At 36.1% G+C, this 230686-nt stretch carries 192 protein-coding genes and 1 tRNA gene (2 of these 193 cut by a window edge); 91 read left to right on the forward strand and 102 right to left on the reverse strand.

Annotated features, from left to right (window positions below; translation table 11 throughout):
• From ACN1CN_RS04955 to ACN1CN_RS05010, 12 genes are all read right to left on the reverse strand, one after another.
• Positions 1 to 577: the 5' portion of a TraB/GumN family protein gene (locus tag ACN1CN_RS04955; protein WP_419134861.1), read on the reverse strand. 287 nt of this gene lie to the left of the window's left edge; 577 of the gene's 864 nt are visible here — the first part of the coding sequence; the start codon lies at positions 575 to 577; the stop codon falls past the left edge of the window.
• 69 nt (positions 578 to 646) lie between these two features.
• The gene (locus tag ACN1CN_RS04960) at positions 647 to 844 is read right to left on the reverse strand and encodes a hypothetical protein (RefSeq protein ID WP_419134862.1); all 198 of its coding nucleotides are present in this window, start codon (positions 842 to 844) and stop codon (positions 647 to 649) included.
• A gap of 210 nt (positions 845 to 1054) precedes the next feature.
• Positions 1055 to 2191 (reverse strand): aminotransferase class I/II-fold pyridoxal phosphate-dependent enzyme, encoded by a 1137-nt coding sequence (locus ACN1CN_RS04965; protein ID WP_419134863.1) that lies wholly within the window; start codon positions 2189 to 2191, stop codon positions 1055 to 1057.
• 182 nt (positions 2192 to 2373) lie between these two features.
• Complete coding sequence (locus ACN1CN_RS04970) at positions 2374 to 2655, reverse strand: F0F1 ATP synthase subunit epsilon (RefSeq protein WP_264525663.1); 282 nt, start codon at positions 2653 to 2655, stop codon at positions 2374 to 2376.
• A gap of 92 nt (positions 2656 to 2747) precedes the next feature.
• Positions 2748 to 4259, reverse strand: coding sequence for a F0F1 ATP synthase subunit beta (gene atpD, locus ACN1CN_RS04975; RefSeq protein WP_017495935.1), 1512 nt, complete (start codon positions 4257 to 4259; stop codon positions 2748 to 2750).
• Positions 4260 to 4489: 230 nt separating this feature from the next.
• Positions 4490 to 6019 (reverse strand): SGNH/GDSL hydrolase family protein, encoded by a 1530-nt coding sequence (locus ACN1CN_RS04980; RefSeq protein WP_419134864.1) that lies wholly within the window; start codon positions 6017 to 6019, stop codon positions 4490 to 4492.
• Between the two features lie 85 nt (positions 6020 to 6104).
• On the reverse strand, positions 6105 to 8936 hold the full coding sequence (locus tag ACN1CN_RS04985) for a TonB-dependent receptor domain-containing protein (protein ID WP_419134865.1): 2832 nt from the start codon (positions 8934 to 8936) through the stop codon (positions 6105 to 6107).
• 684 nt (positions 8937 to 9620) lie between these two features.
• A complete protein-coding gene (locus tag ACN1CN_RS04990; RefSeq protein WP_419134866.1) occupies positions 9621 to 10700 on the reverse strand; it encodes a hypothetical protein in 1080 nt (359 codons plus the stop codon).
• Positions 10657 to 11781, reverse strand: coding sequence for a tail fiber protein (locus ACN1CN_RS04995; protein WP_419134867.1), 1125 nt, complete (start codon positions 11779 to 11781; stop codon positions 10657 to 10659). Before ACN1CN_RS04995 ends, ACN1CN_RS04990 begins: the two co-directional genes overlap by 44 nt.
• Positions 11782 to 12018: 237 nt before the next feature.
• Positions 12019 to 13869 carry a glutamine--fructose-6-phosphate transaminase (isomerizing) gene (glmS, locus tag ACN1CN_RS05000; protein WP_419134868.1) on the reverse strand — a complete coding sequence of 617 codons (1851 nt, stop codon included), beginning with the start codon at positions 13867 to 13869 and terminating at the stop codon, positions 12019 to 12021.
• A gap of 10 nt (positions 13870 to 13879) precedes the next feature.
• Entirely contained in the window at positions 13880 to 15499 is a 1620-nt protein-coding gene (locus ACN1CN_RS05005; protein WP_419134869.1) for a DUF4270 domain-containing protein, read from the reverse strand.
• Positions 15500 to 15520: 21 nt separating this feature from the next.
• Entirely contained in the window at positions 15521 to 16327 is an 807-nt protein-coding gene (locus ACN1CN_RS05010; RefSeq protein ID WP_264525674.1) for a glycogen/starch synthase, read from the reverse strand.
• Positions 16328 to 16405: 78 nt separating this feature from the next.
• Here ACN1CN_RS05010 and panC point away from each other — a divergent pair, with 78 nt between their 5' ends.
• From panC to ACN1CN_RS05035, 5 genes are all read left to right on the forward strand, one after another.
• Positions 16406 to 17284 (forward strand): pantoate--beta-alanine ligase, encoded by an 879-nt coding sequence (gene panC / locus ACN1CN_RS05015; RefSeq protein WP_419134870.1) that lies wholly within the window; start codon positions 16406 to 16408, stop codon positions 17282 to 17284.
• A gap of 14 nt (positions 17285 to 17298) precedes the next feature.
• Entirely contained in the window at positions 17299 to 17649 is a 351-nt protein-coding gene (panD, locus tag ACN1CN_RS05020) for an aspartate 1-decarboxylase (RefSeq protein WP_017495920.1), read from the forward strand.
• Between the two features lie 329 nt (positions 17650 to 17978).
• Positions 17979 to 19133 (forward strand): alpha/beta hydrolase, encoded by a 1155-nt coding sequence (locus tag ACN1CN_RS05025; RefSeq protein ID WP_419134871.1) that lies wholly within the window; start codon positions 17979 to 17981, stop codon positions 19131 to 19133.
• Positions 19133 to 20494, forward strand: coding sequence for a DNA repair protein RadA (gene radA / locus ACN1CN_RS05030; protein ID WP_264525677.1), 1362 nt, complete (start codon positions 19133 to 19135; stop codon positions 20492 to 20494). The genes ACN1CN_RS05025 and radA overlap by 1 nt, the downstream gene beginning before the upstream one ends.
• A 17-nt stretch (positions 20495 to 20511) precedes the next feature.
• Positions 20512 to 22476, forward strand: a complete 1965-nt coding sequence (locus tag ACN1CN_RS05035; RefSeq protein WP_419134872.1) for a transglycosylase domain-containing protein — start codon at positions 20512 to 20514, stop codon at positions 22474 to 22476.
• Between the two features lie 565 nt (positions 22477 to 23041).
• On the opposite strand, the gene ACN1CN_RS05040 is transcribed toward ACN1CN_RS05035, so the two are convergent.
• The 3 genes from ACN1CN_RS05040 to ACN1CN_RS05050 all read right to left on the reverse strand — a co-directional run bounded on the left by ACN1CN_RS05040 (position 23042) and on the right by ACN1CN_RS05050 (position 26154).
• Complete coding sequence (locus ACN1CN_RS05040) at positions 23042 to 24079, reverse strand: NADP(H)-dependent aldo-keto reductase (RefSeq protein ID WP_419134873.1); 1038 nt, start codon at positions 24077 to 24079, stop codon at positions 23042 to 23044.
• A gap of 259 nt (positions 24080 to 24338) precedes the next feature.
• Positions 24339 to 25283, reverse strand: coding sequence for an OmpA family protein (locus ACN1CN_RS05045; RefSeq protein ID WP_419134874.1), 945 nt, complete (start codon positions 25281 to 25283; stop codon positions 24339 to 24341).
• A 109-nt stretch (positions 25284 to 25392) separates the two neighbouring features.
• Positions 25393 to 26154 (reverse strand): exodeoxyribonuclease III, encoded by a 762-nt coding sequence (locus ACN1CN_RS05050; RefSeq protein WP_264525681.1) that lies wholly within the window; start codon positions 26152 to 26154, stop codon positions 25393 to 25395.
• 118 nt (positions 26155 to 26272) lie between these two features.
• Between ACN1CN_RS05050 and ACN1CN_RS05055 the strand changes: the two genes are divergently transcribed.
• Entirely contained in the window at positions 26273 to 28075 is a 1803-nt protein-coding gene (locus ACN1CN_RS05055; RefSeq protein WP_264525682.1) for a lysophospholipid acyltransferase family protein, read from the forward strand.
• A gap of 67 nt (positions 28076 to 28142) precedes the next feature.
• Here the strand turns inward: ACN1CN_RS05055 and ACN1CN_RS05060 are convergent, their stop codons facing one another.
• From ACN1CN_RS05060 to ACN1CN_RS05075, 4 genes are all read right to left on the reverse strand, one after another.
• Positions 28143 to 28418 carry a TM2 domain-containing protein gene (locus ACN1CN_RS05060; RefSeq protein ID WP_419134875.1) on the reverse strand — a complete coding sequence of 92 codons (276 nt, stop codon included), beginning with the start codon at positions 28416 to 28418 and terminating at the stop codon, positions 28143 to 28145.
• 58 nt (positions 28419 to 28476) lie between these two features.
• Positions 28477 to 28941, reverse strand: coding sequence for a DUF2752 domain-containing protein (locus ACN1CN_RS05065; RefSeq protein WP_264525684.1), 465 nt, complete (start codon positions 28939 to 28941; stop codon positions 28477 to 28479).
• The gene (locus tag ACN1CN_RS05070; protein ID WP_173964637.1) at positions 28916 to 29299 is read right to left on the reverse strand and encodes a DUF4234 domain-containing protein; all 384 of its coding nucleotides are present in this window, start codon (positions 29297 to 29299) and stop codon (positions 28916 to 28918) included. The genes ACN1CN_RS05065 and ACN1CN_RS05070 overlap by 26 nt, the downstream gene beginning before the upstream one ends.
• A gap of 178 nt (positions 29300 to 29477) precedes the next feature.
• Positions 29478 to 30425 (reverse strand): 2-hydroxyacid dehydrogenase, encoded by a 948-nt coding sequence (locus tag ACN1CN_RS05075; protein WP_419134876.1) that lies wholly within the window; start codon positions 30423 to 30425, stop codon positions 29478 to 29480.
• Positions 30426 to 30770: 345 nt separating this feature from the next.
• Between ACN1CN_RS05075 and ACN1CN_RS05080 the strand changes: the two genes are divergently transcribed.
• Together ACN1CN_RS05080 and nhaA are read left to right on the forward strand one after the other, a co-directional pair.
• Positions 30771 to 31460 (forward strand): alpha/beta hydrolase, encoded by a 690-nt coding sequence (locus ACN1CN_RS05080; protein ID WP_264525686.1) that lies wholly within the window; start codon positions 30771 to 30773, stop codon positions 31458 to 31460.
• A 163-nt stretch (positions 31461 to 31623) separates the two neighbouring features.
• A complete protein-coding gene (gene nhaA / locus ACN1CN_RS05085; protein ID WP_419134877.1) occupies positions 31624 to 32769 on the forward strand; it encodes a Na+/H+ antiporter NhaA in 1146 nt (381 codons plus the stop codon).
• Between the two features lie 114 nt (positions 32770 to 32883).
• Here the strand turns inward: nhaA and proC are convergent, their stop codons facing one another.
• The 9 genes from proC to ACN1CN_RS05130 all read right to left on the reverse strand — a co-directional run bounded on the left by proC (position 32884) and on the right by ACN1CN_RS05130 (position 43678).
• Positions 32884 to 33660, reverse strand: a complete 777-nt coding sequence (gene proC, locus ACN1CN_RS05090; protein WP_419134878.1) for a pyrroline-5-carboxylate reductase — start codon at positions 33658 to 33660, stop codon at positions 32884 to 32886.
• Between the two features lie 135 nt (positions 33661 to 33795).
• Positions 33796 to 35202 (reverse strand): magnesium transporter, encoded by a 1407-nt coding sequence (gene mgtE / locus ACN1CN_RS05095; protein WP_264525689.1) that lies wholly within the window; start codon positions 35200 to 35202, stop codon positions 33796 to 33798.
• Positions 35192 to 35971, reverse strand: coding sequence for a 16S rRNA (adenine(1518)-N(6)/adenine(1519)-N(6))-dimethyltransferase RsmA (gene rsmA, locus ACN1CN_RS05100; protein WP_173964631.1), 780 nt, complete (start codon positions 35969 to 35971; stop codon positions 35192 to 35194). Before rsmA ends, mgtE begins: the two co-directional genes overlap by 11 nt.
• Positions 35972 to 36052: 81 nt before the next feature.
• The gene (locus tag ACN1CN_RS05105) at positions 36053 to 36364 is read right to left on the reverse strand and encodes a DUF4286 family protein (RefSeq protein ID WP_419134879.1); all 312 of its coding nucleotides are present in this window, start codon (positions 36362 to 36364) and stop codon (positions 36053 to 36055) included.
• Positions 36365 to 36492: 128 nt separating this feature from the next.
• On the reverse strand, positions 36493 to 38274 hold the full coding sequence (locus ACN1CN_RS05110; RefSeq protein WP_264525692.1) for a tetratricopeptide repeat protein: 1782 nt from the start codon (positions 38272 to 38274) through the stop codon (positions 36493 to 36495).
• 83 nt (positions 38275 to 38357) lie between these two features.
• The gene (lgt, locus tag ACN1CN_RS05115) at positions 38358 to 39194 is read right to left on the reverse strand and encodes a prolipoprotein diacylglyceryl transferase (protein WP_264525693.1); all 837 of its coding nucleotides are present in this window, start codon (positions 39192 to 39194) and stop codon (positions 38358 to 38360) included.
• 93 nt (positions 39195 to 39287) lie between these two features.
• Positions 39288 to 40559, reverse strand: coding sequence for a serine--tRNA ligase (gene serS, locus ACN1CN_RS05120; RefSeq protein ID WP_264525694.1), 1272 nt, complete (start codon positions 40557 to 40559; stop codon positions 39288 to 39290).
• 979 nt (positions 40560 to 41538) lie between these two features.
• Positions 41539 to 42966: a tetratricopeptide repeat protein gene (locus tag ACN1CN_RS05125; RefSeq protein ID WP_419134880.1), complete on the reverse strand. Its 1428-nt coding sequence runs from the start codon at positions 42964 to 42966 to the stop codon at positions 41539 to 41541.
• A 169-nt stretch (positions 42967 to 43135) separates the two neighbouring features.
• Positions 43136 to 43678, reverse strand: a complete 543-nt coding sequence (locus ACN1CN_RS05130) for a DMP19 family protein (protein WP_419134881.1) — start codon at positions 43676 to 43678, stop codon at positions 43136 to 43138.
• A 240-nt stretch (positions 43679 to 43918) separates the two neighbouring features.
• On the opposite strand from ACN1CN_RS05130, the gene ACN1CN_RS05135 reads away from it, so the two are divergent.
• Positions 43919 to 44419, forward strand: a complete 501-nt coding sequence (locus tag ACN1CN_RS05135; protein ID WP_291286614.1) for a hypothetical protein — start codon at positions 43919 to 43921, stop codon at positions 44417 to 44419.
• A gap of 127 nt (positions 44420 to 44546) precedes the next feature.
• Here ACN1CN_RS05135 and ACN1CN_RS05140 read toward each other — a convergent pair whose 3' ends face one another.
• Positions 44547 to 44717, reverse strand: a complete 171-nt coding sequence (locus ACN1CN_RS05140; RefSeq protein ID WP_419134882.1) for a hypothetical protein — start codon at positions 44715 to 44717, stop codon at positions 44547 to 44549.
• 745 nt (positions 44718 to 45462) lie between these two features.
• Here ACN1CN_RS05140 and ACN1CN_RS05145 point away from each other — a divergent pair.
• The 3 genes from ACN1CN_RS05145 to ACN1CN_RS05155 are packed head-to-tail and all read left to right on the forward strand — an operon-like array spanning position 45463 to position 47382.
• A complete protein-coding gene (locus ACN1CN_RS05145) occupies positions 45463 to 46020 on the forward strand; it encodes a YdeI/OmpD-associated family protein (protein ID WP_419134883.1) in 558 nt (185 codons plus the stop codon).
• Positions 46021 to 46080: 60 nt separating this feature from the next.
• On the forward strand, positions 46081 to 46980 hold the full coding sequence (locus ACN1CN_RS05150) for a PhzF family phenazine biosynthesis protein (protein WP_419134884.1): 900 nt from the start codon (positions 46081 to 46083) through the stop codon (positions 46978 to 46980).
• A gap of 36 nt (positions 46981 to 47016) precedes the next feature.
• The gene (locus ACN1CN_RS05155) at positions 47017 to 47382 is read left to right on the forward strand and encodes a DUF7716 domain-containing protein (protein WP_419134885.1); all 366 of its coding nucleotides are present in this window, start codon (positions 47017 to 47019) and stop codon (positions 47380 to 47382) included.
• A 46-nt stretch (positions 47383 to 47428) separates the two neighbouring features.
• Here ACN1CN_RS05155 and ACN1CN_RS05160 read toward each other — a convergent pair whose 3' ends face one another.
• Entirely contained in the window at positions 47429 to 48559 is a 1131-nt protein-coding gene (locus tag ACN1CN_RS05160; protein WP_419134886.1) for a DinB family protein, read from the reverse strand.
• 151 nt (positions 48560 to 48710) lie between these two features.
• Complete coding sequence (locus ACN1CN_RS05165; protein ID WP_070906333.1) at positions 48711 to 48938, reverse strand: CDGSH iron-sulfur domain-containing protein; 228 nt, start codon at positions 48936 to 48938, stop codon at positions 48711 to 48713.
• Positions 48939 to 49406: 468 nt separating this feature from the next.
• Between ACN1CN_RS05165 and metG the strand changes: the two genes are divergently transcribed.
• The 9 genes from metG (at position 49407) to ACN1CN_RS05210 (ending at position 59187) form a co-directional block, all read left to right on the forward strand.
• Positions 49407 to 51464, forward strand: a complete 2058-nt coding sequence (gene metG / locus ACN1CN_RS05170; RefSeq protein WP_419134887.1) for a methionine--tRNA ligase — start codon at positions 49407 to 49409, stop codon at positions 51462 to 51464.
• 197 nt (positions 51465 to 51661) lie between these two features.
• Complete coding sequence (locus ACN1CN_RS05175) at positions 51662 to 53179, forward strand: hypothetical protein (protein ID WP_419134888.1); 1518 nt, start codon at positions 51662 to 51664, stop codon at positions 53177 to 53179.
• 76 nt (positions 53180 to 53255) lie between these two features.
• Entirely contained in the window at positions 53256 to 54143 is an 888-nt protein-coding gene (locus ACN1CN_RS05180; protein ID WP_419134889.1) for a DMT family transporter, read from the forward strand.
• 252 nt (positions 54144 to 54395) lie between these two features.
• Positions 54396 to 55103, forward strand: a complete 708-nt coding sequence (locus ACN1CN_RS05185) for an HAD family hydrolase (protein ID WP_264525706.1) — start codon at positions 54396 to 54398, stop codon at positions 55101 to 55103.
• Positions 55103 to 55732, forward strand: coding sequence for a CatA-like O-acetyltransferase (locus ACN1CN_RS05190; protein ID WP_419134890.1), 630 nt, complete (start codon positions 55103 to 55105; stop codon positions 55730 to 55732). The genes ACN1CN_RS05185 and ACN1CN_RS05190 overlap by 1 nt, the downstream gene beginning before the upstream one ends.
• A gap of 49 nt (positions 55733 to 55781) precedes the next feature.
• Complete coding sequence (locus tag ACN1CN_RS05195) at positions 55782 to 57227, forward strand: hypothetical protein (RefSeq protein WP_419134891.1); 1446 nt, start codon at positions 55782 to 55784, stop codon at positions 57225 to 57227.
• Between the two features lie 94 nt (positions 57228 to 57321).
• Positions 57322 to 57840 carry a ferritin gene (locus tag ACN1CN_RS05200; protein ID WP_263362227.1) on the forward strand — a complete coding sequence of 173 codons (519 nt, stop codon included), beginning with the start codon at positions 57322 to 57324 and terminating at the stop codon, positions 57838 to 57840.
• Positions 57841 to 57922: 82 nt separating this feature from the next.
• Positions 57923 to 58111: a hypothetical protein gene (locus ACN1CN_RS05205; protein ID WP_017495881.1), complete on the forward strand. Its 189-nt coding sequence runs from the start codon at positions 57923 to 57925 to the stop codon at positions 58109 to 58111.
• Between the two features lie 383 nt (positions 58112 to 58494).
• On the forward strand, positions 58495 to 59187 hold the full coding sequence (locus ACN1CN_RS05210; RefSeq protein WP_419134892.1) for a DUF2461 domain-containing protein: 693 nt from the start codon (positions 58495 to 58497) through the stop codon (positions 59185 to 59187).
• Positions 59188 to 59251: 64 nt separating this feature from the next.
• Here the strand turns inward: ACN1CN_RS05210 and ACN1CN_RS05215 are convergent, their stop codons facing one another.
• A complete protein-coding gene (locus ACN1CN_RS05215) occupies positions 59252 to 59581 on the reverse strand; it encodes a single-stranded DNA-binding protein (protein WP_419134893.1) in 330 nt (109 codons plus the stop codon).
• Between the two features lie 173 nt (positions 59582 to 59754).
• On the opposite strand from ACN1CN_RS05215, the gene ACN1CN_RS05220 reads away from it, so the two are divergent.
• The 4 genes from ACN1CN_RS05220 to ACN1CN_RS05235 are packed head-to-tail and all read left to right on the forward strand — an operon-like array spanning position 59755 to position 64477.
• Positions 59755 to 61284 carry a bifunctional GNAT family N-acetyltransferase/carbon-nitrogen hydrolase family protein gene (locus tag ACN1CN_RS05220; protein WP_291286603.1) on the forward strand — a complete coding sequence of 510 codons (1530 nt, stop codon included), beginning with the start codon at positions 59755 to 59757 and terminating at the stop codon, positions 61282 to 61284.
• Entirely contained in the window at positions 61281 to 61628 is a 348-nt protein-coding gene (locus ACN1CN_RS05225; protein WP_264525712.1) for a hypothetical protein, read from the forward strand. Before ACN1CN_RS05220 ends, ACN1CN_RS05225 begins: the two co-directional genes overlap by 4 nt.
• Before the next feature lie 12 nt (positions 61629 to 61640).
• Positions 61641 to 64046, forward strand: coding sequence for a M28 family peptidase (locus ACN1CN_RS05230; protein ID WP_419134894.1), 2406 nt, complete (start codon positions 61641 to 61643; stop codon positions 64044 to 64046).
• Between the two features lie 11 nt (positions 64047 to 64057).
• Positions 64058 to 64477 (forward strand): SRPBCC family protein, encoded by a 420-nt coding sequence (locus ACN1CN_RS05235; protein ID WP_419134895.1) that lies wholly within the window; start codon positions 64058 to 64060, stop codon positions 64475 to 64477.
• A 54-nt stretch (positions 64478 to 64531) separates the two neighbouring features.
• Here the strand turns inward: ACN1CN_RS05235 and ACN1CN_RS05240 are convergent, their stop codons facing one another.
• Positions 64532 to 64927 (reverse strand): rhodanese-like domain-containing protein, encoded by a 396-nt coding sequence (locus ACN1CN_RS05240; RefSeq protein ID WP_419134896.1) that lies wholly within the window; start codon positions 64925 to 64927, stop codon positions 64532 to 64534.
• Positions 64928 to 65074: 147 nt separating this feature from the next.
• Here ACN1CN_RS05240 and ACN1CN_RS05245 point away from each other — a divergent pair, with 147 nt between their 5' ends.
• The 9 genes from ACN1CN_RS05245 (at position 65075) to ACN1CN_RS05285 (ending at position 74097) form a co-directional block, all read left to right on the forward strand.
• Positions 65075 to 65977, forward strand: coding sequence for a LysR family transcriptional regulator (locus ACN1CN_RS05245; RefSeq protein WP_419134897.1), 903 nt, complete (start codon positions 65075 to 65077; stop codon positions 65975 to 65977).
• Positions 65962 to 66411, forward strand: coding sequence for an N-acetyltransferase family protein (locus ACN1CN_RS05250; RefSeq protein WP_419134898.1), 450 nt, complete (start codon positions 65962 to 65964; stop codon positions 66409 to 66411). The genes ACN1CN_RS05245 and ACN1CN_RS05250 overlap by 16 nt, the downstream gene beginning before the upstream one ends.
• A 100-nt stretch (positions 66412 to 66511) precedes the next feature.
• Entirely contained in the window at positions 66512 to 67336 is an 825-nt protein-coding gene (locus tag ACN1CN_RS05255) for an NAD-dependent epimerase/dehydratase family protein (RefSeq protein WP_419134899.1), read from the forward strand.
• Positions 67337 to 67499: 163 nt separating this feature from the next.
• Positions 67500 to 67976: a methylated-DNA--[protein]-cysteine S-methyltransferase gene (locus ACN1CN_RS05260; protein ID WP_419134900.1), complete on the forward strand. Its 477-nt coding sequence runs from the start codon at positions 67500 to 67502 to the stop codon at positions 67974 to 67976.
• A gap of 172 nt (positions 67977 to 68148) precedes the next feature.
• Positions 68149 to 68862 carry a 3'-5' exonuclease gene (locus ACN1CN_RS05265; protein ID WP_264525720.1) on the forward strand — a complete coding sequence of 238 codons (714 nt, stop codon included), beginning with the start codon at positions 68149 to 68151 and terminating at the stop codon, positions 68860 to 68862.
• 11 nt (positions 68863 to 68873) lie between these two features.
• A complete protein-coding gene (locus ACN1CN_RS05270) occupies positions 68874 to 69947 on the forward strand; it encodes a winged helix DNA-binding domain-containing protein (protein WP_419134901.1) in 1074 nt (357 codons plus the stop codon).
• A gap of 110 nt (positions 69948 to 70057) precedes the next feature.
• On the forward strand, positions 70058 to 71497 hold the full coding sequence (locus tag ACN1CN_RS05275) for a nucleoside recognition domain-containing protein (protein WP_264525722.1): 1440 nt from the start codon (positions 70058 to 70060) through the stop codon (positions 71495 to 71497).
• A 189-nt stretch (positions 71498 to 71686) separates the two neighbouring features.
• Positions 71687 to 72421, forward strand: a complete 735-nt coding sequence (locus tag ACN1CN_RS05280) for a hypothetical protein (protein WP_419134902.1) — start codon at positions 71687 to 71689, stop codon at positions 72419 to 72421.
• 71 nt (positions 72422 to 72492) lie between these two features.
• Complete coding sequence (locus ACN1CN_RS05285) at positions 72493 to 74097, forward strand: fumarate hydratase (RefSeq protein WP_419134903.1); 1605 nt, start codon at positions 72493 to 72495, stop codon at positions 74095 to 74097.
• A gap of 126 nt (positions 74098 to 74223) precedes the next feature.
• Here ACN1CN_RS05285 and ACN1CN_RS05290 read toward each other — a convergent pair whose 3' ends face one another.
• Entirely contained in the window at positions 74224 to 74721 is a 498-nt protein-coding gene (locus tag ACN1CN_RS05290; protein ID WP_419134904.1) for a PAS domain-containing protein, read from the reverse strand.
• Between the two features lie 99 nt (positions 74722 to 74820).
• The gene (gene dinB, locus ACN1CN_RS05295) at positions 74821 to 75903 is read right to left on the reverse strand and encodes a DNA polymerase IV (protein WP_419134905.1); all 1083 of its coding nucleotides are present in this window, start codon (positions 75901 to 75903) and stop codon (positions 74821 to 74823) included.
• 265 nt (positions 75904 to 76168) lie between these two features.
• On the opposite strand from dinB, the gene ACN1CN_RS05300 reads away from it, so the two are divergent.
• Together ACN1CN_RS05300 and ACN1CN_RS05305 are read left to right on the forward strand one after the other, a co-directional pair.
• Positions 76169 to 76903: a metallophosphoesterase family protein gene (locus tag ACN1CN_RS05300; protein ID WP_419134906.1), complete on the forward strand. Its 735-nt coding sequence runs from the start codon at positions 76169 to 76171 to the stop codon at positions 76901 to 76903.
• Between the two features lie 50 nt (positions 76904 to 76953).
• Positions 76954 to 77484, forward strand: a complete 531-nt coding sequence (locus ACN1CN_RS05305) for a DUF6646 family protein (protein WP_264525729.1) — start codon at positions 76954 to 76956, stop codon at positions 77482 to 77484.
• 89 nt (positions 77485 to 77573) lie between these two features.
• On the opposite strand, the gene ACN1CN_RS05310 is transcribed toward ACN1CN_RS05305, so the two are convergent.
• The 8 genes from ACN1CN_RS05310 to ACN1CN_RS05345 all read right to left on the reverse strand — a co-directional run bounded on the left by ACN1CN_RS05310 (position 77574) and on the right by ACN1CN_RS05345 (position 88578).
• Positions 77574 to 78461 (reverse strand): SAM hydrolase/SAM-dependent halogenase family protein, encoded by an 888-nt coding sequence (locus tag ACN1CN_RS05310; RefSeq protein ID WP_419134907.1) that lies wholly within the window; start codon positions 78459 to 78461, stop codon positions 77574 to 77576.
• 135 nt (positions 78462 to 78596) lie between these two features.
• Positions 78597 to 81368, reverse strand: a complete 2772-nt coding sequence (locus ACN1CN_RS05315; RefSeq protein WP_419134908.1) for a M4 family metallopeptidase — start codon at positions 81366 to 81368, stop codon at positions 78597 to 78599.
• A 367-nt stretch (positions 81369 to 81735) separates the two neighbouring features.
• A complete protein-coding gene (locus ACN1CN_RS05320; protein WP_264525732.1) occupies positions 81736 to 82392 on the reverse strand; it encodes a 3-oxoacid CoA-transferase subunit B in 657 nt (218 codons plus the stop codon).
• A 113-nt stretch (positions 82393 to 82505) separates the two neighbouring features.
• Positions 82506 to 83396, reverse strand: coding sequence for a class A beta-lactamase, subclass A2 (gene bla, locus ACN1CN_RS05325; protein ID WP_419134909.1), 891 nt, complete (start codon positions 83394 to 83396; stop codon positions 82506 to 82508).
• A gap of 84 nt (positions 83397 to 83480) precedes the next feature.
• Positions 83481 to 84179 (reverse strand): CoA transferase subunit A, encoded by a 699-nt coding sequence (locus ACN1CN_RS05330; protein ID WP_264525734.1) that lies wholly within the window; start codon positions 84177 to 84179, stop codon positions 83481 to 83483.
• Between the two features lie 266 nt (positions 84180 to 84445).
• Entirely contained in the window at positions 84446 to 86752 is a 2307-nt protein-coding gene (locus tag ACN1CN_RS05335; protein WP_264525735.1) for a penicillin-binding protein 1A, read from the reverse strand.
• 10 nt (positions 86753 to 86762) lie between these two features.
• The gene (locus tag ACN1CN_RS05340) at positions 86763 to 87242 is read right to left on the reverse strand and encodes a gliding motility lipoprotein GldH (RefSeq protein WP_264525736.1); all 480 of its coding nucleotides are present in this window, start codon (positions 87240 to 87242) and stop codon (positions 86763 to 86765) included.
• Complete coding sequence (locus tag ACN1CN_RS05345) at positions 87226 to 88578, reverse strand: PSP1 domain-containing protein (RefSeq protein ID WP_264525737.1); 1353 nt, start codon at positions 88576 to 88578, stop codon at positions 87226 to 87228. The genes ACN1CN_RS05340 and ACN1CN_RS05345 overlap by 17 nt, the downstream gene beginning before the upstream one ends.
• A 306-nt stretch (positions 88579 to 88884) precedes the next feature.
• On the opposite strand from ACN1CN_RS05345, the gene ACN1CN_RS05350 reads away from it, so the two are divergent.
• Together ACN1CN_RS05350 and ACN1CN_RS05355 are read left to right on the forward strand one after the other, a co-directional pair.
• Positions 88885 to 90216, forward strand: coding sequence for a hypothetical protein (locus ACN1CN_RS05350; RefSeq protein WP_419134910.1), 1332 nt, complete (start codon positions 88885 to 88887; stop codon positions 90214 to 90216).
• Positions 90217 to 90237: 21 nt separating this feature from the next.
• Complete coding sequence (locus ACN1CN_RS05355) at positions 90238 to 91038, forward strand: hypothetical protein (RefSeq protein ID WP_419134911.1); 801 nt, start codon at positions 90238 to 90240, stop codon at positions 91036 to 91038.
• A gap of 166 nt (positions 91039 to 91204) precedes the next feature.
• Here the strand turns inward: ACN1CN_RS05355 and ACN1CN_RS05360 are convergent, their stop codons facing one another.
• The 9 genes from ACN1CN_RS05360 to ACN1CN_RS05400 form a co-directional block, all read right to left on the reverse strand.
• On the reverse strand, positions 91205 to 92563 hold the full coding sequence (locus ACN1CN_RS05360) for a rhodanese-related sulfurtransferase (protein WP_419134912.1): 1359 nt from the start codon (positions 92561 to 92563) through the stop codon (positions 91205 to 91207).
• A gap of 275 nt (positions 92564 to 92838) precedes the next feature.
• Positions 92839 to 93249 carry a BrxA/BrxB family bacilliredoxin gene (locus tag ACN1CN_RS05365; RefSeq protein WP_173964459.1) on the reverse strand — a complete coding sequence of 137 codons (411 nt, stop codon included), beginning with the start codon at positions 93247 to 93249 and terminating at the stop codon, positions 92839 to 92841.
• Between the two features lie 97 nt (positions 93250 to 93346).
• Positions 93347 to 94144 (reverse strand): tetratricopeptide repeat protein, encoded by a 798-nt coding sequence (locus tag ACN1CN_RS05370; RefSeq protein ID WP_419134913.1) that lies wholly within the window; start codon positions 94142 to 94144, stop codon positions 93347 to 93349.
• A 3-nt stretch (positions 94145 to 94147) separates the two neighbouring features.
• A complete protein-coding gene (locus tag ACN1CN_RS05375; protein WP_419135020.1) occupies positions 94148 to 95335 on the reverse strand; it encodes a lycopene cyclase family protein in 1188 nt (395 codons plus the stop codon).
• Between the two features lie 18 nt (positions 95336 to 95353).
• Complete coding sequence (locus ACN1CN_RS05380; protein ID WP_419134914.1) at positions 95354 to 95818, reverse strand: thioredoxin family protein; 465 nt, start codon at positions 95816 to 95818, stop codon at positions 95354 to 95356.
• A gap of 30 nt (positions 95819 to 95848) precedes the next feature.
• On the reverse strand, positions 95849 to 98110 hold the full coding sequence (locus tag ACN1CN_RS05385) for a TonB-dependent receptor (protein ID WP_419134915.1): 2262 nt from the start codon (positions 98108 to 98110) through the stop codon (positions 95849 to 95851).
• 266 nt (positions 98111 to 98376) lie between these two features.
• The gene (locus tag ACN1CN_RS05390; RefSeq protein ID WP_419134916.1) at positions 98377 to 99288 is read right to left on the reverse strand and encodes an NAD(P)/FAD-dependent oxidoreductase; all 912 of its coding nucleotides are present in this window, start codon (positions 99286 to 99288) and stop codon (positions 98377 to 98379) included.
• A 12-nt stretch (positions 99289 to 99300) separates the two neighbouring features.
• Complete coding sequence (locus ACN1CN_RS05395; protein ID WP_419134917.1) at positions 99301 to 100506, reverse strand: GTP-binding protein; 1206 nt, start codon at positions 100504 to 100506, stop codon at positions 99301 to 99303.
• A gap of 2 nt (positions 100507 to 100508) precedes the next feature.
• Positions 100509 to 100856: a MerC domain-containing protein gene (locus tag ACN1CN_RS05400; RefSeq protein ID WP_264525746.1), complete on the reverse strand. Its 348-nt coding sequence runs from the start codon at positions 100854 to 100856 to the stop codon at positions 100509 to 100511.
• 94 nt (positions 100857 to 100950) lie between these two features.
• Here ACN1CN_RS05400 and ACN1CN_RS05405 point away from each other — a divergent pair, with 94 nt between their 5' ends.
• From ACN1CN_RS05405 to ACN1CN_RS05415, 3 genes are all read left to right on the forward strand, one after another.
• On the forward strand, positions 100951 to 101343 hold the full coding sequence (locus tag ACN1CN_RS05405; protein WP_419134918.1) for a Fur family transcriptional regulator: 393 nt from the start codon (positions 100951 to 100953) through the stop codon (positions 101341 to 101343).
• Between the two features lie 74 nt (positions 101344 to 101417).
• Positions 101418 to 103286: an Nramp family divalent metal transporter gene (locus ACN1CN_RS05410; protein WP_291286575.1), complete on the forward strand. Its 1869-nt coding sequence runs from the start codon at positions 101418 to 101420 to the stop codon at positions 103284 to 103286.
• Positions 103287 to 103385: 99 nt separating this feature from the next.
• Complete coding sequence (locus ACN1CN_RS05415) at positions 103386 to 104039, forward strand: metal-dependent transcriptional regulator (protein WP_264525749.1); 654 nt, start codon at positions 103386 to 103388, stop codon at positions 104037 to 104039.
• 593 nt (positions 104040 to 104632) lie between these two features.
• On the opposite strand, the gene ACN1CN_RS05420 is transcribed toward ACN1CN_RS05415, so the two are convergent.
• The 7 genes from ACN1CN_RS05420 to ACN1CN_RS05450 form a co-directional block, all read right to left on the reverse strand.
• Complete coding sequence (locus ACN1CN_RS05420) at positions 104633 to 105121, reverse strand: DinB family protein (protein ID WP_419134919.1); 489 nt, start codon at positions 105119 to 105121, stop codon at positions 104633 to 104635.
• Positions 105122 to 105131: 10 nt separating this feature from the next.
• Positions 105132 to 105530, reverse strand: coding sequence for a hypothetical protein (locus ACN1CN_RS05425; RefSeq protein ID WP_419134920.1), 399 nt, complete (start codon positions 105528 to 105530; stop codon positions 105132 to 105134).
• A gap of 146 nt (positions 105531 to 105676) precedes the next feature.
• Positions 105677 to 106459: an enoyl-CoA hydratase/isomerase family protein gene (locus tag ACN1CN_RS05430; RefSeq protein ID WP_264525752.1), complete on the reverse strand. Its 783-nt coding sequence runs from the start codon at positions 106457 to 106459 to the stop codon at positions 105677 to 105679.
• 10 nt (positions 106460 to 106469) lie between these two features.
• A complete protein-coding gene (locus tag ACN1CN_RS05435; RefSeq protein WP_264526368.1) occupies positions 106470 to 107885 on the reverse strand; it encodes an ATP-binding protein in 1416 nt (471 codons plus the stop codon).
• 118 nt (positions 107886 to 108003) lie between these two features.
• Positions 108004 to 108552 (reverse strand): CopD family protein, encoded by a 549-nt coding sequence (locus tag ACN1CN_RS05440; RefSeq protein WP_291286619.1) that lies wholly within the window; start codon positions 108550 to 108552, stop codon positions 108004 to 108006.
• 72 nt (positions 108553 to 108624) lie between these two features.
• Positions 108625 to 109638: a ferrochelatase gene (gene hemH / locus ACN1CN_RS05445; protein WP_264525753.1), complete on the reverse strand. Its 1014-nt coding sequence runs from the start codon at positions 109636 to 109638 to the stop codon at positions 108625 to 108627.
• 209 nt (positions 109639 to 109847) lie between these two features.
• Entirely contained in the window at positions 109848 to 110720 is an 873-nt protein-coding gene (locus ACN1CN_RS05450; RefSeq protein ID WP_173964474.1) for an AraC family transcriptional regulator, read from the reverse strand.
• A 227-nt stretch (positions 110721 to 110947) separates the two neighbouring features.
• On the opposite strand from ACN1CN_RS05450, the gene hemA reads away from it, so the two are divergent.
• The 9 genes from hemA (at position 110948) to ACN1CN_RS05495 (ending at position 119229) form a co-directional block, all read left to right on the forward strand.
• Positions 110948 to 112198, forward strand: coding sequence for a glutamyl-tRNA reductase (hemA, locus tag ACN1CN_RS05455; protein WP_419134921.1), 1251 nt, complete (start codon positions 110948 to 110950; stop codon positions 112196 to 112198).
• Positions 112199 to 112396: 198 nt separating this feature from the next.
• On the forward strand, positions 112397 to 113320 hold the full coding sequence (gene hemC, locus ACN1CN_RS05460) for a hydroxymethylbilane synthase (protein WP_419134922.1): 924 nt from the start codon (positions 112397 to 112399) through the stop codon (positions 113318 to 113320).
• The gene (locus tag ACN1CN_RS05465; protein ID WP_419134923.1) at positions 113320 to 113985 is read left to right on the forward strand and encodes a uroporphyrinogen-III synthase; all 666 of its coding nucleotides are present in this window, start codon (positions 113320 to 113322) and stop codon (positions 113983 to 113985) included. The genes hemC and ACN1CN_RS05465 overlap by 1 nt, the downstream gene beginning before the upstream one ends.
• A gap of 58 nt (positions 113986 to 114043) precedes the next feature.
• On the forward strand, positions 114044 to 115069 hold the full coding sequence (gene hemE / locus ACN1CN_RS05470; RefSeq protein ID WP_264525758.1) for a uroporphyrinogen decarboxylase: 1026 nt from the start codon (positions 114044 to 114046) through the stop codon (positions 115067 to 115069).
• Positions 115070 to 115168: 99 nt separating this feature from the next.
• Entirely contained in the window at positions 115169 to 115549 is a 381-nt protein-coding gene (locus tag ACN1CN_RS05475) for a hypothetical protein (protein WP_291286569.1), read from the forward strand.
• Positions 115549 to 116100, forward strand: a complete 552-nt coding sequence (locus ACN1CN_RS05480) for a GNAT family N-acetyltransferase (RefSeq protein ID WP_419134924.1) — start codon at positions 115549 to 115551, stop codon at positions 116098 to 116100. The genes ACN1CN_RS05475 and ACN1CN_RS05480 overlap by 1 nt, the downstream gene beginning before the upstream one ends.
• Positions 116090 to 117001: an oxygen-dependent coproporphyrinogen oxidase gene (gene hemF, locus ACN1CN_RS05485; protein ID WP_419134925.1), complete on the forward strand. Its 912-nt coding sequence runs from the start codon at positions 116090 to 116092 to the stop codon at positions 116999 to 117001. The genes ACN1CN_RS05480 and hemF overlap by 11 nt, the downstream gene beginning before the upstream one ends.
• A 121-nt stretch (positions 117002 to 117122) precedes the next feature.
• Entirely contained in the window at positions 117123 to 118064 is a 942-nt protein-coding gene (locus ACN1CN_RS05490; protein ID WP_419134926.1) for a DUF4421 family protein, read from the forward strand.
• Between the two features lie 280 nt (positions 118065 to 118344).
• Positions 118345 to 119229 (forward strand): fructose bisphosphate aldolase, encoded by an 885-nt coding sequence (locus ACN1CN_RS05495; RefSeq protein ID WP_419135021.1) that lies wholly within the window; start codon positions 118345 to 118347, stop codon positions 119227 to 119229.
• Between the two features lie 70 nt (positions 119230 to 119299).
• Here ACN1CN_RS05495 and ACN1CN_RS05500 read toward each other — a convergent pair whose 3' ends face one another.
• Together ACN1CN_RS05500 and ACN1CN_RS05505 are read right to left on the reverse strand one after the other, a co-directional pair.
• Positions 119300 to 121114 (reverse strand): hypothetical protein, encoded by a 1815-nt coding sequence (locus ACN1CN_RS05500; RefSeq protein ID WP_419134927.1) that lies wholly within the window; start codon positions 121112 to 121114, stop codon positions 119300 to 119302.
• A 3-nt stretch (positions 121115 to 121117) separates the two neighbouring features.
• Entirely contained in the window at positions 121118 to 121750 is a 633-nt protein-coding gene (locus tag ACN1CN_RS05505) for a hypothetical protein (protein WP_419134928.1), read from the reverse strand.
• 320 nt (positions 121751 to 122070) lie between these two features.
• On the opposite strand from ACN1CN_RS05505, the gene hemB reads away from it, so the two are divergent.
• The 5 genes from hemB to ACN1CN_RS05530 all read left to right on the forward strand — a co-directional run bounded on the left by hemB (position 122071) and on the right by ACN1CN_RS05530 (position 126405).
• The gene (gene hemB / locus ACN1CN_RS05510; protein ID WP_264525768.1) at positions 122071 to 123063 is read left to right on the forward strand and encodes a porphobilinogen synthase; all 993 of its coding nucleotides are present in this window, start codon (positions 122071 to 122073) and stop codon (positions 123061 to 123063) included.
• Between the two features lies 1 nt (position 123064).
• Positions 123065 to 123466, forward strand: coding sequence for a c-type cytochrome (locus ACN1CN_RS05515; protein ID WP_264525769.1), 402 nt, complete (start codon positions 123065 to 123067; stop codon positions 123464 to 123466).
• A gap of 74 nt (positions 123467 to 123540) precedes the next feature.
• Complete coding sequence (locus tag ACN1CN_RS05520) at positions 123541 to 123987, forward strand: GyrI-like domain-containing protein (RefSeq protein ID WP_419134929.1); 447 nt, start codon at positions 123541 to 123543, stop codon at positions 123985 to 123987.
• A gap of 296 nt (positions 123988 to 124283) precedes the next feature.
• Positions 124284 to 125978 carry a T6SS effector amidase Tae4 family protein gene (locus ACN1CN_RS05525; protein ID WP_419134930.1) on the forward strand — a complete coding sequence of 565 codons (1695 nt, stop codon included), beginning with the start codon at positions 124284 to 124286 and terminating at the stop codon, positions 125976 to 125978.
• 4 nt (positions 125979 to 125982) lie between these two features.
• The gene (locus ACN1CN_RS05530) at positions 125983 to 126405 is read left to right on the forward strand and encodes a hypothetical protein (RefSeq protein ID WP_419134931.1); all 423 of its coding nucleotides are present in this window, start codon (positions 125983 to 125985) and stop codon (positions 126403 to 126405) included.
• Between the two features lie 167 nt (positions 126406 to 126572).
• On the opposite strand, the gene ACN1CN_RS05535 is transcribed toward ACN1CN_RS05530, so the two are convergent.
• On the reverse strand, positions 126573 to 128633 hold the full coding sequence (locus ACN1CN_RS05535) for a M13 family metallopeptidase (RefSeq protein ID WP_419134932.1): 2061 nt from the start codon (positions 128631 to 128633) through the stop codon (positions 126573 to 126575).
• Positions 128634 to 128688: 55 nt separating this feature from the next.
• Here ACN1CN_RS05535 and ACN1CN_RS05540 point away from each other — a divergent pair, with 55 nt between their 5' ends.
• Positions 128689 to 128823 carry a hypothetical protein gene (locus ACN1CN_RS05540; protein WP_419134933.1) on the forward strand — a complete coding sequence of 45 codons (135 nt, stop codon included), beginning with the start codon at positions 128689 to 128691 and terminating at the stop codon, positions 128821 to 128823.
• Positions 128824 to 128851: 28 nt separating this feature from the next.
• On the opposite strand, the gene ACN1CN_RS05545 is transcribed toward ACN1CN_RS05540, so the two are convergent.
• Positions 128852 to 130912, reverse strand: coding sequence for a M13 family metallopeptidase (locus ACN1CN_RS05545; protein WP_264525772.1), 2061 nt, complete (start codon positions 130910 to 130912; stop codon positions 128852 to 128854).
• Between the two features lie 200 nt (positions 130913 to 131112).
• Here ACN1CN_RS05545 and ACN1CN_RS05550 point away from each other — a divergent pair, with 200 nt between their 5' ends.
• The 5 genes from ACN1CN_RS05550 (at position 131113) to ACN1CN_RS05570 (ending at position 135403) form a co-directional block, all read left to right on the forward strand.
• Positions 131113 to 132036, forward strand: coding sequence for a DMT family transporter (locus ACN1CN_RS05550; protein WP_291286617.1), 924 nt, complete (start codon positions 131113 to 131115; stop codon positions 132034 to 132036).
• 130 nt (positions 132037 to 132166) lie between these two features.
• Positions 132167 to 132832: an SCO family protein gene (locus ACN1CN_RS05555; protein ID WP_419134934.1), complete on the forward strand. Its 666-nt coding sequence runs from the start codon at positions 132167 to 132169 to the stop codon at positions 132830 to 132832.
• Positions 132833 to 132935: 103 nt separating this feature from the next.
• The gene (locus ACN1CN_RS05560) at positions 132936 to 133175 is read left to right on the forward strand and encodes a FeoA family protein (protein ID WP_264525774.1); all 240 of its coding nucleotides are present in this window, start codon (positions 132936 to 132938) and stop codon (positions 133173 to 133175) included.
• On the forward strand, positions 133175 to 135274 hold the full coding sequence (feoB, locus tag ACN1CN_RS05565) for a ferrous iron transport protein B (RefSeq protein ID WP_419134935.1): 2100 nt from the start codon (positions 133175 to 133177) through the stop codon (positions 135272 to 135274). The genes ACN1CN_RS05560 and feoB overlap by 1 nt, the downstream gene beginning before the upstream one ends.
• Positions 135275 to 135280: 6 nt before the next feature.
• Positions 135281 to 135403 carry a FeoB-associated Cys-rich membrane protein gene (locus ACN1CN_RS05570; protein ID WP_373321405.1) on the forward strand — a complete coding sequence of 41 codons (123 nt, stop codon included), beginning with the start codon at positions 135281 to 135283 and terminating at the stop codon, positions 135401 to 135403.
• Positions 135404 to 135625: 222 nt separating this feature from the next.
• Here ACN1CN_RS05570 and ACN1CN_RS05575 read toward each other — a convergent pair whose 3' ends face one another.
• The 3 genes from ACN1CN_RS05575 to ACN1CN_RS05585 form a co-directional block, all read right to left on the reverse strand.
• Positions 135626 to 136279, reverse strand: a complete 654-nt coding sequence (locus ACN1CN_RS05575) for an HD domain-containing protein (protein WP_419134936.1) — start codon at positions 136277 to 136279, stop codon at positions 135626 to 135628.
• Between the two features lie 173 nt (positions 136280 to 136452).
• Positions 136453 to 137445, reverse strand: coding sequence for an acyl-ACP desaturase (locus tag ACN1CN_RS05580; RefSeq protein ID WP_264525777.1), 993 nt, complete (start codon positions 137443 to 137445; stop codon positions 136453 to 136455).
• 50 nt (positions 137446 to 137495) lie between these two features.
• Complete coding sequence (locus tag ACN1CN_RS05585; RefSeq protein ID WP_419134937.1) at positions 137496 to 138236, reverse strand: lysophospholipid acyltransferase family protein; 741 nt, start codon at positions 138234 to 138236, stop codon at positions 137496 to 137498.
• Positions 138237 to 138361: 125 nt separating this feature from the next.
• Between ACN1CN_RS05585 and rnpA the strand changes: the two genes are divergently transcribed.
• From rnpA to ACN1CN_RS05605, 4 genes are all read left to right on the forward strand, one after another.
• The gene (rnpA, locus tag ACN1CN_RS05590; RefSeq protein WP_419134938.1) at positions 138362 to 138766 is read left to right on the forward strand and encodes a ribonuclease P protein component; all 405 of its coding nucleotides are present in this window, start codon (positions 138362 to 138364) and stop codon (positions 138764 to 138766) included.
• Positions 138767 to 138846: 80 nt separating this feature from the next.
• Complete coding sequence (locus ACN1CN_RS05595) at positions 138847 to 139683, forward strand: DUF4349 domain-containing protein (protein WP_419134939.1); 837 nt, start codon at positions 138847 to 138849, stop codon at positions 139681 to 139683.
• A 2-nt stretch (positions 139684 to 139685) separates the two neighbouring features.
• Positions 139686 to 141323: a S41 family peptidase gene (locus ACN1CN_RS05600; RefSeq protein WP_419134940.1), complete on the forward strand. Its 1638-nt coding sequence runs from the start codon at positions 139686 to 139688 to the stop codon at positions 141321 to 141323.
• Positions 141324 to 141328: 5 nt separating this feature from the next.
• On the forward strand, positions 141329 to 142132 hold the full coding sequence (locus tag ACN1CN_RS05605; protein WP_419134941.1) for an OmpA family protein: 804 nt from the start codon (positions 141329 to 141331) through the stop codon (positions 142130 to 142132).
• A gap of 49 nt (positions 142133 to 142181) precedes the next feature.
• Here ACN1CN_RS05605 and ACN1CN_RS05610 read toward each other — a convergent pair whose 3' ends face one another.
• From ACN1CN_RS05610 to ACN1CN_RS05665, 12 genes are all read right to left on the reverse strand, one after another.
• Complete coding sequence (locus ACN1CN_RS05610; RefSeq protein ID WP_419134942.1) at positions 142182 to 142628, reverse strand: GNAT family N-acetyltransferase; 447 nt, start codon at positions 142626 to 142628, stop codon at positions 142182 to 142184.
• Positions 142629 to 142769: 141 nt separating this feature from the next.
• Complete coding sequence (locus ACN1CN_RS05615; RefSeq protein WP_419134943.1) at positions 142770 to 143411, reverse strand: DUF1579 domain-containing protein; 642 nt, start codon at positions 143409 to 143411, stop codon at positions 142770 to 142772.
• Between the two features lie 86 nt (positions 143412 to 143497).
• On the reverse strand, positions 143498 to 144466 hold the full coding sequence (locus ACN1CN_RS05620; RefSeq protein ID WP_419134944.1) for a DUF4837 family protein: 969 nt from the start codon (positions 144464 to 144466) through the stop codon (positions 143498 to 143500).
• 46 nt (positions 144467 to 144512) lie between these two features.
• The gene (locus ACN1CN_RS05625) at positions 144513 to 146354 is read right to left on the reverse strand and encodes a LysM peptidoglycan-binding domain-containing protein (protein WP_419134945.1); all 1842 of its coding nucleotides are present in this window, start codon (positions 146352 to 146354) and stop codon (positions 144513 to 144515) included.
• A gap of 110 nt (positions 146355 to 146464) precedes the next feature.
• Positions 146465 to 147652, reverse strand: a complete 1188-nt coding sequence (locus ACN1CN_RS05630) for a phosphoglycerate kinase (RefSeq protein ID WP_419134946.1) — start codon at positions 147650 to 147652, stop codon at positions 146465 to 146467.
• Positions 147653 to 147810: 158 nt separating this feature from the next.
• Entirely contained in the window at positions 147811 to 148785 is a 975-nt protein-coding gene (locus tag ACN1CN_RS05635; protein ID WP_264525792.1) for a type IX secretion system membrane protein PorP/SprF, read from the reverse strand.
• A 43-nt stretch (positions 148786 to 148828) separates the two neighbouring features.
• Positions 148829 to 166294, reverse strand: coding sequence for a T9SS type B sorting domain-containing protein (locus ACN1CN_RS05640; protein ID WP_419134947.1), 17466 nt, complete (start codon positions 166292 to 166294; stop codon positions 148829 to 148831).
• A gap of 139 nt (positions 166295 to 166433) precedes the next feature.
• On the reverse strand, positions 166434 to 170681 hold the full coding sequence (locus ACN1CN_RS05645) for a type IX secretion system membrane protein PorP/SprF (RefSeq protein ID WP_419134948.1): 4248 nt from the start codon (positions 170679 to 170681) through the stop codon (positions 166434 to 166436).
• A gap of 1 nt (position 170682) precedes the next feature.
• Positions 170683 to 172152: a gliding motility protein SprC gene (gene sprC, locus ACN1CN_RS05650; protein ID WP_419134949.1), complete on the reverse strand. Its 1470-nt coding sequence runs from the start codon at positions 172150 to 172152 to the stop codon at positions 170683 to 170685.
• 8 nt (positions 172153 to 172160) lie between these two features.
• Positions 172161 to 172577 (reverse strand): hypothetical protein, encoded by a 417-nt coding sequence (locus tag ACN1CN_RS05655; RefSeq protein ID WP_419134950.1) that lies wholly within the window; start codon positions 172575 to 172577, stop codon positions 172161 to 172163.
• A 101-nt stretch (positions 172578 to 172678) separates the two neighbouring features.
• On the reverse strand, positions 172679 to 173971 hold the full coding sequence (locus ACN1CN_RS05660; RefSeq protein ID WP_419134951.1) for a hypothetical protein: 1293 nt from the start codon (positions 173969 to 173971) through the stop codon (positions 172679 to 172681).
• A gap of 187 nt (positions 173972 to 174158) precedes the next feature.
• Positions 174159 to 174611, reverse strand: a complete 453-nt coding sequence (locus ACN1CN_RS05665; protein ID WP_264525798.1) for a hypothetical protein — start codon at positions 174609 to 174611, stop codon at positions 174159 to 174161.
• Between the two features lie 434 nt (positions 174612 to 175045).
• Between ACN1CN_RS05665 and ACN1CN_RS05670 the strand changes: the two genes are divergently transcribed.
• The 4 genes from ACN1CN_RS05670 (at position 175046) to recA (ending at position 178379) form a co-directional block, all read left to right on the forward strand.
• Positions 175046 to 176194 carry an ATP-binding protein gene (locus ACN1CN_RS05670; protein WP_419134952.1) on the forward strand — a complete coding sequence of 383 codons (1149 nt, stop codon included), beginning with the start codon at positions 175046 to 175048 and terminating at the stop codon, positions 176192 to 176194.
• 7 nt (positions 176195 to 176201) lie between these two features.
• Positions 176202 to 176585: a DoxX family protein gene (locus ACN1CN_RS05675; RefSeq protein WP_291286351.1), complete on the forward strand. Its 384-nt coding sequence runs from the start codon at positions 176202 to 176204 to the stop codon at positions 176583 to 176585.
• 105 nt (positions 176586 to 176690) lie between these two features.
• Positions 176691 to 177200, forward strand: a complete 510-nt coding sequence (locus ACN1CN_RS05680) for an acyl-CoA thioesterase (RefSeq protein ID WP_291286352.1) — start codon at positions 176691 to 176693, stop codon at positions 177198 to 177200.
• 171 nt (positions 177201 to 177371) lie between these two features.
• The gene (gene recA / locus ACN1CN_RS05685; protein ID WP_264526372.1) at positions 177372 to 178379 is read left to right on the forward strand and encodes a recombinase RecA; all 1008 of its coding nucleotides are present in this window, start codon (positions 177372 to 177374) and stop codon (positions 178377 to 178379) included.
• Positions 178380 to 178950: 571 nt separating this feature from the next.
• Here the strand turns inward: recA and ACN1CN_RS05690 are convergent.
• Positions 178951 to 179700 (reverse strand): lysophospholipid acyltransferase family protein, encoded by a 750-nt coding sequence (locus ACN1CN_RS05690; protein ID WP_419134953.1) that lies wholly within the window; start codon positions 179698 to 179700, stop codon positions 178951 to 178953.
• Between the two features lie 205 nt (positions 179701 to 179905).
• Between ACN1CN_RS05690 and trpS the strand changes: the two genes are divergently transcribed.
• Entirely contained in the window at positions 179906 to 180880 is a 975-nt protein-coding gene (gene trpS / locus ACN1CN_RS05695) for a tryptophan--tRNA ligase (protein WP_264525803.1), read from the forward strand.
• Positions 180881 to 180933: 53 nt separating this feature from the next.
• On the opposite strand, the gene dprA is transcribed toward trpS, so the two are convergent.
• From dprA to ACN1CN_RS05725, 6 genes are all read right to left on the reverse strand, one after another.
• A complete protein-coding gene (gene dprA / locus ACN1CN_RS05700) occupies positions 180934 to 182034 on the reverse strand; it encodes a DNA-processing protein DprA (RefSeq protein WP_419134954.1) in 1101 nt (366 codons plus the stop codon).
• A gap of 217 nt (positions 182035 to 182251) precedes the next feature.
• Positions 182252 to 183115: a hypothetical protein gene (locus ACN1CN_RS05705; RefSeq protein WP_419134955.1), complete on the reverse strand. Its 864-nt coding sequence runs from the start codon at positions 183113 to 183115 to the stop codon at positions 182252 to 182254.
• Positions 183116 to 183249: 134 nt separating this feature from the next.
• Positions 183250 to 183549: a hypothetical protein gene (locus ACN1CN_RS05710; RefSeq protein WP_419134956.1), complete on the reverse strand. Its 300-nt coding sequence runs from the start codon at positions 183547 to 183549 to the stop codon at positions 183250 to 183252.
• Positions 183550 to 183722: 173 nt separating this feature from the next.
• A complete protein-coding gene (locus ACN1CN_RS05715; protein ID WP_419134957.1) occupies positions 183723 to 184334 on the reverse strand; it encodes a response regulator transcription factor in 612 nt (203 codons plus the stop codon).
• Entirely contained in the window at positions 184331 to 186073 is a 1743-nt protein-coding gene (locus ACN1CN_RS05720) for a sensor histidine kinase (protein ID WP_419134958.1), read from the reverse strand. Before ACN1CN_RS05720 ends, ACN1CN_RS05715 begins: the two co-directional genes overlap by 4 nt.
• 46 nt (positions 186074 to 186119) lie before the next feature.
• Entirely contained in the window at positions 186120 to 186503 is a 384-nt protein-coding gene (locus ACN1CN_RS05725; protein ID WP_419134959.1) for a hypothetical protein, read from the reverse strand.
• A gap of 291 nt (positions 186504 to 186794) precedes the next feature.
• On the opposite strand from ACN1CN_RS05725, the gene ACN1CN_RS05730 reads away from it, so the two are divergent.
• Complete coding sequence (locus tag ACN1CN_RS05730; RefSeq protein ID WP_264525805.1) at positions 186795 to 187760, forward strand: SPOR domain-containing protein; 966 nt, start codon at positions 186795 to 186797, stop codon at positions 187758 to 187760.
• A gap of 39 nt (positions 187761 to 187799) precedes the next feature.
• Here ACN1CN_RS05730 and ACN1CN_RS05735 read toward each other — a convergent pair whose 3' ends face one another.
• The 7 genes from ACN1CN_RS05735 to ACN1CN_RS05765 form a co-directional block, all read right to left on the reverse strand.
• Entirely contained in the window at positions 187800 to 188561 is a 762-nt protein-coding gene (locus ACN1CN_RS05735) for a hypothetical protein (protein WP_419134960.1), read from the reverse strand.
• A 241-nt stretch (positions 188562 to 188802) separates the two neighbouring features.
• Positions 188803 to 191082: a helix-turn-helix domain-containing protein gene (locus ACN1CN_RS05740; RefSeq protein WP_419134961.1), complete on the reverse strand. Its 2280-nt coding sequence runs from the start codon at positions 191080 to 191082 to the stop codon at positions 188803 to 188805.
• A gap of 99 nt (positions 191083 to 191181) precedes the next feature.
• Positions 191182 to 191757: an OmpH family outer membrane protein gene (locus ACN1CN_RS05745; protein ID WP_264525808.1), complete on the reverse strand. Its 576-nt coding sequence runs from the start codon at positions 191755 to 191757 to the stop codon at positions 191182 to 191184.
• Between the two features lie 616 nt (positions 191758 to 192373).
• Positions 192374 to 193222 carry a class I SAM-dependent methyltransferase gene (locus tag ACN1CN_RS05750; RefSeq protein WP_419134962.1) on the reverse strand — a complete coding sequence of 283 codons (849 nt, stop codon included), beginning with the start codon at positions 193220 to 193222 and terminating at the stop codon, positions 192374 to 192376.
• A 348-nt stretch (positions 193223 to 193570) separates the two neighbouring features.
• Entirely contained in the window at positions 193571 to 195442 is a 1872-nt protein-coding gene (mnmG, locus tag ACN1CN_RS05755) for a tRNA uridine-5-carboxymethylaminomethyl(34) synthesis enzyme MnmG (RefSeq protein WP_419134963.1), read from the reverse strand.
• 409 nt (positions 195443 to 195851) lie between these two features.
• Entirely contained in the window at positions 195852 to 196271 is a 420-nt protein-coding gene (gene ybeY / locus ACN1CN_RS05760) for an rRNA maturation RNase YbeY (RefSeq protein ID WP_419134964.1), read from the reverse strand.
• Positions 196268 to 199654 (reverse strand): hypothetical protein, encoded by a 3387-nt coding sequence (locus ACN1CN_RS05765; RefSeq protein WP_419134965.1) that lies wholly within the window; start codon positions 199652 to 199654, stop codon positions 196268 to 196270. The genes ybeY and ACN1CN_RS05765 overlap by 4 nt, the downstream gene beginning before the upstream one ends.
• A 162-nt stretch (positions 199655 to 199816) precedes the next feature.
• Between ACN1CN_RS05765 and gltX the strand changes: the two genes are divergently transcribed.
• Together gltX and ACN1CN_RS05775 are read left to right on the forward strand one after the other, a co-directional pair.
• Complete coding sequence (gene gltX / locus ACN1CN_RS05770) at positions 199817 to 201322, forward strand: glutamate--tRNA ligase (protein WP_419134966.1); 1506 nt, start codon at positions 199817 to 199819, stop codon at positions 201320 to 201322.
• Positions 201323 to 201455: 133 nt separating this feature from the next.
• The gene (locus ACN1CN_RS05775) at positions 201456 to 202439 is read left to right on the forward strand and encodes an SPFH domain-containing protein (protein ID WP_173964532.1); all 984 of its coding nucleotides are present in this window, start codon (positions 201456 to 201458) and stop codon (positions 202437 to 202439) included.
• A 28-nt stretch (positions 202440 to 202467) separates the two neighbouring features.
• On the opposite strand, the gene ACN1CN_RS05780 is transcribed toward ACN1CN_RS05775, so the two are convergent.
• The 5 genes from ACN1CN_RS05780 to ACN1CN_RS05800 all read right to left on the reverse strand — a co-directional run bounded on the left by ACN1CN_RS05780 (position 202468) and on the right by ACN1CN_RS05800 (position 207467).
• Positions 202468 to 202722: a DUF6327 family protein gene (locus ACN1CN_RS05780; RefSeq protein ID WP_419134967.1), complete on the reverse strand. Its 255-nt coding sequence runs from the start codon at positions 202720 to 202722 to the stop codon at positions 202468 to 202470.
• 2 nt (positions 202723 to 202724) lie between these two features.
• Positions 202725 to 203075 (reverse strand): competence protein, encoded by a 351-nt coding sequence (locus tag ACN1CN_RS05785; protein WP_264525816.1) that lies wholly within the window; start codon positions 203073 to 203075, stop codon positions 202725 to 202727.
• 128 nt (positions 203076 to 203203) lie between these two features.
• Positions 203204 to 203530, reverse strand: coding sequence for a YtxH domain-containing protein (locus ACN1CN_RS05790; protein WP_264525817.1), 327 nt, complete (start codon positions 203528 to 203530; stop codon positions 203204 to 203206).
• 90 nt (positions 203531 to 203620) lie between these two features.
• A complete protein-coding gene (locus tag ACN1CN_RS05795; protein WP_419134968.1) occupies positions 203621 to 204100 on the reverse strand; it encodes a hypothetical protein in 480 nt (159 codons plus the stop codon).
• A gap of 1249 nt (positions 204101 to 205349) precedes the next feature.
• The gene (locus ACN1CN_RS05800; protein ID WP_419134969.1) at positions 205350 to 207467 is read right to left on the reverse strand and encodes a glutamine--tRNA ligase/YqeY domain fusion protein; all 2118 of its coding nucleotides are present in this window, start codon (positions 207465 to 207467) and stop codon (positions 205350 to 205352) included.
• Positions 207468 to 207593: 126 nt separating this feature from the next.
• Between ACN1CN_RS05800 and folB the strand changes: the two genes are divergently transcribed.
• Positions 207594 to 207953, forward strand: a complete 360-nt coding sequence (gene folB / locus ACN1CN_RS05805; protein ID WP_264525820.1) for a dihydroneopterin aldolase — start codon at positions 207594 to 207596, stop codon at positions 207951 to 207953.
• A 94-nt stretch (positions 207954 to 208047) separates the two neighbouring features.
• Positions 208048 to 208118 (forward strand) — tRNA-Cys (locus ACN1CN_RS05810).
• A gap of 287 nt (positions 208119 to 208405) precedes the next feature.
• Here ACN1CN_RS05810 and ACN1CN_RS05815 read toward each other — a convergent pair.
• Genes ACN1CN_RS05815 through rnr form a run of 3 tightly spaced genes read right to left on the reverse strand, consistent with a single transcriptional unit; the run spans position 208406 to position 211971 of the window.
• Entirely contained in the window at positions 208406 to 209083 is a 678-nt protein-coding gene (locus ACN1CN_RS05815) for a LysE family translocator (RefSeq protein WP_419134970.1), read from the reverse strand.
• Positions 209084 to 209097: 14 nt separating this feature from the next.
• Entirely contained in the window at positions 209098 to 209766 is a 669-nt protein-coding gene (locus ACN1CN_RS05820; RefSeq protein ID WP_264525822.1) for a head GIN domain-containing protein, read from the reverse strand.
• Between the two features lie 27 nt (positions 209767 to 209793).
• Positions 209794 to 211971: a ribonuclease R gene (gene rnr, locus ACN1CN_RS05825; RefSeq protein ID WP_264525823.1), complete on the reverse strand. Its 2178-nt coding sequence runs from the start codon at positions 211969 to 211971 to the stop codon at positions 209794 to 209796.
• A gap of 107 nt (positions 211972 to 212078) precedes the next feature.
• Between rnr and ACN1CN_RS05830 the strand changes: the two genes are divergently transcribed.
• Positions 212079 to 212312: a DUF2007 domain-containing protein gene (locus ACN1CN_RS05830; protein ID WP_264525824.1), complete on the forward strand. Its 234-nt coding sequence runs from the start codon at positions 212079 to 212081 to the stop codon at positions 212310 to 212312.
• A gap of 812 nt (positions 212313 to 213124) precedes the next feature.
• The gene (gene rpiB, locus ACN1CN_RS05835) at positions 213125 to 213556 is read left to right on the forward strand and encodes a ribose 5-phosphate isomerase B (RefSeq protein WP_173968156.1); all 432 of its coding nucleotides are present in this window, start codon (positions 213125 to 213127) and stop codon (positions 213554 to 213556) included.
• Between the two features lie 152 nt (positions 213557 to 213708).
• On the opposite strand, the gene ACN1CN_RS05840 is transcribed toward rpiB, so the two are convergent.
• The gene (locus ACN1CN_RS05840) at positions 213709 to 213972 is read right to left on the reverse strand and encodes a DUF1294 domain-containing protein (RefSeq protein ID WP_419134971.1); all 264 of its coding nucleotides are present in this window, start codon (positions 213970 to 213972) and stop codon (positions 213709 to 213711) included.
• Between the two features lie 116 nt (positions 213973 to 214088).
• Here ACN1CN_RS05840 and ACN1CN_RS05845 point away from each other — a divergent pair, with 116 nt between their 5' ends.
• Entirely contained in the window at positions 214089 to 216212 is a 2124-nt protein-coding gene (locus tag ACN1CN_RS05845; protein WP_264525827.1) for a Tex family protein, read from the forward strand.
• Between the two features lie 68 nt (positions 216213 to 216280).
• Here the strand turns inward: ACN1CN_RS05845 and ACN1CN_RS05850 are convergent, their stop codons facing one another.
• Entirely contained in the window at positions 216281 to 216463 is a 183-nt protein-coding gene (locus ACN1CN_RS05850) for a Sec-independent protein translocase subunit TatA/TatB (RefSeq protein WP_264525828.1), read from the reverse strand.
• Positions 216464 to 216674: 211 nt separating this feature from the next.
• Between ACN1CN_RS05850 and ACN1CN_RS05855 the strand changes: the two genes are divergently transcribed.
• From ACN1CN_RS05855 to ACN1CN_RS05915, 13 genes are all read left to right on the forward strand, one after another.
• Entirely contained in the window at positions 216675 to 217175 is a 501-nt protein-coding gene (locus tag ACN1CN_RS05855; RefSeq protein WP_291286371.1) for a peptidase, read from the forward strand.
• An 11-nt stretch (positions 217176 to 217186) separates the two neighbouring features.
• Positions 217187 to 218671: a GH3 auxin-responsive promoter family protein gene (locus ACN1CN_RS05860; RefSeq protein WP_419134972.1), complete on the forward strand. Its 1485-nt coding sequence runs from the start codon at positions 217187 to 217189 to the stop codon at positions 218669 to 218671.
• Between the two features lie 129 nt (positions 218672 to 218800).
• Complete coding sequence (locus ACN1CN_RS05865) at positions 218801 to 220480, forward strand: DUF6909 family protein (RefSeq protein WP_419134973.1); 1680 nt, start codon at positions 218801 to 218803, stop codon at positions 220478 to 220480.
• Between the two features lie 8 nt (positions 220481 to 220488).
• Positions 220489 to 221472, forward strand: coding sequence for a hypothetical protein (locus ACN1CN_RS05870; RefSeq protein WP_291286374.1), 984 nt, complete (start codon positions 220489 to 220491; stop codon positions 221470 to 221472).
• Between the two features lie 66 nt (positions 221473 to 221538).
• Positions 221539 to 222075 (forward strand): hypothetical protein, encoded by a 537-nt coding sequence (locus tag ACN1CN_RS05875; RefSeq protein ID WP_419134974.1) that lies wholly within the window; start codon positions 221539 to 221541, stop codon positions 222073 to 222075.
• A gap of 140 nt (positions 222076 to 222215) precedes the next feature.
• Positions 222216 to 223433 carry a flippase gene (locus ACN1CN_RS05880; RefSeq protein ID WP_419135022.1) on the forward strand — a complete coding sequence of 406 codons (1218 nt, stop codon included), beginning with the start codon at positions 222216 to 222218 and terminating at the stop codon, positions 223431 to 223433.
• A gap of 6 nt (positions 223434 to 223439) precedes the next feature.
• Entirely contained in the window at positions 223440 to 224516 is a 1077-nt protein-coding gene (locus ACN1CN_RS05885; protein ID WP_419134975.1) for a glycosyltransferase, read from the forward strand.
• 386 nt (positions 224517 to 224902) lie between these two features.
• Entirely contained in the window at positions 224903 to 225904 is a 1002-nt protein-coding gene (locus ACN1CN_RS05890; RefSeq protein ID WP_419134976.1) for an O-antigen ligase family protein, read from the forward strand.
• Entirely contained in the window at positions 225897 to 226691 is a 795-nt protein-coding gene (locus ACN1CN_RS05895; protein ID WP_419134977.1) for a glycosyltransferase, read from the forward strand. The genes ACN1CN_RS05890 and ACN1CN_RS05895 overlap by 8 nt, the downstream gene beginning before the upstream one ends.
• Positions 226688 to 227896 (forward strand): O-antigen ligase family protein, encoded by a 1209-nt coding sequence (locus ACN1CN_RS05900; RefSeq protein WP_419134978.1) that lies wholly within the window; start codon positions 226688 to 226690, stop codon positions 227894 to 227896. The genes ACN1CN_RS05895 and ACN1CN_RS05900 overlap by 4 nt, the downstream gene beginning before the upstream one ends.
• The gene (locus ACN1CN_RS05905) at positions 227889 to 229013 is read left to right on the forward strand and encodes a glycosyltransferase (RefSeq protein ID WP_419134979.1); all 1125 of its coding nucleotides are present in this window, start codon (positions 227889 to 227891) and stop codon (positions 229011 to 229013) included. Before ACN1CN_RS05900 ends, ACN1CN_RS05905 begins: the two co-directional genes overlap by 8 nt.
• A gap of 214 nt (positions 229014 to 229227) precedes the next feature.
• Positions 229228 to 229965: a hypothetical protein gene (locus tag ACN1CN_RS05910; protein WP_419134980.1), complete on the forward strand. Its 738-nt coding sequence runs from the start codon at positions 229228 to 229230 to the stop codon at positions 229963 to 229965.
• Between the two features lie 123 nt (positions 229966 to 230088).
• Positions 230089 to 230686: the 5' portion of a UDP-glucuronic acid decarboxylase family protein gene (locus tag ACN1CN_RS05915; protein ID WP_419134981.1), read on the forward strand. 386 nt of this gene lie beyond the right edge of the window; the window shows 598 of its 984 coding nt (coding positions 1–598); it begins with the start codon at positions 230089 to 230091; its stop codon lies beyond the right edge, outside the window.

Here is a 230686-nt window from a genome sequence, read left to right on the forward strand (position 1 = left end):
TTTGAAGCAATTCATCATCCGTATAAGCATTTTCGAGTATTTTCATTTGGCTTTTTACCGTTTCCAAACCTCCGATTTCAATATTTCTTTTCTTGGCTTTCTCGATAAATTCCATTTCATAAAGTTTGATATCGTCGCAACCAAAAGTTTTGACAGAAATCAGGCTCATTACCGTAGCCAGGCTAAAAGCATCCACCTGTTTTACATTCATTCCGGTTGCTTTTTGCAGAATTAAATCCAACTTTGAAAGTTGTTCCGAACTCAGCTTCTTGCTTAATGGTTCTTTTCCCATAGCCAATTGCTGCATGTCTGCCATCTCTTTTGGATCTGCAAAATCAATTTCCAAAACTAGCCCGTTAGAAGCTTCAAATGCCTTTTTCGTTTTTTCAGACATAAAATAATCCTTTGCACATATGGTGTGAATGGTTCCGTACAAATAAGATGGCTTTGACAGTCCATTCCCGGACACTTCCCATAAAAGCGAATTTTCAAGTTTTGGAGATTTTTGCTGTGCTTGCGCTGTTCCGTTAAAAAATAATGCGACTGCTGCGATTGCTGATGTAAATAAATTTTTCATTTTGTTGATTGATGATGATTTGATTGAGTTTGATTGATTTGATTTGACTGATGATTGCTAAAATATGTATTACGATTTACTGTATTTTTTTCTCTGCCAGGATGCCAATGAAGCAAAAAAGAGGCAAATCATAATGAGGAGTAATTCTTTATTCGGTTTGTCTAAAATAAACTGATTCATTAAAGAATAGCCAAGTCCTGCCGAAGCAACAAAGACAAATACGAAATTGAATACTTTTTCGGTAACTGATGTTGAAGTTGTTTTCATAATTATTTTGGTTTATTTGATTACGACTCGTAAGTAATCAAACATTCAAAACGTTACAAAAAATTTTAAACTTTTTTATAAAATCCCGAAAACAAAGGGCTAACGGAAGTTTTTTTTATTATTTATAGTTTCACAGAGATACACAAAGAAAAAAAAGCCCCACAAAATAACTCTGTGGGACTCTGTGATATCTTTGCGGAACAGCATATGCTAAAACACAAAATTTCCTAATAACTCTAAAATCTGATTGATTTCCTGTTCTGAATTATAACTATGAATACAAAAGCGCAAACGTTCCTGACCTTCCGGAACAGTTGGAGAAAGTATGGGTTTTACATCGAAACCTTTGTCTTGAAGTTGCTGCGCGAGCCGCTTCACATTTTCATTTCCCGGAACGATAGCCGATTGTATGGCCGATTTACTCCGAACAAACATGGGCTTCAGCCCCAATAAGTTTTTTTGCTGATTGAAGAATACGATGTTCTGACGTAACTTTTCAATCGTTGCTTTTTCTATTTCCAATTGCTGGTAGGCGATCAAAATTGTAGCAACAGAATGCGGTGAAAGTCCCGTAGTATAAATGAAGCTTCTGGCGAAGTTGACCAGATATTCTTTGAGATCAGGACTTCCTAAAACTACGGCACCATGACAACCCAAACCTTTCCCGAAAGTCATGATTCTGGCAAAAATTCTGTCATGCAATTTCTGGTATTGCATCAAACCTTCACCCTTGCCTCCAAAAACACCCAAGGTGTGTGCTTCATCAACCACTAAATAGCAATTGTATCGCTCTGACAACTCTACTAACTCTTCTAAATTTGGACTATCTCCATCCATAGAAAAGACGGTTTCGGTGACAATATAGACAGTAGTATCCGGAAACTTCTGAATGAGACGCTCCAGATCTTCAAAGTCATTGTGATTAAATTTATACGATTTTGCATTAGACATCATAATTCCGTCACGAATAGAAGCATGACTTAACTCATCATACAGAATAACATCATTTCGTTGCGGTACAGCACTAAAAAACCCAACATTGGCATCGTAACCCGAATTAAAGATTAATGCGGACTGAGCGTCATGAAACTCAGCAATAAAGGCTTCCGTAATTTGATACAAAGAGTGATTCCCCGAAATTAATCGCGATCCGGTGGCACCATTTTGAAAAATCTCGTTTTCCAGTAAATAAGCATGCGTGCACTTAAAAATAGATTCTGATTTTGAAAAACCTATATAATCATTCGACGAAAAATCGACCAAATTACCAAATACGGGTAATTTTCGAAGCGAATTGTTCTGCTTTCGTATCTCTAATTTCTGATTCAGGTTTTCGGGTAATTTCATAAAAGCAAAGTTATAAAATTGATTGTAAAATAAACAAGGGGTTGGCAGTATCAGTTACCCCGGTTTACTTACTTCAATTACAGCGACAAAAACCGCATCTTTTAATTGTTCAAAAGCATAAAATTAAGGCATAAAAAAAGACCTCAATTGCTTGAGGTCTTTTTCTTTATTCTAAAACTGTTTTAGTCAACTAAAACAATTACTTTATTATCTTTCATTTCAACAGTACCTGATGCAATCTCTAATGTATAGGTTTGCTCGTTTACTTTCGTGAATTTACTCGCTACTTCTTTAGAAAAATTAAACTTTGCAGCAGCAATTTTAATAGTTCCTTTTTCCAAAATAGAAACAATAGGAGCGTGATTATTCAATATTTGGAAGCTTCCATCCACTCCAGGTAATGTAACCGATGTTACTTCTCCTGAAAATAATTTTGCTTCTGGTGATACTATATCTAAAATCATAACTTTTTTTTAAATTCCAAATTATAAAATCCCAAATCCCAATTTTGGAATTTGGAATTTTTATTTTTTGATGTTTGTCAAGCTATGCTTGATTATGCTTCAGCTAACATTTTTTCTCCAGCTTCGATAGCATCCTGGATAGAACCTTTCAAGTTGAAAGCTGCTTCCGGAAGATGATCTAACTCACCGTCGATAATCATGTTGAATCCTTTGATAGTATCTTTAATATCAACCAATACTCCAGGAATACCTGTAAATTGCTCCGCTACGTGGAATGGTTGAGATAAGAAACGTTGAACACGACGTGCTCTTGATACTGATAATTTATCTTCTTCAGATAATTCTTCCATACCTAAGATCGCAATAATATCTTGCAATTGTTTGTATTTTTGAAGAATCTCTTTTACTCTTTGTGCACAGTCATAATGCTCATTTCCTAAGATTTGTGGAGTCAAAATTCTTGAAGTAGAATCTAACGGGTCAACCGCAGGATAAATACCTAACTCAGCAATTTTACGAGACAATACTGTAGTAGCATCTAAGTGAGCAAACGTTGTTGCCGGTGCCGGGTCAGTTAAGTCATCCGCAGGAACGTAAACCGCCTGTACAGATGTAATAGATCCTTTGTTTGTAGAAGTAATACGCTCTTGCATAGCTCCCATCTCTGTTGCCAAAGTTGGTTGGTATCCTACGGCAGAAGGCATACGTCCTAAAAGTGCTGATACCTCAGAACCTGCTTGTGTAAAACGGAAGATGTTATCAACGAAAAACAATACGTCTTTACCTTGATCAGTTCCTGCTCCATCACGGAAATACTCAGCGATAGATAATCCTGAAAGTGCTACACGTGCACGAGCTCCAGGAGGCTCATTCATTTGTCCGAAAACGAAAGTAGCTTTAGACTCTCTCATTCCTGGCATATCTACTTTAGATAAATCCCATCCTCCATTTTCCATAGAGTGCATGAAATCATCACCGTATTTAATAATTCCTGACTCTAACATCTCACGAAGTAAGTCATTTCCTTCACGTGTTCTTTCTCCTACTCCTGCGAATACTGAAAGTCCACCGTGACCTTTTGCAATATTGTTGATCAACTCCTGAATCAATACTGTTTTACCAACACCTGCACCACCAAACAATCCGATTTTTCCTCCTTTTGCGTAAGGCTCAATCAAATCGATTACTTTAATACCTGTGAATAAAACTTCAGATGAAGTTGATAAATCTTCAAACTTAGGAGCTTGTCTGTGAATAGGCAAACCATTTTCTCCAGTTTTTGGCAATTCGCCTAAACCATCAATTGCGTCTCCAACAACATTAAATAAACGTCCATATACGTCTGGACCGATTGGCATTTGGATTGGATTACCAGTTCCAACTACTTCATATCCTCTAGACAAACCGTCTGTTGAGTCCATAGAGATTGTACGAACAGTGTTTTCTCCAATGTGAGATTGTACTTCTAGAACTAATAAAGTTCCATCTTTTTTAGTGACTTCTAGTGAATCATAAATTTTTGGAAGTTCAACATCCTTACCGTTGAAAACTACGTCAACTACTGGTCCAATGATTTGAGCAACTTTTCCTATTACTTTTGACATTACTTATGTATTTATTAAATAGCTATTTAGGTTTATCGAAAATACCTCTTTTTTCAGAGCGCAAAGATAATTTTTTAAAATATAAAATCAATATTTTTTTATAAAAAATACTACGATTTTGTTTGATTCTTAAAAGTGAGGCCTCAAATACCGAAAACAGCATTTTTTAACCCCATAAAAAAAGCCACTGCGTTCTGAAAGCAAGTGGCTGTTTTATGAAAAAATAAATATTAATTTATAACTTTAGGATAAAGTGTCTGGTAATTCCCCACATCTACCCCTTTTAGATTGGAACCGTATTTCGCATTAATTGCTTCAATAAATTTATTCGCAATAAAGGCATAACCTCTAGCTGAAGGATGAACCCCATCCAAAGAAAACACTCCCCCGAAAACAAATGTACTTGTCAAAGTATACCCGTCTACCGAAATTCCATTTGGAGTAGACAACTGTTTCATCAGTCCGTCAGCATCTACCAAAGCCAGACCATTTGCTTCCTGAGCTGCTTTGATTGTTAAATTATAGGCAGCAGTAGCCGTTTTAATATCAGCTATTTCTTTTGGTATCAAAACAAACTTATCCTGTAATGGGTATGTAATCCCAAACTTATCCAATGGCGCAGGAGGAGCCATTCCAATTCCTGAGTTGGCAGCTGTAGGTGCTGTCCCGATGGCTGCTCTGGTTGTCAAAAGCACCAAATCGGTAGCTTTAGCCTGACGCGCCTGACCAAAAACAGTACCATAAAAAGCCGCAGTCTGTGCTCCTACCGACGGCGTAAGTACCGCAGTAAGCTGTGCAGATAAGTTGGTAAGAGTTTCATCTTTTATCAATAATGGATTTGCCGCAGTAAGTGACAATAATTCAATTCTGTCTGTAACTCCCAAATAATTTAATGCCCCTTTTAACGGACCGTACAACTGTGTATTAAGTGCATTAATAGTTGCTATCCCAACAGCTGCATTTCCACTACCTAAAACAGAAATCGTTAATGGATTATAAGGAACCGTTGTAAAGTGCGGCAATGTACTGATGTCTGGTAAATTGGCCACAACACCTTTTCTTCCGCTCTTAGACAATTCTGTTGCCAGGTTTTTATAGGTAGTATCAAAAGTAGCCGGATCTGTAATCGGATTTGTTCCGTCTCCTCCGGACGTGGCATAACCCAAAACATCGTTACCACCAATCCACAAAGAGAAAAAAGTTGGGTTCTGCGCTAAAGCATCTCCTAAAACCGTTGCGGAAGCCGAAGAAGCAATCCTTCCGAAATACGGGTTAGCACTGGCGTATCCTGCAAGTGCCAAATGAGTTGCTTTTGCTCCCGGAATCCCCAAATTACTGAAAGCTCCTGTCAAACGTGCGCTAATATCTGTACCCGAAACACCGCTTACCGGAACCGGAGTACTTGTTGCCACATCTAAATACAACCTAACCCCCAAACTTGGTACCTGAACACCTCCGGAGGAAAACCCTCCAAGATTATCGGTCATAAAAGGTGTTGTAAAAGCACCTCCGCCTGCCAATGCAAATTGCTGTGCCAGAATGTTAGGATATGCATTGGTCTGACCGGCTTTAAACAAAGCATTATCTGAAAAACCTGCCGCGAAAGAATCCCCCAACGCAACATACTTCGAAAAATTTGCCTGCCCCGAAGTTAACGGCAATCCATCTGACGAATCAGATACCGTTGCTACATCATCATCACTATTACAAGCCATAAAGGTTACTGAAACCAAAAACAGCCATTTTAAATTTTTTATCATGATCTACTATATTTTATAATTATCCTTTTCTGAATGCTGTATCCGGAAAAGCGAATAAATGGTTTGTTTCTTCTATTACTTCAAATTATGGATTGATCGTCCAGGAAACAAAATATTGCTGACCAATATATCCTGCACCAAGTACCTGAGCATATTCTTTTCCTCCAATATTTGAAGCTCCTAATTTGAAAATTGATTTTAATTTTGGAAGCCCGTAATTAATCTGTGCATCAATTACAGTTGCTTCTTTAATGATACCATCTGCAAAAGTTGATTCCCACTTGTATTCACTATTCCATCTTCCGCTTACATTGAATCCGAAGTTCTCAAACAATTTATCATTTCCAAGAGATACTTTAACTCTGTGTTTTGGTGTATTAAAACCAGCTTCAAAACTTGGATCTTTTGCCTGATCAAAATCAAACTGAGCATAATTATAGTTTACTCCTAATTCAAAATTAGCAATCACTTTTTTAGAAAGACCTACACCAAATCCAAACGATTTTATTTCAACATCTGTATTGGTATACAGCTGATAAGCTCTTATATTTCCACTCTGAAGTGCATGAAGTGTTTGAAAACCAGGATCTGTTGGCCCGGCTAAAGGATTTGGCGCATCTTGTGTAGTACCATAAAAAGGTGCCACAACATTTAGATTCCCAATAAAATGGTTGTAGATATTATAGTAAGCATTAAGATCTACCGAAACATCATTGATAAAAGAACGGTATCCCAATTCAAATGCCTTAACTTCCTCTGGTCTTACATAGTTTACATTTGTTTTTCTCAAAAGCGCTGCCGCAGCTACAGGATTACTTCCTGCCAAAGCAGCAAAAGCACTGGCTGAACTCGCTGTATACGAATTACCATATGCATTCAAACCTGTCATTACAACAGTTGGTCCTCCTGCAAAAGCCTGACCTGTCGTTGTCGAAACTGGCAATGTTTCAGTGTAACGCAACAAGTTATCCGGAGCAGAACCTATCAATACCGCGCTTCCCACATTAAAACCTATATACTGATCCTGTGTAGACGGGTTTCTGAAACCTGTTTGGAACGATGCTCTGAAATTATGATTCTTTTTCTCTCCTCCAGAATATACAAAGGAAACTCTAGGTGAAAAATTACCATCGAAATTTTTGGATTTATCATAACGAATAGAACCTGTAAATTTCAATCTGTCTTCCATAAATTTCTTTACCAGCTGTGTATACGCACCATAATCTGTATAATTAATACCGCTATTACCATCGGTGTAAATTCTTCCATGAGAATTTAACTCATACAATCTGAATGATCCACCAACCTGGATTTCGGCAAACTTTATCACATCTTTGAAGTTATAGTTTGCATCTGAGTGGTAAATTTTTGAATTATCTACCAGTTTTGAACCTGTAAGTACACTTTCATCGTCAATTACCTGACTGAATGCATTCTTAAACGCTGTCGTACCTGGTAAAAAACGACCTGTATCCGCCGTAGTTCTTCCTGCCGCATGTGCCTGTTCAGGAGTTGCTCCTCCTAAAGTAGCCTGAACGTAAGCTCCTGCATACTGACCAAACCAAGTCTTATCGTCTTTCCATTTTCTGTTTATATTAATACCGGTAAAAGCCATATCATAAGAATTCCCTCCATCCTCTGTAGTAGTATATCCTCTCACAAAGAAATTTTTCCCTTTGAATTCAATTTTGTGCTGTTGCATAAAAAAGTTATTCAGATAGTAACGGTTAGCTCCCTGGTAAACGGCATTTCCGAAACCAAATTTACTTTGCCAGATAATTTCCAATCGTTCGTCACCAAAAGGTCTTCCGTGAAAAGAAAAATCAATTTTAGTGTTTCCTGCCTTATTATTCGTAAGATCAACTTCGTTGTAACCAGTTCTACTCACATTCTTGTTCGGCAATAAGTTTACGGCCGAAGCAGGAAGCAGTCCTAAAGCAGCCAGAGACTGACCCACTCCTTTTAAATTAGTCGAAACCTCGTCACCATAAACATTGATTCCATCATAATTAATATTACTTCTGTCAATTCCTGGAATTGTTTTGTCATTATAATTTGTAGCATACCAATCGGTAGCTTCCATATATGTAAAGTTTGCTTTGGCTGCAAAATATTTATTAAACGCATGTGCGAATCGCATCCCAAAATCATAGTAATTATTAGTAGCGGCAGCTTTCTGTGAAGTCACTCCGTATTTAAAATAAGCTGATGCTCCCTGATAAGTAAAAGGACTTTTACTATTCATAAACATAATACCGTTAAAAGCATTTGCCCCGTACAAAGCAGAAGATGCACCCGGTAACAGCTCAACACTCTGAACATCAATTTCCGAAACACCAATCATATTCCCCAAAACAAAGTTCAAAAGCGGAGATGAATTATCCATACCATCAACCAATTGCATGAAACGAGTGTTAGCTACAGTTGCAAAACCTCTTGTATTGATTGATTTAAAAGACATACTACTGGTATTCATCTGTACCTCTTTTAAGTTTTCCAGACCGTCATAAAAAGAAGGCGAAGCGGTTTTCTTAATATCCTGAATTCCCATTCTTTCAATGGTTACCGGAGATTCAAGTACTCTTTCAGGAGTTCTCGAAGCCGAAACCACAATTTCATTTAATTTGGTTTCCTCATCTTTTAAAATTACATTAATCTTTTGATTTACTGATGTAACATTAACTGTTTTAGACTCGAAACCTACGGCCGAAACCTTAATTGTAAAAGGCAGCTTCGTAGAAGTATTTAACTTAAATGTACCATCGAAATCGGTAGAAGCACCGTTTGAACTTCCAACTACGACAATATTGGCTCCCGGAATAGCTTGTTTACTGCCATCAGTCACAGAACCGGTAATTGAATTCTGCGCAAAAGATATTCCGCTGAAAAACAACATAATTAATAAATAGACTCTCATTTGGTTAGATTTTGTTTAGTTTATACAACCAAAATACAAATAATTTTAATATGTATAAAAAAATGTTAAAAAAAATAAATATTCGATATAAAATTTGTTACAATATTAACTATTTGACAATTGATTTTATTAAATTAAACTCAAAGATCAAACTTGTAAAACCCTAAATACTATGCGTACATATTATTTTAAAGCAAAAAAATGAGGATTTAATAAAAATACACCGACGATAAAAAAAATATGACAATTAAAACGGCAAGCCCAAATATCTCTAAAGATTTAACAAATGCTATTTCATAATCCCTCTTTCAAATCGGTTGCAAATTTCTGCTGAGTCCGTACAAGCAATCCAAGCTTATCGCTTTTTCAAAAATCGATTGAACAGCAGTAATTCCATACGACGATATCATTAGTCATAACTCAAATCACCAGAAAAACATAAAATTGCAAATGCTCATACCTATGAAAAAGCTATCTCTTTGCCTGAACAAAAAGCCGATCTGCCAAACATCAACCAAAACAACAAAATTTTTCCTACAAATATAAAAATTAATATTTCAAAACCTACAAAACGATTTTAAAAATAAGCACAAACAAAAAAAGCGAGATAAAATCTCGCTTTTCAACTATTATGTTCCTTACCCCCACTAAAAAATGGATCCAAATAAGGTTTTCAAACCTAAGTTATTTTTCAGATAATTGTTTCTCCAATTTTGACAATCGCTCTGAAAATGATTTAAGAGTTTCATTTTCTTTCTTAAGATTTGTTATCTCTTTATTTTGTTCAATCATATAAAGTGTCATTTCTTCCATCTTCTTCAACAGATTCAAATTCATTTCCGCCAGCATCAAACCATTTTTTTCCACATCACTAGCCGATGGTATTTCAGGCAAATGTTTATTTTGTCTAATATATGCTTCCACTTCCTCCAATGATTTTAACTTGTAATCATTTGCAAAAACATAATCGGGAACCGCACCTGCATTAACGGTTACTTTTACCTCCTGAGCATGAATATTCCCTGCTACTGTCAGTTTTGAATCTGGATTTGATGTTCCAATTCCAACTCTACCATTACCAACTAAAGTCATCACATCAACCGGCGCTACATTTGTTGTTCCACCACTGTATAGTCTAAACTTTAGCTTATTATGCTCCGCTAGTCCCGCCGTAATTGTAGCATCAATACCATGCCAACGATTAGCATAATTTGTAGCACTTTCTAAATCTGATTTATGCCCATACTTTATCAGGTTATCAAAAGCACCGTCAACTCCCGTTTCTGTCAATTTGGATATCCCTCCTAATACGCTTAGTTTAGTTGCAGGAGTTGATGTTCCGATACCAACATTCCCGGAAATAGTTTGATTACCAATAAAATTATTAGTTCCACGAGTCGCTAATTCATTCCAAACAGACCCTTGAGTGTCAGCTATTTTTCTAAAAAACAATCTATCATTTTCGGTATAAGAAGAAGAAAGCTGCAATTGATAATTATTACCCTGATTGGAATGTCTCATTACAAACAAATGATACCAACTCGAACTTCCATCCCCGTTTACATAATCCGCCGAATTCAATTCATAAATCCCAGATTTTATAGGTTGCGTTAAATCCGGAACATTAACAGCAAATCCATTACCCAATTGTTGCGCTGATGAAACTGCAGTAATTAAAAACACAGCAGCAATTCTAATAAATCTTATCTGTATTTCTTTCTTATTTAACAAATACCTTCTCTTCAAGAACTCTGATTTTTTCATTTTGTTTTTCTATTTTCTTATTCTGCTCTATCATGTACAGCGTCATTTCCTCTATTTTCTTTAGCAAACTCAAATTCATTTCTGCCAGCATCAAACCATTTTTTTCCACATCACTAGCTGATGGTATTTCCGGTAAATGTTTATTTTGTTTGATATATGCTTCCACTTCCTCCAATGATTTTAACTTGTAATCATTTGCAAAAACATAATCAGGAACCACCCCTGCATTAACGGTTACTTTGACCTCCTGAGCATGAATATTCCCTGCTACTGTCAGTTTTGAATCTGGTTTTGTTGTACCAATTCCGACATTTCCATTCGTGAGAATAGACATCTTTGCATTGTAGTTTGTTATAAAATGCAAGGGATGGTTACTTTCCGTACCCACAAATCCGCCGCCACCATACCAGGACTCATTGTGCGAGAAAATACCCACTCTGTATAATCCACTTGTTGACGTTGCTAAAATTTTAGAATGGTCAGTTCCAGCAACATCCAGTACCTTACCCCAACCCTGTAAGTTGGAAGGAGTTGTAGTACCAATTCCAACATCTCCATTAACATTTATTGCCATTTTAATACTAGAATTCGTTGCAAAATTTATCCCTCCATGCTGACCTCCTGTATGATTATTAACAATATTAAAATCCATATAGTTTCCAAATCGATATCCGACAGCAGTATATCCTGAATTAACTTCAAGATCACAAGTATTATGATAACCAAATCGTACTATGCTGCTTCCTCCAGTATTACCTACCGCTCTTGTAAACGATGCGACAACTTCATTTGTATCCGTATTAAAGGAATTCGAAACCTGGAACTTAGAAGTGGGATTTAAAACCCCGACACCGACATTCCCATTTTCTATTCTCATAACATTACTACCTGTCCAATCACCAAAACGAATCCCTCCGTACCAATGCAAATCCAGACCAGATGATCCGGGAACAGCAAAAGTGTCAATTTTGTAATTAGCAGGATCTCCAAACCCCACTATTGGCAAACCCTGGCTATACAAAGACGAAGCTTGTAACAATACCACCAACACCGCAATCTTTCTTAAACTTAATAAACTCATACTTTCTTTTTATACATTATACTTTTTTCTAATCTTAAATCACTTTTACAATTCTTCTCACGATAACACTAAAAAAGGCAAGTAAAAAGCAACTTTTTCCTCTAAAAATGATTCAAAATATTTCGCGCAAACTTATAACTATATTTTTAACATGTAAAATTCCTGCAAAAAAAATACAAAAAAAATGCGAGACCTAAGTCTCGCATTTCTAAACACTTATATATTTTAAATAAGAATCTATTCTACCGTAACCGATTTTGCCAGATTACGAGGCTGATCTACGTTACATCCTCTCATTACTGCGATGTAGTATGAAAGCAATTGTAAAGGTATTGTTGTGATCAGCGGAGATAATGCATCTGAAGTCTCAGGGATCTCAATTACATAATCAGCTAACTCACGAACCTGTGTATCCCCTTTGGTAACCACCGCAATGATTTTACCACTTCTAGATTTGATTTCCTGAATGTTACTTACAATTTTATCGTAATGACCTTGTTTAGGTGCAATAACGATAACTGGCATGTGCTCGTCAATCAAAGCGATTGGTCCGTGCTTCATTTCGGCAGCAGGATAACCTTCAGCATGGATATAAGAGATCTCCTTTAATTTCAATGCTCCTTCCAACGCTACCGGGAAATTATAACCACGTCCTAAGTACAAACAATTTGGCGCATCTTTAAATGCTGCCGCAATTTCTTTTGCTCTGTCGTTAGTCTCTAGAGCTTCCGCTACTTTTTCCGGAATAATCTCTAACTCCTGCAAATAGGTATGAAAATCAGTGTTTGATAACGTTCCTTTTGCTTTACCCAATCGCAATGCGATCATGGTTAAAACTGTAATTTGAGTTGTAAATGCTTTTGTAGAAGCCACTCCAATTTCTGGTCCTGCGTGTGTGTAAGCACCAGCATGACTTTCTCTTGAAATAGAAGAACCTACTACATTACAAACTCCAAAAACAAAGGCACCGTTTTCTTTTGCCAATTTAATCGCCGCCATAGTATCAGCTGTCTCTCCCGATTGAGAGATCGCGATTACTACGTCATCTTTGTTGATAATTGGATTACGATATCTAAACTCTGAAGCATATTCTACTTCGACAGGAATTCTCGTAAACTCCTCAAAAATGTACTCTGCTACTAAACCTGCATGCCAAGAAGTACCACAAGCAACGATCAAAATTCGTTTTGCATTAAGGAATTTCTCTAAGTTATCCTCAACACCAGCCATCTGAACGATTCCTTCATTTGCATGAAGTCTTCCTCTGTACGTGTCTTTTATAACACTTGGCTGCTCGTAAATTTCTTTTAGCATGAAGTGATCATACCCTCCTTTTTCAATTTGCTCCAGGTTCATCTGAAGCTGCTGAATATAAGGATCTACTAAAGAGTCGTCTTTAATTTTTCTAACTTTAAGTGGCTTATGCAATCTGATGTTTGCCATTTCACCATCTTCAAGATAGATCGCATTTGAAGTGTACTCAATAAAAGGCGAAGCATCAGAAGCAATAAAATATTCTCCTTCTCCAACACCAATTGCCAATGGACTACCCAATCTGGCTGCTACAATTTCATTTGGGTTCTTTTTATCAAAAACAGCAATTGCATAAGCTCCTACTACCTGATTTAAGGCAATCTGAACTGCTTTACCCAACTTCAAACCTTCATTTTTCTGAACTTCTTCAATTAAGTTCACTAAAACTTCAGTATCTGTATCTGATTTAAAAGTATAACCTCTCTTTACTAATTCTTCTTTAAGCGGTGCATAATTCTCAATAATTCCATTGTGAATAATAACCAATTCTCCTGAATTAGAAAGATGCGGGTGCGAATTTACATCATTTGGAACTCCGTGAGTTGCCCAACGCGTATGTCCAATTCCTATGCTTCCGGTTGCATTTAAGTTCTCTTTGGCTTTAACCTCAAGATCCGAAACTTTACCTTTTGTTTTACAAAGTTTTACACCAGATTCGGCGTCATACAACATAACACCGGCACTATCATATCCTCTGTATTCAAGTCGCTTTAATCCTTTGATTACAATAGGATAAGCCTCTCGATGACCGATATATCCAACAATTCCACACATATATTAATTATTAATTTGGTTTCGTGTAGTAAATTTCAAGCTGTAATTTTTTCCCTGTAGGAATAGTTGCGCTTGAAGTACCTCCAAATAATACCGTCCCTAGCGGGCTGATTACTGAAGCTCTTGGTGCTTCTGAGATAACGCTGTTTTTTAGTTTTAATTTGTTAGAAGCAATTATACTCGCATCACCTGTCACCACCAAACCTAATTTTACGTTTTTCACAGTTGCATTCTTAATGATATTACGAATGTGATTCGTTAATCTAATTTTATAAGTTGTTCCTCTTTTTGTAGTAGGGTCCAAACTCAAAATACCGCTATATACTGCTTTAGTCAATAGTGGGTTAGATGATGCAGCATCAGCCAGATAATCGGCGATAGGCACATTGTCATCCAAATTATACAAATAAATTCGTTTAGGCTCGTAAGTTCCTGCCATTTTATCTGTATCTATAGAAAAAACCAAATTAGCCTCATTGACCAACCAGTTCTTCGATCTGATTTCACTCAGTTTAGCACCAAACCCACTAAGTTCCAGTACTGCCAGTGATCCTTGTCCTCCTTTTAAATAAAGTCTGTCGTCTCCTGTTTTATTATTTGGATTGGCTATTGCATTAGCATAAGCAGGATCTTTAGCCTCCTTAAGCAAAGCTGCCGATGCACCTGTTAACTTAATGATTAAGGTTTTATCCTCCATTGTAGTTTCAGGATCTGTCGTAATAGCCGTTTTTGCTTTATATTTAATTGTAATTTTTCCGTTTGTTGCAAAATTCAGCAAAGCCATATTAGCCGGACTGCTGCCAGAACGTTCTACTTTAAAATACAACCCTCTGAAATACTCCTGAAAAACATCAGCAGAAGCAAGTTTTGCCGCTGGAGCTTTTAAAATTTTATCTGCAAAAAAGGCTTTATTCAGGTTCAAACGCATTTCGGGAGCAACTTTTGTACTTGTTACTTTTCCGGTTGTCGGGTCAGTAGTGTCGTCTGTAATCTCACTTGCATCAAAGAAAAACTCTTCATTCTGTGCTACTTTAGGGTCATCGTTTAACGCTTTACCTGTAGCCACATACGGTTTTTTAGATTTATCAAAATTGATATAACTGTCTACACCAGTATCCGTATCCATGTCCGTATTGTACAATTGTAAAAACTGTGCTCCTCCGTCAAAGTAAGAGCTGCGCATTTGAACACCAGACTCGTAAACACCTAATTTAATTTTTCCATTAGAAGCTCCGTAAATAGAATCTAACACAAAAGTTCGGCTTCCATCAGTATTCGTAGTCTTCACATGGTTATAATAAGGAACACTTAATACTACACTAACTATTTCAGGTGCATCACCAATAGTTGGTGCATAGGTTTCTAAATTAACCTGAGTAGCAAAACTGGCAGTTGTACTACCAAAAACTGTATTATCGTAAACACCTAAACCATAATTTGCCGCCCCATTTGATTGAATTGGCGTTACTTCCTGATTATAAGCTAAAACTTCATATTTTTCAGATTCCAGTCCAAAATGATCATCTCCGATCAAACCATCACCAATCGCATTAAAATCTTTATCGCAAGAATATAAAAGGACAACTGTTGCAACTAATAGTATTTTCTTAATAAAAGAAGTATTGTACATGTTTAATAATAAAGTTAAAATTTAAAGACCCATTGTTTTGTAGAAATTTGTATACGCTTCAGCGAATGCATCTTTCGTGGCGAAAGGTAAAAAAGGTTTTCCTGAAGATTCTATAAATTTTGTTAAACTTGGAGATACATTCTCAGAAGCTATAATTACAGCATCTGAATGCAATATACTGGCTTTTAGGATATTTTCGTAATTTGGTATTTCCAAATCAGCAACTGATTCATGCGGAACTCCGTCAAATTTCACTTTATTAATCATCTCCAGATCCAGATTCTCGTCAAAAGATTGTCCGTAAACAGAGGTTACAATTTTAGTTTCAGAAAATAAAGCCTCATTTTTATAATAGTGCTTCATGTAAATAGGTAACATCGAAGCCAGCCAACCGTGAACGTGGATAATATCCGGAACCCAGTTTAGTTTTTTTACTGTTTCAACAACTCCTTTTGCAAAAAAGATGGCTCTTTCATCATTATCAGGATACAAAACCCCTTCTTCATCGGCAAAAGTTGCTTTTCGCTTAAAATATTCATCATTATCAATAAAGTAAACCTGAATTCTTTCTTTCGGGATTGAAGCAACTTTAATAATCAATGGCATATCTAAGTCATTCACTACCAAGTTCATTCCTGAAAGTCTAATTACTTCGTGTAACTGGTGTCTTCTCTCGTTAATATTTCCATATCTTGGCATGAAAATTCTTATCTGACCTCCTTGATCGTTAATCATTTTTGGAACGTCATAAGACATTAAAGAAACCTCATTTTCAGCCAAATAAGGCACGACTTCAGATGATACATATAATATCCTCTTATCTTTCATAATAGTATTTTACTTAATTTTTGGTAATAAAAACGTTGCAAAATTACAAAATTTTATGCAGTTATTAACTAATATATTATGTTTGCACTAAATTTTAATAATACTGCCATGCATATTTTCTACGGTAAAGTAGCCTTGATAGCCTATTTAAAAACTATCAAAACCGCAAATTCTACTATCGGATTTGTACCTACTATGGGCGCTTTACACCAAGGGCATCTGGCTTTAATGCAAAGATCGCTTAAAGAAAATGACGATACCGTTGTGAGTATTTTTGTGAACCCAACCCAGTTCAATAACCCTGAAGATCTTGAAAAATATCCGCGTACTTTAGAAGAGGACGTGAAGAAAATGAGAGGTTTAAGCGACAAAATGATTCTTTACGCTCCTACCGTTGATGACATTTATGAAGGTCATACCATCTCTGAGGATTTTGATTTCGATGGTTTGGAAAACCAGATGGAAGGAAAATTCAGACCAGGTCATTTTAACGGAGTCGGAACTATCGTAAAACGTTTGTTTGAAATCGTTACTCCAACTAATGCATACTTTGGTGAAAAAGATTTTCAGCAATTGCAGATCGTTAAAAAAATGGTCGAAAAAAATCATTTACCGGTAAATGTTGTCGGCTGTCCTATCTTCAGAGAAGACAATCAACTCGCAATGAGCTCCAGAAATGAGCGACTAAGTCCGGAAGAGCGAAAAGAGGCTTCTATCATTTACAGGGTGCTGACCGAAGCAAAAGAAATATTTGAGAAGGGCACTCCCGAAGAAACCATCCAATTTGTAGAAAATTCTTTCAAAGACAACGAAAGATTTGAACTCGAATATTTCGTCATCGCTGACGAATCCACATTATTACCTATAGAACACAAAAGCAACGACAAAAATTACCGTGCCTTTATAGCGGTATTTGTTAATTCTATAAGGTTGATTGACACCATTTCATTAAATTAATTTACCTTTGCACCATGCAAATTCAAGTTATAAAATCTAAAATTCATCGAGTAAAAGTAACCGGAGCTGATTTAAATTACATTGGCAGCATTACTATTGATGAGACTTTACTAGAAGCTTCAAACATCATTGAAGGCGAAAAAGTAGCAATTGTAAACATCAATAATGGCGAACGTTTTGAAACTTACGCGATCAAAGGAGAGAAAAATTCAGGAGAAATAACCCTGAACGGACCTGCTGCCAGAAAAGTTCAAAAAGACGACATTATCATTATCATATCTTATGCAACCCTGGAGTTTGAAGAAGCTAAAACTTTCAAACCATGGATCATTTTTCCGAATGAAAATGATAATTCGCTAACCTAATCTTTCCTTTTACACTTTATTTCGATTTAGTTTGATCAATATTTTTTGATACAAACCGTATTCTATTGGCCTAAATTCAATATCGCCTTCTATTTAACAAAAATACATTCCAGGAGTAGAAATAGAGTTAAATAAAAAAACATACTTCTTTCCTACAGAGGCATATGTGTATTGAAACAAAGTAGAAAGCTTTTTCAGGAATACACCATCTATGTCACTATCTGTTAAAATGAATTCGCCCCAACGAATTACAATACTAAAAAAGCAAATAAAATGTTATATTGCTACACTATTACAATACTTTTTAACTCACTGAAATGCCCCCACTCATGAAAAAAGTTTACCTACTTATTACCTTCATTTCGATTTCTGTCTTTTCGCAGAAAAAATTTGACAACATTAAATCCGAAAAGCTCGGAGAAGAACGAAGAATAACAATCGGCCTTCCGGAGTCTTACGAAGCCAATCCCGATAAAAAATATCCTGTTTTGTATTTACTCGATGGTGATTATTTATTCGATCCTTTCTCCGGTGCTATAAGCTATGGTACCTATTGGGGAGATTTGCCTGAGATGATTGTTATTGGTGTTCATCAAAATAAAAACGACGAACGCGAAGACGATACGACTATTGATCAGAATACAGGACTCCCTTTTGAAAAAGGAGCCAGTTTTTTTGAGTTTGTTGGTGCCGAATTAGTGCCTTACATTGAAAAGAAATACCGCACATCGCCTTTCAGAATTATTGCCGGTCATGATGTAACAGCTAGTTTCATTAATTTTTATCTGTACAAAGAACAACCTCTTTTTAATGCTTACATTGCTTTTAGTCCTGAACTTGCCAATAAAATGGAAGTTAGAATCCCCGAAAAACTAGCTAAAGCTACGGAGCCTTTGTTTTACTACCTGTCTGCAGCCGACGGAGACAATAAAAAGATCAAAGAACCTATCGAAAAATTAGACAGCAATATTAAAATTGCCAATAATCCGTTAGTAAATTATAAATACGATTTGTTTAAAGGCACTACGCATTATACTCAGGTTTTACATGCAATTCCGAGTGCCTTATATCAGATTTTCGATGTTTACAAACCTATTAATTCTTCTGAATACAACAATAAAATTGCTGTTTTGGAAACTGGATATGCGGACTATTTAGAGAACAAATACAACACCATGTCTAAAGTTCTGGGAGTTCAGATTCCGGTGAGAATGAGTGATTTTAAAGTAATCGAAAACCTTATTCTAAAAAAGAACGCTTATGATGAATTAGGCAAAATGGCTGAAATTGGAAATGTAAATTACCCAAAAGCCATGCTGGGAGAATATGAATTAGGATTGATGTACGAGAAAATGGGTGACCCAAAAAGAGCTTCTAAAAAATACCAAAATGCTTCTCAAATGGAACCAATTGGTGATTTAAATAAAGATTTGATGTACGAGAAAATGGACCAGATGAATGCACTTGCAAAAACCACCAAATAATGTCAAAAGTTAAAACTTCTTTTTTTTGCCAAAACTGCGGAACTCAATATGCCAAATGGCAAGGGCAATGCAATGCCTGCAAAGAATGGAATACTATTGCCGAGGAAATTATTCAGAAGCAGGAAAAAGTAGCCTGGAAAAGCGAACCTACTTCAAACGGTAAAGCGCCGCGTCCTTTAAAAATTAATGAAATTGATTCGGCACAGGAGATTCGAATGAATACTACTGATGGCGAGTTGAACCGTGTTTTGGGTGGTGGAATTGTTCCCGGATCCCTGACGCTATTGGGAGGTGAACCCGGTATTGGAAAGAGTACACTTTTGCTACAAATTTCACTAAAACTACCCTACAAAACCCTATACGTTTCCGGTGAAGAAAGTCAGAAGCAAATCAAAATGCGCGCAGAGAGAATCACGCCCAACAGCGATAATTGCTACATTTTGACGGAAACCAAAACACAAAATATTTTCAAACAAATTGAGGCCATAGAACCTGAAATCGTAATCATCGATTCGATTCAGACTTTACACACCGATTATATTGAATCAACCGCGGGAAGTATTTCTCAAATCAGGGAAACAACTGCCGAACTGATCAAATTTGCCAAAGAAACCAACATTCCGGTTATTTTAATTGGGCATATTACCAAAGACGGAAATATTGCCGGACCTAAAATTCTGGAACATATGGTCGATACTGTTTTGCAGTTTGAAGGCGACCGAAATCATGTGTACCGAATTTTGCGTTCGTTAAAAAATCGTTTTGGATCTACTGCCGAACTCGGAATTTATGAAATGTTGGGCAGTGGCTTACGCGAAGTATCCAATCCTTCAGAGATTTTGATTTCGCATAAAGACGAGGAATTATCCGGAACCGCCATCGCCACCACACTTGAAGGCATGCGTCCTTTGATGATCGAAATACAATCACTGGTGAGCACTGCAGTTTACGGAACTCCGCAACGAAGCACTACGGGCTACAATGCCAAAAGACTAAACATGATTCTGGCAGTTCTGGAAAAAAGAGCCGGATTTCGCTTAGGCGCCAAAGACGTCTTTCTGAATGTTACAGGCGGAATTTCTGTTGATGATCCTGCTATTGATTTAGCCGTTGTTGCCGCTATTTTATCTTCCAATGAAGACATTCCGGTAACAAAAGGGTTCTGTTTTGCAGGTGAAGTTGGACTCTCGGGAGAGATTCGTCCGGTAAATCGCGTCGACCAGCGTATTCAGGAAGCCGAAAAACTTGGATTCACCACTATCTTTGTATCCAAATACAATAAAATTGCGTTAAAAAATATAGGAATCAAAATTGAATTAGTGGCTAAAATCGAAGATGTGGCCAGTATTCTTTTTGGTTAATTTTTATCAACCTACCTATGAAATTCCCAAAACAAAAAATAATAAAAGCACTTGTGATACTAGCCTTGGTATTGGTAGTGCTTTTTTTAGGATTTTACTTTTTCCGTGATTCGCTTCTCAAACAAGCCATCGCCAAGGTGACGAACAAAATGAACACGGAGTACAACAGTACATTTTCTGTAAAATCGGCTTCATTTGACGGCTTATCCGGTATAAAACTGACCAACGTAATTCTCGTTCCAAAAAACGCTGATACGCTTTGTCATATTGAAAAAATAGAAACCAGCATCAGTTTAGCCAATTTATTGATTGGCGATGTTCAAATTGGAACTTTAAAAATCAACAACGGCTATATCCAACTGGTGAAAAAAGGAGATGTTCGTAATTTTGACGCGTTCTTAAAAAAGGACAAATCAGATTCAGACAAAAATGAAAAGCGCAAATATGCCACTTTTGCCTATCGTATCATTTCGAAACTGCTCAATCTGGTTCCGACGGATATGAAGCTCGAGAATTTAAATTTCAGAATCGACGACAATGGCAAAAAGACGTCTGTTGCCATCAATAAACTGGTTCTCGAAAACAAACAACTTGAGACCAATCTTCATGTTCAAAGCAAAGATTTTGATCAGCGCTGGAACATCAAAGGTTTTGCCGACCCAAGAAATAAAAAAGCAGACATTCGTTTTTTTAATCTGGATACCGGAGCAATCCGTGTTCCGTACTTAGACGAACGTTACAATTTAAAAGCCAGCTTTGACTCGATCCGACTAAATGTTCAGAATATCGAAAAAGACGGCAGTGAGTTACACCTTGACGGTTACACCTCTATCACGAACTTAAAAATCAATCATCCGAAAATTGCCAGTAAGGATGTTGTGATCAAAAATGCCCGTTTTGATTATCGTTTCTTACTGGGAGATAGTTTTATATCGATCGACAGCACTTCGACTATGCAATTGAACAAAATAAAACTGCATCCTTATGTTTCGTACGACACCGAAAAAGATACGGTTTATACTTTAAAAGTAAACATTCCAAAAATGCAGGCGCAAAACTTTATTGTTTCACTGCCTGAAGGTCTGTTCACTCATTTTGAAGGAATGGAAGCCGCCGGAAGTTTTGACTACAAACTCGATTTCAAATTCAACAAAAACAAACCAAACACCTTAGTTTTTGATAGTAAATTAAACAAAGAAGGTTTAAAAATCACGAAATACGGGGAAGCTGATCTTAACAAATTAAATGGCGAGTTTGTTTATCGTGCCATTATACAAAATGTACTGCAGCGCCCGGTTTTAGTTGGAAATGCAAACCCCAACTATACTCCTTTAGATCAGATTTCTCCTTATTTGCGAAAGTGTGTTTTAACGACGGAAGATCCTTCGTTCTTCTCACACCGCGGTTTTATCAATGAGGCTTTTAAACAATCTATTTTAAAAAATATCCGAACCAAAAAATTCTCACGCGGTGCCAGTACCATTAGCATGCAGCTCATCAAGAACGTTTTCCTGACGAGAGAAAAAACACTTTCACGCAAACTTGAAGAGATTTTACTGGTTTATATTCTGGAAAACAACAGAGTGGTAAGCAAGGAAAGAATGCTGGAAGTTTATTTCAACATTATTGAATGGGGGCCAAATGTGTACGGAATTGGCGAAGCAAGTCATTTTTACTTCCAGAAGAGTCCTGCCAATTTGAATGTTGACGAATGCCTGTACTTAGCTACAATTATTCCGAAACCCAGAAAATTCATGTATCAGTTTAATGATCAAGGCAATTTAAGGGATTATGCATTGAAAAATCAAAAATTCCTGAAAAATTTAATGTTCCGAAGAGGTTTGCTGGTTCCTGAAGATACTCTTGGACAATTACCCGTTTACATTTCAGGAAATGCACGTTCCCTGATAAGGATTAAAGCTCCGGATTCTACAGCGGTGAAGAATGATTCTTTGGCTATTGAGGATGAGTTTGATTTATAAAAACACGGATTTCACGAAGCAACCCTATTTTTTGTTCTGAAATCGTTTTTACTTTTCATAAAAAATTCCACAAACTAACACTGTCTTCAATCGGTGTTAGTTTGTGGAATTTGTGTTTAAATCAGTGGCAGGAAAAATGAATTACAGAACCAATTCTACCTTACTTATCTCTTCTCTTTTATTCTTTAAAATAACTATTTTTAAAAAAGGATATAAGGCCGTAACCTATAACTATTGCATAACAGCATAAACTCAGAAACAAAAAGACGTTATTATACCGATCATCCATTTCTAATGCTTTGCAAACAAAAAACACAACCAATGAAAGTGTTCCAATTATTCGTGAAAGCAACCTTAGCCGTTTCGTATTTAGTTCCATACTGACAAAAAATTAATGTTTACTGGTAGCTTTTGCTTGCCCTATCCACTTATAAGATATTACACACAAATATATAGATTAAAGATATAAAAACACTACGCAAACAAGTATCAATAAAAATTCCACAAACTTTCACAGACTATATCTGCATCAATTTGTGGAATTTGTGTTTTATCTGAGAGCTGATTAAGGTGCCGGATCCGGAATTATTGCCTGAACAGCATTTATTTCGGCTACAATTTCGCTTGACAATACGACATCAATAGTGTCAATATTTTCTTTTAACTGCTCCATATTTGTAGCTCCAATAATTGCACTGGTTAAAAATGGCTGTTGCAGCACAAATCCCATTGCCAATTGAGTCAATGTCAGGCCATGTTTCTTTGCAATTTCCTGATATAACTTTGTAGCTTGTGTACTTTGCTCGCTATTGTAACGTGTGTACTGCGGGAAAAGATTGATTCTGGCATTTGGATGTGCCTCACCCGTTAAAAACTTACCCGTTAAAACTCCAAAAGCTAAGGGAGAATAGGCCAGCAATCCCACATTTTCGTACTTCGAAACTTCGGCAGAGCCTACCTCAAAAAGTCGGTTCAACAAGCTATACGGGTTTTGAACAGTTTTGATCCTTGGCAGGTTATGGTATTTACTTTCTTCCAAAAAGCGCATCATCCCCCAGGCATTTTCATTTGAAACTCCAATGTGTTTTATTTTTCCTTCTTTGATCAGGCCGTCGAATGTTTCTAATACTTCTCTGAAATTATCTTCCCACGCATCGTCATGACCATTAAAAGAACGCTGTCCAAAACAATTGGTTTTACGCTCCGGCCAATGCATTTGATACAAATCGATATAATCGGTCTGTAGACGTTTTAAGCTGTTTTCTAAAGCATATTTGATACTCGCTGGTGAAAAATCACCCTTTTCACGCATATAGGTAAAAGCCGGGTTTGGCCCCGCAATTTTAGTCGCCAATACCACTTTGTCGCGGTTTCCCGATTTCTTGAACCAGGTTCCTATTATTTTCTCTGTACTTCCGTAAGTTTCTTCACGTGCCGGAACCGAATACATTTCGGCAGTATCAAAAAAATTAACACCTCTGTCAAGTGCGTAATCCATTTGCTGATGCCCTTCGGCCTCTGTATTCTGTTGCCCGAAAGTCATTGTTCCGAGGTTTATTTTACTAACTTTTATGTCGGTATGGGGTAAAGTTGTGTATTTCATACTTTTTAAGTTGCTAAGTCCCTGAGGGGCTAAGGTTCTAAGTTTTTCTTTAAAATTCTAATAATTCAAAGATACGATGCTATTTCTCAAATAGAAATTTGACAAAAGTTAAAAAAATTACAAGATTTCTTTAAGCTTCTGAAACACGGAGTCACCAAAATTATATACAGCTACTCTCGTAACTAAAGAAGGTTCAAAGTAAAACTTTGAACCTTCTCATAAAAATCTTAGAAACTTAGCCCCTCAGAACCTTAGCGTATTAGTTAATACTATTAAGCATCTCCGCGATTTCGTCTAATCTTGGTGTTAAGATGATCTCGATTCTGCGGTTTTTAGCCTTTCCTTCAGGAGTGGTGTTACTTGCTAATGGAGAAAATTCGCTACGCCCAGCTGCTGTTAATTTTTGCTTGTTGATTTTAGCGTTTTCACTTAAAATGTTTACGATTGCGGTAGCTCTCTTAGTCGACAAATCCCAGTTATTTGCAATTGGTCCTGAACCTGCGTACGGATCATCATCCGTATGTCCTTCAATTAAAACCGAAAGATCAGGATTATCGCCCAGAACCTTACCCAATTCAACAACTGCCTTTCTACCTTCGGTACCAACAGCCCAGCTTCCTGAATTGAACAACAATTTGTTCTCCATAGAAACGTATACTTTTCCGTTTTTCTGTTCTACAGTCAGACCTTTTCCTTCAAAACCGTTTAAAGCTTTAGACAATGTCTCTTTCAATTTACGCATGGCCTCTTCTTTTGCAGCGATCATTGCTTCCAATTCGTTCAGGCGGTTTGCTGTTTTATCCAGACGAGCTTGTTCTTCTGCTAATTTTTTAGATTTCGCCTCCAATTGTGCCAACAGTTCACGGTTTTTAGCCATATTGCTTTCTAAAGCATCGTTACTGTTTTTCTCTAAAGCATTATAAGAATCCTGAAGTACTTTATATTTTTTCTGCTGAGCAGCCAGATCCGCTTTTTGTTTTTCAAGATCTGTTTTGGTTGCGTTTAAATCTTTTGTTAAAGCATCACGGTCCAGTTCTAACTGATTTTTTGATTTTTGTAAACTCTCATTTTCATCAGCAATTGAACGGTTTTCTTTTTTCAGATCCGAATATTTGGTTTCAAGATCGTTGTAAATTTTCTTAGACACACAAGAAGTCATAGACATTGCTACGACCAATAGTCCGATAGAGCTCTTTTTAATCATTTTTTGTTTTATTTGGAGGGCATTAATACTAATGTTTAAATTTAATAGCGATGACAATGGCAATGTTTAAATTTAAACAGCAATTCATTCAACAATAACAATACCACTTTTACTCGATTTCGACTAAAACCGGGCAATGATCTGAATGAACGGCATCCGGAAGAATCACAGCTCTTTTTAACCTGTGTCCCATAGAATCACTTACCAGATTATAGTCAATACGCCAGCCTTTGTTGTTTCCTCGGGCTCCTGCGCGGTAGCTCCACCACGAATAATGGTGCGGATCTTTATTAAAATGACGGAAACTGTCTATAAAACCAGACTTCATAAATCCATCCAGCCATGCACGTTCAGCAGGTAAAAAACCCGAAACGGTTTTGTTGCGAACAGGATCATGAATATCAATAGCTTCATGGCAAATGTTATAATCACCACAAATGATCAGATTCGGAATCGTTTGTTTTAACTCATTAATATAGGTTTGAAAGTCATCCATAAACATAAATTTATGATCTAATCTTTCAATATTAGTTCCTGATGGTAAGTACAAACTCATTACAGAGCAGTCATCAAAATCGGCACGAAGGTTACGCCCCTCAAAGTCCATATGCTGAATTCCGGTTCCGTAAACCACATTATTGGGTTTTGTTTTAGACAAGATGGCAACACCACTATATCCTTTTTTAGTTGCCGGATAATAATATTGGTACGGATAACCTGCGGCAGTAATATCGTCTACCGGAATTTGCTCCTGGGTAGCTTTTATTTCCTGAAGACAAATCACATCAGGATTCGCTTGTTGCAGCCATTCGATAAAGCCTTTGGTAATTGCGGCACGTATTCCGTTTACATTATAAGAAATAATTTTCATCAGCGTTTTTTTTAGGATTTCAAATGTAATAAAAAAGTGGAAAGTTTGCATTTGAAACAGCGAAAAGTAGAGTTTTTTGTTATCTTTGTTCGCTGCTCTAATAAATTAAAAATAGTACATGGGTTTAGTTACCGCGAAAGAAGTTGCAAAAGCGATAAATGTTGATAAGTACGGAGTTTTGGGTACTTTTTCGGGCTGGATTCTTATGAAAGTTCTTAAGATATCTACCCTTAATAAAATTTACGATCACAATAAGCATTTAGAAGATGTTGCATTCTTAAACGGAATTTTAGATGAGATGGAAATCAAATTTGAAATTCCCGAAGAAGATTTAAAACGTTTACCGAAAGATGGCGCCTATATTACCATTTCCAATCACCCTCTGGGTGGAATTGATGGTATTTTGCTTTTAAAATTGATGCTTGAAAGAGAACCCAATTTTAAGATCATTGCCAACTTTTTACTGCATAGAATTGTTCCGCTAAAAAAATACATCATGCCTGTCAATCCTTTTGAGAATCATAAGGATGCCAAGTCAAGTGTGGTAGGAATTAAAGAAACCTTACGTCATTTAAGTGACGGAAAACCACTTGGGATTTTCCCGGCCGGAGAAGTTTCGACTTACAAAGACGGAAAACTGGTGGTAGACAAACCATGGGAAGAAGGCGCTTTGAAATTAATTCGAAAAGCCAAAGTTCCGGTTATCCCTATTTATTTCCATGCCAAAAACAGTAAGTTGTTTTATTGGCTTTCTAAGATTGACGATACTTTGCGTACTGCAAAATTACCATCGGAGTTGCTAACGCAAAAAGATCGTGTTATTAAAGTCCGTATTGGAAAACCAATCTCAGTAAACGAGCAAAACGAAATCGAGTCCTTTGAAGACTACTCTGAGTTTTTAAGAAAGAAAACCTATATGCTGGCCAATCCTTTTGAGAAAGACAGCAAATTGTTAGACACCGCAAGCTTAAAAATCCCGAAAGCACCTAAAAAAATTGCAACACCGGCAAATGAATCCAAAATGATTGACGAAGTCAATGCATTAAGAGACAGCGATTGCAGGTTATTGCAAAGTAAAAACTACGAAGTATTTTTTGCCCGTGCCAAGTCGATCCCGAATATCTTACACGAAATTGGACGTTTGCGCGAAATCACTTTCCGTGAAGTAGGTGAAGGAACGAATGAATCTATTGACTTAGATCAGTACGACCAATACTACCACCATATGTTTTTGTGGGACGATGAAACCAAAAAAATCGCAGGTGCTTATCGTATGGGATTGGGTTCAGAAATCTATCCAAAACATGGTATTGAAGGTTTTTACCTAACCGATCTTTTCAGATTTGAGCCGGAATTACACGATATGATGCATAAATCGATCGAAATGGGTCGTGCTTTTATCATCAAAGAATACCAGCAAAAACCAATGCCTTTGTTCCTGTTGTGGAAAGGAATTATTCATACCACCTTACGTTATCCGGAACATAAGTACCTTCTTGGTGGTGTAAGTATCAGCAATCAATTTTCTGACTTCTCAAAATCATTGATGATTGAGTTCATGAAGTCGAACTATTACGATCCTTACATTGCACAGTATATTCACCCGAAAAAGGCCTACAAAGTAAAATTAAAAGACGCTGATAAAGACTTTATCTTCGACGAAGCAGAATCTGATTTGAACAAGTTTGATAAGATTATTGACGAACTGGAGCCTGGAAACTTACGTTTGCCTGTTTTAATCAAGAAGTATATCAAGCAGAATGCCCGTGTAGTTGCTTTTAACGTTGATCCTTTGTTCAACAATGCGGTAGACGGTTTAATGTACATTAGAATAGCAGATATTCCTGAAAGCACAATGAAACCTGTTATTGAAGAATTTCAAATAGAATTGGAACGCAAATTATCGGAGAAAGAAGATTAATTGCATCACCTATATAAAACAAAAAATCCCATCTTTAAAATGGGATTTTTTTATGCTTTAAAACGGCTTAAAACCAGCCTTTTTGACCAACCTGATAGGTTTGATAAAACTCTTCGTCTGTTCTTGTCAGATAGATTATTCCTTCGATAATGCCTATTATACCTCCAATTCCGAATACAAATCCAAGAATAAGCTGGATAATTCCTTCCTTATTATATCCCAAATAGAATTTGTGAATACCCAGAGCACCTAACAAAATTGCTAAGATTCCTGCAACTACTTTTTTATTCTCTTCCCGATGAACCGGAGGATTATTCCAATGTTCTGTTTTACTGTTTTCCATTTTTATAGTGTTTTTTAGTTATGCTAATTCAACTTTATGAGGATGGAATTCTGAGGTCTTAAAACCAAATCGATTGATGCAAAATATCATCAAAAGAGCTTTCCCGGATAAAAAGAACCAATCGTATCAAATGATAAAAGGCTAAAAAATAAGCCATATTGTAGGCTAATTTTCTATTGTACAGCAGTCCCGAAAAATATTCTTTTTTGGTAATAAGTTCAGTTGTCAGTATAATGATGGTAAGCCAGCAGAATACGATAACAAAAGGCCCCAATATATGGTAACTAAGAGATTTGTAGATGTCACCCTGATAAAAATAAACCAGTGATTTGGTGATACCGCAACCCGGACAAGGAAAACCAGTCACCATTTTGAAAGGACAAAAGGACTGATCTGATTCCAGATGGTTATTATGATTGTCAAGCATTAAAAAAAACGGAACTATCAGTGTAATTGCTGCACCGATAATTCCGTAAATTTTACGTTTTGTTCTACTATTATTTGTATAATCTGTTGATATCACCTTGTACTATCATTGCTGCTGCAAAAGGGAAAAAGAACCCTAAAACAATTAATAAAGTGGATTGGTCTTTTTGAAGCTCTCCAGTTCTTTGATAAACTTTTGGCAATGCTTCTTTACCAGCCAAGTAATAAAAATAAATGTTTACCGGTGTACAACATCCTGCAAAAATTGCAATCGGCTGTGAGATAACTTCTTTACCTGCAACGGCATTTAAAACCTCAGATACTTTAATGTTCCAGTAAATTAAGTACAATCCGCATGTTAAAAATCCAAAAAGCAATACCATAACTGGATCTACCTTAAATACCGGAATTGGTTCATTAAAATTATTAGACGTTTCTTTTAAATCGTTTTCCATTTTTTTTAGTTAAAATTAATTGGTTATGTCCTACTCTTCGGATTTTCGGTTCCTCCTATTTAGAAACAATATTATTAAAAATTAACTTTAAAAACTAATTATCGCCCAAAATTCTACAGAAAAGACTCGTTATTTAATTGTAAAAACAAGCCCAAAACGTTGTCCTTCACCAGTAAAACTATCTCTGAAAGACCGCTTTTATTTTGTCCGCAATTACCTGCGCCAACCGTTCGTGACTTTCAAAAGTCCAGCCTGCGATATGAGGGGTTAGTAAAACATTTTTAGCTTCGAGCAAATATTTAAAAGCCTCGGGCGTGCTTTCTTCCTGAAACAGGGTCTCAAAAGATAATTTCTCATACTCCAAAACATCCAAACCGGCGCCTAAGACTTTTTTAACCTTCATGGCTTCCACTAAATCTGCTGTCACAATATTTTTACCGCGTGAGGTATTTATAATCCAAAAGGGCTTTGCGAAAGCATTTATAAAATTTCCATTCACCATTTTATCGGTTTCAGGAGTCCACGGAAGGTGCAGGCTTAACACATCACTTTTTTGCTGAAGCTCTTCCAGTGAAACCTGTTTTGCATTTTCATCTCCTACATGGTCGAGAATATCATAACACAATACTTCGGTCTCAAAGCCGCGAAGTTTTTTAGCAAATGCTTTCCCCATGTTTCCGTAACCAATGATTCCCACGGTTTTGCCATCAAGTTCGTGTCCCCTATTGCTCTCACGGTTCCAGTGTCCTGCTTTTACTTCAGCATCGGCCTGATTGAGATTGTTAAACAAAGACAAAATCACTCCCAAAGAATGTTCTGCAACTGCATTGCGATTTCCTTCCGGGGCAGCAATTAAATGAATTCCTTTTGTTTCGGCATACTCGCAATCGATACTTTCTAAACCTGCTCCTACTCTGGCAATAAACTTTAAGTTGACCGCATGATCCAAAAAGTTCTTGTCAATTTTAAAGCGGCTTCGAATGACAATTCCGTTATAGTCCTGAATTTTTGCTTCAATTTCTTCTTTAGAAGATTTAAAATCAGCGTGGTTTTCAAAACCGGCATCTTCCAGTTGTTGCCATAAAATTGGATGATTGCTATCAATATGAAGAATTTTTATGCTCATGGTATTCTATTTTTATCAAACAAAAATACAGCTTATTCTTTATTTAAGCCGTTCTTTAAGTTTGCCGTTTTTACTATTAATCTCCAAAAATCAAAGCGACTACTCCTAAAGATGTTTAAAAAAAATCATCAATTTCTCTATTCTAAGTTTCATAGCAGAGTCATTAACCACTGGAATTAAGCCTCTTACACGCTAAAGTTCTCATAAACTTAACATGATCAAACTATTTAATTTCATACTTTTATGGGTGAAATTAAATTTCAGAAAATAATAGGCCCCATTTTGCTTCATCACATTGAGTTTTAAATAAGTAATTATATTTTAATCAATTAAACTTCAGTAATTATGGCAACAAAAGATTTAACTATTATTTTAGTCCACGGCGCTTGGGGAGATGGTTCACATTGGCAACATGTAATTCCCGGATTAGTAAAAGAGGGATATAAAGTACGAAGCGTTCAAAACCCATTGACTTCTTTACAAGATGATATTAATAAAACTCAGGATTTGATTGATGCACAGGAAGGGAAAGTACTTCTGGTGGGCCATTCTTACGGAGGAGCAGTAATCTCAGGTGCAGGACATCATGATAAGGTTGTAGGTTTAGTGTACATTGCCGCATTTGCTCCTGATGCAGGAGATAGTCTTGGAGCTCTTTTAGGACGAAGACCCGGATCAGGCGGAGCCAGTATCTATCCCGACCCAAAAGGTTTTTTATGGATCAAGTACGATGAGTTTCACGAAGCATTTGCTCAGGATTTAGATAAAGAAGAGGCTCTGATTTTATCATTGGCTCAAAAACCTATCCACGGTCAGTGCTTTGGAGATATCGCAGGTGAACCGGCATGGAAAACAAAACCAAGCTGGTATCAAATTTCCAACTTCGACAATATGATTCCGCCAGAAACAGAAAAAGAAATGGCAGAGCGAATCCAACCTAAAAAAATCATTCGCTTAGATGCAGGACATGCTTCGTTGGCATCACATCCTAAAGAAGTGACAGCCTTAATTTTAGAAGCAGCTGCAACCCTCTAAAAAACACTCCAAACCGCTAATCTGATTGGCGGTTTTTTTGTTTATAAGGCAATCCTAAACACCAACGCCAAGCCTCTTAATTTTTTATTCGTTAGTTTTTTTTTAACTTTGGAAATATAAGCCTTAAAAAAATCGCTTCAAAATCCTCTGAACTTCAATAAAAATGAAATTAACAAAAACTTTTAAAGCCTTCTTTAACAACGAAAAATCAGGAGGACTACTCTTGCTTTTTGTTACCATTATATCGCTTTACCTCGCCAATTCCTCTTTTCAAACCGAATATATTGCTTTCTGGGAAAAAGACCTGAACGGGCATTCCATCACGCACTGGATTAATGATGGCTTGATGACTATTTTCTTTTTATTAATTGGGCTAGAACTAGAAAGAGAGATTTACCACGGTGAATTGTCTAATATTAAAAACGCCTCTTTACCCATCATGGCTGCTTTGGGCGGGATGCTGGTTCCTGCCGCTATTTTCCTGGTTTTAAATTTTGGAACGGCAACTCAAAATGGAGCAGGAATTCCGATGGCAACCGATATTGCTTTTGCAATTGGAATTTTATCTCTTTTAGGAAAAAAAGTTCCCTCATCGCTAAAAGTTTTTTTAACAGCCTTAGCCGTTATTGATGATCTGGGCGCTATAATTGTTATCGCGATCTTTTACACCAGCTCAATAGCCTTTGTAAATCTTGCAATTGCTTTAGGAATCTGGATATTTTTATTTGTGCTGAACCGCATGAAAGTTCAAAACCTCATTCCGTATTTAATTGGAGGTGTCATAATGTGGTATTTCATGCTAAACTCAGGTGTTCATGCTACCATTACGGGTGTTATTCTGGCGTTTGTAATTCCGTTTGGAAATGGCGATGAAAACTCAAGTTCCTATAGACTACAGCACTTTTTGCACAAACCCGTTGCCTTTATTATTTTACCATTGTTTGCTATAGCCAATACTTGCATCGCTATTCAGTCAGACTGGCACGAAGGTTTGAATCACCCTAATACGTATGGAATTATTCTGGGCTTAGTGGTTGGTAAACCTTTAGGTATTTTACTTTTCTCGTCTATTGGTGTAAGTCTTGGATTATGCAGTTTCCCTAAAGCCTTAAAATGGGCGCATATACTAGGTGCCGGAATGCTGGGCGGAATTGGTTTTACGATGTCCATTTTCATAACCATCCTGGCCTTTACCGATCCTGAAACTATTATTTTCTCTAAAATAGCGATTCTAATTGCCTCTGTGCTTTCGGGGCTTTTTGGCTTGTTTTATCTGAAATACACTTTATCAAAGAAAAAAATCGCATAGTTTTTCAAAGGAGAATCAATTGTCAAAAATTTGAAAAAAAATAAAAATAAAAAATCCCAAATTCCAATTTACTAAAACTTGGAATTTGGGATTTTTAATATTGAGATTTAATACCTATCCTTTAATCTGTTTCAAAGAGGTTTTAATTCCTTTTATCAAAGACGAACTGAAACCATTGTGTTCCATTTCGTTCAAACCTACAATTGTACAGCCCTGAGGCGTCGTAACACGATCGATTAATTGTTCCGGATGTACTTTCTCCTCCAGCAACATTTTCGCTGCTCCTTTGACCGTTTGAGCCGCAATTGCCAACGCGGTATTAGAATCAAATCCAATTTCAATACCTGCCTGCATAGAAGCACGAATATATCTCAAGGCGTATGCTGTTCCGCAGGCACCAAGTACTGTTGCAGCATCCATTAATTTTTCATCGATAACCGGAGCAGTTCCAAGATCCTGAAATAACTCAACAATTGGCAATGCTTTTTCCCTGTCTTTTTCAGGAAAAGAGATACAGGTCGCCGATTCACCAAACTGCGCTGCTATATTGGGCATAATTCGCACTACCGCAAATTCATTATTGGTTTTCGACTGAAGCATGTCCAAAGACAATCCGCTTACAGCCGAAGCAATTGTTTTTCCTTTTATTACGGGTAAAATCTCCGCCAAAACTACATCTACCTGATACGGTTTTATGGTTAAAATAACCACATCGGCTTCCTGAATTGTATGTTTATTGTCTGAAGAAACCGTAATTCCATACTCTGTTAAATACTGAATACTGGCCGTGTTTCTTCTTGTGACGGTAACCTGGTTGTGTTTAGAGAATTTGGCAATTCCCAAGGCAATAGAAACCCCAAGGTTTCCTCCTCCTATAATGTGTATTTTCATACTGGTTGTTTTTTGAATTATTGTTGGTTGATTAATAGCTTTAAATCATTTCAATACAGCAGCAATTGAGTGTAATTCATTTTTACTTCAATAAAGTTTTTATGAATTACACCATCAATAGGCTGTATTTGGTTTTTATAATAACTTCCCTTTTAATAGTAAGGAAGCGATAGTAAAATAGATAACTAATCCCGTAACATCGACTAAAGTAGCCACAAACGGTGCTGATGAAGTTGCGGGGTCCAGTTTGAGTCTTTTTAACAAAAAGGGTATCATAGATCCCGAAAGCGTTCCCCATAAAACAATAAAAACTAAGGAAAGAGAAACGGTCAAACCAATTGTTAACCAATGTTCTCCATATTCATAAAGACCAGTTTGCTGCCAAACCAGAATCCTGATAAAACCAACAATACCCAGAATAGCACCCAGTAAAAAACCTGATGCAATCTCTTTCTTCATTACATACCACCAGTCTTTTAAGGTAAGTTCTTTCAATGCCATAGCACGAATGATAAGTGTCGCTGCCTGTGATCCCGAATTTCCTCCACTCGAAATAATAAGCGGAACAAATAAGGCTAAAACTACTGCTTTCTCAATTTCGCCTTCAAAGAAACCCATTGCCGAAGCTGTAAACATTTCACCAATAAATAAAACCACTAACCAGGTGGCTCTTTTTTTGACCATTTCACCCAAACGTGTCTGAACGTATGGCAATTCAAGAGCTTCCAATCCCCCGAATTTCTGAATGTCTTCGGTATCTCTTTTCTCGATTTCGTCTTTTATGACGTCAATAATATCATCAATCGTAATTCGGCCCACTAAACGTCCCAGTTCATCTACCACCGGAATTGCCTCCAGGTCGTATTTATCCATCATTCTGGCGACTTCAACATCGGGTGTTTCTACGTTTACCGAATACAGTTTTCGGATATAGATATCGGAGATTTGCGTTTTGGTCGATGTTGTCAACAGGTCTTTAAGCGACAATCTGCCCTTAAGTCTGTTTTCATCATCAACAACATAAATCGAATGTACTCTGGAAACATTTTCTGCCTGAATACGCATTTCTTTCACGCAAGTCAGCACGTTCCAGTTTTCGTTGACTTTCACCAACTCTTTGTGCATGATACCTCCGGCAGTATCTTCGTCGTAACGCAATAAATCAACGATTCCTTTTGCGTGTTCTACGTCCTGAAGCTCCGAGATTACCTCTGCTTTTCTGTCTTTTGAAAGTTCACCAATAATATCTGCCGCATCATTGGTTTCAAGTTCATCCAGCTCTTCAGCGATTTCTTTTGGCGAAAGTCTGTTTAAGATTTGTTCACGCAAATCATCCTCTAATTCCAGAAGAATTTCGGCTGTTTTTTCGCTATCTAAAACCTTAAAAATATAAGTGGCTTCATCAATGTCAATTTCATCAAGGATTTCAGCGAAATCCGCATGGTGCATGTCATTTAATAAAAATTCAAGCTCCTTATTGTCTTTAGCTTGGATGAGTTGAGCAATTTTTTTAATTAGCTCTTTACTTATTTTAAACTCCATCGGCTTCTATTTTTTGAGTCAAAGCAATAAATTCTTCTACACTAAGTTGTTCCGGACGTTTATCAAAGATAGTGTCTTCTCGCAACTTATCGGTTAAATTTAATGTTTTCAAACTGTTACGTAATGTTTTTCGTCTTTGCTGAAAAGCCGTTTTCACTACTGTAAAAAACAACTTTTCTCCGCATGGAAGGCTATAGTCTTCCTTTCGGGTCATTTTCATCACACCCGACTTGACCTTGGGCGGAGGAATAAAAACGTTTTCATCTACCGTAAACAGATACTCTGTAGTATAGAAAGCCTGGGCCAATACGGATAAGATTCCGTATGCCTTTGAGCCTTTTTTCTCGCAGATGCGTTCTGCAACTTCTTTTTGAAACATCCCCGAAAATTCCGGAATCTGATGTTTGAATTCTAAAGTTCTAAAAACAATCTGCGTCGAAATATTATAAGGGAAGTTTCCGATAATAGCAAATTGCTTGTTCTCGTAAACCTCGTTAATATTGTATTTCAGGAAATCCTGAGAGATAATTTTATCTTTTAGTTTTGGATAATTTTCACCTAAATACGCCACTGATTCGGTATCGATCTCGATCACATGTGTATTAATTGGTTTGTCAAGCAAATACTTAGTCAACACACCCATCCCCGGTCCTATTTCTAAAACCTCATCATATCCGTTAAGGCTTAAGGTATCTGCAATCGCTTTGGCGATACTTTCATCCTTCAGGAAGTGTTGTCCTAAATGTTTTTTGGCTTTTACTTTTTCCATTCTCTTTTCTGGATTCTTAGATTGTTAGACTATTAAATTTCTCGAAAAATCTAAGAAGTCTAATGATCTAAAAATCGATTTTTAATGTTCTGAAATCACTTCTAACTCTGTTCTGAAAGAAAGCATTTTATCGGCAAACAATCCTAGTGCTTCTTTATGAAACTGAGGTTCGTCTTCGATATAATAGCGATCCAAAGTCTCCTTACTGTCTGTAACATACTGAACAGAATATGTAATTCCGCCCATTTCTTCCTCTATCATTACTCTGACAATTCTCGCCGAAGAAAACTTCTTTGTGGCTAAAATTTCAGGTATGTGTTTTTCCTGCATCCACTTCAGCCATTGGTCGTGAACACTCTCGTGTATATTGGTGGTAACGTTGTAAATTATCATTTCTTTTTAAAGGTTCTGAGATTCTAAGGTTCTAAGGTTCTGAGTTTTTTTATCTACTACATCCTTAAAAACAAATCATCGTATTGCTAATTCTCTTTTTTTGGAATTTGGAATTTGCTTTTTGGCATTTACAAATTCTTGTCTCCTCTTAACTGTCGGTATTTTTTCCTCGCATCCACAAAATAGATACTGTCCTGATGGTTAAAAATTACCTTCTCATATAATGGCTTCGCCTTTTCTGCATCATGCAGTTCATCATCGTAAATTTCTGCTGAGAAAAACAAGGCTTCATCCACATAAATTCCATCACCATGATGCTCAATAATCTGCTGATACTGCCCTAAAGCCGAGGTATAATCCTTCAGACTTTCGTAAATTTTACCTAAACGCAACATTGTAACAGCTTCTATTTCCTGTCCTTTAAAGCTTTTCAATATCCCCTGAAACTGAGCAATTGCTTCCTGCTTTTTATTCTGATACATTAAAAAATCGCCTTTGGCAAACTGCTTTAACGCGGTTTGTGTTGAATCGGCAACCGTATTATCGTTGATCAGTAAAAAATACTCGAGCGCATCATTGGCAATTAATTGCGTATTGGCAGCTTTCAATTCTTTAAACTGTTTCAAAGCCCATTCAAAATCGCCTTTGTAATAACTCGTTTTGGCTGCTTTTAAACTCGCTTCGTGCGCCATGACATCATTCTTTAAATCCAATTGAATTTGCGAATAATAAATCAGCGCCTGATTGAATTTCTCTTCCAAAAGCAGGATGTCAGCCAACTCCATCTTTGCATCTGCCTGCTGATAAGCATTCAAATTTAACTCCAACGCTTTCTTGACAATTTCCTTGGCTTCTTCGGTCTTTTTAAGATTAAAGGCCAGGAAATGCGCCTGAATTATTTGCAAAGATAAGGTAAAAGGAGTTATTTCATAGGTTGTAAGCAATTGTTGTAACTCGGTACTAATAATTGCATAGTCTTTTTCCTGTGCTTTATCGATTTTAATCTGCATCAGAGACGAATTTGTCTGAATGAGTAAATCAAGATCTTTGGTGTTCAGAAGGATAAAATTCAGGATTTCTTCGGCTGTCTCGGTGTCGTCCTCATTCAATGCAAACTGTCCTAAATTAACAATGCTCGAAAGTGATTCGGGTTCCCGTTTGTAGATTGCTTTTTCCTGAATGAAAGCTTTTCCGAATTCTTTCTGCTGTACATAAAACCAACTCAGGTAATGATTCCAAAACACATCCTGATCTTTTTGTGTTTTCAAAATCAAAGCTTTACGCATCGCATCTTTAAAAGCCGTATTATCGGTTTCACCATTCATGAAACGCGATAGCTGTGTCTGAATTAAATTGGCATTCTGTGGATTCTTATACGATTCCGTCAGCAAAAGATCAATCATCTGATCGGTTTTTCCCAATTGTCCGTACAACATTCCGATTTGAAAATTGAAATTGTAATTGGGCTGCACCAGCATTGCCGTCTGATAAGCGCTTAAGGCATATTCGAGCAATACCTTTTTCTCGAAAGAATTGCCCACTCCGTAAACATCATTCGGATTGGTTTTGATTTTTTCGATCGCCTGTTCGTAGTAGCTTTTGGCTTTGGCATCGTTTTTTTGCAGTTGAAAATTATATCCCAACTCTACCAAAAAAACGCCCTGCTTGTATTTGTTGTAGCGATCCTGAATTACTTTTTGTGCTTTCTCAAATTGCTGTAACTGCTGATAACAATCGATCGTTCTTAAAAAGTATTGGGTATTGGACGGTGCACTATTTAAAAGCTCTTCGTAACTGATTTTGGCTTTTTCAAAATCACCTTTATCGTAATAATACTGTGCAAGCTGTTCATTCTGTGAAAATGCAAAAGTAGACCAGAACAAAACGATATAGATGATGCAGTTTTTCATATTTTAGTCTTTTATATATTCGGTAATGATCTAATTTTCAACAGCTACTAAAAACCTCAACCGTACCTGTAAACATGTACTGCTTACTGAACGTCGTGACTGTAAACAGTAGCTTTTGATTTCCAGACAATCAATCCCAAACCAATCAAAATAAAAGGAATACTCAATATTTGTCCCATATTAATTGGCATACTGTTTTCGAAAGCTTCCTGATTTTCCTTGAAAAACTCAATTATAAATCTCGCGAGAAACAATAACATCAGGAAATACCCGAAGATTAACCCGTCGGCTTTTCGAATTTTCTCTGACTTGTACATTGCATACAAAATTACGAAAATCAACAGATAAGCAAATGCTTCATAAAGCTGGGTGGGATGTCTTGGAATCATGTCGTCTCTTTGAAAAACAACACCCCAGTCTCCATTGGTAGGTTTTCCGTAAATTTCAGAATTCATAAAATTCCCAAATCGGATAAAAGCTCCTGTAACCGGAACTCCAATTGCCATTTTATCTAAAAGCCATAAGAACTTAACTTTATATTTTCGACAATACAAAACCATCGCAATTAAAACTCCAATTGACCCTCCATGACTCGCCAGTCCCTGATATCCAACAAATTTATAAACTCCTGCCACTTTCTGAATGGGCAGCAAAATTTCTATCGGATGTTGTAAAAAATAGGACGGCTCATAAAAAAAACAATGCCCCAATCGTGCTCCCAAAATTGTCCCAACGATTACATAAACCAGTAAGCTATCGAGATTGTCCAGCGAAAGATTTTCTTTTTTGTAAATGTTTCGCACAATAGCATAGCCCAGTAATAATCCACAGGCAAAGAAAGCACCATAATATTTTAACGGAAAACTATCTGTTATCCAAAAAATAACGGGATCTGCGTCCCAATTTAAAATCCCTTTCATCTTCCTCTTTTTTTTAGTTGTAGTTCTTAGTCTAAATTAAGAAACCTAACAGATTTTGGAACCTGTTAGGTTTAATTCTAAGTACTGTAAAATTTAGTTTATAATATCAAATCCACAGTAAGGTCGTAATACTTCCGGGATTACAATTCCTTCCGGGGTTTGGTAATTTTCTATGATTCCGGCCAAAACTCTTGGCAATGCCAATGAACTTCCGTTTAAGGTATGTGCCAGTTGGTTTTTCCCGTCTTTGTCTTTGAAACGCAATTTCAGACGATTGGCCTGGAAAGTTTCAAAGTTAGAAACTGAACTGATTTCTAACCAGCGGTCCTGTGCTGTAGAAAACACTTCGAAATCATAAGTCAAAGCCGATGTGAAACCCATATCACCACCGCACAAACGTAAAACGCGGTACGGTAATTTTAATTCTTTTAAGATGTCTTTTACATGCTCTACCATTCCGTCTAATGCTTCATAAGACTTCTCAGGGTGTTCAACACGTACAATTTCTACTTTATCAAATTGGTGTAAACGATTTAATCCACGTACGTGAGCTCCATATGAACCAGCTTCACGACGGAAACATGGCGTATAGGCGGTATATAAAACCGGCAATTCACTTTCGTTTAAAATTACATCACGGAACAAATTAGTAACCGGAACCTCAGCTGTTGGAATCAAATACAAATCATCAATTGTTGAATGATACATTTGTCCTTCTTTGTCCGGTAACTGTCCTGTTCCATATCCTGAAGCTTCATTTACCAAATGCGGTACCTGAACTTCATTGTATCCGGCAGCAGTATTTTTATCTAAAAAGTAATTGATCAAAGCACGTTGCAAACGAGCTCCTTTACCTTTGTAAACCGGAAATCCTGCTCCTGTGATTTTTACACCCAGTTCAAAATCGATGATATCGTATTTTTTTACCAATTCCCAGTGTGGCTGTGCACCTTCATGCAAAACCGGAATATCCCCTTCCTGAAAAACATTTAAATTGTCATCTGGTGTTTTTCCTTCCGGAACAATATCAGCCGGTAAATTTGGTAAAGTGTATAATTTATTGGTTAATTCGGCAGCTAAAGCTTCTGCTTTTTCGCCCAATTCTTTGCTTTTTTCTTTTAAGGAAACTGTTTTTTCTTTTAAGATTGCCGCTTTTGATTTCTCTCCTGCTTTCATCAATTCCCCTATATCTTTGGATAATTTATTAGATTCAGATAAAGTGTTGTCTAATTCTACTTGTGTTGCGCGACGGTTTTCGTCTAATTGCACCACTTCTTCCACAACGCTTTTAGCATCGATATTACGTTTTGCTAAAGCCTTGATTACTTTCTCCTGATTCTCTCTAATAAATGCGATTTGTAACATAGCTTGTTTTTTATAACTATTGTATTTTTTTATAATGGAAGCAAATTTAAGGAAATGTTTCCTAAGATCACGACAAAGTTGATTCTAAAGTTATTTCGAGAGTTATTACACAGAGATACACGAAATATTCGCAGAACTGCGCAAAGAATTTTATATAAATCCGTTATTTAACACATAGCAACATAGGTTCTGTATCTATAAACAAAGGGATTTCACTTCATTTAAATGCGCATAGTCTCTTATGTGAAAGAAATATATTTCTTTTTTGTTCTCTTTTTTACACCTAAAATCTAGGATTCGATATGTTGAATCATTTTTTGTTAATTATGGCCAAAGGGGCAAATTCTTCTCAAAAATAATATGTGTCGAGCCTATGGCTCTTTTGTGGTTATGCCTATTTTTTATGACGGATTAAAATCCATCGCTACAATATTGGTCGAGCCGACGGCTCTTTTATCGTTATGGTTATTTTCTACGACGGATTAAAATTCGTCGCTACAATATTACTCGAGCCGATGGCTCTTTTGTCGTTATGCTTATTTTATACGACAGATTAAAATCCGTCGCTACAATATTGGTCGAGCCGATGGCTCTTTCATGACCTTAATCTTTAATCTTATGAAAACTATTTGAACCTGGATTGTTATCCATTACCAACAAAAATAACCACATTCTCGAGTCGATGGCTCTTTCACAACATTTAATTTTTATCTTATCAAAACCTATTTGAACATCAATTGTTATTCATTAACAACAAAAACAGCCGCATAATTGAGTTCCGAAGGAACAACAAATTTTGTAGCAACGGATTTTAATCCGTTGAAAATAAAGCGTCTTCAAAATTAAGTTCCAGAGGAACGATACATTTCACAACAACATTAAACCACAGCAATGATTTTCAATTCATTTTAATACATAACGACAAAGGTTCTCTATTCCTAAAAAAGGTATTTCACTTCATTTAAATGCACTCAACGGGTTATTCTTTAATCACCCTAAAACTTGCTGTTGCATCTGTTGTAGTCACTTTCAGCACATAAAATCCGGAAGACAAAGTCGAAATATCTATTTTTCCGTCGACACTTTTGCCTTTTAAAACGGTAGCGGATTCAAAATTAAAAAACTCATAATCGAAACTTTCGGCATCAAAATCTTGTATTGAAATCACCGTTTTTGCAGGATTCGGAAAAACAAAAGGCTTTTTGGTAATTGCAATTTCCGACTGGGTATTCTGACAGGCGTTTTCTAATAAAGAGGGCAAATCTGTTTCGTCATACACTAAACTATAATTGAGTTCTTTTGCTTTCTGAAACCATTCGCAGGCCTTTTTGTACTTATGCTGATCGAGATAAATGATGCCAAGATTTTTCATGGCATACGAATTGTTTTTATCTCTTTCTAATACCAATTTCAAATCGGCAATTCCTTTATCTGATTCTCCTAATTTATGATAAAGTAAACCGCGGACAGTTCTTAAATCTCTGCCTCCGTAAGCCGAAGTTTGTTCGGCAATTACTTTTTCAGACACAAAAGCTAAGGCAATATTTTCCATTGCTTTCTCATATTCTCCACTATCGCTGTACAATCGTGCAAGTCCCCATCTTGCGTACGGATGATCCGGTTTTACCGCTACGATTTTCTCCAAATAAAAACGTGCCGGATCGTCTATCTTTCTGCGTTGCAGCAATGACGCAAAGTTGTACAGAATACGCAAATCGTCAGGGGCACTCTTTATTGCTTTATGGTAATACTGAATCGCAAAATTATCCATTTCGCGCGAAGCATAAACAAATGCTAAGCGGTCATACAGTTTGCTTCTAAACAGATCCTTTTTTTGTTCTAAAGAATCTGCCAGAGCGATACTTTTATTTTTTGGGTCCTTATCAACCGCATATTCTACCTTTTTCAAATCTTCAAGAGCCAAAGTGATATTACCAAGACTCACGCTTAACACGCCGCGATTGTACAAATCATTAACTTTTGTGGGATTGTAATTGGTTTTGACATTGATTTCGGTAAGCAGTTTAAGAGCCTTTTTTACCGTTTCTTCCCTCTCTTTAGTAAACGGCAATTTATGATCGGTTCTGCTTATTTGTTTTCCATGCGAAAAATTCCAGGTGACTAATTTCTCTCCTTGTTGGTTGTACTGAAAACAATCGGAATCTTTTAGACCTTTTTCATCATAATAAAAAACCTCATTCAGTTTTCCATTCGGATAATAGGTTTTGGTACTGTCCGGATTGTTATCTGGTCCGTACCAAATTTGTACCGAAACGACATGATCGTCATAATAATAACGAGTAACATTATCAACGACATTCGTATTTTTCACCTGACCTGATAAGGCGACAGGCAAAAACAACAAGGCAACGGTTCTTTTTATACAGCTGAAATTTTGTGCTCTCAAAATTTTATGGGTTATGCAGAAAATGCATTTTGGGTAAAATTATTTGTTTTCTATCAATAACGCTTTCAATTCATCGGTTTTTAAACAAGCCGCAAACCTGCCTGATAACAACAAAACTTCTCTTTCTTCGAAAAAACTTTACGGCTTCGCGGCTTTGCAAGACTAAAAACTAAGCCCTTTTAATCTCATGTCCCACAAATTCCTCCAAAGTCGCAAACATATCGTCTACAGAAAGGACTTCAAAATCGGGATGATTTTTTAAGAAATTAGCATTTAAGGTAACCAGATTTTCCTCTAATTCATAAAACGTATCGTTGTTCAGCAAATCACGTGTTGGATTAACGCCTTCCAGTTTTCCGCTTACAAATTTATTAAGCTTTACGCTGCTCATCAATTTGACTTTTTTGCTTTGCTGCTGGAACAACTCCAGGTGTTTTTCGGCACCAATCAAAGCAAGGCCTTCTTCGATAAGTTCGTTTAACTCTTTATTCCAACCCGATTTATAAACAAACTGAGCAAAATTCCCTTCAGCATATTGCGAATAGTAATAATCCAGATAATAACTCATCAGGGCATCTTCGTGAATAAACTCGTCATCAACCCCTTCTTCACGCATTAAATTGATTACCGAAATGTTTGAGTGAATCACATCCTGAAGATTTTCACTGTTCATTGCCGTTTCAGAAACTATTATTCTACCAAATTCCTCCATTTTGATTTTGTTTTGAGATTGATTTGCAAATTTCGGAGAAATAATAATAGGAATGAGAATATTTTTTTTGGCGTTTCCCTCCGGGCCGGGCTATCCGCTGCAAGTCCTCGCACTTCCTTTGTCAGGCTGTGGGCTTTTCGCTACTATCCCTAACGCACATTCGTGTTTATAATAAGATTTTGTTTTACGAGATTGTTTTGAAGTAAAAAAGATTATTTTAGCTTGAAATAAGAGGTAACTATGATCACAAAACGTATTATATTTTATTTAATAACAGTCGTATTTTTAAGTTGCCAGGTACAGGAATCCAAAATAGATGAAATTGAATTTTCATACAGCAGTGAACTTAGAATCCCTTACAATAAAGTAAACATAAACATTTCTAAAACACCTAGTAATGACAGTGCAATTGTGCTTATCCAAAGCAAACCATTATTTGACACCCCAAAATGGGCTTATAGTAAAATTGACACCTTTTTTAAAATAGACCACAAAGCTTTTGAAAAGCTCGTTAATGCAACTGCTTCTCTGGATAAAATAGATATGGACAAAGCGCAAAGAAGTGGATTTGACGGAAGTACCTGGAAAATAGAATTTGGCTCTAAAGGGAAAAACGAAAGTTATCGTTTTTGGTCTCCCACTTCTCAAACAAAAGAAAGAGGATTAGATCGCTTCATACAACTATCTGAACATGTTATGGAGATTTCAAAGTTAAAAAAAGAAGAGATTCTTAAAAATTAATATTTATCCAATAGTGTGAGAAAGTCCATTTTGGGTTATAAATGAACTTCAAAAATTAGAAACAGAGATTCAAAGAGAGATAGACAGCTTTTGGAAAGAACTGGAGGAATAAAAAGTATGTTCCAATTTAAACCGCATCCGATTCATCACTATTCTTCTTTTCATTCATTTTTGCCACTAAAGCTTTCAAACGCAAAGCCTGCGCTTTCTTTTCTTCCTGAAGCTTAGCCTTTTTTCGTTTTAGCAATTTGGTATGCAAAGCCTTGTTTTTGCCGTTTTTTTCAGGTCCTTTTGCCATGGTTTCTAGTCTTTTTAATTGCTCTTGCAAAGATAAGAAAGTGATTGTATTGAAGAATTAAAATATACTCTATTAAAAACATGGAATAATGATTGATAGTCTATAGATAAAAAACAAAGGCTCAAAAATGCTTTGTAAATTCTTAAAACCTATAAAACTATCAAAACCATGAAAGAAACAATCTACAAGAGCTTAGTCCTGGCATTACTTCTAACTAATATTTGGGCTGTTACTACATTTTTCATTTATTTTTTTGAAGGTCCCGGATTGTTTAGTGGCTTTAAAACACTTCAATTTTTCATATACTCCTGTTGGGGTTCTGCAGGCTTAGGCCTAGTGATCATATTACTTTCACTTATAAAAAGATTGAAATTTAAATTTAAAATCTTTTCACTCACATTAATTTTCTGGATCAATTTCTTCTTTTCTACTCTTCTTCTGACTACAATAGCATTAGAAATAATTCATTCACAAGCATTTTTTGAAATGTTATTTTATGCCAACATCATTGTTTTTCCAATATCATTGTTGATAATTAAAAAAACTTTAAAACAGTTCAATAATCAACTAAATGAATAACCCAAAAAATGACCTTGTTTTTTGTCTTGGAAATCCATTCTAATTTGAAAATTTAAGAATCAAATAGTCAAACGAGATTCAATTCTCTTTTCTTCTTAATTTATTATACTTTTATGGATTATTAGAACGATTGTGAATTTATAATTGATTTTTCATTTCAAAAACAATGACACCAACCTTCTTTGATACCCAGGAAAAATTCAGAACATGGTTAGAAAAACATCATCAAAAAGAAACCGAACTTTTAGTAGGTTTTTATAAAGTGAGCAGTAAAAAGTCAAGTATGTCATGGTCAGAATCGGTAGATCAGGCGCTATGTTTTGGCTGGATCGACGGCATTCGAAAATCGATCGACCATGAAAGTTATACCATACGGTTTACGCCCCGAAAAAAATCCAGTATCTGGAGTGCCATCAACATCAAAAAAATCGAAGACCTCACCAAAGCCGGACTCATGATGCCCGAAGGTCAAAAAGCATTTGAATTTAGATCTGAAGAAAGATCCAAAATTTATTCGCACGAAACTGCCCCTTCAGTCCTTAGTCCGGAATTTGAAAAACAGTTTAAAGCACACCCAACTGCCTGGGAATACTTTGATAACCAGGCGCCCTCATACAAAAAAGTAATGATTCACTGGATTATGACTGCCAAGCAGGAAAAAACCAGACTTTCGAGATTAGAGAAAGCCATACAAATAAGTGGAGAACAAAAACGAATGTTATAAACGCTGTTGTTTTGAAATGGTATAAGCTGTAACTTTATTCCGTTAAAAAAAGAAAAAGCGATGAAAGGAAGAACAGCATTAGAATATTACGTTTTAGATGTATTCTCAAATAAAAGCTACAAAGGCAACCCGTTGTCGGTCGTTTTTACGGATGGCAATCTAGACATCGAAACTTATAAAGATATTGCAAAAGAATTTGGCTATTCTGAAACTTCATTTGTTTATTACTCCAAAGATCAAAAAGCGCTAAATGTACGTTCGTTTACACCCATCGGTTTTGAGATTGATGGCGCAGGACATAATTTATTGGGTGCCGTTTGCGGAGCATTGCTAAAAGAAATGCCCATTTTTGAGGAACAGGACGAGCACAATCGTTTTGTAATCATGAAGAATTCTCCAATACCGATCACCGTAAGCTTTGACCCTAACACGCTTGATCCTATCGTGCAAATGCACCAAAAATCGGCTGAGATTAAACGAGAAATTCCAACTTATAAAATAGCGGTAGCACTGGGTTTAAAGATTGAAGATTTAGACAGTAATGACTTTGTGCCTACCATTGTAAAAACCGAAGTTGCCCACACTATGGTTCCAATCAAAAACAGTCAATTGCTGAACGAATGTGTTCCCGATAATAAATTACTGATCGAGATTTCGAAAGAATACCAATCCGAAGGTTTTTATTGTTTTACCATTAGTTCAAATGAAGACCATATTGTCGAAACACGATTCTTTAATCCGATCATCGGAATAAACGAAGACCCTGCCACTGGAACCGCCGCCGGACCACTGATTGGCTTTTTGACTCAGAAGAAATTTACGAAATCCGACCACGAATATAAAATTCTGCAAGGTGTTAAGTTAAAACAAGCGTCGATGATTGAAGTCATGAACAGAGCCAATGATATTTTGGTTGGAGGTTCGTCTGTTATAACGATGCGCGGAGAACTATACTTATAATACATCCGTTTTTTAAAATTAAACCTTTAGATCATAATGCCTGATTTTAAAAATAAAACATGGATACTCAGCGATTTTATACGATTCGTGCAGGCCAAAAAAGATCGCGCTCTTACCTACGACAGCAACTATTATTACAGTGTTTATGTGCCGGATCATATCGATTCTCTTTCAGCTGAAATGACCGTGTACATTGGAGACACCTCTGAAATTGACGACGATGATAACGAAATTTACCCTCCGAAGGTTCGTGAAATGAATTTTTGGTTTGGATATTCCTGCGACAATTTTCAGGATGTTATTGATTTGGCCACAAAACAAAACCCAAAAGTTAGTATTTCTCAAATCGTTAACTGTCTCAATCATTACAGCCAGTACGATGACTTCTTAGATATAAATTAAAAAAGCTGCACATGATGCAGCTTTTTTTTATGAAAAACAGGAACTTTTACTTTTTAATTTCCTTTGGTAATGTTGGTTTCTGCTGAGGCGGAATTCGTTTCTTTAAAAACAAAATCTGTCCTAAATGACTGGATTGATGCTCCATAACATGAAACCAGCAATATTGGTTTGTCCAGTCGTATCTTTGCTGAACTTCGGCAAACCAGGCATCGTCTCTTTTCTTTAATTCCTCAATAGTTTTAGCTCTTACTTCATTATAAATATCCAAATAATATTGTACATCATGCCCTTTAAATTCATCACGTCCACCCTGATCTAAGTTTAAAGCAATACTCCATTTTTTCTTCTCTTCTTCGTTAAATCCTCTGTTTTCGAAGGTAAAAACCTGATAGTATTTTTCGGCTGCCGCAAGGTGCATGACCAATGCTCCGATTCGGTTAGCTTCTTCGTCATGCAAATAATCAATTTCATATTGACTCATATTCTTCACCGCTCTTTCTACACGCCCCTTAAGGTCTTCAAGCATCGATATCATGTCTCCAATTTTTGGAGATGCTCCTTCCACATTCCCAATTTTTGCTTGTGGTCTTGGTTTAATACCACTTCCTTCCAGCAGCAAACTGTTTTTTCCGTCCGTACTGGATTTGTCAAGTGTAATTTTATACTCTTTCACTTTTACATAAGCATCCTTTGAAATGCCCAGCCCCCACTTCGAAATCTCACCATTTTTTAAAGGTGCTTCAAAACTTGAATTTAAAACCGCCAAAGGTTCAAAAACACCTTTGTCATTCTCGATCAGCAATTCGAATTTATCAAAATAAAACTTTCCGTTATTCAAACAAAGACCTCCAAAACTCAATGATTTACTATTATTATCGATGGTCCCTTCCACAGTATACGATTTCCATTCGTTTGATTTAATGGGTCTGTCACTCATATTATCAAAAAAACCGTCCTCGTCGTTCTTGGTATCTACTCTGGCCCAAACTCCTGCCCAGGACTTAGGTTCGGTAGCCTCCACTTTTACCGATGCAATTACTCTGAACTTTTTCTTTACAGGAGATTGAATTTCTATCGTCTGATTGAAAGATGTCCAATCACTCGAAACCGTCTTTTGTGTTTGGGCATGAGCCAAAACAAAACATAAAAGCAACAATGGGGTTACCAATTTTTTCATTCTTTATATTTTTAAAAATTTAGGTAAATATAACACACTTTTTTAAGGAAATAACTTATCATAATTGAGAAATTAGGCAAAAATGAAAACAAAAAAAAGCCACATCAGTTTAGATGCAGCTTCTTTATCAGAATAACCAAAAACGATGTTCTTAGTTCGTTTTCATTGGTGGTAAATCAAATGCTTTTGATTCGTGTTCGAAATTATTACGGTGTCCGCCATCGCAAAAAGGCTTGTTTGCCGATAATCCGCAACGGCAAAGACCCAATGCAGATCTTCCTTGTAGTCCGTAAACAGCTCCTTCAGAATCCATGATTTCGAAATCGCCTTCTATTTTTATTGATCCGTTTTTATTGATGATCAGTTTTGTCTTGCTCATATTAATTGCCTTTTTCTTGTTTTTTTGAACACAAAGGTTGCGAAATAAATCCTGAAGATTTTAACAGGGATGCTAGTTTAAACTGGTTCTATTTTATGTGTTATTGCGCAGAGATTCGCAAAGATTAATCGTATTGTCCGGCTGAGCGAAGTCGAAGCCTCCTGTTAAGAGTCACTTTGCATGGCTTCGACTTCGCTCAGCCGGACGATCAAACACACTGTTGTCATTTCGACCGAAGGGAGAAATCCTCGCAAGAAGCTCCGCAACAGTGCGCGCTCACCATGTGAGGATTTCTCCCTTCGGTCGAAATGACATAACAATGGGATAAATTTCTTTGCGCCTTCACCTCTTCACGACATCCAAAAAACAAAATTCTTCACGAATCTCTGTGCTTTTTCTCTGTGAAACTCCGCGCAATAACAAAATCTCAATTCTATTGCTTATTTTTGCACTCAATAAAATTGAGTTATGATACAGAATCCAAAGAGATATACTATTACGGCAGCCTTACCATACACCAACGGACCTATCCATATTGGCCATTTGGCGGGGGTTTACGTGCCTGCAGATATATATTCGAGATATTTACGTTTACAAGGAAAAGATGTTGCGTTTATTTGCGGAAGCGATGAACATGGTGTTGCAATTTCGATGAAAGCCAAAAAAGAAGGAGTTACGCCACAACAAGTTATTGATAAATACGACGGCGTGATCCGTAAATCGTTTGCTGATTTCGGAATTTCGTTTGACAATTATTCCAGAACTTCGGCTAAAATTCACCATGATACGGCTTCGGAATTCTTTAGAACCCTGTATGATAAAGGCGATTTTATTGAAGAAATAACCGAACAATTGTACGATGCCAAAGCCAATCAGTTTTTGGCAGATCGTTTTGTAGTTGGAACCTGCCCGAAATGTGGTAATGAAGAAGCATACGGGGATCAGTGTGAAAAATGCGGATCGACTTTAAATGCAACCGACCTGATTAACCCAAAATCGACAATTACCGGGGAAACTCCAATCTTAAAATCAACGAAACACTGGTTTTTACCTTTGGACAGATATACCGAATTCTTAACAGAATGGATTTTGGTTGGACATAAAAACGACTGGAAACCGAATGTTTACGGACAAGTAAAATCATGGGTTGACGGTGGACTTGAGCCTCGTGCGGTAACGCGTGACCTTGACTGGGGAATTGATGTTCCGGTTGAAGGTGCCGAAGGAAAAAAATTATATGTTTGGTTTGATGCCCCTATCGGATACATCTCTTCTACTAAAGAATGGGCTGCCCGTGAAGGAAAAGACTGGGAACCGTACTGGAAAGACGAAGACACCAAACTGGTTCACTTTATAGGAAAAGACAATATTGTTTTTCACTGTATTATTTTCCCGGCGATGTTAAAAGCCGAAGGAAGTTATATTTTGCCAGACAACGTACCTGCAAATGAGTTTTTGAATTTGGAAGGAAATAAACTTTCGACTTCTAAAAACTGGGCGGTTTGGCTGCACGAATATTTAGAAGAATTTCCGGAGAAACAAGACGTCTTGCGTTATGCCTTAACATCAAACGCACCGGAAACTAAAGACAACGATTTTACCTGGAAAGATTTTCAGGCGAGAAATAACAACGAACTGGTAGCTATTTTCGGAAATTTCATCAATCGTGTAGTCGTTTTAACCAATAAATACTACGACGGATTTATTCCAAAACCAAATGATTTCAACGAAGTTGACGAAGCTGCTTTAGCAGAATTGAAAGCTTACCCGGCTGTTATTTCAAGTTCGGTAGAGCGTTACAGATTCCGTGAAGCTTTAGGTGAATTGATGAATGTAGCTCGTTTAGGAAATAAATATTTAGCCGACGAAGAGCCTTGGAAAGTAATGAAAGACAATCCGGAGCGTGTAAAAACTCAAATGTATGTAGCCTTACAAATCGCTGCTGCACTGAGCATTTTGGCTGAACCATTTTTGCCTTTTACTGCGGCTAAATTATCTAAAATCCTAAAAAATGAAGGCAAACTGAAATGGAATGATGTTGCTGAAAATTCAGAATTGATTCCGGAAGGCCACCAAATAGGGGAAGCCGAATTACTTTTTGCAAAAATAGAAGACGAAGAAATTCAAAAACAAATAGACAAATTGGAAGCTACAAAAACCGCTAACCTTGCCGAAAGCAAGCAACCGGAACCACAAAAAGAACTCATTCAATTTGAAGATTTCGCTAAAATGGATATCCGTGTTGGAACTATTTTGGAGGCAGAAAAAATGCCAAAAGCCAACAAACTTCTGGTACTGAAAGTAGATACCGGAATTGATGTTCGTACAATCGTTTCAGGAATTGCAGAGAGTTTTTCTCCGGAAGAAATCATCGGAAAACGCGTTTCAGTTTTAGCCAACTTAGCGCCAAGAGCATTACGCGGTGTAGAAAGTCAGGGAATGATCCTGATGACTACAAATGCCGAAGGAAAACTGGTTTTCATCAATCCGGATGCCGATGCTCCAAATGGTGAAACGGTAAACTAATTGATTTAATTAGAAAATATGGCAATTTGATAATGCGATAATTTTCTAAATTTATAAACCCGACAGGTTTTTAAAACCTGTCGGGTTTGCTTAACACTCTCTTAAACGCGTGAAATTGGTAATCGATTCACGCGTTTCTTTTTTGGTGTTTTATTTGAGAAAAAAGTAAGATCTTAGCAAAAAATAACTTCTTGATCATGCTAAAAAAAATACTTTTGACATTCCTGCTTTTAAATAGTTTGCCTTCTTTTTCTCAAGATATTGCAAAAGAATTTGATTTAAAATTAGAAGAAAAAAGAGATTTTTTTCAGGTAGTCAATGAAGATAAAAAAGAAGTAATTCTGTTTTTAAATGATAAGGAAAAAGCCAACGCTATAAGATTTGATGAAAAATTCAATATTATAGATTCTTTAACTATTGTAAGACCAGAAAAAAAATACGAGAGCATTATTGGTTATAGTCAAAAGGATAATAATTGTTTCGTTTTTTGGGCATCGAAAGACAGAAAAGAAATTAGTTCACAATATATCAATTTTACAACTGGAAAAACTGAAAATAGGCCAATTTCTTTAGAACTAAAAAAGGAAAAAATAGTTCAAGAACTTACCATCAACAACAAGTTTTACCTTATTACAATAATAAAAAATACAAGTACTTTAAAGTTTTATATATCTGACGATAATGGAAATCTAAACGAAAAAATAGTTGACTTGTCGCATTTAGAATTTAAGAACATATTTGATCATCCCGAAAACTTATATACTGTTCTAACAGATGAATCTTCAGAACCTTGCTTTCAAACTATAGCCAATGACAGTCCTCCGTCATTAGCATTAAGCTCTAAAAGATACAAAATTTACACCTATAATCCTGAGGAGATTATCTTCACTATTGATAATACTACACATGCTACACAAGTTTTAAGAATTAATCTTCAGGATTTTACACCAAATCTTATATCTATTAAGCAACAAAAAACAACTAAAGGCGAATATGGTGCAATAACATTTAGATCAAATTCTTTTTTGATTGACAACAAAATTCTTCAAATAAAAACCAATGCTTTTGTTTTGTTTTTTACAATTAGTGATTTAAATGGTAACATTCTTAAAGAATATAAAGTTTTGCATGATCAGGAAATTGATTTTAAAAATTCTGATTTCCTCCAGCAAAAGAACAGCTTTTTTTGGCGAAAGAACGATATTTTTTCCAGCACAAAACCTATTAAAAATTCAGAACAATTTCTTAGAAGAATTAAAGACGCGCCTAGTATTTCGTGCTATAATTTGAATGGAATTTATTATACCGCTATTGGAAGTTCAGAAGATATAACTCAAAGTTCCGTTGGAATATCAATGAATCAAAATTTAATGAGTACGGGCGGAATGGGAATGAATGGAACTACAATGATACCTTTTAATTCAGGAAGAAATTATACCGTAACGAATTTAATTTCCTATAAAAACAAAGCCGTAGTTTATACGAATTGTATATTTGATTCTACTTTTAATCATCTTGATCGTGAGATGAAAATCTCCGCTTTTGACAAAGCTAGAATTTTCTTAGAAGAGAACGAAGAAATTAAAAAAACAGTATCAATATTTTCTAAAACTCTATACAAAGATTTAATACTTTTTAAGTTCAAAAATAGTTTATATCTAGGAAGTTATAATAAGAACAATAAAAAGTACCAAATTTTCAGCTTTACTGAATAACTGTTATAAATTTTAAACTTCCTTAGAAAAAACATAAGCTTTCAAATCAACAATTTGAATAGCAAACTAAAATAATATGAAAATCACCAAACCAAGATTAGCCTTAATTTGCGGAATACTTTGTATTTCGATTTTTCCAATATTGGTTAAACTGAAACTGGCGCCCGGATTGATTTCGGCTTTTTACAGAATGTTTTTTGCTGTGATATTGCTTTTGCCCTATGTAGTCATCACCAAAAGTTTTAAACTTCCAAAAACGAAGCCTTTTCTTCTGGCGGTACTTTGCGGTATTTTATTCTCTTCAGATGTTGCCGTTTGGAATATTGCTATTCAGGATTCTAGTGCTACGCAGGCTTCTTTACTTACCAATTTATCGCCGCTTTGGGTTGGAATTGGGTCTTTTTTCTTTCTTAAAATACGACCAGCCATCAATTTCTGGATCGGAACCGTGGTTTCGTTGTTCGGAATGGTCACTTTGGTAGGCTTTAGCTTTTTTATGGATTTAAATTTTGATCAGGCCTTCTTGTTTGCTGTTTTATCGGGTATTCTCTATTCAATTTATCTTTTGGTGAGCAAAAAAGTACTGTCTGATGTTGATGTTTTGTCCTTTATGACCATTAGTTTATTGGCTTCAAGCGTTTACTTGGCCGTACTTTGTTATGGTTTGAATCAGCCTTTCACCGGTTTCTCTGATACGGGTTGGTTTGTGCTGGCACTTCAGGCGGTAATTTGCCAATTGTGTGCATGGCTTTCTATCAGTTACGCCACCCAGCACATGCGTGCCACAAGGGTTTCACTAAGTTTATTAAGTCAGGCTGTAATTACATCCATTTTAGCTTGGTTGTTTTTGGAAGAACAAATAACTTTACAAATGGTTTTCGGCGGAATCATTTTGCTCTTCGGAATCAGAATTACGTTCTATGATAAAACGATTTCTTTAAAGAAGCTTTTTTCTAAGAATTAGATCGAGGGCCGTTTGCCCGCGGATAAAACAGGTTATACTGATTTACGCAGATTGATTGTGCCAAAATTCGTGAATTCGTGACGAAAAATTCTCCCGCAGATTTAGCAGATCTGGCAGATTATTCCAGAATCATTGAAATCATTTTAATCTGTGGCAATAAAAATTCGTGCAATTCGTGGCAAAAAACCTGAAACAAAGAAAACCTGAAACAAAGAAAACCTGAAACCTGAAACAAAAAAAACATCCTTACCTATGTTACATAAAAACAAAATACCCAACTTAAAAGTAATCGCATTTGATGCTGATGACACTCTATTTGTAAACGAGCCTTACTTTCAGGAAACGGAACATAAATTCTGCGCTTTGATGGAAGATTACCTTTCTCATCAGGGGATTTCGCAGGAATTATTCAAAATCGAAATCGAGAATTTATCTTTGTACGGTTACGGAATCAAAGGTTATATTTTATCGATGATTGAAGCGGCCATAAACATTTCTGACAAAACCATTCCGATTGAGGTTATCGAAAAAATCATCCAATACGGAAAAGAATTACTCGAAAAACCAATCGAACTGCTCGACGGAGTCGAAGAAACCTTAAAAACGCTGCACGGAAAATACAAACTGGTTGTGGCCACAAAAGGCGACCTGAAAGACCAGCACAGCAAGTTGCACCGTTCGGGACTGGGGCATTATTTTCACCATATCGAAGTAATGTCGGACAAACAGGAAATTGATTACACCAAATTACTAGGGCGTTTAGACATTCAGGCAGATGAATTTCTGATGATTGGAAACTCGCTAAAATCGGATGTTTTACCCGTTTTAGGAATTGGAGGTTATGCGGTACACATTCCGTTTCACACCACCTGGGAACACGAAAAAATCAATCACAAAATAGAACATGCGCATTTCAGTTCTTTCGAAAAAATTACTGAAATCCTTCAGAACTTATTGTAATGAAAACACTTTTAGACTTAGAAAACTGGAATAGAAAAGAACATTTTGCACATTTCATTCAAATGGAAGAACCCTTTTTTGGCGCCACCGTCGAAATTGACTGCACCCAGGCTTATGAAACAGCAAAAAGTCTTCAGTCTTCCTTTTTCATTTATTATTTGCACAAGACACTCGTTGCTGTAAACGCCATTGAGAATTTTAAATACCGTATTTCCGGAGATCAGATCTACGTTAACGATCGCATCGATGCCTCGGCTACTATCGGACGTCCAGACGGCACTTTTGGATTCTCCTTTATGGAATACAATCCCGACTTTAAAATCTTCCAAAAAACAGCTTTAGAAGAAATCGAACGCATTCAAAACACCACAGGTCTTTTTACAAGATCTTTTGAGAATGATAATTTAATTCATTTCTCAGCCATTCCGTGGTTGAATTTTACTTCGCTTTCGCATGCCCGCAGTTTTACCTTTCCGGACAGCTGCCCAAAGGTTTCTTTCGGAAAAATGATGACCTCGCCAACCGGAAAAAGAACCATCGCCATGTCTGTTCATGTACATCACGCCTTAATGGACGGATTGCACATGGGACAGTTTGTTGATTATTTTCAGGAATTAATGAATCAATAACTCCAAAATAAAGGTCTAAATTTGGAATGATATTTGTCGATAAAAGCACATGAAAAAACTACTTCTTTTCTTGTTACTAGCCTATCAGTCAACACTGTTGAGTCAAACCATTTTGGCTTCCTATCCGCTAGATTTAAAAAGGTACGATCAGAACAATTACATCTTAAATGTCGAAGATAAGGCAACAAATGATGTATTTGTTTTTGCTACAAACACTCAAAATCTCACCATTTTGAAATACAACAGTGCCTTGTTTTTAAAAGATGAATTCACATTATCGCGTACCAATCTCGAAAAGAGATCCATTATTGGCTATAGTTTCAGCCCAGACGGGAATCCAACTCTTTATTGGGCTTCCGAGGATTCTTCGGACATTTGGGTCATCAAATATTATCTAGAAACCAAAACCTATAAGATTTTAAAATTTCAATATCCCTCTTCTACTGAATATATCGTTGCTAAATTCCAAAGCAATAACTTATTCTATCTGCTTTCCAAAGACGTTTCGCGTCATACTTTGACGGCTTATGTTTTTAAAAACGGAATCGTAGAAGAACGCATATTTGATTTCTCTGGTTTTACTTTTCAGAATAAAAAAACCCAGCCTTTGTCTTTTAGCCAAATCATTCGGGAAAATCCAATTATAAAAATCGATCCGGACGACTATACTCCTTTAGACAAAGCCTCTAAAAAAAGTAAAATTTATATCGAGAACAATCATTTTATCCTAACACTGGACCATAATCCAAAAGAAACACAGCTTTTTGATCTGAATTTGGAAAATCAGGATGTTATTGAAAAGAAAATTAAGCAGTCTGAGACTAAAACAGCTCGAAAAATAAGCAACTCTTTTTATTATGAAAAGAAACTTTATCAGATCAATGCCAACGAAGATGAACTCTTGCTCGACATTAGAAATTACGATTCAGACGAGCTTATAAAAAGCATCCGAATTGCAAAAGAAGATACGATTCGTTTTAAAACTTCTCCTTTGTTTGTTCAACAAGGCGGCGAACGCCAACCAAGGACATTAAAAAACACCAAGAGATTTCTGCAGCATTTGTCGTCTTTAGAAATAGGTTTATCCGTTTATGAAAACGGAACAAACACCTCTATGACGCTGGGAGGAACACCTCGTGTTGGCGGCGCTTATTACACGGTTATGAATGATACTTTTACCTGGGACTATCTGCCGGTTGTAAACGACGAAACTGTATTTTTTGAAACTGCTTTAAACCAAAAATCCGAATTTATTGACAAAGATCCGGCGCCAATGGCACTTGATAATCTGTATTATTACCTCAACACCAATAAAAAAGTGATCTTGGAAAATGTTTTGAAATTTAACGATTATTACATTTTAGGCTATTACGATACCGGCTCCAAACAATACACGATGCGTAAATTCACCGATGGATTTCCGGACGATCAAATGCAAAATCCAATCATCGACAAGGCTACTTTTTCGAAACCTTTTTCTTTTGAAAAACCTTAAATTTATTGAGAATTAATCCAAATGTCTGATGTTTTCGGATTTGAAAAAAAGGGAATGGATTATTTTTTCTAACTTTACAAAAAAGACACATATTATGTTATCAAAAAATATTGAAACAGCTTTAAACAAGCAAATTCGCATAGAGGCAGAATCTTCGCAAACCTACCTTTCTATGGCTTGTTGGGCTGAAGTACACGGACTTGAAGGAATTGCTCAATTTATGTACACACAGTCAGACGAAGAGCGCGCACACATGCTAAAATTAGTAAAGTATGTAAACGAACGCGGAGGTCACGCTCAGATTACCGACCTAAAAGCGCCTAAAACTTCTTACTCTACTTTTAAGGAGATGTTTGAAACGCTTTACAACCATGAGATTTTTGTTTCAGAATCTATTAACGAATTGGTACACATTACTTTCTTAGAAAAAGATTATGCTACCCATAATTTCTTACAATGGTACGTATCGGAACAAATTGAAGAGGAAGCTACAGCTAAATCGATCTTGGATAAAATTAACTTAATTGGAGACGACAAAGGCGGACTATACTTGTTCGACCGTGATATTCAACAGTTAACGGTTACCAGCTCGATCGCTATCAACCCAAAATAAAAAAAGTTAAAGTTTATTTAGAATATATAAAAATAACATTTTTCTGTTATATTTGCCTCTGTTTTTATAATACAGAGGAAAATTGAGCAAGAAAGAAAAAGACAAGGACAAAAAAAAGGATAAGAAGAAAAAGAAGAATAAAGCTGCTATCCTTGAGAATATTAAGAAGTTGGAAAACTGTAAATCTTCTTGTTGTGAGAAATACAAAAAAAGTGAAAAGAAACGTTGTTCACGTTGTCCTATGTTTGATTTATTCAAAAAAACGGCTTAACAATTATATACAAACCCACCATCTGGTGGGTTTTTTAGTTTAAAACAATAGGCTCTTTCCAAACAAAAGTTTAATAGAACGCGGATTAAACTGATTCGCTATGCGAAAACACAGATGAAAAACGGGTTTTTTGTATTATATGAAATACATAATCTGATAATACTCTACTTTACCCCTTTTGAAAATCCGTTTTTATCAGCGTTTTCGTGAAACGAATCCGCATCATCTGCGTGACAATATAGAAGAAGCTCTTAACTTTTGCAATTGACTCACACAATCCTTAAATCTTTGTGTAACTTTGTTGTTATCCGTTTTTATTACTACGGTTAAAAACGAATTTCCCTATTTTTAATATAGATCCTCAAAAAGACGCAGCATTACTTATGGAAAACCAAATTACGATACCCAAATCCAGTCTTGATTTTCTGACTCAGGTTAAAAAAAACAATAACAAACCCTGGTTTGATCTGCACAAACCAAAATACTTAATCGAATTAAATCATATTGAAACCTTTGCAGGAGCTTTGCTTCAGGAGCTTTCTAAAACAGATGTTCTGGAAACAGCCTCAGGTAAAAAAAGTGTCTATCGAATTTACCGCGACATTCGTTTCTCCAAAGACAAAACTCCTTTTAAAACCTTCTGGGGAGGCAGCTATACCAGAGCCACAAAAGAAAGACGTGGTGGTTATTACTATCATCTCGAAAAAGGAAACAGTTTTCTTGCCGGTGGTTTCTGGGGACCCAACGCTGCCGATCTAAAACGCATCAGAGCCGAATTTGGTCACGACCCTCAACCCATGCAAAAGATACTGCAGTCAGAATCTTTCGTGAACAATTTTGGCACCTTACAGGGAGAACAGCTCAAAACAGCCCCTAAAGGTTATGATATAAACCATGAAGCTATTGACTTACTTCGCTACAAACAATTCCTCGTTATCAAACGTTTTACTGATGAAGAGGTACTAAGTCCTGATTTTCTGGAACAGGCCCTGGATACTTTCAAAAACATGAGACCTTTTTTTGATTACATGAGCGAAATCTTAACAACGGATATTAATGGTGCTTCTGTACTATAAATAAAATATAAACCCGACAGGTTTTTGAAACCTGTCGGGTTTGATTATTAAATCGTGGTGTTAGTTATTTCAACAGTAAAATTTCGCTGACAACCACTTCGGTAATAAACTTTTTCTCTCCGTTTTTATCGTCGTAACTTCTGTGAATCAGTTTGCCTTCAACGGCAACCTCTTTTCCTTTCACTACAAACTTTTCGATAATTTCAGCTGTTTTCCCCCAGGCCGTAACACGATGCCATTCGGTTTGTTCGACCTTCTGTCCTTTGTCATTGGTATACTTTTCGCTGGTAGCGATATTCAAATGCGCTAATTTTTTTCCGCTTTCTAATGTTTTAATTTCCGGATCGTTTCCTACGTTCCCAATTAACTGTACTCTGTTTTTCATTGCATTCATGGCGTATAATATTTAAATGTTAGTATAATGAATTCGTTAATCAAATTCAACAAGGCAAAGATGCGACACACCTCTGCAATTATCCGGTTAACAACTATTTACTTTCGGTTGTAACTATTTGTAAGCGTTTGTAAATGGAAATTATTTTGTATATTTGAGAGAAACCTTACGATATGCAGACAAAAATCAATAAAGTCGAATTGCGAAATTTGGAATTCGATGACTATAAGCAGCTAAAAGATTCTATGGTAGAATCGTATCCCGAAATGGCCGATTCTTACTGGAAAGAAGATGATATTAAAAGATTACTTTCTATTTTCCCCGAAGGGCAGCTCGTTATACTGGCGGATGGAAAAGTCGTAGGATCTGCTTTATCGTTAATTGTAGACGAAAAGCTAATCGACAAAAGACACAACTACAAACAAGCAACAGGAAACCATACTTTTTCAACCCATAATAAAAATGCCGAGATTCTGTATGGAATTGATGTATTTATTCACCCCAACTATAGAGGTTTACGTTTAGGCCGACGTTTATACGACGCCCGAAAAGAACTTTGCGAACAGTTAAATCTAAAAGCAATTGTTTTTGCCGGCAGGATTCCAAACTATGCTCAGCATTCTAAAAAACTCACTCCCAAAAACTATATCGACAAAGTAAAACACAAAGAACTACACGACCCTGTACTCTCTTTTCAGTTAAGCAATGATTTTCACGTACTTCGAATTATGAAAAACTACCTCGAAGGCGACGAAGAATCAAAAGAATTTGCGGTGCTTTTAGAATGGAACAATGTGTATTATGATGAAAGTCCAAAATTAATTAACCTCGAAAAAAGTGTTATTCGTCTGGGGCTGATTCAGTGGCAAATGCGTCCGCTTAACAATATCGAAGAGTTTTTTGAGCAGGCGGAGTTTTTTATTGACGTGGTTTCCGGTTACGGAAGTGATTTTGCACTGTTTCCCGAACTTTTTATTGCGCCTCTGATGGCCGACTACAACCATTTGTCTGAAGCTGAAGCCATTCGCGAGCTGGCCCGCTATTCTGATCCCATCAGAAAGCGTTTTCAAGAATTTGCCATCTCGTACAACATCAATATCATTACCGGAAGTATGCCTTATTTAGACAATGGCAACCTGTACAATGTTGGTTTTCTGTGTAAGAGAGATGGTACTTCGGAAATCTATACTAAAATCCACGTAACGCCAAATGAAGTACAGCATTGGGGAATGAAAGGCGGTTCGCAATTTAAAACCTTTGACACCGATTGCGGGAAAATTGGCATTCTGATTTGCTACGATGTTGAGTTTCCGGAACTTTCGAGAATAATGGCCAACGAAGGAATGAATATTTTATTTGTTCCGTTTTTAACCGATACTCAAAATGCATACACCAGAGTAAAACACTGTTCGCAGGCGCGTGCCATCGAAAACGAATGTTATGTAGCTATTGCCGGCTGTGTGGGCAACCTGCCAAAAGTAAACAATATGGACATTCAATATGCCCAGGCCTCTGTTTTTACACCTTCTGATTTTGCTTTTCCGAGCAACGGAATTAAAGCGGAAGCAACACCAAATACAGAAATGACGCTTATTGTTGATGTCGATTTGAACCTCCTAAAACAACTTCACGAACACGGAAGTGTACGTACGTTGAAAGACCGAAGAACGGATTTGTATGAAGTTAAAAAAATAGATTCATGAAAACATGCCTTGAATGCTCTGAGAAAATTGTAGGCAGGGAAGACAAAAAATTCTGCTCAGACAGCTGTAGAAATGCCTACAACAATAAAATAAACAAAGACAGCACAAATTTCATGCGTAATGTGAACAATAAATTACGGAAAAATTACCGAATTTTGAGCGAACTAAACTCTGAAGGTAAATCTAAAGCAACGAGAGATAAAATGATAAATAAAGGTTTTGATTTCGATTTCTTTACCAATATCTTGCAGACCAAAACAGGAAATACCTACTATTTTCTGTACGACCAGGGATATCGCCCTTTGGACAATGATTATTTTATGCTTGTTAAGAAAGAAATATAGTACGTATTTACCATGAAAAAAAACCAGACCTCAATTCTAGCCGTAATTTGCATTCTTGCCATTCTTAGTATTATATACGCCACAATGATGCCGCAGTTAATTTCCAAGGGAGATGAAGCCCTTGCTGAATTTTCAACGGACCGGGCTTTAAGTCAAGTCAAAATTATTGCTCAAAAACCGCACTATGTAGGTTCACTTAATCACGAACTGGTGGCCAATTATCTTAAACTGGAACTCAACCGAATTGGACTCGAAACCAGTGTTCAGGAAGGTTTTACGTTAAATGATTGGGGAATATTGGTAAAATCAAAAAATATACTTGCCCGCATCAAAGGAACCAACAATACCAAAGCACTTTTGCTGCTCTCTCATTATGACAGTGCGCCACATTCTTTCTCAAAAGGTGCAGGTGACGACGCTTCGGGTGTTGCAACTATACTAGAGGGAATCCGCGCTTTCTTGTATGCCAAACAACCTCATAAAAATGACATCATCATTCTTTTTTCAGATGCTGAAGAATTGGGTTTAAATGGCGCGGCACTTTTTGTAAACAACCATCCATGGGCAAAAGACGTAGGTTTGGTGCTTAATTTTGAAGCCAGAGGCTCTTCAGGACCAAGTTATATGTTAATGGAAACCAACAAAGGAAACAAGGCATTGGTTGAAGAATTTTCAAATGCAAAAACGACTTACCCTGTCTCCAATTCGTTAATGTACAGCATCTACAAAATGCTCCCAAACGATACCGACTTGACGGTTTTCAGAGAACAAGGAAACATTCAGGGATTCAACTTTGCTTTTATCGACGGTCATTACAACTACCACACCCAGCAGGATGATGTACAGCACCTAAGCAAAACCACACTGGCACACCAGGGAACTTACCTGATGCCTTTGTTAAAATACTTTTCCAATACCGATCTAAATGCGACAACATCAACTGAAGATTATGTTTACTTCAGCGCTCCGTTCTCCTTCATCAGTTATCCTTTTTCATGGGTATTACCGATGACCATTATTGCTTTGGGATTATTGGTTCTCTTCATTTTTATTGGAAAAGCCAAACGTGTCATCACTTTCAGAGAAATATTCAAAGGATTTGTTCCGTTATTGGGATCGATCGTGATAGCGGGTCTGGTAACCTTTTTGGGATGGAAAATTATTTTGCAAATCTATCCGCAATATTCTGATCTGCTAAATGGCTTTACTTACAATGGCCACGCCTATATTGGTGCTTTTGTAACGCTTAGTATTGCCATTTCGTTTGCCTTCTACCACCATTTTTCAGAAGCTAAAATTACCATGAACCATTTTGTAGCACCGCTGCTACTCTGGATCATTATTAATGCATTTGCCGCGAACAGCTTAACGGGTGCAGGTTTTCTGATTATACCGGTATATTTTGGTATCCTTCTGTTCGCAATTTTTGTTCTTACCCAGCATTACAGTTTGGGACTTAACCTGCTGTTTAGTATTCCGGCATTCGTTATCATAGCGCCTTTTATCGTAATGTTTCCGGTTGGTCTTGGATTAAAAATCCTTTTTGTGAGTGCTATACTTACTGTACTGCTTTTCGGATTGGTATTGCCCATCTTTGGCCCGTTTGCTAAAAAAGGGATCTGGACGATCTTTTTCTTTGCGGTTTCCATTGGCTTTTTTGTTTATGCAGGATATCATTCCGACTACGAACACCGAAAAGCAAAATCAAACAGTTTGTTATACGTTTATAATGCCAATACTAATTCTGCTACATGGGCAACCTACGATGTCAATTTAGACGATTGGACCAAAACATATTTAGGACAAACAAATCAGAAAGCGGTTGGATTAAATACATTACCAATAGCCAGTAAATACAGTTCAGGTTTTACTTATAGCGCAATTGCGCCTGTTATACCTCTTGCAAAACCAACAATTGCCTTCTTAAAAGATAGTGTGGTGGGCAATAACCGCTATTTAAAAATAAAAATCACCCCAAACAGAAAGGTAAATCGTTACGATATTTATGCCAATCCAAAAATGACCTTTTTCAATTTTAAAGCCAATGGAGTTACAACTTTAGGGCAAAAAGGAAACCGTCTGGAGCGTAATGGTATGAAAATATTATCCTACTATGTGGTAGGCAACGAACCTCTGGTGATGGAATTCTACATTAACAAATCATCTGTTCTTGACATGGACCTGATAGAAAGTTCGTTTGATTTAATGACAAATCCGTTGCTTAAAGTAAAACCGAGAAGCGACTGGATGATGCCAACGCCATTTGTTTTAAATGATGCTGTATTGATTCAGCAGAAAATAAAACGATACACGGCAGCGGTAACTGCTCCTGTACCTGCAACAATAGCAAAAGACAGCACTGTCGTAAAAAAAGACAGCTTAAAACCTCTTGCAAAACCAATTGTTAAACCGCAATAAAACCACTTATTATGGCAACAAACATTTCTACAATTCTGTTAAATGCTCCGTTAGAGAAAGTCTGGAACACCCTGACTCAGCCAGAACTGGTCAAACAATGGCAATATGGCAGCGATTTAATTACGGATTGGAAAATTGGTAACGAAATCAGATTTAGAAATGAATGGGAGGGCCAGGTTTTTGAGCAATGGGGAACGGTTCTGGAAGTTATTCCGAATCAGAAAATCAAATATTCTTTATTTTTTCCAAGACCGGAATTAGAAGACAAGCCCGAGAATTACTTCATCATGAGTTATATTCTAACGGAGGAAAATCAGAAAACAAAACTCGAAATTGTTCAGGAAGACCATCGTCCCGGAGCGGTTCAGGAAAAACCTCAAGGCGAAGAAAACCCCATTTTACAAGCATTAAAAGCTTTAATCGAATCCTAAAAATGAGTTTTAAAATAATAAAGGCAAACTTTACATAAGGTTTGCCTTTTTCTTTTAGCAGGCACATTCCATTTTCAAACCTGTTTGTATACCGTTTGTCCCCTCAGTGGCATAACCGTCAAACTTCCACCACTCGATTCCTCCAATTAGTTCTTTTACTTTAAAACCAAGTTTTGCCATGTTCAAGGCTCCTTTTGTCGAAGCATTACAGCCAATTCCATCACAATAAGTCACATATAAAACCTCCTTGTCCAGATGTTGGGTGCTTTCAGTCGTCATTTCACGATGCGGAATATTGATCGCTGTCGGAATGTGTTCTGCTTCAAACCCAAAAGCTTTACGGGCGTCAATTGCGATTACTTTCTCTCCATTATTCAAGGCATCAAACAAATCAGACGGATCCATTTCGAAGGTCAGCTTATTCTCATAGTGTTGAATCTGTGCTTCCATTTTTACAGTTTTAATGTTTTAGTTTTTCAAATATAGCGCAACCGCTCTTTCCATAAAAACGAAAAGAATTCATTCACTTGATTACTTTTTTTCATAGAAAAGCGATCCTGAAATTTTGTTTCTTTGTACTTCTAATTCCCTAAAAAAATGGAAATACGTCATTTACGATTAATAAAAGCAATTGTTGAAGAAGGAAGCATCACTAAAGCAATTGACAAGTTGCATTTGACACAATCGGCTTTGAGTCATCAGCTTAAAGAAGCCGAATACCAATTGGGAACCGCCATTTTTCTGCGCACCAATAAAAAACTGGTGCTGACCAAAGCGGGAGAAAAGATCTACGAACTTGCCAATGAAATTCTGGACAAACTCTCACAAACCGAATTGCAAATCAAACAAATGGTTTATGGAGAATACGGTGAAATCAGAATTAGCACCGAATGTTTTTCGAGTTACCACTGGCTGCCGTCGGTTTTAAAACAATTCCATCTTTTATATCCAAACGTCGAACTTAAAATTGTAACCGAAGCAACCCATATTCCGATACAAAAATTACTGGAAAACACCATCGATATTGCCGTAATCAGCGATCAGATCAAAGACAACAACATTCGATATATTGAGCTTTTTCAGGATGAAATGGTCATGGCAGTTTCTGAAAACCATGCCTGGGCAACCAAAAAATATGTGGTAGCCGAAGATTTTATCGACGAACATTTACTCATTCACTCCTTTCCGATGGAAACGGTTACGATACATCAGTTTGTACTGGCTCCCGCCAGGATAACTCCCCGAAAAATAACTGCCCTGCCGCTTACAGAAGCATCGCTCGAAATGGTCAAAGCCGATATGGGCGTAATGTCAATGGCAAAATGGGCTTTGTTACCCCATTTAAAAAACAATCCAATAAAAGCTGTAAAAATTGGAAAAAACGGTTTAAAAAGAAAACACTTTATAGCGATTCGGGAAAATCAGGAATATCCGGATTACTTTCATCGCTTCATCACTTTTTTACAAAACGAAATCAATCTTCAATGGAATATTCAATAAGAAACTGTGAACCAGCTGACTTACCAAAACTGGTGGTTTTATGCCAAAAACATGCAGAATATGAAAAAGCTGTGTTTTCTCCGGAAGGAAAAGAAAATAAGTTAAAAGAAGTTTTGTTTGGCGATCGGCCAAAATTGCATTGTCTGGTCGTTGCAACAAAAGATACGATTGTAGGTTATGCTTCCTTTACGTTTGACTTCTCCACCTGGAATGCCGCAACTTTTCTTTATATGGACTGTTTGTTTCTGGAAGAAGAAGCCAGAAGTTTTGGTATTGGCGAAATTCTAATTGAGAAACTAAAACAAATTGGAAAAGAAAACAATTGCGTCAATATGCAATGGCAAACCCCTCAGTTTAACGAAAGAGCCATCAAATTCTATCACAGAATGGGCGCAAAAGGGAAAGACAAGGTGCGATTTACTTTGGATCTCTAATATTCTAATCCGCAAAGAGGTAAAGAAAAAATTCCAGTAAGTTCTGGTTTTAATTCTTTGTAGCGATGAAAGACTGTACCTTTGCGACTTTAAACGAAAAATGACACAAATCAGTATTTTAGGATGTGGCTGGCTGGGATGGCCTCTGGCGAAAAAGCTAATGGATAAAGAAAATTCGGTAAGCGGATCAACGACTTCCGAAAACAAACTTCCGATTTTAGAAGCATCGGGAATAAAGGCTTTCCTGGTTACGCTTGAAAGCGAAAGTGTTTCAGACAGCATCACTAATTTCCTGGCGGAAAGCGAGATTCTGATTATTGATATTCCGCCCAAATTAAGAGAAAAAAGCCCCAATCTTCCGACTCCGTCCGAGAAGGTTTTTGTTCGAAAAATTGAAAACCTGATCCCGTTTTTAGAAAAATCAGCTGTAAAAAAAGTGCTCTTTGTAAGTTCGACCGCAGTTTACGGAAATGACAATGGAACGATCACCGAAGAAACTCTCCCGAATCCGGAAACCGAAAGCGGCAAACAATTGCTTTTAGCGGAAGCTTTACTCCAAAAAAACCAAAACTTTACCACCACTATACTGCGTTTTGGCGGCTTGATTGGAGAAGATCGTCATCCGGTAAAATTTCTGGCCGGAAAAGAGAACCTCGAAAACCCAGATGCTCCCGTGAACCTCATACATCAAAACGACTGTATCAGCATCATCGAAGAAATCATAAAGCAGTCGAAATGGAATGCCGTTTTTAATGCGGTCGCCCCTTTTCACCCCACAAGAGAAGAATATTACAGTCAAAAAGCGAAAAGTCTAAATCTTGTTGCGCCACAATTCAGTACACAACAATCCAATATTCAGAAGATTATTTCAAGTGAGAAAATTGAAGCTGTTTTAAACTATCAATTTAGATTAGACAATTACTAAAAAAACTCCTATCCGGCTGAGCAAAGTCGAAACCTTTTCACAAGCCTTCAACTCCGCTCGGGTGACAATCGTTTACCAAAACTAAAATTACCTGCATAACTTACATTATTAAAAAAACTTTACGAACTTTGTGTAAACCTTTACCCTATTTCGATTAAAAACTATGGAAACAGCTTATATCCATTCACCATTAGGAATCACCAAAATTGTTGGAGATGAGGAGGGTATTGCTGTAATCTCTGTTTCAGATGTCGGAACAACTGAGGTTTCTCCAACTATTCCCGAGGTTTTACAAGCTGCTGTTTCGCAGCTTCAGGAGTATTTTGAGGGTAAAAGAACCGATTTCGATTTAAAACTAAATCCTAAAGGAACCGACTTCCAACAAAAAGTATGGAAATCATTATTAGAAATTCCATTCGGAAAGACCGTGAGCTATATGGATCAAACCAAGAAACTGGGTGATGTAAAGGCGATTCGGGCTGTTGCCTCGGCAAATGGTAAAAATCCGTTGTGGATTGTGGTTCCCTGCCATCGTGTTATTGGCACCAATGGTTCTTTAACAGGTTATGCCGGTGGTTTGTCCCGCAAGAAATGGCTGCTCGAACATGAAAATCCCAGTACACAGCAAAGTTTGTTTTAGTTCTTTTTCGATAAACTTAAATGATTGTCGCTTTATTTTGACCCTACTTTAACGAAAATGAATCACAAAAAAACAGCACCACAGCTTTAAAAACATAAGCTATTTCTTATTTTTGAAATCATTTGTGTACTTTTATAAATCTAAATGTCTAAAATTCTAAGACGTCTCAATAATGATTGAAAAAATAAATCTTAACAATATCCTTTTCCTTGATATAGAAACGGTACCCGAAGAGGAGAATTTCAATTCGCTTGACGCAGAAATGCAATCACTTTGGGATCACAAGACACAATACCAGCGCAAAGACGATTTTACTCCCGAAGAGTTTTATGAACGTGCCGGAATCTGGGCTGAATTTGGTAAAATTGTCTGTATTTCGGTTGGTTATTTTACCATCAAAGGCGATATTAGAAATTTTAGAGTGACCTCTTTTTTTGGAGACGAAAAGAAGATCCTGCGCGATTTCAATAATCTGATCAACAATCATTTCGATAAACCGCAACATTTGTTGTGCGGACACAATGCCAAAGAGTTTGACATTCCGTTTATTGCACGACGTATGATTATCAACCAGATTGCCATTCCGGACAAACTTAATTTGTTTGGAAAAAAGCCCTGGGAAGTAGCGCATTTAGATACTTTAGAATTGTGGAAGTTTGGCGATTACAAACACTTTACTTCCTTAAAACTACTGACCAAAATTCTGGGAGTTCCTTCTCCAAAAGGCGATATCGACGGCAGTCAGGTCGCACATGTTTTTTATGTCGAGAAAGATATCGACCGTATTGTAACCTATTGTGAAAAAGACACAATTGCTGTAGCTCAAATTTTTCTGCGTTTGCGCCGGGAAGATTTATTAATTGATGATGAAATTATTCATGTCTAATTCTGCTTTAAATGACGTATTCAAAAATAGCTCAACTCCGACTTATTTCTCAAAAACTTCATAAAACGACTGAAAGCTCACCAAAAGAAATTGTAAAGCACTTAGGCGCGATGCAGGCTCAGGACTATGCGATGGCAAAATGGGCCATTGGCTCCCGTTGCAATGCTTCGGAAAAAGAGATCGAAGAAGCTATTAATTCAGCACAAATCATCCGAACCCATATCTTAAGACCAACCTGGCATTTTGTCGCTGCCGATGATATTTACTGGATGTTGGACATTTCCGGACCACAAGTGAAACGCATTGTAACTTCCTATGTTAAAAAATTTGGTTACGATGTCCGGAAATTAGATCAGATGAATGCTTCTATCGAAAAAATACTGGTCGGGAACAATCATTTGACACGTGAAGAAATCATGCAGGAACTTGATATCACTAAGACCTCCGGCCATGATCATTTATCCGGTCCCATAATGATGTATGCTGAACTGGATGGTTTAGTCTGTAACGGAAAAATGAAAGGAAAGCAACAAACCTATGCCTTACTGGAAGAAAGAGTTCCCAAACCGCAGACCAAACTAACAGAAGAAGAAGGCCTGGCGAAACTAGCGCTAAACTACTTTGAAAGTCACGGTCCTGCTACGCTTCTTGATTTTTCCTGGTGGTCGGGTTTTTCTCCTACCAGCTGCAAAAATATCATTAATGCAATTGAATTGCAATTAAACTCTATTACCGTTGACAATCAGATCTATTGGTTTAAAAAGGAGCTGCCTCCCGAGGATAACTTCCGCGAAAGCGTTCATTTTCTGCCGGCTTTTGATGAGATTTTAATTTCGTATAAAACTCGTGAAGCTTCCATTCTACCCGAACATCAGTCGAAAGCTTTTACGAACAATGGTATTTTCAAACCCATAATTATGGAGAACAGCAAAGTTATCGGGATCTGGAAACGCACCATCAAAAAAGAGCACACCAAAATAGAAACGCAGTTTTTTAATGAAACTGAAAACCATAAAAAGGCAGTGTTGTTTGAAGGCATTAAATCTTTTGAAACGTATTTAGGAACCAAAATTCTAATTGAATAATTCCAAATTTCACAAAACGATGGTACTTTCCATCAAATACTTCTCGTTTCGGCTTTAAAATCCTTGCTCGTTTTAGGGTTAAATAATTACATTTACAAAAAAATTTAATTATGGTATTGAGCAGATTTTGGTTAGCGATCTTTGTGTCTTCAATTTTATTTGTGGTAGTGAGCTTATTTACTGGAAACAGTTACACTCTCGATTTTATTTTGAACGGACAAAAAGACGATCCAATTCTGGTATCTGAAAAATATCTGGAACAAATTCCTGCTTTTGTAAGAGACAGCATCGACTTAAAAGAAGATAAAACCATGATTGTAAACAGGGACTTAACCAACCCTGATACCACTTATGTTTACAAAAACAAAACCGTAAAAATTTACAGCGGCGTACAAAAGTCAGACGGTTTATTGCCAACCTGCAAAAGTACTCTGATCGACATCATCATTCCATTAATTGCCTACTTAGCCTTTTTCTGTGGGTTAATGGAGCTTTTAATTATCTCAGGGGCTTCCGAAAAACTAGCGAGATTCCTGAGCCCGATGTTTACCAAAGTATTTCCTACCGTTCCCAAAAATCACCCTTCGATATCGTATATGACCTTAAACTTTGCCGCTAACTTTCTTGGTTTAGATTCGGCCGCCACTCCATTTGGACTGAAAGCAATGGAGAGTTTACAAGAACTGAATGTCGAAAAAGACAAAGCAAGTGATGCACAAATTATGTTTATGTGTCTGCACGCCTCGGGTTTAACCCTAATTCCGACTTCAATTATAGGATACCGTGCCGCAGCCAATGCAGCGAATCCGGCCGATGTGATGCTTCCTTGTATCATCACTTCGTTAATCGGAACCATCGCAGCATTCCTAATTGTTGGAATCAGACAAAAAATAAACTTCAAAAGCGCTTCATTAGTACTCGCCTTAATGGCCATTATTGCGGCCATCATTGGACTGTTGTTCTATGTAAATCATTTAGATTTAATCGGAAAAAACTATTTCACTTCTAATCTTTCAGGATTGATGTTAGTTGGAATCATTGGTATTACACTGATTTTCTCCTTCATTCATGAGAAAAAATTCACAGCACAAGACACTACAATGTTTGATACTTTCGTTGTTGGCGCAAACAATGGTCTGAAAACCGGAGTTAAAATTTTCCCTTATGTTCTTGGAATGCTGGTCGCCATCTCTCTTTTTAGAAATAGCGGACTGTTTGAAATTATCAGTAACGGAATCGGTTTTATCTTTAGCAGTATTGGCGTAAGTTCTGAAATCATAAACGCTTTACCGGTTGCATTACTTAGACCTTTCAGTTCAGGAGGTTCCAGAGGTTTTTTACTGGATTCGATGAGTACCTTCGGAGCAGATTCACTTACAGGCCGTTTAAGCAGTATTTTCCAATGTAGTGCCGAAACTACTTTTTATGTAATTGCGGTTTACTTTGGATCGGTAAACATTAAAAACACCCGATACGCGCTTACCACCATGTTATTGGTTGATTTTATTTGTGTGATTGCTGCCATTTTTGTAGCCAGCTGGTTTTTTTAATATGACCACAATTGCATAATTCGTAAAAAAAAATCCTGAATGGGATTACAACTATAAAAAATCTAAAATGGATATCGATAACACGAGAAAATGGGTGTTATTTTTGTTCAAATGGCTTTCTTTTATAGGCTCAATTTATGGTCTCACAATGCTATTAATTAATCCATAATTTTTCAAAGTTTCTTAACCATGAAGCCACAATACCTTTTTCTTTTATCGCTTTTAATCGCCTGTCAAAAACCAAAACCAGTTTCTCAGATTCAAACGGACAAAACGAATTCAGAAAAAAAATCTGAATCCCATGTTTCTAAAGAAAACTTCTTAAAAACGGATACCCTTTTGGTTTATACCGATGGTGAAATGTCAAAAGATCATTATATACTGGCGCATTTGTTAGATCGAAAAATGGATAAGGACAGTCTTGTAACGGGGAAATACCAACTTGATTTTTATTTTAATAAAACCAAAACTGCCGATACAAAACTTAGTATTAAAGGAATTGATGAAGGATCCGAATGGAGTGTTATTTACGGACTGGGTCAGGAAAGCATCCAAAATTCTCCTTTTATACAAATTCATTTTGGATATCCAGCTTGTGGTTATACGCAAAACAACTATTTGTATTACTTAAAAAACAGCAGTCTGCAATTGGTTCATGAATGGTACAGCATGTCTGACAGTGGATGGGGCAGCTGGGTTGAATTCGGAAATACTGGTGCAAAAAGCAATCCCGAATCATTCTATTGCAAAACTGTTGCTTTTGAACCGGATGATAATGATGAGAATATGGGAACAGTTACCTATTCTGACTCAACTGTTTTTCGCTTAAGCGGAAATCATTGGAAGAAGCAGTTACTTTCGGTAAAAGACAAGAATTATTTTGAGAAAAAAATGAGTTTTGATGATTTCCACAATCAAAAGTAAAGGAGTAAAAACAAGGCTTATTCAAATTCTTTCTTAGGTAAATAATTTCTAACTTTGTAAAAAACAAAGCAATGATTGATTTTATATACCAGGACCCTTATCCTATTTTGAAGGATGATACGCAATACCGCAAAATCACCTCTGATTTTGTAAAAGTAGAGCAATTTGGACAACGTGAAGTTTTAACCGTTGACCCAAAAGGATTAGAATTATTGGCTGAAGAAGCCCTTACAGATGTTTCATTCATGTTGCGAACTACACATTTGCAAAAACTAAGAAACATTCTTGATGACCCGGAAGCCACAGACAATGACCGTTTTGTAGCTTACAATTTATTACAAAATGCATCGGTTGCTGCCGAAGGTCAGTTACCAAGCTGTCAGGATACCGGAACGGCTATCGTAATGGCTAAAAAAGGAGAAAGTATTTTTACAGGTGTTGATGATGCTGAATGGTTGAGCAGAGGGATTTTCAATACTTACCAAAAACGCAACCTCCGTTATTCTCAAATAGTACCGATTTCGATGTTTGAAGAAAAAAATTCAGGTTCGAATCTTCCGGCACAAATTGACATTTATGCTAAAAAAGGAACTTCATATGAGTTTTTATTTATGGCAAAAGGCGGTGGATCAGCTAATAAAACCTATTTATACCAACAAACAAAATCTTTACTGAATGATAAATCCATGGATGCTTTCATTCGCACAAAGATTAAAGATTTAGGAACATCAGCTTGCCCTCCGTACCACTTGGCTTTAGTAATTGGAGGAACTTCTGCGGAAGCGAATCTAAGCGCTGTTAAAAAAGCATCTGCCGGTTATTACGATCATCTGCCTACTTCTGGAAATATGGCTGGTCAGGCATTCCGTGATTTAGAATGGGAACAACGTGTTCAGAAAATCTGTCAGGAGAGCGCTATTGGTGCTCAGTTTGGCGGAAAATATTTCACACATGACGTTCGTGTAATCCGTTTGCCGCGTCACGCTGCTTCCTGCCCGGTTGGATTGGGAGTTTCTTGTTCAGCAGACAGAAATATTAAAGGAAAAATTACGAAAGACGGAATTTTCGTAGAACAATTAGAAGTAAATCCGAAACAATTTTTACCGGAAACAGCTCCACACTTAGAAGCTCCTGTTGAAATTGACCTGAATATGCCAATGGCTGATATTTTGGCCAAGTTGACACAATATCCAATTAAAACACGTTTAAAACTAAACGGAACTGTAATTGTAGCCCGTGATATTGCACACGCCAAAATCATGGAATTACTTGAAGCCGGTAAACCAATGCCGGAATACTTTAAAAATCATCCGGTTTATTACGCCGGACCTGCAAAAACTCCGGAAGGAATGGCCTCAGGAAGTTTTGGACCAACAACTGCAGGACGTATGGACGTTTATGTAGATGAATTTCAAAAACATGGAGGCAGCATGATTATGTTAGCCAAAGGAAACCGTACCAAACAAGTGACAGATGCCTGTCAAAAATATGGTGGATTCTATTTGGGATCTATTGGTGGTCCTGCCGCTATTTTAGCACAGGATAACATTCTAAAAGTTGAAGTGGTAGATTTTGAAGAATTAGGAATGGAAGCAGTTCGTAAAATCACCGTTAAAGATTTCCCGGCTTTTATTATTACTGATGATAAAGGGAATGATTTCTTTGAAAATCTTTAAAATGAGGTTCTAAGGTGCTGAGGCACTAAGGTTCTAAGTTTTCTTAAACAATAAAAAAAACCGCCTTCGGGCGGTTTTTGTTTTTTACTAAGTACTAGCTCCTTTGTTCCTCAGCACCTCAGTACCTTAATCCAAATCCTCACTTTCAAAAGCGATAAAATGAGACAATTGGCCCTTTACATTAAAAACAGGACTTGCATTAATTTTACACTTATAGGTACGGCCGTCTTTTCTATAGTTTTCTAACGTTTTTTCAAAAGGAATTTGCTTTTGGATCGCCGTTTTAATTTCTTTAAGAACAGCCTTAGAAGTAGCGGGGCCTTGAAACATCTTGGGTGTTTTACCCAAAACTTCTTCTTCCCTGTAACCTGTCATTCTTCTGATTCCGTTTGAAGCAAAAATGATCTTTAGCTCTAAATCGGTAACAACAACAACTTCTTTCTTCATTCGCTCTTCGATCTCCAGCTTATTTGTATCCCACGAAAACTGACTCGAAATTTTGTTCACTTTCTTTACATCTGTAAGAATAGCTTTCAATTCTTTCAAATGTTCACAATGAAAATCCCACGCCATAATTGGGACTGAATTACGATGAGAAACTTCTTCTGATTTATTAGTTTTCATTGCGAATGATTCAATATTAATATACTCCTTCTCTCAAAGGTAGAGAGAAAATTCCTCACAAAAGAACAAATTGCATAATTTAATTATTCTTTAATGCAATTAAAAGGAAAATTTAAGTTGGACCACTACGGCCTTCTTTTCTTCGGTATTTAAATTGTTCAGGGAAATTCCCAATAACCGAACCGAATCTTTCATTCGTTCCTGATACAAAAGCTCCTCAACGGTCTCCAGAATCAAACTTTTATCGGAAATAAAGTAAGGCAATGTTTTACTTCGGGTTTGTTGCGTAAAATCGCTGTATTTGATTTTGAGCGTTACCGTCTTACCCGATATATTGTACTTCTTTAATCGTCTCTCTAGAGATCCCGCAATTTTTTCGAGCTGTTCCAACATAAAAATCTCTGACGATAAATTAACATCAAAGGTATGTTCCGCCGCAACTGATTTAGTGACACGAGACGCTTTAACCTCACTGTTATGAACTCCCCGAACCACATTGTAATAAAAGGCACCCGATTTCCCAAAATGTTTTTCCAGAAACTCCAGCTCTTTACTTTTAAGATCTGCTCCTGTAAAAATACCCAGTTGGTACATTTTCTCTGTTGTCACTTTCCCAACGCCGTAAAACTTCCGAATAGGCAGTTCTTCGAGAAAAGCCAAAACCTCATCGGGATTGACTGTTTTTTGTCCGTTTGGTTTGTTGACATCTGATGCGATCTTGGCTACAAACTTGTTCACCGAAATTCCTGCTGAAGCTGTGAGTCCAACCTCATTCAAAATTCGGAGCCTGATTTCCTGTGCGAGCAGACTTGCGCTGGGATTGCCTTTTTTATTTTGCGTTACATCAAGGTAAGCTTCGTCAAGCGAAAGAGGCTCAACGAGATCGGTGTAGTCATGAAATATTTTATGAATTTTACCCGAAATCTCCTTGTAGCGATCAAAACGCGGACGGACAAAGATAATTTCCGGACAATATTTTTTAGCCAAAACACCACTTATCGCACTTCGTACACCAAATTTTCTGGCTTCGTAACTTGCCGCCGAAACGACACCCCTATTCTCTGATCCGCCAACAGCCACAGGTTTCCCGCGTAAAGCCGGATTATCCATCTGCTCTACCGAAGCATAAAAAGCATCCATATCAATATGAATGATTTTTCGATATATTGGGGTTTCGGACATGTTACAAATTTAAAGAGGAAAGACACAAAATGTACCGAAATAATCATAAAAATATCCGCTCCTATCATCCCTTAAAATTCATTCTAAATTCCAAATTCTAAATTCCAAATCCCAAATTCCAAATTCCACATTTTACATTCCACATTTTACATCTCACATTTTACACCTAACAATTCAAATCTTAGCCATTCATAAAGATTCTCAAGTTAATAGTCTCAAACGAATCATTTTCTTTATTTTTGTAATTCTACATTAAAGAATTAAAATGCGAACATTTGTTATAGGCGACATACACGGCGGTTTACTCGCACTTGAACAAGTGATAAAAAGAGCCAAAGTTACCACACAAGATACTCTTATTTTTTTAGGCGATTATGTTGACGGATGGAGCCAGTCTCCTCAGGTAATTGAATATTTAATGGACTTAAAGAGCAAGCAAAACTGTATTTGCATTAGAGGGAATCATGATGAACTGCTTTTGTCCTGGTTTAAAAACAAATCAGAAGATGTTGACGAAACCTTATGGTTCAAACACGGTGGAGAAGCAACTGTTCTGGCCTACGAAAAATTGAGCCCGGAAAAGAAACAGCTTCATATTGCTTTTCTCGAATCGCTGGAAGATTATTACCTTGACGATCAAAACCGATTATTTGTTCATGCAGGTTTTACCAATTTGAATGGAGTCAAATATGAATTTTTTCCAAAATTATTCTATTGGGACAGAACACTTTGGGAAATGGCGCTGTCCTTAGACCCCAATTTAAAAAGTGATCACGCACTTTATCCTAAACGTTTTACGTTGTATAAGGAAATCTATATCGGGCATACTCCCGTTACCCGAATTGGAGAGACCGTACCGATTCAAAAAGCGAATGTCTGGAACGTCGATACCGGTGCTGCTTTTAAAGGTCCACTGACTATTTTGGATGTTGATACCAAAGAGTTCTGGCAAAGCGAACCGTTAAACGAATTGTATTCTTCTGAAAAGGGTAGGAATTAATCCCTAAAAAGCTATTTTTGCACTTTAAAAAATAATTAAAATTTATATTTATGAAAAAGGTAATTACACTTTTGTTTTTAGTATCATTTGGATTCACGCAAGCACAACAGGCTTTTAAAGGAAAAGGAGATATTAGAGTAAATGTTGGTGCTAACTTACAAGATGGTGGTTCCGGAATTCAGGGTTCAGTAGATTTTGGTCTTGGAGAAAACTTCTCTTTTGGCTTTGTAGCAAATTATTTATTAGGAGTAGACAACTTTACTGGTTTCTATCACAACAATCCAACTCCCTATACCGATGTAAAACCGGAGTTTAAAGATCGTTTTGATGCTAAAGCCAGAATTAATGCTAATTTGAGCAGTGTGATCGGTGTTGACCAATTGGATATTTACCCGGGTTTAAGTTTAGGACTTCATAACTTTGGTGGTCATGTTGGTGGTCGTTATTTCTTTACGGATGGATTTGGTGTTTTCACAGAAATTGGATTCCCAATTGCAAAATACGGTAACAACAATGACGTATTTGATCATTTAAACAATCAGGTAACTTTTAGTTTAGGAGCTTCATTCAACTTGCAATAAGCCCCCGAACCTAGCGAATTCCAAATTTTGCAGAAAGCAAGATTTATAAAATTAAAAACCGCCAATCAGGCGGTTTTTTCATTTGGAATCTATTTGCTTACTAAAATGCTCCAGTGGGCTCCGCTATACACCTTATGCTTTTCTGAGAAATTCCCCTGATTGACCGCCAGCGAGAAGTTTAAAAGACTATTAAAATAACAAACCTCTGTACCAATTGCTGCTTCCCCAAATGTATTTACTAGTTTAAGTTTTCCTTCGTATACTTTTTTAGTGCCCTTAAAAACCTGAACCTTCACCAGATCTCCCGCTTTCAAATCTAAATTCGAAACCGTTTTTTTGTCGATATTCGTCCATACATTTCCATATTGAACATCCAGAACAGGAATACCACCTTTAATAACTCCTTTTTCAAAAACCGGTTTCTGGTAATCGATTTTGACAACCTCATTGGGCAGTTTAGGCCCTACTTCTTCAAATGTAATGGTTTTCGAAGCCAAGCGTGCTCCCGTAAAAGCATATACATCACGCCCATGAAACGTATAAGATTCATTTGAATTCTGGCGACGGTTTTTGACTTCATCGATTTCACGAATTTCTTGAATCCCTAATTGTTCCGCAATTAAAGTCAGCGTTCCGTTATCAGGAGTCACAAAGTAATGTCCGGATTTTGTCAACAAAACCACAGATTGTCTCGCCGTTCCTACTCCCGGATCGCAAACGGATAGGAATACCGTTCCTGCCGGATAATATTGTGCGGTTTGCGACAGACGATAAGCAGCCTCCCAAATATTATATGCCGGGATTTCATGAGTCAGATCAAATATCTTCAAATCTGTCGAAACTCCCATTGCCACACCTTTCATGGCTGACACGGCTCCGTCCTTCAATCCAAAATCGGATTGAAAAACCAATACATTATTCTGTGAAAAACTCTTAAAAGCAATCACACACAAAAGAAGTACTACCCGTAATTTCATCTCTAACTTTTTAAGATTATTAGATACACAAACTTACGAAAACCGGTTGAAGCACAACCATCGAAAGTTGTTCTTAGACCATTCATAAAAAAAGCCCCGCAAATTACGGGGCTTTTGATCTTAAAATTACAATTTTTATTTCTTAGCGAATTTCTTAACAATTCGTTTATTTCCATTGTTTAATTCGATAATGTAAAGTCCCGTTTTTAAAGCTCTTACATCAATTGGATTCCCGGAAAGCGCTCCGGTGCTAACTTGCTGACCCAATGCATTTGTAATTCTAAACGTATATCCTGTATTGTCTGTTAATGAAATATTTAACTCATCAACAACCGGGTTTGGATACAATGCGAATCTTGACGTTTCGTTAGTTTCCAATAATCCGGCAGCAATTTCCTGATTTACAATAGCTCCGGAAGCAGTGATATTAATCGAATAATCTTCTACCTGCCCATAAGAGAATGTCTCACAAGAAGTTGGTATACCGTTGTATTTCATCGAAACTCTCAGTCTTGTGGTTCCTAGTGTTGCCGTAGCCGGGATTGTAATTGTTCCTGTAGCTGTAGCTGCTGTAGAAGTTGCTTTGGTCCAGGCTGTTTCACCTGCATCTGTAAAATCACCATCCTGATTGTAATCAATAAACACAGCATAAGCTTCGCTGTAAACAGTAGAAGTCCAAACCGGAGTGATCGTTATCGTATAAGCTGTTCCTCTTGTTGCATTTGTAGAAATAGCGGTATAGTTTTCATAACCTGCCGTTCCGGTTGAAGTGTTATTGATTGTCCCGAATACCACTTTACCAATTCTCTCGTCTACAGTGCTACTTCCCTGAGAAGCACAATACGATACCGTTGCTGCAGTAGTGGTAACATTTACGACATTACTTGCCGCCGAAACATTTCCTGCCGCATCTTTGGCTTTCACACTAAAACTATAAGCTGTAAGTGGCGCTAAACCTGTTACAGTATAACTTGTTGTAGTAGAAGAACCTTTTAGAGTTGTTCCCTGGTAGATATCATATCCTGTAACAGCAACATTATCTGTTGAAGCAGTCCATGTCAAATTAGTTGTTGTACCTGTAGTACCAGAAGCCGCAAGACTTGTTGGAGCTGTTGGTGCAACGGTATCTGTAGAACCTGAATAAGCAGCACCAATACCTACTGCATAAAATGCATTGGTTGTAGCGATAACTTCAGCCGAACCAGCACCATACAAATCAATAGCCGATTGTATTCCTGAAGTTCTTGCATTGGCGTAAGTCGAGTTGGCAGTCAAATACACACTTTCTAAACGGTATGCAATTTTTGCTGCTTTATCGATTGTAATTCCTGTTACGTTATAGGCGTTTCCGATATCGTTTGTCCCTGTTTTACCAACAGACAAAATGTAAAACCAGTGATTTAATACCCCTGAATTGGTGTGAACACCGCAATAATCATTACTGCTTGTTGGTGTACAATTTGGGTTGATCCAATAGGTTCCGCCATAAGTATCCGGCTGACCTTCAGAGTTTGGATCGCTCATTGAACGTAAAGCAAGGTGCCCTGATCTTCTTTCGATATCTTCTCCAATTAACCAGATCGATTTTGTTGGTGCAGCCGCATTCTCAATACAAGCCCCCCAAATATCTGAAAACGCTTCATTCATAGCTCCGGATTCTTTTTGATAAGCCAAGTTTGCCGTATACGTACAAACCGCATGTCCGATTTCGTGTCCCGCAACATCGATAGCTGTTAAGATATCAAAATAAGTTCCGCTACCGTCTCCGTAAGTCATTACACTACCGTTCCAGTAAGCGTTGTCGTAAGCATTGCTGTAATGCACGTAACTTTTTATGATTGCTCCCGCATTGTCATAGCTGTTTCTGCCGTGTACAGTCGACCAGTAGTCATATGTTTTTTCAGCTCCCCAATGTGCATCCAGTGCACCATTGTCTTTATTGGTATTGTTAAACTCGGCAGCTGTCCAGTTGTTATCGGCATCTGTAAAATTTACAGCAGCGGTATAACTGGTTCCTTTTTTCATGTTGTAGGTGTTTATTCCTAAACCTCTTGTTGCATCTGCAAGGATATAAGATGCGCCGCTTAAAGTGGTTTGTATCACCTGCGTTCCGCTATAACGTGTCGCTGCATTTGCGGCAACAAAAGCTTTTTTGGCATTAGCATCATTTTGACTGATTGCTTTTGCTTTAGCCGCTTTTACTTTACTCCCATGGCTGTACTCGCCAAGGTGTTTGATGGTAGCATTGTAAAACAAGACTTTTCCGGTTTCGGCATCGATGTAAAGATCACCACGGCTTACCGGATTGGTGGCATAAATATCAAATTTATAAGCCAATCTCACTTTATCTGATTTTCGGTTTTGGCCCTGGTCTTCCATTGCCGGCAATAAAACCAATTCGCCTTTTGGCTTTTCATAGTTCATTGCAGCAGCGTCTGCCGGGGTTTCCCATAGATACTGTTTTGCTCCTGTGTAAGCGACCGCTCTGTCAAAAGCAGCTTTACTGGATAATTTTGGGGTTGTTTTTACATTTTCAAGAGCATAAAATTCTCCGTTCATCGAAACTAATTTTCCGTCTTTTGAATGTAGAGTGTAGTTGGCAAATTCTACTTTAACACCTTGCTCGTACAATTGAAACTTTTCGTGTGTAAAACCTTCTTTATCAGAGTCTATCCTAACTTTCGCAAAAGACTGGTTGTCTTTTAGCCCTAGTTGTTCTCTAAAAACAGTATTGTAATCTGTTCCTCTGTAAGTCGATTTATCACTAAACGTGATTAAGCTTGGTTGCCCATTTTCAGATACATTTTTCTGACTTACCCGTTTGTCTGTGTTTTGGGCAAATCCCGATACTGAAAATGTAAGAATAACAACGACCGTTGCCATAATTCCTGGTAATTTTTGGTTCATAATAATGTGGTATTTAGTTTGGTTAAATAATTACAAATAAAATACTAAACGTAAGTAAATACTTTATTTACAAGATAAAAGTATTTTATTTAGGTTAGATAATCGATGAAATTTGCCTTTAATCGACAAAATGCAACACTTTTTACCTTAAATTCACTTTTATTTAACAAACTGTGATTATTTCACAAAAAATAGGCCCAAAAAATAATTATTCTATTGATTATTAGTGCATTAAACACAAAAAGTCAGGAAATATAAGGGTTTCCGTAAAAAACCAACCTCCTCCTTCCTTCTTAATTTTTTCCTACAAAAAAAGGCCAGCCCTTTTAAAAGCTAGCCTTCATGCGATTTTATCACAATTACAGAATTATCTTATATCCATCTCCGGAATTTCTCCTTCAATAATCAAATCAGCTTCGGTTGAGGCAATGATATGTTCGACAGAAATACCTGGCGCTCTTTCTAAGAGCTTAAAACCATTTTTAGTTACTTCCAGAACAGCAAGCTCGGTTACTACTTTTTTAACGCAGCCTACGCCTGTTAAAGGTAAACTACATTTTTTCAGGATTTTCGATTCCCCTGCTTTGTTCACGTGCATCATGGCAACGATGATGTTTTCGGCAGAAGCTACCAGATCCATTGCACCACCCATTCCTTTCACCATTTTACCCGGAATTTTCCAATTCGCGATATCTCCATTTTCAGAAACCTCCATAGCCCCCAAAATAGTCAAATCTACTTTCTGGCTTCGGATCATTCCAAAACTAAAAGCCGAATCAAAGAAACTGGCCCCCGGAAGTGTTGTAATGGTTTGCTTTCCGGCATTGATGATATCTGCATCTTCCTCTCCGGCAAAAGGGAAAGGTCCCATTCCTAGAACACCGTTTTCACTTTGAAATTCCACTGCAATATCCTCTCTGACATAATTTGCTACAAGAGTTGGAATACCAATCCCAAGGTTCACAAAATATCGGTCTTTTACTTCTTTTGCAATACGTCTTGCAATATCTTCTTTTGTTAACATATTTTTGAATGTGTCAATTACTCAATTAGTCAATTAGACAATTAGATAATGAGATAATTACTAGATCGTTATTCAATTATCTAATTGTCTAATTGTCTCATTATCTCAATTATCTATTTTTTATTTATAAAATAATCCCAGGTTGCTTTTGCAATATCAGCAATAATTTTTTCGGTATTTTCCTGAGATTCTGTAATGTTCGTTAAATAAACGGAAAGAACAAAATGTTTTCCATTTGGGAGTTTAACGATCCCCACATCGTTCATGGCAACCCGTAAATTAGCCTCGTTGGTTCCCGACATTCCGGTTCTGTGTGCCAACTCTGTATTTTCAGGTAATCCTGCTTTCATCCAGGTAAGCCCTCTGGAAGTTTCGACCATGATTTGATACAAATACTTTGTTGTGGCTTCTTTTAGCACTTCACCCTTAAAGAATTTTTCAAGCAATACCGTTGTCGCCCATGGCGTTGTGGTATTCACATAAAGATTCTTCCAGCTTTTCATTTGTTCCTCGTTAACTTTAATAACGAAGTCCTTAATCCCCTGTTTGTTTATGAATTTTTGTACTGCCTTTGTACCGCCCAATACATCAATCAGAATGTCACAACCATTGTTATCACTATGCGAAACCGTATAGCGCAACAATTTATCCAGCGTCAAACTCCTGTTTCCATCGGGAAAATCTTCCCTCATCGGACTCCAGGTATCCGGGTGCAAATCTTCTTTTTTAATGAAAATTTCCTGTGTTAATGACAGCTTCCCTTCATCCACTTTGTTTAAAACAGCCAAAGCAATATGAAATTTAAACACACTCATCATAGGAACTTTTAGGTTTCCATTAATACTCAAAGTGTCTTTATCTTCAATGCTTTTGATCGCAATTCCTACTGTGGCATTCTTATCTGCAACAATCTGGCGTAATTTCTCACGCAGCTCAGTTGTCGTCTGGGCAAAAGCCTGAAACGACAAGAAAGAGAACAGGAGGGTACAAAAAGCTTTGGTCATTTTTTTTAATGTGTCAATGTGAAAATTAGATAATGTCAAACTACGCGTAGTCCAAATTAATTATCTAATTGCCTCATTTTCTAATTATCTATTTCTAACAGTACGTTGCTCGATTCTCTTCTCAAATTTTTCTCCCTGAAAGATGCGCTGTACCATAATTCCCGGAATGTGGATCTGGTTTGGATCTAATGTTCCAACCGGAACTAATTCTTCGACTTCGGCAATGGTTATTTTACCAGCTCCTGCCATACAGGCATTGAAATTTCTGGCTGTTCCTTTAAAAATCAAATTTCCGGCTTCGTCACCTTTCCAGGCTTTTACAATGGCAAATTCTGCTTTAAAAGCCTGCTCCATGATGTGCATTTTTCCATTGAATTCACGAACCTCTTTTCCTTCGGCAACTTCAGTTCCGTAACCTGCCGGTGTAAAGAAAGCCGGGATTCCGGCCTGTGCGGCACGACAGCGTTCGGCTAAAGTTCCTTGTGGGGTCAATTCAACTTCCAGTTCACCGGAAAGCATCTGACGCTCAAATTCAGCGTTTTCTCCCACATAAGAAGAGATCATCTTTTTAACTTGTTTTTTTTGCAAAAGCAATCCCAAACCAAAATCATCAACACCCGCATTATTCGAAATACAGGTTAAATCTGAAATTGAAGTATTTACCAGGGCTGCAATTGTATTTTCAGGAATCCCGCATAAACCGAAACCGCCAAACATGATCGTCATTCCGCTTTCAATTCCTTTGATAGCGTCCTGAACGTTATTTACTTTTTTTGTAATCATAACAAACTGTCTTTATTACTGTATATTTTTGATAAAAATAAGATTTTTAGATTAAATTATAACGATTTCGTAAAAAATAAAATGATTGATTTTACCCGCCAAAAACCAGTTGTCGTTTCGCATAAAAGTTTAGCACTCTACTGTTACTCTCTGGTATAACAGCTGTCTTTGAAACCAACTTTAATCTATGAACAAAAAAAATCCTTTTGTATTCTTCCGGATTTAGAAGCGTACAAAAGGATTTATGATTTTAAAAAGAACTAAAGTTACAATTCGAATTCGTCTGTATTTTGTTCTGTTTGTGTAGTATCTTTTACAACTGCCGGTCGCGTATAACAATCTACTTTTATAGAGAGATTGGCCGGGCGTTCAAACTCCGATTTTGAAATCTGTAGTCCTTCATCAGCGTAGCATAATTTCATAAAATACCCCCAGATTGGTAATGCTGCTGTTGCCCCTTGTCCGTAAGTCAAGCTTTTGAAACGTGCCGAACGGTCTTCACAACCTACCCAAACTCCGGTTACAAGGTTTGGTACCATTCCCATAAACCAACCATCTGATTGGTTTTGCGTTGTTCCTGTTTTACCAGCAATTGGGTTTTTGAACATGTACGGATATCCTGTCCAACGGTTATCACCGCTTCCACCGCCCTGCGTACGTAAACGTGCACCTGAACCGGTTTCGGTAACTCCTTCTAACAATTTGATTACTGCAAAAGCGATATCTTTATTTAAAACGTCGTGTGATTCCGGAATTGGCTCATAGATCACCTCTCCGCTTTTGTTTTCAATACGGCTTAAAAATTGCGGTTTTACATATACACCCTGATTGGCAAATGTGCTATACGCAGCAACCATATCTTCTACTGTAATGTCTACAGCACCAAGTGCGATAGACGGCTGAGCTGGGATTTCGGTTTTAACCCCTAACTTATGGGTTAATTCTACTACAGCTTCTGGACCTGTTCGGTCAATTAATTTAGCCGATACGGTATTGATCGAATTGGCAAGACCTTGTTTCAGGGTTACCATTCCGCGGTATCTGTTATCAGAGTTTCTTGGTTCCCAATCGGCAGTAACATTATGACGTCCTTTGTGAATCATAAAAGGTCCGTCAAGGATTGAATCACAAGGAGACATGTTGAGCTGCTCAATAGCCGTTGCATACACAAACGGTTTAAAGGTAGATCCTACCTGTCTTGCTCCCTGTCCAACGTGATCGTACTGGAAATATTTGTAATTAATTCCACCCACCCATGCTTTAATGTTTCCGGTTTGAGGTTCCATGGCCATTAAACCAGATTGCAGGAAGTGTTTGAAATAACGAATCGAGTCAAGTGGTGTCATCACGGTATCGCGTTCTCCTTTCCAGGTAAACACACGCATTTTTGTTTTTACTTTGAAGGAAGCAATGATATCTTCATCGCTTTTATCCATTTCTTTCATGAGCGCCCAGCGTGTTGAATTTTTCATCGCCTGCATCATGATACGGTCAGTTTCAGCTTGTGTAATGTTTACAAACGGCGCATTTTTATTGGTTTTCATTTCAATAAAAAATTGCTGTTGCAGGTTTTTCATGTGCTCGGAAACGGCTTCCTCAGCGTGTAGCTGCATTCTTGAATCGATGGTCGTGTAAATTTTCAAACCATCTTTGTAGATATCATAATCTGAACCGTCTGGTTTTTTATTCTCTGCCACCCATTTTTTCATGTAATCACGCAGGTACTCTCTGAAATAAGTAGCAGTTCCTTCACGGTGACTTTCCAATTTGAATTTTAAAGCAATTGGAAGTGCCTGTAATCGTAACTTTTCTGCAGTAGTAATCATTTTTGCTTTTTCCATTTGAGAAAGCACTACGTTACGACGGTTTTTTACCCCTTCCGGATTACGAACAGGATTGTATAATCCTGAGTTTTTGAACATTCCAACTAAAATAGCCGATTCGTCCATCGTTAAATCTTTAGGATCTTTAGAGAAGTAGGTTTGTGCTGCCGAACTTACTCCAACAGAATAGTTTCCAAAGTCATACACATTACAATACATGGCCAAAATTTCATTCTTGGTATATTGTCGTTCCAGACGAATAGCGATAATCCACTCTTTTATTTTTTGTACAATTCTAAAAGGAAGAAATTTAGATCCTTCTCCGTGAAATAATTGCTTGGCTAATTGTTGTGTTAAGGTACTGGCTCCACCATTGGTTCCTAAACTAAAAACGGCTCTTAAAGTTCCGCGTCCGTCAATTCCGGAATGCTCATAAAAACGGGCATCTTCGGTGGCCACCAAAGCTTCTACCAAACTTTTTGGCAAATCGGAATACTTCAACTGAGACCTGTTGGTTTTGAAATATTTACCAATGACCACTCCGTCAGACGAAATGATTTCAGTGGCTAAATTGGAATCCGGATTCTCCAGATCCTCAAAAGAAGGCATTGAACCAAATAAGCCCCATGAGGCAAATAAAAAGAAGGCAAGAACTCCTAATAAACTATAGGCAAAAATTCTCCAGAACTTCTTTTTGTAGTAATTAATATCTTTAACGCTAGTGGATTGATTGTTTTTCTTAGCAGCCATAACTATTTTTCTAATCTTTTTGTTCTATTCTAAAACCAACATCTGTAATACCTTCTAAAGCCTGAACTCCAGGAATTTTGCCTGATTCTCTGACGGCTTGTTTGATATGTACTTTGTATTTTCCTTTAAACTTTACGTCTTCTTTGTAAAACAATTTACTTTCTTTAATGTCAGTAAAACCGTTTCCTAACAAGGTACCGTCGGGATTTGCCATTTGGTACTCTAAAGTATCTACTTTGGTGAAACCGCTTGGTGTTTCGATAGCCACAATCAGAAACAAATTATTGAACGGATAGTTGTTATTGTCTCTCAGATTTACAAATAAATTGTATTTTTTGGTAGAATCTAAAACCGGCAAATCGAAGGTTACAATACTGTCTTTGTGCCATGCACTTCCAACAGATTTGTATTCATCGAATACTCTTTTTTTATCGCAGGAAAAAAGAAGTATTGCTGCCAAAAGAAGAATCCCGCTATTTTTTATTCTCATTTTTAGTAATAATTATAGGTTTTCTAGGCTCAGATGGTTTTTTAGGCTCAGCTGGTTTTTTATCATTCGAATTATTGGGTTTGTTCGATTGATTTTGCTTGTTGTGGGGTTTATTCGATTTATTCTGATTCCCAACAGCCGGTTTATTGGTATTGTTATTGGCCTGTTGTGGCTTGTTTGGAGTGGCCACAACTGCATTTTCAGCATTTGGTTTGCGTTTACGACTTGGCTTTTTCTTTCTTTTTGGCTGATCGAAACGGGTTAAACTTTCCTGCCCCATTGCATTATTAAAGTCTTTTTCAGGTTCTGAAGTCACTTCAATTGCAAAATCTTCTAATGAAGACACTTTGTTTTTTTGTTTGTTTTCGGCAATAATTTCTTTGACCTGATCGATTTTTAAAACATGCCAGTTGGCAAAATTATTGGTGTAAGCAAACCACATTAATCCTTTAAAAATATCTTGTTTCTGACAAATGGCATCCCCTTTTTCGGTCACTAATTTAGTGTCATAATCCGGGAAATCTTTCAGCGCATCCATATAAGTGTCTAACTCATAGTTCAAACAACACTTTAATTTTCCGCATTGTCCTGCCAGTTTCTGAGGATTCAGCGAAAGCTGCTGGTAACGCGCTGCCGATGTGTTGACACTTCTAAAATCGGTCAGCCAGGTCGAACAGCAAAGTTCACGTCCGCAAGAACCAATTCCTCCCAAACGAGCTGCTTCCTGACGGAAACCTACTTGTTTCATCTCTACTCTGGTACTAAATTCTTTGGCAAAATCTTTAATCAGAAGCCTGAAATCGACTCTGTCATTTGCTGTGTAGTAAAATGTAGCTTTTGATCCGTCTCCCTGAAATTCAATATCCGAAATTTTCATTTCCAGCTTATGCTGAATCGCCAATTCACGGGCACGAACTTTCATTGGTTCTTCGCGGTCACGCGCTACAGACCAGATATCAATATCTTTTTGAGAAGCTTTTCTGTAAATTTTAGGAACTTCGTTACTTTCAGGATTTACGCCTTTTTTCTTCATTTGAATTTTTACCAATTCGCCTGTCAAAGTCACAATTCCAATATCATGTCCCGGTGAAGCAACAGTTGCTACAATATCACCAATACTTAACGTTAATTTTTCTGAATTTCTAAAGAATTCTTTACGTCCGTTTTTAAAACGAACCTCAACACAATCAAAAATCGCCTCTCCATTAGACGGACTCATATTCGCGAGCCAGTCAAAAACCGTCAATTTATTGCAGCTATCGGTGCCGCAAGTCCCATTATTTTTACAACCTTTTGGTGCACCACCATCTGAGGTTGAACAACTTGTACATGCCATAATTATATATGTAGTGTCGCAAAAAAGCGACTTAAGTTCATAAACGTTTGATCGGTAAAGATAGTATTTTTTTTAGTTTGCTTTTTAACGATTAAAACTAAAGGGGTGTTAAATACGTAAAAGTCTCTTTTTTAATTAAAAACGCATTTTTTGACAGCATTTTTTAATTATTATTCAATTCGCAACTTACTTTGTACGGCTTTCCTTTACAATTTTCTTTTTTATTTATCAAATTATATTTTTTTTCTTATAAAATATATTCCGAATATTTTTGCGCAAAATTTATTTAGTTTTAATAAAAATAATATGATAAAAAATTACGTTTTTAAACTCTTTGCAATTGTCATTTTTGGCATTTTACTATCCGGTTGTTCTCAGAATGACGAATATTCAGCTATTGAAAAACAAGAATCACTAGTACTGACCCGCTCAAAAGAATGGTTGCATCAAAAACAGGTCGTAAACGATACCGATGTAAAATGGAATTCCGCAACCCTGTATCAACAAAGTGCCGAAAATTCTTATGTTGCTATAATTCCGGTACGCTCTACCGATCATTTTCTTTTGCAAAAAATTGTGCTTGAAATCAATGATTATAATATTACAGGAAAATTATGGAGCTTTAATTTTAAAGATTCACAAGAAATAGAGGTCCTGCAAAAAATAGCAACACACAAAATACTCGAATCTTTCACTGGTGAATTAAGAATTACTAACTTAAAGACCATGGAAACAAGAAACGATAACTACAAACTAGGCATCGCAAATGGTAATAGTCTTTTTTCAAAAAGTAGTGGAGCCGGAATCTGTAATAACTGCCACGGAAGTGGAGACGAAGGTGCTATCAAATTAAACGAGGTAGTCGTAACCGGACCCGGAGGAAGCCCTTGGCCCAACCCTATCACCAATCCTGTAAATCCACCAATATTGCCAATCGGCGGTGGCTCCTTTGGAAGTGGAGGCGGTGGTTCATCATCCAATCCTTTGAACATCAACAACCAGCTTACTGGAAAAGAAAAGTGTTTAAATGATTTATTAGATCAAAAAGGGGATTCCTTTGTACAGGATTTGCTAAAAAATTTCAAAGGAAAATCTGAATTTGATATTAAAATAGGTTCAAAAAACAACGTATTTGTTACAAAAGACGGGGTGACCACTGAAGTCAATGGAGCGACTCATCCACCCAAAAATAATGTCATCGAAATAGAAATAAATTCTTCCCGAATCAATGCACATTCTGCTTTGGATGCGGCCAGAACTATTTTGCATGAATACATACATGCCGACATCTTCAGGAAACTTAATTCAGTAAATGGAGGCAGCGGAGTTCTTAATTTCAAAACTACGTATGAAGCCTACGGAAACCAACATGGTGCAATGGCTGCTCTATATCTTGAAAGTATGAAAAATGCGTTAAAAGATTTCCATAAAAACATGCTTGGCAGCGACTATAACAAATACACGGATTATTATGGCGAACAGCCTAGCGATGCTTTTTATGAAGCGATGGCCTGGGGAGGTTTAAAAGACAATGACGTGAAAGCCTGGAACGATCTTTCGCCTGCCAAAAAAGCGGAAATAGAAAATCTGGCCAGAAGAGCCAATCTTTTAACAAAACCAGCACCTTGTCCAAACTAACCTTATAAAAAACTGGTAAGTATGAAAAAACATATGGTATTTGCATTTGTATTGCTATGTATTGCCGGCAATATAAATGCTCAGGGAAAAGCAAAGGATACATTATTTTTTAATGTTGATCCGTATTACAGCATATCACCGACAATTACTCCAAATTTGGAGAACAGAGCCTATTCTGAAACGCAGGAGGCACTCAAAGAGCAGATGAAACATACCCAAACAAATGGATACCTCTATTTTGTTGGAGACGGCTATTTGACAAAGAATTTAAAGCCGAAAAAGGTACTGTCTATAAAAGACTATATCGAGAATCGAAAATTTTATCTGGACGGAAAATACAACAGGATTATAGACAAATGGAAACTGAAAGATTCACTAACCAACAAATACAAAATATATTTTGTTCATGGTGATGAATTTATCGCGCCAAGACATCTGGAATACAATTCTTATTATCCAATAGGAAAAGGAGAAAGCGCTATCGTTAACAAGGTAAAAGACACGCTCTTTTTTAAACTGGATAACAAATATATAAAGTCGTATCCTCAAAGTCCGGATCATTTTTATCTTGCAGACGGTGGTAACATCGCTACTTCGGGCTCCTTTTTCTTCAGAAAAGTTCAGCTATCAAATAATGTGAAACCGGAAAAAATCCTTTCCATTGAAAATTTTGTCCAATCCTCCCGATTTTACAATAAAGACAAAACACAAAAATTAAATGATTATGAACTTGCAGAATATTTCAACAATTATGTGATCTATTTAGTTTCTGATAAAAAAACGGGATATGTCCAGGTGGAATCAGGTTTTGTAATTGAGTAATATTCATTTACCAGCATACAAATAAGCATACACAAAAACTTTTTCTCGTCTTATAAATTAAACCCGACAGGTTTTTGAAACCTGTCGGGTTTGTTGTTTTTTGGGTATAAAAAAACCTAACAGCATTTTAAATCTGTTAGGTTTTTATTTTATAACAATCCGGAACTTAATCCAGAATCTTATATATTTTATCTGACAATCTAATTCTGAAAGGAACCTCAAAAGTAACCTGATCACCAATTGTAGCTGTTGAAGTTTCAGCTCCGTTTACAATCAGTTTCTCTAAAACCAATTCCTGATTACCAGTCGTTGGTCCGGAAATTAAGATTTTGTCGCCACTGTTTAACGCTTGATTTTCAATTGTAAATTGTCCCACTTGAGCTTTTACATAATAATGCTCTGCTTTTCCAAGAAGTACTTTTTTGACTTTTACTTTCTGACGGATATCAGCCGGTTTCTCCGCTGAAGCCAACGCAGTATTAGGCAGATCGCCCGAATGCTTGAATTTTAAATTTTCTGATTTTCCTTTTCTGAAAACCTTGTTTCCTACTTGTTTTCCGGTTCTTAAACGAACCTGATCTACTAAAGGCATATGAATCACTTCCAGACATTCTGTCGAACAGCAGTTTTCCATTGCCGTTTTACATTCATCACACTGAATAAATAATAAATGACAGCCATCATTTTCGCAATTGGTATGATTGTCACAAGGTTTTCCGCATTGGTGACATTGTGAAATGATATCTTCTGTTATTCTTTCACCCAGACGGTTATCAAACACAAAGTTTTTTCCAATGAATTTACTTTCTAAACCTTCGGCCTCAATTTGTTTGGCGTAGTTGATGATACCACCTTCCAGTTGAAAAACGTTTTTGAAACCCTGGTGTTTGAAATAAGCACTTGCTTTCTCGCATCGGATTCCTCCGGTACAATACATGACAAGATTTTTATCTTCTTTATGATTTTGTAGCTGTTCGTTGATCATAGGCAAACTCTCTCTAAAAGTCTCAACATCTGGGGTAATAGCATTTTTAAAGTGCCCTACTTCACTTTCGTAGTGATTTCTAAAATCGACCACAATAGTATCCGGGTCGTCTAAAATCTCGTTGAACTCTTTGGCTTTCAGGTGAACACCTATATTGGTTACATCAAAAGTTTCGTCATTCAAACCATCAGCGACAATTTTATGACGAACTTTAATAGTTAGTTTTAAAAAGGAATGATCGTCATGCTCTACAGCTTCATTCAATCGTATGCCTTTCATAAAATCGTAGACCTCCAGAGTTGTTCTAAAAGCCTCCAAATTTTCGGCAGGAATACTCATTTGAGCATTAATACCTTCGTTAGCAACATAAATTCGGCCTAAAGCATCAAGCTTGTTCCAGGCAATAAATAAATCGTCGCGAAATTTTTTGGGATCTTCAATTTTGGCATACGCATAGAAAGACAACGTTAGTCGTTGTTTACCGGCATCATCGATCATGATGGCTCTTTCTTCTGCGCTCAAAGTGTTATACAGTTGCATGCTATAAACAGTTTTAAGTTAAGAATATATGTGATTTTTTAAAATCTTGTGCAAAAGTACCATTTATTTTGAGATTAAAAATGCTATTAACATTTCATCTCATTTTTTTGTGAGGAGTAAGCCCTGTGTTTATAATGGTATTTGTGTTTTTGGCACAAAGGTACTGAGGTTTTATAAAAACAAAAAAGCACTATTTTCATAGTGCTTTTTTATATAACCTTTGTGCCTAAAACCCTTAGAACCTCAGCGGCTCAGAACCTTAGTCCCTTAAAGAATTAACAAAACTCCTCAAAAGCATCTTTCAAATTCTCAGCGATCAATTCAGCTGGACGTCCTTCGATGTGGTGACGCTCTAACATGTGAACCAATTCTCCGTTTTTGAACAAAGCCATAGATGGCGATGATGGAGGAAAAGGAAACATATGTTGTCTTGCAGCATCTACCGCTTCTTTGTCAACACCTGCGAAAACTGTAATTAAGTGATCTGGTTTTTTAGCTCCTTCTAAACTCATTTTAGCTCCCGGACGTGCATTTCTTGCAGCGCAACCGCAAACAGAGTTTACAACAACTAAAGTGGTACCTTCAGCTTTGATAGCATTATCTACAGCGTCAGCACTATGTAAATCTTGAAAACCAGCAGCTGTTAATTCAGCTTGCATCGGTTTTACCATTTCTTCTGGATACATATTTTTTATTTTTAAGTTTTACTTTTGAACTGCAAAGTTACAAAGTTTACTCGCAACTACTTAAATTCAGGTATAAAGTTTTGTTATAGTTCAATTGTTATTTACTAAACTTTTTTTGGTAGGGGTAAGTCTCATAGATCGTATTGTCTTCATTGAGAGAAAAACCTTTAGCAGCATCCTCTCTGGCAATCCCCACCAAAGCCACAACTTCTTCTTTGGGTTTACCTTGCTTCAGCCAGCAGATCGCTTTATAATACTTCGCATCTGAAAATTCAGGATAAATTTTAATCGCTTTATCAAAAATAGTAATTGCTTCATCCCATTTTTTCAATTCGTAGCGCGCAATTCCCTGATAAAAATACGCTGTAGGATGTTCTAATTGTTGTCTGTTTTTATAAATATCATTTACATAATCGTCAAACAGCTTTTCGGCTTTATCGTATTCATTCAATTGCAAATAACAAAGCCCTATATAAAAACTATAGGTATGATCCATGACATAACTGTTTCCGTAAAGTTTGATGCATTCTTCAAAATCTTTGATCGCCTCTTTGTAAGTATGGGCAAAAATGCATTTGATAAAGGCTCTGTAGGGCAACCAGCGCTCTTTATTATAAAAAACTGCCTTGTCTAAATACTGCATTCCCACTTCATACTTTTTGCACTTAAAATAAGGCATTGCTTTTTGCTGCCAGAGATAGGCAACGGTACTGTCTTTTTTTAAGCCGTTATCAAGGCAATCCTGCCATTCGGCCATTTGAAAAACATAGTTATACTTTTCGGCACAATTGGTTAAAAACTCTTCAACAATCGCATCATGTGCTTTGTTTGTGGATACTTGCGCGAAAGAGATAATCGAAAAAAAGAAACTGAATCCTAAAATAATGTTTTTCAAAGGTTATTGGTTTAAGTTGAATTTATTTGGAAGAAAAATCACTCTAAATAACGCTTTTATAAACGGCATTTTGGGACACTTTAAAATAACTTTAACATCCTCAAACAAGGTGGTTTCTTCGTCTAAGAATTTAAAAATCAAAGACGGATTTCCTTTTTTAAATAAGGACGAAAAAATACGACTTCCCAATTCATTATGGCGATAAAGAATATCCAAAAGCAATAAATCGTAAAACCAGAATCTGCTTTTTTTATGAAATGCACTCATTTTGAGCGACGTTGAAGAACTAAGAAAGGCCACTAATTCAGCTGATTTTTTATCCGAATTTCTAAAAGTAAACCCCGTGCTTGCTTTCGTCCAGCCCCCGGCAGTTCCAATATTCAAAACGCGTTTGGTATTTTTTTTCCAAAACGGATAAGCAGTCATGGGAATACTCCCCTGCTCTTTTTCCAGAATTTGATAGGAATGAGCCCCTAACTTCTCCAAGTAAATATGAATCTCATTTTCGTATTCTTCCTTAGAAAGCAAATGTTCCGAAAACAGCGTATACTCTACCAAAGCCTCCGTTTTTGAAACCGGCAAAACATACATAAAACGCGTGTTGTGCTTTTGTTCAACCGAGAAATCCATAAAAGTAGCTTGTTCCGGATGGAAGACTTCCTTTTCAGATTTCACAAACCAGCCTGTAAAATGCTGCTGCAAAACAGGATACTTTGTTTGACTTAATGCAAATGATGAAGTATAAATACTATTGAAAAGCTGATTGCAGGTGTACCTGTTTTCTTCCGTTCCAATAAAAACATGAGTTTCAAGCTCGTTGATATTGGTTACTTTTTCGTTTAAAAAAGTAACATTGGGATGTTTTGCAAGTTCGTCAAAAACAAAATTATAAAAGTCTAATCCTCGAATTTGGCTGTATTGATAAGGGTTCAGATTTAAGTCACGTTTAAAATTTCCGTCGGCAAACAAGGCAGAGTCCCATTTTTTGGAAACAATCGGATTCCATAACGTTTTATGATCGGCCCAAAAACACCAGGTTCGGTCATTTGTTTTTTTCGCATCCTGATCCAATACTAAAATTGATTTGTCTGAGAAGTTCCCCGACAATGTCATTTTGTAAACGGTCATCAAAGCCGCTAAACCTGTTCCGGTAAAAATGTAGTCGAAGTGTTTAATTTGCGAAGAATTCATTTTCAAAAATAAGAAATTTTATTCTTGCAGCTTTTCTAAAATCACTTTAAAATCGGTAGGATTAAGGTAATTACTGTATTGTAGAACGATCTCATTCTTCTCATTCAAAACACATAAAACCGGATATACAATCTGTTCCTTTAGTGTCCCAAGCTGTAAAGCCAGTTCATGAACACCTACATTATTTCCCGTTGGTTTGTATTTAAAAATCTGATTATTAAAAGTAATGTCTCGTTTTTCTTCGGCATTAAAATCGATGAAATAGAAATCGGAATTGAGCATATCGATGATTTCCTGATTTTTGAAGGTTGTCGATTTCATTCTTTGGCAATACTGGCACCAATCGGTATGAATAAAAACAATGATTTTCCGTTTTTGAATTTGCTGCAAACGATCTACTTCTTCAAAAGTACTGCCTTTCAGCTGGCAAAATCCTGTTGAAGTGATTCCGAAGAAGAGAATAAGTAAAAACAGCTTTTTCATTGTTTTGTTTTTTTGCCACAGATTATAAACTTACCTAAAAGTATATCGCAGTCCCAAAAAGCCGCGAATCGTTTGATTTTGCCCGTAAACATAAGTGGTATCAAAAGTCAAACCGTACGGATTGTCTGGCGTAACCAGTACTTTACCTGCCGAATCGTACTGCACATTTTTATCAAACGGATCATTGGTTCTCGAAATCAAAAACGGATTATTCTGCTTTGGAGTAAAATTCAATAGGTTTTTTACTCCTCCGTATAGCTCGAAATTCTTCCAGCCTAAATAACTAAACTGAATGTTTTGAATGCTGTACCAGGGTGAGTTTGGATTTCTCGGATCGTATTCGTTCAATAAAGGCAGTTTCATCGGGCTGTAAACATTTCCGGTATAATCCAACAGTAAATTCCAGGGTTCAATTTTATAGGATACGCTCCAGGTTCCGGTAAATCTTTCGGTTAAAAAAGGTCTTTGCGAAATTCCATCCTGAACGTTTTTGTTATCTAAAACAGTCGCTCCGAGAATAAACTTTAAACTATTGGTGAAATTAACATCGACATTCGTACTGATTCCCTGACTGATAGCATAACCATCAATATTATCGTAAATGATTTTATTGGGATCGGTTTCATAATCTGAAATGATTTTATTGCTGAAACGGGTATAAAAAGCGGTTGTTTCAATTCCGATAAAAACACCGCTGTCAAAGTTTATTTTCTGAATATAATTCAAATTTACGTTGACGGATTTCTCTGGTTTTAAATCATTCTGAAGCACGACATCGCGTGATCCTGTCAGGGCAGCATGATCTTCTGTAAACAAATTTACAACCCTAAATCCGGTGCCGGCATTTAATCGGAAGATGGTATTATCATTTGCTTTAAAACGATAGGCAAATCTGGGTGTAAAGATAGAACCGTGAATGGAGTTGTAATCGTATCGCGCTCCCAGTAAAACCTGACTCTTTGGAGAAAACGTGATCTCATCTTGAACAAAAATTCCCGGCAACCAGGTGCTTTCGGCTTCTTTTGTTGCCGGTGTATTGTCGTTGTAATACGAATATCGAGTGGCAATTCCGGCAAGGAAATCATTTGCTCCTATTTTTTTATCCCAGGTTAATTGCAGGAAACCTATTTTTTGATTCGCTATATACGAGGTCGTTCCATAGCGACTGTCCTGATAATGCACGTTTCCGGAGAACGAAAGCATCAGTTTCTCTTCAAAAGGCAATTGATAACTTCCTATTAATTCTCCTCTTTTGGTATAAATACTTTCACCGTAAATTTCATCACCTCCACGGTATTTTTTCTCCCAACGAACGTCGCCACCCCAGCGATCTTCATACATACCACGTGCTGCGATGGTAAAAAGACGATTGTTATTGCGATGAAAACTCCACTTATTAAATACCGAAATCCTTTTAGAAAGTGTCACATCCGTAAAATTATCTTTGTCTTTATCGATAACCTGATCGTAGTTGAAATAATTAACCCCTAAAAGTGAAGTCGCTTTTTTTCCGGCATTAAACTTCATTCCTAAATCGAGATTGTTTTCAAAATAGGTAGTGGTGAAATAATCGGCAGAAAAAACCGGAGCATTCGTTGGGTTTTTAGTAATAATATTGATTAGCCCTCCAACGGCCTCACTTCCGTAAAGAGAGGAAGCCGGACCTTTTACAATTTCTATTCTTTCTACCAAAGAATTCGGAATTCCAGACAAACCATAAACTGTAGAAAGACTGCTGACTATGGGCATCCCGTCGATTAAAACCAAAGTATAAGGCCCTTCCAAACCATTGATATGGATGTCACCGGTATTACAAACCCCGCAATTCAGCTGTGGCCTGACTCCGTTTATATTCTGAAGTGCTTCATAAATACTGGGTGTTGGATTCTTCTTAAAAAAAACAGGCGAATAAACCTCAACGGGAACGGCACTTTCCAGACGTTTTACCGCTTTTAAGGTTCCCGAAACAACCACTTCGTTCAACTGATTGTCTGTATCGTCCAATTCGAAATCATACGATGGAGCAACATCCTTCAGAACGTCAATTTTCTTTTTTAAAGTCTGAAAGCCTACCAGCGAAATCTGAAGCGTATAATTTCCAACCGGCACTTTTTCGAAGTTGTAATGTCCCAAACTATCCGTAACCGTTCTGTATTTTGTTCCTACTAAATGCACATTTGCCAACTGTGCCTGATGGCCGTCAGCGGAGATAACCCCAGAAACAGAATTAGTTTCCTGAGCAAATGAAAACTGTAAACAAAACAAAAGCAGTATTAAAAATAGTTTTTTCATTATTATAAAATTAAATTTAGACAAAACTAAAAATTAAATTTGACAAATAGTGTTTCTAAAGCCAAAAACTTTAAAACAGGCTTCAATTCAATGTTTTGCGGGGATTTTACTGACATTGAAACGGAGTTAGTCCTCTTCCTTTTTAAAGCAGATTAATCAAATTTTGTTCTTGCAAACGGAGACAGCTTCTATAGCTTCATGTAAGATGAAATGCCTTTTGACAAGTTATACCAACGCTGTCTCTATGTGTTTAGTAGAAAATTATTTCAGACAAATGATTCGTCAATGAGTTCTTTATTGATCGATGCCCCGGCGAAAGATCCGGAAGAAACGGCCATCGCAACAGATCTTGCCTGAATATGGCAATCGCCACTGGCAAAAACTCCCGGAACTGTGGTTTTTTGAAGTGCATCTACTTTCAGCAGCCCTTGTTCAGTCAATTCGCAGCCTAAAGATTCCGGTAGCGGACAATGTTGTTCGAAAGGCGACTTAAAGTAAACCGCTTTCACTTCAATTTTGGATTGATTTTTAAAACCAATATGCTGAATATATCCATTTTCCTGCTCTACAGCCACAATTTCATCTTCTATAATTTGAATTTTATGTTCTTGTAAAATTCGGGATTGCTCTAAAGTAAAGATTGATTTTCCGTTCGTCAGTATTCTTAAATCGGTGGTCCAGTTCGAGATGAGTTTCGCATATTCAAAGCCCATATCACCATTGGCAATGATCGCCGTTTTTTCTTTTTTAACTTCATAGCCATGACAATACGGACAATGTAAAATCGAAATTCCCCAACACTCGGCAAAACCATCAATTTTAGGCAGAAGGTCTCTTATTCCTGTTGCGAATAATACCTTTTTGGAACTAAACACTTTTCCGGATTCTGTTTTGATCTCAAATCCGTTTTCCGTTTGAATTGCGCTAATTGCCAATCCGTTATAAAACTGAACGGTATCGTAAAAGTCTACCTGTACCTTGGCTTTCGCCGAAATAACTGCGGGTTTCTCCCCATCGTGTGTTATAAAATTATGCGAATGTGGCGTCTGTCGGTTACAAGGCAAACCACTATCGATCACCAAAACCTGTCGTAAAGAACGCCCCAAACTCATTGCTGCCGAAAGCCCGCTATAACTACCTCCAATAATTATAACCTCATAATTCGTGTTGTGTATCATGATTTAGTATTTTTAAAAAGTGCGTGGAATTGGAAAAAGATCGTTTTTTGGAAAAAACCCATCCTGAAACTCTACAATTTCATCTGCTGTACAAAGGCACTTTTTCAATTCGCTGAGAATTTCATTTTCCTTTATTTTCTGACCAATAAAAACAAGTTCATTAAGTCTGTCACCAAAATTAGAAGTCCACCGCTCCTCGATAATATCCTGAAATTCAACAAAATTGTTAAAGGTCATTCGTTCGCTTAGCGGCATACTTGCCCACCAAACTCCAGCTCCTTCGGCTTTCATTGATCCACCGGACTGGCTCCAGTTTATCGCTTGTTCCGGTCGGGAGGCCATCCACAATAGTCCTTTACTGCGAATGATGTTGGCAGGAAAATCGGATGTAATAAAATTCCATAATCGATTGGGATGAAAAGGTCGCGGATCTCTGAACACAAACGAATTAATTCCGTACTCCTCCGTTTCCGGCGTATGAATTCCTTCCAATTCCCTGATCCAGCCCGCTGAGTTTTCGGCCTCTTCATAATTGAACAGTGCTGTATTCATAATTTCGTTCGGATTTACTTTTCCTAAAACCGAAGTGATTATTTTCGCCACCGGATTAAGTTTTTGGATAAAAGCTTTTAAAAACAATAATGATTCAGCACTAATAAGGTCCGTTTTGTTCAAAATAATAACATTGGCAAATTCTACCTGATCTACCAAAAGATTGACTATTGTTCGATTGTCATTTTCAATATTGGATACGTTTTGCTCCTGCAATGTTTTAGCGGAACCAAAATCTTTAAAAAAGTTAAAACTATCCACAACAGTAACCATCGTATCGATTAAACTAAACCTGGACAAATCAATATTCTCCTCTTCATTCACAAATGAGAAGGTTTGGGCTACCGGAATGGGTTCGCTAATGCCAGTACTTTCAATAAGCAGGTAATCAAATCTGTTTTCTTTTGCCAGTTTTTCGACTTCAAGCATCAAATCTTCCCGCAGGGTACAGCAAATACAACCGTTTGTCATTTCGACCAATTTTTCCTCTGTTCTCGATAAGCTATGCTCCTTCTTTACGAGTTGCGCATCAATATTAACTTCACTCATGTCATTAACAATCACAGCAACTTTTAATCCTTCTTTGTTGTGAAGAATATGATTGAGCAGTGTCGTTTTTCCTGCGCCAAGAAATCCGCTTAATACGGTTACGGGTAATTTTTTCATGGTTAAGCGTGTTTATGGTTTCTATAATTCAGAAGATGCCCGACAATCATTCCGATGCCGCCTATAAAAATCAAATCCAAATGAATGTCGAGTATAATTTCACTCAGTATGCTGATCCAAATCAGGCACATCGATAAAATTAAAGCTGTCGCGACTAAAAGACTTGATTTTTTAATAATTTTGAGAACTGCAACCAAACCTATGGAAGCAAAGATCAAATCGATAAACGGATTGTGACTTAAACCCAAAGGTAAAATCGTAAGAAGCGGAAATACGAGACAATGAACCAGACAAATGGTAGCACTTGAGATTCCTAATATATCGTAAAAAGGTGTCGTTGTTTTCTTCATTTTCAGTACATTTGCTTAATGCAATTATGTTGCAAATATATACTTTTATTTTAAATGCAACATTGTTGCGTTAATATTTTTTAATGCTCTAAAAATGAAAACAACAAGAAATACAGCAGCAAAGACAGCCGTTCTCGAGATTTTTGACAAATCGAAGACAGCCCTGTCACACACCGAAATTCACAAACTAACGGAGGATTTATGCGATCGCGTGACCATCTACAGAATATTAGACCGCTTAGTAAATGACGATATCGTACATAAAATCGTAAACCTTGACGGAACGGTAAAGTATGCCAAATGCCATCATCATGCGCAACGATTACACATTCACAATCATGCTCATTTTAGCTGTGAAAAATGTTTAGAGGTAACCTGTCTGGAGAATGTAAAACCGAGTTACATTATTCCGCACAATTATAAGGTAAATGATATAAACTTCACCTTGTCAGGATTGTGTCCGAATTGTTTGAATTCAAACATTTAAGTTTTAGACTTGTCTAAAAATATTGTTGTGCGAATATAATTTATCCCTATATTTGTTCAAACAACATTTTTACAATGACCAAATCTTTAGAAGAAGTTCATCAATCGGTTGCAACACAGCATAAAAAAACAGGTTTCAGAAAAATATTAGCGTTTTTAGGTCCGGCATACCTCGTAAGTGTAGGGTATATGGATCCCGGGAACTGGGCGACAGACATCGCCGGAGGTAGTCAGTTTGGATATTCTTTGCTTTGGGTTTTACTGATGAGTAATTTAATGGCACTACTCCTTCAGAGTTTAAGCGCCAGACTCGGAATCGTGACACAGCGCGATTTAGCGCAGGCATCACGCGAGACCTATTCTAAATTTATCAATTACATTTTATACTTTTTAGCCGAAATTGCCATCGCAGCCTGTGATCTTGCCGAAGTTCTGGGTATGGCGATCGGAATTAATCTTCTTTTTGACATACCGTTGATTGAAGGCGTTTTAATCACCGTATTAGATACTTTTCTATTGTTATTCCTCATCAACAAAGGAATCCGAAAAATGGAGGCTTTTATTATTGTGCTTGTAGCGATCATTGGGTTTTCGTTTATATTCGAAATGATTTTTGCTGAACCGGAACTGGATAAGGTTATTTATGGCCTAGTGCCCTCAATTCCAAGTTCTGCTGCTTTGTATATCGCTATCGGAATCATTGGTGCAACGGTAATGCCTCATAATTTATACCTTCATTCATCACTGGTACAAACCCGAAAATTCGACAGGACTCCCGCCGGAATTAAACAGGCGCTGAAATACAACTTTATAGATTCGACTATCGCCTTAAACCTTGCCTTTTTTGTCAACGCCGCCATACTGATTCTGGCAGCGGCGACCTTTTACAAAAACGGAATGTTTGAAGTAGCCGAAATTCAGGATGCACACCAATTTCTGGAACCTTTATTGGGAACCAAATGGGCTCCAATTTTATTTGCTGTGGCCTTAATTGCTGCCGGGCAAAGCTCTACCGTAACCGGAACTCTGGCCGGACAAATTGTAATGGAAGGCTACCTGAATTTACGCATCCAGCCTTGGGTTCGCAGAATTATAACACGATTGATAGCTATCGTGCCTGCTGTCATAGTGATTTTAATTTATGGCGAGAGCGTAACGGGGAAACTATTGATTTTAAGTCAGGTTATTTTAAGTCTACAGCTGGGTTTTGCGATTATTCCGCTGATTCATTTTGTGAGCGATAAAACCAAAATGAAAGGATTTCATATTTCCAAAACAACACAGGTAGCTGCATGGATTATTGCTTCGATTATCGTAACCCTAAATGCTAAACTGGTATTTGACGAAATCACTTCATGGCTCGAAAGTTCAAAGAATCCAACGGTGCTTTGGTTTACTGTTGTTCCGCTTGCCTTTGGATTTCTCGCCCTGCTGCTTTATATCGTATTCAAACCTTTTGTTACCCGAATAAAATCAAACATTGAAAATCATTCCCCACATCATTTAAAATTAGTTTATACGCCAAAGGAAAGTTATGGCAAGAAAAATATAGCCATTACGGTCGATTTTTCTAAGGCCGATGAAGCTGCACTCAACAATGCCTTTGAACTGGGCGGAATCGATGCGCAATACACCTTAATTCACATTGTGGAAACTGTTGGAGCTTTGATGTACGGCGGTAATGTTGACGATCATGAAACTACCATAGACGAAAAATTACTACTGGAGTATAAAGAGATGCTTTCCACAAAAGGTTTCAAAATCAAAACCGAACTTGGCTTCGGAAAACCGAACAGTGTGATTCCGAACATCATCAATGTTGGCAACTTCGACATTCTGGTAATGGGAACCCACGGCCACACCGGCCTAAAAGATATTTTGTTTGGCACAACCGTAGATAAATTGAGACATAAAATTTCTATACCTTTGTTGATTGTTAAATAAAGCCGCTAAGGTTCTGAGTTGCTAAGTTTCTAAGGCTGCCCCTTTGATGCTTTTAACTTAGCAACTCAGAACCTTAGAACCTTAGAACCTCAAAAAAAAATGACTTTTTCAGAAGAAAACTATCTTAAATCCATATACCATCTTACGGCTTCGAACGATGCTGAAGTGAGCACCAATGCTATTGCCGAAATGATGGAAACCAAAGCTTCATCAGTTACGGATATGCTTAAAAAGTTGTCTGAGAAAGATTTAGTGAATTACAAAAAGTATCAGGGCGTTTCATTGACCGAAAACGGGAAACTAGCCGCCAAAATGATTGTTCGAAAACACCGCTTGTGGGAAGTGTTTTTAGTAGAGAAACTAAATTTTTCCTGGGATGAAGTTCATGATATTGCCGAGCAACTCGAACACATCAAATCGGAGCAGCTGATTAATCGTCTGGATGATTTTCTGGGAAATCCTACCGAAGATCCGCACGGAGACCCAATTCCCGATGCTAATGGACGAATCGTTAAAATCGAGAAACAATTGCTTTCTGAATTAACGGATCATCAAACCGGAGTTTGCGTTGGTGTAAAAGATACTTCCTCAGAATTCCTAAAGTATCTGGACAAACAAGGAATTGCTTTAGGATCGAAAATTGAATTCTTATCAAAAGAATCATTTGATTTATCCGTTAAAATTAAGGTTGATGGAAAGGAATTGTCTATTTCGAATAAAATTGCCTCAAACTTGTTTGTAAAGCTAGTTTAGAGGTTTCTTATTCTTTAATGTATAAAGATTTTTTTAGATCTCCATAAACGTGCCGAGCCTATGGCTCTCCATCTTGTGGGGGATTTATTTTTTGGACGGATTAAAATCCGTCCCTACAAAATTAAAAGGGCGAGCCTATGGCTCTCTTTTAATAATTACTTCAGGAAAGTTCCGGAGGAACGATAGATACTATAGCAACGGATTTTAATCCGTTGACCCAAAAACACAAAACACGGTAAAGTTCCATAGGAACGAAACATATAGTATCAACAGCTGCTAATCCGTCAGCTGCTTTAAAGATTCTTGCTGTTACTTAATACATAAAAACTTTTAAAATCTCCATAAACATGCCGAGCCAATGGCTCTCCATCTTCTGGGGATTTATTTTTTGGACGGATTAAAATCCGTCCCTACAAAATTAAAGGGCGAGCCTATGGCTCTCTTTTAATTATTGCTTCAGGAAAGTTCCGGAGGAACGATAGATACTATAGCAACGGATTTTAATCCGGTGACCCAAAATGCAAAACACAATAGAGTTCCATAGGAACGGGAACATATTGTGACAACGCAAAAGTTCCGAAGGAACGATAGAATCAACCGTATGTCTTATCGGTTTGTGAAACCCATTTTCCGGCAACATCAACATTTTGTCTCAGCAGCAAATTTAGCTGGCCAATATGATGCTGTACATGCCTCATGTTGTACAAAATCATCTCAATCCGACTGTAGTTCTTATTTGAGGTAATGAATCTTTCTTTTGAAGTCTCTTCGTTTAATCCCTTAATTAAATAGAAAACCTTTTTACGGGAATACTCCAAATAGTCAAGCAGTTCTTCTTTCCGGTAGATTCTTTCGGGTAAAATTCCTTGTAGATCAAATTCTGATAAGGAAAAGGGTTTAGGAGGAGAAAATGTATCCGGCTCTGCAGATGCATAATAATCCATCCAGAAGATCGTGTGATAAGCAGAATACCAAAAATCTTTTTTGTCCCAAAAATGTTCAGGACAAACTAAAATCGAACTTTCGAGCATGTCTATTACAGCGCCAAATTGTCTCCATAATATTCCTCTAAGTTCATCCATAACTTACTTTTTAAACAATCCCTTTCTCAATCATCTCCAGCATAGCCGGCGACGCGTTTTTAAAAGTAGGTTCCTGTTCAATGATGCTTCCGGCATTCTTTTTATTTACTTTGAAAGTAACATCGTTGGCTGTGGTAAACAAAAGTGCGGTCAGAAATGGCTTTTTGATATAAGAGCCTAAAACCAATAAAGCTTCATCCAGCGTATGAATGCTTTCAATTTCTTCCGTTTTATAACGAGTCGTTAATGAAATAGAGAAGGTATTGTCTTCATTTAAAACTAAACGAAAATAAATATTCTTAATCTCGGTATCGCCCATTGTTTTGGCCAAAGTCAATTTTGCGAAAGTTCCGGCCTGGATGCTTTCTTTAACTCGTTCACAAAAAAGGGCAAATATTGGTTCGTACATTTTTTTAAGGTTCTAAGGTTCTGAGATGCTGAGGTTCTAAGTTCTTAAAACCTCAGTCTATTATTTTATTGCAAAGTTGCACAAAGATTTATATAACCTTTCTTTGTGAACCTCCGTGCTATCTTCGTGGAACTTTGTGGAATAACTTATTTTCCTGTAAATTCAGCTTTACGTTTTTCTAAAAAGGCAGTTGTTCCTTCTTTAAAGTCCTGGGTTCCGAAACATTTTCCGAATGATTTTATTTCGGTATCAAAACCATTTTTACCATCTGCAAAATTCGCATTGATCGATTTTATAGCTTTAGCGATAGCAAACGGTGCATTTTTAATAATTTTCTGAGCGATTCCACCAGTAAATTCTAAAAGTTCAGCTTGTGGTACTACGTGATTTACTAAACCGTACTGCTTAGCCTCTTCTGCAGAAATCATTGCGGCTGTCATAATCATTTCCATTGCACGGCCTTTCCCTACTAACTGTGGCAAACGCTGTGTTCCTCCGTAACCCGGAATCAATCCTAAAGTTACTTCCGGCAATCCCATTTTTGCATTGTCTGAAGCTACTCTAAAATGACAAGCCATGGCCAGCTCCAATCCGCCACCAAGAGCAAAACCATTAACGGCTGCAATTACAGGTTTCTTTAAATTTTCGATAAGATCAAATAAGGTTTCCTGGCCCTCTGCAGCCAGCTGTGCTCCTTCAACAATATTATAATTGGCAAATTCTGAAATATCCGCTCCGGCTACAAATGCTTTCTCGCCACTTCCGGTGATAATGATAACACGAACATCGTCATTTTTACCTAACAATTTCACTGCTTTACTTAAATCGCTGATCGTAGCTTTATTTAATGCATTTAGTTTGGTAGGTCTATTAATGGTTACGGTTGCTATTTTTTCTTCAATTGAGATTAAAAGATTTTCGTAGTTCATGATGCTTAATTTATGAGTTTGTTATCGGTAAAGAAACCCTGAATGTGGTTCCTTTTCCGTAAGTTGATTCAAAGGTAATTGTTCCTTTGTAATTTTCGATAATGTTTTTGATAATTCCGAGTCCTAGCCCCATCCCGCTCGTTTTCGTAGTAAACTTTGGTTCAAAGATTCTACTAATATCCTGTTTCTGAATTCCGATGCCGTTATCTTTTACCGCAATTTCAACATTATTGTTTCGGCGTTTTACGGTTACTACAATAGATTTATGAAACTGACTCTCCGGAATTGCCTGTGTGGCATTTTTAACGAGATTGGTGATAACCCGTATCAATTGCGTACGGTCCATTTTGGAAATGATTTCTTCCTCCTCGCTTTCAAAAACAATATAATCTTCATTGAAAATATCTAACGAAAGTTCAACAACCTCCACCACATTTAAGGTTTCGTTTTGTTGTGCCGGCATCGAAGCAAAGTTCGAAAATGCAGAAGCCACAGCTGTCATGGTGTCAATTTGCTGGATTAAGGTCTCTGAATAATCGTTTAATTTTTGCTTAACATCCGGCGCGGTCGGGTCAAACTTGCGTTGAAAACTCTGCACCGTTAATCGCATCGGCGTAAGCGGATTTTTAATTTCGTGTGCTACTTGTTTTGCCATTTCACGCCAGGCTTCTTCACGCTCGCTTTGGGCCAATTTTATGGCACTGGTTTCCAATTTGTCGACCATTCCATTATAAGCCTTGATCAGAAAGTTAACTTCCTTGCTATTCGCTTCTAAAACAATCTTTTCGTTTTTCTGATCTAAATTAGTTTCTTCCAGTTTATCCGAAATTGTTTTAAGTGATTTTGTGATATAAGTGGATAAAAAGTAAGCCAGTCCAAAAGCGACAATCAGCATAAAAGAATATACCTGACTTAGACGAATCAAAAAGGTATTGAGCTCATTGTCGTAGTACCCGTCGTCTTCTAAATATGGGAGATTCAAAATTCCGAGTGGCTTGAACTTTTCGTCTTTAATCAAACTATAAGAAGATCTGTTTTTAACCCCATCAATCGTTTTAATGTCTACAAAACGTTTTTCGATCGAAGACCGCACTAATTTCAGGATGTATTCCGGAATTGGTGGCGCTACTTTATCAACAGCAAAAGACTCCTTTGAGGATTTCAGTAATTTCCCGTCAAGACTGTAAATGTTGATTTCGATTTTATGAATCTGAGCCAGTTCGTGTATTTTATCTTTAAAAATCAGATCCAGATTGGCCGTTTTTAAAGGATAGGTTGTGGTAGAAAGCACATAATTAATATGTTCTTTTACTGCATTTTCTTTACGTTCGAGACGCTCCTGATGGTATTCTTTTGCTTCATTTTTAAACTGAATAATCGAAATAGAAGCCAATAAAAACGATGCCACAACAATCAATACAATCATCGAAAGGAAAATCCTGACACGCAGCGAAAGCATCGACATTTTGAAGTTGTTAAACATATATTTTAGTGTTCAGTCTCAGTATTCAGTCTCAGCATAAACTGAAAACTGCGACTGAAAACTATTTTCTCTCTCTAATTCTTTTATAAAAACGGAATCCCAGCATGATCAAAACCGAGAACAAAATGATTCCGATGACGCCAAAAATCCAGTTGATGGCACTTTTTAAAACTACTAAAAAAACTACTGCAAACAGTATGATTGTAGCGCCTTCATTCCATAAACGCATGAAGTTATTGGAATATTTCACCTCATCATTCTGTAGTTGTTTAAAAATCTGATGGCATTTCAAATGATACAGATACAGCAGAAAAACAAAACACAATTTTACATGCATCCATGGCATTTTAAGCCAGGCGTTTCCTAAATCTGTAAAAAACAGCATCCAAAAAGCAAAAATACTCGCTAAAACTGCGGACGGCCATGTAATAATGTACCACAAACGATAGGCCATTATTTTGTATTGTGCCTGCAAAATTTCTTTTTCAGGAGATGGTTTTTCGCTGGCTTCAATTTGATATACAAACAAACGCACTATATAAAACAAACCTGCAAACCAAGTGATTACAAATATAAGATGCAGTGATTTTAAGTAATTGTAATATTCCATTATTATTTGTTTCAAGTTTCAAGTTTAAGGTTTCTTCTAAAGTTGATTATAACTTGAAACCTTAAACCAATATTATTTAGCCCAATCGTTAATCCAGTTACTCACGGTCTGGCACCACTCGTCATCATCATTCAAACACGGAATTGCTAAGAAATCTTCTCCTCCGTTTGCTTCAAAATCTTCTTTGGCACGCATGGCAATTTCCTCTAAAGTTTCTAAACAATCTGAAACGAAAGCTGGTGTTACCACCGCTAAATTCTTGATTCCTTTTGCTGGCATCTTATCAATTTCAACATCAGTATAAGGCTCCAGCCATTTGTCTCCCGCTAAACGTGACTGAAAAGTTAAGCTATACTTATCTTCAGGAAGCCCTAATAACTTCACGACTTGTCTGGTTGTTTCATAACACTGATGACGGTAGCAAAAATCATGTGCAGGTGAGGGTGTATTACAACAAGATCCGTCAATTTTACAGTGTGATTTTGTCACATCAGTTTTACGAATATGACGTTCCGGAATTCCGTGGTACGAGAACAATAAATGATCGTAATCAAAACCAACCAAATGTTTCTGAATAGAATCAGCCAGATTCTTGATATAATCCGGTTTATTGTAAAACGCAGGAACATCAGTAAAAGTCATCTGCGGAAATTTCTTCTTGCGAATTTCTTCTGCCTTTACTAAAATAGTTAAAGTCGAAGCCATCGCATATTGTGGGTATAAAGGGAAAAGCAATACCTCCGTAACACCTTTTTCATGTAATTCCTGAAGTCCTTTTTCGATCGTCATGCTTCCGTAACGCATTGCTAAAGCAACAGGTACATTTACCAAAGGCTGAACTTTTTTTTGCATTCTTTCAGAAAGTACAACCAAAGGAGAACCCTCATCCCACCATATTTTCGCATAAGCATGTGCTGATTCCTCTGGTCTTTTTCTTAAAATAATACCACGAACCAACAAAGCTCTTAATAAATACGGAACATCAATCACGTATTTATCCATTAAAAATTCGTCTAAGTATGGTTTTACATCTTTTGGTTCTGGGCTTTCCGGAGATCCTAAGTTTACTAATAATACGCCTTTCATGTTTTTTGCTTTAGGCTTTAAGCGCTAGGCTTTAAGCTTTTTATTTGTTTTTAAAATTTTCGTCAAAAGTAGGACTTGCAACTTTTTAGAAATATGATAATTATTACTTTTTGTTTATTGTAAGATATCGAAAATCGATCTATTGAATAGTACTATACCGATCTGACAGGTTCTATCTGAGTTGATTTTGTGAAACTCACAGAAAAAACCTATACATTCGCATTAATCGACATCAGGTATTTTTTGGGAGTGGTGGCAAATTTTTTCTTGAATGCCGCTATAAAATGACTCCCTGTGCTGTAACCAATTTTTAATCCTACCTCATTTACGTTATACGAACCGCTGTCGAGCAGTTTTCGGGCGAAATCCATTTTATAATCAAACAGAAATCCATAAACCGTATCGCCATAGATTTGTTTGAAACCCATTTTTAGTTTCTTCAGATTCAAACCAATTTCATCGGCCAGTTCTTGTAAACCCGGAGGTTCAGCCATATTTGCAATGATAATTTCTTTGGCTCGTCTTATTTTTAAAACGTTATCTTCATCAATCAAAAACGGACATTGTTCTGCATTTGGATCTTCGGTTCGGTTAAAATACAGGCTGAGTAATTCATATCCTTTTCCTTTGTAATAAAGGTTTTTTATAGATGGATGCAGGTTGTAATGAAACAGCTGACTCAGTACAATAGCCATAGAGGGACTAATATTTCCTTCGTTATAATATTTTTTGTCCTTATTATCAGGACTTAAAAAAGTAATATAATCTGCTTCGGCAGAAAACAACGCGTGAAATTTTTTGATCGATACGATTACTGAAATCACCCACGAATTTGGAGAAAGTTCTAAATTCAATGGCAATTCTTTCTGCGGATTGTACAAAAGCAACGATTTTTCTTCCTTCAATTCTAAAGCATAACTACCCTGATTGAATAAAAATTTAGCATTGCCTTTTATTCCGAAATGGAACTGTATCAGACCACTACCTACTTCATGCTGCCCCAAAAAGAGCTCTGAACTGTCGTTTTGAAAACGGATCAGCGTAAAGTCATCTTCGATTTTTATAATTTCCTGAGAACTCATAGCGATATTTTTTTGAAACAAAAATTAGCCTAAATGGAAAATGTTATTTAGAATCACTCTAAACAAAACAATTCTAACAACTTGATTTTGCTACAAAAATACTTCTTTTTGCATAAAAACAGTTGTTTAGAAACAAAAAAACATGTAGCGATACAAAAAGTACTTTTAGCGTTACTTTTGTAAACACTATAATGATAATTTTGTTGCACTTTTATGAAAGTGAATTTATGGAAAACAATAACGTACCGAAACACCTTTATTTTTATTCAGTTGGTCTGAGTTATAAAAAAGCTGATGCTGAGGTCAGAGGTCAATTTAGTTTGGATGCAGTTGCTAAAACACGTTTGCTTGAACAAGCTAAAAATGAGGGAATAGAAAGTTTAATTGTCACTTCGACCTGCAACAGAACCGAGATTTACGGTTTTGCAGAACATCCTTTTCAATTAATAAAATTAATTTGCGATAATAGTAACGGATCTGTTGATGCTTTTCAAAAAGTAGGATTCGTTTATAAAAATCAGGAAGCAATTAATCATATGTTTCGCGTAGGAACTGGCTTAGACAGTCAGATCTTAGGTGACTTTGAGATTATTTCTCAAATCAAAACCAGTTTTACCCATTCCAAATCATTTGGTTTAGCTAATGCTTTCTTGGAAAGACTGGTAAACGCCGTAATTCAGGCAAGTAAAAAAATCAAGAACGAAACAGAAATCAGTTCCGGAGCCACTTCGGTTTCTTTTGCATCGGTACAATACATTCTTAAAAATGTAGAAGATATTGGAAACAAAAATATTCTGCTTTTCGGAACGGGAAAAATAGGCCGAAATACTTGCGAAAATTTAGTAAAACATACTAAAAATGAGCACATCACCTTAATCAATCGTACCAAAGACAAGGCAGAGAAACTAGCCGGAAAACTAAATCTGATTGTTAAAGATTATTCCGAATTACATCTTGAACTTCAAAAAGCTGATGTGGTAGTTGTTGCAACTGGTGCTCAGAATCCAACAGTAGACAAAGCAATCCTGAATCTTAAAAAACCTTTATTGATTTTAGATTTATCCATTCCGAAAAACGTTAATGAAAATGTGGAGGAATTAGAAGGTGTGACTTTGATTCATATGGATTATTTGTCGCAATTGACGGATGAAACGCTAGAAAACAGAAAACTTCATATTCCTGCTGCCGAAGCTATTATTGAAGAAGTTAAAGAAGAATTTATTACCTGGACAAAAGGCCGCAAATTCGCCCCTACCATTAATGCTTTAAAAGAGAAACTAAATGCGATTAAAAACTCGGAATTAGATTTTCAAAGCAGAAAAATTGCTGATTTCAATGAAGAACAGGCTGAAATTATCAGTAACCGAATCATTCAGAAAATCACTACTCATTTTGCCAATCACTTAAAAGACGATGATACCATGGTCGATGAAAGCATCGAATGGATCGAAAAAGTCTTCAAAATAAAAGCATCTTAATTCTTAAACACATAGAAACATAGTTATTATAGATTCGAGAACATAAAGTCAAGATTAGAAAATCTGGATTTTTTCACATAGCTATGAGGTTTATTAACAAATGAAATGACTTTCTACATTTTTTAATCTATGCCTCTATGTGTTTAAGAAATAATAATCAAATCATCTTAACTATTGAGTTTGATTTAAAAAACAAAAATGGCAGAAAAAACAATCAGAATTGGAACTCGCGATAGCGAATTAGCACTTTGGCAGGCACATACTGTCGAGAAAAAACTAAACGATCTTGGGTATAAAACCGAGATTATAGCTGTAAAATCTACAGGTGATATTATTCTTGACAAACCTCTTTACGAACTTGGAATCACAGGAATATTTACCAAAACTTTAGATGTTGCCATGATTAATGGCGATATAGATATTGCTGTTCATTCGATGAAAGATGTACCGACTGCTTTACCAAAAGGTATTGTTCAGGCGGCAGTTTTAGAAAGAGCCAATGTTCTTGATATTTTAGTTCATAAGGGAAATCCTGATTTTGCTAATCCAAGTACAATTGCAACCGGAAGTCTGCGTCGTCAGGCACAATGGTTCAACAAATATCCGAATCACACTGTTGTCGATTTACGCGGAAATGTAAATACCCGTATGCAAAAACTGCAGGACAACAATTGGGACGGTGCTGTTTTTGCCGCTGCAGGTTTGGAGCGCATCAACTTAAAACCAGAAAATTTTATCGATTTAGACTGGATGATTCCCGCGCCGGCACAAGGAGCAATGATGGTTGTGGCGATGGAGAATGACAATTATGCTTTAGAGGCTTTGTCGCAATTAAACGATATTGAAACGGAGATTTGTACCTATATTGAACGTCAGTTTTTAAGAACTTTGGAGGGAGGCTGTACAGCACCAATCGGAGCTTTGGTTCGTTATAACGAAGACGAGGATACACTTCACTTTCAGGGAGTTTTACTTTCGGTTGACGGAAAACAAAAACTGGAAATCAACAAAACCGTTGAAATTGGAGAGTGGAAAAAACTAGGTTTCTTTGCTGCTCAGGAAATCCTGAACAATGGAGGAACTGAATTGATGCAGGCTATTAAAGAATCTTTGAAGAAGTAATGAGTAAATCAATTCAAATATTATCTACAAAAAAGCTCTCAACTGAACAAAAGCAAGCGTTAACAACCGCTAATCTTGAAGTTATTGAGGCCGATTTTATTCAAACAGAGAATAAACCTTTCGAAATAAAAGACCTCAACGATAATTTAATCTTTACGAGTCAGAATGCGGTTCACAGTATCCTATCGCATCCAAAATTGGAAGAACTGAAAAGTAAAAATGTATTTTGTGTCGGATTAAAAACGAAAATCCTTTTGTCTGAAAGCGGATTCAATGTTGTCGCTTACACCGGATATGCTGCAGATTTAGCTGAAATCATTACTTTAATTTATCGCAGTGAAAGCTATACTTTTTTTAGTGGAAACCTGCGTAGAGAAACTTTACCAAAGGCATTAAAAGAAGCTGAGATAAAATTCAATGAAATTCAGGTTTATGATACTTCATTGACACCTCAGAAAATAAAAACCGCTGTTGATGCAATTTTATTCTATAGTCCTTCTGGCGTTGAAAGTTATCTGAAAGAGAATACTATTAAAAAGGAAACCTGCTTTTGCATTGGAGAAACCACTGCTGAAGCTTTACATAAAATTACCAAAAACATCATAATTGCAGATCAGCCAACGGTTGAAGATGTCCTTGAAGATGTTTTACAAGAATATAAATAACAACAATAAACAAACCCGACAGGTTTTAAAAACCTGTCGGGTTTAAAATATAAACCTTATGTTAAAAAACGACCTATTTTTAAAAGCACTAAAAGGAGAAACTGTTCAACGTCCACCAGTTTGGATGATGCGTCAAGCCGGAAGATATTTACCGGAATTTAGAGCTTTACGTGATAAATATGATTTTTTCACCAGATGTGAAACTCCTGAACTGGCTGCCGAAATCACTGTTCAGCCCATCCGTAGAATTGCTCCGGATGCTGCGATTCTATTCTCTGATATTTTGGTTGTTCCGCGCGCGATGGGAATTCACGTAGAATTGAAAGATAATTTAGGCCCAATTATTCCTGATCCGATCCGTACAATGGAACAAGTCAATCAGGTTATTGTTCCGGATGTAAACGAAACTTTAGGTTATGTCTTTGATGCTATTAAATTGACTAAAGAAATGCTGAACGACGAAGTACCACTAATTGGTTTCGCCGGTTCACCATGGACCATTTTCTGTTATGCCGTTGAAGGAAAAGGTTCTAAAAGTTTTGATACTGCAAAAGGATTCTGTTTTTCAAATCCGGTAGCAGCGCACACTTTATTACAAAAAATTACAGATACCACAATTCTATACTTAAAAGAAAAAGTAAAATCGGGAGTTGATGCCGTTCAGATCTTTGATTCATGGGGAGGAATGCTTTCTCCGGTTGATTATCAGGAATTCTCATGGAAATACATCAACCAGATTGTAGATGCTTTGGCAGAAGTTACTCCAGTTATCGTTTTCGGAAAAGGATGTTGGTTTGCCTTAGGCGAAATGGGTAAAAGTAAAGCTTCCGCACTTGGTGTAGACTGGACTTGTACGCCAAGAAACGCTCGTTATTTATCGGGTGGAAACATTACTTTACAAGGTAATTTTGATCCTTCAAGATTGCTTTCTCCAATTCCAACCATCAAAAAAATGGTTCATGAAATGATCGACGAATTTGGAAAAGACAAATATATCGTAAATTTAGGTCACGGAATTTTACCAAATATTCCTGTAGATCACGCTAAAGCGTTTATTGACGCGGTTAAAGAATACGGGAACTAGTTTTCAGTTGGCAGTCACAGTTTTCAGATAACTACCCACAAACTGAAAACTGTGACTGAAGACTGCGACTGAATACTGCGACCGAAAACTCAATAAAACATGCTCAACAAAGGACTCAGAGACGAAGAAAGCATCAGAATAGAAAATACTCTAAAAACGTTGCGTGCCTTAATTTTTGTTCCTAAGTTTTGGAATGCTGAAGATATAAGTCTCATCGACGAACAACTAAAAGGATTTGGCTTAAGTTTAGAAAGAACCATTGAAATTCCTGAAGAAGATTTGATTATCCTGTTACAACGCTGTCATTTAGACTGGGATCAACAGGAGCAATTTGCAGATCTTTTGATGGGTTTATCGCAAGAAAAACAATTTGACTTTTTAGGAAAAGCACTGGCCATTTATCAGTATATCCAGCAAGAAAGCAAGGTTTTTTCCTTTGGAATAAATACTAAAATCGCTTCGGCCAAAAACAAATCATAATGGTTTTTACAGATTGGAAAATAGATACGATTGCCGATATTCTTCCTGAGGAATTTTACACCCTCATCGAAAAGAATAAAAACCACATTCAAAAAACGTTTCCCGTTACCCTTTCCTACTGTACTGATCTTGAAAAAACAAAACAGTTTATTGCCTATAATCAGGATAAAGAAAATCATAAAGAAGGATACTTTTTTTATCCAAGAGACAACAAAACCAATACTTTAATTGGTTATTTGTGTATAAAAAGCATCGATAATCGGATTTCAAAATGCGAATTGGGCTATTTTGTTGATGAAGATTATCAGGGAAAAGGAATTACATCTAAAGTAGTTTCTGAAACCTTAGCTTATTGCTTCAATACTTTAAACATGAATAAAGTATTTATTTGTACTTCAAAAATCAACGTAGCGAGTCAGCAGATTGCTTTAAAACATCATTTTAAACAAGAAGGAATATTAAGAGAAGAATTCAAAAACAGCGACGGAACACTAGAAGATGTTGTGTGCTTTGGATTACTCAAATCAGAATACAATACTCATGAAAGATAAATTTTACGCTTACATACAAAAGTTACAGGATCAGATTTGCAATGGTTTAGAAGCTGTTGACGGAACTGCAAAATTTCGTGAAGATCTTTGGAAACGCCCGGAAGGTGGTGGTGGAAGAACACGTGTTATTGAAAGTGGTGCCGTTTTCGAAAAAGGTGGTGTCAACATTTCGGCCGTTCACGGAAAACTACCGGAAGCCATGCAAAAAATGTTTAAGGTAGGCGAGGCCGATTTCTTTGCTTGTGGATTAAGTTTAGTCCTTCATCCCAAAAACCCAATGACTCCAACGGTTCATGCCAATTGGCGTTATTTTGAAATGTACGATGAAACCGGAAAAGTAATCGAGCAGTGGTTTGGTGGTGGTCAGGATTTAACGCCTTACTATTTGTTTGAAGAAGATGCTATTCATTTTCATCAAACCTGCAAAACAGCCTGTGACAAACACAATCCCGAATTTTATCCGAAGTATAAAAAACAATGTGATGCTTATTTCTGGAATGCACACCGCAACGAAGCCCGTGGTATTGGTGGTTTGTTCTTTGACTATTGCAAAGCAAATGAAACAATGTCTATGGAAGACTGGTACAATTTTGTAACCGAAGTGGGTAATAGTTTCCTCGAAGCTTATGTTCCGATCGTAGAAAGAAGAAAAAATCTGGACTATACCGCAGAAAACAGGAACTGGCAGGAAATTCGTCGAGGTCGATATGTCGAATTCAATTTAGTGCACGACAAAGGCACCTTGTTCGGTTTAAAAACCAACGGAAGAATTGAAAGTATTTTAATGAGTTTGCCCCCACATGTGCAATGGGTTTACGATCACCATGCCGCAGCAGGAAGTGTTGAGGAAAAATTGATTCAGGTGTTAGAAAATCCTGTTGATTGGATTTTAGCACAATAGTTTTTCTGTAACTTTTTTTAAATTGTAAATAATTTCGCTCAAAAAATAAAGCGTTTATATATTTTTTGTAGATTTAGTTTTTAAACTCCGGAGGAGTGACACATAATGCATTATTTAATAAATGAATCTAAAACTGATTTATATCGTGTTCTTCGGAAGTCTTTTTGGATGTTTTGCTCAAAATGACTCCCTGCGTAATCCCTATTTTAAATCTTATGATGATAAAATCACTGCTGGTTTTTACTATTTAGATACTTCAAATAATTTTCAGATTGGTTCTGAATCTGAGGGAGAGAAAAGAACTTTTGAACTAAGTCCCAATCGACGAGAACAACTGGGGGTGAGTTTAAGTTACAAATTTGTAGACATCAGTTTTGGCTTTGCACCGAAATTTTTCACGGTAAACAAAGACAATTCAGACTCTAAATTGTTCAGCTTCAACACCCGATTTTACTTAAAAAAGTGGATGCAATCCTTCACCTTTATCAATCAAAGAGGGTTTTATATTGGTGACAAAGACTTTCAGACCGCATATCCTCGTATGCGTACCACAAAAATTGGAGGAACAACATCCTATGTTTTTAATGATAATTTCTCCTATAAAACATTGGTCAACCAAAACGAATGGCAGACCAAAAGCTCAGGAAGTTTCATTCCGACCTTTTCATTTTATTACACCAATATCAATCTGAACAATAGCCCAGACTCTTCAGATGGCGAAATCTACGTTTTTTCGCTAGCGCCCTCCTACTTTTACAATCTTGTGATAAGTGATCACGTTTTAATTGGAGCAGGAGCTGCACTTGGAGCAGGAATTAACAATATTGATAAAGTAACTTCTACTTTGCTCCAATTAGACTTTAATTTAAAGCTTGCCTATAATAGAGATCGCTTTTTTGGTTTTGTCAATGTAAACACAGTTAATTTCGTTCAGAGCAGTAATACCGAAGCCTTACTAAACGATAACATTTCAACTTTAAAGCTAAGTCTTGGCTACCGCTTTGATCCTCCAAAGAAAGTAAAAGAGATCTACGAAAAAATCAATCAGAAAACCGGGCTTTAGTACGTTCCCGAATGGTGCGAAAAAAACGACATCAAAATAGGCAACAGTAGCCGTTGCGTACCATCATTAATTTGACAGGTTTTACACCTCTGAAATCAAAAATAGTTACTCAAAAATCAGCCATCAGTTTAACTGTTTTTCTTTAACTTTATGACATTGTCCGTTGGGCGGCATTAACAAAAAACAAATCTATATTACTGTATATTAAAATGAATTGCATCCAACGGATTCAACATCAATAATTTATACTAAAATCATTATTATGGAAAACAGAGAGGCTTTGAATACCACACAATTGAATCGCATGCAGACCGGAAAAGGATTTATCGCCGCTTTAGATCAAAGTGGCGGAAGTACACCAAAAGCCTTAGCACAATATGGTGTCGGGGAAAACAGTTACTCGACTGAGGAAGAAATGTACACTCTTGTGCATGAGATGAGAACCCGCATTATTAAAAGTCCCGCGTTTAACAGTGAGTATATTCTGGGCGCTATTTTATTTGAAAATACGATGGACCGCAAAATCGATGAGCTTTATACTTCTGATTATTTGTGGGAAAAGAAAAACATCGTTCCCTTTTTAAAAGTAGACAAAGGCCTGGCCGATCTTGCCAACGGAGTACAGCTGATGAAACCCATTTCTAATTTAGACGAATTGTTAACACGTGCGGTAGAACGAAATGTTTTTGGAACCAAGATGCGCTCTGTGATCAAAGAAGCTAATGCCAACGGAATTCGCGAAGTAGTCGAGCAACAATTTGCAGTAGGCCTTCAGATATTTAAAAAAGGACTCGTGCCTATTATTGAACCCGAAGTAGACATTTACAGTCCTGATAAAGAAAAATCAGAGCAAATTCTTAAAGCACAAATCATCAGACAACTCAACGCATTGGATAAAGAAGTAAAAGTGATGCTAAAACTGTCTATTCCAACCGTAAATGATTTTTACAAAGAATTAATGTCCGATCCACATGTTGTGCGGGTGGTGGCGCTGTCCGGTGGTTATGCACAGGAAGAAGCCAATCAAAAACTGGCACAAAATCACGGATTGATCGCGAGCTTCTCCCGGGCCTTGTCGGAAGGATTAACATTTGGTCAGTCTGATCAAGATTTTAATTCGAAACTCGAAAAATCAATTCAAGGCATCTATGCCGCATCGATCTGATCAAATTATACTATAAAAAAAGTCCCCGAAAGATCTTTCGGGAACTTTGGTTTTAAAAAGTGCTTTTAGCTTATTTACTCAATTCGTCGGCTAAATCCAGCGTTTGTAAAATGATATTTTTATCTGACTTTAATGCGTTTAATTTCAGCTCGAATGTCAATTTATTATTGATCAATTTTTTAGGAGACTGAAATGTGACCTCATTAAACTGCTCTGCTAAACGCTTCATTTTTGATGATTCTTTTTCCTGTGCTTTACCGGAATTGTCATAAGCAAATGATGCTCTGGCGAAATTTAGTTTTCCGGAAATGTAATTTTTCTTTAACTCTTTTTTGGCCTCCTTAACAAAAAGTCCTTTTCCGGCATCAAAATAATCCAGTGTATTGGCGATTAATACCACATCTTTGTCTTTTTTGATAAAAACAGTACCATACTCTTCCGTTCCCAGAATTTGATAAAAATCTCCATGCTGCTCCAGAAACTTTTTACGAAGCCCCAACTGAATTAACTTATCCCCAAAAGTTGGATGAGTCGATGTAAACACTATTGAAAATAACGGAATATTCTTCTTCACTTTCTCCTCCGTTATCTTTTCCTCATAATTTTCGTCGTAGCCATACGATTTCTTTGTCACCTCAACTTCATTTACATGGTATAAAAACAGGCTTAAATCACCATCAAAAAGCGTTGCAGTAGCCTCTTCATCCACGATAGTCGAAATTAAGTCCGTAACAACCGTTAAATCTTCCTTTACCAGGTACTGATTCTGGAATAAATCTGCCATTAAATTTGGAAAGTTTTCAAGAGCCGCTTTAGTATTGATATGATAAGACATATAGCCTAATGGCTTTTCATCCGGAAAATAATTGAAAATGTTTTTGTTGATTTTTCGGTCGGTCATCTTTCCGGCAATTGCTGCCATTGCTTCTGTATACTCCACAACTTCCTCAATGCGGGCATTGTCATTGTCAAAATAAAAATCCAGATTAATCCCTTTTACCATATTGGCCGCATTATTTTGCATCGGTAAAAACTTATTATAGCTGGTAAACTTAGACAAAGCGCTGTACGCCGAATTTAAACTGGTCATCGCTGAGCTGTAATTCAGCCAGGAAGAGATATCTGCCGCGACGTTTACCTTCTCTGAAACAGGAGCCGTGAATCCGTTTTCGAACAATGATTTGATAAAAAGACTTTGTTGCTCGGCTTGTAAAAGATTGAAATCGGCCTCCGCTTTTTCATATGCTACATTAGACACCGCCATAGCTTCTTCTGTTTCTTTTGCAGCACTAGCCGCAGCCTCTACAGCCGATTGCGCAGGTTCTTCTACCGTTTCAGTTGAAGTTTCCTGATAAGGTTCGTCTATTGCGATAGAATCCTGTGCTGTGCTTTCCCAGTCATATGATTTTGGTTTGTACTTTTTAGTCAACTCTACCAATACCAAATAATTATCGTTCCATACGAATGAAGTCTTTTTATTTTTTGGGGTAAAAACTGCATATTTTCCGTAATCCTGAATAGCGGGAACCTCAACCGAATCTGTGTTTTTATTTCTGGTATGCTCCTCAATTAAAAACTGTCGCACCGCTTCTTTGCTTTTAATGGGCATGGTCACCTGATAATACGGAATACTATCGGTGAAGTTTCCGTGAACGGTTATTTTCTGATCCAATTTAAAAAGAGCGGTATACTTACTCAGGTCCAGATTGGCTTTGCCTTCTTTGTATCTACGAATCAGCGGATGATTTAATACCTGATCAATGCTTACTTTTTTGGACAGCTGATCTCCGTTAAACTGTACAAAATAATCGTAGGGTTTTGAATTGACCTGGCCAAAAGTCAAATGCGTGGCAAATAATAGAAATAAAAAATAAAACTGCTTCATAAATCAAGGGGTTAATTGGATTGTATTGTTCATTAATGCCGATTTTTTAAGTACGCTGTACATACTTTGTTTGAGAAAAACGGTCTTTTTGTTCTGCGAAATTTTACTGTTCGGATTCGCCACAGCCTGAATGTCTTTATCAAAAGTGTAAATCGCAATAATACTCGCCGCTTCCAGATCCTCCTTTTTCTTCGGGTCTTTTACAATTTTTTCGGGAACGGGATAAGAGGCTATTCTTTCAAAACTTTTGGCATTGCTGCTAAAATGAATCTGATTGCTTTGGTTGTTGATGGTATTGACAGCTGCATTGAGCGCCTTTAAATTGGCATAATTGAGTTTGATAATAAATACATACTGATCAAAATCGGTTTTGGTCGTTACATTCGTAATACCTTCCAGCTTTAGGGCTTTGGTTTTAAAGTCTTCCAGCTTTTTGGTGATTTCCTGTTCGTTTGGAATTTTCACACCATCCACCTCTTCCATCCACATGGCCGATTTTGTCTTAAACCAAGATTTGGAAAAGTCAACCATCAGCGTATATTCACCGCTTTGGTCGCCATGGTGTTTGATTCTTTCTGTTATTTCAAAACAGCTTGTCAGCAGCAAGCAACAGCATAATGCGAGAAATTTCTTCATCAGACAAATTTATAGGTAAATATCCAAAAAAACCAGAGGCTGCGGGTTAATTCTAAAGGCACAGCTTCCAAATATTTTTTAAACTTCAGAAACGAGGACAAAACGACAAGATTCTGCAAATTTTTAGATAATATTAACGGATTCTACAGCACGCTAAACGCCTTATTCTGTTCCTTTTTCTTTAACTTTGTGCCACTTATTAAAAAGTAACACATTCTTCAAAAAAATAAAAACAATACGCTTTAGAAATTAAGATTCTCCATCAGATTTCGAAGAAATCGGCTGCAATCTAAAATCTAAAATCTAAAATCTAAATTTTTATGTTCCCATTACAAAGAAACCGCCGTTTGAGAACCAATGAATCCATTCGTTCTTTAGTTCGTGAAACCAGTTTAAGTCCACAGGATTTTATGCTTCCGATGTTTGTTACAGAAGGAAAAGATGTAAAAGTTGCTATTCCTTCAATGCCGGGAATCTACCGTCATTCCTTAGACAATACCATCAAAGAAGTAAAAGAAGCCTGGGATTTAGGAATCAAAGCGGTGAACATCTATGTAAAAATCAGTGATCATCTAAAAGATAACAAAGGTGTTGAAGCCTGGAACAAAGACGGTTTGATGCAACAAACCATCCGTGCCATTAAAGATGCCGTTCCCGAAATGATCGTAATGCCTGATGTCGCGCTTGATCCTTACTCAATTTATGGTCATGACGGAATTATCGAAAACGGACAACTTCTTAACGATCCTACCGTTGATGCCTTAACACGAATGAGTTTAAGCCATGCGGAAGCCGGAGCCGATTTTGTTGCGCCAAGTGATATGATGGACGGACGTGTTTTATCGATCAGAAAAGCTTTGGAAGAAAACGGACATCACAATGTAGGAATCATGAGTTACAGTGCCAAATATGCTTCGGCATTTTACGGCCCGTTTCGTGATGCTTTAGATTCTGCTCCTGTAGATTCTCAAAATATCCCGAAAGACAAAAAAACATACCAGATGGATTATGCCAACCGAATTGAAGGAATTCGCGAAGCTTTATTAGATGTTGAAGAGGGTGCTGACATCGTTATGGTAAAACCGGGAATTGCTTATTTGGACATTGTTCGTGAAGTAAAAAATGCCGTTCATGTGCCGGTTGCGGTTTACCAAGTATCTGGTGAGTACGCTATGGTAAAGGCCGCAGCAGAAAGAGGGTGGCTCGATCACGATAAAATTATGTTAGAGCAACTGTATTGCATTAAGCGCGCAGGCGCCAGTATTATCTCGACTTACTTTGCCAAAGAAGCAGCAATCTTACTCAACAAATAACATGAAAAAAATACTATTCTTATCAGCCGTTCTCGCGTTCGCATCCTGTAAAAAAGAAACTGTTGAAGCTCCTGTTGAAAATACAACGGAAGCCTATTCAGAAGGAGAAACTGCAAAAGCTAAAACTCCGGTAGAGTTTGGAAAACAAATTTTTGAAGGACAGGGAAATTGTTTCTCCTGTCATCAACCGGACAAAAAAGTAATTGGTCCTAGTATTCAGGAAATAGCCAAAATCTACAAAGACAAAAATGGGGACATTATTACTTTCTTAAAAGGAAATGCCGAACCTATTGTTGACCCGAGCCAGTTTGCCGTTATGAAAACCAATTTTCCGGTAACTCAGGCCATGTCGGATGAGGAATTAAAAGCTATTGAAACTTATATTTACAGTCATTTAAAGTAAAATTCCGGTTCACTGCTGACATACTGTTGTCACTGCCACATTTTACATTTACACCTCAACCAAAAACATTTAAAATGGTACAGAAATTCAATGTAATCGGTATTTCGGTAAGAACTACGAACGAAAATGGTCAATCCGGAACAGATATTCCGGCACTTTGGAACCAATTTATCTCTGAAGGAATTGCGAGTAAAATCCCGAATAAGGTTTCGGAAGACATTTTTTGTGTGTATACAGACTACGAAAAAGATCATACCAGGCCGTATACTACTATACTGGGGTGTCGCGTTGAAAACCTCGATACGATTCCGGATGGAATGACAGGAAAAACAATAGAGTCTGCCGTGTATGAAAAATTCATCGCCAGCGGAAATCTAAACGATGGAATTGTTTTTAACAAATGGCTGGAAATTTGGAACTCCGGACTCAACAGAAGCTTTACAGCCGACTATGAAGTTTATGGAGCCAAAGCTCAAAACCCCGAAGCTGCAGCAGTAGAAATATTTATTGCGATTTCATAAAATGCAAAAAGGCTGTCCTTTTGGGACAGCCTTTTTTTTGCAAACCTTCCTACTGTGTTACAGCACATAAAATGGTTAAACTTCATACATTAAGGTATGTTTTGAAACCTAAAATCTTTAACCCTTAGTTGTCACAGAAAAAAAGCGGCTTCTAAATTTGATCTCCAAATAGAAGCGAAGCAAAATCATTTGGTTTTTTTTTTAAAATTGTAGGTTTATTTTTATATATTTACACTAAATGTAAAAATAAACTTTCAATTTTACATCAATTTACTAACCGCCAAAAGACCAATATCATGAAAAGCCATTTCAAAAAAGTATTTTCCTGTATTATGGTTGCTGCCTTTTTTGCTGTGATAAGCTGTGAAAAAGACTCCAATGAAAATCAGGAAACAAAAACAGAGGCCACAGTTCCTTTTGAAAAAAAATTCCTAAATGCCAACGAACTTCCGGCTGACATTCAGGAGTATATCAATACTGATGATGCGAAAAAAAGCTCAAAATTCAGTAATGTTGAAAGTATAAACGATCCGATATTTATGATGTATGATATCGTTAGTATGACTGATGATAAAAACATTACCAACTACAGTATTAGCTTCTTTTATCCCGATACTCCCGAAAATGTGTATTACAATCTGGTTATAAATGTATTGCCAAAAGGAGTGACTAATAAATACATCTTCAAATACACGTGTAACCCCGGAGATTTTGAAAATTTTAAAGCGCACAGTTTCGATTTTAAATATTTTGTTGGCACAACCGAAATAAGCCAGGTTGCATATAACAATACCGGAAAATTCACCTCAAAGTCTGCAGCCGGAGATGATCCGTGTCCTAAAATTTTTATTCCTTCTCCCTCAGATCCACAAAGCAATTCCGGAGTAGGAGACGTAAACGTTGGTGGAAGCGGTGGTGGAGGAACCCCAGCATCAGGAGGATTCAACACGAGTGTTCCTGGTTACAATTCTCCTGCAAGCAGCGGTGGTTATAAAGGAGGTGGTAATGGCAGTTCTGGCCATGATCATTCGAGCTGTTATGGCAGCAACGGACAATATTGGTATTATGCCGGTGATGTACGTCCGCCACATCCTCATACTTCAAAAAGTGCCGGACCTTGTCCTGAAGTAACGCCTCCAAGTGGATATGTACCTGTAAATACAATGCCGTTGATTAAAACTTTAGGTACTCAGTTAAATCTATCTAAAAATCAAATCATTTTTTTAAGAGATCGTCCCGACACCATGAACACTCTGGGTAGCTATTTAACGTCAAATAACTTCTCTGATGAATCTAAAAGTTTTTGTACTTGGGCTATAAATTATCTTATGCAGAATCCTAATGTAACAATAACTCAATTTAAAAATTGGTTTATGGGAACTTCTGAAGGGCAAGATGGAGATTACGATGCTGCATATTGGGACGATCCTAATTTAAACTTTCCAAAACAAAATTTACCTACTTGGGCACAATTCAATTCAGCATTCCCAAGAAATTCTGATCCTTTGTATGACACACCTGAAAAAATGTACAATTCAATTGGAGGGGATGTAACCAAACTATATACAGGGCCAACAACAAATACATGTGCAGTTAGACTATCAAAAGCTTTAAATTATTCAGGAGTCACCATTCCAAATATTTCTGGACAAACTTTTAGAGGTGCTGATAACAAGTATTATTTTAAAGCGGCTTACCAAATAAACTTATGGATGCGACAAACATTTGGGACTAATCCTGCATCTAATACGTCACCTCAAACTCCATTTAATGAAAATCATTTTCAATATACGCAATCTCAAGCAGGAGTGCATGGCGTAAATCTACCTACACTTTTAAATGGCAAAAAAGGGATTTATTCGATTTATTCAAGTAATTTTAGATGGGCTACTGGTCACGCCGATTTATTAAATGATAATGCAACATGTGGAAATGCGTGCCACTTCTATGATGCACCTATACATAGATTAGATATATGGATTTTAAATTAATTATATGAAAAATTTGATAAAGCTTCTAATTTTGTTTTGCTTCTGTTCTTGTAGCAAGAATACTTTTCCAAAATTTGATTATAATGAAAGTAATAATCCTTGGATTGATGCTTATAAGGACAATGTATTTTTTTCGTGCTTAAAAGAAAGTTACAAGAATGATTCTATTTTCAAACTGATAGAAAGGAAAGATGCTCTAAATCCTTATGATGGTTTAAGTTTACAAGACTTAGAAAAAACCAGACATTTAGGTATGAATTTAAGCACTAATATTCCTAAGCCCATTTTATGTGAAAATTGTAAAGAAGGAAACAACTATTATATGTCTAATTGTCTACATTATTATATTAGTAAAGAGTTAGACTCTATTGCGAATAAAGCATATAAAAACTATCTAAAATCCGAAAAAAATACTCTTAAGAACTAAATCAGAATGTAAAAAATAGTAATCCAATTCTAAATGTAAAAATGATCATTGATAAATTGCACGGAGTCGGGAAACCTTACTTAATGCAGGTTCTAAGGAATAATGAGGTATAAAAATAAAACGGGCTGTCTCACTTATGAAACAGCCCGTTTTTTATGGTTGTATGATTACCAGATTTTAACTCTTTTATCCGGATCAATATACATCTTGTCTCCTTTTTTAATATCGAAAGCCTGGTAAAAAGCATCAACATTTTGAATTGGCACAACAGCTCTATACATTCCAGGAGAATGCGGGTCTGTTTTAACCTGGCTTTTTATCGCCTCATCTCTTGATTTTGTTCTCCAAACCGTAGCCCAGGAAATAAAGAAACGTTGCTCTGGTGTAAATCCGTCAATTAATCCAGGGTTTCCATTTGCTTTCAAATACAATTGTAATCCATCATAAGCGGCATTTATTCCACCTAAATCTCCAATGTTTTCACCTAAAGTAAATTTACCATCTACGTGAATTCCAGGCAGAGGCTCTAAAGCGCTGTATTGTGCAGCAAGAGCTCCTCCAAGAGCTGTAAATTGTTTTAAATCATCAGCTGTCCACCAGTCTACCAAGTTTCCGTCTGCATTGTAACGTGCACCTGAGTCATCAAATCCGTGAGAGATTTCATGTCCGATTACCGCTCCGATTCCACCATAATTTACCGCTTCATCAGCCTGGTAATTGTAGAAAGGTGGTTGTAGGATCGCTGCCGGGAAAACAATCTCGTTGTAAGATGGATTGAAATAGGCATTTACCGTTTGCGGAGACATTCCCCACTCTGTTTTATCAACCGGTTTTCCTAATTTCGCCAGATTTTCAGCATAAGCCCATTTTGCTATACTTCTCATATTATCAAAATAAGTCCCGCCTTCTCCAACATTTTTAAGTTCTAAAGCAGAATAGTCTTTCCATTTATCAGGATATCCGATTTTAATGGTCAATTTTTTCAATTTCTCAATTGCTTTTGCTTTTGTTTGTTGTGACATCCAAGGCAACGCATTGATTCTGTTTTCGTAAGCCAGCATTACGTTGGCAATCATTTTCTTTGCTTTGTCTTTTGCTTCAGCAGGGAATAACTTCTCAACATACAATTTTCCTAAAGCTTCACCCGTCGCAGTGTTAATTACCTGTAAGGCCATTTCTTCACGCGGACGTTGTTTTAAAGCTCCTGTTAATGTTTTTCCGTAGAAATCGAAATTAGCATTTTCGATATCTGTGCTCAAAGTAGAGGCTGTTCTGTTCAGTATCGACCATTTTAGGTATTCTTTCCAGGCTTCTACTTTCTTTTCAGAAAGTGTTTTTTCCAAAGCAATCATATAACGCGGCTGCGCTACATTTACGCTATCTAACTTTGCCATTCCAATTCCGATGAAATATTTCTCCCATTGAATAGAAGGTGTATTCTTTTTTAAATCGGCAATCGCAGTTGGATTGTATTGTTTTCTACGGTCTCTGCGCTCCACACGGTCTAATCTTGGTGCAGACAATTCAATTTCTAAAGCCAGAATTTGTTTGGCGCTTTCTTTTGCTTTTGCAGGAGATTCACCAATATACTGTAGCATTCTTGCAACGTGTACTTCATATTTTTCACGTTTTTCTTTTGAATCTTTGTCATCGGCATTGTAGTAATCTTTATCCGAAAGTCCTAAACCTCCAGGGCCTAAGTTAACGGTGTTTTTATTACTGTTTTTAGCATCCGGGCCCACAAAAACACCAAAGAAACCAACACCACCCTGTGGCTGCATTTCAATAAAGAAATTTTGCAGATCGGTTACATTTTTAATAGCATCGATCTTCTTTAAAGTAGGCTGAAGTGGTGTAACCCCTCTTTTATTGCGTCCAACAGTATCTAAAATAGTATTAAACAAAGCAATCGCTTTCCCCTGATCGGTATTTGATTTGTACTTAGGATCTTTTGAAGCTTCTTTTAAGATGGCAAGTGCATCGTTATCTGTCTTTTGACGTAGTTCATTAAAACTTCCCCATGAATTTCTATCACTTGGAATTTCAGTTTTATCTAACCAGGTTCCGTTTACATAACGGAAAAAATCTTGTTTTGGACTTGTTTTGGTGTCCATATTAGAAAGATTGATACCCGGTTCTTTTGGTTTTGTACTTTGAGCGTTTACTGCAGTAATGGTAACCATTGCAGAAACAACACAAAACATTGGTTTTCGTAATTGTTTAATCATTTTTCTCTGTAGTTTTTAGTATATACACAAACATATTGTAATTATTCCAAACGTCATGTTAAATTTATCACATAAATTGACTGCTGAAATACAATCGGGCGATATCCTGTTTTTTAGTCCAAAAGTACTTATAAAATCAGGGGTTCAGCTTGTAGACGAAGGATGTGATAGCAATGAAAAACGGCGCTAAATCAGCGCCGTTTTTAGGGTAGTATCTGTTACCAGATTTTAACTCTTTTATCTGTATCGATATACATTTTATCTCCTTTTTTGATTCCAAAAGCATCATAAAAAGCATCTACGTTCTGAACCGGAACAACCGCTCTGTACATTCCTGGTGAATGCGGATCGGTTTTTACCTGATTTTTGATCGCTTCGTCTCTACTTTTCGTTCTCCAAACGGTTGCCCATGAAATAAAGAAACGTTGTTCCGGAGTAAATCCGTCAATTAAACCCGGATTTCCATGTGCTTTCAAGTACAATTGCAAACCATCATAAGCTGCATTGATACCTCCTAAGTCACCAATGTTTTCTCCCAAAGTAAAATTACCGTCAACATGAATTCCCGGTAAAGGCTCTAAAGCGCTGTATTGTGCAGCAAGAGCTCCTCCAAGAGCTGTAAATTGTTTTAAATCTTCCGGTGTCCACCAGTCTACTAAATTTCCTTCAGCATTGTATCGTGCTCCCGAATCATCAAAACCGTGTGAGATTTCGTGACCAATTACCGCTCCGATTCCACCATAATTTACCGCTTCATCGGCCTGATAGTTGTAAAATGGAGGCTGCAAAATAGCTGCCGGGAATACAATTTCGTTGTACGATGGGTTGTAATAAGCATTTACAGTTTGTGGCGACATTCCCCACTCCGTTTTATCAACCGGTTTGTTTAACTTCTCGATTCCTTTTTTGAAATTCCATTTCGAGATATTAATTGTGTTTTGGATGTAACTTCCTCCCTCGGCAACACTTTTAATTTCAAGCGCTGAATAATCTTTCCATTTGTCCGGATAACCCACTTTTACCGTGATTTTATTTAACTTTTCAATAGCTTTTACCTTAGTAGCCGCAGACATCCAGGTTAAATTATTGATACGGTTTTGGTACGCCAGAATTACGTTGTGAATCATGTCAACTGCTTTTGATTTTGCTTCAGCAGGAAACACTTTCTCTACATACAATTTACCAAGTGCTTCACCAATACTGGAGTTTACGACCTGCAACGCTTTTTCTTCACGTGGCAATTGTTTCACAGCTCCTCTTAAAGTTTTGCTGTAAAAATCAAAATTAGCCGCTTCGATATCGGTTGACAATTGCGAAGTAAAGGAGTTTAACAAGTCCCATTTCAGATATTCTTTCCACTGCTCTACTTTATTTTGAGTAAAAACAGTCTGCAAAGCTTTCATGTATTTAGGTTGCATCACCACAATGGTGTCTAACTTTGACAACCCAATACTGGTAAGATAGGCCTCCCATTTAATAGCTGGAGTTAACTTTTGAAGTTCAGCAACTGTCATAGGGTTGTACTGCAAACGGCTGTCTCTGCTCTCCACACGATTGAATCTTGGTCTTGACAATTCTGTTTCTAAGGCTAAAATTGCAGCGGCGCTTTGTTTTGCTTTCTCCGGAGATTCGCCAATAAACTGCAACATTCTCGCCAAATGCAGCTGGTATTTTGCACGTTTTTCTTTTGAATCTTTATCCTCAGAGATGTAATAATCCTGATCCGGTAATCCTAAACCGCTTGGAACAAGTGTTACCGAATTTTTAGAGCTGTTTTTTTCATCCGCTCCGATATAAGTTCCAAAAAAAACAATATTGCCTTCCTGTGCAATTTCAGTTAAATACTTTTGAAGATCATTGATGTTTTTGATCGCATCAATCTTTTTTAAGTAAGGCTGCAATGGTTTTATACCTGCTTTGTTTCTTCCAACGGTATCTAAAATCGTTGAAAACAAGTTTACTGCTTTACCCTGATCGGTATCTGATTTGTACTTTGGATTTTTAGAAGCTTCTTTCAGAATAGACATCGCGTCTTTATCTGTCTTCTTGATCAATTCATTAAAACTTCCCCAGGTGGTGCGATCACTTGGAATTTCAGTCTTACTAAGCCATGTTCCATTTACGTATTGAAAAAAATCCTGACTCGGACTAATTTTGGTATTCATGTACGAAACATTAATACCCGGCTCTTTTGAAGTTGCATTCTGAGCATTTACAGCTGTAAAGGAAACGGCTGTAAGAAAAGCGCAGAACAAAGGTCTGCTAAGTTGTCTTTTCATTATATTTAAGTTTTGGTGGTTACACAAACGTATTTCTAATATTTTGAATGCTATGTTAAAATTTTTGAACAAATCGCAAAAATTCAAGGATCACAACATTTTAATGCATACTATCAAATATTTTCATGTATTTATCCCTGGTTTTTATCTTTATATTAGAATACTTTTTCGAATATTTGTTACAACGAATCGAAATAAAAGTGAGAGCAAAAATTCAGAATGCCGTTTCAGGAAAAATCGAAGCTATCGGATTACCGATTTTAGCTTTATGCTGGGTAAGTTTTTTTTGGGGAACCACCTGGCTTGCGTCCAAAGAAGGCGTAAAACATATGCCCGCTTTGCAGTTGGCCACCATCCGTCAATTACTGGGCGGAATTTTATATGTAGGCTATTTTCTGTTTAAAAAACAACCCTGGCCAAAAGGCAAACAATGGCGCACGATTATCATTTTGGCGTTTTTAAATTTTGTATGCAGCAATGGCTTGAGCACCTGGGGTGTCAAATACATGAGCAGCGGACTCGGAGCCATCATCAGTGCTTTATTTCCGATATGGATCATTATCATCAATTTTTTTAATGGTCAGAAAGTTGCAAAAATGGCTTTGATCGGAATTCTGATCAGTTTTGGTGGGGTTTGTATTATTTTCGTTGATTATCTTTCTGATTTTTTCAGACCTGATTTTCAATTCGGAATCATCCTGATGACTGCTTCTACGATAACTTGGGCCTTTGGTATACTCGAAACAAAGAAACAGGCATCCAGTTTTAATCCCTATTTCAGTTTGGGATTGCAAATGCTGATTTCGAGTGTGTTTCTTTTCGGAATCACCGAAGCAGCAGGAATGAACATTCCGCTAAGCGAAATCCCTTTGCCTTCTTTGTGGTCTATTGTCTATCTGGTTCTTATTGGTTCTGTTTTAACTTTCATAGCGTTTATCTATTCGTTACAGCATCTTCCAACCGAAATCAGCAGTATCTATGTCTACATCAATCCAATTGTTGCCATGATTTTAGGGTCTTTCATTTTCGGAGAAACGCTTACACAGGCCATCGCCATTGGTACAATTGTAACCTTAACCGGTTTGTATTTGGTAAACAAAACCATTCGGAAAACTAAAAAATAACGATTCCCTTTATTCGGTAAAAATTCATAAACTGCACTCAGAGTCTTTTAACTCCCTATAAGCTGTTAAAAACGAAGCTTCTTTAGGGTTTTGAAAAGTGCTTTTCGTATTTTTGCGCCAAATTGTTTTTATGAAATCTTTTTTATACAAATACCGTAAATTCTTTATTGTACTTATTGTATTTTCGGCTGTTACCATCTCTTTATTTTACTCGGCTTTAAAACCACAAAAAACACTGCCCATCTACAACCCTGCCGATGTAAATCCGGAATTAGTAGATAGTACGGTGCAATACAAAAGCAAATACCATACAATTGCCGATTTTTCATTTGTGAATCAAAACGGTGATACCATTACTCAGAAGAATTACGAAGGCAAGATTTATGTGGCCGACTTTTTCTTCACGACCTGCGGGTCCATTTGCCCAAAGATGACGACCAATCTGGTTGATGTTCAAAAAGCGGTTTTAAACAATCCGAAAGTAATGCTGCTTTCTCATACGGTGTTTCCTGAGGTTGATAGTATTCCGGTTTTAAAAGCGTATGCGATCAAACACGGTGTGGTAGACAGCAAATGGAATCTGGTTACCGGCGATAAAAAAGAAATTTACACCATGGCCCGAAAATCATACCTGGCGGTGAAACTCGGACGTCCCGATCAGCTGTACGATATGGTACATACCGAAAATTTTGTTTTGGTGGATCAAAAAAGACGTGTTCGCGGTTTTTATGACGGGACAAATAAAGAAGAAATTAAACGTCTTTTAGAAGACATCAATTTCCTTTCTCAGGAGTAAAATCCCTTATTTTTAGAAAGATTTAGCATTTACAAAAGTGTTAAATGCCTTGAAATAAAGAATAATTGCCTATTTTTGCAATCTAAATTCAATCTAAATAAGCTTGCAAAATACTATCCACACTCTGAAAAAAGGCGAGAAAGCCATTATCAAAGATTTTGATATCGATCTTATTCCTTTAAAACTACTAGAAATGGGTTGTTTACCGGGCAACTTAGTTGAATTGTTACAAATCGCTCCTTTTGGCGATCCCCTTTATTTAGACATTAATGGCTCGCATGTAGCCATTCGCGTTGAAACTGCTCGTGAAATTGAAGTTGAACTGATCAAAAACAATTTGTAATGAGTGTTCAAAATATCAACGTTGCCCTTATCGGGAATCCTAATACAGGAAAAACTTCTGTTTTCAATCAGCTTACCGGATTAAATCAACAGGTTGGGAATTATCCCGGAATTACTGTTGAGAAAAAAATCGGGTTCTGCAAATTACCCAACAATGTCAAAGCCAACATTCTGGATCTTCCGGGAACGTACAGTCTGAACGCCAGTTCGATGGACGAAAGTGTGGTAATTGAACTTTTGTTGAACAAAAACGACAAATTATACCCGGATGTAGCGGTAGTGGTTACAGATGTCGAAAATCTGAAACGTAATTTACTGATTTACACTCAAATAAAAGATCTTGAAATTCCAACGATTCTGGTCATCAACATGTCAGACCGTATGGAAAGTAAAGGTATCACGCTGGATATTCCTTATCTGGAGGAGAAACTAAAAACTAAAATTGCTTTAGTAAGCTCCCGAAAAGGTTTGGGAATCGAAGAGTTAAAAGAACTAATTGTTTCATACAAAACGATTCCGCACGAACCATGCCTGAATGCTTCTGTTATTGACCAGGAGTATTTTGAAAAACTACAGCATGCTTTCCCAAATCAATTGTTGTACAAACTTTGGCTGGTGATCACGCAGGATGTGAATTTTTCGAACCTGGATCGAAATGAAATCAGAAGTACTTTTACCAAGTCTCATTCCGAATTAAAACGCTTACAGCAAAAAGAAACGATAAAACGTTATCAATTTATAAACGATGTTTTAAAAGAAGGTTTAAAAGTTGACGCCACGATGGCCAAAGACATTAGGGCAAAACTGGATCGCATTTTAACGCACAAGGTTTGGGGTTATGTGATTTTCTTAGCCATTTTATTTTTGATCTTCCAATCTATTTTTAGCTGGTCAACGATACCTATGGATTTCATAGACAGTAGTTTTGCTTCTTTAAGCAGCTGGGTGGCGGCAGAATTGCCAAGCGGAATTCTGACCGACTTACTTTCACAAGGAATTGTACCGGGAATTGGTGGTGTGATCATTTTTATTCCACAAATTGCCTTTTTATTTTTATTCATTTCGATTTTAGAGGAAAGCGGTTATATGAGCCGTGTGGTCTTTTTGATGGATAAAATCATGCGAAAGTTTGGTTTGTCCGGTAAAAGCGTTGTGCCTTTGATTTCAGGAACGGCCTGTGCTATTCCCGCAATTATGGCCACCCGTAATATTGAAAACTGGAAAGAACGACTGATCACCATTCTTGTGACTCCGTTTACAACCTGTTCGGCCAGATTACCTGTTTATACGATTATTATTTCATTGGTAATTCCGGATGAACGTTTGTTTGGTATACTAAACATGCAGGGATTAGCGCTAATGCTATTGTATTTATTAGGTTTTGTAACCGCAATTGTTTCTTCTTATATCTTAAACAAAATTCTAAAAATAAGCGCCAAGACGTATTTCGTGGTAGAAATGCCAAGTTATAAACTGCCATTATTCAAAAACGTTGCGATTAATGTAGTCGAAAAAACAAAAGCTTTCGTAGTGGGTGCCGGGAAAATTATCTTAGCCATATCTGTGATTTTGTGGTTCTTAGCTTCTTATGGTCCCGGGAAAGATTTTAATGAGGCCGAGACTATTGTAAAAGAAAAATTTGCAGCTACTCCTTTAGACGAAACTCAATTTGAAAATGAGGTTGCTTCTCAAAAACTGGAGAATTCTTATATCGGTTTGATGGGCAGAGCAATAGAACCTGTGATTTCGCCTTTAGGTTACGATTGGAAAATCGGAATTGCACTAATTAGTTCTTTTGCGGCACGTGAAGTTTTCGTAGGAACATTAGCCACCATATATAGTGTTGGAGACACGGATAACGAATCAACCATAAGAAGTAAAATGCAGGAAGAGATCAATCCGGAAACGGGTCATAAGATCTTTAATTTTGCCTCCGGTATCTCATTGTTACTTTTTTATGCTTTTGCGATGCAATGTGCCAGTACACTGGCTATTACGAAAAAAGAAACCAATTCCTGGAAATGGCCCGCTATGCAGCTGGTCCTGATGAGTGGTCTTGCCTATTTTGTTGCATTAATAGCCTATCAACTTTTAAAATAAACGATCATGATACAGGAAATTATAGCTTTTATCATATTATTCATTGCCGTTGGCTACCTCATCAAAAAGTTCTTTTGGAAATCTAAAAAGAAAAAAGACTGCGGTGACGGGAATTGCGGGTGTTCGTAGTTTTTTAAAGGTGCTAAGATACTGAGGTGCTGAGATACTAAGTTTATTTTTCTGTTTATGAATTGTTCCTACGGAACTCTCTCAATAAAAAAAGGGGGCTTCGACTTCACTCAGCCTGACATTCCACTATAATTTTGCGGGTGTCTGGCTGAGCGAAGTCGAAGCCCTTTCTCTATTAAAAACTGAAGACTGAGACTGAGACTGAAAACTGAGACTAAATAACTACTTCTCCCCCTCCCATTCTGCATAAAACTGTGCCAGGAAGGTTTCCATGAAACGATGTCTTTCTGCCGCGATTTGTTTACCAGTTTCGGTATTCATTTTATCTTTTAGCAATAAAAGCTTTTCGTAAAAATGATTGATCGTTGGCGCGTTATTCTTTTTGTATTCCTCTTTGGTCATATTGGTTATCGGAGCAATTTCAGGATCATGAAGCGTTCTGTTCTTAAATCCGCCATAATTAAATGCTCTTGCTACTCCAATGGCCCCAATTGCATCTAAACGATCCGCATCCTGAACGATATCTAATTCTGTGGAAGAAAACTTCTTTTCAAAATTTCCGCCCTTATACGAGATGTTTTCGATGATGTTTACGACATGTTGAATCGTATCTTCTGCAACTTCTTCCCCTTCTAAAAACAAGCGTGCCGTTCTGGGTCCGATCGTCTCATCACCATTGTGAAATTTACTGTCGGCAATATCATGAAGCAAAGCCCCTAACTGCACAACGGTAAGATCACAATCTGATCCTTTTGCAATTAAAAGTGCATTTTTATAAACGCGTTCGATATGAAACCAATCGTGTCCACCCTCGGCGTCGTTTAATTTCTCTTTTACAAAAGCGATGGTTTTGTTTATTAGTTCAGAATTCTTCATGGTATTTTTATAGTTTGCGGTAAAGGACAGTCCAATAAAACGAAATTAAACTGCTGTTTTATACTTTAAATAAAAAATGTTGATTGTCAAAGTTTTGCAACCTCAACAATCAACAATATGTTTTTAGATGTTCTGCTTAAAGTTTCATAAATCTAAACTTCAAAATCAGAAAGCTACAATCGTGCTGGTTCAACCCATTTAAAGATATGTGATTCTTGCGGAATAACTAATCTTTCAGAGATTCTTGCCATACGAGCCGGTAATTTCATTAAGTAATCACGTGCTTTTTCAGCTTCATCTGTCAAATTCGAAATTTTATCAATTTCCCATTTGTCAATTAATTTTTGCATGATGTCTACGTAGTCGTTTGCTGTATAGACTCCGATACGTTGTGCCGAATCAGAGAACTGTTCAAAAGCACTGCTTATTTTCTGACCTGATTCTCTTAAGAAATGAGCCGGCATTACGATTTTTTGTTTCATCATGTATTGAAACGCCAACATCATTTCGCTCGGATCTACTGCAAAAATACGGGTAACAAACTCGCTGTACGCATGGTGGTGACGCATTTCGTCACCTGCAATCATTTTACACATTTTAGACAACTTGTTGTCACCAAATTTCTTAGCCATTTGTGCCACTCTGTTGTGTGAAACATAAGTAGCTAGCTCCTGGAAGCTGGTGTATACGAAGTTTTTGTACGGATCAGATCCGGTTCCAATATCAAAACCGTCATTGATTAAATGCTGTGTGGTCATTTCGATTTCACGCATGTTTACACGACCGGACAAATACAAATATTTATTTAAAAGGTCTCCGTGACGGTTTTCTTCTCCGGTCCATTGTCTGATCCATTTCGACCAGCCATTTCCACCGTTTTCTACCTGATTGACTCCTTCTACATCCATTAACCATGATTCGTATGTTGGCAAAGCTTCTTCAGTGATGGTATCACCCACTAAAGTTACCCAGAAATCATATGGCAATTCTTTAGCAATTTCACGCAACTCTTTTACCTCCTCAAAGAAGTTCTCTCCTTCAGAATTAGGCAAAAAGTCTGACGGCTGCCAAATTTTTTCCACTGGAATTAAATACTGTTCGACGAAGCTATCCACGTTTTTTTCCAAAAACTGCATTACTTCTAATCTAATGTTTTTTATAGACATTACTTATTTAAGATTGGGATTTAAGTTTTGGTTGGTACTAAAACTTAAATCTATTTATACTCATTTACTCCTTCTACCACTGCTTTTTCTGTCAAAGCCATTAAACTGGCAAAATCATAATCTTTTACAGCCATTGCTTTATGCGCTGTAAAGGTTAAATGATTTCCTAATCCAACCGGAAACATTCCATAACGAACCATTTTCCAGGAATTATTGATACTTACCGGCACTACATAAGCAGACGGCGCATATTTACATAAGATTTTTAAACCACTTTGTGCAAATTCTTTGGGCTTTCCTGTTTTACTTCTGGTTCCTTCAGGAAAAATTACAGCAGCTCTCGTGTTCTTTTCGATATATTCAGACAAGCCTTTGATTACGGGAATCGCTTGTTTAGGGTCTTTGCGGTCGATTAAGACAGATCCTCCATGGCGCAAATTAAAAGACACACTCGGGATTCCGCTTCCTAACTCTTTCTTACTTACAAATTTACAATGAAATCGTCTAAAGTACCAAATCATTGTCACGATATCGTACATACTTTGGTGATTCGCAACAAAAATGATCGGAACTCCCTTTGGTATGTCCTCAACTCCACTAACGGTATACCTTGTTCCTACCAGATTTGTGCATCTTAACAGGAAAAAATTCAGATAATCTACACTCTTTTTGTGTGCCTGATACCCAAAAACATTCAGGCAAAACCATTGAATCGGGTGAAATACCGCCAAACAAAAACCAAAACATAAGTAATAAATTACGGAAATGGGATACGAAATTATCTTCTGCATGCTTGAAAAATTAATGCCCAAAAGTAATAAATAAATTTTTAGCGGTATAAAAATTGAAAACAATAACTGTTTTTCTGGTTTAATTGTACCTTTGCCCTAAAATTTGCAAATTTTTTCTGAATTAAATGAACTTCACTTACCCTAAAAATGAACGCTTAAAGAGCAAAACGACAATAGGTTTACTGTTTTCCGAAGGGAAATCGGTTTCGAAATATCCCTTGCGTTTGGTTTATCGTCCGGCGGAAGAGCATTCAGAAGAAAAAATCAAAATGGGGGTTTCGGTATCTAAGAAATACTTCAAAAAAGCTGTTGACCGCAATTACTTCAAGCGTGTTTTAAGAGAAACGTATCGCTTAAACAAACATTTACTTTTGGATAACATTCAGGAGCCTTATTCCCTGATGTTTTTTTACCAGAGCAAAGACCGATTGTCTTATGCAGAAATCAACACCAAGACCATTCAGCTGTTTGAGAAATTCCTGCAACAGGTAAACAAAAGCTCTGATTCTGAAAATAAAACAGAATTGTAATTCCTTTACGGCAACTTTATTTATCAAATTATACGAAAAATTATAAAAAAATTGTAGTTTTAAATTTAATTTGAAATATTATGCGCTATATTTTCTTTTTATTCCTGCTTTTTTTAGGCTTTTCGAGTTGTGGTAAAAATGAGGAGGCTTCTGCCGATATGATGATTAGTGCCGTCAAGCTTCCTGCAAAAAATGAATCCGCTGCAGCGTCAGAAAAACAATACGACCCCGCTGCTCCGGCTGAAGCAGGTGCTCCGGAGATTTCACAAAAAATTATCAAACAGGCTTCTCTTCGATTTGAAACCAATGATTTAGAAGATACTTTCAAACAAATTCAAACTGCAATTACAGCCAACAAAGCCAGCATTCAGAATGATTCGGAAGGAAAAGAGTATGACAACATTTACAGAACCTTAACAATTAGAGTTCCCAGCGCAAACTTTGACTCTTTTATAACTGCGGTTTCAAAGGGGGTTTCGTACTTTGAACAAAAAGAAATCTCTGCAGAAAATGTCACCGAACAGTACATTGACTTAACTTCGCGATTAAATACAAAACGCAAACTTGAAGCCCGCTACTTAGAGATCTTGCAAAAAGCCACAAAAATTAGTGAAATACTGGAAATTGAAAAACAGATTTCGGCTATCCGCGAAGAAATTGAAGCCAAAGAAGGTCAGTTAAAATATCTCGAAAGCCGTGTTTCAGAAAGCACTGTAACGATCTCATTTTACAAAACTGTTGCTCAAAAACAAGGCGTTAAAATTTCGTATGGTTCTAAAATATGGGCCGCCATTCAGTCTGGTTTTTTCAGCCTGTCCGATTTTTTAATTTCAATAATTAGTGTCTGGCCATTTATTATAGTATTTTGCGTACTGGTCTACTTTATTAGAAAAAGATTTAAAAGAAAAAAAATATAATCATGTATCCTTATTTCAAGAAGAAATTCATCATACCTGCTGTTGCTGCAGGGTTTTTATTTGTCGGAACCAGTTTCAAAGACGATTTTTTTGAAATTGCCAAACAAATCGAAATCTTTACCACTTTGTTCAAAGCGGTAAATACCAATTATGTCGACGAAACCAACCCGGGTGACCTGATGGACAAGGCCATTAAAAGCATGCTGGGAAGTCTGGATCCTTATACCGTTTATTTTAATGAACAGGATGTTGTTAATTTCAAAATCAACAACACAGGCGAATATACCGGAATCGGAGCTTTGATTTCGAGAAAAAAAGACCGTCTAATTGTACGCGAACCTTACAAAAACTATCCTGCCGACAAAGCCGGACTGAAAGCCGGAGACGAAATCATTCAGATTGGTGATGTTATGATCGCCGATTTTAAGGATGATGCCTCGCAATTGCTGAAAGGAACTAAAAACACTAAAATTAATATTAAATACCTGCGTCAGGGAAAAACCTTCACTACCGAATTGGTTCTGGATGAAGTAGATATTAAATCGGTTCCGTTTTACGGAAAGATTGATACCAAAACCGGATACATTGTTCTGGCGCACTTTAGCCGAAAAGCTTCCAACGAAGTAAAAGATGCCCTGGAAAAACTTAAAGCAGACGGTGCCACTCAAATTGTACTTGATTTAAGAGGAAATCCGGGTGGTTTACTTAACGAAGCCATTGATATCTGTAATTTATTTGTTCCGAAGAATGAAGTTATTGTGACAACAAAATCACGTATCGAAAAACACAACAACACCTATAAAACCACTAAAGAGCCAATTGATACTGAGATTCCTTTGGCCATTTTAGTAAACGGACGAAGCGCCTCAGCCTCAGAAATTGTTTCAGGAGCTTTACAGGATTTAGACCGTGCTGTGATTCTGGGAAGCCGCAGTTTCGGAAAAGGATTGGTACAGCGTTCTGTTGATCTGACTTACGGGACTCAATTAAAAGTTACGATCTCACGTTATTACACACCTTCCGGCCGCTGTATTCAGGCTTTGGATTATGCGCATAAAGATAAAAATGGTGTCGCTCAAAAAACCGATGCTAAAAACTTCAATGCTTTTAAAACCCGAAAAGGAAGAACCGTTTATGATGGTGGTGGTGTTTTACCGGATATCGAATTGGACGAAACCAAAATGAGTCCGATTACGACAGCCTTGCTAAAAAACGACGGGATCTTTGATTATGCCACAACGTATTATTACAAAAATCCAAACTTAGGCGATAAAACACCTGTTTTGACGGATGCCGATTACAGCAATTTCAAGCAGTACCTAAGAGCCAACAAAATTAGCTTTGATACGGAAACAGAGGTGGCGCTGAAAAACACGCTGAATGCTGCCAAAAATGAAAAAATAGACGAAACTATTGCTCCGGAATACCAGCAATTACTTGCTGCTTTGGAGAAAAGTGAGAGTACGCTGCTTGATAAAAATCAAAAGGAAATTAGAAACCTGATACAGGAAGAACTGATTAAGAGATACCAATATCAGGAAGGTTTGTATCAGTATTACATTAAAAACAATTCAGAAATTAAAAAAGCAGTGAATGTATTAAATAACCAGACTGAGTACAAAACGATTTTAAAAATGTAAAAATAATGAAGCTTTGTAGAGCCCTATTTCTGTTTCTTATTTACAATTTATCGGCACAGCAAAAACCCATTGAAACTATTTATTTCGAATTTGACAGGTTCGATCTTACTCCAAAACAAACCGAAATTGTAAACCGTTTTATTAAAAGTATCGACTCCTCTAAAGTAGAGTCGGTACAAATATATGGCTATTGTGATGATCGCGGAAATGACGAATACAATTTCCGTTTGTCTAACAATCGCGCAAGCACTATACAGAACATGTTGATTAAAGCGGGATTCAATCAGGGTAAAATTGTAATTCTGGAAGGAAAAGGGCGTGTTGTTGTACGGCCCGACACCGTCGAAAACCTGCACGAAACCCGCTCCAGAAATCGGCGGGTCGATTTGATAGCCGTTAAGAAAAACAGTTTTGGAAAAGGAATTTACAACTCGTTCCCGAACAAGCTAAAAATTGGCGACAAAGTTTTCTTAGACAATATACTGTTTGATATTGGAAGTTCGAAACTCACCACCAATTCTAAAAAGGAACTAGACAAAGTTGCCCTTATCTTAGAAAAGCAAAAAGGTCTAAAATTTGAAATTAGGGGGCACGTTTGCTGCACCCCCGACATTTATAGTGACGGAATCGACAGGGCTACCAACGAAAGAAGGCTTTCCTGGAACCGCGCCAAAACTGTATTCTATTACCTGAGTTCCAAAAAAATCTCCAAAAACCGAATGACCTATCAAGGTTGTGGTAACAAATATCCGTTAGGAAAAGGAGACAATCTCGATCGCCGCGTTGAGTTTTTGATCACTAAAATTTAAACACTTTTAGTCCCAGTAAACCTCTGAACCTTTGCACCTCCAGCAGCTATTAACCGCGAGTCATCTCTATGTGTTCAATATCGTCCTCCAGATACATTTCACTGGTTTGCACAAATCCGTGGCTTTCGTAGAATTTTTTTAAATACAGCTGCGCACCAATGGTTATGGCTTCTTTATCAAAATTCGATTTTATGGCAGCAATTGCTTCACGCATTAGGTCATGTCCCCATTTTCGGTCTCTGTAATTGGCATCTACCACCACACGCCCGATTGAAGCATTGTCAAAACTGATTCCCGCGTCAAACAAACGTACATACGCCACTGTTTTCCCATCGTACTCGCCAATCAGGTGTAGTGCTTTCTTGTCTTTACCGTCAAGGTCTAAATAAACACAGTTTTGCTCTACTACAAAGATCTCACTTCTTAATTTGAGCACATCATATAGCTCGTTTACATTTAATGCCTCAAATGGCTTTATTTTCCATTCTAGTTCCATTCGTCTTTTATTTATAATTGTGGTTCTATTGTTTTTGTGGTTCTAACTTTCGTTAAAAGCAAAATTACACTAAATACTATCAAATAGAAATCCCGACTGTTGTTTACAATCGGGATTTCTATTTAGTACGGAAGTATTATCTTATTTTTTCTTCATAATGATTTCCATGCTCTTAAACTCCTCCCCGTTTTTTACATCGAACATTTCCATTTTGCGCGTTTTAGCATCTACTATGGTATAAATTTCGCGATAAGGTGTTTTTTTTCCATTTAACGGATTAACCATATCCCCTTTCAGTTCCATGCTTTTGGTGCTTTCATCATATTTACCCGTTGCCACGAGCATTCCGGTTCCCATATTATCGATAAAAGTTGTGGTATATTCTTTACTGGCGTTGTTGTAAGCGAGTGTACTTTTGCCTTCAAAAGCCTGTCCCATCATGGTTCCTTGATAATTGGATTCCTGATAACGTCCGCCAAGAATCATTTTGATGTTTGCCGTTGAAGTGGCTTTTTCAGGTTTTCCGTTTGGTTCTGACCAGAAAGTCATATCGCAGTTCCAGGTTCCCACTTCATCAGTCATTAATTTATGAGGAGCTCCCGGAGTTGCATAAGCCTGCCAGGCTTTCATTTGTGCTGCCGAATCAAGCGGTTGTTCGGTTATTGCTTCTTTTGTTTTAGTACTATCCGAAACACCACCGGTTTCAACTTGTGTTTTTTCTTCTTTTTTACAGGACGCAAAACACACGACTAACATAAACAATGTTACAATTAAATTTTTCATAAGCATCTGTTTTAATGTTTGTTATCAAACAAAATTAAGAAAAATTAACTTGCCAACCCTTTGTTACAATCTTAAACCCTAAATGATCAGCGTTTATCGATTTTAACCGATTTTATTATTGCTTCGAGATCCAGCATCAAATCGCGTTCTTCATTTGACGGTGAATAACAAAATCCCTCAATTACCAAAATCCTTTTATACATTTCGTCTACAATTGCATAGTTGATAAAGGGTCCGGCCATAAAATCGTTCTTAAGCTCCCAGGTTCCTTTGGTTTCAAAGGCTTTCTTTCCATCTAATGTTATGGTCGAAAAATAAGGGGCATAGGCCTCCCCCGTAATCATGCGTGTGTTGGGCTCTCTGCCTTTGATGTAGCTTCCAACGGAGTCGCGCATCCGAATAATATTGTCGATTACATTGCTGCTTTTTTCAAAACTGTGAATGGGGATCTGATAAATCAACAAACTGGTGTTGCCGCTTATAATGTCCTTTTTTAACCAAATAAAGTTCTTTTTGTGCAACATGTATTCATATCCGGTTGGAATTTGCAGATCGATATGAAATTTGTTTTTTATAACAGCTTGATTCAACAAGGATTTGCTGTTATCTTCCTGGATTTTTTTGATTTCGGTGTCCCGGATTATTTTGATGATTTGCGCCGAATTGAGTTCGATGCTGCAAATAATATCATCAACTGATTTTCCGTAAATTCTAAAAGTGTTGTGGGGTAATGATCTGCTGTGGGTTACTTCGAACTTATCAGCAGTTGCTTTTTTTACGACAATTATGCTTCGGCTATCGGTAACAAAACCTTCGAGTAAACGGGCCGGATACTGATTGATAGTAAACAGCGGTTCTTCCTGTGTAAGTCCTAAAACGGGTGAAGCAAATTTGTTCCTAATGCTGTCTCCTACTTCACCATACCATAACTGATCGTCGATGATGACAGAAATAGTATTGGTTTTTCCGGATACAGGTTCGTCCTGCTTATCATTTTTAAAACACGAAATGAAGAGCAACGGAAGTAACAGCAATAAAAAATGGGTTTTATTCATTCTCTTAAGTTATGAAATAAAACCCAAATTTATATAAGATTTTTTATTATCCGTTTATTTTAAGCTTCATTCCTGGTTTAATGTCTCCGTCTTTAATGTTATTCCACTTTTTAATATCGGAAATGGTTACTCCCGGATATTTTTTAGAAATACTATACAACGAATCTCCTTTTTTAACATAATAGTCTTCACCCAGGGCTTTTGTTGTTGCTTTTTTCTTGAACGAATCAATTGAATTGTTTGAAGCAATAGCAGTTGTAACCGCATTCTCATCAACAATTTCAGGAACCGCTTTAGAAACTACCAAAGTTTTTCCTAAACCAATATTATTTGAAGTCAGACTATTTAGTTCTTTTAACTCCGCAATAGTCGTACCGAATTTCTTTGCAATGCTGCCTAAATTGTCTCCGGCCGCTACCACATACTCTTGTGGCTGTGCATTATTTTTATCTTTATCATCAGCAGACGCAATAGCTTCCTCTGTTTTTTTATCGATCGCAAGTGTTGCTTTAGTTTCTTTTGGATTTTTAACCGAAGCGTCTATTTCCGATTTAATTTTCAGGTTTCTTCCAAAGGCAACTGAATTTGATTTCAGATTGTTCCACTTCTTCAGATCGACAATACTCACGTTGTACTTTTCGGCAATTGCTCCCAGATTATCCCCTTTCCTGACTTTGTAAAACTGAATCTCTTTGGAGGAATCTTCTTTTGCTTTTGCACTGTATTTTGTTCTTGGTGCTGTCTTCATTGCCAGTTGAACAGGCATGGTTTTATTCTGAGCCTGATACGCTACATAGGCATAAATCTTGTCTTCGTTTGAAACAAAGGTGGCAATTTTATCTTTTGGCAAACGCAGAAAGTGCTGCTCACCCTGATAATAAGGCACTACATTTAATTTATAAGAAGGATTTAAAAGCTGTAACTGAGATTGTGGCATGTCTAACAAATCGGCTATTTGTTTGAATGACATCTGGTTTTTAATCTGAACCGTATCGGTTTCAAAATTTTTAACTACGGCTCTTTGTGGATTAATTCCGTGTTCTTTATGGTATTCGAAAAGGTACATGGTTGCTAAAAAAGCAGGAACATACCCCTGAGTTTCTTTTGGAAGATGACTGCGAATGTCCCAGTATTTTGTTTTTCCGCCAGAACGACGAATGGCTTTAGTCACATTTCCGGGTCCTGAATTGTAGGAGGCCAGAACAAGTTCCCAATCACCAAAAATGTTGAACATTTTGCTCATGTATTCTGATGCAGCAGCAGTTGCTTTAAGTGGGTCGCTGCGCTCATCGATATAAGAGTCTATTTTAAGAGCGTATTGTTTACCGGTTCCGTACATGAACTGCCAGATTCCCGTGGCGCCCATTTTAGAAACTGCTTTAGGGTTTAAAGCAGATTCTACAACGGCTAAATATTTAATCTCTAAAGGTACGTTTTGCTTGGCAAAGGCATCTTCAAAAATTGGAAAGTAATATTCCGATAAAGACATTAATCTTGAGAACGATTTTTTTCGATTCTTAAGAAACGACTTTATGATGTTTTCTAATCCCTGATTGTATTCAATAGTAAAAGGCGATTTTCCATTCATTGCCTGCAGACGCTGTTTTAGCAAATCTGTTGGCAGTTCCTCATCAACGGTTACATCTGTATTGATGGTTTGAATGTCTTTTGTCAGATCATCGTAAATATCCAGACTTACTAATTCGTTCATCCAAAGACTGTCAACACGTGTTGCCAGTTCATTTTTCTTGAAAGTATTTTTAACAGAATCTAAATACGATATCTTTACAACCGGCTTAATTTCAGCATTTACTTTTGCAACATCCTGCGCTAACATGGATACTGAAAAAAACGCGGAAACCATTATTGCTATTTTTTTTACAATCATATAACATTTTTTTAAAATTCTATAATTCAACTCATTACAGAAACCTTAGTTTTGCAAACTTAAACAGTTTATGGATGAAAAATATGCAAAAAAATGTTAATTGTGATTTTTTAGTCCAAAATCGCGGCGATTCCAGGTAAAATTTTACCTTCTAACATTTCAAGCATAGCTCCACCTCCGGTAGAAACATAACTCATTTTATCTTCAAATCCGAACTGTTTTACTGCTGCAACAGAATCTCCACCTCCCACTAATGAGAAAGCTCCGTTTTCTGTAGCTTCAGCAATATAATCGCCTAAAGCGATCGTTCCTTTAGCAAAAGATTCCATTTCAAAAACTCCTAACGGACCATTCCATAAGATTGTTTTTGACTCCAGAATTACTTTTTTAAAGTTTTCTAAAGATTTAGGACCTGCATCAAGACCTTGCCATCCATCAGGAATTGCGTTTACATCGACTATCTGAGTGTTTGCTGTATTAGAGAAAGCGTCTGCAGCAATTACATCAACCGGGATGTGCACCTGAACTCCTTTTTCTTTGGCCAGTCTCAAAATTTCAAGCGCTAACTCTTGTTTGTCATCTTCGCAAATAGATTCTCCAATTTTACCACCCAGTGCTTTAACGAATGTAAATGTCATTCCGCCACCAATGATCATGTGATCTACTTTGTCTAAGATGTTTTCGATAACGGTAATTTTTGAAGATACTTTCGAACCTCCAAGAACTGCTGTTACCGGTTTTTCACTATTTTTAAGTACTTTATTTAAACTTTCTATTTCTTTTGCCAACAATGTTCCAAAACATTTTTCTGTTGGAAAAAACTGTGCAATAATCGTTGTTGAAGCATGTGCTCTGTGTGCTGTACCAAAAGCATCGTTTACATAGATGTCTCCCAATGAAGCCAATTCTTTTGCAAAAGCAACATCTCCTGCTTCTTCCTCAGCATGAAAACGTAAATTCTCCAATAATAAAACTTCTCCAGGCTGTAAGTTAGCCGCAGCTGACTGCGCTACTTCTCCAACACAATTTTCAGCAAATTTCACCTGAACTCCTAAGATTTCAGAAGCTGTTTTTAAAATGTGCTTTAACGAATATTTTTCTTCTGCTCCTTTTGGTCTGCCTAAATGCGACATTAAAATTACGCTTCCGCCTTGTGCCAAAATAGCATCAATAGTTGGTTTTGCGGCTTCGATACGCGTAGCGTCGGTTACATTAAAATTTTCATCCAATGGCACATTAAAGTCCACACGGATAATTGCTTTTTTATTTTTAAAGTCGAAATCGTTTAAAGTTTTCATTTGATAATTTTTTAATTTTTTCTGATAGAAAACAAATATAGAACTTTTAGAGTTGCAACAAATTTGAAAAATGTAAAATTAACCCCGCTGCAACAGCGAAAACGATATAATTTAAGAAAAAAAACAAATTAACTTTTAAAGACACTAAAAATGCTTCTTTAATCGTGAACCGGGCTTTGTGTACAAGGACAGTTACTGATAGATTGTAGGAAATCGAAACCAATTGTTATGGAGTGTGTTCCTGTGTTGTAATTCCCCAAATCGTTGAACATTACCTGATACGAATATCCAAAGTAGAATTTAGATTTCATAAAACCTACCATTGGTCCAACGGATAACGGTTTTGGAAACTGGTCGTTTAAGAAACGATAAGAAACCCCGATCCAATAGTAGTCTTCGTAACGATTGTAACGTCGGTACTTGAAGTTAAAATCGGTTGTAGAACGATTGTCACTTGCGAAGTATTGGTAGTAAACTGATGGTTCGTATTCGATACGGCTGTTTTCTCCGTCTTTAAAAATAAAACCAGAATAGACCTGATAATTGGAAAGCAGCGAAGGTTCAACTCCTCTGTATTTATTGGTGTTTTTCTTTAGTACGTTGTTCGCATTAAAACTGATATAAAATGCTTTGTTACGATACAGGGCACTCACATCAAAGTTGCTGTTTGCGGTATATCGGTTGTCGGTTACAGCCGGATCCAGAATAGGGTGTTCGATAGTGTTATTGAATTCATCAATATCAATACGGAAGCTATTAAAGTTATACGAAAGTCCGAAAGACAGGTATTGTTTTGAATAATAATCCAGGATGATGTGATGCGCAAAGGAAATTTTGGCTCCCGTCTGGCGTGTATATCCATTTTTATCATTGTACACATTGATCCCGACTCCTGAACGATCCAAGACTCTAAAATCGGCATAAAGCGACTGGTTGTCCGGTGCATCTTTTATCCCTACCCATTGTGTAAGTCCGTTGGCTCTAATTCGAAGGTTATCTCCAATACCGGCAAAAGCTGGTGAGATAACAAATGGATTATCTGCTAAATACTGTGTGAAAACTGGTAGGTTTAACTCTTGGCTGTAACTTGTTGTTACAGCCATGAGTACTAAAGATAAAATAAACTTTTTCATTGTAATAATTTTTTTAGACAACATCATAGGGGCTCTTATTTTGTTATCTGTATAAAGTGAAATGTCCTACAAACTCACGTGCATCTTTCTCGTCATTCAATTTAAGAACATACCAGTAATCTCCTGAAGGTAGTTCGGCACCATTGTATCTACCATCCCATTTCTGACCGTAGTGGTACTTGGCAATTACACGACCGTATCTGTCGAAGATTGAGAATTCAAGGTTGTTGTAAATGTTTGTACAACCAGGACCCCAAGTATCATAAACACCGTCTCCGTTTGGAGTGAAGTAATTGTCAAGACAAACATCAACATAAGTTGCATCTACTGGTATTGTTGCCGTACATCCGTTTTTATCTCTTACTATCACTATATAAACTCCTGATTTGTAGATTTTATATTTGTTAGAAGAAGTAAACGGCTCTCCGTTGAAACTGTACTCGTAAGCAGGTGCTCCACCGGCAGCAGTTACCGAGATGATGTTCAATTCTGATTTTCCTTCAGTTTTTACAAGCGTTAACTGGTCGTAAGCTTTGATTTCAAAACTTGCAGTTTGATTTTTACATCCATTCGTGTGTCTTGCTACGATGTAGTGCGTTCCAGGAGCAATATTGGTAAAGATATTTGCTGCCTGCCAAGGACCTACATCACTGTCAAGTGAGTAATCAATCTGTGTAAGATCGGTATTACTAGCGTCAACAGTTACGGTTACCATATTCGTTTGTTTGTTGTTCACACAATCGTAATTGGTTTCAGCAATTGGATCAAGAACAACCGGTAAAGGCATCTTTTCTACAAATTCATTCACACATCCCTGAGCATCCTTAACATAAACAGTATGAACTCCTCCTGAAAGATTAGTAAAATCAAATATAGTTTGCGTTGCCGTACCTTGTGTATACGTTCCGTTTTTATTGTCAAGACTTACGCTATATGGTGCAGTACCTCCTTTAATTTCGATACTGAATGCTCCATCTTTATCCCCTTTACAAACTTCCGGAATCATAGAGTTTGGAAGTTCAGTTACGATTAAAGGTTTAGGCTGTGTAATTTCGATCTCGTCAATAACATAACAACCGTTTTCATCCTGAGCTATAACCGTGTATTTACCTGGTGCAAGTTTATCAAAAGTGTTTTTAACATCAAACTGATCTAAATCTGGTGATATTGCATATTTAATAATTCCTGTACCACCATTAGCTGCCACGACAATCTGACCATTATTTTCTCCGAAACAAGAAACATTGGTTGGTGTAAATGTAGCCTGAATAGCTGTAGTCGGTTGTTTAATTTCGATAGAACCTGATGTCGCAGGACAATCACCACTAGCTACTTTTACAACATACGTTCCTATTGGAAGATCTTCGAATCTGCCAGTAGGCTGTGCTGGTCTAACAACACCACCTGCAGTATTTTCTAAGGTATAGATATAGTTTCCTAAACCACCTTTTCCAGTTGCTACAATAACTCCTGTAGCTTCTCCCATACATTTTACTACTGCATTGGTAACATCTAAGTCAATTACTAATGGCTCTAATGGATCGATTTTAACTTCGTTAGAAATTTTCGCCACACAACCTTTAGCATCTTTTACATAGTATTGGTATTTACCTACTGGTACCGCGAAGGTAACAGAAGTTGCAAATGAACCAATTGTTGCTGCAAAAGTCTGATCGGTACTATACGTATATGGTCCTGAACCTCCTGTTGCACTTAACGTAAGTGTTGATTGTGTATTACAAGTTTGTGTTGTTGCTAACACTAAACTTGGAACTACTTCTGTTGGTTCTGTAATTACAACATTTGCAGATGTTGCAGAACATGTAAATCCGTCAGTAACTGTTATACTGTAAGTTCCTGCAGGTAAGCCTGTGAACACAGGGTTACTTTGTGGACCTGATGAAATAACCGGGTTTTCTGACAACATGTTCAATGTGTACATATAGTTACTTCCCTGACCACCTGTTGGAGGGTTTACTGTAATTATTCCTGATCTGTCTCCAAAACATGGTAATACTGAAGCAGTTGCTGTTGCAGTAACCACAATTGGATCCGGGTTTTTCAATGATTGTGTTGCTGATGCCGGACATCCTTTACCATCTTTAACATTCACTGTGTAGTTACCCGCAGATAATCCGGTAAAGTTACCGTTTGTATTTTGCGCAATAACTGCTCCGTTTAATACCAATTCATATTGATAGTTAGTATCCCAACCGCCAGTTGCAGTAGCTGAAATTTCTCCATCATTATTACCCGCCACACAAGTGATTTCAGATTTAGTCGTTGTCACTGTTAAAGCAGCAGATGGCTGTCCTATTGAGAATATAGTTGATACTGTACAATAAGGGCTGCCTACTAAGGTAGCGTTTACTGTATACTGACCTGCACGAAGACCTGTTACTGTAACCGGACCTGCATTTGCTGAACGGGTCAACGGTATGTTTACCGGACCTGTAATCGTGTAATCAAATATACCTGCATCATCGCTTGGAAGTTTTTGATTGTCAACAAAAGTTAAGTTCACACTTCCATCAGCAGTTCCAAAACAAATTTCAGCTACTACCGGAGTCGCTTTTATTTCGAATGTATTTGGATTGGCTACATAATGCGCTTCCTCAATTTTACATCCTGTTGCAGGGTTTACAACAGTAATTAAATAATTACCGATTGGCAATCCTGTAAAGATACCCGTAGTGTTGTTAGCTGTAAAAGTGCTTCCTCCAATTCCGGCAATGTTGTATGTCAATTGTGCCGGTGTACCTCCCGTTGTTGCAACAGTTACAGTAATATCCTGATTATTTACACAAGTAATATCTTTATTAACTGTTACCGTAATATCGTCTAACTTAATAAAAGGTTTAACATCGATTACTGATGTCGATGATCCAACACATCCTTTATTGTCGAAAACATTTACAGTATAAATTCCTCCTGTAACATCAAATATCGTATAGATGTTTGAAGCACTATTTTGAACTTCAACTCCATTTTTCAGGAATTGATATAGAACATACGTCCCTGATCCTCCAGTTACAGTATTTACTGTAATAGTAGCGTTAACAGTTGTATTTGTTCCTGTTGTACAACCAAACTGTGTAAATACAGGGTCAGCTACTACAATTGGAGCCGGTTCAATTATCTCAACATCTTCTAAATCTTTACAACCTCTTCCGGATGTAACCGTTACAGTATATTGTCCTTTTGGCAATCCTGTGAACACATTTGAAGTTTGATTAGGTCTAAGAACTGGTCCGGCCGTAATACTGTAATAGTAAATTGGGTTATCATTAGCACCTGTTTCATCAATAGTTGCCGTGATCGTTCCATTAGTAAATGTGTTACAAGTAACATCTGTATGTGTCAGGCTAAATCCAGCAATTGGAGTAGCAGGCAAGATCTTAAATTTAACGGTTCTGGTACAACCTGTAGTCAAATCCGTAACCGTAATTTCATGATCTCCAGGACCAATATTTGTATTAAATATTCCTGATGTCTGACCAAAATTACCATTTAAACTATAGCTATAGTTTGCAGGGGTTGCACCTCCGCTAGCTGTCGCTGTAATAACTCCATTGTTTGTCGTACAGCTTGGTAAAGTTGTTACTACAACATCTAAAACCAGAGCCGGTGCAATGTTTATCAATGCGTTTGTTGTTACTTCACAACCGTTACCGTCTCTTACAGTTACATTATAAGTACCTGAAGCATTCACAGTGAATGTTGGGCTACTTTGGAAACCAGTACCAATACTATACTCGATTGGTGCTATTCCGGTAACTCCGGTAACTGTAAATGTATACGTTCCGTTTAATGGATCCGGACATTGGCTGTATGGCGCCACTGATGGCGTTGTTGGCAATGCATCTTCAACAATGTTTTGAGATTTCATTAATGGACATCCGTTAAGATCTTGTACATAAATATCCCAATTTCTATTTGCACCGTTGTTTGTATCAACAGTTATAACATTATTGTTTCCAAAAACCGTAGGAGCCGCTGCACCTGAAACAACAACAGCATAACGATAAGCAGGAGTACCTCCGGTTGCTGTAATCGTTATTTCAGCCGTTTTATCGTTACAATTTGTATTTGTTGCTGTAGATGTAAAATCTAAAGCCGATGGCTGCTTAATCTCAAAGTTAACAACCTGATCCTGACATCCTGATGTATTGTCAACTACTGTCAATGTATAAATACCTGCAGCTAAACCTGTATAAGTTATAACATCTCCGGTTTTAGTAGCTGTACCAGCAAGTGGTGCTAATGAATAGCTATAATCAGCAGGAGTAATATAACCGCTTACAACAAATGATGCTGTACCCGTGTTTCCTCCATTACATAACACATCCGTTAACAACTGAGTAGTCACTTTAATCTTATCAGATTCTTTAATCACGATTGCTTTAGTCGTACTACAACCATTAGCATCTGTAACTTTAATTTGATAGGTATCCGGTAACAATCCAGGGAAAATACCGGTTGTATTATTAGTAGCAGCCGCCGCCGGTGAAACTATTTCGTATTTGTATGGACCTACACCACCTGTTACTGTATTTACGGTAGCAGTAGAAACTCCTCCAACAGTTTTACAATAAATTGGTGTTGCTGTAATATCCATATCAGTTGGCGGAGTATAAGGATTTACAACAGCATTTCCTGAAACTCTACATCCGTTAGCATCAATTACAACGTAGAACACTGTTTTAGGTGCCGTTATAGAACTTACTTTTAATGTTGAAGCATCTCCAAAAGTAACTCCATTATCAAAACTATATTTATATGCTGGTGTACCGCTAGTAGCCGTTAAAGTTACTACAGCATCCTGTGGCGCATTAGTTACACTACATCCAAATGGAGTAACCGCAACAGTAGCAGCCAAAATACCAGGCTCTGTAATGGTAACAACCTCACTAATCACACATTTTTTAGCATCTCTCACGTATACTGTATAAGTACCCTGAGTTAATGTTCCAAAAATATTAGACGTCTGGTAGGTAGTACCATCAATACTATATTCGTAAGGAGCAAGTCCGCTACCGGCAGTAATTGTAATGCTTCCGTCGTTTCCTAAGTTACAACTTACATTAAATTTAGTAGTCGAAATAGTAGGCATTACGATAGGATTTACTACTACAGGTTTTGAAACTGATTGACAGTTTTTACTATCTGTAACTCTAAAAGTATAAGTTCCTGGGATATTAGTTGTGTATGGAGATGTCGTTGGTGTAAACGCGGCTCCATTAAATGAAACATCATAGTTCGTATACACAGTAGATCCCTGAGTAGCTGTTAATGTAACAGTTGCCATATTAGGAGCCGCACAAGTTAAATCCTGAAGTACAGCGTCTAACAATAATTTCTGATCTAATTGGTAAACGTACGGAGTAGCTGCGTCACAATTGTTAGCATCTCTTACGTAGAAAGTATAAGTACCCGGCGCGTTAAGCACAAAGTCAGGGCTTGTTTTAAATCCATTACCAATACTGTATGTTAATGGACCAACTCCATGACCTACCAAAGTAACGCTTACAGGAGAACCATCGTAACAAACACCCGTAATTGGGTCAATTGTTGGAAGAGGGTCTGTCGCAATAGTTAATGGTAACTGAGCAATACATCCGCTTGCATCTTTTACATAGGCAATCCAAACTTTAGACGGATCTAAAACTGCACTTGGACTAGCTTTGTAAGCTGCCAGTGCCGGTGCTGTTGGGCTCTCGGCATAAGCGTAAGTATAACCAGGAGTTCCTCCTGAACCTACAACGCTCACTTTTGCACCAAAAGTACAATTCGCATTAACATTAGAAACCAATGTTAATAGTAATGGTGTTGCTGGTTGGTTAACATCCACATTTGCTGTTGCAACGCAACCTGTAGCTACGTCAACAACATCTATTTTATAGTTACCTACCGCTAAATTGGTAAGTGTAACTTTAGGATTCGTATGTGTTCCTGCAACCGCAACTCCGTTAATAGAATAGGTATAAGTTGCTGCAAAGTTGCCTACAGTAAACTCAACAGAACCATTAGGTGTTGCTGCTACTTCGTTACAACTTACATCTTTAATTAATTGACCAGAAACTGTAATATTGGTTACCGGTTTTATTGTTAATGATTTCTGGAATGAACATCCATTAGCATCTGTTACTTTGAAAACATAAGTACCTGGTAATAAACCATTGAAAACATTTACAGTACCGTTGTCTACTGCACTTGCAGTTGGCGAAACGATTTCATATTTCGAAATCGCATATCCGCCCGCTACAGTAACTGTAATACTTGTTGCAGGAGCGTTACAAGTAATTGCAGCACCCGCAAAGTTTAAGTCTGTAATTTTTTGGTATGGATTAACTGTTACTGTATTATCAAACAAACATCCGTTAGCATCTTTTACATAATAGTGAATCGTTTGTACTGCACCATTATCTATTACAGTTAGGGTATTAGCATCAAAATAGTTAGCAGAACCATCAAAATTGTATTTGTAAGGTGCTGTTCCTGTACCTGCTGTAACATTTACAGTTACAACAGCTGGCTGTGCAACATTACTTGCATTACAAGCATAGTCAGTAACAGCTGCAGTGGCAGCTAATATAAGTGGCTGACTTACTGTAAATGGTTTAGATGCTGAACATCCTCTGCCTGAAAACACTGTAATTGTATAAGTGTCCGCAGGAAGATTTGAGAATACATTATCTGTTTGTACCATTCCTACCGGAACAGGCAAAATAGAATAAGTATAAACCGGGTTATCGCTTCCGGCAGCTAAGTTTACGGTAATAGTTCCGTTACGTGAGCCATTACAAGTAGCATTCGTTACTACAGCATCAAAATCTACCGGTGTTGGTGCAGAAAGCTCAACCGGAGCTGTTGCAGTACATAGCGTATTTGTATCTGTAATTGTTATAGTGTAAGTTCCGGCAGGAACTCCTGAAATAACATTCCCAACAACAGTTCCAACAGGAGGCGCAATACTATAAGTAAACGGCCCTGCACCACCAATTGGTGTTAATGTTATAACTCCGTCATTGTTTGCACAAGTTGGCAATGTTGTTATCACCGGTGTTACACCCAGTGGTTTATCAATCGTAATTGTTTTAGTATCAATACATCCGTTTGCATCTTTAATACTAATTGTATTTAATCCTGAATTAAGACCTGTTACGTCATATGGTACAGCCGTCGTAAGCGCAACAGCTGCATATACTCCATTGTTTACACTAATAGTATAAGGCGAAATTCCTGCTGTAGTAAGAGAAACTCTAACCACATAAGCTCCTTCAGCCACACATTTATTGACAACTGCTAATGCAATAACCGGACTAGGATCCAGGCTAATTGTTGTATTAACTCTGTCTGTACATCCTTTAGCATCTCTTACAACAATATCCCAGTTTTGTCTTGTAGTATAATCTAAAACCAAAACATTACTAGTTCCGAAAGTTGTTGGTGTAAATCCAGGAGCTCCGGCTGCGTACTCATAAGGTCCTGTACCTCCGGTCGTAGTCAACGTAACTTGTGCACCAACATTACAAGTAGCATTTACAACTTTTGTAATTGTTGTTTTAAGCGGTTGAACCGGTTGTGATACTGTAAAACTAAATGTATTAGAACAAAGTGTTCCTCCTGCCTCAGTAACTCTCAGAACATAATTTCCGGCTTTCAATGTTGAAATAGTACCAGAAACAGGACCTCCTAACGGACCAGTTAATGGACCACCAATTGCTGGTGAAACCGGTAATAAAGTTAAAGCATTTAATACTTCATAATTTACTGTAGTAATTGATGGATCAAAATCACGTACAGTGAACGTCAATATTCCTGTTGAAGTTCCATTACAAGTAACATCTGTTACAGTTGTTCCTGTAACTTTTATACCTGATGGTGGATTAGGCGTTTTAAATTCTAAAATAGAAATACAATTATTAAAATCTTTTACTTGTAAAAAGTAAGTAGTTCCATGTTTTAAACCTATAAAAGTATAAGTTGGACTCGTTTGTGCAGGGCTCTCTGTTAAAGGCTGTCCAAAAATAGAGTATTTGTAATCTGGCGTACCACCTGAAGTAGTTACGGTAACATTTACACCTGTAGCACAATTATTTGAATCTGCCACAGCACTCATCGTTAAATAAGGAGGTGTTTCAATTCTTAATTTACCACTTCTGTATTCACATCCATTTGCATCCACAACAGTAATGTAATAATCTCCAAAAGTTAATCCTGCAAAATTATAAACAGGTGTTGGATTTACTGTAGAGGTTTCCGTATAAGTTGCGATTTGTGTAAATGCATTATCGTACAATCTGTATACATAAGGAGCTGTTCCTCCTGATGTTACATTAATATCAAAACTACCAGGCGTATTTGCATTACATAAAATAGCATTACGTACGATGTTAACAACAATTGGAGCTGGATTAACCAAAGTAATTGTTGCAGGTACCGAAGTACATCCTTTAGCATCTTTTACTACATAAGTATACGTTCCTGAAGCTAATCCTCCAAAAACCTTTGTAGTTACAAAAGTAGTACCTCCATCAATACTGTACGTAAATGGAGAAACTCCGGCTGTAGCTGTCAATGTTACAGAACCATCTGTATAACCGTTACAGGTAGGATCAACTTTTGCAGCAGTTCCTGTTACTGTTTGTGGTGATGTTACTACAACTTTGTTGGTTATTTTTGTACATCCGCTAGCATCTGTTACCTGGAAATAATAATCTCCGGCAGTATTTGTTGTAAATGTATTTCCTGTCAAATCAGGAGATGTTCCAAAAGTCACTCCATCCGTAGAAACTAAATAAGTGTAAGGCGCTAAACCTCCGCCAGCATTAACTGTAATTGTTGCATTAACAGGAGCAGCACAAGTAATGTCTTTCACTAAAACTGCACTGGCTGTTAAAACAGAGTTTACTGTTATTGTTACTGTATCTGTACAGTTGTTAGCATCTTTTACGGTAATCACATAAGTACCCGGTGACGTCACTGTAAAAGTATCCGCCGGAGATGGTGCAACACCACTGCTAATAGAGTACGTTAAAGGAGCAATACCTCCTGTTCCCACAGCTTTGATAATAAATGAAGTTCCTGTAGACGTACATTGGTTTGTAACCGAAGCCGTAACATCCGGAACTGCATCTGTAGTAATTGCTGCGTCTAATTTAATCACACAACCATTTGCATCTTTTACCCAAACGTCCCAATCCGGAATAGCCGGGTCAAGGTTTGCTGAATTACTTGATTTATAATCTGTTGATACAGGTGTTACATTGTTCTGTACAAATGCATAAGAATATGCTGTTGTTCCTCCGGTAGCAGTAACTGTTACTGTTGCTTTTGGAACATGGCAATTAGCATTTACAATTGCAAGTGTTCCACCTAATGGATTTAATGGCTCAGTAATAGTTACTGATTTGTCTGCCTTACAATTTGTCGTATTATCTGTTACTTCAAGCTTATAAGTACCCGCAACTAATCCGTTTAAGGTAATTACATCTCCAACTGTTACAGTTGTATAAGGTAATCCCGCAGGAGTAGAAGTTACTGCTACTGCATAATTTCCTGTAGCGCTAAATCCTGAAATAGAGAATCTTGCAGAACCTGTATTTCCTCCTTTACATAAAACATCGCTTAATTTAGATTCAGCAACTGCAATTGGAGTTAATGGAAGTACAGTATAAGACTGAATAGCAAAACATCCGTTTGCATCTGTTACTTTAAAAGTATAGGTATCTGCAGTTAATCCTGTAAATACTCCAGTTGTAGCACCCGTTACATTTGAAGTAGCAGAAGCCGGTGCTGTAATAACATAAGCTAAAGCTCCTACTCCATTTGTAGTAGTCACTGTTACAGTACTTGTAGTACTTGTAGATGGTGAACATAAAATTGCACTACCTGATATTGAAACAATAACAGGAGGATCCAATTTTTTAATTGTAATTTGTTGAACCGCAGTAGTACATCCTTTAGCATCTTTAACAGAATAGCTAATGATTTGATCTCCTCCGTTATCGTTTACTGTTAATGTATTCGTAGTAGTATAGCCACTTCCGTTAAAACTATACGTATAAGGAGCTGTACCGTTTGTTCCTGTAATAGTAACAGTAGCTGATTGTTTCGTATTTGTAACACTACAAGTAAAATTAGTAGCAGTAGCGCTGGCAGTTAATTTTGTAGGCTCGCCTATTGCAACATTAACATTTCCAATACATCCTTTACTGTCTTTTACGTAGAATGTATAGTTACCCGCAGCCAGATTTTCAAATAATGAAGCTGCAACATAAGTCACATTATCATCACTATATGTATATCCGCCTGAACCACCAGCTCCCGTCAATTGTACCGTTCCAGTATTAGAACCGTTACATGAAGCATCCACTTTTACAGCAGTTACTGTAGGAGCAGTAATAGGAGCTACTGTAGTAAAGGTTGTAACATCACATCCATTTGCATCTTTAATGGCAAATGTATAAGTATCAGCGTTAGCCGGAGTAACACTTATTGTAAACGATGTTCCGGTAACATTCACAACTCCGCCAGGAGTTCCTGTACCCTTCGTTACAGTATAGGTATATGGAGTTTTTCCTCCGCTAATATCTACTTTAATTGTTGCGTTTGGAGTTGCACTACAATCCAATTCTTTAGTAACCTCTGCTAAGGCACCAACTTTAGGATAAACTACTACAGGAACTGCAGCAGCTGTTGTACATCCATTTTTGTCTTTTACCGTCACCGTATAAGATCCTGCGCTTACGGTAAAAGTATTGCTTGTTTGGAAATTAGTTCCATCAATACTATACGTTAAAGGTACCAATCCGGTAGCTGTAGCTGTAATTGTAAAACTTGAAACTGATCCTGTCTGACATTGATTGTCAACAACCACTCCTGTAATTACAGGTTTAGCATCAATATCAATTTTTATAGGGAAATTATCCAAACAACCATTTGCATCTTTAATATAAACTATCCAGTTTATTACTGTTCCGTTAACGGTATTAGCCGTTAAAACATTATTTGAACCATAAACAGTCGGTACCGGGCCACCTTGTCTTTCTATTGCATAGGTATAATTTGGTGTACCACCTGTACCGGTTGCTGTTACTTCAGCAGTAAATTTGTTGCAATTTACTGTAGTTGCCACAGCAGTAACATCAACAGCTGCCGCTGACTGTGTTAAAGTTACGGTATAAGAAGACTGACATTTTGTTAATCTGTCTGTAGCTGTAATGGTATACGCACCTACAGGCTGAGCAGTAGGAACTGCAACAGTAGTTGTAGCCGCACTTACAGCAGTAGCTTGCTGAATGATTGTATTGGCAGCGTTTTTAATCACATAATCATATCCGTTTGCCTTAGCACCATTAACTGTAAATTCAATCGTACCTGTAGCACCAAAACATTGAATATTTGCAAGTATCGATCCACCGGTAATGATGTCTGAAGTTGCTTTGATCGTATGTCCTTTTGTAAATGAACAATTGGTATTCGTATCAGTGGCCTGGAAGATATAATCTCCCGGAGTCAGTGATGTAAAGTTTCCAGTTGTATTTGTTGCAGGATTAAAGCCAGCCGGACCAGAAATGATCTGATAGATAATATTAGCTGTACTTCCTGTTTTTACCGCTGTCAAAGTTACACGTCCACCAGCCGGAACTGTTGAACAATCATATCCACTATCAACAATAGTGATATCAGTAATTGGTTCTAAAGCACCAATTGTAATTGATAATGGACCAAATTGACAATTATTCGCATCTCTCACATATGCCGTAACTGTTCCGGCAGCTGTTGTTGAGTACGTATTTGTTGTTGTAAAGTTTGCAGTTCCGTTGAAGCTGTAAGTATAAGTACCTGTTCCTCCGGAACCTGTAACTGTAACTACCGCCGGTACTGTGCTTGGCGTACCACATTTAATAATAGTAGCTCCAATAGTTCCAGACACAGCAGTTGGCTGCGTTAGTGTAATATTTCCAACAGCAGACGTACATCCTTTACTGTCTCTTACCTGATAAGGGTAACTAATATTTGGACTTAAATTAGAATATAATGAAGTTGTTGACCAACCTAAATTATTAAAGTTGTATTCATATCCGCCTGAACCTCCTGCTCCAACTAACTGTACACTACCATTTGTAAGACCATTACAAGTAATTTGTGTTGGGTTAGCAGTAACTGTTGGGTTTGTAATTGGGCTAATTGTAGCATCAATATAAGCTTTACATCCTTTAGAATCTGTAATTTCAAAAGTATAAAGTCCTGCTGTTGTTGCTGGGTAATTAAAGGTATTACCTGCAACATTTACGCTGGCTCCATAAGTACCTGCATCTTTTTTAACTTTATAAGTATATGCTGCAACTCCATCTGTAATATCAACTTTAATAGTTGCATTTGGAGTTGTACAATCTAATGTTTTTGTAATCGAAGCTGCCGCTTTTAATTGCGGAGCAACTACAATTCCGTTTATGGTAACCGGACAATTATTACTATCGGTAACCGTAATAGTATGTGTTCCCGCTCCAACGTTTGTAAATGTATTACTACTTTGGCCAGGTGCACCATTTAAACTATAAGTTATCGCTCCTGTACCCGTAGCCGTAACAACAAGAGTTGCTCCTTTGGTCGCAGTAACACAATAATCAGTAGTAGCCGCTAAGGTTGCTGTTGGCAGTGTTGGTGCAACAACATTAACCTGTGCAGATGCGCTTGAAGAACATGCATATGCATCACGGGTTACAACTGTATATGTACCGGTAGGAACATTTGTAAATACACCAGAATTCTGGAATGCAGTTATTACTGTAATACCATTTGCCGCTCTTAATTCATACTGATATGCTGGTGTTCCACCTCCGGCAACAGCCGTAATAGTAGCACCATCTGTACAAGTAGCCGTTTTTGTAACACTTGCTGTAATTGTTAATGCAGCAGGAGTACCAATTGGTTGAGTGAATGGGAAACTACAGCTTGCCGCTTTATCATCGTAACGAATTAAAATATTATACGTTTGACTCGTCAAGTTTTTAACGGTAACCGGTGAAGTTTTAGAATTTACCCAGGTTGCACCATTATCTAAAGAGTAATCAAAACCATAAGTTGTATTAAAGTTTTGAGCTGCTAATGTGATCTCTCCATTACTAGCACCATTACAGGTTACGTCTTTATGTCCGTCAATAGAAGCTTTAAAAGCTTTATCTGTTCCAATAACAATTGGGAAATCTTTCTCAGCGCCACAAACCTCCGGAATCTGACGTACCCAAATATCATCAACAGCTAAATCATTACCATCAATGACCTGACTGTAGGATAAGATAACGAAGTCCAGAGAAGTATTATTTCCAGGATTTAAGGTTAATATCTGACCACTTCCAAGATCAGTTGTATTATGCCATTTCTCATCTCTCGGAATAGTCTGTGTATCCTTTGATGCTCCCGGTATAGGAACTCCATTTTTCTGAAGTTGTATGGTTAATCTTGGAGAAGGTTTATTGTTACTTGCACTTAATAAATTAAGCATGTATAGCGATACCTGTATGTCCTGATTTGGAATAACATCATTGATCGTTTTTTTGTATAAAACACCTCCTGGTGGTACCACACCTCCAACATTAACGGCTAAAAATCTACCGTCTTTTATTAGTGGTGTATTGTTAATAACCGCTGTATTATCTTTAGGCAAATTCCAACCGAAATCATTAAGATGTCTTGGTAATAAAGCCTGAGTCACTACGTACTCTCCATCATTAAGTAAAACTGAACCGTTACAATCTGCTACAGCATCTTGTTTTTCCCAACAATAATTAGGGTGAATACCCGGAGTAGTTGTATCCGGTCCTCTACCGAAATCTTCTCTTAACAAGTTACTGTAAGTAGGTACCGTAGTAACTTTGTATTTAACCTTTATAGTGTGAGTTCCTGAAGGAACATTTGTAAAGACATTATTTGTAATTGGCGTGTTAGGTGTTCCGTTAATATAATACTCATAAGTATAGTTATTTGACGGATTTGTAACCGTAACCGTAGTTGATGCCATACCATTACATCCAAAAACAGGATCAGCAACAGTGATCGTTGGATCAACAGGTTTAGGATCTAAAGTAACCTGATAAGGAATTTCGAAAATACAGCCTAAAGCGTCTTTAACCTGTAAAATAAAACTACCCGGCATAACGTCTTTTTCATTCGATGCCTGCCATGTAACACCACCATCAAAACTAAATTGATAAGCAGGTGTTCCTCCCTGAACGTTATTGATACGCAGTTTACCTCCCTGGTTTGAACCACTACCGTCAGGTAATGTACATCCGGCCAAAGCGGCAACTCCGGCAGAAGCTGAAATAGCAGAAGTTGGCCCAGTAATCGTTATCTTTTGTACAGGATCTGTACAATATACGATTGGCGTTCCTATACCATATCTTACAACTACATCATAAGTTCCCGGTTGTAAATTAGAAAAAATAGGATTCGACTGAAAAGTAAGACCACCATTGATGCTATACCCCATTGTGTACCCGTTTGCTCCAGCTGTAAGTTTTACTTCTATCTGAGAACTCGCATCATAACAATTACTATTGGTATGATCAATAGTGTAAGCAGGTTTTGTATTGTCAGGAACGGTAATGGTTCTTGTTATCGTACAGTTGTTTTTATCTACAATTTTAATGGTATAAAGTCCCGGTGCTGTTACCACAAACTCATTACTGGTTTGGAAAACAGTATCGCTATTTATAAAATAATTATACGGTGAATTACCTCCTTCTGTTGTGATTCTAATTTTTCCATCACTACATGCCGTTAGAGGTTCTACTAAAGCAACTGTCGCTTTATACTCATTCCAAACCTTACCTACGTAGATGTACTTGGTATCTTTACAACCATCATCTGTAGTAATCTCTACAACATAATTCTGGTCTGTATTTAAATTATCAAAAGTATATTCAGAATCTGGTACGGGTCCAACACTTGATAATAAAGTTCCATTATTATAAAGTTTATAATAATATTGTGCATTAGCGTCATTTACTGCTACTCTAATTTTACCTTTCTCACCATAACACAATGGTTGTGTTACATCCTGCACTACATTAAAGTTTCTTTGTCTGATTTGGATGTTCGGAACTGTAAAAATACAAGTGTTTCCTGTTACACCAGCCAGTCTGATATAAACAGTATAGAAACCTGCAGTAGTAACATTAAATACATTGCTAGCCTGGTAAGTTGTACCATTAATACTGTACTCATATCCGGCAGGAACACCTCCTACTGTAATGGTACCAGCCTTACCACAAATAATATCTGTATGTTTCTCTGTAGGACTTAATGAATTAGTGAAAACATTAAAGTAAAAACGGTTAAAACAACCACCGGCATAATTTAATGTTAATCGGTATTGCCCGGCAATTTTAGCCAGGTAATTTGGTCCCGTTGCAACTTGTACCCAAGTACAAGAAGTTCCTTCATTAGCACAATTTGCACTACTTGGAGCCGTACAGCTTGTTTCATCCAATTTCTCCCAAACAAGAGTAGAACCATCTGAGATGTGAGTCTCAATTAGTCTGGAATCATTTGCACCACATAAGAAAAGATTAGGTAATTCTTTTCCGTTATTTGGGCAAATTAAAACCTCTCCTTTATAAGGGGCTTTTGCATAAGGTAGTACAGGATTTGTATTTGTAGCACCAAATCTGGTTACAGTAATAGCCTGATAAATTGATCTACAAGGTGCCGCAGCCAAATTGTATACATAATAAGTACCCGGATCCTTAACCGTAAGTGTTTGTCCTGTTCCTATTTGTTTTGTACGCGCTTCGTCACTATACCAGGTATAACTTGTATATCCGTTTGCAGCAACTAAATCAACAGTGTCTTTACATAAAGTAACATTTGCTGTGTATTTACAACCGTCAACACCTACTAAAAAGTTAGTCGCTTTTGGAGTTAATATACATCCTGTATTTGTATTAACACTTGGATCATCTGAAATTTGAAAATCCGGATTTAAAGTTCCTTTATAAGTAGCATATGCTGAGTTATCGATACTATTAGAACATGCTTCACTTAATGAATTACAATCCGGAACAACTTTAACTTTAAAGCTTATCACTTTCTCTGTTAAAGTATTGGCTTTAACAATAGATTCGTCTACTTTAAAAACAATGCTTCTGGTTGCAGGATCATAACTTTGCACCGTTACGCCAGTTGGCAGCGGGTTTAAATCTGCAGGATAATTAAATATAATATTGATTGGCAACTGATCTCTAATGGTTAAAGATTTAGCATCATCATTACCTGAATTTCTAATACCAATTTCATAATTTAATTGTTGCCCCAATACTACATTTTGGCCCCCAATATCCGTTCCTGCCGAATTTTTAACAATTTTCGTCAGTACAATATGAGGTTCGATAATATCTACCGCAAATGCATTAAAATAATAAAAATAAACGTCCTGAGTACTTCCTAACCTAATATTTGCTGAAGTCTCATTATTGTCAATAATAATACCACCGGGTTTCAAAAGAGTTCCTGGATTATTAATATTCAAAATACCCGCATCATACCCGAGCGTATTGGTACTGGCAGGATTTCGGTTTAGGAAATCCTCTGTTTTATCTGTAGCCGGATCAACATATGTTACACTACTATTAAAGAAGTTATTTGAGGCTCTAATAGAGGTATTTGCGGCGTTTGTAGCACTAATTGGAATTCCGTTAATTTGCAGATAATCCCCTGCAATCGGCTGATCACCCTCTAAAGCAGCGAAAGCAAATTTTACACGAACCGGACCTTTAGGAATAGTCTTGAACCCGGAAACAGGAATATCTAAAGTAGTTGCCCCTCCAATTCCGCTAAAACCGTCAAATGACGTAATATATTTCGCCGGCAAAGTTGGGTCTTCATAAACGATAAAAATAGACCAACCTGCTGATAAACCTGTTCCTCCATTAGAACCTTCACTAGACTTAACATTTGCAACGGTATACAAACCTTGAGCATTAGCCTGTCCGGTAACTAAAGAAGTAATATCTGCATAACAGGCATATGCCTTATTATTGTCACTACCAATTGGTGCTGCATTAGCATCATACACGATTTGACCTGTAATATCATTATAACCACCAGTTGGTAATTTAAGCTTTACTTTTTCAATGCCTGTACGGTCATTTTGCTGTAGAATAGCCCCCCAATACAAACCTGCATAAACAATTTTATAACAAGCCGGCTTTGGTACCGTTAAAGTTGCACTACTCGAACTGAAAGTAGTGTTATCATTATCGATATCAATATATTCCATACTGAAATCAGAATTGTATCCAGAATTATGATAAGCATCTTCCGGATCTCTGTTATTGGTATTTCTATTTAGAATATTATTACCAATAAGCAACATGTCTCCTTTTAGCCTCTTGTCAAATCTTGGCGTAAATGGCTTAAGATTCTGAGAAATTACAAAGTAGCTTTGAAAGAAAATCAAAGCAAATAAAATCAATCTTAGGTTAGTAGGTTTTTTCATAGTCTTCATTTTGTTTTTGCTTCTCTTTTTATTTTTTAAGGGGCGTTAAAAAATAAAGCAAAGCATTCTGAAACGTTTATTATAGATGTCCTTCTTGAAAAAAATCAAGAAGGACGGGGCTATATTCTCAATAATTATATTAATTCTCCACTTTCACAATTGCCATTTTCCCGTTGTATGGCTTAGATCCTTTTGCTTCCAGTGCTTTTGTAGCTTCTGACAAACCGTCAAATTTCTCGTAATAGATGTAGTACTTACTAGTAGTTACATTGTAAAAGAAATTAACATCTGTGCGTCCTGCTGCAACTGCTTTCGCCAGGAACTGATCACGCTTTTCGACACTGTTGTGAACGGCAATAATCATGTAATATCCACCATCAGCATTTTTAATGTTTTTGATAATCTGCATGTTTGACTGGTCTTCACCAAAATCAAAATCGCTTGCTGTTAAAGGTGTACTACTTAATTTAGTTGTTTCCTTAATACGTTTAAGAGCGGCAACATCCTGTGCATATCGACCCTGATCATTCTCATAAGCCGCACGCTTAATTCTACGTTTTTTCTCGATTTCAGTCTCGGCTTTAATACGTTCCAAATTAGAAAGTAATGTAGCACTATCCTGTTCCATTTTTAATTGCGCTGCTTTTAACTCATTTATCTTTTCAAGATAAGCTTTGTTCAAAGCATCATTTTTGTTCGGAACTTTTTTAAGCCTATCATTGTATAAATTAGTCAACTTCTCGATTTCATCTTTCTGTGCTTTATTCACTTCAGCAAGTTGAGATTTTAAAGCTTCTAACTGGCTGTTTTCAGCCGCTACACTTTTGAATGGTTTTGGTTCTTTATAAATTCCTTTTTCACTTAAATCATTCTCTTCTCTTAAGTCATTTAAGTCTCTTTGTTTGCTCGCTACTGTTGAGTTAAACTGAGACAATAAATCCTTTTGTATTTTACTCGCACTTTCAATAGACTGAGATAAATTATCGATCGCTTTTGCTGTATCATCTTTTGGAGCTGACGCTGCTTTTGCTAATGCATCTGCAGCAAGTTTAGCCTGAAGTGCTTCGGCATCGGCTTTCGCTTTGGCATCGGCAAGTAATTTTGCTTCTCGTGCCTCTTCTGCAGCTCTTAGTTGTCTTGTTTCTTCTTCCGCTTTTAATCTCTCTGTCGCTTCCGCATCCGCTTTGGCTTTTTGATCAGCCAGTAGCTTCGCTTGTGCAGCTTCCATATCCGCTTTTGCCTTAGCATCGGCAGCTAGTTTTGCTTGTAAAGCTTCTGCATCAGCTTTCGCTTTGGCATCAGCAGCTAGTTTTGCCTGAAGGGCATGAGCATCGGCTTTCGCTTTAGCATCGGCAGCTAATTTTGCTTGTAAAGCTTCTGCATCGGCTTTTGCTTTAGCATCGGCGGCTTGTTTTGCCTGTAAAGCTTCTGCATCAGCTTTTGCTTTGGCATCGGCAGCTAATTTTGCCTGAAGGGCCTGAGCATCTGCTTTTGCTTTAGCGTCGGCAGCTAATTTCGCCTGAAGAGCTTCTGCATCGGCTTTCGCTTTAGCATCGGCGGCTTGTTTTGCCTGTAAGGCTTCTGCGTCAGCTTTAGCTTTAGCATCAGCAGCTAATTTCGCCTGAAGAGCTTCTGCGTCGGCTTTGGCTTTTGCATCAGCAGCTTGTTTTGCCTGTAAGGCTTCTGCATCAGCTTTCGCTTTGGCATCGGCAGCCAATTTGGCCAAACGTGCCTCCTCAGCTTCCTGTAATTGCTTCGCTTCGGCATCGGCTTTGGCTTTAGCTGTTGCTTCAGCATCGGCTTTTACTCTCGCATCAGCAATTAATTTTGCCTGTAAAGCTTCCATGTCGGCTTTCGCTTTTGCATCAGCAGCTAACTTCGCCTGAAGGGCTTCTGCATCCGCTTTTGCCTTAGCATCGGCAGCTAACTTCGCTTGAAGCGCCTGAGCGTCGGCTTTTGCCTTAGCATCGGCAGCTAATTTTGCTTGTAAAGCTTCTGCATCGGCTTTCGCTTTGGCATCAGCAGCTAACTTCGCTTGAAGGGCCTGAGCGTCGGCTTTTGCCTTAGCATCGGCAGCTAGTTTTGCCTGTAAGGCTTCTGCATCGGCTTTCGCTTTGGCATCAGCAGCTAGTTTTGCTTGTAAAGCTTCTGCATCGGCTTTCGCTTTAGCATCGGCAGCTAATTTTGCTTGTAAGGCTTCTGCGTCGGCTTTTGCTTTGGCATCGGCAGCTAGTTTTGCTTGTAAGGCTTCTGCATCGGCTTTTGCTTTGGCATCAGCAGCTAGTTTTGCTTGTAGAGCTTCTGCGTCAGCTTTTGCTTTAGCATCGGCAGCTAGTTTTGCCTGTAAGGCTTCTGCATCGGCTTTCGCTTTGGCATCAGCAGCAATTCTAGCTTGTCTCGCTTCTTCATCGGCTTTAGCTTTGGCATCAACCGCTTGTTTCTCTTTTAAAGCAGCTTCTTCAGCAGCTTTCGCTTTGGCATCAGCAGCTAGTTTCGCTTTATTAGCAGCGTCTATACTTACTTTTGTTTTGGCAGCAGCAGCAGCGGCAGCTTTGGCTTCAGCAGCCAATCTTGCCTGAAGTGCATCTGAATCCGCCTTAGCTTTAGCATCTGCAGCTAAAATCGATTGTAAATCTGCAGCTTCAGCTTTCGCTTTGGCATCGGCTTTACGTTTCGCTTCTGCAGCATCAGCTTTCGCTTTGGCATCAGCAGCCAGTTTTATTTTTAGAGCTTCAGCATCCGCTTTTACTTTATCTGCAGCTAATTTAGCTTTCGCAGCAGCTTCGGCATCGGCTTTGACTTTATCAGCCGCTAATTCTGCTTGTGTTTTTTGTGGTGCCGGTTTATTGGCAGCAGCTGTTTTTGCTTTTGCAGCTTCTGCATCGGCTTTCGCTTTAGCATCGGCAGCTAATTTCAGCTTCATTGCCTCAGCATCGGCTTTGGCCTTATCAGCCGCTAATTGCGCCTGTGTTTTTTGCGGTGTCGGTCTATTGGCAGCAGCAGTTGCTCTTGCAGCGGCGGCAGCATCGGCTTTCGCTTTGGCATCGGCAGCTAATCTAATCCTCAATGCTTCTGCATCGGCTTTGGCTTTATCAGCAGCCAATTGTGCTTGTGTTTTTTGTGGTGCTGGTTTATTTGCAGCAGCAGTTGCTTTTGCAGCAGCGGCAGCATCAGCTTTCGCTTTAGCATCGGCAGCTAGTTTAATTTTCAATGCTTCTGCATCGGCTTTGGCTTTAGTATCTGCCAGCAATCTTGCTTTTGCAGCAGCTTCGGCATCAGCTTTTACTTTCTCTGCAGCAGCCAGTCTCACTTTTAGTGCTTCCGCATCGGCTTTCGCTTTAGCTTCAGCAGCTAATTGTGCTTTTGCGGCTCCATCTACTCTGGTTACCGGAGCAGTTGTTGGTTTAGCCATTACAGGTTTTGATTTTGCAGGTTCTAATAAAGCCCCTTCTTCGTCATCACCATAGTAATAATTTTTATTTTTAAATTTATAGGCTATCGAAAATTCATGAGAACCTCCCATATTGGTGAAATTCCCCATGCCTTTTTCATAATTGTATTCCAATGCAATACTAGGCGAAATATTAAATCCAAGACCCGCAGAAATACCGTATAAAGTATTGTATCCGGCTTGTGCCCAAACTCCTTTTGGAATTGCAATCATAGCAAGTCCAGAGATTACTGTTTTGTCTTTTTTAACTTCGGTTTTTAAAATTCCTGAAAATTTACTTCTGTCAAAAAAACCATAACTGTCAATATAACCGGTATACATTGCATGCAATTCAATCGCTCTTTCCGGATCTTCTTTTACGATACCCGATCCAAAATTGTAAAGAATCAAATTGTTTACAGATACTCCAAAATCAAGAAAAGCGGTTCCGTAATTCACCCCTGGATTAATCGCCAGTAAAGTGTTAGATGGATAATCACCATTTAAAATATTCGGATCATCTGAGATGATTTTTCCTGTGTTTAAACTGCTTTGGTAAACACCAACGTTCATACCAAAGGTTAAGTTACTGTCCTGCTCTAAAACAATGTTATGTGCAAAGTTTCCAATTCCTCCAAAGACAGTCATTATACCATAATTTTGCTGAAAAAGACCAAAAGCAAAAGCTTCATTCTCTCTAAAACGACCGGAATAATTGGCTAAATAAGTGTTTGGAGCATTTTCAAACTGCACCCATTGTCTTTTATTATAAAAACTGGCATAAGCATTTGTTTCACGAACAAAGCTGAAGGCAGGGTTAATTAAGTATCTGTTGAACTTTAAAGAATTTCTGATGGGTAACGAAAACGAAACAACTCCACCCTCAGAAGTAGCCTGAGAATAGAGTGTATTTGAAAAACCGTAAAATAAACTTATGAATAGTAAAATTTTCTTCATATTATCTTATTACAGTTATTGATCCTTTTTTTTCACCTGTGTCGGATTGAATGACATAGTAATATACTGGATTAACATTTTTAAAATCTTTTATAAAAGAGTTGGCTTGCGGATCATAATTACTGCCTAAACCATCAAACATAATTTCGCCGTTAGCACTCAGTATTATTATTTTGGTTTGGGCTGTTTTATAAACGTCAGGAATATTCCAATAAGGATTCTGAAGACTAACTACATTAGGAATCACTGTTGCGGGAGCCGATGGCCCTGTCACTTTAAAGTTAAGCTCCTTAGAAGAAATACAGCCCGTAGCCTGAGAAATTTTAACCGTATAATTTCCCGGAACCGTAACCCCATAAGTATTTGATGTTGCGCCGTTAATTGCGTTTCCATTTAGTAACCATACAAAAGAAGGATTTGTAGCATCTGTTGTAACAGAAACATTTAGCGTTTCACCCTCATTTATCGCAGTAGTTTCTGCAACGTCTATACTAGCCGTAAAACCACTATTTTTCAGATCAATTGATCCTGTTGCTTTACAACCGCCAAAATCAACATCTACTGTATAAACTCCTGATACATTTGCATTAATACTACGGGTAGTTGCACCCGAAATTACTGCACCATCTTTCTTCCATACATAGCTATTTCCGGATGTAGCGGTTAAAACAGTCCCTGTTCCACTCTCACAGAATGGGTTTCCTAAACTCGAACTAATTGTTGCTGATCCCCCTCCTGAACCAGAAGTTGACACCGTAACACGATTTGAACTAAAGTTTGCATCTGAACAGAAACCATAATCAATCTCTGCAAAATATTTACCCGGAGCGTTTACCACCAATTCTTTAGAACTTTGTCCAGGAATTACGACATCGTCTTTGTACCATTTGTACTTTAAATTTGGATAATTAGCCGGTGAAGAAGCCTGATCTGAAGGTGTTGGATTATATACAGAAAGAGAGATACTCCCTCCTGAACAAATCATTGCTGTTGGTTGTTTATCATTAATGTAAAACGAACTCACATAAGTACTGTAATAAACAGCAAAGGTTGTATTTCCGATAGCATTCTTTACCCTCGGACTATAGACTACCGGCGTAGTATTCAAACTTTTAATACGCAGGCTGTACAAATCTGATCCTTTTAGATTCGTAGGAACAGCAAACTTAATGGTTTGTTGTTTTAATACAGCATCGTCTGTAAATGAAATTGTTGTAGTAGCAGTTGGAGTCGTAAAACTTCCAGTTTCATCTGAAAGCTCAACGGCAAAAGTTGTTCCAGCCGGAAAATCTACATAGCTGAAAGTTGCAAAATACTCATTAAACACAACACCATTGACAACAAGACCAGCGCAGATTTTCTCGAACGGAAGCTGCTGTGGTCCTATCACTGGTGTTTGTGCATATGAATTTAATCTAGTAAAAAAGACAATACTAAATAAAAACACTATTTTGATAAAATTTGGGGGCATTCTTTGAATCATATAGTGCGTGTTCTTGCTAAATCTATGTCTTCAAAAAATAGGATATCAATAAATGTTTCAGAAAAATCGTACTTATAGTTCTCGATAATATCTTTTGCAAGAATTGAAAAAGAACCAGTCAAAAATCGATTTTCTTGGTTACACTCTGAATTCTGATCTTTCACAACAGTTGCCATAGAAAGGCTATCCTTGGGGATGGATAGCCCTGCTAATAACTGATTAGAATTATCTAATACGCCGATCCTTACCTGATCAGCATTTTTTATATTTTGGTCCTCACAACCCGCCATTTTACTCTCAGTTGCAATAGAAATTGTAGGTACTTCTATTGTATTTTGAGCATATAGGCTTAGGGAAACAGGGAACACTAAAAATATAATATATATAAAATATTTTTTTCTAGATGGAGCCATTATGTTTTGATCTTTATTTGTCCGGTATTAAGACGAATACATAAATTGTGTCTGGGGACTTTATTAATAAAATTTACGCGAAATAAAAATCTAAATCTCTTTTATCTGTTGCTGCTAGACGCTGTAATTTTTCCTAATTGTAATCTGAAATCCGGTTTCTTAGCATTGAAGATGTCAATGAAAGTCTCTCTGTTGTTACTTTGAGAATACACATTGAAAAATACGCTATTTCCGTACCAGCTTTCTAAGTCCTCATTGTTTGAATTGTACTCTGTAAAGATGTTTCCGTTACAAAGATTAAAGTACATTTCTTCAAATCTGATTTTCTTAAGATTAGCATCATTAATTTCAGTTTTACTGTCTAATAAAACAGCAGGATTAAATCCGGAGATTACACTACGCTTCATTTCAAGAGAAGCATTTTCAGCCACATAAACAGCTTCTTTTACTAAACCAGACTGAATATCAGCTTTAATGTTTTCACTGTCATTAAGCATTGTAATATTAGTTGCAACAACTAAAGTTTGTTTTTTAGTAAAATCCGTTTCACTTTTCTTTTCGAATGATTTTACCTCCATACAACGAGATCCGTCTTTATTACTTGATAAATAAGAAGATCTAACGGCTAATGAATTGTATAAACGACATTGAACTCCCTGTGTAAACTTGTAGTCGTCGTTGATTGATTTATAAGAAACAAACTTAGTAGCGTTTACATCACCTCCAAAAAAGGCAAATGAGTCACCACCAGAGTAGCTTACCATAATGTTTTCAAGTATTGTTTTAGATCCAACACCAGCAACAGTTAAACCGTTGAAAGTATCTACACCTTTTACTTTTTTACCTGCAAATTCGATTCTCACAAATCTTAAAACTCCTGAATTTGAAGCAGCGTTATCACCACCGTAAGTTGTTAAAGTAGGATCAAGATCTAAATTGTAAGAACTAACATTACCAAATTTATTAATCGGAGCATCACCAAGGATTACAATTCCACCCCAGTCTCCAGCTTTTTTCTGGCTGCGGTTTGAAGTAAATACGATTGGGTCAGTTTCTAAACCATCGGCAACAAGCTGAGCACCTTTGGTAACTACCAGTGTTCCTTTTGTTTCAAAATCACCAATAATTAAAGTTCCTGGTTCAATTGTTAAAACAGCATTTTTAGTAACATAAACGTTGCCTTGCAGTACATAAATATTCCTTTTCAGCAATTTAGTATTAACAGAGATGTTTCCTGCTAAAATTTGGTTTGCTTCTCCATACTCTACTTTGTTAGGCTTAAATTCGGTCCAGTTGTTCAACCAATTGTTGTAGCCCATAATTCCTTTCTCTTGCTGAGCACTCATACTGGTAACTGTCAAAAGAACGCAAATCATTTGAGTAATTTTTTTCATGATAAGGGGGTATTAGGGTTAATAATAAATTTGGGTATGCGTAAATGAAAAAACTCATCCCGAATTTCTGATGATCGTCAGAACCTTTCGGGAGAGCTGTTTTTTATCTCTTTTTTTTAAATGTAGACATAAATTGAATCCATCTACGTAAACACTTTCAAAAAAGTTTTAAAAAAAAATATTTTTATTACATTTCGTTCAATTCGTTGAACTCGTGTAAAGATTTCAATGTGCTTTCGTAGAATAAAATCGCAGCGATTAAGTTTCCTTTATCAGAATACGGCATCATTTTTCTTTGAAATTCTACTGTTGTATCTAGAAACGTAGCTGTACCTACAGCCTGATTGTCTAATACTTTTTTGTGTTCGTTATCGTCTGGAATACCTAAGTCTGCCATCGTAACTCCCGGTTTTGTAACCAATGCAATGTAAGGAAGTGTTTTTACTAAAACTTTGATACGCTCAATGTATAATTCCAAAAGTTCCCCTTTTTGCATACCACTCAATTCTTTTTGATCATGGTACTTACGAATAAGAGCTGTTGTACTGATTATACTTCTCGGAGCATTTTTTGCCTGCGCCGAAACGGCACCAGTTGTCAATAAAAAAAGTGCACTAAATAAAATAATTTTCCCTTTCATAGATTCTTATTATAATTGGTTCTTGATGAAAACAAAAATATAGAATTTAACTTAAACTGCAACTTTATTGATTTCTTTTTTCAAAAAAAAAGCTTAAAAAAAGCTTAAAAACCAGCGTTATGTCGAGGAAATGTGCGTTTTAACGGTGTTTTTGTTAAAATTGACTCAACTGCAACAGGTAGGATATTAGCTATTAAAACCTATTTTACACCCATATTAATAATCAAAAAAAGCTACCGTTAATCGTTTCTCGCGAAAAACTATTAACAAAAAAGTCTTAATATCTCCACATATTCACCTGTTTATTAACAAAAGTTGGTTGACAAACCTCAAAAAATCGAGCCAAAATCTTCACGAACGACAGAAATGGAACTGGATGCATAAACTTTTGAGCTAAAATTTTTGACTGTATCATTTTCTCCTATCTTTGCTTCATGCAATTTTCTCAAATTTTAGGTCAAGACTACATCAAAAGTCACTTGATAAAAAGTGCAGCTTCCGGACGAATTCCGCACGCGCAATTATTCATTGGGCCGGAAGGAAGCGGCACATTATCAACGGCAATTGCTTATGCGCAATATATTTTGTGCAACAATACGGGAGACGAAAACTCGAATGGAAATGATTCGTGCAATTTGAAATTTCAAAACATCTCACATCCCGATCTGCATTTTATTTATCCAACAGTAACCACCGAAGACGTAAAAACAAAACCCAAAAGTTTAGATTTTATTCAGGACTGGCGCACTTTTATTCAGGAAACACCTTACGGGGGATTATTTGACTGGTATAAAATGCTGGGGGTTCAAAACAAACAAGGAGAAATTCGTGTTGAAGATGCGCAGGAAGTTTTAAAATCACTTTCGTTAAAATCATACGAAGGCGGTTACAAAATTATGATTATCTGGATGGCCGATAAAATGAATATCGCCGCCTCCAACAAACTTCTGAAATTATTGGAAGAACCTTCCGATAAAACCATTTTCATCCTAATTTCAGAAAACGAAGAAGATATTATTCAAACCATACGTTCTCGTTGTCAGGTCATTCACTTTAACGGACTTCCCGAAAAAGTAATTGCCGAAGCCTTAATGTCCAAAGAAAATATCGACGAGAAATTAGCCTTTAAAATTGCGCATCAGGCACAGGGAAATTTCAGTAAAGCCTTACATCTCATAAAAGAAGACGATTCGGAATATCCTTTCGAACAATGGTTTGTCAATTGGGTTCGTGCGGCCTTTAGAGCAAAAGGAAATGCAGCTGCCATTCAGGATTTAATAACCTGGAGTGAAGAAATTGCAGCCCTTGGACGTGAAAGTCAGAAAAAATTCATCCAGTTTTGTATCGAAATGTTTCGTCAGGCACTATTGCTCAACTATCAGGCTCCTACTCTTGTTTACATTGAGCCGAAAGTGGACAAATTTAAACTCGAAAATTTTGCGCCTTTTGTCAACGGAAATAACATTCACGAAATTTTCAAAGAACTTTCAGATGCTATGTATCACATTGAAAGAAACGGAAATGCAAAAATAATTCTAACCGATTTATCCATAAAACTGACTCGTTTAATTCACAAAAAATAGTTTTCAAATGAATAATGTTGCCTCCATTTTACTATTAGTATTTTTAGCCTTAACGTTCTTACAATCAGGATACGAAAAAATATTTTACTGGAAAGACAATGTCGAGTGGCTTAAAGGCCATTTTGCGAAAACAAGACTAAAAAATCAGGTACCACTCGCCCTGCTCCATCTTTTAATTTTAGAATTAATTTCAGGAGTTTTGTGCGTTGTAGGCGCCATACAATTACTCACCAACAGCGGTCGCGAATTTGGTTTTTACGGAGCCATATTCTCATGCATCACTTTGTTAATGATGCTTTTCGGTCAACGATTAGCCAAAGATTACGACGGTGCAAGAACCATTGTTATTTATTTTATTCCAGCCGTAATGGCCGTTTACTGGTTGAATTAATCAGCCCAATTTTTAAAAAAGCAAGCCATTGATTTAAAGAATTTTATAAACTGTTTTTAATTTCTGAAATCTTGTTAATCTATGGCAAAAAAATTATCAAAAAAAATGAATCCAAAACACCCATCAGAGTCCCTGACCATCTTAACCGATTTAGTTTTACCAAGTGAAACAAATCCTTTAAACAACCTTTTTGGTGGCGAATTATTAGCCCGAATGGATCGCGCAGCAAGTATTGCGGCCCGCAGACATTCCCGTCGAATTGTAGTGACAGCCTCTGTCAATCACGTTGCTTTCAACAGAGCGATTTCGTTAGGAAGCGTTGTAACTGTCGAAGCCAAAGTTTCAAGATCCTTCAAAAGTTCAATGGAAGTTTTTATCGATGTCTGGGTAGAAGATCGTGAATCCGGAAGCAGAACAAAAGCGAATGAAGCCATTTATACATTTGTTGCCGTTGACGATACCGGAAGACCGGTCGAAGTTCCGCCAATTGTACCTGAAAGTGAACTGGAAATACAGCGTTATGATGCTGCTTTGCGTCGTAAACAGCTGAGTTTAGTGCTCGCCGGTAAAATGCAACCTTCTGATGCTACCGAACTAAAGGCTTTATTTTTATAGTGAAATTTGTGACAATTTGGAACAATTTGACATCATGCTACTTCAAAAAAAAGAAGTATTTTTACAAAATTACAAGCCTGATACAAATCTAAATCAGTACGTTATTAATTTCTGGTTTGTTTTTGAGAATGAATTATAAAAATTTACATGAAAGAAAAAGAAAAAAAAGAGATGAGTTCAGAGAAAGATGCCAAATTAAAAGCGCTACAACTTACGCTTGACAAACTAGATAAAACTTACGGAAAAGGAACCGTAATGAAAATGGGCGATAAAGCCATTGTAGAAGTTGAAACGATTTCTTCAGGTTCTCTTGGTGTCGATTTAGCGCTTGGAGTAAATGGTTACCCTAGAGGAAGAATAATTGAAATTTACGGTCCGGAATCATCTGGAAAGACCACTCTAACGTTACATGCTATTGCTGAAGCTCAAAAAGCTGGCGGAATAGCTGCTTTTATCGATGCAGAGCACGCTTTTGATAGAAATTATGCAGAAAAATTAGGCGTAGATATCGAAAATCTGATCATTTCACAACCGGATAACGGAGAACAAGCTTTAGAAATTGCCGAAAACCTGATTCGCTCAGGAGCAATTGATATTGTTGTAATTGACTCGGTTGCTGCATTAACACCAAAAAGTGAAATCGAAGGTGAAATGGGAGATTCTAAAATGGGTCTTCACGCACGATTGATGTCACAGGCGTTAAGAAAATTAACCGGTACCATCAGTAAAACAAACTGTACTGTTTTCTTCATCAACCAGTTGAGAGAAAAAATTGGTGTTATGTTTGGAAACCCTGAAACCACAACGGGAGGTAACGCATTAAAATTCTACGCTTCTGTACGTTTAGACATCCGTCGTTCTTCTCAAATTAAAGACGGTGAGAATGTTATCGGAAACAGAACCAAAGTTAAAATCGTAAAAAACAAAGTAGCTCCGCCTTTTAAAACTGCCGAATTCGACATCATGTACGGAGAAGGAGTTTCGAAAACTGGTGAAATTCTTGATTTGGCGGTTGAATTTGAAATTGTTAAAAAAGCAGGATCATGGTTTAGCTATGGAGACACTAAATTAGGACAGGGTCGTGATGCCGTAAAAGCCCTAATTAAAGACAATCCGGAATTAGCGGACGAATTAGAACTTAAAATTAAAGCACATATCAAAGAATTAGCAGGCGCTTAAACTTTACAAAAGCACTTACAATCAATACTTTATATACAACCCGTTAGTTTTTAAAAAAACTGACGGGTTTTTTATTTAAAAAATTATCCTTTACCGACGCAACCTTTCTAAAATCAAGCCATCTTAGTAACAGACATAGATTTGATTAATGCTTAGCCATAGGCATTACTTCAAAGGTTTTTCTACAAATTTGGTTGGTTTGTTCAATAAAAATCCGTTAGTTTTTTGGTTCTAACGGGTTTTTATTCTTTTTTTTAAATTTTTACAACTTCCAACGCAACCTTTTTCATTTTTTCCCCTCTATACTAGTATGACGTTCAATGGAGTATTCGTCAGACTCTTTAGTATCAACCATAAATATTTTTAACCATGAAAGAGAGAATAGAAGTGTTGTACAACAAAAACCGTAGAAAAACCAAACTCAAGTTTAAGAAAGTATTGCGTTTTATTTCAGAGAAAATAATTCATAGATAATCGTTTTTGAATACAAAATGGGTAAATTTTAATTCAAAAGAAAACCCGACAACTTCTGAAGCTGTCGGGTTTTTATCCTTAAAATACTTTATAATCTTTATAATTCATTCTTTTTAAACATCAGCAAACCTTTATAAATCAGCTGTCTTACCTGATCGCGAAGTTCTTTTCTATGATCCGATGTTAATCCTTTTGTAGCCACAAAGGGCAATACTTTTACACGCATTTTACCAGGGCTTCCGCTTAAAAAAGTATACGAAAATCTTTCTTTGTTATCGGCAAAAACGATTGGAACAATCGGAATCTGGTGGTCTATCGCCAAACGAAAAGCACCGTCTTTGAACTCATCGAGTAAAATAGATTCGTCATCAGGAACTCCGCCTTCAGGAAAAATACAAATACTAAGTCCCTGGTTAAGTCTGTTTTGTGCCCTTTTGAAAACTTCATTTTTACTTTTTGAAGAATTTCGATCCACCAAAATACAAGTTCTTTTATAGAAAAATCCAAACAGAGGGATTTTTGAAAGTTCTTTTTTCCCAACAAAAACAAACGGATTTCGAACGACAGCCAGCATCAGCATAATATCGGTCATTGAAGTATGATTGGCGACAATCATATAACTTTTATTTTTAACCAGCTTCTCTTCGCGCTCGACTTTATAATAAAAACCCATCCCAAAAAGGATAAATTTAGCCCAAATGCGGGCCATTTTAAAGAAATAGGGGTAACCCCTTTCCGATGCAATAGAAATTAGCAAAAACGGCAACATAATCAATATCGGAATGGCCATCAAAATGTAAAACCATACGCGCCATAAAACCCAAAAAACAACTTTTAATCCTTTCATGGTTTCAAATGTAAGAAAACCGAAATGAATTTAGATTTTTCGGTCATTAGATTTTTAAAATGTTAGGTTTTTCTCTGAAATAAAACTTAAAATCAATGAGATGTTGGATAAACTTTAGCGAGTTTGCGAAAAACTTTACGAACTTTGCGGTTAGAAAAAATAAACCTGCAATCTTTGCGATTGGAAGATTAAGAAAAAAACTAGAATGGCAAAAATACTTACTGGTGTTCAGAGTACTGGAACGCCACACTTAGGCAATTTGTTGGGAGCAATTATTCCGGCAATCGAATTATCAAATGATCCGGCAAACGAATCTTTTTTGTTTATTGCTGATTTACACTCCATTACACAAATTAAAGAGGGCAAAACGCTAAGAGAAAATACATACAGCACTGCAGCGGCTTGGCTTGCCTGTGGTTTAAATCCTGATAAAGTAACCTTCTACAGACAATCTGATGTGGTTCAAACTACAGAATTAACCTGGTACCTAAGTTGCTTTTTTCCATTTCAACGTTTGACTTTGGCACATTCGTTCAAAGACAAAGCAGATCGTTTAGACGACGTTAATGCCGGACTTTTTACTTATCCGATGTTAATGGCTGCCGATATTTTATTGTATGATGCTGAATTTGTTCCAGTAGGAAAAGATCAATTGCAGCATTTAGAAATCACCCGTGATGTAGCTTCGCGTTTCAACCATCAAATGGGTGAAACGTTTGTAATTCCTGAGGCTAAAATTCAGGAAGACGGCAAATTGATACCGGGAACAAATGGTGGAAAAATGAGCAAATCAGCCAATAATCTCATCAATATTTTCCTTGACGATAAAACAATTCGCAAGCAGGTCATGAGTATTGAAACGGACAGTACACCACTCGAAGAGCCTAAAAACCCGGATACCTGCAATGCATTTGCGATCTATTCCTTACTGGCAACAGAAACGCAAATCGCCGAAATGAGAGCCAATTATTTAGGTGGAAACTATGGTTATGGTCATGCCAAACAAGCTTTGTTTGAACTGATTATAGAAAAATTCAAAACCGAAAGAGAAAAATACACTTACTACATGAACAACCTTGAAGAAGTAGATGCTTTACTCAAAAAAGGGGCATCAAAAGCTTCCGTAATTGCTGATGGTGTATTGGCAAAAGTAAGACAGGTCCTTGGATTTGGTCAATAATATAAATTTTGAGCCCGACCTGTTTTTAAAACCTGTCGGGCTTTTAATTTAAACTAAATTGCCTCAAACAATTTTCCGGGAAGAGGTCTAATCACGCCTTTCAACTCCATATTCAACAACAGACCCGAAATTTTATAAATCGGAAAATCACATTGCAGCGCAATACTGTCCAACAGTTCCCTCCCATTTTTTAGAAGAAAATCATACACCTTCTGCTCCTCAGGTTCTAAATTTATAAAAAGCTGTTTTTGAACCGGTTTGGGTTTTGTTTCAATATTCCAGTTCAGCATATAAATCAAATCGGCGGCACTTGTCAGCACATTGGCACGTTGCGTTTTAATCAAATTATTGCAACCCTGACTGTATTTATCCGTAGCACGTCCGGGAACCGCAAAAACATCACGGTTATAATCATTGGCTAGGTTTGCCGTAATCAGCGACCCGCCTTTTTCAGCAGATTCGATCACAATGGTAGCTTCAGCCATTCCCGCCACAATACGGTTTCTGCGTACAAAATTTTCTTTATCGGGATTTGATGTACTCCAGAATTCGGTCATAAAACCACCATTTTCTTCTATTTGAGCACTATACTTTCTGTGCGATTTTGGATAAATCTGATTCAATCCATGTGCCAGAACACCAATAGTTTGCAAGTTAAAATCCATTGCCCGCTGATGGGCCACAATATCAACACCATAGGCAAAACCACTAACGATTACCGGATCCAGAGGGGCCAATTCTTCCACCAAATTTCGGCAAAACTCCGTTCCGTACGAAGTAATCTGGCGTGTTCCCACTATACTTATTATTTTTTTGTTTTTTAAATTTATGTTTCCACGTGAAAAAATCAGAACAGGAGAATCGATACAATGTTTCAAGCGCTCCGGATAACTATCCTCCTTAAAAAAAGATACTTTCACCTCATTCGATTTCAGGAATTCCATTTCCGAATTGGCCTTTTCAAAAACAGATTTATCTTTAAAGTTTTTCAAAAGAACAGAACCAACACCATCAATAACAGCCATTTGTCCCGATTTACTTTTAAAAACTGCCTCCGCACTACCATAATGATTGAGCAGCTTTTTTGCCATTATGTCTCCAACACCTTCCACTTTTAACAGGGCTAATACATAAAATAAATCTTGATCTGACATGAATTGAATAAGGTTTAAAGGCGGAGACAAAAATCTTTTAAAAACAAATCTCAAAATAAAATCGAGAAAGTCAAATATACAAATTAGAAGTAAATTCTCTCAAAAATAAGGTTTTAGATTTTATACAACGTAAAAAAAACAAAGCTATTCCTGTTGGAATAACTTTGTTTACAATACTATTTAATAAAACTTGTACACTTGTACGTGTCTCTAACTGCTAAGGGAGTTCTGTAGGTATTCCCAGGTCGTGCAATATTTTTCTTGCTGAATTGAGTTCGTCCAAAACTTTATTATCGATATCAAAATATTCAGCATCAACCTCTGCAAAAGTTTTATTCTTACGATATCCGCCAGTTTTCCATGAAAGAGTAGAATAATTTACACCCCATTCAGGTCCCCTCTTCCAATCCCCATTCTGAGTTCTAACAAGCGAACCTGCTATAAAATAAAATCCTGGCTGACAAGTAATTGTTTTCCAACTTGAACCTCCTGCCTTATTCCAGTCAATACCTCTGTAATGGCATTTTACAGATTTATACTCCGCCGTTCTTTGGGCTACAAATTCACTAAAAATCTTTTTTATTACCATTCTTACTTTTTCCCTGCGTTCTTCAAGTGTACCTTCTTGATTTCTTGGGTCTAAATAATAATCTTTAGCAATAATTATCTCACTTGTAATTTTCCCTCTCCTAACATCGGTAAAAGGAGGAAGTGATCCGGTACAACTTACTGGAGCGTCTACTACAACATTGAAGGTGTCCTGAAGATCTGGTATCAATTCTTCAATACCTTTTGCTTGTAAAAACATTTCGTTTTGTCTACTTTCTGCAATTGCTATTCTTTCTTCTTCACTAATCTCACTAACATAATCCGTTTGTATAGCTACTTTCGTTAAATCATCAGAGTTTTGTACACTAAATTCTTTGTCTTTCTTTTCAACATCCTTGAATTTAGATTCAAAATTAAGTTTAATTACTTCTGATTCCGTTTGGTTTCTTACACTTTGACCAAATGAGAATTCTGTCTTAATCGTTAAAAAAAAGATCATTAATACAACTAGATAAGTACTTTTTGTTTTCATAATTTCTATATTTTTGGTTTACCTACTCTTTTGCGTTAAAACCCGGATTTTCGGTTTACTCCCTATTATATTTTTTAATTAACCTTACCAGATTTTTGAACTGACAAGGTTAATTATCAGATTACTGAACACCATCAATTATTTGCCGGACAAATTCTATCACCCAAACTAATAATCGCATCTATTGCTCGATCCGCATTATCTCCTGTAAAAGTTTTTGCAATTGTCAGAAGTATTTTTGCAGTAGGCCACCATCCACACCATTTATCTTTAAACTTTCTCTCATCAGGATTTGCAAAATCTCCTGTTGTACCATTCGGAAATATTCCCGAAAAAGTAGGATCTGATTCAATTTGTTGCGCAATATCTCTCGCATTTCCAATGCTTAGAGAATTCGCTCTTAATGTTTCTAAGTCACTTTGTGTTAATCCCATAATTTCTATCTTTTTAAATTGCCTACTCTAATTTCCATTTTCGGCTAACTGGTTGGTTGTTAGATCAAAATTCCAAATTACAGCGCACAAAAAAATCCCTACAAATGGGGATTTTTGGGTAAAAAACTATTTCGGACTAATTTACAATCGCTTAAGTCATTAGAAAAGAAGTCTTAAAAATCATACTTTCGTTCTACTGCAAAACGTATCAGGTCGGTTTTGCCATAAAGGTTCATCTTTTTGAGGATGTTTTTGCGGTGGGTATCTACAGTGCTTTTACTTATAAAAAGTACGTCAGCAATTTCGTTAGATGTTTTTCCTTCACCGATAAGCCTAAGAATTTCTTTTTCTCTAGTACTTAAAAGGATGTTTTCTTTGGTTAATTCATCTTTCACAACAATAGAGTCGTCAAAAAAAGTTTCGTTGCTAATAACGGCTCTAATCGCTTCAATTAATTTCTTAAGTGGAGAATTTTTCATAATATATCCTGAAGCTCCGGCTTCTTTCATTTGTTGAATAGCCTCATGCTGATCAAACATGCTAAAAGCGATGACCTTAATTTCCGGAAATTCCTTCTTAATAATTTTAGTGGCACAAATTCCATCGCATTTTGGCATTCGGATATCTGTAATAACAATCTGTGGTCTCTTTTTACGAACCATTTGTATGAGCTCCTCCCCATCGTTAGCCTCACCAATCACGGCAATATCATCTTCAAATTCTAAAGAAAGTCTAATGCCGTCTATAAGCGACTGATGGTCTTCGGAAATAATGATCGTTATCATAAGGGCAAGTCTATAATGATGGTGGTTCCTTTAGTCAGAATTGAATCTATGCTAAATGTTCCGCCCATCTGTTCTACTTTTTTCTCCATATTTTTAAGTCCAATACCGGATTTGCTAACAATAGTTTTGGGGTTAAACCCTTTGCCGTTATCTTCGATAATAATATTAATTTCGGTTGGTGTTCCCTGAGTTAAATAGATATTTACTTCGGTTGCTTCTGAATGCTTTATAATGTTTGTGCACAATTCCTGAATCATTCGGAATAAAGCAACTTCTATGGTATTTTCTAATCTCTCTGTAAGTTCAAACGGAATAACATTTATGGTTAAATGTTCTAAAACACTCATCTTTTCCGCCATTTTCTTCACCGCAACCAACAAACCTTCACTACCAACAACGCCCAAATTTTTAAGATGTGCGATATTTCGAACCTTCTGATAAGCTTCTTCTAACAGTGCGTCGGTTTTATCATAAAGCTTATTTTCCTGCTGGTTTACAACTTCATTCTGACGCTTTAGATTCTGGAAATTTAATTTTAATGTAGCCAGCATACTGCCCAAATTATCATGCAGTTCGTTTGCAATATTCTGACGTTCCTTTTCCTGACTCTCAAGCATTAAATCGATACCGTTAAGTTCCTGGTCTTTGAGTATTTTTTCCGTTTTTTGTATCTCTATAAGCTTTTCCTGTTCCGCAATTTTTTTCTTTTTCACAATATTCTTATATCCTAAAACACCAATTATCAAAACAATAATTAAAACACTTATCATCAAATATAAAATAACCCTGTTCTTTTTAATGTTTGTTTTTAATTCAAGATTTTCAAGTTCTTTTTCCTTGGTTTTATATTTAGTATCAAAATTATTAATGGCAATATTTTGCTGTTCTGTATTTAAAGAATCATGGTATTTATTTGAAATTTCTAAGTGATACAATGCCTTATCCAGATTTTTAGCATCTTTGTAATTTAAATAAAGGAAATTATTAATATTTTCCTTGTTAACTTTATTGTACTCGATTAACTTTATTTTATCCGCTTCATGCAATAAACCAATCGCTTTTTCGTACTGATGAAGCTGTGAATAGTTAGAGGCCTGATTCATTAAATTATAACAGATATAATTCGGATTTGGTGTTTTCTCCTGATGCAAAAGTAAATTATCCTTTCGGAGGTAATATAAACTAGAATCAGGTTGGTACAAAACATCACTAAAAAGCACTGCGAGATTATTGTATATCTTGCTTTCAAGCTTTTTATCGTTCACTTTTTTGTTTAGCACTATAGCTTTTCTAAAATAATACAAACTTTCACTGGCTTCTTTATTGTTTATTTTTAAAGAAGCCATCTGAACATAACCCTTAAGAATTTTAGAATCATTCTTTGATGCAATAGCATAATTCATATATTCTTTCAGATAGAATTGGTGCTTCTGTGTATTATCTTTATAACTAACCAGTAAAGTAGCAATGTTAAGATTGATTTCCATTGCTTTATCTAAAAAATTGACTTTTAAATATCGCTTTTTAGCTGTTAAATAGTTTTCAATTGCTTTTACATCGTTATTTTCTTTACTATAACTTTTTGCCTTCAGAAAATAATAATACCCCAAGTCTTCCGGTAAAAAAGCAGTAGTATCCATCAAAGAAAGCCCCTTTAATGCTTCTTTAAACTGGCCTTTTTCGATCGAATTCGCAATGGATTTTAAACCTTTATTTTGCCCAACGCAAATGCTCACCATACAAAGTAAAGTGAGCAAAAAACGGAATCTGGTATGTAAAGATTTGTTATACAATATCACGGATGGTTCCTTTACCTGTTTTATCTGGTGTAACTATTGGATTATATACCTCCTCAAATATTTTCTCAGGCGTATTTTTAAGTATATCGTTTTCATGATGAAAAGCAACATATATACACTTAGTAAAATCAATTGAGCGAAATTTTGGGTCACTTAAATCAATAACAAATGACTCAAAATTATTTACCCCTTCTAAAGGACTACCAATGAAATCTTTAAAATGAACTACAATTTTATTTCCCTCTTGATCAGAAATATTATAAATATCGTATATGCCATATTTGTTATTTCGCGCGGGCTCTGGTAACAATACTCCTATAACTGCTTTTTTACTCTCTAAATAAGCACCTTTTAAATCATAATGTTTCATACTTTCCATAATTTTAGTTTTTAAGTTAATAATAATCAAATCTATGAATATATGAAAGAAAATTAATACCTACAAATGGGTATTTATTGTTGGATCAATCCCTTATCTTTGAACATAATATCTTTTAAAAACAACTTAAAAAATAAATTTACAGCAATTTTACATCACATTAAAAATATACTAAACTTAAATAAACCTCTGAAAAACAATTATCTACAAAATTAACTGAATTGTTAATAAAAATTGTGAATAAAATTTTGATAACTATATTCGTTGCATAACTTTGTTACTATGAAAATCGAAAATTACATAGCACAGTTACTGTATCGTTATCAGTGTGTAACGGTTCCAGGGTTTGGAGCATTTTTAACAGAAATTCAATCCGCGCAGCTGAATGAAAGCACAAATTCATTCTTTCCGCCGACAAAAATGATCTCTTTCAACAGTCATTTAAAAAACAATGACGGATTGTTGGCCAATCATATCGCACAAGCTGAAAAAACTTCTTATGGTTTTGCCGTAAGCGCAATTGCTTTTGAAGTAGTCAGCTGGAAAAAAACTTTGGAAGAAAATGGTGTTGTAACACTTAAAAACATAGGCGAAATTCGTTTAAATGCTGATCAAAAAATGGTATTCACACCAAATGATCAGACCAATTTCCTAACGAGCTCTTTCGGACTAAGTCCATTTGTTTCTCCACTAGTGAAAAAAGAAAATTTCGAGCGCAAAATTGAAGAAATTTCAGAAAGAGAAACTATCTCTTTATACGAAAATGAAGAAGGAAGAACCGCTAATCCATTCTTAAAATATGCTGCAATACTCGTATTAGGTCTTGGAATTACTGGTAGTATCGGATATCCACTATACCAAAATCAAATCGCTGCTAAAACACTAGTAGTGGAAAGCGCTGTTCAGAAAAAAGTGGAAAACAAAATACAGGAAGCAACTTTCTTTATTCAAAACCCACTACCTGCTGTGACACTTTCTGTAGATTCTGCAAAAGTAGAAACGGCTGCCGAAAAAGTAATGCCCTATCATATCATGGCCGGTGCCTACAGAAGTGAAAAAAATGCAAGAAAAGCTTATAACCAATTAATTAAAGACGGTTACGAAGCCCGAATGTTAGGCGAAAACAAACACGGTTTATTCCCTGTTTTATATGGTAGTTATGCTACTATGGCTGAAGCTGAAAAAGCACAAAAAGAAATACAAAAAGGAGAAAATCCGGATGCCTGGATTCTCGTACAACCGCTATAAAACTAAAAAAAAGCCTACTCAGTTGAATAGGCTTTTTTTTTACTTCGCTATTATTTTTGCATCCTGTGAAAGAATTACTTTTTTACCCTGATAAACCCTCAGTCTCGCCGGAGGCGAATTTTTTTCTCCCAAAACGATAATCGCACACTCATAAACATTACCGTCTTTCCTAAACTCATACTGGTGATTTCCACCAATACCTTCTACCACTAAAACACCACCATTAATCACTAAATCAGGCTTCTCAGTCATTTTCTTTTCAACAGACCACGATGCATATCGATAATTGTTATTTCCTAAATGATCAATTCTAATTTTGAATTTAGACGTTTCCAGAATACAAATTGGTGTTTGAAAAAAAGCAATACTCGGATCCAGATTTTTCTTTTGTGCTGCGATTAGAGATTTCTTCAGATCCAACTCAAATTTCGATTGATAATTTACTGCAATCAGTCTCCCTTCAGTATCGAGCCAAATTTTACCCTGATTAAACATTAATCCCCTCAAACCCATATCAGACCAGCTTTTTACAGCATCCGATTTCACGATTTCATTTTTTAAAGCGGTGTCAAATACTTCTCCGTAACGCTTCACAAAATCGGCTTTGTCATTGATATCACTGATAGGATATTCCCGTTTTAGCGGATAAACGACCCAATCGCCAAGGGCTTCTTTGTTGTCGTTTTTTATATTTTCAATGAACTTTTTAACAAGTTTCTGATAGTCGCTTTTAGAATCCTGGGCAACCATACAACTGCCGCAAAAAAACAATACTGTTAAAAATAAACTGCTGCTTCTCATCTTAAAAAACTTTTAATCGGTTAATAATCTGATTTTTACAAACAACTATAAAAGTACTTAATTAAAAATTGCTGTGAAAGCTTTCAATCTGAACCGCCTAAGTTCAATTATCTTCTTCTCTCTCCTTGTTTAACGTGGAACATTATTATTCTATTGTGTTGTATTACATCTCGATATAATCTCTATTTTACATAATGTTTTTTACAAACAATCCTCACAACTCACATCACGTCAGCACAAATCAGTTAATACTTGCTTTAAACATCTTCAACTCATCCCAGGTAAATTCATCGCCATGTTTTTCTTTCAGCGGACTCAAAGATTCCTCCTGATAAAATTCAAAAGCCTCTCTTAGTGCTAAAATTTTATCGTACGGCAAAACATCTGAAATCTCTACTTTCTTCGCCTGAATCAACTTAACCAAATGCATTTCAACAGTTTGAACAGTTAACTTGCGGATTCTTGCAATATCCTGTATTGAATTTTTCTCCAGCCATAAATCATGCGTTTCTTCAACCGTTGTTTTTTTGGCAGTCTTTGGCTCACTTTTATCCAGCTTTCTTGGTGTATAGCGCACCACAGGCTGATCTGCTTTAAAAATATCGGTGTTCGCCATATTAAACTCCTCCCGTATCTTATCAATCTTGTCTAATTTGTAGTTTTTAATCGCTGTAGACGACAATTTTTCTTTACAGATGGTTTCACCTGCCACCACAATTTCTATTAGCAATTTGGCCTTCATTAAGCGCAAAACCGCTTTTGTTTGCAAATCATCCAAAAAAGACAGCTCTTCATAAAATTCTTTTACTTTTTTGAATTTTTGAATTTCGGCCATTTTCTGCAAAAGATCCGTTACCAACTTATCCATCGGTTTAAAAAAGTACGCATAAGCTGCCTCTACCCGCTCCTGAACAAAAATCAAATCAACCGTTTCTCTATTGAAAATTTTATTGAGCTGATGCACAAATTTTTGCGCCGGATCTGTCAGCCCATCAATAGTTTCTAAACGTTTGTGCGCCCAAACCGAATGCTTGGATTTTTCTGATCCTGCAGCATTTTCATTGTAACTAAATCGATGATTGCGCCATTCCTGAGCCAGATCGCTCCAGTTAAAACTGTTAATCAAATAGTTATGAATAAAATTCTTGGTTTCAAAATGCAATGAATTTTTCAAAACCTCTTCACTTGCTTTGTTCAACGCATAATCCATTACATCCTGATCGTTAGAAATACCGTTCATCTGTATCGGAGAAAGCAAAATAAGCCCGTTTAAGGACGTTAAACGCGATAAAGCAACATAGGCCTGCCCAGGTAGAAAAACCTGCGATACATCAAGCGCAGCTTTCTCAAAAGTTAAGCCCTGACTTTTATGCACCGTAATGGCCCAGGCCAGTTTGATTGGATAGTGAGCAAAAGTTCCCAAAACTTCTTCTTCAACTTCCTTAGTCAGTTCGTTTACTTTGTAGCGGATATTTTTCCATTCGTACTTCTCTACTTCAATTGTTTTATCCTCCTCCGAAAAATGCACAAAAATTTCTTCAGGTGAAAGTGCTTTAATCACTCCCATTTTTCCATTAAAATAGCGCTTTTCAAAAGACAAATCATTTTTAACAAACATGACCTGCGCACCAATTTTAAGCTTTAAGTTTTCTTCTATCGGGAATATTTTTTCAGGAAAATCTCCAACAACAAAAGGCTGGTAGGAGAACTCGTTACCCGCCAAATCTCCAATGGCCTGATCATTAATAGAATCTGCCTTTGCATTATGTGTAGTAAGCGTGATATAACCCGGATTGTTTTTTAGATCAAAATCAGGCTGAACATACTGGTTTAAAACCTGAATGTCCTGTGGACTAATCTGGTTGTTGCGTAAATTATTCAGAACCGAAATAAAAGTATCATCACTTTGTCTGTAAATCTTTGATAATTCGATATACAACGGCGGATATTGCTGAATTACATGAGAATGGAAAAAGAATTTTCCTTTGTAGTAATTCCGTAAAGTTCGCCATTCTTCATCACGAATCACCGGTGGAAGCTGCAGCAAATCGCCAATAAAAAGTACCTGAACACCTCCAAAAGGGCGGTTGTTTTTACGTACCGTTTGCATCATAAAATCAATAGCATCCAACAAATCAGCACGTAACATACTGACTTCATCGATAATTAGCAGTTCCATATTTCGAATCACATTACGCTTTACATTGTTCATTTTGAAATGTCTGCGAAGCGTTTCCTTGTTCTCAAATTTTACCGTTTCAGTAAACTGAGAAGCTTCTTCATAGGAAGGAATAAAGGCCGAAAAAGGCAGCTGAAACATGGAATGAATGGTAACACCACCTGCATTCAGAGCCGCGATACCCGTGGGAGCCACAACTACAGTGCTTTTATGAGTGGTTGCAATAATTTCGCGCAAAAGTGTCGTTTTCCCGGTCCCCGCTTTACCGGTCAGGAAAATAGATTTTTGCGTTTGATTGATGAATTGTAAGGTGTAAGCAGCTGCTTCTGTAACGTTTTGCATTAGGCGTAAATTGAAGACTAAAAGTATCGCATTTTTATAAAAGAAAAAACCTAAATCTTGACAGATTTAGGTTTTTAAATTTAATTCGTTGGTTTGGAATTATTTTTTCGCTTCTTCCTTCGCAGCTGGTTTTTCTTCTGTTTTTGGAGCCGCTTTATACTTATCATTCAAAGCTTTAACAACATCTTTTGTGATGTCATATTTCTCTTCAGCGTATAAAATTGAGGCAGCATCCCCAGTACCATAAATATAAGAATAACCGTTTTTCTTACCGTAATCTTTGATGAATTTTTTAACTCCACTAACTAGAGAATCCATTTCAACACCACTTTCCTGTTGCAATTGTTGAGACAAAGCTTGTTGAGCATAACCCAATTGTTGTTCTCTTTTTTGTAACTCAGCACCTCTTTGTTGTGCCCAGGCCTGACCGTTTGCCTGTGCCTGACTTTGAAAATTAGCAGCGTCTTGTTTAAAACGTGTAATCTCAGCTTGTAGTTGTCTTCCTTTTTCTTCTGCCTGAGCTTTGTATTTTGCCTCAAGGTCTTTTGCTTCAGTGTATTCTTTCATTAAAACTGAAGTATCTACGTAAGCTGTTTTTACTTCCTTAACTTCTGCAGTTTTGCTACACGAAACGGCGAAAATTGAAAGTGCGATAATTACTAATGCTTTTTTCATTTTTTGAATTTCTATTTTTTTAATGTATTGGAGACAAAAATATAAAAAAATAAATAGCATCAACATAAAGTTTAAAAAATGCTATAATTTTATGATATTGCTTTTATTTATAGAGTGAATTTTTACTATAAAATATCACTATTGAAAGCGGCTTTCATAGCTTTTACCTAAGGCGTTTTCTTAAAAAAGACGACACAAATACTAGGCTTTCACTAAAAAACATCTTAAACGTGCTTATTTTAAGTTTTAGGTTGATTTTAGGGCATAAATCTGCAATAAATAGGCTTTTCCTCCTACCGCAGCAAATTAGATTGCAAATCATAAAACAATAAAGCCACCAAAATTATTTTTTCAATTTTTGCAGCTTTAAAAAAAATTTAAAGAGAAAAAAAATTCACTTTTTCTAAACCTCCAAATTTTGAATTTGAAATCGAAAAATTTCGAAAAAAGTGCCCAATTTTATGACATTGTTTTTATTTATGGAGCAAGATTCTACCATAAAATATCACTATCAAAAGTGACTTTCATAGCTTTTATTTAAGACGTTTTCTAAAAAAAGACGACACAAACCCTCCATTTACCTTAAAAAACACCTTAAACACGCTTATTTTACGTTTTAGCTGTTTTTTAAGACATAAATGTGCGATGAATACTCTTTTGTACTGCCCGCTTTTAAATTTGATCTTAATCCGACTAAAAACGCATTGATGTAATTCATTTTTCCGGTTTTGTATTTTTCGGATAACAAACTCACATAAAAAGAATCAAATTTCATCGGAAGTACTTTTTGCAATTTCATATCTACTTTTTCAAAAAGAGACTGAATCGCTTTTTTAGAGAAATGCCAGAAGTGAATTGGCACATCATACGCTGCCCAAAATTCGTTGTAATATTTTGCATCATACGATTTGAAATTTGGAACCGCAACAATTAAAGTTCCAGTTGGTTTCAACAAACGTTTTAATTCCTGGATTTGCAATTCTAAATTTGGAACGTGTTCTAAAACGTGCCACATGGTAATTACATCAAAAGAATTATTTTCAAGAGCATCAATTCCATTTACAAAAGAAATTCCTTTTTCGATCGCAATATTTTTTGCTCTCTCGCTTGGTTCCACTCCAACAGTTTCCCAACCGTCATTTTTTGCCGTTAATAAAAAATCTCCGGTTCCGGCACCAATATCCAAAATTCTTCCTTTTTGAGATTGCTCCGCATTAATTAAATTCAGCTTATTTTTTAAAGCTATATTTTTTACAAAATGATATGCTTTTTCAAACAAAGATCTTTTATTGTCGGTATGAGAAATATAATCTTCGCTTTCGTAATATTTTCCAAGATTTTCTAAATCGGGTTGTGGAGAAGTAATCAACATGTCTAAAGTTTCGTCATGATACAACTCGAAAATTTCTTTAGATACAGAATGGTCTTTTACAGTAAGAAAATGTTTTTTGTTTAAAACGTTCATTTTTAATTATAGGTTTTTAATAGAATTTGGCAACATATTTTTTTATTACACAACAGCCGTTAATGCAACAAGTTTTAATTTATTACTTTGAAATGCCTATCCATGCATCCCACTAGATTTTTTAGAATTGTTTTTTTTACTTTCTTCAATAACATCAGGCTTTCGCAAAGTAGTTTCACGTGGAACAAATTTCTTTTATTTTTATATTTTCCTTTCTTAGATCTTCTACCACTCTTTTCTGCTATCGAAAAATGTCAAACTTCAAACCTGAAACAAAGAAAACTTGAAACTTCAAACAAAGAAAACCTGAAACAAATAAAGACGCACTAGCTGTGCGTCTCTAAATTTTTATCTTCCCATGTAAATCAACAAAACCGAAATATCGCTAGGAGAAACTCCGCTTATTCTTGAAGCCTGAGAAATTGTTACAGGACGAATCTTGCTCAACTTCTGCTTCGCTTCAATTGACATTGACTTTATTTTATCATAATCGAAATTTTCCGGAATTTTCACTTCTTCCAAGCGAGTAAGCTTATCCGCATTATTTCTTTCCTTTTCTATATACCCGGAATATTTAACCTGTATTTCGGCCTGCTCTAAAATTTCCTGATCCAAATCATTCTCTTCAATATAGGCTTTCACTTTTTCAAACTTAAGCATATCCTCCAAGTCAATTTGCGGACGAGAGAAAACTTTAAACATTTTATCTCCCTGTGTAATCGGAGCTGTTTCCTTAGCTTCCAAAATCGGATTTGTTTCGGCAACCGAAACACTTGTCTCTCTAAAAAAAGCAACCATCTTTTCAGACTCACTTAATTTCTTTTCCATTCGGCGCAAACGCTTTTCAGAAGCAAGACCAATTTCGTGTGACATTGGTGTTAATCTAAAATCGGCATTATCCTGACGCAACAAAGTTCTGTACTCTGCTCTTGATGTAAACATACGATAAGGTTCTTCCGTTCCTTTCGTAATCAAGTCGTCAATCAAAACTCCAATATAAGCTTCATCACGTTTCAAAATCAACGGCGCTTTTTCATGTACTTTCAAATGCGCATTTATTCCAGCCATCAAACCTTGAGAAGCCGCTTCTTCATATCCTGTTGTTCCGTTAATTTGTCCGGCAAAATATAAACCTTCAACCAACTTTGTTTCCAAAGTATGTTTCAATTGCGTTGGCGGGAAATAATCATATTCGATTGCATAACCCGGACGGAAGAATTTCACATTTTCAAAACCAGCTACAGAACGCAATGCTTTAAATTGAATATCCTCCGGAAGTGAAGTCGAAAATCCATTTACATAAACTTCGCAGGTATTCCACCCTTCCGGCTCCACAAATAATTGGTGACGTTCCTTATCTGCAAAACGATTAATTTTATCTTCTATCGAAGGGCAATATCTTGGGCCAAGACTTTTGATCCTTCCGTTAAACATTGGCGAACGATCAAAACCTTCTCTCAAAATATCATGAACATCCAATGACGTGTACGTCATGTAACAAGAGCGCTGATGCGTTAACGGAGTTGTCAAATCAGAATAAGAAAACTTATCCGGCTTTGCATCTCCTTTTTCTTCGTTCATTTTCGAATAATCCAACGAACGTCCATCAACTCGTGGTGGCGTTCCTGTTTTCATTCTTCCTGCTTCAAATCCTGCCTGAACTAAATCTTCAGTAATTCCTGTTGCAGCACTTTCACCAGCTCTACCTCCACCAAACTGTTTTTCTCCAATATGAATCAAACCGTTTAAAAAAGTTCCGTTTGTCAACACAACCGATTTAGATCGGATCTCAACTCCCAACGAAGTTTTGATTCCTTTTATCTTTCCATTCTCAATAATCAAACCTTTGACCATCTCCTGGTAGAAATCCAAATTTGGAGTTCCCTCCAACATCATTCTCCATTCCTCAGCAAAACGCATTCGATCACTCTGAACTCTCGGAGACCACATTGCTGGTCCCTTCGATTTATTCAACATCTTAAACTGAATTGCAGTTCGGTCAGAAACAATTCCTGAGTATCCGCCCAACGCATCAATTTCACGCACAATCTGTCCTTTTGCAATTCCACCCATAGCCGGATTACAAGACATCTGTGCAATGTTCTGCAAACTCATGGTCACCAATAAAGTTTTGGATCCCAAATTTGCTGCCGCTGCCGCGGCCTCAGAACCTGCATGACCAGCACCGACTACAATAACATCGTATTCTTCTAAAAACATTTCTTTTTACTATTCTCTGGAAACCGTTTAAGGCGGTCCTCAGAATTAATTTTTACATTCTTTTGTTCCACGTGGAACTTCTGTTTTATTTCAAGCTTCAAGTTTCAAGTTTCAGGTTTCAGGTTTCAGGTTTCCAGTCACAAACTAAAAAAAACCACTCACTCCTTAACGCTTTACTTCTACAAAACCTCACACTATCTAAGTCCATTGTTTCACGTGAAACAATTAAAAACTTTCCAAGATCAGCATTCTTTCTGTTCCACGTGAAACATTTATTCACTATCCGAAACACCAAAACCTACTTAATCTTTCATGTGTTCCACGTGAAACACTTTTAATTATTCTTTCTTTCTTTTTGCTTTGTTTCACGTGGAACACATAAAAACAAATTCAATAAAAAGAATTTAAGCTACTGTTCCACGTGAAACATCGCCATTTTTTCATCTTCTTTAGAACGCATTAACTCGGCTTCTGCATCACTCTTGTCTTTGTAACCACAATAATGTAATATACCGTGAGCTAAAACTCGCTTTAATTCTTCTTCAAAAGATACATTAAAATCTTTAGCGTTGTCCTCCACTCTTTCAACAGAAACGAATATATCTCCGTTAAGTTCGTTTCCAACAGTGTAATCAAAACTGATTATATCTGTTAGTGTGTCGTGATCCAGATATTCTACATTTATCTTATGAAGATATTCATCGTCACAAAAAATATAATTTATCTCTCCTTCGTTCTTATTTTCAGAAACGATTACTGCACTTAACCAATCAGAAAAGGCTTGTTCGTTGTCTAAAGTAAATTCGGTTTCGTAATTAAAATTGATCATTTTGTATTAAAATATTCTTGAACCTTTTGATTAAAATTCGAGCGCAAAGGTAGTGATTGTCTGTTTAATATCTCTACACTGTTTAAATATTCCAATAATGAGCTCGGTAATGCATTTGCTCTATTAGAAAATTCAGCTTTATTAGTTTCAGATTGACGCTTCGTGTCTTGCCCCTGCTGCTGAACTGCATTGTTCAATTTTAGCAATTCTTGCTGGATATTAAGAATACGTTGCAAGTTCTCATTCTTAAAACCTTTATTCAAAAGTTGCTTTTCAGAAGCTTTCATTTGATCTATTACCGACTTCCCTTGAGAATCTAATCCTTTTTTTGCTAGTTCTTTTTGCAAAGCTTCACGCAACTTTACTTGCTCTTTATAAATTTCCATGATCGCTTCGGCATCTCCCTCTCCATCATCACCCTCTTTATTTTCATTTCCTTTTCCACCGCTCTTATTTCCCTGACCGCTTTTACCACTTCCATTTTTACTCTGACCGTCTTTACCCTGCCCTTCTTTTCCATCACCACTTTTTCCTTCTCCCGGTTTATCACCAGGTTTCTCTCCCGGTTTATTACCAGACTGCATACCCGCTTTCATCTTATCACCCAAACCTTTTTGCTTTTGAATAATATCCGGTAATTGCATTCCTTGTCCGTCACCTGGTTTTGGTTTTCCCGATCCCGGTTTTGACATAGACATCTGCATGTTGTTTAATAAATCACTTAAAAAATCGGCTAACTTATTAGCAGAAGAAACGGCATACTGCTGATGGGATACTCCTTTCGGAACCTGAACATCGCTTAAACTTTCGATCGCTTTATCAATATTGTACTGTACATTACCTATTTCCTTGGTTACATCTTCTGCCACTTTTGGGTTACGAAGTGACAAAGCAAACAAACTATCATCGACATAACGGAACTGCTGTTTCAAATTTTGCTGTACTTTAATGTTCTTGGTATAAGCAGAAGATCCCAATTTCATCGTTCTAAACTGTTTCATCACATCTTCCTGAGATAAAGAATACGCTAAAAGGTTATCCAGAATCTGACGTAACATGGCAACATCCTCTTCCATTTGCTCCTGTTCTCCACCCTCCATACCGGCATCCATTTGTTCAGCCATGCTTTTCATTTTCTTAGCAGCACTCTTCTGTTTTGGTTTGGCCGAAGATGAATTCTTTTTACCCAACTCCTCAGAAGCTTTTTGCAAATCATTCTTCACATCTTTTTCTTTCGAAGCGTCAGATGGAATATCTAATGGAGCTTTTAATGTTTTATTTTCTTCTTTCAGATCCTTTAAATCTTCCTGAATTTTATCAAAATCTTTATTGATATCTTCCTGCTTATCCTGTGTATTCTCTTTGTCTTTATTTGAAAGTTGCTCTTGTTTGTCTGCAAGTTTGTTCAATTTTTCAGCAACCTGTTCTGCTTTTTTAGACACATAAAAGCGTTTGGTTAATTCTACCAATTGCTCCAAATTACGAGATTGGTTCTTACTGATCTGTTTGAATTTTTCCATTTTATCAAACAAATCTTCACTATTCAACTTATCATTTAGATTCTTCAATTCATCCATTAACTTCTGATTCTTTTCCAAATCCTTCTCTGCATTATCGAGTCTCTTTTGTAAATCTTCAGCTGTTTTGTCTTTTTTATCCGATTGAAATTTCTCTAAATTCTTATTCATTTTTTCTGTAAACTGCTTCATCAATTCGTCTTGTTGCTTCTGACGTTTGATAAAATCATTTACTTTTTGCTGATCTTTAAACTCTAAATTATCTTTTTCTTTTCCTGCTTTCTGAATTTTATCCATTTCAGAAAACTGCTTGGTTTGATTTTTTAAAGACTTCTCTAAACTATTAATGTTTGCATTCTGTTGTTGCAATTCCAAATCATGAATTTCATCCGTAGTTGAAACACGATCTGAGAACACAGAAGACTTTGTACTCTTGAATCCATGAGGCACATCATTATCAAAAACTTCAAAATAGTATTCGTAAGCTACTCCTTCCTGCACTGCCAGATTGCTTGGAAAATTAAAAACAAACTGATCAAATACTCCAGACTTCACTGGTATTGTTCCACGCTTGGCAGTGTTTGGTTTGTTTCGTTCGTAATAAACAACCTGTAATTTAGACAATCCGTAATCATCTCCTAACCTTCCTAAAACATAGTTTTTATCTAACTTTAAACTATCCGGAGCAGGTGCAACATTGATTGTTGGGTGCTGATCTTTGATAACTGATAGCTGATAATCTAATTTTTCGTAGTTTTTGACCTTATTATTTGAGGTAAGAATTTGATATTCTGTATTTTGACTGATGTTTTTAGCCAATTTAAACTCGTTATCTGCCTTATTAAACTTAAAAACTGAGTTTTCGTCCTTCCAAACAATCTCCTGAGTGGATTGTGTTTTCATTTTCCAGGTCACTAAAGTTCCTTCAGGTAAAATTGCATTACCCGTTCCTTGAATAGTTTCTGATTTCCTTTTTAAATAAGATGGGAAATTAAGAACCATTTCGAAGTTAGCAGTTGACGGTACTGTTATAACTTTTAACTCATACTCCTCTGATGAAACTGAATTTCCTTCAAAAGAAAAGGAAACATTTTCTACTGGTTTTTCAATTTTGAATTCGAACTTTCCTGGTTGAGATGATTCCATAAAATAACTTTCATTACCAATATGAATCATCACATTCTCCGGAACTACCTTTCCAACAGATTCCATTTTGATAACGAAATCTTTGTTCTGTTCAGTTTGCAAATTCTGATTCAGAACCACAAACTTAAAAGGTGCCGGTGGCAAAAAGGTAGCATTAAAGTGTACTACTCTATTTAAACTTTGCGAAATAACACTGCTGTTCCCAGAAATATAAAACACCACAAAAAGCAAAACCGGAACGATTGCCAATGGTAAATACTTTTTATTGGTTGTAAAATTGATGGCATTCCCAAAAGGAATTGGCTGTAAAGAATTGGCTTTTTGCTCTATAGAAGCCAACATTAATTCTGAACTTTCAGCCGAACTTTCGGAGGCTGACAACTGCAAAAAATTAGTTAGTTTATCACTTACTTCTGTAAAATGATTTCCAATAATAGCCGAAGCCTGATTGTAATCTATTCCTTTTTGAAGTTTGAACAACTTAAAAACCGGGAATAAAATAAACCGAAACAAAAGAAAAACCTCCACTCCTATAAATAACCAAAACAATACCGTTCTTCCAAATGGTTTTAACCATAGGAAATACTCGATGAAAAGTGTAAAAAGAAAATACAACAATCCGAAACCAATAAAAAGAAGTCCTCCTTTTATCAATTCGTTTGTATAATATTTTTTTATAAATGCTTCTAGCTTTTGGTATATAGCAGATGTTGTTTTCAATGTGAATCTGTTTTATTTATAACCTATAAAAGTACTAATTTTAATGATATAATGATCAATTCGATAATTAGTCAATTGTATTACAAATAAGTCATTATCACAATTAAAGTCATTTTCTAATTATCTAATTAGAGTCGTATCTTTGCATCAAAATTTAAACAAATGTCAAAGCAAGTTCGTGTGCGTTTTGCACCAAGTCCAACAGGACCACTACATATTGGCGGAGTGCGTACTGCCCTATTCAATTATTTATTTGCAAAAAAAAATAATGGTGTTTTTTATTTAAGAATTGAAGATACTGATCAAACCCGTTTTGTTCCCGGTGCAGAAGCTTATATTATGGAAGCACTGGAATGGTTAGGAATTGCTCCTGAAGAAACTGTAGGGAAAAACGAAAAATTTGGTCCGTACAGACAAAGTGATCGTAAGGAATTGTACCAAACTTATGCCAATCAACTGATCAATTCTGGATGGGCATATTACGCATTTGATACTCCGGAAGCTCTTGATGCTTTGAGAAAAGAACAAGAAGCTGAAGGAAAAACATTTATTTACAATCATACTATTCGTGAAAAACTAGATACTTCATTGGTCATTTCTGCTGAAGAAGTTGCTCAAAGAATCGCTAATGGAGAACATTATGTAATTCGTTTTAAAACTCCGGTTGATGAAACTTTACATTTGAAAGATATTATCCGTGGTGATGTAAAATTTGAAACCAGTTTATTGGATGACAAAGTATTGTTTAAAAGTGATGGTATGCCTACTTACCATTTAGCCAATATTGTTGATGATCATTTGATGGAAACTTCACACGTAATTCGTGGTGAGGAATGGTTGCCATCGATGCCCCTTCACGTTTTATTGTACAGAGCTTTTGGTTGGGATGCACCTGAATTTGCACATTTACCTTTGATTTTAAAACCAGTTGGAAACGGTAAATTATCAAAAAGAGATGGTGATAAATTAGGATTTCCTGTATTCCCGTTAGAATGGAAAACAGAAGAAGGCATTTCTTCCGGTTACAGAGAAAAAGGATTTTTCCCGGAAGCAGTTGTAAACTTCCTTGCCTTGTTAGGCTGGAATGACGGAACTGACAAAGAATTATTTTCACTAGAAGAATTGGTTGAAGCTTTTGACTTAAACAGAGTTCATAAATCAGGAGCAAAATTTGATCCTGAGAAAAACAAATGGTTCAATCATCAGTATCTTATCAAACAAAATGATGATGATTTAGCGAAAGACTTCTCTCCTATTCTAACTGAAAAAGGTATTGATGTTTCTAAATTTGATCTGACAAGAATTGTTTCTTCTATAAAAGAACGTGCACACTTCGTATCAGAATTTTGGGATTTAACTGATTTCTTTTTCCAGGCACCAACATCTTATGATGAAAAAGCAAGTAAAAACTGGAAAGAAGAAACACCAGCTTTGATGCAGGAATTAATTTCGGTTCTTGAAAATATAGAAGATTTTACTTCTGCCAATATTGAAACTATCGTAAAAGATTGGTTAACTAAAAATGAAATTGGAATGGGTAAAGTAATGCAGCCTTTCCGTTTGAGTTTGGTTGGTGCTTTGAAAGGCCCTCACCTATTTGATATTGTTGAGATCATTGGAAAAGAAGAAACGATTTCGAGAATTCAAAATACAATTACAGCTTTATAAACAGAATTCTAATTAAATACAAAAACGCTAAGTAACATAAAACAAATGTACTTAGCGTTTTTTTAATGTTTTAAAAATTTAAATTGGAAGAATATTCGTAATTTACAGCATCAAAAACTAAATCAATATCACCATGAACACAGCATTTATTATCATTTTAGTCCTGGCATTCTTTATACTGATGTCCTCTTTTTTTACTGTCAAACAACAATCTTCGGTTATTATAGAAAGATTCGGTAAATTTTTGAGTGTCAGAAATTCAGGTTTGCAATTAAAAATTCCGTTGGTTGATCGCTTGGCGGGACGTGTAAATCTAAAAATTCAACAGTTGGATGTTATCATCGAAACCAAAACGAAAGACAATGTTTTTATCAAAATGAAAGTTTCGGTTCAGTTTAAAGTTATCCAAGAAAAAGTATATGATGCTTTTTATAAACTGGAATATCCACACGATCAGATTACTGCTTATGTATTTGATGTCGTTCGTGCCGAAGTTCCTAAGTTAAAACTGGATGATGTTTTTGAAAGAAAAGATGATATTGCCATTGCGGTAAAAAGAGAATTAAATGAAGCAATGACTACTTATGGTTATGACATTATCAATACGTTGGTTACTGATATTGACCCAGACATTCAAGTAAAAAATGCAATGAACAGAATTAATGCAGCTGACAGAGAAAAAACTGCTGCCGAGTTTGAAGCAGAAAGTTCCAGAATCAGAATTGTTGCTAAAGCAAAAGCCGAAGCCGAAAGTAAACGTTTACAAGGTCAGGGTATTGCAGATCAGCGTCGTGAAATTGCCAGAGGTCTTGTAGAAAGTGTTGAAGTTTTGAACAATGTTGGAATTAATTCTCAGGAAGCCTCTGCCCTAATTGTGGTTACACAGCATTATGATACACTACAAGCGATTGGTGCCGATGCCAACTCCAACTTAATCCTGTTACCAAACTCTCCACAGGCCGGAAGTGATATGCTGAACAATATGGTTGCTTCTTTCACGGCATCTAATCAGGTTGGTGAAATGATGAAGAAAAACAATAAGAAAATTGTAAAACCAAAACCGATCGAACCACAACAATCTGGTTACGAAGATGATATTCAACCGGAAGTAAAATAACTAAATTATACTATATTAAAAAAGAGGCTTATTTGCCTCTTTTTTTCTTTATAAACCAATTGATAATATAGGGTAAAATTGATTGTAAAATTTGTGGATAGGAACTGAAAAAGTATTCTTTATAAGAAGAAAAAACTCCGTTCACTATACTTTGCGGTGTTATAGACTCTTTCGTTTTTTGAAAACTCAATACCATTTTTTGATAATTGATCTCTTTCTCCAGTTTCAGAATTTCTAAATCTCTTTCGATTTCCGCATATGATGAGTATTTTTTTGTCTCCATAATTAATCATTAAAAAATATTTCTGAAAATTTCTCCAAAATTGGTCCTTCTACAAACTTATCTTTTACAAAGAAAAGCAATATCGTAGCCACAAGATACAACCCTCCTACCGTTAGAAATCCCAAAGCATAACTTCCGAACAGATTACTAAAAGCGAAAGCTGCCGCAACAGATCCAAAAAGTAATACCATTCCAACACATAGTAAGATCAAAGTAAATTTAAAAATTAAGGTGGTCGACTTCATTGCAACCTTAAAACCCCAAAGTTTATAGTAGGCCAAATGACTATCGAGATAAATTTTAGCCTGATCCTGAATGTTTTCAGTATTTTCTTTTAATTCTTCAAAAGCCATAATTGTAATTTTAATTAAAAAAAGAAGCACAAAACTCATGATTTAAAAATTGCAATTTGATTATTCTAAAGAATAAAATAACCAAAACAATCAATAAAATCATACTAAGCTTTGTGCTTCCTGGATTATTATTTCTGAAGTTTAGCGTTGTGTGCTTTTAAATCAGCCAGTTTAGCTTCTAAAAAACTAATTACTTCTTCTGTTTTATAACTCATATTTGAAAGCAATTCACCATAGGTTCCATCTAAATTTTCTTTCGCATGTGAAAATTTGTCACGCAATACCTCAGAACTTGCTGAAAGTGAATCTTTCAAATTATGCGCTGCATCATCTAAACCTTCTTTAAGTTTAGCACGGGTTTTAGATCCTTTGTCGGGAGCAAATAAAATTCCAATCGCTGCACCAGCGGCCGCAGCACCTAAAATTGCTGCTACAGTATTTAAGTTCTTTGACATAATATTTCGTTTAAATGATTAATAAAGGTACTCTTTTTTTAATTTATAAAATACTGACTTGAGGTTATTTAATAAAAGTTAACACTAAATTTAATACACATAAGCTACAGCTTCATACTTTCCATCTGCTTTTTCAACAATGCTGACAAACGGATATCCACTTGAAGCTAGCTTTGATTTTACTCTCATTGCAGTTTGATTTTTATTAGCGATTGGCGATTCTCCTTTTGTCTTTGTTGAGACACCCGTGAAATTAGCTACCTGTTTCAAACCAACTGTTTTTTCCTGAGGTAAAACGGTAACCAATTTGTAATCTGATTTAGAATCTACTACCACTTTATCAGATACTTTTTTTGATTCTTTTGTTTGTTTGTTGGTTAACTGTGAAACAGCATACTTGCTAATTTCATGTTCTTCCGAACTTCCGTTGAATGCATAATAAATTAAATCATTTTCCTGTTTGATAAAATTAACATCCAGTTGTTCACCATTGTGTTTTGTAATTTGATGGGTCTGCCCTATTGCAATATTTGCAAATAAAAACGATAGTGTAATAATGATATTTTTCATAAGTAGATAAACTTTAAATTCTTAAATTTTTGCAGTCAAAAAATAAAGATCAAAATTTGAAACTATCAGTAAAAATAATTCTATGTTATTTACCATTATGAAATCACTTTGAAAAAATACTGATACACTGATGTATTATCAAAATCAAGTCACAATAAAAATTTGAATATAAAATAACTGATACGAATTCGTGTTTAGAATTAAAACTAAAATAAAAAATGAGTCATTTTTAAACTTTAGCCCAACTCAATTTCGATTCCCAACTATGATTTCAAATTATCGAAAAAACTTCTTCTATTTGACATTTGCATAAAAATACGAACTTTATAAACAATTGCGTGTTAATAACCCGTTAAACTGAGAAAAATAAGGTCAAAAATTAAAATAAAGACCCAAAATCAACGATTATTCAATAAATGAGTTAGGAGATGGAAGAAATAAAAAAACGTCTTAGAACTAAATTATGAAAGCTGTTTTAAATATAAACAATCTATATATATTTAAAATATAATAGTTTTTACAAATAATAAGTTATATAATCAAAAAATACAATTTTAATAACTAAAATTGATTCTTAAATTTATAGGTTCATGTCTCGAAAAAATCTACAATTGAATCAAAATTTTGGTCTGAATATACAAAACGGATGTATCTCCCAATTTTATAAACAAACTGTTGTTAATAAGGTCAAAACTACGCTAGAATAAAGACCAAAGTTAAAATAAAGCCTCATTTTTAACTATTTTTCAAAAGATGATTAATGAGTCGGGAGAATTAAATTTTTAGCTTAAATCTAATTTATGAAGGTCGTTTTTTAAATAAAACATCTATTATTTTTCAAAAAACAATAGATTATATAAATAATAAATAAAATACTTAGTTTTAAAAATAACAATAACTAAAACTAATAATAAATTTCCCCCTATTCCTTTTCACTGAAAATCTCAAATTGAATTCAAATTTTGGCTCCAATTTTACAAAACTGATCGAATTCTTAGTTTTACAAACAATCTGTTATCGATAAGAGTAAAATCAAACCAAAAAAAAGGTCAAAATTAAAATAAAGCTCGATTTTTAACTGTTTTTCAAAAGATGATTAATGAGTAGGAAGAATTAAATTTTTAGCTTAAATCTAATTTATGAAGGTCGTTTTTAATCTCTAAAAATTATACTTTTTTCAATATCAATAGAAAATCTAAATAATAAAAAAAGCGCTTGTAAAAAGCGCTTTCAATAGATTGTAATTATATTATTTTTTAATCATCTCGGTAAGAATTTCAATTTCTCTCTCCGAAGCATTTTTCGGCGGATTTGAATGTAATTTTAAAATATCTTCCTCAAACTGATTTCTCAAACTGTCATTTTCTAAATCTCTTAAATTTAAAAGTGCTTTAGATCTCACATAAGTAGATTCGCTACGAAGTGACATGGTGTATAATTTTTTAATATCCTCTTCTTCAAAATCAACAGATTTCAGACTTGAATATTTCAAAATAAACTGAGCAAACAACAGTGAACCCTTATTATTGTTGATATTCTTCTTTAAAGAATTTTGCAATAAAGAAAAACTAGAAACATTTTTGATGCTCTCCCCTATTGCACTTTCAATCGCAATACGCTCAGCTTTTGTCTCAACTTTAAAATATTTATTAATATCTTTCAAAGAATTATTGATACTGTTTTCTTCTTTTTTACCCTTTTCTTCCCAGGCATCTTTTAGTCCAACTGTTTTGTTAAACACTAGTTTTGAAGGAGTTGAATCTTTATCAACAGTAAAATAACCCAAGCGTTGAAACTGAAATTTATCTTCATTTTGAGCTGTTGCCAGGCTTGGTTCAACAAATCCTGTGATAGTTTCTAATGAATTTGGATTGACAAAATCTAAGAAATTTTTCTCTTTATAACTGTCCGGAGCTTCGTCTGTAAACAAACGATCGTACATGCGAACTTCAGCTTCAATAGCATGCTGAATAGAAACCCAATGTAAGGTTCCTGATACTTTTCGCTGACTTGCTTCGGTACCGCTTCCGCTTAAAGAATCGGTATCATAAGTTACATGAATTTCAATAATATTTCCATCAGCATCTTTTATAACACTTTCTCCTTTAATGATATAAGCATTTTTAAGACGTACTTCTTTACCTAAAGTCAGACGGAAAAATTTAGCTGGAGCTTCTTCTAAAAAGTCTTCTCTTTCGATATATAATTCTCTTGAAAAAGGTACTTTTCTGAAACCGGCATTCTCATCTTCCTGATTGTTCTCGGCTTCTAACCACTCCTCTTTTCCTTCAGGGTAGTTTGTAATTACCAATTTTACAGGATCTAAAACCGCCATAACACGAGGTGCAATCTTATTTAAATCTTCACGAATACAGAACTCTAAAACAGATACACTAATCAGGTTATCACGTTTTGCAATACCAATTGTATTAGCAAAATTACGCAATGAAGCAGCTGTATAACCACGTCTTCTTAATCCCGAAATAGTTGACATTCTCGGATCATCCCAACCGTTAACATGCTTTTCCTTAACCAGTTGCTGTAATTTTCTTTTACTTACAACCGTATGTGATAGATTACGTCTTGCAAATTCTCTCTGCTTCGGACGTAGTTTATTTTTTTCTAAAATCTGATCTAAAAACCAGTCGTATAAATCACGATGTGGCAAGAATTCAAGTGTACAAAATGAGTGTGAAATGCCTTCTAAATAATCACTTTGTCCGTGAGCCCAATCGTACATTGGATAAATTTTCCAACCATCACCTGTTCTATGATGATGTTTGTGTAAAATTCTGTACATGATAGGATCACGCATAAGCATATTGGTCGATTTCATGTCAATTTTAGCACGAAGTATGTGTGTACCAGCCTCAAATTCACCGTTTTTCATTCTTTCAAACAAATCCAGGTTCTCTTCAACCGAACGGTTTCTGTAAGGACTATCCGTTCCTGTAGTGGATGGAGTTCCTTTTTGAATGGCCATATCTTCTGAAGACTGGCTGTCTACATAGGCTTTATCTTTTTTAATCAATAAAACGGCCCAATCGTATAGTTGCTGAAAATAATCTGAAGCATAACGTTCTTCTGACCAGGTATATCCTAACCACTCCACATCTTTTTTAATAGCATCAACAAACTCCTGCTCTTCTTTCTCCGGATTTGTATCGTCAAAACGTAAATTTACAGGTGACTGATAATCAATTCCCAAACCAAAATTTAATGCAATAGAACTTGCATGTCCAATGTGCAAATAACCGTTTGGTTCTGGTGGAAAACGAAAATGAAGTTTAGTTTTAGAAAGACCTGATTTTAAATCTTCTTCTATGATTTGTTCAATAAAATTGAGTGATTTCTCTTCTGATGCCATTATTTTATAGTAATTTTAGCAAAGATAAAAAAGTTTACAGTTTTCGGTTTACAGTTTACAGTTTTCTTTAGAAACTTATCAGTAAACGTGCAACTTGGAACATAAAACCTGAAACTAAAGTTAAAAATGGGAGTTATAAAATTAAAAAACATTCGTACTTTTTCATACCATGGATGTTTGATTGAAGAAGGAAAAATTGGATCTGATTACACTGTCGATCTAAAAATTAAAACCAATTTACAAAAATCAGCAGAAACAGATCATTTATTAGACACTGTTGATTATGTACATTTGAACAAAATTGTAACCGAAGAAATGGCAATTCGATCTCATTTATTAGAGCATGTTGCCAAAAGAATCAATATTCGTGTACTTTCGGAGATAGAAATGATAGAAAAAACGACCGTTTGGGTTTCTAAAATAAATCCTCCTATTGGTGGTGATGTTGAAACAGTTACTATAAAAATGACGGAAATCAGAAAATAATTTTTTCTTAAAAAGAACTAATTTTTTAAAATAGTTACTTTGAAACTTTTGAATTTTAAAGATTTTAGTTACTTTTGCCATCCGTTCAAGTAATGGCGTCGTGGCCGAGCGGCTAGGCTGGGCTCTGCAAAAGCTCCTACTCCGGTTCGAATCCGGACGATGCCTCAAAAACCTCTAAAGAAATTTAGAGGTTTTTTTATGCATTAAATTATACACAATCTTGTCATTTCGAGGAACGAGAAATCACACTAGTTAATCGACAAAGATTGTCTACAAAGTTTGCGGAGTCTCTAATGTGATTTCTCCCTTCGGTCGAAATGACAAACTTTGCGCAAAATAACGTTGTTAACAATTAGCAAACCCGACAGGTTTTAAAAACCTGTCGGGTTTAATATATAAAAAAAGCCTCTGAAATTCAGAGGCTTTATAGTATATTTTAGAGTTATTAACAACTACTTTTCAATCTTCTCGAAAGCGTTTTTAACCATTTCTTTTTCTTTCGGAAACCATCCCTGGATCATTAAAGCTACTCCAAAAACCATTAAAACAATACTAATTCCTTTCTTTATTTTGAGGATGTTAGTAGGTGTCATTTTTGATTTTAATTGTTTGGCTAATAATATCTTAAGACAGTCTACCAATAAATACGTAATGATCACCGAAGTAAAAAAGGTAAACATTCTCGAATTCTGCATTTCTAATTTTGGACCAACCGAAATAATAACCGCTAACCAGAAACCAAGTACCCCAATGTTAATAATGTTGAGTAAAAAGCCTTTTACAAATAAACTTCCATAGTTTCTTTTAATAATATCGCGATCAATTTCCTCGTCGTTAATCTTTTCTTCTTTCCTTAGTCTAACGAAAGAAATTATACCATAAGCGAGCATAATAATTCCACCAAAAATAAAAAGGGCAGGTTTATCTTTTAAACTCTGAATCAGTCTGTAACTTCCTAAATAGGCAATTGCAATAAAGAAAATATCACCTAATACGACACCAAGATCAAAAACTATTGCAGCTCTGAATCCTTTTGTAATACTGGTTTCCAATAGTATAAAAAATACCGGACCTACCATAAAACTTAAAAAAAGTCCCCATGGCAGTCCAGCCAAAATATCATTTATCATTCAAATACAATTTCTTATTTTACTTCTTCGATTTTACCTCCAAAAACCGTTTTTTGATTAATTTGTTTCGGTTTTCCATAAATGTAAATAGAGCCTCCTGCGCTCACTTTTGCATCAACAAGGGTTGAAGCATTTACATCTGCTTTTCCTCCCGCAGAAACGCTTACTTTCGTTTGTGAGGTCTTTAATTTACTTGCCAGCAAATAACCACCAGCTCCTAGACTTGCATCCTGATTATCTGCCTTACCAGTTAAAGTGATAGAACCACCGGAAACTGAACTTACATTTAGTTTATCAACATTCAATTCAGCAGTAATAGTTCCGCCTTCTTGTGCACTTACTTTAAATACTGTCGCTTTTATAGCATCTTTGCTGGTTACATTAGCTCCTTCATTAACATCTATAAGCTCTAAACGTTTGTAATATACGGTAATATCCAAATCATTTCCTGATAATAGCTTAGGAAAAGGCATTCTTAGTTTTAATAAACCTTTTTTGTTAACAACTTCAACTTCTGATTCTCTTGCTCCTTTAATCACAATCTTGTTCTCTGAAGACTGAACCAATTTTACACTTAACTTATCGAATACTTTAACGGAATCAAAATCACCTAATTCTTTGGTAACCTGACCAAAAGACATCTGAACAAATAAAATTGCAGCTCCAATTATTAACTTTTTCATACTTTTATTTTTTTAATTAAACTTCTATTATGCTCTTCTTAAAAAATGAAAATCCAATTGTTTTTTAACTAAATCAGCATTTTTAACTTTTACGTAAATTTCATCACCCAATTGTAAAATGCTATTTGAAGTGGCTCCAACCAAGGCATATTGTTTTTCATCAAAAGTATAGTAATCATCTTTTATCTCTCTGATTCTTACCATTCCTTCGCATTTGTTGGAAACAATTTCAACATAAATTCCCCATTCCGTAACACCCGAAATAACTCCAAGGAACTCTTCGTCCTGGTGATCCTGCATGTATTTTACCTGCATGTATTTGATACTGTCACGTTCAGCATTAGTCGCTAAACTTTCCATATTCGAACAATGTAAACATTTTGTTTCGTAAGCTTCTTCGTCTACAGAAGCTCCATTGTCTAAATAATACTGCAATAAACGATGTACCATAACATCCGGATAACGACGAATTGGTGATGTAAAATGGCTGTAATAATCAAAAGCTAAACCATAATGACCAATGTTTTCTGTCGAATACTTGGCTTTACTCATACTTCTAATAGCAAGAGTATCAATTAAATTCTGCTCTTTTTTACCATTTACTTCTTCCATCAAAGCATTCAATGATTTCGAAATATCGCCTTTGTTTCTAAAATCTATTTTATATCCAAATTTAGCAATTACAGTTTGCATCGCAATTAATTTGTCCTCATTAGGTTCATCGTGAATCCTGTAAACAAATGTTTTCTTTTGTTTACCAATGTACTCCGCCACTTTTCTGTTGGCTAAAAGCATGAATTCTTCAATTAAATGATTGGCATCTTTTGAAATTTTGAAGTATACTCCTTCCGGTTCTCCTTCGGCATCCAGGTTAAATTTTACTTCTACTTTATCAAAAGAAATAGCGCCATTGGCCATTCTTTTCTTTCTTAAAATCTTAGCTAATTCATCTAATTTTAAAGTAGCTTCTGTAATTTCATCTGAAACCACATAAGATTCTCCGGTAATTGAAACATCAACAGGAATTGTATTGTCTTTTGTTTCAATGATATATTGCGCTTCTTCGTATGCAAATCGCTGATCGGAATAAATTACTGTTCTTCCAAACCATTGGTTGATAACTTGTGCAGTTGGTGAAACTTCAAAAATGGCTGAGAAAGTATATTTCTCTTCATTCGGACGCAACGAACAAGCAAAATTAGATAAAACTTCCGGAAGCATTGGTACTACTCTGTCCACTAAATAAACCGAAGTTGCACGTTGGTAGGCCTCATCATCTAAGATTGTTCCTTCTTCCAGATAATACGAAACATCGGCAATATGAATACCTATTTCATAATTTCCATTCTCTAATTTTTTAAAAGACAATGCATCATCAAAATCTTTAGCATCTTTTGGATCTATCGTAAACGTAAGTGTATCACGCATATCACGACGTTTTGCAATCTCGGCTTCCTGAATCGAAGTATCTATTTTTTGTGCATACACCTCTACTTCTACCGGAAAATCTGCCGGTAAACCGTATTCAGCCAAAATAGCATGAATCTCGGTATTGTGTTCTCCCGGTTTTCCTAAAACTCTGATTACAGATCCAAACGGACTATCAGCTCTCTTAGGCCAGTCTTCAATGGTAACCAAAACAACATCACCATTTTCAGCCTCTCCTATTTTATCTTTCGGAATAAAAATATCCGTATACATCTTAGGGTTTGCGGTAGATACAAAAGCAAAATTGGCCTGAATATCTATTACTCCAACAAACTCTGTTTTATTTCTTTCTACAACACTAATTACTTCACCTTCAGGTCTTTTACCCTTTCTTCGGTTGTACACATAAACTTTTACCTTGTCTTTGTCTAAGGCCCTGTTCAAATTATTGGTTGGGATAAAAACATCTTCGGCAAACTCCTCACAAATAAAATATGCCGTTTTTCTGCTGGTCATATCAATTGTTCCTTCGTAGTAATCCTGACTTTCGGCTTTTACTAAATATTTACCCGGTTCTGATTCTATAATCTTTTTTGAAGCAGCAAGAATCTTTAAATCTTTTATAATCTCATTTCTGCTTTTGGTATCATCAAGTTCTAACTTTGCTGCTATTTGTTTGTAGTTGAATGCTTTATTTGGGCTTTGCGATAAAATCTTTACTATTTTACTCGAGAAATCTTTCTCCTTTTTTATCGGCTTTCTAATTTTCTTACTCATATATCTTTTCTTAAAAAGTTAAAATTACAAATAAGATATCAGATTATAGATTTTAACAAATAAATTATTAAAAATATAACTTTCGTATCTTTACAAAAAGACCCAATATGGAAAGCTTTAAAACCATTGCAGTATTCAATTACCTGCACGAAACAGTTGTTCTGAAACACTTATTAGAACAAGAAGAGATTCCTTATTTTTTTGAAAACGAAATGACCCTTTCTGTCGTTCCCATGTACACTTCCGCTCTCGGTGGAATCAAACTCAAAGTTCATCCAAACGATTTTGAAGAAGTTCAGCAAATTCTGGACAATCTTAATAACCCACTTAAAATTGTTTGAATCCTTCTATTTTTTCAATTTCAAAAAATATTTTTCTTTTTAATCTTTTCAAAGTTGTCAACATATATTAAATACAACAAAAAGAAAAATTTAAATTAAATTAATTTTTGTTTGTTATTATAGCTTGTTAATATGTGCTATAAATTTATTTTTAAAAGCATTGAAATGAAGTTTCTCTTAGTTATTTAGAGTTATCAACATACTTATATTTAGTTAAAAGTCTAATTTATAAGAGTTTTTGTATTTTAATTAACAACGGTTGACAACTATAAATGAATTGATTTTGTAGATAAGTTCACTTGTTGGTTTTTGTTGAAAATGGCATTTTTGATATTGATAACTTTTCCAAAAATTCCTCAAACTTTATTAGGTTATTTCATTCCGGTTTTGGATTAGGTTTTTTTTCGACACAACCAAAAAAAACTTCTAATTTTCTATCTCAACTTATTAACAAATAATGTTAACTTAAAGTTAATTGAATATCAACGAATTAGCTTTTGCTATTAACATTATAAAATTTTAACAAAATAACTGATTATTATTTATTGATTATGAGTTACTTACAGCCTTGTTAATAATGTTAATAAGTGTTAAAGTTTTGATAGTAAGGTTGTTGTATTCTACTCTTTTTTTGCTGCTAATTTCACGAATTTGCTCCAATTGAATTTAAAGCTTTATAAATAGTTTTGATGGTTACAAAGAACAATAATAAGTGCTAATTAGTGAAATTCGTGGCTAACTTTTTTCTAAATAGTATACAGCTAAGAAATTCTTTAAGTAAATTTGCAGAACACAACTTAATAGTAATTACAATGAAAATTTCGATAGGAAATGACCACGCAGGGCCAGAGTATAAAAAAGCAATTGTTAAGATGCTTCAGGCAAAAGGATATGAAGTAACTAATTATGGTACAGACTCTGAAGATTCTGTAGATTATCCGGATTTTGGTCACCCGGTTGCAAATGATGTCTCTGAAGGTAAAGCTGATTTTGGAATTGTAATTTGCGGCAGCGGAAACGGAATTGCGATGACTGCGAACAAACACCCTAAAGTAAGAGCTGGGTTATGCTGGACTAAAGAAATTGCATATTTGACACGTTTACACAATGATGCCAATATTGTGAGTATTCCGGCGCGTTTTACGTCTATTCCACAAGCTGTTGAAATTGTTGAAACCTTTTTAACAACGGAATTTGAAGGTGGAAGACATCAAAACAGAGTAAATAAAATTGCTTGTCAATAAAACTCAAAAAAAATCCGGTGCTTCGCACCAAATATCAATAAACAAGCCGGGCGGATTTTAAAAATTCATCCGGCTTGGTTGTTTAAATAAAGGATTTAAGTGATTGGTAAAAAGGTTTTTGTGTAGTTATTAACAATACAAATGTTTAAATGTTAGCCTTTAAATTTTAGATAAATCAAGACAATCTGAATCAAAAAAATAAACGAGAATTTTATAATAAAAGAAGATTTACTCGTTTTATGTCTAAAGGATAACATTGCTAACAATAATCCGGCAGTTCCACCAATAGCTTCCAGAAAAAACAAGGTGTTTTCGGGGATTCTTTGTTTGTTTTTTCGGGCTTGATATTTATCATATCCTGCGAGAATAAAAACAGTGATATTTACAACTAAAAAATACGTTAATAAAACTTCCATTGGCTAAAAATTAAAAACAAAGATATTATTTTAGCCGGGTGATTGCTTAATCTGTTGTTGATTTTGAAAGACAGGTTATCTCATTTTCTAATCCAGAAATTATTTCATTATAAAGTATGACTAATATTCAATTTATTGCAAAGACTGTAACAACAGCGGCAATTAACATTCAAAACACGGTAAAATTATTAGAAGAAGATTGTACGATTCCGTTCATTTCACGTTACCGAAAGGATACAACCGGAAATCTTGATGAAGTTCAAATCGAGCAAATTGCAAAACTTCAAAAGGAGTATGAAACGATCGTAAAACGCAAAGAAGCGGTTTTAAAATCGATCGAAGAACAAAAATCACTTACGCCTGAATTGAAACAAAAAATTGAACAAAGTTTTGACTTGCAGGAAATTGAAGATTTTTATCTGCCTTTTAAAAAGAAGAAAAAAACAAAAGCAGATGTTGCCCGTGAATTTGGTTTAGAACCATTGGCAAAAATCATCATGTCGGAGAATGATGTTGATGTTGATTTTATTTCGACACAATACCTGAACGAAAATGTGATTAATGAAGAAGCCGCAATGCAGGGCGCACGTGATATTATTGCCGAATGGATTAATGAAAATATTTATGTTCGTAAACAGTTGCGAAGATTGTATCAGCGCAAAGCAGTAATAGGAACAAAAGTTGTAAAAAAGAAAAGTGAAGAAGAAGGAGCTCAAAAGTTCAGCCAGTATTTTGATTGGGAAGAACCATTGACAAAAGCGCCTTCGCATCGTTTATTGGCCATGCTTCGTGCTGAAAACGAAGGTTTTGTAAAAATGAAAGTTGATGTTGATTTGGATGAAGCTTATGATATTATTGACGAGATCATCATTAAAAAACAAAATAGTACAACCGCACATTTGCAGTTAGCGATTGAAGACAGTTACAAACGATTGCTAAATCCTGCTATTGGAAATGAAACGCTGCAGGAAGCCAAAGCCAAAGCAGATGCCAATTCAATCCAGGTTTTTGCAAACAATTTAGGGCAGCTGTTATTAGCGCCGCCTTTGGGTGAAAAACGTATTTTGGCTATAGATCCCGGATTTAGAAGTGGCTGTAAAGTGGTTTGTCTGGATGAAAAAGGAGATTTGTTATACAATGAAACGATTTATCCGCATGCACCTCAAAATGAGGAAACCATGGCGATCAAAAAAATCCGTTCTATGGTAAATGCGTATCAAATTGATGCTATTTCTATTGGAAACGGAACCGCTTCACGCGAAACGGAATTTTTTATCAAAAAAATCGCGTTCGACAAACCGCTGCAGGTTTTTATTGTTTCTGAGGCCGGGGCTTCGGTATATTCGGCATCAAAAATTGCGAGAGAAGAATTTCCAAACTATGATGTTACGGTTCGTGGATCGGTTTCTATTGGAAGACGACTTTCAGATCCTTTGGCCGAATTGGTAAAAATTGATCCAAAAGCAATCGGAGTTGGGCAGTACCAACATGATGTGGATCAGACGAAATTAAAAGAAGAATTAGATAATACGGTAATTCGTTGCGTGAACTCGGTTGGAATTAATATCAATACCGCGAGTAAACATTTATTGAGTTACGTGAGTGGAATAGGAGAGAAGCTGGCAGAAAATATCGTTCAGTATCGTTCAGAAAATGGTCCTTTTGAAGACAGAAAGCAACTGAAAAAAGTACCTCGTTTAGGTGATAAAGCCTATCAGCAGGGCGCTGCTTTTATTAGAATTACGAATGCTAAAAATCCGCTGGATAATTCGGCTGTGCACCCGGAGGCTTATCCGGTTGTGGAGAAAATGGCAAAAGACTTAAAACTTTCTGTGAATGATTTAATCGCTAATAAAGAGAAAACAGCCCTTATTAAGGCCGAAAATTATATTACTCCTGAAATAGGGTTATTAACTTTAAAAGACATCATTAAAGAGCTTGAAAAGCCAGGGTTAGACCCAAGAAAGTCGGCTAAGGTATTTGAGTTTGATGCCAACGTAAAATCAATTAAAGATTTGAAAACCGGAATGATTTTACCGGGAATTGTGAATAACATTACCAATTTTGGCTGTTTTGTTGATATCGGAATTAAAGAAAGTGGATTGGTTCACATTTCTCAATTGAAAGCCGGTTTTGTAAGTGATGTAAACGAGGTGGTAAAATTACACCAGCATGTTGATGTAAAGGTTACAGAAGTTGATGAAGACAGAAAGAGAATTCAGTTGACGATGGTATTATAAGCCATAAAAAAATCCCAAATTACAATCTTAATAATTGTAATTTGGGATTTCTAATAACTCGCAAGTTATTATTTTTTTTCTTCCTCTTCTTTTTTAACAGGAGGTGCGGTTTGATCGTCTTTAGCAGCGTTTTTAAATTCCTTAATTCCACTTCCTAAACCTTTCATTAATTCCGGAATTTTTTTACCTCCAAAAAGTAATATCACGATACCTACTATTACAAGGATTTCTGTAAGACCTAATCTTCCCATGGTTTGTATATTTAATGCCGAAGCAAATTGTTTTCTAATTCTTCCGCAAATGTATATAGAATATACGAAGAACAACAGTATTTGGCTTAAAATATTTGTTTTCGGCAACGTTAAATATTTTATAAAATAATAAAATAAGCGTATTCGTTCATTTTAGTCCCGCACCAACAAGACGATTAATTATTATATTTGCTCGTATAAATAACCATAAATGACCACGAAAAAATTCAATTTCAGAAAAAATTTATTCATCAAAAACCGATTGGTGATTTTGAATGAGAATACTTTTGAAGAAATTTTTTCATTCAAACTTAATTTAATGAACGTTTTTGTGACGTTTACTTTGGGAGGTATCTTTTTAATTTTAATCACCACTTTTATCATTGCTTTTACGCCTTTACGGGAGTTTATTCCGGGCTATTCTTCTTCTGAACTAAAAAAGAATGCAACGCAATTGGCTATAAAATCAGATTCTCTGGAAACTGCTTTAAAGAAAAATGAGGCCTACATAAAAGGGATTCAGAAGGTTTTGAGAGGAGAACTGGAATACGCAAAATTCAATAAAGATTCTATTTTAGCCGAAACGGATGAGCCTTCGGAGGTGGATATGAAGTCGTCAGAAGAAGAGATTAAATTAAGAGAAGAGGTGGCCAGGATGGAGAAGGAGTCGGGTGAAAAACCCCGAAGTAAAAACAAAAGTGATAAGAATTAATATCTCAAACAATGTCTATTAAATCAGTAGCGGCAAAATTATTTGCCAGCACCATATATTATCAAACAAAGGCTTGGGCCAGTAAGCCGGTTGAAACCCAACAGACAGTATTTAAGAACTTAATAAATAGTGCCAGAGAAACTCAGTTTGGAGAAGATCACCATTTTGAAAAAATAAAAACGGTTCATGATTTCAGGAAACGTGTGCCAATTCGTGATTATGAAGATTTAAAACCTTATATCGATAAGGTTCGAATGGGGGAGAAAAATATTCTTTGGAAAGGAAAACCGCTTTATTTTGCTAAAACTTCGGGTACAACTTCAGGAGCAAAATATATTCCGCTTACCAAAGAGTCAATGCCTTATCATATTGAAGCCTCCAGAAATGCAATTCTACACTATATTTATGAAACCGGAAATGCTGATTTTGTTGATGGAAAAATGATTTTTCTGCAGGGAAGTCCAATTTTAATTGAAAAATACGGGATCAAATTTGGGCGATTATCAGGAATTGGAGCGCATTTTGTGCCAAAATATCTTCAAAAAAACCGAATGCCCTCCTGGGAAACCAATTGTATTGAAGACTGGGAAACCAAAATTGATGCGATTGTTGAGGAAACGATCGAACAGGACATGACCATTATTTCAGGGATTCCGTCATGGGTTCAAATGTATTTCGAACGTTTACAGGAGAAAAGCGGTGGTAAAAAAATTAGTGAGTTGTTTCAAAACTTTCAGTTGTTTATTTATGGCGGAGTAAATTATGAACCCTATCGTGCGAAGTTTGAAAACATGATTGGTAAAAAAGTAGACAGTATTGAGCTGTTTCCTGCCTCTGAAGGGTTTTTTGCCTATCAGGATTCCCAAAAAACAAAAGGTATGCTTTTGTTGTTGAATTCGGGAATTTTCTATGAGTTTATTAAGGCCGACGACTTCTTTTCAGAGAATCCCAAAAGTTTAACTATCGGAGAAGTAGAAACAGGAGTTAATTATGCCTTGATTATTTCGACAAATGCGGGACTATGGCGCTATAATATTGGTGATACCGTTCAGTTTACATCGTTATTTCCGCATCGGGTTATAGTATCGGGCCGAATCAAACATTATATTTCTGCATTTGGAGAACATGTGATTGCGAATGAAGTGGAGAATGCAATGAAAGAAGCCACTCAGGGAACCAAAATTGTACTTAATGAATTTACAGTAGCACCACAAATAAATCCGGCAAGCGGGTTACCGTATCACGAATGGCTGATTGAATTTGAAACCGAGCCAGAAAATATGGAAGTTTTTGCAGAAGCAATTGACAGTTCGATGCGAAAGCAAAACATTTATTATGATGATTTGATTACCGGAAATGTTTTACGCAAAGTGGTGGTAACCAAAGTGTCTAAAAATGGATTTCAGGAATATATGAAGTCACAAGGAAAATTAGGCGGACAAAACAAAATTCCAAGATTATCCAATAATAGAGATATTGCGGATAATTTAAAGTAAAAATTATACTGAAACAACAGTTTAGTAACACTGAGATTTTATGAAAGTATAGGTTTAAATTACTACTTTCGTTGATTGAAGAATACAAAGTACATCTTCTTAGGAAGAAGATTTTAAAATAAAATAAGCATGAAAGAAACCAAACATATATCAAGATCAAGAGCACAGGAATCGTCTGCTGCTATAGAAAAAATGTACATTACAATGCGTCACTTGTTCAACCGTGGTTTTTACAAACCAATGGGAGTTTCCGGGGATAGTTTACGCGAATCATTATTAGCATTACGTCCGGAAATTTACGGAAATATAGGCGAAGAAAAAGTAGAACTAAATGGACTTTTGTACGTTATAGAACGTTTGCCAATTGGAATTGAACAATGTCGTTTTATCAATTTAACGTCAGACGAAGGATATTCTAAATCACATTTTCAACCAATTGTTCCTCCAAAAAGAAGGAGAAACTGTTACCGAATTGACGAGGAACAAATGAACGTTGAAATTACTCGTGGGCGTTCAGATATTTATGATATTTTGACACACCTGACTTTTATTTTTATCGAATCACATAAAATTAAAAACAGAGTTTTATTAGATGATGGAGGAGAGGTTTCGCGCGATTGGCTTAAATTAGAACAGGCTGTATTGCAAACAAAGAAACTTTCTCAAATCGAAAAAGAAAAAGCAATCTCGCATGTTGCTAATATTTTAGCGCGAACTTTTGAAGAGGTTTTGGATATTTATGATGCTTTTGGATCAGAAAATGCCCCGGATCGTTTTCTGCATGTTATATACTGGTTAGGGAAATTAGCAATTGAAGAAGTTATTGACAATAATAAGCGTACCATTACTTTTAGTCCTGTATTAAGAGAACGTTTAGGACATCATATTCATGGTGAAATCTGGGCAACTAACATCAAGGAAGTCCTTAAGGCAAATAACCTGTTAAAACGCCCAATTCACGTTATAAGTGCAAATATGCACAGTGTGATGAATTCAATTTTTGCAACACCCTTGTTGAAAACAAAATTCAAGGACAAGTCTGATTTTTATATTTACGAAGAGTTAAGCAAATCAGGGGCAAAAGAAATTAGAGGAGTTGTAGAAGAACTGGCACTAAAAAATGGTATGATTTCTCTACCGGATAGTTCCGGAACGAATATCGATGTTCAGATTTTTGATACTGCAAAAATTGACTGGGCAAAAACCGCTTTTCCAAAAGCAAAACTGGAGGAAGAAAAGCCTCTTATTATTGTTATGGATTATGCATTTGGTGAGCAGGCATATGAGACTATCGACGAGCTTTTGAAACCGTTTAAAAAAGACACTTTACTGAATGTAAAATCAGTTTCCATTATGGGGAAAGCCGGAATTTTAGAGGGTGGAAAAGGAGATATCATGATCCCAACTGCACATATAAACGAAGGAACGGCTGATAATTATTTCTTTGAAAATGAATTAACCGGAGCTATGTTTGAAGGCAACGATATTGCTGTTTTTGAAGGAGCTATGGTTACAGTTTTAGGAACATCATTGCAAAACAGAGATTTATTGAAGTTTTTCCATGAGTCTACCTGGGGTGTAATAGGCCTGGAAATGGAAGGTTCTTATTATCAGAAAGCGATTCAGTCGGCCTCTAAAATCAGAAAAAGTGTTCCGCATGACATTAAGGTTCGTTATGCTTATTATGCATCAGATAATCCATTGGAAACAGGTAGTACATTAGCTTCAGGTGGATTAGGTACGACTGGTGTAAAGCCAACTTATTTGATTACCATTAAAATTTTAGAACAGATTTTCAACGTAAAATAATTCCATAAATGAGTACAAAAGTACCCCAAAATAATGACGATCAGGAAATTGATTTAGCTGTGATTTCAAAAAAAATCAATAACTTTTTTCAGGGAATCAATGCTTCTATTTTCAGGGGAATCCAGTTTTTTATTCGAAATTGGATCATTGTTTTAATTTTAGTTTTTACAGGATTTGGTTTGGGAGTGTTTTTAGACAGTACTCAAAAAAGCTATGAACACGAAATTATTGTGGCTCCAAACTTTCAGAGTACGGATTATTTGTACGCAAAAATTGATTTAATCAATTCAAAAATTAAAGAACATGATACGCTTTTTTTGAAAGAAACCGTTGGAATTCAACAGCCAAGAAATCTAAGAATCATAGAAGCGAAACCAATTGCAGATGTTTATAATTTTATTAAAAACAGACCTGAAAACTTTGAATTAATAAAGTTGATGGCCGAAGATGGTGACATCAAAAAAGTACTGGAAGACAATGTGACGAGTAAGAACTATACTTTTCAGACTATTTTATTAGTAACGAAAAGAAAATCATCAGAAGAAAAGTTAATTAAGCCACTTTTAAATTATTTAAACTCATCGGATTACTATTCCAAAATTCAGAAAGAAGAATATAAAAATGTTCAGTTAAAAATGAAGCAAAATGACTCTATCATTAAACAGATTGATGGGGTTTTAAGTAATTTTTCGAGTGCGACAAACAATGCGCATAAAAATGATAAAATGCTGTATTACAATGAAAACACACAATTAAGTGATATTATAAAAACTAAGAATGATTTAATTAATGAACAGGCAATTCATAGAATTGAGTTGATTGGTTTTGATAAAATTATAAAAGAAAGCAGTATTATCTTAAATAAGGAATTTGTCAAATACGCCGAAAATAGTTTGAAATTTATAATACCGGTTTTATTTGTTATGCTATTCGGATTTCTAAATCTTTTCAAGGCTTTTTATAATAAACAAAAAGAGTTAACAGTTTTATAATAGTGATAGTTGAATATTCTGTTGTTAAAATACTAAAAAATTATATTTTTGTTTAAAAAACATACAATGAAAAAACAGTTAATTTTTATAAATTTAGTTTTGTTAACTTTTTTTATAGGATGTAAAAATAAAGAAGAAGTTGCACCAGTGGAGGAAGTTAAAGCCAATACATTTGATGTAATTGTTGATTTACAAATACAAAAAGATGATGAATTAATTCTCTTTTACAAGGATCCTTCTATTGCCTATTTTGATGATAAAAATACGGTTTATAATGGTGTAAAAGGAAATATCGAACCACAATCGCTTACTTTCAGTGTTCCGGAAGGAGTTTTACCAAATGATATTCGCTTTGATATTAGTTCAAAGAAAGATCAAGATCCGATAACAATTAATGCAATAACTTTAAGGTTTGAGGGAAGAACGTTTAAAATTTTGAAAGGAGATATTTTAAAATATTTTACACCAAATGAATTTATAAAATTTGATGAGGCCACAGGAATAGTAACGTTTATCAAAAATGGAGAAAATTTTGACCCGTATTTTTTAACAAAACCGGCAATTTATCCTGAAATCGAAAAAGTAAGAGGAGCTCAATTGTAGTTTTTTTTAATAATATTAATTTTTAAGGCTGTTCCTTTTCAGGTATAGCCTTCTTTTTATAATAATACGACTAAACATTGAAGCTAATTTTTGATATATTCCATCGATATAAAAAGCACAAAATTTTAGCTTCAAATTTCGTGTATCTTTCTTTGCTTCAAGGTTTAAATTTGCTTTTACCCTTAATCACCTTTCCTTATCTAATTAGGGTATTAGGTGTTGAGTATTTCGGATTGTTATCATTTTCTTTTGCATTCGTTACTTATTTCCAAATCGTTACCGATTACGGTTTTAATGCTACAGGAACGCGCGATATTTCATTGGTTGCTGATGATTACGAGAAGCAAAATCTGGTTTTTAACCAAATTATGTCAGCAAAACTATTTTTAGTGGTTGTAAGTTTTGTTGTAATGATGACATTTGTATTTTCATTCAAAATTTTCAGAACTTATTGGATTATCTATTTATTTTCATTTGGTTCCATTTTTGGTCAGGCAATTTTCCCAGTTTGGTATTTTCAGGGAATTCAGAAGATGAAATACATTACTTATCTCAATCTGGCTACCAAATTAATTTTTACATTGGCTCTTTTTATTTTTGTTAGAGAAAAGGCCGATTTTTATCTGGTTCCTGTTTTTAACGCCTTAGGGTTTATATTTGCAGGTATTTTTGCTTTGTTTTATATACGGAAGGATTTTAACATTAGATTCAAAATACAGCCTTTAAGCGGTATAATAGAACAACTTCAAAAATCGAAATATGTGTTTTTATCGGAACTTAAAATTTCATTATTTACAAATACAAACACTTTGATTTTAGGAATTCTGGCGGGAAATCATGCTGTAGGGTATTTTTCTGCAGCTGAAAAACTCGCAAGGGCAATAGGTAATTTTCAAACTCCAATTTCAAACACAATTTTTCCATATCTCTCAAAGGAAATGATTGCAGATAAGTTAAAAACAATTCAAAAAATAAAGAAAATAACGCTAGTTGGAGCCATCTTATTTTCTGTAATTATAATGGTATGTTTTTGTTTTGCAGAACAAATCATAGAAATTATTTACGGTAGGCAAATGTTTCCTGCAGTACTTATATTCAGAATTGTAATTCTTATACCTTTGTTATCGTTTCTAGATACTATGTTTGGGAAACAAATTCTTTTAAACTTAGGAAAAGATAAATTGTATTTTCGGGTTATATTGTTTGCAACAATTTTAAACTTGGGTATTAATTTTATTTTAACCCAATTTTACCAGGAAATAGGTACAGCTATTTCATTGTTGATTACGCAAATTTTTATAGTTTTCGGTATGTGGTTTTATGCAAAAAAAGAGATTAATAAAATCATGTTAAAGTAAATCAATATGACACAAATAAAAGTTAGCGTGATTATTCCGGTTTATAATGCAGAATCTTTTTTGCATGATTGCGTTAAATCATTGACAAACCAGACATTGCAGGAATGTGAATTTATTTTTATAAACGACGGTTCATTTGATAGGAGTCTGGAAATAATTGAAAGCTATCAGGTATTTGATAAAAGAATTCGAATTATTAATCAGGAAAATGCCGGGCGAAGTATAGCTAGAAATGTTGGAATACTTGAAGCAAAAGGGAAATATATTGGTTTTATAGATTCTGATGATTTTGTTGCAGATGAAATGTTTGAGACTTTATACGATAGAGTAAGTAAAGAGAACACAGATTTGGTTGTTTCTAATTATTTTTTAGGAAGGGATAAAAAATACGTTCTTAAAAAAGAAATATTTCCAACAGATATAATATATTATCAAGAGTACATTCGGCAAAATATTATTTCAAATCTATTAGAAAGAGAAGATCTTTTTTCAGTTTGGAATAAATTGTACAAAAGAGATCTTATTTTAAATCATAAGGTTACTTTTCCAAGTATTTATGAGGAAGATCAATTGTTTAATTTATTGGCATTTAATGCGGCCTCAAATGTTCTTTTTATAGATTATTCAGGTTATTTCTATAGAGAAGTTTTTAATGGAGTTTCTAAGAATTTGTTTAAAGTTGATTACTTTGAAATAGCGCTTCAAAAACTTCATTTAAATTATAAAGAAAGATGTAATCTAAGCCTTTCTGAAGAAGAAATTAATAGATTAAAAGCAGTTCGATTTGTTCAGAAAGTTTTTTATTTGATATTTAAGTATGCAATTCTAAACGTTTCATTTAAAGAGAAATTTGAAAAAATAAAAAGCATAGCTTTTGATCTGGAAGTTATTAATGTTTCAAAAAAATATTCTAAGGATATTCTAAAAAACCAGGGAGTGTTTGAATCATTAGTTTTGAAAAGTATAAAAAACAAATCTGCGGCTGGTTTGTATTTATTAGTTTTGGCAGTTAAATTTGTTTATCACCCCAAACTCTCAGAGGTTGTTCGAAGTATGAATAACCTTAAAATCAGTAAAACTTAAAAATATTGCTTAGAAAATTATATACAATATTATTCTTTTTAGGACTCTTCTTTTTTCCTTTCAATAATTATGAAGGGATTCCTTTGTTGGGCGAATTTAAAAGCGAAGCTGGAGCTCTTTTTTTAATAGTAGGGTTTCTGGTTTTATGCTTTGACGTTACCTTTTCCAGAAAAATTTATATCCCCTATAAAAGCCTTATTTTTCAGTTAATAGTTTTTTTTCTAATTTGGTGTTTGATTACTACATTATTGAACATAAATACTGTTTCATCCAATTACTTTAAACAAACAGGAGGTATAAACAGGTTTGCACGACAATATTTCGCTTTATTATTATCAAGTCTGGTGTTCTTAATATTGTACGTAAATGTTTTGGTAAAAATGGAGATGAAAGAAATTCTCTTTAAAATAAGGAAAATTTTTCTTTGGTCTTTGATAGTAGCCTCAGTATATGGTTTTTTCGAAATTTTAATTTCCGCATTCGGCTATCGTTTTTTTTACAAATTTCTGGAGATATTCAATTATTTCCCATTTTTAGAAGTCAATCTTTTTCCGCAAGAAAGAATTTCATCAATATCCTATGAGCCGCCATTTTTAGCCATTTATCTTATTACAATTTCTGGATGGATGTTTAGTTATATTATTACCAGTAATAGTCCATGGAGGTTTTTGCCTACGATTTCGATTTTAGTTTTAACTTATTTTTCGGGATCTCGAACAGGACTTGTTGTGATTTTTATTCAATTGATTATTTTTTCTGTTTTTCTATATAAGGACCAAAGATTTAAGAAATATATCACAAATTTTATAATTGGATTTTCTCTTATTTTTAGTGTATTGCTAGTTCTAAACGGAGAAAAAGTACTTAAATCTGTTGCCGAAAAAGTAGATTCTTTAGATTTTGAAAAGAATCTTACCAAAAGTGTTTCCAATCAATCGCGATTCGGAATGCAATATGCTTCTGTACAGGTGTTTTTAGAAAATCCGATTATAGGTGTTGGATTTGGTCAGCAAACATATCATAACAGAACACATTACCCAATATGGGCAACACGAAATAATTATGAGTTCAAATTATTTTATAAGAATAAAAAAGAAAAGGCATTTCCTCCAGGATATAATATTTATACCCGTTTGTTGGCAGAGACGGGATTAGTTGGAATTATATTGTTTTTAATGATACTTTGTTTTTCGATTAATGAAATACGACTACTAATGAAAACCACCAAAGGAGAAGAAAGGGTACTTTTAATGATTCTTTTTATTTCTCTTTCAGGGTTGTATATAAATTGGCTTCAAATTGATACTTTTAGAATGTATGGTGTTTGGTTAGGTTTGGCAATTTTAATTCGAATGAGGAAAAAATCAATTTTAGCGGAAAATGAATAAGATTGTACTTTTGATTCCATATTATAATAATTCTGAAGGTTTAATAAAATCGTTGAATTCGATTGAACCTGATGAAGAATTAGACATTATTATTGTAGATGACGGAAGTAAAAATAAATTTGATGAGGTAATACTTCAAAGTAATTTCAAAGCAAAAGGAACTCTTTATTTTGAATACCTGGAGCAAAATCAGGGAATTGAGTTTGCATTAAACCACGGTCTTAAAATTAGTGTTGCAAAGAGGTATAAATATACAGCAAGATTGGATTGTGGAGATGTTTGTTTAGGAAGGAGATTTGCTATTCAGGCTGCATTTTTGGACCAAAATCCCGAAATAAAAATAGTAGGCTCAAACGTATTGGCAGTGGATAGTAATGATAATTATTTGTATGCGATCAATTTACCATTAGAAGACAAGGACATAAAAAATAAGATGTATTTTAATTCGATGTTGATTCATCCGGCAATATTATTTACTACATCAATTATAGACACAATAGGTTTTTATTCGATAAAACATAAATCGGCAGAGGACTATGCGTTCTTTTTTGCTATTTCAAAAAAGTTTAAAATGGCTAATATTGGTCAATATCTAACTCAAATTGAAATTAATGAAAATGGTATTTCAATTCAAAAAAGAAAACAACAGGTTAAAGCGAGAATACAAATTATAAAGGAAAATTTTTATATTGGATTTTATCCGATATATGGGCTTGTCAGAAATTATATATTACTAATTATGCCTTATACTATAATTTTAGCAATTAAAAAAAGAATTAAAAGATGAGAGTTAGAGATCTAATTAAAGAAAAAGGCTTTGAATATCTCATTTATGCATTATTGCTTTCATTGTTTTTTTCAAAGGCAATACCTAATATTATCCTGGCAATTTTGTCTGTTTGGACAATTATTGATTGCAGAAAGAATAAAGGTTTAGGATTAAATTTTACCTTTTCATCAAGAACTATTTTATTGGTTTTATTGGGGTTTCTTACTGTAAAATCGGTTTTTTTTGGTACCATATTGTACGATTTTAAAGTTTACAAAGGCTTCTTTTTATTGTTTTGGTTAACAGTTGTCTTGAAAAAAATAACTGATTTTAATTCTTTGAAGGGAGTAATTTTGTGGGGGATAAATAGTGCAATTTTTTGTTCTGTCTTTTTAGTAAGTTTATTTTTTTTGAAACACCATACATTACCTTTTTCAAATACAGCAGAAGTAAATGAATTATTACTTCTAGAGCGGCCCTATATAGGTTTTATAACTGTAGTAGGTTTTTTATTAGCTATTGAAAAGGCGTTTATTTCAACAAAAGGTAAGTACTTTTGGATAACTAACGCAGTGCTACTGTTTTTATTTATAATTTTAATTTCGGCAAGAATTTCTATTATAACATTGTTTTTAGTGGCAATAATCTATTTATTTTTTTATGCTAAAATTAGCTTGTTAAAAAAGGTAGTTTTTCTTATTTCGTTTATCATTTTCTTTGGATTGATTGTAGTAACAAATAAAAATATCTCTGAACGTTTTTTTGTAAAAAACAATCTTGAAGAATCACTAAAAGTAGCATCTGATTATGAACCAAGAATTGTAATTTGGAATTGTGCTTTTTCAATGACACATAAAAGTGATTTTAATTCTTTAATTGGATTTGATGGATATGGCACAATCTCAGATAATTTTTTAGATTGTTATAGCAGTACAATTGAAAATGTATCTAAAAAAGACTATTTTCTATCAGAAAAATTCAACTCCCACAATCAGTTTATTGATTTATATTTAATAGGAGGTTTAATAGGATTTGGGCTATTTGTTGCTTTTTTTATTAAATTATTTAGTGAAGTAAGAGAAAATTTTTTTCAAACGGCTATTGTAACAGCATTTTTATTATTCTTTTGCGTTGAGAATATATTTTACAGACAATTTGGATGTTACCTTGTGGGGATATTTATTTTAACTTTATCCCATGTTAAGAACAAAATAAATGAGTAAGATTAAAATTGCACATATTTTGCATTCCGTTGGAGGTGTAGATGTTTCATTGCGACAAATACTTCAAAATATCAATACATTAGAGTTTGAAAGCATTGTTATACACGGAGATTCTGATACTCAGGCCTTATTTCAGGACAAGAATTTTGAATCAATCGTAGAATTTAAGGTACCCATTCATCGTGAAATTTCGATCAAAAATGATTTTTTAGCGATAAGAAAAGCATTAAAAATTATTCGGAAAGAACGACCAGATTTAATACATTCACACAGTACAAAGGGTGGTGTTATTGCAAGGGTTATTGGTTTTTTAACTGGTATAAAAGTTCTCCATACACCACAGGCTTTTTCCTATTTGTGCACAGACAAAAAAATAAAAAAAACCGCTTTTCTATTAATTGAAAAATTACTTTCGAAAGGAAATTCAGTTTTGCTGGCTTCTTCAGAATCAGAATTGCAAAGGGCAATTGAAGAGGTAGGTTATGCTAGATCTAAAACGGCACTTTTTAATAATGCTATAACACCTATTGATAAAGTTTTTAGACTTTCTATACCAAAAACCTGGCCCGACAAGTACCTCTGTAGTGTAGGAAGACCATGTTATCAAAAAAATACTGAAGAATTGATACGTGTTTTATATGAAGTTAACAAAACAGAAGACATACATTTGGTTTTAGTTGGTGTTGGACATCATGCAGATCAATTGGAAATGGTTGAAAATTTGGTATTAAAACTAAACTTAAAAGATAAAATAACGATTCTGAATTGGACTTCAAGAGAAGATGTATTACATATTACCAGTAAATCAAAATTGTATGTTTCAACATCGAGGTACGAAGGCCTGCCTTATGCAATTATTGAAAGTTTGGCATTATCTATTCCAAATGTCGTTTCGGATTGTGATGGAAATCGTGATTTAATAAAGAATGACTTTAATGGATTTTGTATTAAAAATAATGATACAAAAGAATTTAGCCAAAAAATAATTAAGTTGTTAAGAGAAGAAAGTTTGCATAATGAATTTTCAAGAAATGCAAAAGACACATTTTTAAAACATCACAACATTGGTCAAAAAATAAAGGATCTTGAATCTATTTATAAAAAAGAGTTAGAATAATGTAGTAAATATTAGTGGAAAGATTTTTTACATTGGGTGTTTGTAGTTATTTTAAATTTTTTTGGTCGTTTTTATAAAATAGATAAGAGTTGTCGACAGGGCTATTTACTTATGATAGAAGCATATAAAAATTTGATGCAACTTTTTTGACAATTGTTATTTTTTAATAAAATTTTTCTTATAATTACAGAAAAAATAACATCAGTTTTATATTATGAGAAAAATACTTTTAGCAATTGCTATTTTCATTAACACAGTATCCTATTGTCAGAACATTTACCAAAGTGGTGGTAATGTTGGTATCGGGACAAGTACACCAAGCGGTAAATTAGAAATTTACGATATTCTTAATATGAAACTATTGTTGGGTGTTATACCTACTGGTAGTGCAGCAAATGAACCCACTATCCTGTTTTCCAGATGGTCGGGAAATCCAGATAAAACATATACTTCAAATTCAATTCATACCTTGTTTTCTCCAACAGGAACTGATGGGAATAATTTCGGACTTGCTTTTAGTACGATACCACTTCATGCTAACAATAATTTTTCCGGAGCTAAAGTAAGAATGTTTATAAGTAATAATAATGGCTATGTCGGTATAGGCTCAATTAATCCGGATGAAAAGCTAACCGTAAAAGGAAAAATTCATGCCGAGGAAGTGAGAGTAGATTTACAGATACCTGCGGATTATGTTTTTCAAAAGTATTACACAGGCAAATCTGATTTAAAATCGGATTATGTGATGCCAACCTTAGCTGAAATAGAGAAATTCACTAAAGAGAATAATCACTTGCCAAATGTTCCTTCAGCTCAGGAAATAAAGGAAAAAGGATTACAGGTGGGAGAAATGAGTAATGCTCTTTTACAAAAAATAGAAGAATTAACGCTTTATATTATTGAACAGAACAAAAGGATTGAAATGCTTGAAGCAAAAGTAAATAAGAAGTAACGATACAAAACGCAATCCGTTTAGATATTTTATAGAACTGCCTAATTATTTTAGGCAGTTTTTTTATAGAATAGTTTCTATAATTTTCAAATCAGTTACATTTGCGATGTATAAATAATTACTATGAAAAGAATACTTATTACAGGAGCAGCAGGATTTCTGGGATCGCATTTATGTGATCGTTTTATCAAAGAAGGATACTATGTTATCGGAATGGATAATTTGATTACCGGAGATCTTAAAAACATAGAACATTTATTCAAGTTAGAACATTTCGAGTTTTACCATCACGATATTACCAAGTTTGTACACATTCCGGGTGATTTAGATTATATATTACACTTTGCTTCGCCGGCAAGCCCTATAGATTATTTAAAAATTCCAATCCAGACTTTAAAAGTAGGATCTCTCGGAACACATAATTTATTGGGATTGGCCCGTGTAAAAAAGGCCAGAATTTTAATTGCTTCTACATCTGAAGTTTATGGAGATCCACTGATTCACCCACAAACCGAAGAGTACTACGGAAACGTAAATACAATTGGACCACGCGGGGTGTATGATGAAGCAAAACGCTTTCAGGAATCGATCACAATGGCTTATCATACGTTTCATGGCGTAGAAACGAGAATCGTGCGTATTTTTAATACCTATGGCCCAAGAATGCGTCTGAACGACGGACGTGTAATTCCGGCTTTTATCGGACAGGCATTACGTGGGG

It is taken from the genome of Flavobacterium sp. T12S277 (genome assembly GCF_048514875.1).
Taxonomy (GTDB): domain Bacteria; phylum Bacteroidota; class Bacteroidia; order Flavobacteriales; family Flavobacteriaceae; genus Flavobacterium.

Excerpts from the sequence above, each read along its gene's own strand:
- ACN1CN_RS04960 (WP_419134862.1), bottom strand. The coding sequence starts at position 844 with ATGAAAACAACTTCAACATCAGTTACCGAAAAAGTATTCAATTTCGTA.
- ACN1CN_RS04965 (WP_419134863.1), bottom strand. The coding sequence starts at position 2,191 with ATGAAATTACCCGAAAACCTGAATCAGAAATTAGAGATACGAAAGCAG.
- ACN1CN_RS04970 (WP_264525663.1), bottom strand. The coding sequence starts at position 2,655 with ATGATTTTAGATATAGTATCACCAGAAGCAAAATTATTTTCAGGAGAA.
- atpD (WP_017495935.1), bottom strand. The coding sequence starts at position 4,259 with ATGTCAAAAGTAATAGGAAAAGTTGCTCAAATCATTGGACCAGTAGTT.
- ACN1CN_RS04980 (WP_419134864.1), bottom strand. The coding sequence starts at position 6,019 with ATGATAAAAAATTTAAAATGGCTGTTTTTGGTTTCAGTAACCTTTATG.
- ACN1CN_RS04985 (WP_419134865.1), bottom strand. The coding sequence starts at position 8,936 with ATGAGAGTCTATTTATTAATTATGTTGTTTTTCAGCGGAATATCTTTT.
- ACN1CN_RS04990 (WP_419134866.1), bottom strand. The coding sequence starts at position 10,700 with ATGAAAAAATCAGAGTTCTTGAAGAGAAGGTATTTGTTAAATAAGAAA.
- ACN1CN_RS04995 (WP_419134867.1), bottom strand. The coding sequence starts at position 11,781 with ATGAGTTTATTAAGTTTAAGAAAGATTGCGGTGTTGGTGGTATTGTTA.
- glmS (WP_419134868.1), bottom strand. The coding sequence starts at position 13,869 with ATGTGTGGAATTGTTGGATATATCGGTCATCGAGAGGCTTATCCTATT.
- ACN1CN_RS05005 (WP_419134869.1), bottom strand. The coding sequence starts at position 15,499 with ATGTACAATACTTCTTTTATTAAGAAAATACTATTAGTTGCAACAGTT.
- ACN1CN_RS05010 (WP_264525674.1), bottom strand. The coding sequence starts at position 16,327 with ATGAAAGATAAGAGGATATTATATGTATCATCTGAAGTCGTGCCTTAT.
- panC (WP_419134870.1), top strand. The coding sequence starts at position 16,406 with ATGTTTGCACTAAATTTTAATAATACTGCCATGCATATTTTCTACGGT.
- panD (WP_017495920.1), top strand. The coding sequence starts at position 17,299 with ATGCAAATTCAAGTTATAAAATCTAAAATTCATCGAGTAAAAGTAACC.
- ACN1CN_RS05025 (WP_419134871.1), top strand. The coding sequence starts at position 17,979 with ATGAAAAAAGTTTACCTACTTATTACCTTCATTTCGATTTCTGTCTTT.
- radA (WP_264525677.1), top strand. The coding sequence starts at position 19,133 with ATGTCAAAAGTTAAAACTTCTTTTTTTTGCCAAAACTGCGGAACTCAA.
- ACN1CN_RS05035 (WP_419134872.1), top strand. The coding sequence starts at position 20,512 with ATGAAATTCCCAAAACAAAAAATAATAAAAGCACTTGTGATACTAGCC.
- ACN1CN_RS05040 (WP_419134873.1), bottom strand. The coding sequence starts at position 24,079 with ATGAAATACACAACTTTACCCCATACCGACATAAAAGTTAGTAAAATA.
- ACN1CN_RS05045 (WP_419134874.1), bottom strand. The coding sequence starts at position 25,283 with ATGATTAAAAAGAGCTCTATCGGACTATTGGTCGTAGCAATGTCTATG.
- ACN1CN_RS05050 (WP_264525681.1), bottom strand. The coding sequence starts at position 26,154 with ATGAAAATTATTTCTTATAATGTAAACGGAATACGTGCCGCAATTACC.
- ACN1CN_RS05055 (WP_264525682.1), top strand. The coding sequence starts at position 26,273 with ATGGGTTTAGTTACCGCGAAAGAAGTTGCAAAAGCGATAAATGTTGAT.
- ACN1CN_RS05060 (WP_419134875.1), bottom strand. The coding sequence starts at position 28,418 with ATGGAAAACAGTAAAACAGAACATTGGAATAATCCTCCGGTTCATCGG.
- ACN1CN_RS05070 (WP_173964637.1), bottom strand. The coding sequence starts at position 29,299 with ATGGAAAACGATTTAAAAGAAACGTCTAATAATTTTAATGAACCAATT.
- ACN1CN_RS05075 (WP_419134876.1), bottom strand. The coding sequence starts at position 30,425 with ATGAGCATAAAAATTCTTCATATTGATAGCAATCATCCAATTTTATGG.
- ACN1CN_RS05080 (WP_264525686.1), top strand. The coding sequence starts at position 30,771 with ATGGCAACAAAAGATTTAACTATTATTTTAGTCCACGGCGCTTGGGGA.
- nhaA (WP_419134877.1), top strand. The coding sequence starts at position 31,624 with ATGAAATTAACAAAAACTTTTAAAGCCTTCTTTAACAACGAAAAATCA.
- proC (WP_419134878.1), bottom strand. The coding sequence starts at position 33,660 with ATGAAAATACACATTATAGGAGGAGGAAACCTTGGGGTTTCTATTGCC.
- mgtE (WP_264525689.1), bottom strand. The coding sequence starts at position 35,202 with ATGGAGTTTAAAATAAGTAAAGAGCTAATTAAAAAAATTGCTCAACTC.
- rsmA (WP_173964631.1), bottom strand. The coding sequence starts at position 35,971 with ATGGAAAAAGTAAAAGCCAAAAAACATTTAGGACAACACTTCCTGAAG.
- ACN1CN_RS05105 (WP_419134879.1), bottom strand. The coding sequence starts at position 36,364 with ATGATAATTTACAACGTTACCACCAATATACACGAGAGTGTTCACGAC.
- ACN1CN_RS05110 (WP_264525692.1), bottom strand. The coding sequence starts at position 38,274 with ATGAAAAACTGCATCATCTATATCGTTTTGTTCTGGTCTACTTTTGCA.
- lgt (WP_264525693.1), bottom strand. The coding sequence starts at position 39,194 with ATGAAAGGGATTTTAAATTGGGACGCAGATCCCGTTATTTTTTGGATA.
- serS (WP_264525694.1), bottom strand. The coding sequence starts at position 40,559 with ATGTTACAAATCGCATTTATTAGAGAGAATCAGGAGAAAGTAATCAAG.
- ACN1CN_RS05130 (WP_419134881.1), bottom strand. The coding sequence starts at position 43,678 with ATGGAGGAATTTGGTAGAATAATAGTTTCTGAAACGGCAATGAACAGT.
- ACN1CN_RS05135 (WP_291286614.1), top strand. The coding sequence starts at position 43,919 with ATGATCACAAAACGTATTATATTTTATTTAATAACAGTCGTATTTTTA.
- ACN1CN_RS05140 (WP_419134882.1), bottom strand. The coding sequence starts at position 44,717 with ATGGCAAAAGGACCTGAAAAAAACGGCAAAAACAAGGCTTTGCATACC.
- ACN1CN_RS05145 (WP_419134883.1), top strand. The coding sequence starts at position 45,463 with ATGACACCAACCTTCTTTGATACCCAGGAAAAATTCAGAACATGGTTA.
- ACN1CN_RS05150 (WP_419134884.1), top strand. The coding sequence starts at position 46,081 with ATGAAAGGAAGAACAGCATTAGAATATTACGTTTTAGATGTATTCTCA.
- ACN1CN_RS05155 (WP_419134885.1), top strand. The coding sequence starts at position 47,017 with ATGCCTGATTTTAAAAATAAAACATGGATACTCAGCGATTTTATACGA.
- ACN1CN_RS05160 (WP_419134886.1), bottom strand. The coding sequence starts at position 48,559 with ATGAAAAAATTGGTAACCCCATTGTTGCTTTTATGTTTTGTTTTGGCT.
- ACN1CN_RS05165 (WP_070906333.1), bottom strand. The coding sequence starts at position 48,938 with ATGAGCAAGACAAAACTGATCATCAATAAAAACGGATCAATAAAAATA.
- metG (WP_419134887.1), top strand. The coding sequence starts at position 49,407 with ATGATACAGAATCCAAAGAGATATACTATTACGGCAGCCTTACCATAC.
- ACN1CN_RS05175 (WP_419134888.1), top strand. The coding sequence starts at position 51,662 with ATGCTAAAAAAAATACTTTTGACATTCCTGCTTTTAAATAGTTTGCCT.
- ACN1CN_RS05180 (WP_419134889.1), top strand. The coding sequence starts at position 53,256 with ATGAAAATCACCAAACCAAGATTAGCCTTAATTTGCGGAATACTTTGT.
- ACN1CN_RS05185 (WP_264525706.1), top strand. The coding sequence starts at position 54,396 with ATGTTACATAAAAACAAAATACCCAACTTAAAAGTAATCGCATTTGAT.
- ACN1CN_RS05190 (WP_419134890.1), top strand. The coding sequence starts at position 55,103 with ATGAAAACACTTTTAGACTTAGAAAACTGGAATAGAAAAGAACATTTT.
- ACN1CN_RS05195 (WP_419134891.1), top strand. The coding sequence starts at position 55,782 with ATGAAAAAACTACTTCTTTTCTTGTTACTAGCCTATCAGTCAACACTG.
- ACN1CN_RS05200 (WP_263362227.1), top strand. The coding sequence starts at position 57,322 with ATGTTATCAAAAAATATTGAAACAGCTTTAAACAAGCAAATTCGCATA.
- ACN1CN_RS05210 (WP_419134892.1), top strand. The coding sequence starts at position 58,495 with ATGGAAAACCAAATTACGATACCCAAATCCAGTCTTGATTTTCTGACT.
- ACN1CN_RS05215 (WP_419134893.1), bottom strand. The coding sequence starts at position 59,581 with ATGAATGCAATGAAAAACAGAGTACAGTTAATTGGGAACGTAGGAAAC.
- ACN1CN_RS05220 (WP_291286603.1), top strand. The coding sequence starts at position 59,755 with ATGCAGACAAAAATCAATAAAGTCGAATTGCGAAATTTGGAATTCGAT.
- ACN1CN_RS05225 (WP_264525712.1), top strand. The coding sequence starts at position 61,281 with ATGAAAACATGCCTTGAATGCTCTGAGAAAATTGTAGGCAGGGAAGAC.
- ACN1CN_RS05230 (WP_419134894.1), top strand. The coding sequence starts at position 61,641 with ATGAAAAAAAACCAGACCTCAATTCTAGCCGTAATTTGCATTCTTGCC.
- ACN1CN_RS05235 (WP_419134895.1), top strand. The coding sequence starts at position 64,058 with ATGGCAACAAACATTTCTACAATTCTGTTAAATGCTCCGTTAGAGAAA.
- ACN1CN_RS05240 (WP_419134896.1), bottom strand. The coding sequence starts at position 64,927 with ATGGAAGCACAGATTCAACACTATGAGAATAAGCTGACCTTCGAAATG.
- ACN1CN_RS05245 (WP_419134897.1), top strand. The coding sequence starts at position 65,075 with ATGGAAATACGTCATTTACGATTAATAAAAGCAATTGTTGAAGAAGGA.
- ACN1CN_RS05250 (WP_419134898.1), top strand. The coding sequence starts at position 65,962 with ATGGAATATTCAATAAGAAACTGTGAACCAGCTGACTTACCAAAACTG.
- ACN1CN_RS05255 (WP_419134899.1), top strand. The coding sequence starts at position 66,512 with ATGACACAAATCAGTATTTTAGGATGTGGCTGGCTGGGATGGCCTCTG.
- ACN1CN_RS05260 (WP_419134900.1), top strand. The coding sequence starts at position 67,500 with ATGGAAACAGCTTATATCCATTCACCATTAGGAATCACCAAAATTGTT.
- ACN1CN_RS05265 (WP_264525720.1), top strand. The coding sequence starts at position 68,149 with ATGATTGAAAAAATAAATCTTAACAATATCCTTTTCCTTGATATAGAA.
- ACN1CN_RS05270 (WP_419134901.1), top strand. The coding sequence starts at position 68,874 with ATGACGTATTCAAAAATAGCTCAACTCCGACTTATTTCTCAAAAACTT.
- ACN1CN_RS05275 (WP_264525722.1), top strand. The coding sequence starts at position 70,058 with ATGGTATTGAGCAGATTTTGGTTAGCGATCTTTGTGTCTTCAATTTTA.
- ACN1CN_RS05280 (WP_419134902.1), top strand. The coding sequence starts at position 71,687 with ATGAAGCCACAATACCTTTTTCTTTTATCGCTTTTAATCGCCTGTCAA.
- ACN1CN_RS05285 (WP_419134903.1), top strand. The coding sequence starts at position 72,493 with ATGATTGATTTTATATACCAGGACCCTTATCCTATTTTGAAGGATGAT.
- ACN1CN_RS05290 (WP_419134904.1), bottom strand. The coding sequence starts at position 74,721 with ATGAAAACTAATAAATCAGAAGAAGTTTCTCATCGTAATTCAGTCCCA.
- dinB (WP_419134905.1), bottom strand. The coding sequence starts at position 75,903 with ATGTCCGAAACCCCAATATATCGAAAAATCATTCATATTGATATGGAT.
- ACN1CN_RS05300 (WP_419134906.1), top strand. The coding sequence starts at position 76,169 with ATGCGAACATTTGTTATAGGCGACATACACGGCGGTTTACTCGCACTT.
- ACN1CN_RS05305 (WP_264525729.1), top strand. The coding sequence starts at position 76,954 with ATGAAAAAGGTAATTACACTTTTGTTTTTAGTATCATTTGGATTCACG.
- ACN1CN_RS05310 (WP_419134907.1), bottom strand. The coding sequence starts at position 78,461 with ATGAAATTACGGGTAGTACTTCTTTTGTGTGTGATTGCTTTTAAGAGT.
- ACN1CN_RS05315 (WP_419134908.1), bottom strand. The coding sequence starts at position 81,368 with ATGAACCAAAAATTACCAGGAATTATGGCAACGGTCGTTGTTATTCTT.
- ACN1CN_RS05320 (WP_264525732.1), bottom strand. The coding sequence starts at position 82,392 with ATGTTAACAAAAGAAGATATTGCAAGACGTATTGCAAAAGAAGTAAAA.
- bla (WP_419134909.1), bottom strand. The coding sequence starts at position 83,396 with ATGACCAAAGCTTTTTGTACCCTCCTGTTCTCTTTCTTGTCGTTTCAG.
- ACN1CN_RS05330 (WP_264525734.1), bottom strand. The coding sequence starts at position 84,179 with ATGATTACAAAAAAAGTAAATAACGTTCAGGACGCTATCAAAGGAATT.
- ACN1CN_RS05335 (WP_264525735.1), bottom strand. The coding sequence starts at position 86,752 with ATGGCTGCTAAGAAAAACAATCAATCCACTAGCGTTAAAGATATTAAT.
- ACN1CN_RS05340 (WP_264525736.1), bottom strand. The coding sequence starts at position 87,242 with ATGAGAATAAAAAATAGCGGGATTCTTCTTTTGGCAGCAATACTTCTT.
- ACN1CN_RS05345 (WP_264525737.1), bottom strand. The coding sequence starts at position 88,578 with ATGGCATGTACAAGTTGTTCAACCTCAGATGGTGGTGCACCAAAAGGT.
- ACN1CN_RS05350 (WP_419134910.1), top strand. The coding sequence starts at position 88,885 with ATGATAAAAAATTACGTTTTTAAACTCTTTGCAATTGTCATTTTTGGC.
- ACN1CN_RS05355 (WP_419134911.1), top strand. The coding sequence starts at position 90,238 with ATGAAAAAACATATGGTATTTGCATTTGTATTGCTATGTATTGCCGGC.
- ACN1CN_RS05360 (WP_419134912.1), bottom strand. The coding sequence starts at position 92,563 with ATGCAACTGTATAACACTTTGAGCGCAGAAGAAAGAGCCATCATGATC.
- ACN1CN_RS05365 (WP_173964459.1), bottom strand. The coding sequence starts at position 93,249 with ATGTATCCAGAAGAAATGGTAAAACCGATGCAAGCTGAATTAACAGCT.
- ACN1CN_RS05375 (WP_419135020.1), bottom strand. The coding sequence starts at position 95,335 with ATGAATTCTTCGCAAATTAAACACTTCGACTACATTTTTACCGGAACA.
- ACN1CN_RS05380 (WP_419134914.1), bottom strand. The coding sequence starts at position 95,818 with ATGAAAAAGCTGTTTTTACTTATTCTCTTCTTCGGAATCACTTCAACA.
- ACN1CN_RS05385 (WP_419134915.1), bottom strand. The coding sequence starts at position 98,110 with ATGAAAAAACTATTTTTAATACTGCTTTTGTTTTGTTTACAGTTTTCA.
- ACN1CN_RS05390 (WP_419134916.1), bottom strand. The coding sequence starts at position 99,288 with ATGATACACAACACGAATTATGAGGTTATAATTATTGGAGGTAGTTAT.
- ACN1CN_RS05395 (WP_419134917.1), bottom strand. The coding sequence starts at position 100,506 with ATGAAAAAATTACCCGTAACCGTATTAAGCGGATTTCTTGGCGCAGGA.
- ACN1CN_RS05400 (WP_264525746.1), bottom strand. The coding sequence starts at position 100,856 with ATGAAGAAAACAACGACACCTTTTTACGATATATTAGGAATCTCAAGT.
- ACN1CN_RS05405 (WP_419134918.1), top strand. The coding sequence starts at position 100,951 with ATGAAAACAACAAGAAATACAGCAGCAAAGACAGCCGTTCTCGAGATT.
- ACN1CN_RS05410 (WP_291286575.1), top strand. The coding sequence starts at position 101,418 with ATGACCAAATCTTTAGAAGAAGTTCATCAATCGGTTGCAACACAGCAT.
- ACN1CN_RS05415 (WP_264525749.1), top strand. The coding sequence starts at position 103,386 with ATGACTTTTTCAGAAGAAAACTATCTTAAATCCATATACCATCTTACG.
- ACN1CN_RS05420 (WP_419134919.1), bottom strand. The coding sequence starts at position 105,121 with ATGGATGAACTTAGAGGAATATTATGGAGACAATTTGGCGCTGTAATA.
- ACN1CN_RS05425 (WP_419134920.1), bottom strand. The coding sequence starts at position 105,530 with ATGTACGAACCAATATTTGCCCTTTTTTGTGAACGAGTTAAAGAAAGC.
- ACN1CN_RS05430 (WP_264525752.1), bottom strand. The coding sequence starts at position 106,459 with ATGAACTACGAAAATCTTTTAATCTCAATTGAAGAAAAAATAGCAACC.
- ACN1CN_RS05435 (WP_264526368.1), bottom strand. The coding sequence starts at position 107,885 with ATGATTGTATTGATTGTTGTGGCATCGTTTTTATTGGCTTCTATTTCG.
- ACN1CN_RS05440 (WP_291286619.1), bottom strand. The coding sequence starts at position 108,552 with ATGGAATATTACAATTACTTAAAATCACTGCATCTTATATTTGTAATC.
- hemH (WP_264525753.1), bottom strand. The coding sequence starts at position 109,638 with ATGAAAGGCGTATTATTAGTAAACTTAGGATCTCCGGAAAGCCCAGAA.
- ACN1CN_RS05450 (WP_173964474.1), bottom strand. The coding sequence starts at position 110,720 with ATGAGTTCTCAGGAAATTATAAAAATCGAAGATGACTTTACGCTGATC.
- hemA (WP_419134921.1), top strand. The coding sequence starts at position 110,948 with ATGGAAAACAATAACGTACCGAAACACCTTTATTTTTATTCAGTTGGT.
- hemC (WP_419134922.1), top strand. The coding sequence starts at position 112,397 with ATGGCAGAAAAAACAATCAGAATTGGAACTCGCGATAGCGAATTAGCA.
- ACN1CN_RS05465 (WP_419134923.1), top strand. The coding sequence starts at position 113,320 with ATGAGTAAATCAATTCAAATATTATCTACAAAAAAGCTCTCAACTGAA.
- hemE (WP_264525758.1), top strand. The coding sequence starts at position 114,044 with ATGTTAAAAAACGACCTATTTTTAAAAGCACTAAAAGGAGAAACTGTT.
- ACN1CN_RS05475 (WP_291286569.1), top strand. The coding sequence starts at position 115,169 with ATGCTCAACAAAGGACTCAGAGACGAAGAAAGCATCAGAATAGAAAAT.
- ACN1CN_RS05480 (WP_419134924.1), top strand. The coding sequence starts at position 115,549 with ATGGTTTTTACAGATTGGAAAATAGATACGATTGCCGATATTCTTCCT.
- hemF (WP_419134925.1), top strand. The coding sequence starts at position 116,090 with ATGAAAGATAAATTTTACGCTTACATACAAAAGTTACAGGATCAGATT.
- ACN1CN_RS05490 (WP_419134926.1), top strand. The coding sequence starts at position 117,123 with ATGAATCTAAAACTGATTTATATCGTGTTCTTCGGAAGTCTTTTTGGA.
- ACN1CN_RS05500 (WP_419134927.1), bottom strand. The coding sequence starts at position 121,114 with ATGAAGCAGTTTTATTTTTTATTTCTATTATTTGCCACGCATTTGACT.
- ACN1CN_RS05505 (WP_419134928.1), bottom strand. The coding sequence starts at position 121,750 with ATGAAGAAATTTCTCGCATTATGCTGTTGCTTGCTGCTGACAAGCTGT.
- hemB (WP_264525768.1), top strand. The coding sequence starts at position 122,071 with ATGTTCCCATTACAAAGAAACCGCCGTTTGAGAACCAATGAATCCATT.
- ACN1CN_RS05515 (WP_264525769.1), top strand. The coding sequence starts at position 123,065 with ATGAAAAAAATACTATTCTTATCAGCCGTTCTCGCGTTCGCATCCTGT.
- ACN1CN_RS05520 (WP_419134929.1), top strand. The coding sequence starts at position 123,541 with ATGGTACAGAAATTCAATGTAATCGGTATTTCGGTAAGAACTACGAAC.
- ACN1CN_RS05525 (WP_419134930.1), top strand. The coding sequence starts at position 124,284 with ATGAAAAGCCATTTCAAAAAAGTATTTTCCTGTATTATGGTTGCTGCC.
- ACN1CN_RS05530 (WP_419134931.1), top strand. The coding sequence starts at position 125,983 with ATGAAAAATTTGATAAAGCTTCTAATTTTGTTTTGCTTCTGTTCTTGT.
- ACN1CN_RS05535 (WP_419134932.1), bottom strand. The coding sequence starts at position 128,633 with ATGATTAAACAATTACGAAAACCAATGTTTTGTGTTGTTTCTGCAATG.
- ACN1CN_RS05540 (WP_419134933.1), top strand. The coding sequence starts at position 128,689 with ATGTTAAATTTATCACATAAATTGACTGCTGAAATACAATCGGGCGAT.
- ACN1CN_RS05545 (WP_264525772.1), bottom strand. The coding sequence starts at position 130,912 with ATGAAAAGACAACTTAGCAGACCTTTGTTCTGCGCTTTTCTTACAGCC.
- ACN1CN_RS05555 (WP_419134934.1), top strand. The coding sequence starts at position 132,167 with ATGAAATCTTTTTTATACAAATACCGTAAATTCTTTATTGTACTTATT.
- feoB (WP_419134935.1), top strand. The coding sequence starts at position 133,175 with ATGAGTGTTCAAAATATCAACGTTGCCCTTATCGGGAATCCTAATACA.
- ACN1CN_RS05570 (WP_373321405.1), top strand. The coding sequence starts at position 135,281 with ATGATACAGGAAATTATAGCTTTTATCATATTATTCATTGCCGTTGGC.
- ACN1CN_RS05575 (WP_419134936.1), bottom strand. The coding sequence starts at position 136,279 with ATGAAGAATTCTGAACTAATAAACAAAACCATCGCTTTTGTAAAAGAG.
- ACN1CN_RS05580 (WP_264525777.1), bottom strand. The coding sequence starts at position 137,445 with ATGTCTATAAAAAACATTAGATTAGAAGTAATGCAGTTTTTGGAAAAA.
- ACN1CN_RS05585 (WP_419134937.1), bottom strand. The coding sequence starts at position 138,236 with ATGCAGAAGATAATTTCGTATCCCATTTCCGTAATTTATTACTTATGT.
- rnpA (WP_419134938.1), top strand. The coding sequence starts at position 138,362 with ATGAACTTCACTTACCCTAAAAATGAACGCTTAAAGAGCAAAACGACA.
- ACN1CN_RS05595 (WP_419134939.1), top strand. The coding sequence starts at position 138,847 with ATGCGCTATATTTTCTTTTTATTCCTGCTTTTTTTAGGCTTTTCGAGT.
- ACN1CN_RS05600 (WP_419134940.1), top strand. The coding sequence starts at position 139,686 with ATGTATCCTTATTTCAAGAAGAAATTCATCATACCTGCTGTTGCTGCA.
- ACN1CN_RS05605 (WP_419134941.1), top strand. The coding sequence starts at position 141,329 with ATGAAGCTTTGTAGAGCCCTATTTCTGTTTCTTATTTACAATTTATCG.
- ACN1CN_RS05610 (WP_419134942.1), bottom strand. The coding sequence starts at position 142,628 with ATGGAACTAGAATGGAAAATAAAGCCATTTGAGGCATTAAATGTAAAC.
- ACN1CN_RS05615 (WP_419134943.1), bottom strand. The coding sequence starts at position 143,411 with ATGAAAAATTTAATTGTAACATTGTTTATGTTAGTCGTGTGTTTTGCG.
- ACN1CN_RS05620 (WP_419134944.1), bottom strand. The coding sequence starts at position 144,466 with ATGAATAAAACCCATTTTTTATTGCTGTTACTTCCGTTGCTCTTCATT.
- ACN1CN_RS05625 (WP_419134945.1), bottom strand. The coding sequence starts at position 146,354 with ATGATTGTAAAAAAAATAGCAATAATGGTTTCCGCGTTTTTTTCAGTA.
- ACN1CN_RS05630 (WP_419134946.1), bottom strand. The coding sequence starts at position 147,652 with ATGAAAACTTTAAACGATTTCGACTTTAAAAATAAAAAAGCAATTATC.
- ACN1CN_RS05635 (WP_264525792.1), bottom strand. The coding sequence starts at position 148,785 with ATGAAAAAGTTTATTTTATCTTTAGTACTCATGGCTGTAACAACAAGT.
- ACN1CN_RS05640 (WP_419134947.1), bottom strand. The coding sequence starts at position 166,294 with ATGAAAAAACCTACTAACCTAAGATTGATTTTATTTGCTTTGATTTTC.
- ACN1CN_RS05645 (WP_419134948.1), bottom strand. The coding sequence starts at position 170,681 with ATGAAGAAAATTTTACTATTCATAAGTTTATTTTACGGTTTTTCAAAT.
- sprC (WP_419134949.1), bottom strand. The coding sequence starts at position 172,152 with ATGCCCCCAAATTTTATCAAAATAGTGTTTTTATTTAGTATTGTCTTT.
- ACN1CN_RS05655 (WP_419134950.1), bottom strand. The coding sequence starts at position 172,577 with ATGGCTCCATCTAGAAAAAAATATTTTATATATATTATATTTTTAGTG.
- ACN1CN_RS05660 (WP_419134951.1), bottom strand. The coding sequence starts at position 173,971 with ATGAAAAAAATTACTCAAATGATTTGCGTTCTTTTGACAGTTACCAGT.
- ACN1CN_RS05665 (WP_264525798.1), bottom strand. The coding sequence starts at position 174,611 with ATGAAAGGGAAAATTATTTTATTTAGTGCACTTTTTTTATTGACAACT.
- ACN1CN_RS05670 (WP_419134952.1), top strand. The coding sequence starts at position 175,046 with ATGCAATTTTCTCAAATTTTAGGTCAAGACTACATCAAAAGTCACTTG.
- ACN1CN_RS05675 (WP_291286351.1), top strand. The coding sequence starts at position 176,202 with ATGAATAATGTTGCCTCCATTTTACTATTAGTATTTTTAGCCTTAACG.
- ACN1CN_RS05680 (WP_291286352.1), top strand. The coding sequence starts at position 176,691 with ATGAATCCAAAACACCCATCAGAGTCCCTGACCATCTTAACCGATTTA.
- recA (WP_264526372.1), top strand. The coding sequence starts at position 177,372 with ATGAGTTCAGAGAAAGATGCCAAATTAAAAGCGCTACAACTTACGCTT.
- ACN1CN_RS05690 (WP_419134953.1), bottom strand. The coding sequence starts at position 179,700 with ATGAAAGGATTAAAAGTTGTTTTTTGGGTTTTATGGCGCGTATGGTTT.
- trpS (WP_264525803.1), top strand. The coding sequence starts at position 179,906 with ATGGCAAAAATACTTACTGGTGTTCAGAGTACTGGAACGCCACACTTA.
- dprA (WP_419134954.1), bottom strand. The coding sequence starts at position 182,034 with ATGTCAGATCAAGATTTATTTTATGTATTAGCCCTGTTAAAAGTGGAA.
- ACN1CN_RS05705 (WP_419134955.1), bottom strand. The coding sequence starts at position 183,115 with ATGAAAACAAAAAGTACTTATCTAGTTGTATTAATGATCTTTTTTTTA.
- ACN1CN_RS05710 (WP_419134956.1), bottom strand. The coding sequence starts at position 183,549 with ATGGGATTAACACAAAGTGACTTAGAAACATTAAGAGCGAATTCTCTA.
- ACN1CN_RS05715 (WP_419134957.1), bottom strand. The coding sequence starts at position 184,334 with ATGATAACGATCATTATTTCCGAAGACCATCAGTCGCTTATAGACGGC.
- ACN1CN_RS05720 (WP_419134958.1), bottom strand. The coding sequence starts at position 186,073 with ATGGTGAGCATTTGCGTTGGGCAAAATAAAGGTTTAAAATCCATTGCG.
- ACN1CN_RS05725 (WP_419134959.1), bottom strand. The coding sequence starts at position 186,503 with ATGAAACATTATGATTTAAAAGGTGCTTATTTAGAGAGTAAAAAAGCA.
- ACN1CN_RS05730 (WP_264525805.1), top strand. The coding sequence starts at position 186,795 with ATGAAAATCGAAAATTACATAGCACAGTTACTGTATCGTTATCAGTGT.
- ACN1CN_RS05735 (WP_419134960.1), bottom strand. The coding sequence starts at position 188,561 with ATGAGAAGCAGCAGTTTATTTTTAACAGTATTGTTTTTTTGCGGCAGT.
- ACN1CN_RS05740 (WP_419134961.1), bottom strand. The coding sequence starts at position 191,082 with ATGCAAAACGTTACAGAAGCAGCTGCTTACACCTTACAATTCATCAAT.
- ACN1CN_RS05745 (WP_264525808.1), bottom strand. The coding sequence starts at position 191,757 with ATGAAAAAAGCATTAGTAATTATCGCACTTTCAATTTTCGCCGTTTCG.
- ACN1CN_RS05750 (WP_419134962.1), bottom strand. The coding sequence starts at position 193,222 with ATGAACGTTTTAAACAAAAAACATTTTCTTACTGTAAAAGACCATTCT.
- mnmG (WP_419134963.1), bottom strand. The coding sequence starts at position 195,442 with ATGTTTTTAGAAGAATACGATGTTATTGTAGTCGGTGCTGGTCATGCA.
- ybeY (WP_419134964.1), bottom strand. The coding sequence starts at position 196,271 with ATGATCAATTTTAATTACGAAACCGAATTTACTTTAGACAACGAACAA.
- gltX (WP_419134966.1), top strand. The coding sequence starts at position 199,817 with ATGTCAAAGCAAGTTCGTGTGCGTTTTGCACCAAGTCCAACAGGACCA.
- ACN1CN_RS05775 (WP_173964532.1), top strand. The coding sequence starts at position 201,456 with ATGAACACAGCATTTATTATCATTTTAGTCCTGGCATTCTTTATACTG.
- ACN1CN_RS05780 (WP_419134967.1), bottom strand. The coding sequence starts at position 202,722 with ATGGAGACAAAAAAATACTCATCATATGCGGAAATCGAAAGAGATTTA.
- ACN1CN_RS05785 (WP_264525816.1), bottom strand. The coding sequence starts at position 203,075 with ATGGCTTTTGAAGAATTAAAAGAAAATACTGAAAACATTCAGGATCAG.
- ACN1CN_RS05790 (WP_264525817.1), bottom strand. The coding sequence starts at position 203,530 with ATGTCAAAGAACTTAAATACTGTAGCAGCAATTTTAGGTGCTGCGGCC.
- ACN1CN_RS05795 (WP_419134968.1), bottom strand. The coding sequence starts at position 204,100 with ATGAAAAATATCATTATTACACTATCGTTTTTATTTGCAAATATTGCA.
- ACN1CN_RS05800 (WP_419134969.1), bottom strand. The coding sequence starts at position 207,467 with ATGGCATCAGAAGAGAAATCACTCAATTTTATTGAACAAATCATAGAA.
- folB (WP_264525820.1), top strand. The coding sequence starts at position 207,594 with ATGGGAGTTATAAAATTAAAAAACATTCGTACTTTTTCATACCATGGA.
- ACN1CN_RS05815 (WP_419134970.1), bottom strand. The coding sequence starts at position 209,083 with ATGATAAATGATATTTTGGCTGGACTGCCATGGGGACTTTTTTTAAGT.
- ACN1CN_RS05820 (WP_264525822.1), bottom strand. The coding sequence starts at position 209,766 with ATGAAAAAGTTAATAATTGGAGCTGCAATTTTATTTGTTCAGATGTCT.
- rnr (WP_264525823.1), bottom strand. The coding sequence starts at position 211,971 with ATGAGTAAGAAAATTAGAAAGCCGATAAAAAAGGAGAAAGATTTCTCG.
- ACN1CN_RS05830 (WP_264525824.1), top strand. The coding sequence starts at position 212,079 with ATGGAAAGCTTTAAAACCATTGCAGTATTCAATTACCTGCACGAAACA.
- rpiB (WP_173968156.1), top strand. The coding sequence starts at position 213,125 with ATGAAAATTTCGATAGGAAATGACCACGCAGGGCCAGAGTATAAAAAA.
- ACN1CN_RS05840 (WP_419134971.1), bottom strand. The coding sequence starts at position 213,972 with ATGGAAGTTTTATTAACGTATTTTTTAGTTGTAAATATCACTGTTTTT.
- ACN1CN_RS05845 (WP_264525827.1), top strand. The coding sequence starts at position 214,089 with ATGACTAATATTCAATTTATTGCAAAGACTGTAACAACAGCGGCAATT.
- ACN1CN_RS05850 (WP_264525828.1), bottom strand. The coding sequence starts at position 216,463 with ATGGGAAGATTAGGTCTTACAGAAATCCTTGTAATAGTAGGTATCGTG.
- ACN1CN_RS05855 (WP_291286371.1), top strand. The coding sequence starts at position 216,675 with ATGACCACGAAAAAATTCAATTTCAGAAAAAATTTATTCATCAAAAAC.
- ACN1CN_RS05860 (WP_419134972.1), top strand. The coding sequence starts at position 217,187 with ATGTCTATTAAATCAGTAGCGGCAAAATTATTTGCCAGCACCATATAT.
- ACN1CN_RS05865 (WP_419134973.1), top strand. The coding sequence starts at position 218,801 with ATGAAAGAAACCAAACATATATCAAGATCAAGAGCACAGGAATCGTCT.
- ACN1CN_RS05870 (WP_291286374.1), top strand. The coding sequence starts at position 220,489 with ATGAGTACAAAAGTACCCCAAAATAATGACGATCAGGAAATTGATTTA.
- ACN1CN_RS05875 (WP_419134974.1), top strand. The coding sequence starts at position 221,539 with ATGAAAAAACAGTTAATTTTTATAAATTTAGTTTTGTTAACTTTTTTT.
- ACN1CN_RS05885 (WP_419134975.1), top strand. The coding sequence starts at position 223,440 with ATGACACAAATAAAAGTTAGCGTGATTATTCCGGTTTATAATGCAGAA.
- ACN1CN_RS05890 (WP_419134976.1), top strand. The coding sequence starts at position 224,903 with ATGAAAGAAATTCTCTTTAAAATAAGGAAAATTTTTCTTTGGTCTTTG.
- ACN1CN_RS05895 (WP_419134977.1), top strand. The coding sequence starts at position 225,897 with ATGAATAAGATTGTACTTTTGATTCCATATTATAATAATTCTGAAGGT.
- ACN1CN_RS05900 (WP_419134978.1), top strand. The coding sequence starts at position 226,688 with ATGAGAGTTAGAGATCTAATTAAAGAAAAAGGCTTTGAATATCTCATT.
- ACN1CN_RS05905 (WP_419134979.1), top strand. The coding sequence starts at position 227,889 with ATGAGTAAGATTAAAATTGCACATATTTTGCATTCCGTTGGAGGTGTA.
- ACN1CN_RS05910 (WP_419134980.1), top strand. The coding sequence starts at position 229,228 with ATGAGAAAAATACTTTTAGCAATTGCTATTTTCATTAACACAGTATCC.